The organism is Bacteroidota bacterium (assembly GCA_020161395.1).
Taxonomy (GTDB): domain Bacteria; phylum Bacteroidota; class Ignavibacteria; order Ignavibacteriales; family Ignavibacteriaceae; genus UTCHB3.
The window spans coordinates 115,343-346,028 of record JAIUOE010000004.1 but is presented as its reverse complement, the minus strand read 5'-3'; the positions used below and the strand labels follow the sequence as shown (position 1 = coordinate 346,028).

Here is a 230,686-nt window from a genome sequence, read left to right as displayed (position 1 = left end):
CAATAAATATTTCCAGTTTATCGGGTTCCGAACAGGTGTATAAATCGATGGAAAGTCTGGATTCCTCAGGAAATGTATGTACCAATGCATGAGATTCACTAAGAATGGAAACGAAAGTCAGACCCTGTGGAGTGAACTCGTGCTTCATCGAGGATACTATTGAAAATCCGGATCTCTTGAGAAGCGAGTTGAAAACAGAGCTGATTTTCTCATTATCGTAAAGATCGTGACCTTTACAATTACAAAGTTCAAAAATCAGGGTGTATTTGTTCATCATGGCAAAAATTCGCCGCTTGTCAGCGATTATAAAATTTAATCAAAAACAGAGTATAATTTAGCAGATTTTTAATTATATTTCGAACAAAATTAAATCATTCGAGGAAAAAATATGTCTTCAAAATATGAATTGGTAAAAAATTATTTAATTAATCTGGGATATCATATCTCAAGGGAAATACCGGAAGAGGAAATAGTGATTGTTGATGATACAGACAAGGGCATTTCGAATCTTATAATAGATTGCGAAAACCCTCTTTTGATCTTTGAACAGTACATTGGAAAACTCAAAAAAGATGAGAAAGATGTTTACAAAAAGCTCCTGCAGGTAAACAGAAAACTCGTTCACGGGGCATTTGTCCTCGAAGAGGATAATAACACACTTCTTTTTAGAGATACCCTCCAATTGGAGAATCTTGATGAAAACGAGGTCGAAGGCACCATGTCAGCCATACATTTCGCTATGGCAGAGCATACTGATTTTCTTATTGAAATTTGCAAATAGAGGAGAACATGATGAGTATTTTCAAAAGGCTGTTTAAAATCGGTCAAGCAGAAGCCCATACAGTGATCGACAAACTCGAGGATCCAATCAAGATGTCGGAGCAGGCAATCAGGGATCTTAAAAACAATTTATCACAAGCGATGCAGGCATTTGCTGAAGTAAAAGCTCAGGCGATTAAAATGGAGAGAGACAAAAATCTCTACAATGAAAGATCAATTGAGTGGGAAAGAAAAGCAGTACTGCTTCTCCAGCGTGCAGAGTCGGGTCAGATGGCTCCGGAAGAAGCTGAAAGGCTTGCAAAAGAAGCATTGATCCAAAAAGAAGACAGTGTTAAAAAAGCCTCTGAATCTTCAATCAATCTGGAAAAACAGAATGAAATGATTGGAAAACTCCAGATGCAGATTGAAAAATTGAGAAGGACCATCCAACAGCAGGAAAATGATCTGATTACCCTTAAAGCAAGAGCCAAAACTGCTGAATCAATGAAGAAGGTTAATAAACAACTCTCAGGAATTGATGCAGACAGCACTATCGCAATGCTTGAGAGAATGAAACAAAAAGTGGAAGCAGACGAAACTCTTGCTCAGGCATATGCTGAAATGGAAGGTCTTAACGAGGGGCTCAATACAAAAATTGACAAAGCTCTTTCAGAGACTGACCTGCAGGGTGATCTTCTGCTTGAAGATTTGAAGAGTAAGTTGAAAAAACCTTAATCACTCATTTTGGGCATCCTTCTCAGGGTGCCCTTGTTTTTTTTCATAACGGGATGATAACATGGTCTTTAACTGGTTTAAAAAGAAGAAAAAAGAAGAAGAACAGCCGTCGTACGATCCGACTAACCTTAAAGTCACAGACCTTAGAAAAGGATTTATCCTTGATGTTGAGGGTGCAAGCTGGGAAGTGACAAAGGAGTTTGAATATGACTGGGGTGACGATTTTTTTACTCTTGAGTTCCAAATAAAATCCTCTGATGCCACTGCATATTTACATGTCGAAGAAGACGATGAAATCGAAATTACCGTGATGAAGGAAGTGGATATTAATAATATTGACAAAAATCTGATTGAAGAGATTATCGAACAGGAAAAACCAAGACGGGTAATTGAATTCAGCGGCAGAACTTTTTTCAGAAAAGCTGAAGCAGCGGGAAATTTCAGGGATATTTCGGGGAACGCATGGGAACCCTTTATCAGTTGGGATTACCGGGATGAAACCGGAAAGTATATTCTGTCGATTGAACAATGGGGTGAAGAAGATTTTGAAGCAAGTATCGGCAGGGTGGTACAAGATTATGAGATCAGCAACATTTTCCCCGGAAAGATTTAAATGAAGAAGATATTTCTTGCAACTCTTTTCCTCCTGTTTCTCGCGGGTTGTGGTAAAGAGTACAAAAAGCCACCAGTCGATGATCTGATTACAAAGCTTAACAATGAAAAAGTTCCTATGTATTCGATCATCCTGAGCGATATGGATGTTGACGGCACATTTTTTAAGGACTACAAACATAAATATCAGATTATCAAACAGTTTGACTCAATCAAAATAAAAGATGAGACTACCGACTGGATCGAAGTCAGCGAGGAAGTCTTCTGGGAGAATGAGAACTATCTCGGAATGGAAGTTGCCTCCAAAGGTGCTGACGGAAAGGTGAGCAAGGCTATCGCCCCCGCAGGTTATAACAATTATGTGGGAAATCCAAAATACGGGAGTTGGGTGAACAGCGGTTCCGGTTCATTCTGGCAGTTTTATGGACAGTATATGTTCCTCAGTTCTATGATGAACCTTGCATCCGGATCGGTTTTCCGCGGTGAATACGATGACTATAACAGAAATTACAGAAATCGAAAACCGTATTACGGTCCCATGTCGGGAGGAAGTTATAAATATGGAACTTACGGTTCCTACACAACCAAAACAAAGCCCGCATCTTTCGGAGAAAAGATTTCGAAGATAAAGAGCGGTTCGCAGAGCTTTAAAGAAAAAGTAAACAACAAAGTATCCCGTTCGGTTGGCAGAGGCACTCCCAATGTCAGATCACGCGGTGGATCGGGAGGTAAATGAAATGATTTTAGACCATTTACTCACTGCTGCAGTTTATTTTGCTGCCGGAGTTATTCTGATGCTTCTTGGTATCTTTGCATTCCGGTTGTTCAATCCTAAATATAATGTAAAAGATGAACTCGTCGAGAAAGATAATCTTGCATTTGCAATAGTTTTCGCAAGCTATTTTGCGGGAGTAATTATTTCAATAGGAGGGGTCTTTTTTGGTCCATCCGGAGGGCTTGTCAATGATCTGATTGATATTGCCATTTACGGGCTTCTTGCCATAATACTGCATAATATTTCTGCATATATAAACGACTGGTTTATTTTGCGCAAGATTGATGCTCCCAAAGAAATAACGGTTGACAGGAATGCCGGAACTGCGGTTGTACTGGGTGCCTCATCCATCGCCACCGGTCTTGTGGTTTCGAGTGCTGTTTCAGGTGAAGGAGGAAGTATACTGACAGCAATTGCATTTTGGGTAATCGGTCAGTTCGCTCTCATCCTGTTCTCGTTTTTATATCAGTTTATCACTCCTTACGATTATTTAAAAGAGATAGAACAGGACAATGTGGCGGTCGGGCTTGGATTCGCAGGTATTCTGATTGCCATTTCCATAATTATCAATGAAGCGATGTTTGGTGATTTTCCGGGCTGGGAAAATTTCATTTCTGATGTCGTGGTCGATTTATTGATTGGAATTGTTCTACTTCCTCTGGTCAGAATCCTGACAGATAAAGTGATACTTCCCGGCAAGCGCTTGAGTTATGAGGTTCAGGGACAGGCAGTGCCAAATACGGGTGCCGGACTGATAGAGGCTTTCGTTTATGTAGGATCTGCTCTTCTAATAGGCTGGGCTCTATAGGTTAGTGAAAAAATCCAACCTTTTAAAATTATGTCTCTTTGCCACAGGAGTTTCGGGCATTGTGGCAGAGTATATTCTTTCCACTCTTGCAGCCTATTTTTTGGGAGACTCGGTCATTCAATGGACGCTTATTGTATCGTTGATGCTGTTTTCCATGGGACTTGGGAGCAGTTTAAGTAAATTTATAAAACAGAATTTACTTGAAAAATTTATCCTGATTGAATTTACTCTCTCTATAGCGACCTCATTTTCAGCAATTATCGTCTACTCGATCTCTGCTTTCCCTGAATTTCGGGGAATTACAATCTATTCACTTTCCATTTTTATCGGATTATTAATCGGCCTTGAGATTCCAATTGTTACCCGTTTGAACGAAGAGTTCGAAGAGCTCAGGGTAAATATTGCGAATGTACTCGAAAAAGATTACTATGGAAGTCTGGTCGGTGGCATTTTTTTCGCTTTTGTTGGTTTGCCAATTATCGGACTGACTTATACTCCGTTTATCCTTGGAGCGATTGATTTCACTGTGGCACTACTGCTTTACCTGCATCTGCGTGAGCACTTTAAATACTCAAAGGTTGCCATGGGTACGCTGATTATTTCGGTAACTTTTATTATTGTCTCGGGTGCTATATTTTCAAATCCAATAATCCGTTTTTCCGAGCAGTTAAAATACCTAGACAACATTGTGTATGAAGAGCAGACCAAATATCAGAAAATTGTTATAACAAAATGGAAAGAATATCACTGGCTTTACTTAAATAACAGTGTTCAATTCAGCACTTACGATGAGTCACTGTATCACGAACCACTCGTACATATTCCTCTTCAGATGTCAGGGAGTAAGGATCGTGTGCTGATACTTGGAGGTGGTGACGGATGTGCCGTGAGGGAAGTCTTGAAATATCCTGAAGTTAAGGAAATCTATCTCGTGGATATTGATAAGGCAATTACGGACCTCGCTCAAAAAAACGATATACTCCTCGAGATTAATAAAGGCTCTCTGAACGACAAAAAAGTCAAAATTGTCAACACAGACGCCTTTCGTTATTTGGAGGAAAGCAATAGTCTTTACGATGTAATTATTGCAGATTTTCCCGACCCAAGAAACTCCGATATTAGTCGTCTCTATTCCAAAGAGTTCTATTCGATTGTAAAAAAACACCTTTCAAAAGATGGAATATTCATAACCCAGGCATGCAGTCCATATTTTGCTGCAAAGGCTTTCGCCTGTATTGATACAACAATTAAAGCTTCCGGTTTCAGTTCGCTTCGAATGAGAAATCATGTTCCAACGATGGGGGAGTGGGGATTTATTATTGGCTCCGCTTCACTTGACGGGGAGCAGCTCAAACTAAAATATTCTGAAATTAAAATTGATGAACGAACGACAAACTGGTTAAATAACAATGTGTTAGATGCCCTTGTCTCATTTGGCAAGTCACCTCTGAAAGATAATGAGGAAATTAAGGTAAACAATCTGACTGAACCCGTTCTTTACAGGTATTTCGAACAGGGAGACTGGGGACTTTATTAACCAAATAGAAATGAAACTGCTATATTGATACTTTGTTTTAATACTTTTTGGAATTCAAATGTTTGAAGGTGCTTTCGGTCCTGTAATTGTTGGACTACTTAGGATTTGCGATGTTAGTCTGGGAACACTCAGAACCATACTTGTTGTTCAGGGCAAAAAATATCTTGCCGGCTTTGTTGGATTCTTCGAAGCTGCAATCTGGGTTATTGCAGTCAGTCAGATATTTGCGTATTTAAATGACAATCCATGGATGATACTCGGGTATGCAACAGGTTACGGGCTTGGTAATGTTATCGGCGTGTGGTTCGAACAGAAGATAGGACTGGGATTCGTCCAGGTAACAATTTTTTCTTTGGAGAAATCGGAGGAAATTGCAGCGGAACTCAGATCATCTGCCTTCGGAGTTACAATTCTTCCGGCAGAGGGTCTCACCGGAAACATCAAAATGCTTATTTCCGTCGTTGACAGAAAAAAACAAAGACATCTCATGAAACTGGTAGAATCGATCGACTCAAAGGCATTCATTTCAATCCAGTCATCACTTCCTTATCGGGGATACAGACCCGGAGCCAGAATATAGTTCTGAATAACAATTGTTAATAATTTGTTAATCTTGCTGGTGTAAAAATTCAAATCCATGATTTGTAAGTTTTGAAGCCATAATTTTAATTTTTTGGCGATTGATTCACATATGAGAAAATCATGGAAATCTATTACCTGGTTATAGTATTTGTTCTTTTTATACTTGCAGTTTCCGATTTGATATTTGGCGTAGCAAATGATGCCGTTAATTTTCTAAATTCTGCTATTGGATCGAAAGTGGCACCGAGACATATTATACTTGTATTCGCAAGTTTGGGTGTGTTAGGTGGTGCTCTCTTTTCGAGTGGAATGATGGAGGTGGCAAGGAAAGGTCTCTTCAATCCGGAGATGTTCAATTTTGCACAAGTGATGGGGCTTTTTGTAGCCGTAATGTTCACAGATGTTCTTTTACTCGATCTCTATAACACATTTGGCTTACCAACTTCAACAACGGTCTCCCTGGTATTTGGACTGCTGGGGGCAGCTCTGGGTACAGCAACATACAGCGTACTCGCTTCATCCGGGGGGTTGGAAACGGTGATGAGTTATATCAACACCGAGCGAGCCTTCATAATTATCAGTGGAATTTTCCTCTCAGTCATCATTTCCTTTAATGCCTCTCTAATCGTCCAGTATATTGTCAGGATGATATTTACCTTCGATTACAAACCGAGAATCCAAAAATATGGTGCCATCTTTGGAGCGGTAGCTTTTACATTGATCACATTCTTTCTTTTTACAAAGGGAATCAAAGGGTCAATATTTGAAAATACCGAATTTGCAAAATGGATTACGAAGCATATGAGTGAAAGTCTTCTTTATTCTTTTGCAATTCTCCTTTTTGTGTTCTTTATCCTGAACAACATCATTAAGATCAACATATTCAAACCGATCGTTATAGCAGGTACTTTTGCCCTTGCTTTTTCATTTGCGGCCAACGATCTTGTCAATTTCATTGGCGTTCCGCTCGCGGGATACCAGGCTTTTCAGAGTGTCAGCTTCGCAACCGACCCGTCATCGACCATGATGACAGCTTTAAATGATCAGGGCGCAGTTCCGTTTTTGATTCTGGTGATTTCCGGAGCAATTATGATTGTAACAATTTGGAAATCAAAAAAGTCGAATACGGTAACAAAGACTGAAGTTAACCTCTCCAGACAGGGAAAAGGGAAAGAAAAGTTTAAGAAATCCGCTGTGGCAAAAAATGTTGTGAAATCTTCCCTTTTTATCCTCGATATGTTCAAGACACTATCACCTAAAATAGTGACCAACTGGGTTAATTCCAGGTTCGATAAATCCAAATATGTACCTGTTCCGGGACCAGACGGTAAAATGCCTGCCTTTGATCTGATCAGAGCATCAGTCAATCTTGTTGTTGCTTCAAGTCTGATTTCTTTTGGGACATCATTAAAATTGCCGCTTTCCACCACTTTTGTAACATTTATTGTGGCAATGGGCACTTCCCTGGCAGACAGGGCATGGGAACATGATAATGCCGTGAACAGGGTGAATGGTGTTCTGACAGTAGTAGGTGGCTGGTTCCTCACAGCAGTCTTTGCCCTGATGCTTTCATTTGTCTTTGGACTGCTGATCTCCGCCGGGGGCCTTACATTCATTATGCTGTTGCTTTTCTTCTCTGCATTCCTGATTTACAGGACTCACAAATATCACGGTGAACAGGAGAAAAAAGAAGATGAGAGCGAAAAAGCCGCCTCATAATTCCGATTCCATAATTTAAGAAAACCGCCTTCGGGCGGTTTTTTTTTAATCATTTTTTAAGCGAGTGAAATTAATATTTTAGAGTGATTATTACTAATTTTGTTAATGGAATTAAAGTTATTTGAAGCAATCCACCGGAAGTATAAAACATGACCATAAATAGGTATTTACCTCTAATATTCTTCTTCTTTTCAGTTACGATATGCTCACAACCGGTTGAAGACCCCTCCTTCGTCGATACGCTCTCCGTAAAACGGGCTCTTCATCTGGCTAAACAGAAAAGCCCTAAATTACAAAAGCTTGCCCAGTCAGTAAATCAAAAAAAAGCGGAATTAAGAGGAAACAGCGGACTCTCAGATCCTGTGCTTTCATACTCACGGGAGGGCATGGGAAATTCAAGTTTTTCCTCGTATGACGAACAAAGACTTGGCATTACTCAAGAAATTGTCTTTCCTATTACAACATCCCGGATTAGTGACAGAATCTCCTCAGAAATCGAAGCTCTTCAACTCGAATATGAAAACGCTCTCCTCCTTCTCCGTGAAGAGATAAAGAAGACCTACTCACAACTTCAATATGGATTGGAGTTATTACATCTTGCCCAAAGTGAACTTGAAATTTCAAAAGGTGTCTATGAAGCAGTGAAACTGAAATACGATTCCGGTGAGGCGACAAAAATTGAGCTGCTTAAAGCTAAAATACAGGTGAATGAGGCTGAAAATTCGATTTCAGAGGCGCAAAATTACCTGCATCAGTCACGATACAGTCTGTTCAATCAGATTGGACTGGAGACGACAAACCAGAAATATTCCATCAATTTCCCCGACACACTCTATTATAAAAAAACTGAAATATCACAAAGCGATATACTCTCCACTTTTTACGACATGCCCGGAGTCCGTTCGAAAAAGAAATTAATTGAAGCTGCCGAAAATCATCTTCGTGTCGCGGAAGCAGGTTATTTTCCAAATATATCACTTAATCTTTTTGGTCAGGACTTCGGATCCGGTTTTAAGGCACTGGGCTTTGAGGTAGGTCTATCACTTCCGCTCTGGTTTCAAAGTAATCAACGCAGTGTCATCGATCACTCAATTTCATCAGTTAAAATATCTGATGAAAACTACCGTGAGGAGCTTCTTTTGATGAAAAAGGAAGTTGAAATCGCATGGCATGGCTATGAATCCGCAGGTGAAAATCTTAACCGGTTCGCAAACGGGATACTTGCTGAAAGTGAAGAACTCCTGAATCTCACAACTCAGGGTTATAAACTCGGAGAAATCGATTTCCTCACTCTGCTCGAGGCGAGGAGAACTTACCTGACCAGTTCCAAAAGATATTACGACTATCTGCTCGATTACAATTTTAGACTGATCGAGCTTGAGAAATTTTCGCCAAAAGAATTTTTATATAATGATTAGATACAGGTTTACCATGAAAATACAGCTTACACTTATTTCGTTTTTTCTGATTTTGGCTTTCACATCTGGCGGTTGTGGAGATGAACAAAAACCTAAAACCAAGGAACAAAAAAAGGAACAACCTAAAAAATATCAGGAGATCACCTTAACAAAAGAGCAGGCAGCAATCCTGAATGTCAAACTTTTCAAGATTGAAAAGAAATCTCTCGACTACTCTTTAGTATTAGCTTCCACGGTTGTTCCGGCACCCCAAAATATCGCCAAAGTAAGTGCACCAATCAGTGGGAGAATTATCAAAATTTATAAAAATGAAGGTGACCGGGTCAGACAGGGAGAAGTGATTTGTGAGCTCGAAAGTCTTGAGTTTGCCGATCTGATAGCCGATCTGGTAAAAGCAAAGTCAGAACTGAATTATCAGACTAACAAACTCGACAGAAATTTACAGTTAAAGGAAAAGGGAATCAGCACAGAGAGCAGACTCGAAGAAGTAAAAGCTGAATACGAGAGGGCTGTTGCCGCTCTTGCAGCAGCAAAAGCGAGGTTGAGATCTGTCGGGGTGCCTGAAAAACAGATTGAATCGCTAAATTCCTCAAACATTAAAGATCCGGTTCTGAAGATTTTCAGTCCAATGTCCGGACTTGTAAACGAAGATATGATCGATCCGGGTCAGGCTGTAACCTCCTACCAAAACATGATGTCCATAGTAAATCTGAGTAAAGTTCAAATTCGTGGTTTCGTTTCACCCGAGGATCTTAAACTTGTCAACACTGGTGACAGATTTACAGCCTTCTCAAAAGATAATCCTGATCAGTTTGTCTCAGGAACCATAGGAAGTATCAATCCCTCACTTGATGAAGTGAACAAGGCTATTACTGTCAATTCCACAGTCACAACAAAAAATGAGTGGCCAAAACCAGGTCAGATTCTAAGAATGGAAATTTCAACCGGTACGGAAGAACCGGTGATAGGCATACCTTTGGATGCAATCATATATCAGGGCGATGTACCATATGTATTTGTGAAGAAAAGTGAAAACACTTTTATTCTAAGACCCGTGAGGCTCGAAAAATCCACGGAGAAGATTGCGATTGTAAAAGAAGGTTTGTCTGAAGGGGAGGAGATTGCCTCGAGTAATGTGTTTGATTTGAAAGCCCTGTCAAAATCCGCCGAAGGTGGAGAATAAAATTATGCTGAAAGGAATAATCGATTTTAGTTTACGGCAAAAGGTAGTCGCACTCAGTCTGATGATATTAATGGCTTTCGGCGGTTATTATTCACTTACGGAGCTGCCAATAAATTCACTTCCTGATGTAACACCGGTTCAGGTACTCGTTATTACAAAATCAGGAAGATATTCCCCTTACGATGTTGAAAAACTCGTCAGTTACCCTATAGAGACTTCGATGAACGGACTACCGGGGGTAAAGCAGGTAAGGTCCATCTCCCAGTTTGGGCTTTCAGCGGTTATCATCGAATTCGAAGAGGATCAGGATATCTATTTTGCCCGTCAGATGGTCTCACAGAGGCTTCAGAGTGTCCAGGACCAGCTTCCACCGGGTGTATCAACTCCAAACCTTGGACCCATCTCAACAGCTCTTGGAGAGATATACCAGTATGTTGTAAGAGGTGAAAAATACTCGTTAACAGACCTCAGGACGATTCAGGACTGGCTGATTATGCCTCAACTGAAGACAGTAAAGGGAGTAACGGAGATTAACTCATTTGGTGGTTATGTAAAACAGTACGAAGTGGTAGTGACTCCCGGTAAACTCCGCGCTTATGACCTTGGGTTCAAGGATGTCCTTGATGCAATTCAGAGTAATAACAGCGTCTCCGGCGGAAACTATCTCGAACATAACAGAGAACAGTATATAGTGAGAGGTTTTGGTCAGATTAAAAATGCGACCGACATATCTCAAATAATTGTAAAAAAGTTTGCTAACAGATCCATTTCGATTGGCGATATCGCAGATGTACGAATCACCGAACAACTCCGGCAGGGGGGTGTCACCCAGGATGGAAAAGGAGAGGTTGTTACCGGCATCGTGATGATGTTAAGAGGTGGGAACGGCAGGGAGGTAATAGCAGATATCGATGCCAAGATTAACTCAATAAATGAGAATTTGCCGGAGGGAGTAACCATTGAGAAATTTTATGACCAGTCCGATCTCGTAGACCGTACCACATCCACCATTCAAACCAATCTTTTGGAAGGCGGGTTCTTTGTAATTGCAGTGTTGTTACTACTTCTTGGTGAGTTAAAAGGTGCCCTCATTGTGGCATCTGTCATACCATTTTCCATGCTATTTGCATTTATCGGGATGAGAGAGTTTGGACTTGCTGCAAATCTGATGAGCCTCGGTGCCATCGATTTTGGAATGGTCGTCGACGGATCCGTCGTAATGGTGGAAAACATAATAACAAAACTGCAAAAGGGTGGAGAAAAGGATAAAAGTCAAATTATCAGGGAGGCGGCGCATGAGGTCGCACGACCCATTTTCTTCGGTGTCCTGATCATTTTGATGGTATATGTACCAATAGCCACTTTTTCAGGGATTGAAGGGATACTTTTCAGACCCATGGCAATTACGGTAGCCACAGCGGTATTCGGCTCCCTCATCCTTGCTTTGGTTTATGTTCCGGCTCTCTCTTCAATTGTTTTCAGGAAAGGTGTGAAGATTCGGAAGAACTACCTGATCGAATGGCTGAAACCGATTTACACAAAGCAACTTGAGTTGCATCTTGACAAGAAAGCACTGGTGCTGGGAGTATCAACTCTCATAATATTTGGCTCACTCGCCACACTTCCTTTCCTGGGAACAGAGTTCCTTCCTGAACTCGATGAGGGATCGATATTAATAGAGGAAGTGAGACTTCCGAGTGTTACTCTTAAAGAATCGATGGAAAAGGCGAACGAGCTCGGTAAATTTATCATGGCAAATGTTCCGGAAGTGAAGACTGTGGTTCCCAAGACCGGCAGGTCTGACCTGGCTAACGACTGGATGGGAGTACACCAAACTGATGTTTGGGTAATTTTGAAACCAACCTCCGAATGGAGGGATGGAATGACAAAGGAAAAAATTCAGGAACAAATAAAACCTTTTCTTGAAAAGGAACCGGGTTTGTCGTACAATTTCACGCAGCCAATCGCAATGAGAGTTGATGAATTGACTTCAGGTGTAAAATCCGATCTGGCTGTGAAAATCTATGGTGACGATCTCGAAAAGCTCTCAATGATTGCTGAAAACATCTCGAAAGAAGTGGCTTCAATTGAAGGAACTGACAATTACTTCATAGAGAAACCGTCGGGACAACCATATTTAACAATTGAAATCGACAGGGAAGCGATCTCTAAATACGGATTAAATGTGGATGATGTTCAACAGGTTATTGAGACAGGTATTGGTGGAAATACTGCCGGAACTGTGTACGAAGGACAAAAAAGATTTGACATAATTGTAAGATTAAGAGAAGATTTTAGAAAATCATTCGATGACATTTCGAACATACCTGTTCAAATACCCTCTGGTGGAAATATTCCACTGAGGGAAGTTGCCCGCATATCAAACCAGGAGGGACCGCGCGAGATTGCCAGAGAAAATGGCTGGAGAAGGGTGATCGTCGGAATAAATCTTGCAGGTCGGGATATTGGATCATATGTAGCTGATCTTCAGTCTCGAATCTCGGAAAATATTGAAGTTCCGTCGGGCTATTTTATTCAATACGGCGGATCTTTTGAAGATCAGCAGAGAGCGATGAAGCATCTTTACATTGTGGTACCCCTTGCGATTTTTATCATTCTGGGACTTCTTTATCTGATGTTTGGAAAATTTGTTTATGCCGGATTAATTTTCCTTAATTTGCCTTATGCTCTCTCCGGTGGAATACTTCTCCTGCTTGCGAGGGGTTTATACCTTTCCATTTCAGCGAGTATCGGATTTGTAGCCCTGTTCGGTGTGGCTGTATTAAATGGCATAGTATTGCTGGAGCATCTTAATCATATGCGCGAAAAAACAAGCGACCTTCGGAAAGCCGTGATCGAAGGGACAGCGGACAGACTAAGACCGGTCCTTATGACGGCACTGGTTGCAAGTTTCGGCTTTATCCCTATGGCATTTAATACAGGTCCCGGCTCGGAAGTGCAGCGTCCACTCGCCACGGTTGTAATCGGAGGTCTGGTTACCTCAACACTCGCAACGCTAATGCTGCTGCCTGTCATTTATTATATTGTTGAAAACAGAAAGAAGAAGAAAGAGACTGCAATCTCAACAGAAATTCCAAACACCGTTGAAAATTAGATAAAATAAAAAAGGCTGCCCTTGATTAGGCAGCCTTTTAATTTATTAAATCACAGATTCTTTTCTCTTAAACAGTTTTTTGATTCTGGCTCCCGTGTTATCCACAAGTTCATAAACCACAGGAACAAGAACAAGTGTCAATAGAAGGGAACTTGACAGACCACCTATAATACCCCAGGCAAGACCTGATTTCCACTCCGATCCATCACTTGATGACATCGCTATCGGTATCATACCCATAATCATCGTAAGGGTTGTCATTACGATGGGTCTCAGTCTCGATTTTCCGGCTTCAAGAAGTGCATCTCTTGATGAAACCCCTTGTTCCAGTTTCATCTGGTTTGCACGATCCACGAGGAGAATAGCATTTTTCGCAACCAGACCGACAAGCATTACTATGCCGAGCATGGAAAAGATCGACAGGGATTTCATCGACATTGCGAGGGCAAGGAGTGCTCCCACCATGGCAACCGGTATCGAAAAGAGCACTACGAAAGGATATACCCAGTTATCGTATAAAGCAACCATAATCAAATAGACGAAAAGTATTGCAGCGGTAAGGGCAAGGAACATGCTCGAGAAAGACTCACCTTGCATCTTGACATCACCCATGTATTTGAAGGTTACACCTGCGGGGAATTTCACCTTTGCTCTGGCAATATCTATATCCTGAGCGATGGAGCCTGTGGGTCTCCCAACCGCCTGGGAATAGACATACAATGCATTACTTCTGTCAGTTCTGGTTAATTTTGAAGGACCTGTTGTCGATTCAAGTATAGCGAACTGACTCAGTTTTACCTGCTTTCCGGTTCGCGAAGTAAATATCATCTCCTCAAGCGAAGATGTTTTATTTCGGGATACATTATCGAGCATGATCCTGATATCAAACTCATTCCGGCCGTCCCGGAATTTAGTATTATCGTCACCTGTAAAAGCAATTCTCAGTGTCTGTCCCACTTCTGCAAGAGTAAGTCCGTAGCTCGCCATCAGTCTTCTGTTAACCTTAACCGAAATTTCTTTCTTACCCTGCTCGGAAGAAAGTCTGACATCCGCTGTTCCGGGCACTTTTTTGACAACCTCAGCGAGTCGTTCCGCAGCCACTCTCACACTGTCGAGATTAGCACCCGAAACCACCAGCATAATCGGTGTCTGGTTGGCAGTACCAAAAATACCAATCGGATTCACATGAACCTTTATTCCCGGCATTGCGTTCAGTTTTTGGCGTATTTCTTCACTTATCTCATCAGTTGATCTTTTTCTCTCTTTTCTGGGAATCAGCGTTACATCAATTGATGAGATATTATTGGCATTTTGACCAAGCATTCCTTCTGCAGCAAGACCTGCTGTTGTGTTTATTCTTTTGACCTCGGGGATCTGAGAAATCAACTTTTCAATTTCCATCGATTTGAAATTTGTTTCCCTGATATTCGTTGACGATGGCATCTCGACGACAACGGTAAATTCACCTCTGTCGGCAACTGTCATAAACTCTGCACCTATGAAGCCGAACGGGACAAGACTTAAAGAGCCAAGAAGAAGAATTGTAGTGACGAGAAAGACTGTCTTCTTGTGGTTCAGACCCCATTTAAGAAGTGCCAGGTAATCCTCGGTCAACTTTTTGAATGCTCTTTCGAATCCATTGACAAATCTGCCGAAAAGTGTGTTTTCGGAGAACTTTTCGATGTTCGAGAACCGTGATGCGAGCATGGGAGTGATGGTAAACGAAACAAGCAGACTCATCAGAGTGGATACAACAACCACGAGAGAAAACTGCCTCAAAATATTACCCACTATACCCGTTACTAACGCAAGGGGAAGGAAAACCGCCACATCCACAAGAGTAATTGACAAAGCGGCAAATCCAATCTCATTTCTCCCTTTCAGAGCGGCAACTCTTCTGTCAGCACCTTTTTCCAGGTGGTGATAGATATTCTCCAGCACCACAATAGAATCGTCGACGAGGATACCTACGACGAGAGACAGAGCCAGCAAAGTCATCAGGTTCAATGTGAATCCAAACGCGTATATAGCTATAAAGGTGGAAATCAGTGACGACGGAATTGCAATCAAAACGATGACCGAGTTTCTGAATGAATGCAGGAACAGAAGCATCACAAGAGCAACGAGCACAACCGCAATTGCAAGATCTTCTTTTACAGCATCTGCAGCGGCGATAGTATAAAGGGAACCATCCTGAGCAATATCGAACTTCAGATTGATATTCGCATACTGCTTTTCGAGGTCGAGAAGGGTTTGCTTGCTCACTTTTGCGACTTCCACTGCGTTCGCGTCAGATTGCTTTTGTATCAGTACTCCCACTGATGGCACACCATCAATACGCGATTGCTGGGTGAATTCCTTGGTGCCGTCCACAACTTCGGCAACATCGCTTAACATAATGTCTGAGCCATTGAAGTTTCGCAATATCACCATATTCCGAAGATCGTCAATATTGTTGAACTTGCCCGCAATTCTGACCACATATTGTGCATCTGCATCTTTGATTGCGCCCGCAGGAAAATCAAGATTGGAAGCCCGGATGATCTGGGTTACTGTATTGATTGAGAGGTTATAACTCTTTAATTTTTGCTCATTTAGAAGGATTTGTATCTCGCGTTCCTGACCACCAACAAATGAAATCTGAGCAACACCTTTTACCTGTGCGAGTTCCGGCTTCACAAAATCATTCAGGAAGGTTCTGAATTCGCTGGGGGGAAGGTTACTGGTCGTTCCGATTCTTAAAATGGGTATTTCATCCAGAGCAATTTTAAGAAGTGTGGGCGGATCAATGTCATCGGGGAGTTTTGCCACTATCTGGTTTACTCTCCTTTGTGCATCCTGGAGTGCAAGATCAATATTAACAGACTGATTAAACTCAACTGTAATGAGGGATAAGTTTTCCGAGGAAGTTGCGTTTACAGTTGAAACCTGATCCTGTCCGGAAACGGCATCTTCAATTATTTTGGTAACCGAAGTTTCCACTTCATCGGGTGATGCACCCGGATAGGTGGTAATGATCACTATAACCGGAGGGCTGATTTTTGGAAGCAGCTCATAGCTCAGTTGCTGGTAACTGAACAGTCCTAAAAGGATCAGTACCGTAAACAAAACAATGATCAGGGAGGGTCGCTTGATCGATAATTCAGTAATTGTCATTTTTTGTTCTCAAACTTATTTTGATTTAACGATATTTACAGGACTGCCATCTTTCAAATTTACCTGACCCGATATCGCGATCTGATCACCTTTTTCTATTCCTGAAAGAATCTCGATGTTCGTTCCGGATTCGATTCCGGTTGTTACTTTTTTCAGTTTTGCAACATTATTTTCGATGATAAAGATTTGGGCATCTGCCATGCTGCCGATAATGGCGGTTCTTGGGATCACCACAGATTCACGATTCACTCTTCTGTTAAATTCAACATTTACATTCATCCCGGCTTTCAAATTTTTGTTGTTCAGAATAACAAGTTCCACTGGGAAACTGTGGACTTCATCACCTTTAACACCAATCGATTTGATTCGCGCACTGAATTCCTTTCCCGGGAAAATGTCGGTGGTAATGGTGGCGAGATCGCCATTTTTTAGAAAAAACACATCACTTTCAGCAACACTTACCTTTACTCTCGGAGCACTGATATCTACAAGATTGACGACAACTGTTCCGCCAATCACATTACTTCCGAGATTAACCATTCGCTGAGTTATCACCCCGGAGAAAGGAGCCTTTATTTTTGTATCTTCAACCTGTCGCCTCGCAATCGTCAGTTGAGCTTCTGATGACTTGAATGCCAGTCTGTAGGCATCCACCTGTGCCTCAGTTGCAGAACCTTCTTTGAGGAGTGCTTCGAATTTTTCAAGGTCTTTCTTCGATTTTTCGTAATCAGCCTCCCTGAGTCTAAGTGCAGCAACTTTCAATTCGTCGTCCACCTTAAACAGTATCTGACCGGCTTTCACCATATCACCAACATCGCAATAAACTGCTCTTATAAGTCCGGGTGCCTCGGAGACAACCGCGACTTCCTTATCAGCGAAAACCGTTCCTGTCTGTGTGAGTTTTTTATCAATAGTCTCGATTGCTGCCTCAATCACCGAGACTGCAACAGAGGTCATTTTTTTTGTTTCAACTTTTGCAGCCATTTTCTGTTTGTTGTTAATAAGTACAAAAGCAATAACTCCAATTATTGCTACAACAATCAGGATGTAAATAATCTTTTTTAGCATTTTTTTCTCTTAAATTCTTTATTAGTTACCGGTTGCTTTGTCTAAAAGTGCTTCTGCGTTTCTGAGATCGGAAATTGAGGTGACAAGTTTTATTTTTGCATCAAACAACGCCACTTCAGCATCTATCAGATCGGAATTTTTAATCAAACCTTGCCGGAAGAGGTTGTAGCTTACTCTGTAGTTTTCTTCCGCCTGTTTTACAGTGTTTTGGGCAAGTTCAATCCTGCTCTTGTTGGCAGTATAGTTCAAAAAGGCTTGTTTTACTTCGATAAGAATGCCATCTTTCATCATTTGATACTGATAATTGGATTGAGCGAGTTCAGACTCAGCCTGCTGTGTCTTATAAGAAGTGGCATTCCAGTTCCACAAAGTGTATGAAAGTGAAAGTGTAATATCCCAGGTACCTTTAAATTCATCCTTTGTCGGAACAATCCTCTGGTTTGGTCTTGAATAATTATAGTTTCCGATGAAATAAACATCAGGGTACCATGCCGACCGGGTAAGCTCGATTGCACTTTTTCTGGAGTTTAATCTTACTTCCATAGCCTTCAGTTCAGGTCTGCCTGTCAGGGCGAGAGAGTTTATTTCATCGAGTGTAAGATTCGTAGCGGGTTGATCGGTGATCAGTGACGGTTTGAGTGTCAGTTCGGTTTCATACGGCATGTCCATGCTGTTAAGCAACATCAACTTTGCCATCTGTTTCGCATTTTCAGTTTCCAACAATTGCACCTTTGCCGAAGAAAGTTGCACTTCGAGTTTGAGAATTTCGTTTTCCGTAATCAAACCCTGTTTGAAGAAATTTCCCAGATCTTTCAAGTGCAATTCAATCGTCTTGATGTATTCCTCGACAACCTTTTTGCCTTCGGTAACCTTATAGAGCGACCAGTAGGCATTGGCAATTGAATATTTCAATTTACTTTTCTCACTCTGAAGATCAAAAAGCCCGGCAGCTATCGCCTGATCGGAAAGCTCTTTGCTCAGGTCAATTTTGAAACCTGTAAAGACGGGCTGTGTCAGAGTCAGTTTTGCTGAATAATTATTCAGGATGCTTGGGGAGACTGTGAATGTTTGCATCGAGCCACCAAAAGGTATGCTTATTGCAAACGGATCAACCTCACTCAGTCTGGTGTAACCTGCCTGAAGGGAGAGCGAGGGGAGTCCTGTGGTACCTGCTTCAGATCTTTTCAGTTTTGCCGAATTAACCTTTTCTGCGGCAATTTTGATCGATTTGTTGTTTTCCAGTCCAAACTTTATACAATCCTCCAGGCTCATTTCAACACTTTTTTGGGCGGTTAAAACGGTGATTGACAGAAGGATAAAGCTTGCCACATATAACAAGTGCTTTAACATTTATTTTCCTTAATTTTTAGAATCATTTTTCTTAATGGATTTTAACAACATTTGAAACATAAGTTCTGCTCTTTCAAGATTCTTTTTCGGTTTTTCCTGCATTATCAAGACTCTGAGAGCATAAGTATCCATTGAATCAGAAAGAATCGAAGCTGCTGATGCAGTATCTTCGACCTCAAAAACCCCTGCCCGGATTCCTTCTTCAAGCACTGATTCGATTAAAGAGACATATTTCTTTCTGAATACTTTACGGGAAATTAATTCCGGTTGTCCCAAATATCTGACTGTGACGGTATTGGATCTTAGATATTCGGCAAAGAGGGAGTTGTCTTTAAGTTCATGAATCACAAACTTTAAGTTTCCGGGAATCATTTGATGAAGCTTTTCTTCAGGGGGGAGCTCAGAATTTTTTATCTCTTCGAGCCTCGAGATGATGTTGTTAAGGTGTTCGAGAAAAAACTCGTAGATCAGCTCTTCTTTATCTTTAAATTCATTATAAAGAGTTCCTACGCTGCAACCGACATTTCTGGCGATATCTGACATGGTTGTTTTCTCTACACCAAACCTGCTGACAAGTTCGGTAAAAGCATTTAGAATTTTTGTTCGCCGGCAAAGCTTGTTTTCATTCATGTGAATATTTGAGTATTTTCTTAAAATGTTCAAAAGTGAGTTCAAATATAAAATATCTGACCCATAATTGAAAATAATAGATTACCCATATATTTGAATTTATGATAAGTGGTTTTTTTTGCACAATGAAAATTAGAATTGACCGTAAAATTAATCATATTTTTACGATTCACAATGAAACAGAAAGAAAAATGAAATTGGATTGGATTTTTCTACTTATTGCCGGTATATTAGAGATGGGTTGGCCCCTCGGATTTAAATTATCGCAAGTTACTGAGGAGGGCTGGAGTAAAGCTGGATGGATAACCGCGGCTGCTGTTTGTATGGCAGGGAGTGGTTATTTCCTGTGGCTCGCACAAAGGAGTATTCCAATAGGTACGGCGTATGCGATTTGGACAGGAGTGGGAGCTGCTGGGACTTTTATAATTGGGATTTTATTCTTCAAGGATGCAGCTACAGCAGGTAGAATTCTGTCGTTTTTTCTGATAGTTGCGGGAATTGTAGGATTGAAGCTTACGAGTTAAAGAAGGGAATAAAGGTGGTGCCGAAAGCCGGGGTCGAACCGGCACCTGGTGTGAGCCAGACTGGATTTTGAGTCCAGCGCGTCTGCCAATTTCGCCATTTCGGCATACCTGAAAAAAAATTGCCACGGTCGGTATCGTGGCAGGAAAGTGGGCAGGGACGGAATCGAACCGCCGACACAAGGATTTTCAGTCCTTTGCTCTACCGACTGAGCTACCTGCCCTCTAAATTAAATATTTAGACTGTAAATTTAAGGAAATTCTCAATATTGAGCAAGACCTGAAAGCAAAAAAATCAAAAAAAATCGGTAAAAAATAAAAAGAGAGGAGCAATTTTGAATCACTCCTCTCAAGAACCGTTTTTAATTGGCCGGTTATTTTATTAACATCATTTTTCTGTTTGCTCTGAAACTCGACTTGCCGTCTGATGAGACAGCTTCAATCGAATAGAAATATGCACCTGATGCAACTGAAGCCATGACCTGTGAATGCTGGTGCAATCCCGCAGCCAGGGTTCCTTTGTCGTAACTTTCCACGAGGTTGCCTGCAGCATCATAAAAGTTCAATTTTACTCTGCTTTCAACAGGTAACGAGAAAGAAACAACGGTTGAAGGATTGAATGGATTCGGATAATTTTGGTGCAATTCAAAAGTTGACGGAGTGGTAATTATCGCTTCAACAGCTTTTGTGTACTCAAATCTTCCGTCAAAATCCACCTGACGGAGTCTGTAGAAGTATCTTCCGGGTTTGGTGACACTTCTGTCAGTAAATACATAGCTGTTCTCTTCAGAAGTTGTTCCTTTTCCTTCAACAAATGAAATTCTTGACCATGCAAGTCCGGAAGCCTGATCTACGGCTCTTTCAACCTCGAATCCCTTGTTGTTGGTTTCGGTAGCGGTTGTCCAGTCAAGTTTGACTGTGTAACCATCGGAATTTGCAATGAAGGAAGTCAATTCAACAGGTACCGCAGCAGTAACAGTGACATTTGAAGTTCTCTTATGAACGGGAGTACCACCGGCACCTTCACCTGTTACAGTAACTGTATAATTAGCTTCGGGAACTCCACCTGAAGTACGAATCCAAAGTTTCAAACTGTCGGGATAAGTAGTGAGTGAATCTTTTCCTTCAAACCGGAGAAAGAAATTACCGCTTGTGGGTGCAGGTGAGATCGCCGCAGAGAATTTAACGCTCTTTGTGTACGCCTTCACCGAAGGTACCGAAACATAAATAAATGTACTGTCGAGATCGTTTCCAACAGAGACATTGGCGGGTAACACTCTCATACCATAATCAGGGAAATAGGAACCATAAGCACCAAAACTGTTATTTCTGAAATCGGTATACGCCATGAAAGCCTGATTACCAACGGATTGAATTGCATCGTAGTCACCTTGATAATTTGCTCCCGTGCCTGATGATTGTTTAATCTTGGCTGTCTTGTTGGTAATCCGGTAGTTGGCGGCGAAAGACTGCCCGCCATCATCGGTATAGGTCGCGAAGACATCCATGCTGTCTGAAGTTGGAACGAGCCTTGTGTCGTAGAATTTTACATAAAGTCTTCCGGATGAAATGTCGCACCAGATGGCGGGGAAGAAGCTGTGGTTATTCTGAGGATTTGCATCATCATTCACCAACTTGGGGGCTGACCATGTAGCACCATAGTCGGTTGAATAGCGACTGAAAACATCTGATTTATTACCGCTTCCTGCCGGACTGTTTGATGCATACACAAGATACAATCTTCCTCTGTAAGGTCCGGTACTGTTGTCAGCAGCTATCATCGGATATGGTCTGGTACGCATGTTCTGAACAGTCGATCTTCCTGAAATTTCTGTACCTATCACATTTGAGAAAGTCTGCTGTGATTTTAATGTGAAGGTGGCTCCGCCATTGGTGGAGTGATAGAAACTGTAAATTCCTGCAGCATTTGTACCTGAGTGGGTAACTACAAAAACTGATCCGCCATCTACCCAGCTTGTACCATTGTAATATGGTCCAACTGCAGACATCATTCCGGGAAGTGCCTGAGTGGAGAGCTGTGTGACCCGGGAAAATGTAACTCCGCCATCGGTGCTCCGGTGGATGTTACCCATTCCTGAGCCGGCGGTCATAACATTATAGATATAATTCGAATAGGGACCTGTGGTTTGATCGATCGCCATCCAGTTTTTATCGACGCCATCAACTCCGGTAACTGCGGCTGTCCAGGTCACACCTCCGTCTGTTGACCGGATGTTTTTTGAACCGGTAATGTTTCCAAACATGCTTTGATAATGGAGAACGCCATCTCTTCCCCATGCGGTTAACGGATCACCCTGAACTGAGACACCGAATGAAGGAACAATGCGTGTCCAGTTCCAGCCATCGGCGGTGTAATATGCAGCATTAATATTATAAGCTGCAAACATCCTCTTCGGATTCGTCGGGTCCATTGAAAAATGAGGTTCAGCCTGTTCTGTACCAAAAAAGAAATTATCGTAATCCCCAATGGTGACAGGGACTGATTCGATTGAGATGAATGGAGGAGATGTCTTCTCCAGATCCTTCGGAAACCTGTCAAATATGGCATCAGGGCTTCCTTGTGAAAAAATACTACTAAAAAAGCCGGCAATAATAAAAAATGCCGCAACTTTGGGGCGTAACGATGATGTCATCGGGACTCCGTTTGGTGATGAGATTAATTAAGATATGATGTAACATAAAGTTACTAAGAAAATTTAATATTAGAAAATGAGAAGTGAATATTTTTTGTAATTTCCTAAATTTGTTATTCATTTTTTTAAAGATATCTGATGCCAGAGATAATTTTAGCCCCTGCCCTGCAAAAACTTAAGAAGGTCGCCTCCGGAAAAGTGAGAGAAATCTACGAAGCCGGTGATGACTTGTTATTCATTTCGACTGACCGTTTATCGGCTTTTGATGTCATAATGGCTCAAGGAATTCCATTTAAAGGAACGGTTCTGAATTCAATTTCCGCGTTTTGGTTTAATCATACAAAAGATATCGTAAATAATCATCTCCTTACGACTAATGTCTCTGAATATCCATCCGAAATGCAGGAATATGGAGAACTTCTTGACGGAAGATCTATGATAGTCAAAAGAGGGAAAATTATTCCGATTGAATGTATTGTGAGGGGTTATATCAGTGGATCCGGATGGAATGATTATAAAGATACCGGTAAAATATCCGGAATTCCGTTGAGGGCAGGAATGAAAGAATCAGATAAGCTGGATGAACCGGTTTTTACTCCCTCAACGAAAGCTGAAATAGGGGAGCATGATGAGAATATCTCATTCGACGAGGCTTGCAGGATAGCCGGAGGTCCCCTTATGGAAACTGTGAGAGAAAAAGCGATAGCAATTTATAAAAAATGTGCTGAATACGCTCTCGAAAAAGGAATTATTATTGCTGACACAAAGATGGAGTTTGCCATTGATCAAGAGGGTGAATTGATGCTCGCAGATGAACTGCTTACACCTGATTCCTCCAGATTCTGGGACAAATCTCTTTACTCTCCCGGTAAGGCACAATTCAGTTATGATAAACAATTTGTAAGAGACTATTTGCTTTCGATAAATTTCAACAAACAGCCTCCACCTCCGGGATTACCGGAAGAAGTAATTGAGAAAACCGCAGAAAAATATCTTGAAGCATTCAAAATAATAACAGGTAAAGAGCTCATCTAGATGATACTCCCAAACCAGTTGACTGTTTTAAGGATAATACTCACTCCCTTCGTCGTTTTCTTCCTTCTCGGTGACGGCGCCTATTTCGAAGAGATAACCATTGTCATCTACATCATTGCAGCTCTGACAGACTGGTATGACGGCTGGCTCGCGAAGAAATTTAATTACTTCACAAACTGGGGTAAAATTTGGGATCCGATTGCCGACAAAATCCTTACAGCAGGCACAATGCTCTCACTGGTTTATCTCAATGTTCTTCCACTTATTCCTGTGGCGGTCATTATCTTGAGAGATATCTTTATGACCGGATTCAGATCATACTCAGAACACATCCACAAACCCTTTCCCACAAGCAGGTACGCTAAAGTAAAGACATTCATAGAAATGGTCTACCTCAATTATGTACTGATCAGTTATCTATTGAAGAATTCCGAAATTTTACCGCTTGATGTCCGGAGCTTCTTTGGCATGATACATGTCGAATCAGTAGTCTATTGGGGACTGATCATTGTCGCGTTTATTACAGTTCACTCTGCGTATATTTATGTTAAGGATAATTTCCATTTATTCAAGGAGATCCTGAAGGGTGAGTAAATTGAATGTTTTCCATAAATTCTTGGGAAGCGGCTTTCTTACAGGATATTTAAAGGGACCAACCGGAACTTACGGAAGCGCCGTTGCTTTAGGCATTTATCTGATTCCGGGAGTTGAAAATCTTGCCTTTTTAATCCCCTTGATTATTGTCACTTCAATTTATGGAATCTGGGTTTGTGGTAAATTTGAGGAATTGTATGGAAAAGATCCCGGGGAGGCAACGATAGACGAATTTGCAGGAATGTGGATTTCTCTAATTCTGGTACCCAAAGAGCCCGTTTACCTGATTCTCGCATTTTTTCTTTGGCGGATATTTGATATTATTAAACCTCCTCCGGCAAGAAACTTTGAAAAACTTGAAGGCGGACTGGGAGTGATGGCTGATGATATTATGAGTGGAGTTTACACTTTGATTGTGATGCAGGTAATTATAGCAATGTTTAAATAAGGTATTGTAAATGAATGCAATTGTGATTTCGATTGGTGATGAATTATTAATCGGACAAACAGTGAATACGAATGCCTCTTTCATCGGTGCAAAATTAACCGAAACCGGGTTAAGAGTTATGAAGGTTGTTACTTCTCCCGATGACATGGACAGCATTATCAGCGAACTTGAAAATGGATTGAATGAGCATGATGTTGTAATTGTAACAGGAGGACTGGGCCCCACTCACGATGATATAACAAGAGAGGCAATTTGTCGATTTTTCAAGGCTGAGCTTGTACCGGATGAAGATGTGTACAACGATATCAAGGACAGATTTGCAAGATTTGGGAGAGATCTGACTCCTACCAATGAAGATCAATGCAGGGTTCCTGAATGCTGTCAGCCGATCAGAAATTTTCACGGCACCGCGCCGGGTTTTTGGATCGAAGAAGGCAATAAGGTTGTGGTCGTAATGCCGGGCGTGCCGAGAGAAATGCAGGCAATGGTTGAAAATTTTGTAATACCAAACCTAAAAACCAAATACGGAGAAAAACTTAGAAAAATTGCACGACGCAATATACTGACAACAGGAATTGCAGAATCCAATTTATATGACAAGTTGACACCGATTGATGAAGTCTTCCCGAATGTTAAAGTTGCGTTTCTTCCAAATCTGAACGGTGTAAAAATCAGACTCACAGCAGAAGCTCACACCATGGAAGAGGCAAATGAGATTGTCACAGCCGCAGAGCAGCAACTCAGACTAAGAGTTGGCAGATACATCTACAGTAATGGAGAGGATAACCTTAGCAAAGTGATAGGAAACCTCTTGCGTGAAAGGCAACTGACTCTCGCTATAGCCGAATCCTGTACAGGTGGCAATATCTCGAATCTGCTCACAGATAATTCGGGCAGCAGCGAGTATTTTGAGAGGGGGATCATCGCTTACAGTAATGCATCTAAAGTTGAAATTCTCGATGTAAACGAGGATCTCATTAACGAGAAGGGGTCTGTCTCGGAAGAAGTTGCATTGGAGATGTGTAAAGGCGTCCGGTCAATCTCCGGAACTGATCTGGGGCTCTCGATTACAGGAATACTGGGTCCAAAAGGTGCCACGGCGACAAAACCTGTCGGTCTGGTATTCATTGGCGTGGCTTCCCACGAGCGGGCGGTTGTGAAAAAATTTAATTTTGGCGGAACGCGAATTGAAAACAAGGTGAGGGCATCGCAGGCTGCTCTGGAATTGCTAAGACGATTTGTACTTGGAATTCCGATTGAAGCATAGACTTTTTATCGCGATCGATTTTGCGGACGAGGTAAAGCGATCAATTTATCAGAATGCGAAAAATTTGATCAAAGGTTCTGATTTAAGAATCAGCAAACCCGAAAATTTACATATTACAATAAAATTTTTGGGGGATGTTGAGGAAACCAAAATCCCTGAGATTATAAGCAGTCTGGATTTTCTCAAATCGATTCGAGGAGAGGCAGTTAATTTCTCCCGGTACGGGTTCTTTTACAGAAATCGGGTTCCTTCGGTTTTTTGGTTGAAATGCGAGGTTGGAGAGAAAGTTATGATGACTGTAAACAAACTGGAAACCGTTTGTGAAAAAATTGGATTCAAGAAAGAGGATAGGGAATTTGTTCCTCATCTGACTCTAAGCAGGATAAAAAGAGAACCCGAACATGTGCTTATTCAGAAGATACTGAATGAACCGGCATTAAATTTGACAACTACAATTTATAACATCACTCTTTTTAGCAGCGTACTGACCGAAAAGGGTGCCATTTATACAATTTTACACAATTATCAGGAGTTAGAATGAGTGATACTCGAGAAGTAAAAAATAAAATTATTGAAGATACAATCTCCAATATTGAGAAATCGTTTGGAAAAGGCTCAATTATGCGCCTTGGAGACGGTGTGATAAATAAAGTGGAGTGCATTCCGACGGGTGCTCTTTCTCTTGACCGGATACTTGGCATTGGTGGCATTCCCCGCGGAAGAATAACTGAAATTTACGGTCCCGAATCGAGTGGTAAAACCACCATTTGTCTCCATGTAATAGCAGAAGCTCAGAAAACAGGCGGAATTGCTGCGTTCATCGATGCAGAACATGCTCTTGATATCAATTACGCAAAGAGACTCGGTGTGGATGTTTCCAATCTTCTCCTTTCCCAGCCCGATTTTGGTGAGCAGGCTCTTGAAATTACCGATACACTCGTCAGAAGCAATGCTCTTGATGTAATTGTTATTGACTCTGTTGCAGCTCTTGTTCCCCGTGCCGAAATCGAAGGTGAAATGGGTGATTCACATATGGCAGTTCAGGCGAGACTGATGTCCCAGGCTCTTAGAAAGCTCACCGGGGCAATTTCAAGAAGCAAAACGGCGGTTATTTTTACGAATCAGCTTCGCAGCAAAATTGGTGTAATGTTTGGAAATCCTGAAACCACCACCGGCGGTAATGCCCTTAAATTCTATGCTTCACTTCGACTTGATATCAGACGGGTTGCTCAGATTAAAGATGGAAATGATGTGGTCGGGAACAGGACCAAAATAAAAATCGTAAAGAGTAAAGTGGCAGCCCCCTTCAAAGAAGTTGAGTTTGATATCCTCTATAATGAGGGAATCAGCAAAACCGGAGATCTGATCGATCTCGGTGTCGATACCGGAATAATTAAAAAAGGTGGCAGCTGGTTTACATTCGGTGAGGACAGATTCCAGGGAAGAGAGCAGTTTCGTCAAAAACTTCTTGAATTACCCGATCTTTTCAACAAACTTTCATACGAGGTTAAAGTAAAAATCGGTCTTATTGAAGCCAACGAGGAAACAAAATAATTTTGATGGCATCTTTCGGGATGCCATTTTTTGTTTTCATGAATACAATTCTTAATATCAGGCTCAAATCCGAAAATTTTGTAATTATCGAATTCGATAATTTACCTCCGCTTATTGTACCTAAACTGCTCGTTTACGAGATGGGATTACGGAAGGGTGATCTTCTTACAGAAGAGATGTTGGAATCGCTGAATTTCGAGAATGAACTCTACCTGTGTGAACAAAAGGCACTCTATTATCTTGGGAAGAGACTCCACTCCACAATGGAGTTGAAAAGGAAGTTGTATCAAAAGAAGTTTTCCAAAAAGGTTATTGAACCTGTTATCCTGAAGATGAAGGATCTGACCTATCTGGATGACAAAAAGTACTCCGAACTGCTGGTAAATGAATCTCTCAATCTCAGGCACGACGGGCTGCAAAAAATAAAAGCAAGATTAATTGAAAAAGGCATCGCAAAAGAGTTGATTTCAGAAGTATTGTCTTATATGCTTAATGATGAGATTGAAGCGGATAATATAAAATTAACGGCAGACAGGAAACTTTCTTCCCTGAAAAAGAGATTTACTGATAAGAAGGAGATCAACCAAAAGTTGACTGCCTTTCTTTTATCAAAAGGTTATTCCTTTTCCGCCATTAAGAATTATTTCAAAAATATCGATCAGGAAACTGACCTGAATGAGGAGTATTAAATGCTGACATTTGATCCAAAATCAATTTCTGTGATGGAAGTGCAGCGGTTGATTCAGGGTGGAGTTGCCCCCAGACCCATTGCTCTTGTTTCAACGCTTTCTGAAGATGGAACACCCAATTTATCACCATTCTCTTTCTTTAATGTCTTTGGTGCAAATCCACCGGTTGTAGCATTTTCCGCTTCCAGGAGAGGTCGGGACGCCACTTTTAAAGATACTTACAACAATCTGATGGCAACAAAAGAATGTGTCATTAGTGCGGTTACTTTCGAAATGGTTGAACAGATAAGTCTTGCTTCAGCCGAATATGAGAGTACAGTTGATGAGTTCGTTAAATCAGGTCTCTCTAAAGTCGATTCCACTTTCGTAAGACCTTTCGGAGTGAAAGAATCCCCATTCAGAATGGAATGCAGGCTGCATCAAATGGTTAGTGTTGGTGAAGGGGGAGCAGCAGCCAACATTGCTATCTGTGAGGTGATCGGATTTCATGTTGCAGAGGATATTTTTACCAATTCTGTCATTGATCCTCAAAAAATCGATCTCGTAGCGAGGATGTCGGGGGATTACTACTGCAGGGCTTCAGGAAGTGCGATATTCGAAGTTGAGAAACCTGTCGGGAAAAAATGTATCGGATTTGACAATCTTCCTGCATTCATGCTCAATTCTCACTCATTTACCGGAAATGAACTTGGTGCATTCGCAAATTCTGAATTCATCCCTGACAATTCCGAAAACAGACAACTAATCCTAAGCATTACCAGCAAAGAATTTCCGGGGTTTGAAAAAAATTCTGCCTCCATAAACCGCTATTTACGCAGAAATGAACTTGAGAAAGCAGTCAAGCTCATTTTTACAAACGAAGAGATAAAAAATTATCCAAAAGAGAAGCGGGTAAAATTGCTTGAGCAGGCAACGAAACTTGCTCTGCATTTAAAGAAAATTGATATTGCCTGGGCACTCGTTCTCGAAGTCGAAAAGCTTTAACAAGGATATAGCATGGAACCCAAACTTCTTTGGTCGCCCTCCCCGGAACGGCAGAACAGTTCTAATCTTAAAAGGTTTATAGAATTTGTAAATAAAAGACATGAACTCGAGATTACTGATTATCCCGGCATCTATCAATTCTCCATAGATAACATTGAGACATTTTGGGAAGATATTCTTCGTTTCTCGGGTCTGATTTATTCAGGCAGTTACCAAAAAATAATAAGCAACACGGAGATGCCGGGAGCGAAATGGTTTGAAGGTGTTTCTCTGAATTACACGGAAAATGTCTTTTCAAAATTGACCGGAGAATATGCCATAACCTCGTATCGTGAGGGTTACGGTTCATTCAGGCTAAAATCGACCAGGCTCAAAGAAGTAACTCTGAAGCTGGCGTCGGCAATGCGACAATCGGGGATTGCCAAAGGTGACAGAGTCGCTGCATTTTCTGCTAATATCCCTGAAGCAGTAATGGGTTTGTTGGCTTCCGCTTCGATTGGAGCAATCTGGAGTTCCTGTTCGCCTGATTTTGGTACAACTGCAGTGATCGACAGGTTCGGACAAATTAAACCAAAAATTCTCTTCGCATCTGAATCCTACGAGTACAACGGCAAACGATTTGATTGTATTGAGAAAATAAAAGAAATTGTAGCTGCAGTTCCATCCTTCGAAAAGGTCATTCTTATTCCTGCCTTTCAAAATTTCGAAAATGATACACTTCATCTCTGTCAAAGCATCCCCGAAAGTTTCATCTGGTTCGATGATTACATTGCTGAACAAAGTGAGATTACCGGTTTCGAACAGGTTGAGTTTTCCCATCCGTTGTATATTTTATACTCTTCCGGTACTACGGGAATACCCAAATGCATTGTTCATGGCACGGGTGGAACGATGCTTCAACATTATAAGGAACTTTCGCTGCACACTGATCTAAAACATGGAGAGAAACTACTCTATTTCACCACCACGGGCTGGATGATGTGGAACTGGCTTGTCAGTGGTATGCTTGCCGGAGCCGAAATTGTACTTTTTGACGGTTCGGTTATCTATCCTGACGAAAAGGTGTTGTGGGAATTCGTTTCGAATGAGGAAATTGATGTTTTTGGCACAAGTCCAAAATTCCTTTCCATTAGTGAAAAGAATCAGGTAATACCGGCTAAGCTTTTTCATTACAACAAGTTAAAGACGATCCTTTCAACCGGATCACCACTGACAGAAAATAATTATGAGTGGGTTTACAAAAATGTAAAAGCTGATATTCAGTTGTCCTCAATTTCAGGAGGAACTGACATTGTATCATGTTTTATGTTGGGTTCACCTCTGCTTCCAGTTTATTCGGGAGAGATACAATGTCGGGGACTGGGTATGAAAGTGGAAGTTTTTATTGCAGAAGGGGAGAGTGTTTCCGGAAAGAAAGGGGAGCTTGTTTGTACTGCTCCATTTCCGAGCATGCCCGTAAAATTTTGGAATGATACGGGGGATAAAAAATACAGGGATGCCTATTTCTCTCATTTTCCGGGAGCATGGCGCCATGGTGACTACATAATGATTAACGAAAGAGGCGGAATTGTAGTCTACGGGAGAAGCGATGCCACTTTGAATCCGGGTGGAGTAAGAATCGGCACGGCAGAGATTTACAGAATAGTTGAGGAACTGGATGAAGTTTCAGATTCTATAGTTTGTGGTTTTGAATCAAAGGGAGAAATTGAAGTTTTTCTTTTTGTAGTCTTAAAACCGGGCTTGGAACTGACTCCTGATCTCACACTCAAAATACGGAAGTCGTTAAAAAGCAAAGCCTCACCAAGACATGTACCCCACAGAATTTTCCCGGTGACAGACATCCCGAGAACAATCTCCGGGAAAAAAGTTGAAATGGCAATCACCAAACTCCTTTCAGGTGAAGAACCCGATAACAGGGAAGCACTTGCCAACCCGGAATCTCTGCAACAATTCTACATTTTTAAATCCTCAATTAGCTGATCAATCACCTCCTAAATTCGGGTGTTTTATTGGCAGGGTTAAAATGAGTATATTTGGAATTCAATTTCCATCAAATTCGAGGAACATTTAGATGTCGAAATACGATCTCGCCATACTTGGCGGAGGACCGGGCGGCTATGTGGCTGCAATTCGAGCAGGTCAGTTAGGATTAAAGACAGTAGTGATAGACAAAGACAATCTGGGCGGTATTTGTCTGAACTGGGGTTGCATACCAACAAAATCTCTCCTTAAAAACGCAGAAATCTATGATACTCTCTCAAATCACAGCGCTGATTTTGGGATCTCTTTTAAGGAATTGAGCATCGATTTTTCCAAAGTGATAAAGAGAAGCCGGGATATCTCTGAGAAAATTTCTAAAAATGTTGAATTATTGATAAAAAAGAACAAAGTTGACAGAGTAAGAGGTTTTGGCAAGCTGGCAGCTGCGTCTTCAATCGATGTATTCGATACTGACGGGAAGAAGTTCCAGACAATCGAAGCTGATAAAATAATTGTGGCAACCGGCGCGAGACCAAGAATTCTCCCTTCAATTCCGGTTGACCGAAAAGATATTATAACCAGTTCGGAAGCCATGACACTTCCTGAACTTCCTTCCAGCCTGATTGTGGTCGGAGCCGGAGCGATAGGAATCGAATTTGCTTATTTTTATTCCGTTCTCGGCACAAAAGTGACAATAATAGAGATGTTGGACAGAATCCTGCCCGTGGAGGACAGGGAAGTGTCTGATGCACTCGCTAAAAGTTTCAAAAAAAGAGGTATCGAGATTCATACCGGAGCAGTGGTTGAATCCGCAGTCCCCGGAAATGACGGCGTTAAAGTAACTATCAACAAAGATGGCAAAAAGATTGAACTGAAAGGTGATAAAGTCCTTTCCGCAATCGGAGTAACCGGAAACATAGAGGGAATCGGACTTGAGGAACTCGGTGTGGAAATATTTAAAAATCACATAATAGTTGACAAGTCTGACTATTCAACAAACATACCAGGTATTTATGCAATTGGTGATGTAATTGGACCACCCTGGTTGGCTCATGTGGCAAGTGCAGAGGGAATCCGTTGCGTTGAAGTGATCAAAGGCGCACATTCAGCTCCAGTAAACTACGACAACATACCGGGTTGTACCTATTGCCAGCCACAGGTTGCAAGTATCGGTCTTACGGAAGAAAAAGCAAAGGAACAGGGATATAAACTCAAAATCGGTAAATTCCCGTTCATGGCGTCAGGAAAGGCTTTTGCCATAGGTGAGAGGGACGGTTTTGTTAAACTGATCTTTGATGAACAGTATGGTGAATTGCTCGGTGCACATATCATCGGATCAGAGGCAACAGAAATGATTGCGGAACTCGGTATAGCCAGAGCACTCGAAGCCACTTATGAAACGATAATTAAAACTGTTCATGCTCATCCCACTCTTTCCGAGTCGGTGATGGAAGCTGCCGCAATGGCAAATGGTGAGGCAATCCATATCTAAGGAATTATTTTATGCAGATCCCGGATTAACAGGTTATCAGGAAGCCTGGGATCTGCAAAAATCTCTGCATTCACTTAGGTACGAGGGCAAAATCAAGGATACCTTCATCATGCTCGAGCATCCGCATACATATACCCTGGGTAAAACTGCCGATAAAAACAACCTCATTGGCTCCGATGAGTTTCTTCAAGAAAGAGACATCAAAGTTTTTGAGATTGACAGAGGTGGTGACATAACCTACCACGGTCCCGGGCAAATTGTTGGATATCCCATAATCAATTTGCAGGACTGGAAGCCGGATACACATCTGTATCTCAGAACCCTTGAGCAGGTTATCATTGATGTGCTCGAAGAATACGGGATAGAATCCGGAAGGAAACCTGAATATACGGGTGTATGGGTGGGAGAGAGCAAAATTGCTGCCATAGGAATTAAGATATCACGCTGGATAACCATGCATGGATTTGCATTCAACATCAACACCGACCTTGACCTTTTCAATGGCATAATTCCGTGTGGAATAAAGGAAAAGGAAGTGACATCATTGAAAAAATTATTGAATAAAGAAATAAAAATCAGCGAAGTTAAGGCGAAACTGCTTCTGCGGTTTATGGAGCATTTTAGTTTCACTGAGAAAAAAGAAATTAATATCTATCAATTGGTTCAATTAAAAACTTAAAAAGGACCGAAATGGCAAAAACTGCGGTATTGGAAGAAAAACCGGTTAAAAAAACTTCACAATCGAATAACGGTAGTGAGAAAATAAATATAGATAAAAACACTCTCATTGCTGCCTACAGATATATGTATCTCGCCAGACAGATCGATAACAAAGCCATGAATTTGCTCAGACAGGGAAAAACTTTTTTTCATATCGCAGGTGCAGGTCATGAGGCTATACAATCGGCTATCGGTTTGATACTCGATTCACGGATCGATTGGATTTTTCCCTATTACAGGGATTTGACCCTGACTCTAATGTCAGGAATGACTCCGAAAGATTTTTTCCTCGCCTGTTTTGGAAAAGCTGATGACCCCGCTTGTGGTGGAAGACAATTACCTTGTCATTTTGGAGTGAAAAAACCAAATCTTGTACCAACTCAATCGAGCCCGACCGGCACCCAATTTTTGCAGGCAGTCGGAACAGCTCTGGCATCCGAACGCCAGGGGATCAAAAATATCTCTTATGTAAGTTCCGGTGAAGGAACCACCAGTCAGGGTGAGTTTCATGAGGCTGTAAACTGGGCTTCGAGGGAGAAACTTCCGGTATTATTTGTAATTCAGAATAATAAATATGCCATTTCTGTGCATGTGTCACAGCAGAGTGGTGGTGAAGGAAACCTTATTTCCGAAATGATGAAGGGATATGCCAACCTGAAAAGATTCCATGTGGATGGAACAAACTTTTTCGAGTCATACAAAACTGTTCAGGAAGCAGTTGAGTATATCAGGTCAGGAAAAGGACCTGCCCTTATAGAGGCTGATCTGGTCCGTTTACATTCTCACTCATCATCCGATGACCATAAAAAGTACAGATCGGAAAATGAATTGAAAGAGGATCAGAAAAGGGATCCGATTTTTAGATTCGGTCACGATGTACTTGTTCAAAATATTTTTACGGAAGATGAACTTGAACTGATTCGTAAAGAAGTGGATGAGTCAATCAATTCTGCGGTTGATGAGGCATTTACTGCTGCAAATCCTGATCCTGCTACAGCAGTTGATCATGTTTTCGACGAAAGTGGCTTTAAGGAATCGCTTGAATATGAAAAATCGACACCGGATGGAAAATCAGTGGTTATGGTTGATGCCATAAATCATGCACTGCTCGAAGAGATGGAAATCAACGATAAGATCTATGTATTTGGCGAGGATATCGCCGATGGAAAAGGTGGAGTGTTTACTGCAACGAAGGGACTATCGACTAAATACGGGAGTCGAAGAGTTTTTAACAGTCCTTTGGCTGAAGCGAGCATTGCGGGAGTGGCAACAGGTATGGCACTTGCCGGCATGAAACCTGTAGTTGAGATTCAATTTGGTGATTACATCTGGCCCGCTTTCATGCAGTACAAAAACGAAACCGCAACATTCAGGTACCGCTCAAATAATGAGTGGGCTGCTCCTTTCGTCACGAGAGTAGCTGTTGGAGGTTATATTCATGGTGGATTGTATCACAGCCAGAACATCGAGGCATTCTTTGCACATGTTCCGGGTCTCTATATTGCATATCCTTCGAACGCAGCAGATGCAAAAGGACTGCTCAAAACCGCAATCAGGATAAACGATCCTGTGATTTTCTGTGAGCACAAAGGGCTCTACAGACAGTCATTCGCCATGGCACCTGAACCGGATGCAGAGTACCTGATTCCTTTCGGAAAGGCGAAAGTCGTAAGGGAAGGAAAAGACCTTACTGTAGTTTCATGGGGAGCCACTGTATGGGAAGCAGTAATGGCAGCGAAAAAACTGGAAGATGAAGGGTACAGTGTCGAGGTAATCGACATCAGAACCATCATTCCTTTGGATATCGAGACAATCTTCTCATCCATCAAAAAGACGGGCAAGGCGATAGTTATTCATGAGGATACTCTTACCGGTGGATTTGGTGCGGAAATTTCCGCAAGAATTGCATCCGATTGTTTTGAATATCTCGATGGTCCCGTAAAACGATATGCCGCAAAAGATGCACATATTCCCTACAGCCCGATTCTGGAGGATGTAATTTTGCCTTCGAGAACAGGCGTTTATCAAGCAATTAAAGATTTAGCACAATACTAAAATTGAGGTTTTGAATGAAGATTGACATTGTAATGCCTAAAATGGGTGAGAGTGTCACCGAGGGAACCATCATTAAATGGTACAAAAAACCGGGTGACAGTGTAAAGCGGGATGAAATTATTTTTGAGATTAGCACAGATAAAGTTGATACTGAAATACCGTCTCCCGAAGAAGGTATTCTGAGCGAAATACTGGTCCAGGAGCAGGAAACCGTTGATGCTGGTGTTGTAGTTGCGCGGTTATCCACTGCCGGAGAAAATGCGGAAGCAGCCCCGCCTGCAGCTATTGATGTCCCGGAAGTTGTAAAAGAGACTGTAACTCAGGCTCAAACTGCACCCGAACCGGTTGAAGTAAATGAACTTGCAGTTGCTTCCGACCTTGTAGATATTCCAATGCCCAAGATGGGTGAATCGGTTATGGAAGGTACCATAATAAAGTGGTACAAGAAGGTCGGGGAATCCGTCAAGCAGGATGAAACATTTTTTGAAATCAGTACCGATAAAGTGGATACCGAAGTAACCTCACCATCAGACGGTGTGGTTATGGAAATTCTTGTTCAGGAACAGGAAACCGTTGATGTTGGTACAGTAGTCGCAAGAATCTCCGGATCAGGAAGTATAGCGACCAAACCTGCGACTCCTTCAAAAACCGAAGTAAAAGTTGAGGAATCACCAATCGAACCGGTATCAATGCACGATATGATCGGGAAAGCCGCAGTGGCTGAAACCATTTCGAATGAGGACGAAGTGAGCAGCGATAAGTTCTTTTCTCCGCTTGTATTAAGCATTGCCAGGAAAGAGGGTGTATCGATTTCTGAACTTGAATCAATCAAGGGGAGTGGCATCGGCGGCAGAGTAACTAAGAATGATGTTCTCTCTTATTTGTCCAACCGTTCAAAAGCTCCAAAAGCAACCCCTGCTGCAACAATTCCGCAGCCGGTTCCTGCACAACAGGCTCCTGTTTATACTCCGGCTCCACAGCCTGCATATAATTTCAATGCGGGTGAGCAGGAAATTGTACCCATGGACAACATTCGCAGAAAAATTATGCAACACATGGTGATGAGCAGAGACACCTCTGTACATGTGACTGAGCTTGCTGAAGTGGATATGAGCAAAATTTACAGATACATCCAATCAAACAAGGATGAAACTGCCCAGAAGCATGGAATAAAACTTACCTACATGCCTTTTATTGCACATTCGGTTATAAGAGCTTTGAGAGAATACCCGCTTGTAAATTCGAGCATTGATGGTAATAACATTGTTCAGAAGAGATTCGTGAATCTGGGAATTGCCGTGGCAGTACAACCAAACGGTCTCATAGTTCCAAATATTAAAAATGCTCATGAAAAAAACATTATCGGTCTTGCCGGTTCAATAAATGACATTGCTTTGCGGGCACGGAACAAAAAACTGTCGCCGGATGATATCACAAACGGAACTTTCACAATAACAAATTACGGAGTTTTTGGAACACTGTTCGGAACACCGATAATAAACCAGCCTGAAGTTGCGATACTCGGAGTTGGAGCGGTTGTGAAGAGACCCGTCGTTATCGAAGTGGATGGTATGGATACAATCGCAATTAAACCGATGATGTATCTTACACTGGCACATGATCATCGTCTCGTCGACGGAATGCTCGGCGGTTTATTCCTGAAATCGGTTAAGGATTATCTTGAAAACTTTAACGAAAACATGATTTATTAAGAGAGAAGTATTGATTTGGAAAGAAAAACCATAAACAAGCATCAAAGAGATTTTGCTGAAAAAGTACAGGATGCCAAATCCACACTCGGCAGAAGACCCGAATGGTTGAAAGTTAAACTTCCAACAGGGAAGAACTATGTTGATGTAAAAAATCTGATGAGGAACAATAAACTCAACACTGTATGTGAAGAGGCTAAATGCCCCAACCTTGCGGAATGCTGGAATCACAGGACTGCAACTTTTATGATCCTCGGTGATACATGTACGAGAAGTTGTGGATTCTGCAACATCAAAGTAGGTATGCCCAATGAACTTGATCTGGATGAACCCAGAAGAGTGGCGGAAGCTGTAAACAATTTGCAACTCAGACATGTTGTTATCACCTCCGTAAACAGGGATGAACTGATTGATGGTGGCGCAGGTATTTTTACTGAAACAATTCGAATTATCAGAGAAACCACTCCCGACTGTACAATCGAAATACTGATTCCCGACTTCAAAGGTTATGAACCCGCTTTCGAAATTATAATGAAAAATCCTCCCGATATATTAAATCATAACCTCGAAACTGTCCCTTCACTCTACCATGCAGTACGACCACAGGCAAAATATCAAAGAAGCCTCGACCTTATCAAATGGTTTCACGAAAGAGGATTGAAGACTAAAAGCGGTATCATGGTTGGAATTGGAGAGACCAAAGAACAGGTGGTGGAACTGATGCGTGACCTCGTGAGTCACAACTGCGATATTTTGACTATTGGTCAATACCTGCAACCAACAACAAATCATCTTCCGGTAAATCGCTTTGTCACACCCGATGAATTCAACTTTTACAAAGAAGAAGGTCTTAAAATGGGCTTCAAAATCGTAGAATCGGCTCCACTTGTAAGAAGCTCATATCATGCTGACAAGCAGGCAAGAATGGTGACCCTCGTTAATTAATTGTTATTATAATTAACAGTTTTTTTAGAATCATTAATTGACTTTATTTGAAGTCTCACTTTTATTTTTTTTTGAAATTGTATGAAGATTAAACACCTGTTATCCCTCACGATAGTGCTCCAATTTGTGGCACTCGCACAACAAGAAATCCCGTCACTGAACGCATTTAGAAAAGACGATAATTCAAAATACACATCAATCGGAAATTTTGGCATTACCATAACAAATTTTGGAACTTACGGCCATGGTTTCGCTCTTTGGCCTCAACAACCATCCGGTGAGTATCCCAAGGGAAGCGGTATTGAACACATTTTTGATGGTGGTCTTTATGTCGGTGGTTTTATCAGCAATGATTCCCTGGGTTCGGGTAAAGTTGGTCCTTTTGTTACTACCGGTGCAGTGGATGCTGCTTCTGTTTCCGCTAGAGGTGGTGGATTTGAATTTACAAATGCAAAAGAATCAAGAGTGGTGGAAAGATCATCACTTTTAACTTCACGGTATTATAAACCTGAAGCCGTTTCACATCAGGATTTTGTAATGGACTTTTCTGATACAAATCTCGTGTGGGAAAATGGAGAACCAATTCAGGAACATACACCCCTGGGTATTGGTGTACATCTTGAAACCTACGCCTGGAACTTTCCCTTCGCTGATTTCTTCGTTATCTTCAATTATACAATCAAAAATGTGAGCAACAAATATCTGGACAGCGTCTATGTTGGAATGTGGACAGATGCTGTCGTGAGAAACACTAAAATTACATCGCCCGGTGGATCGGCTTTCTTCAACAAAGGTGGAAACGGGTTCATGGATTCCATAAATATAGCTTATGAATTCGATGCAACCGGTGACATTGGTTTTACGGACAGCTATTTGGGTATTCAATTTTTAGGTTCAGATACTCGCCACGACAGCGTAAATTATGTGAACTGGCAATTTAGAAATACTGCTGACCCGCTTTTCTTTGCTCCGCAAACCGATCAGGAACGCTATGTTAAGATGCAGGGCTTTTTTGGAGGTAATGCCCGTTACAATGCCGGCGTTACTCCTCAAACACTCAAGGTACCTTCGAACAGATCTATCCTCCTATCTGCCGGCAGTTTCAAGAAGCTTGCTCCGGGTGATTCCATAAATGTCGTTTTTGCAATGGTTGCTGCGAAGAAATTTGGTGATCAGTTAGCCTCACTTGACAGCGACGAACAGAGGAAAAATCTGGTGATCAATGCCGACTGGGCAATGAGAGCTTACAGCGGAGAAGATAAAAACAGAAATGGTGTTCTCGATCCGGGTGAAGATCTGGATGGCAATGGTAAAATTACCCGTTACATTCTTCCTGCTCCTCCCGTATCACCGAAGGTTGTCGCAATTCCGCAAAGCAACAAGGTAACACTCTACTGGGATAAAACTTCAGAACAGAGTATCGATCCAATCTCCGGAAACAAGGATTTTGAAGGATACAGAATTTATCGCTCGAATGCAGGTTTCGATTTTCAGAATAATGCCACTGAAGCTCAGGCTCTCGTTAAGATGGCAGAATTCGATTCGACAGGTAATGATCTCTTTTTTAATACGGGATTCAGTCGTGTAAGACTCGATCAGCCCGTCAAATTTGAAGGTGACAATACTGAGTACTGGTACAAATTTGAAATTGACAACCTTCTGAACGGATGGCAATACCTGTTCAATGTCTCGTCATTTGATAAAGGTGATCCTGTGAACAGAATTGAAAGTCTTGAATCAAGTTACCTTTTCAATGTCCACAGAGTCATTCCGGGCACAACACCAACATCTAAAGAGGATGTTGAAATCGGTGTTTATCCAAATCCCTATTATGGAAATGCATACTGGGATGGTTCTTTCGAAAGATTGAGAAAAATATATTTTTATAATTTACCCGCGAGAGCAGAAATTGTCATCTACACTCTTGCAGGAGATATTATCAAGAAAATGGATCATGACGGGAACAGTAATGGTGATGATCTAAGATGGTTTCAGAATTTTTCGCCCGGTGGTACACAAACCATGTCGGGTGGTGAACATGCATGGGATCTAATCTCTGACGGGGATCAGGCAGTTGCTACCGGTTTGTATCTTTTCTCTGTAAAAGATCGTGATACCGGTAAAATCAAAACAGGCAAGTTTTTAGTTATAAAATAAAAGGAATACATATGAAAAGATATCTTTTTCTTTTCGTTTTCGTTCTCGCCGGATATGGCTTCAGCCAGCAGTATCCATTGAGGACAATTCAGGAAATTACAACAACTCCTGATTCTATATTATCACCAGGGTCTGAGTATTCTCCTTACATCGGGGATACCGTAAGACTTAGAGGTTTGATTACAGTAAAACCGGTTGTTGATCCTTCAACTGACCGTAGAAGAGTTATTGCTGCCGGTGGACGCTGGTATGCTTATGTGCAGGACCCTAACGGACTTCCTTTTGGTGGTATTTCAATTATACAGAATGATACTACGGGAGTGAACCAGAACTCAGGGTTCGACCTCGTCGATACTGCTCAGGTTTGGGAGTTTACTGCGGTTCTTTCAATATTTTCAGGAAACACGGTTCAGGCAAATTTGCTCGTGAATCCTCCAACACCTGTTGAGTTTATCTCGCAGGCAACAAAAAGACCTGATCCGATCGAACTGCCAATGTCCACATTTATGGAAGGTGGCGTTCTTAAGGGAGAAGGTGAAAAATATGAAGGAATGTATGTCATTATCAGAAATGTACTGACAAGTGACAGAAACAATTCTTCTGGTGTTTTTCGTTTCAACGATGGTAACGGTAATTACATGGAAATGTATGACCAGTCCGGTTATTTTACAAAAAGAGCTCACCGTCTGACAGGTTTGACTGATTACGATGCTCCAGCAGATGGAACATTTCTTGAATATATCAGAGGTGTTGTTCATACCAGAGCTACCGGCTATTATATAGTTCCTCTTTACCCCGGTGACATAAAAGTTGGGGCAACTCCTCCAAGCATTTCGAATATTGCAAGAAACAACGCTTTTGTCGCAAGAAATGTACCTGTGGAAGTTTCAGCCAGAATAGTGGATCTTGATGGAAGAATCACTTCCGGAAAACTCTTTTACAGAGTTAACATGGGTTCGTACAACGAACTCGCACTTGTCAGAGGAACTGCTGATACAAACACATTTTCAGTAACAATTCCGGGTGTCGATGCAGACTCCGCGGTTGTTGACTATTTCTTCTGGGCACAGGATAATGAAAACAGAATCACTCTGAATCCTGCAGACACTTCGAGAAACAGATGGTTTTATCCTGTTCTAAACAGACCCCTGACAATTCAGGATGTTCAGTACAGTCCTTACGGCTCTGGTTTCAGTGCTGTTAACAATTACAGAGTCACTGTTAGTGGTGTTGTTACCGCTGACACTTCTGATATTCCTGGATTCGGAAGCACAGCTCTTAGAGTTTATATCCAGAACGGTGCCTCACCATGGTCAGGTATCTGGGTTAAAGGTTTTGATGCCCTCAATTTGAAGAGGGGAGACCTCGTTACAGTAAGTGGCAAGGTGGTTGAAGACTTTAATGTTACCTGTCTCGACTCAGTTACTGCCATTGTTGTTAATTCAACAAACAATCCCGTTCCTGAACCGATTGCTGTAACAACAGGTACAATCGGAGCAAAAGCCGGTGGAGTTGTTGATGCTGAAAAATATGAGAGTGTTCTTATCAAATATACCAACCCTGTAATTACCCGTCCAAACGCAGACAACAGCGGTAATTTTGGTGAAATGCTCGTTGATGACAATTCAGGCGGTACCAGAGTGGAACTCCAGGATGGGAACCATCAGTATCACAACAACTGGGAACCAAATCTCTCGGGTATCCAGGTAGATTCTCTCGCAAGATTCAGTTCTTTAACAGGTGTGCTTTATTTCTCATTCTCGAATTATAAACTTACACCGAGAAAAGATGCTGATTTCGTTGGATATACAACCGACATTAAAGATAATCTGACTCCTGCTGAATTTTCACTCAGCCAGAACTATCCTAATCCATTCAATCCTTCAACGGCTATCGAATTCAGTTTGCCAAAAGGTGAGAATGTGAAACTGGAAATTTTTGATGTTCTTGGAAGAAGTGTTCAGACAATAATAAATGAATACAAAGAAGCCGGAAACTATAAAGTATATTTCAATGCTTCCGCTCTTCCTTCAGGAATGTATATTTACAGAATTGACGCAGGTGTAAAATCTTCCGTCAAAAAAATGATCTTAATGAAATAAATTTCTCAATCATTGGGAGGTCCTGTTCAAGGACCTCCCCTGGATTTTTTGTATGAAGCTCAATAAAAAAATACTGATTACCGTATTTTCTGTTTTTACACTCTTTGCTTTGTCGTCATGTACCGACACTGCGACTGGTGTTTTGATAGGAAACAAGCCTCCTGACACTCATATCTTTCTGTATCCGGATTCAACAGTGTCACAACAACCCAGCAAGTTGACTGTAAACTGGTGGGGCGATGATCCTGATGGACTGGTCGTGGGTTACTATATAAGCTGGGATGAAAGAAACTGGTCATTCACTACGCGTAACGACAGTACTTTCGCTCTTCAGATTGGTGCAGCGGACACTTCCTATTTTTTCCAGGTAAGTTCGGTTGATAATTCCGGCAACGGGGTTTACGATAACAGTGTTGTTCAAAATGGAATCAATTACGGTCCAGAACCTTTTATTGATGCTAACTCAAACGGGAAATACGATGCCGGAGAAAAATATTTCGACATCGGGATTATCGATCCAACTCCCGCACGGCTTAAATTTCCGATAAAAAATACACCTCCCCAGATTTCATGGGATACACTTACAGTGATGCCGGCAATATCATTGCCAGTCATGACATTCAAGTGGAAAGCATCTGATCTCGATGGGGATGAATCAATTCAGAAAATCAATATTGTTTTAAACGATACAACAAATCAGGCTAACTTCGTTGAACTCCGGGGTAATACAAGATTAGTAACTTTGCGTGTAAAAGACTTTGTTTCAGCCAATCCCGAGACAGAAATCCTGATTGACGGCGCTGAATTCAATATTTTCCCCCAAAAGCTTAAAGGGATTGTATTGAATGGCTTCAACAAGGTTTTCGTTCAGGCAGTGGATATTTCGGGTGCTAAAACACCATTCATCGAAATGCCCGGTCCAAATAAAACCTGGTTTGTAAGAAAACCGGTCGGAAAGATGTTGCTGATTGACGATTATGTGACAAACGATGACGCAACGGCATTTTATACCGGTCAGTTGAACACTGTAAGGGGTGGAGCACTCGCCGGTAAATTCGATACTTTGAATATCGCAGGTAAACAAATTCCGTTTTTTAGCTATAACTTTTTCCTGACAATCAAGCTTTTTGATTGTGTTGTATGGTACGCCGATAACAATCCTTCCATTCAGGCTGCACAAAATGTAGTTGACAAGTATCTTGCAAATGGAGGGAAAATGTTTATCTCAATGCAGTTCCCCAGAAATCCGGCTCCTGATATCCTTGCACTGAGTGAGTTTTTACCGGTTGACTCAATTTCAAATCTTGTCACTGTCCTTACAAGTGGTTTGGAATTTGTTGTGGATCTCTCGAATCCGGCAAATGCGGGATACCCCGTACTGAAAACTTCTTCTTCCATACTTGGTAATTTTGGACTCTTTGTCAATCCAACCCTGGCAAGGCAAATTTACAGGTCCTCAGGAAATCAATTGCCCGGAAGTGCAGGATTTATTAATGGTAACAAAAGCCTCTTTTTTATGGGACTACCTCTTAACAAGTTAAATGGCAATTCCAATGCCGGTCAGCTCTTTGAAAAAGTTCTTTTCGATGAATTTGGACTAAATTTATGAACAGTGGAACAAGCATGATAAAACTGATACCCGTTTTTCTTCTGTTATTTACACTTTCGACATTTGCACAAAATGGCAGCATAGGTGGAAAAATAATTGATAAACGAACTGAAACTCCACTACCTGGTGTGAATGTGATACTGAAGGGTACATACTTTGGTGCCGCATCTGATGTGAATGGCGGTTTCCTGATAAAGAATGTTCCTCCAGGTTCATATAATGTTGAAGTTTCCTTTATCGGATATAAAACCACACAGATAACCGGAATAAAAGTAACAGCAAACAACAAGACAACTGTGGATGTGAAGCTCGAAGAAACTTCGTTGACGCTTACACAGGATGTTGTTATTATCGGTGACAAGCCTTTGATGGATGTCGAAGAGACACAGAGCAAAAAAACCATTTCCAGTGAAGACATAGAGCTTGCTGTAGTGGAAAATGTAACTGACATCATTGCCCAGCAGGCTGGTGTGGTTTCGAATGACAACTCTCTGCATATCAGAGGCGGACGCTCATATGAAAATGCCTTTTTGCTCGATGGTGTGTCGGTGCAGGATCCACTGGCAGGAACAGGCTTTGGACTCCAGATCAGCGCCAATTCGCTTGAAGAAGTTGAAGTTATTACAGGTGGATTTAATGCCGAGTTTGGTCAGGCAACATCAGGTATCGTCAATGTGAAGACCAAAGAGGGAAGTGTCAAAAGATTTAATGGCTACATTTCCTACAAAACTGACAATCTTGCTGACAAATCAAATCCGCATGTCTTTAATATAGATATTTTTGAAATAAGCCTCTCGGGACCTGAACCGATTACTAAATATTTACTCCCTGCACTTGGAATTGAATTTCCGGGTGAAATTTCATTTTTTACCAATCTTTATGTTGGTCTTTCTGATGGTATTACACAGGGATACTACAAACCTAAAACCGCACCGTTAAACTCAAGCACATTTTTCGGAACAAGGTTTGCTCCGAAAATGGAAAACAGTTGGTATGGTTTGGGTAAGGTGACATATAAGGTTACTCCAACTTTCAAAATATCATACTCATATAACCAGTCAGTCTCGATCAATCAAAATTCTCAGTCACTCCAGTCGAACCTTGAGTATGTTGAGCCCAGCCCCGGCTATCAGTATGAATTCCAGAATATTTTGGAAAATGCAAATGTTTTCACACATAAAAACATTTATAACACCATTAGTTTGACTCATACTCTGAATACCAAAACATTCTATGAGATCAAGTTTAGCAAGTTTCTTACAAATTTGAGAACTGACGCCAATGGACGGGACTGGACTCAGTATCGTCAGCCCAAAGACATACCAAACTTTCCTGTGGAATATTATAACCTTGGAAGAGACACAATTGGTGTTATACCCGGCGATGGATTCTGGGATGTAGGTAATCCATATACATGGCATGATCACTATCTCGATGAATTCTCAATCACAGGTGACCTGACAAGCTTTTTCGATGAGAAGAACAAATTCAAAGCCGGTTTCAAACTCCAGTTTCAGGAGATGCAGGTTGTGGATATCTATCAACCATGGGTCGGAACTCTCGGTTTGAACAACGATATTTATAAAGTACACCCGATGATCGGTGCTATTTACGCACAGGACAACATCAATTTTGGTGGTATGATCCTCAATTTTGGTCTGAGACTCGATTTCTGGTTCCCCGGTAAGTATGTCGACGATGCGGTTGCAAATCCCGATGTTGTGACCATACCTGATCAGGTCAGACAAAATTACCGTGACGACAGCTTCAAGTTTTTTGGTGACAGATACTTCAAAGCAAGGTTAAGCCCTCGCCTGGGTATATCGCACCCGATCACAAATTCACAGACCTTGTTTTTCTCATATGGACATTTCAGTAAGTGGCCTAAACCTCAGTTTGTTTATGCAAAACTCGATCCATATAATTCACAGTCCTCGTTCCAGAAATTTGGCAACCCAAATCTTAAACCTGAAACCACTGTGGCATACGAACTTGGCGTAAAGACACAATTTACTGATGACGATGTGCTTACCGTTACTGCATACTACAAAGATATCTTTGACTATATAAATACAAGGACGGCAAGAATATCAAGTCCAAGATTTGCATCTCAAAGATTTACTACCTATGTGAATGCTGATTACGCCCGTTCGAGAGGACTGGAGTTTGAATATCAGAAGAGAATAGGGAAGTGGTTCAGAGGAAGTGCTGTCTTCTCATATTCTGAAGTGACGGGTAAGAGTTCGTCAGCCGATGAAGGCATTCTGATCGCACAGGGAACTCTTGAGGAATCGATAAAAGAACAATATGCTCCATGGGACAGACCCATCACTGCGACATTAAGTGCCAACTTTTTTGTTGCACCCGGCGAACCTCTCTTCGATTTCGGAGAAGGTATTCTTGATGACTATAACTTCAATGTAAGGTTTTTTTACCAGTCCGGAAAAAGATATACACCGGCGGTTTTCACCGGAAGTTACGAAGCTGACGGAAGACCGCAATACGAGACTGTTCGTGGTGAAAGATATACCATGATCGCCGATAACTGGTTTTATATCGATATGAATTTTGAGAAATATTTGAAGATCGGTTCTTTCAGGTTCAGTGTATTTCTCGAAGTAAACAACATCTTGGATACTAAAAACTCTGCTATTATAAACCCTGCAACCGGAAAAGCATATGAATATGGTGATCCAACCCCAGGTACATGGAATGATCCTCTTTATCCTGATCTTCAGGCACCGTTGAATCCTTATCCGTTCAACCCTGCAAGATATTTAACAAGACGCAACATTAAACTCGGTGTAAGCTTTAAGTTTTAAAATGAAAAAAACACTATTACTCATAACAATTCTCTTAATTGGCGAGTCATTCGGACAGCTCTTCCCCGTTTTAGGTGGTCAAAGAGCAGGTATCTCGACAGCTCAATTTTTAAAGATCGGTGTCGGTGGACGGGCTTCAGCTATGGGAGATGCATTTGTCGCAGTTGCGAATGATGCATCAGCACTCTACTGGAATCCTGCTGCGCTGGTTCAATTCAATGATAACCAGGTGATGTTTTCACACAACAGTTGGCTTGTAGGTGTCAAGCATAACTTCGCCGGCGCAGTCTATCACATAACTGGAGAAGACGCCATCGGAGTCTCGCTTACCTCACTCTCCGCCGGAGATATGAAAGTTACCACTGAGTTTGCCCCGATGGGAACAGGTGCCTATTTTACATTTTCCGATTTGGCAATTTCACTGAGCTATGCACGAAAAATGACCGATAAATTTAGTTTTGGTGCAACAGTGAAGTATATGGAAGAGACATTGGACAAATTGAAAATGCGCGGTGTGTTGGTTGATCTTGGAACTTATTACTGGACCGGGCTTGGCTCTTCCAGATTTGCTGTTTCATTTTCCAATTTTGGAAGTCAGCTTTCTCCGAGCGGGGAAGTGACCCTTTCGGGTAACATAACCAAATCAACCTGGCAGGAGTTTTCTCCTCCAACCATGTTCAGACTTGGTTTTGCATTTGAGCCTTACGAGACTGAACAACACAGAGTGACAACAAGTATTCAATTGAATCATCCTAATGATAACAGCGAAAATTTATCGCTGGGTGCCGAATATTCCTTTAAGGAGCCCTCGACCGGATTTTCACTGCTCTTAAGAGGCGGCTACAAGATAAATGTTGAAGAACAGAATTACAGTTTTGGTGCCGGATTGAATCTCCCTATCTCGATGGCAAAATTTACCTTTGACTATGCTTATGTAAATTTTGACAGACTTGGTGCAGTACACAGACTTTCAATCATATTGGGGTTGTAAGATGAAGAAAATACTTTTTGTAAATCTGCTGCTGGTATTTCTTTTCACCGGATGCGGTGAAAAACTTGACCTCGGAATATTTGATTCGGGAAAAACAGGCGGAAATGTTTCCGGTGATACTGTCTATATTAAAATTACTCCGGACTGGACCGGGTTCAATGCACCTACCGACATCATCATCGGAAAAGATTATTTTATTTATGTGACCGACACCGAAAACAATCGTGTGGTTATGCTCAATTTGAATGGTGATGTGCTCAGTACGCTGACACTTCCAAAACCATTGAAGATAGAACAGGACTATCAGCTTAATCTGATTGTTATTGCAAAATTGGATACTGTTTTGGACGGTGTTAACCGTTCAATAGATGCGGTTTACAAGATTAACATGGTGGCAGGAGGTCATAATCTCGGATCTGCACCCGTAACAAGATTGCTACCCCGTCCGGGCAGTGGCATCTCTTCGTCCGATCTCAGAGTTTCATATACAGGTATTTCCGTCTTCTATAACAACTGGTTCTATATATCGAGAAGAGGACCCAACAATACAAGTGTTGTTGATCCTGATAACTCAATTTTGTCATTCCAAAAATCAGTTTCAGGTAAAGATACACTGATTGGAAGACTACCGGCAATTGATCCTAACGGAACTGGTATTCTCTCTGCGAACGGAATATCATCTCTTATAGCTTTTGATAAAAGAAACATCGATTTTATTTTAACCCTGACCGGTGAGAACAGTTTCCGTGTACAGTGGCTGACCTATGTTGTGAGCTCTTTGGGGGAACAGTATGAGTTGAAACTTTCTCCACAGGGCGGTTCGGATCTGATGCAGATCAATAAATTTACGGCTCCGTCCGATGTTGCAATAGACAGATCAGGGAACATGTATGTGGCGGATACCGGAAAGGACTCAATCTACAGATTCAACTCCTTTGGTGGTATTTTACAAAAGGTGGGAGGTCCACAAAATTTTGCATCACCGGCGGGTGTGGCACATTATGATCGTATTCTGTATGTTGTTGATAAACCGGGTAATAGAATTGTCAGATTCAGGTTATCCACAGACAATTAGGTTGGATTTTATTTTTAACTTTTGTTGAACGGCTAATGCCGGATTGAAAAAGATTAAAAAAAATAGTAAATTTGTAATTCGGATTTTAAAAAATAAGGAAAAAAATGGCGCTTCAAGGCAAAATTATACAGGTAATTGGTCCTGTAGTAGATATCCAGTTTGAGAACAACCATCTTCCTGGAATCTTAAACGCAGTAAAAATACCCCGTGAAAACGGCGAAGAGTTGATTGTAGAAGTTCAGCAGCACCTTGGAGAAGATAAAGTAAGAGCTGTGGCAATGGACACGACTGACGGACTTGTTCGTGGTATGATCTGTTATGACACCGGCAAACCGATCATGGTGCCTGTCGGACCAAACACTCTTGGAAGATTGATTAATGTAATCGGTCAGCCAATTGATGGTAAAGGTCCACTTGAAACTGATACATATTATCCAATCCACAGACCTGCTCCTGAATTCAAGACTCTCTCCACCAGTACTGAAATGCTCGAGACCGGAATCAAGGTTATCGATTTGCTTGAACCCTATTCGAAAGGCGGTAAAACCGGTTTGTTCGGTGGTGCCGGGGTTGGAAAAACCGTTGTAATCCTTGAACTTATTAACAATATTGCCACGCACCACGGCGGTTACTCGGTATTTGCCGGTGTGGGTGAAAGAACAAGAGAAGGTAACGATCTTTATCTCGAAATGAGTGAATCAGGCGTTATCAACAAAACCGGACTTGTATTCGGTCAGATGAACGAACCACCCGGAGCCCGTCTTCGTGTTGGTCTTACAGGTCTTGCTCTTGCAGAGTATTTCCGTGATGAAGAAGGAAAAGATGTGCTCCTGTTCATCGATAACATTTTCCGGTTTACACAGGCTGGATCGGAAGTGTCAGCACTTCTCGGCAGAATGCCTTCGGCGGTTGGATATCAGCCTTCGCTTGCAACCGAGATGGGTGCTCTTCAGGAAAGAATTACTTCTACAGATAAAGGATCAATTACATCAGTTCAGGCAATCTATGTGCCTGCAGATGACTTGACTGATCCTGCTCCTGCAGCAGCATTTTCTCACCTTGATGCGACCACTGTATTAAGTCGTCAGATTTCCGAATTGGGTATTTATCCTGCAGTTGATCCTCTTGACTCAACTTCCAGAATTCTCACTCCTGAAATCATCGGCGATGAACATTATGCTACGGCAAAGAGAGTGAAGGAAGTTTTACAGCAGTACAAAGATCTTCAGGATATCATCAATATTCTTGGTATGGATGAGTTATCTGACGAGGACAAGATTGTTGTAAGAAGAGCCCGCCGTATTCAGAGATTCCTTAGCCAGCCTTTCCATGTGGCTGAACAGTTTACCGGAATCAAAGGTAAATATGTTGAATTGAAGGATACCATCGCCGGATTTAAGGCAATTCTTGAAGGTGAATGTGATGATCTTCCCGAGCAGGCATTTATGTATGTTGGTAAGATCGAAGAAGCATTTGAAAAAGCTAAAGAGTTGAGCCAGTAATGAAAGAGTTCTATCTGGAGGTCTTGACTCCGTCGAAGAAGGCTTACGAAGGGGATGTCCTTTCGGTAACGCTTCCCGGTTCGGCAGGTGAATTTCAGATTCTTTTCAATCATGCCCCAATTATAAGTACTTTGGAAGTTGGACGGATGAAAATCAGGACTGCAGCCGGTGAAGAAACAGTGTACGCTGTCTCCAACGGAGTTGCAGAAGTCTTAAAAAATAAAGTGCTTATTCTGGTGAGATCAGTAGAGAATGTAGCTGATATCGATATTGAGAGAGCTGAAAAAGCTGCGGAAAGAGCGAGAAAACGATTAGGTGATAAAGCCGATCCTGATATCGACTTTACCCGTGCAGAAGCTGCTTTGGAGCGGGCTCTCAACAGGCTTAAACTGAAGGCAACACTATAAAATTAAAAATCCCGGCACAAACCGGGATTTTTTTTTAATTCAGGTATCCGTCATTTTGCATGATTTGTCGCATGCTCTCTTTTTCATCCAGCTCAATCGCAAGCTTCTTGAGGTGTTCAATGAGAAAGTAGATTCTTTCACCCTCATTTTGCAGTGTTATCAACGACTGTTGTTGTTCGAGAGTCAAACCGGCTTTTTCGGCAATTTTGAAAGATTTAAATTTGCATTCATTCAGATTCAGGAAAAAGTTATCTCCCGGATCATATTTGGCTTTTTCGAGCACAATATTGAAAGCAGCTATCATTTCCTCTTCCAACTCGCTGTAAGTGCCTGTAATCATATCCTCATACTTGTCTACTTCTGCTTCAAAATATCCGATGATATTTTCACGCATGGTTTTTAGTATAAACCGTTCCTCACCACGAATTACAATGTCGAAACTGCCGTCAGGGTAATTTTTTGTGATTGACTCAACTTTAACCTTGGTGCCAATTCTTCCAAGGGTCTTATTCTCATATACAATTATACCAAAGGGTTCACCCAACTTAATTGCATATTTAACCATGTTCTTGTACCTTTCTTCAAAAATATGAAGAGGATATTTTGAACCGGGATAGACCACGAGAGAGAGGGGAAAAATCGGTATCATTGTATTAAGGATTTAAGTGAGTCCCGGCTTTAACACCGGGACTTAAAATTTATTATTTTGCCTCTGAGAATCGTTTTGCAACTTCATCCCAGTTCACAACATTCCACCAGTTGCCAACATACTCGTTTCTTCTGTTTTGATATTTCAGATAATAAGCATGTTCCCAAACATCAAGGCCAAGGATGGGAGTGCCTTTTACATCTGCTACATCCATCAACGGGTTGTCCTGATTTGGAGTGGAAGAGATTACGAGTTTACCGCCGGCAACCACCAGCCATGCCCAACCTGAACCAAAACGGGTCATTGCGGCATTGTTAAATTTCTCTTTCATTTCGTCGACCGAATTGAATGTGGAATTTATTGCTTCGAGAAGAGCACCTGAAGGGGTTCCACCACCTTGTTTCATAATATTCCAAAATAAGGTGTGGTTGAAGTGACCACCACCATTATTTCTAACAGCAACCGGATATTTGGATATGGAGGTCATCAAGGTTTCAAGGCTTTTTCCTTCCATTTCGGTACCTTCAACGGCTTTATTTAAATTGGTAACATAAGCCTGATGATGTTTTGTATGATGTATCTCCATGGTCATTTTGTCGATGACGGGTTCAAGTGCATCATAAGAATATGGAAGTTTTGGTAATTCAAATTTTGACATTGTGTTTTTACTCCTCGTATCTGAGTTTAAATGATTAATCTTTTCAATAGTGTTGGAAATTGGTTTTACGGTTGCAACTGCAGAAAGTACTCCGAGTGCAGAGAGAAAATTTCTTCTTTTCATTTATACACCAAACGACTGGCCACAGCCACAGGTTTTGGAGGCATTTGGATTGTCAAAAGTAAAGCCTTTGCCATTAAGTCCGTCAGAAAAGTCAAGTTCAGTCCCCATCAAATAAAACAAACTTTTTGGGTCAACGAACAACCTCACACCTTTCTGCTCAATTACGGTGTCCACTTCTTTTGGCCCGTTATCGAAATTCATCGTGTAAGACAATCCGGAACAACCGCCGCCTTTCACTCCAACTCTTAAGCCACTTCCTTCAGAAATTGAATTTTCCTGCATAATCTTAAGAATTTGCGCAGCAGCTTTGTCAGAAATAGTTATTTCACTTGATGTAAGGGTATCATTCATGTTTCGACCTCTTGTTTATTTGGATTCTCCGGCTGTCTCAGCGGGTACCGGGATTACTGTTGAAAATTCAGGATAATTTAACATCCAGGTCAGGGGACTCATATAAACGAGTATTCCATTTCCTTCAAGGTGTTTAATAAATTCCTTTGTAGTCTGAATTAAAAGTTTGTTTGACAGTTCAATGTTTCTCGAATTCAAATAATATTTTATTGAATACTCGAGATCCCTGTAAAATACATTTGATTTGTGAAAAACGGGAAATCTGAATTTGAAAAAGTTAAGAAATTTTTCCTGTTCACTTGTCAGAAGGTTAAAAGCATTATTCATTTTATTCTCTTTGATTTTGCATAATTACTTATTGCTGTGGCTGCCTCTTGAATCTCGTCAACTGTGTTCATAAAACTGAAACCGAATCTCGCTGTAGAGGCTATTTCCTCATTATTTAATCCAATGGCTCTAAGAACATGGCTCTTTGATCCGTTGTCGGAAGAGCAGGCAGCTCCTGTTGAAAAGATGATATGACTCAAATCATTAAGCATATCACCGGCATTAATTCCCGGAAATTGCAGACTCAAATTATTAAAAAGTCTGTCTGAACTGCCATTAACCACGAAATTGACATCCAGAGTTTCCAGTTGCCTGGTAAAAATGTTTCGAAGTTCAGTTAATTCCTCTTTTTCCCGCTCTTTTTTGCTGTCCATCAGGGACAATGCTTTACTTAATCCAACAATCAAAGGGGTGTTTAAAGTTCCTGGTGAAAGCCCGTTTTCCTGCCCGCCTCCGAAAAGGAGGGGATTGATTTTGATCTTCTTGGAACTTCGATTTATTGCAAGGTAGCCAATGCCCTTCGGTCCGTGAATCTTGTGTCCTCCGCCTGAAATCAGGTCAAGACATAACTCTTTCATGTTTAATTCATACCTGCCGGCGTACTGTGTGACATCTGAATGGAAAACTACATTATTGTTTTTACAGATAGTGCCAATAAGGGCCAAGTCCTGTAATGTACCTGTCTCATTATTCGCTGCCATTATCGAGACGAGAAATGTATCCTTCCTGATTGCTCGCTGCAATTGATCCGGATCGATTTTACCGGTGTGGTCAACATCGAGAATTGTGATATCGAAATCAAGCGACTCAAGGTGACCGAAGGTACCCAAAACGGCAGGATGTTCAGTAGCCTGGGTTATCAGATGCTTTTTAGTAGGATAATTACCGTATGCCTGTCCGGCAATCGCAAGATTTATGGAAGCTGTAGCAGAAGATGTAAAACAGAGGTCGCCGTCGGGGATATTGAAGAGTGACTTAATATTATGTCTTGCCGCTTCAATTGCTGCAGACGCTTTTATTCCGTATTGGTGCGGCGAAGAAGGGTTACCGTACACTTCTGAGAAGTAAGGTAACATTTCTTCCAGAACTGTCGGATCGACGGATGTAGTTGCGTTGTTATCGAGGTAGATAAACTTTTGTATTTTCATCTACCTCGAAAATATCTAAAATCCGGCTATTTTCAAAGTCGCTCGCGCCAAATCAACGACAGGGGAGAAATAAATACCCAGAATGAGTATTGGTAATCCAAGCACGAGAAGCACTGCCTTGTTTCCCGTCGAAAGAACAGGAAGTATGTCAGCATTCGGTGATTTCTCAAAGTACATTGTTTTGAGGACTCTAAAATAGTAGAAAACCGCGATTACTGTGTTAAATATGGCAGCGAAGGCAACAAGATAAAGCTTAGCCTCCATTAATGCTGTGAATACATAAAACTTAGCCCAGAAACCTGCAGTGGGTGGAAGACCGGCAAGGGAGACCATAAAAATTACCAGCATCACTGAGAGAAACGGCAATTTGTAACCCAATCCCTTGTAATCTCTTATGTCTTCTGAATTGATCCTGCTTTTTATCAGCAATACGATCAAAAAAGCGCCAAAATTCATAAGAGAATAAATTGTGAGGTACGAACCGATTGCAATCATTCCTGTTTCGTTGTGGGCAGCCAAAGCTGCTACAATAAACCCGATATGTCCGATACTGGAATATGCAAGGAGTCTTTTAATGTTATTCTGAAAAACGGCTGTCAGATTACCGACAGTCATTGTAATGATTGAGAGGAAGACAAGTATCGAATTAATACTCAATCCCATTCCTGCCAACTCGGTGTTTTCCAATTCTGGAGCGAACGACGCTACCACATATCTCACAAAAACTGCCACACCCGCTATTTTGGACGAAACAGAGAGGAATGCAGTTACCGAAACGGGTGAACCCTCGAAAACATCAGGAGCCCAGAAATGGAAAGGAACCATGGAAATCTTATATCCAAAACCGCCGATTATGAATATACTCGACAAAATGGTCAGAACTCCATTAGGCATTGCATTTCCGATGCCCTTCAGTGCATCGAAGGAGGTTGAACCAACACCAAGATAAAGTAATGAGATACCGAATAGCATTACACCAGAGGCAACAGATCCAAAAAGGAGATACTTAAGCGAAGCTTCACTGCTTCTGTTATCCCTTTTCAGGAAGCCGGCAGCAACATAAGAGGGAAGTGACAATACTTCCAAAGCTACATAGACTGCGATCAAATCACTTGCCGAGGCAAGGAGAAGCATGCCCAGTACCATTGAATAGAAAAGGATATAAAATTCGCCTCTGCGGCTCTTATATTCGTTTATCTCGTTGTCATGCCTGAAAAAGTAGAGAATTACAAATGAGGAGGCAAGTATCAAAAATTTGAAGATAAATGCGAATCCGTCATTCACAAAAATCGCATTCGGGTCCAAAATCTTTTCGGTACCAAAAAGGCTGCCGGAGAAGAAAATGGTAACGAGGAGTGCCAGGAGCAGTCCTGTCATCGCAACCAAAGGGATTTTTGCAGAAACTTTTTCATTGCTAATGTCCATAAAAACTATCGCCATCAGGGAAAAGATGATGATATATTCAGGGATCAGAGTAGCTAAAAAATCTAATTGATTAGTCATGTCTTAGGTCCCGTTTACTTTCCTAAAGCAACAAGAAGATTGCTGATCGTTTTATTCATGATATCGAGCATCGGAGTAGGGTAAATACCAAAGATAATCACGATGATAGCAAGAGGAACAAACATAATGTATTCTCGTATGGTGAGATCTTTAAGGCTTTTATACTCTTCCTTTACTTTGCCAAGGAAAATTTTCTGAAGTGCTCTCAGCATATAAACTGCACCCATTACAATACCGATTGCGGAGACAATTGTCAGAACTCTGATTGATTCGTTGCTGAAAGCACCGATAAAGATCATTAATTCAGAAACGAAGGAGCTAAGTCCCGGCAAACCAAATGCCGCGAAGAAAGCAAGGGTCACGATTCCGGTGTACATTGGTACAACGGATGCAAGCCCGCCGAAATCGTCAAGGCCTCTCTTACCTGTGCGTTCATAGATTACCCCCACGATAAGGAATAACATTGCTGTTACGGTACCGTGGTTGAACATCTGAAGAACTCCACCGGCAAGACCAAACTCGTTGAAAGCAGCAATTCCAAGAACCACAAAACCCATATGAGAAACAGAGGAGTAGGCGATCAATTTCTTGAAATCCTTTTGTCCCAGGGCGCAGAAAGCACCATAAACAATGTTAATCATTCCGAGGAAAGCAATCCAGTATGCCCACTGATGAACCTGCTCGGGGAAAATCGGGTAAATTATTCTTAAGATCGCATAACCACCCATTTTCAGGAGAACACCAGCAAGAATTACTGATATTGGAGTTGGTGCCTCAACATGCGCATCAGGGAGCCATGTATGGAACGGGAAAAGAGGGATTTTAATAGCAAACCCGATAAACAAACCGAGAAATGCGAGGAAGCGGAAATTGTTTGGATTCAACAGCGACATGATGCCGTCTTTTGAAAAATTCGTACTGTCCATCATGGCAAGCATGTTGAAAGTATGAATTGTCTTTCCATCAACCGTTTCCTGTACACTCAGATAAAGTCCGATTATTGCAAGCAATATCAGCACTGATCCGGCAAGAGTGTAAATAAAGAACTTAATGGCAGCATATTCTCTTCTCGGACCTCCCCAGATACCAATCAGGAAGTACATCGGTAGTAGTACGAGTTCCCAGAACACATAGAACAAGAAGAAATCGAGTGCTACGAAAACACCAAGAGTACCGGTGTTGAGGATAAGAAGAAGAATGAAATAACCTTTGCTCGAATTCGGTTTGTGGGTCGAATCTTCAATATTCCATGAAGATATAACCGCAACAAAAGCGATAATTGAGCTCAGTATCACCATCGGCAAACTGAGTCCATCGATTGCAAGGAAATAATCAATCTTGAAGGTATCGAATACGGGGAGACCTGTCATGTAAATCCAGGTAAACTTCTCGATAAACTGATATCCTTTTATATCTTTAATCCCTGAGAGGTCAAAGTTAAAGTTCATCCACAACAAAACTGTCAGGATCAGTTGAACGATAACCACACCCAGAGCGGTATATCTAATGGCGTTTTTCTTTTCAGCCGGCACAAAGATTAAAGCGAGTGCCGCAATAAGGGGTAGAAAGGTCAGTACTGAAAGATACGGAAATTGTGACATCTTATATTCTTCCGGTTTCTTTAATTAGAAAAAATATACATTACAAAAATTACTATGAACACCATAACGAGAGTCAGATAGGTCTGTACCTTCCCGGTCTGGAATTTTCTTATTATCATGCTTGCTATGCCATTAATCCAGGCAACGAGGTTAACGAGCCCGTCAACGACATAGCGATCGAAAGCTGCACCAAATCTGCCGAGCATCATTGTTATTTTTGCACCAAGATTTACTGCACCATCGATAACATATCTGTCAATCAAAGTCATTAGAGTAGCTGTCAGATAAGTTACTCTTATTATTGTTGCATCATAAAGCGCATCGATGTACCATGCTTTTTGTGAGAAAAGGTACATTTTACCAAGAAATCCTTCTGGGACTTTTGGCAACATTTTTTTATTCATATACATGTACCACGCAGTACCAATTCCAAAGGTGATAATCAACCCGGAAATGACGGTAACTATTATTTCCGATCCATGCAAAGTGTGCATATATGCTTCCGAGTAGATTGTTCCTTCACCTGCAGAAGTCAGGAATGGATATGTTACACTGGCAGGAAGCAATATTTTTGGCAATCTAAAAAGCAATTCCGTAAGATAGGTTCCGTGAAGTGTAATCGGATTGAAAGTAAACAGGAAAAAGAAACAGAGTGCCGCGAGTAGTATGAGTGGCAGTTTTATGAATATATTGAAATCGTGAGCATGCTCATAGGCGTGATGATTTCTTGGTTCCCCGAAGAATATCAAAAAGACATATCTAAAGATGTAGAATGATGTCAAAGTACTTGTGAGAACGGCAAAGATAAAATAGATATAGTTGCCGGAAAGTGAGCCAAGAGTGATAGATGAAGTAAGTATCATCTCTTTACTCAGGAAACCAATCGTTAAAGGAAAACCTACGAGCGACAGTGAGTAAATCAAGGTGGTGTAGAAAGTTACCGGCATTTTCTTTCTCAATCCGCCCATATCCATGATATCCTGTGTGTGGGTTGCATGGATAATGGAACCTGATCCGAGAAAGAGACCTGCTTTGAAAAATGCATGAAACAGGAGATGAATAATCGCCGCCTGGTATGCACCTACACCTACCGCCAGAACCATTAAACCGAGTTGGCTGACTGTTGAGTAAGCGAGAATTTTCTTGATATCCAACTGTGTGAGAGCTATAGTGGCAGCCATAAGAGCCGAAAATCCACCAATTATTCCGATGATAAGGAACGCACTCTCTGTAAACATTGGAAAGAGTCTAACGATCATGTAAACACCGGCAGCAACCATCGTGGCAGCGTGGATGAGAGCACTCACCGGAGTCGGACCCGCCATCGCATCGGGAAGCCACACATGGAGAGGGAATTGAGCTGATTTGCCAACCGCTCCGGCAAAAAGGAGCAGGCCCGTTACTGTCAGCCACATTTCACTTCCTAGTGGATACTGACCTTTTCCGATCATATCAAATATGACAAAAAGGTCAAATGTACCGTAGGTGATGAAAAGCATTAAAATTCCGAGAAAGAAGCCGAAATCACCAACACGGTTAGTGATGAAAGCCTTACTGCACGCATTTGCAGCTTCATCCTTGAATCCCCAAAATCCGATCAACAGATATGATGAGAGACCGACGAGTTCCCAAAAGATGTAAATGAACATGATGCTTCCGGTACTTAGAAGACCGAGCATCGAGAAGGTGAAAAGTCCAAGATATCCGAAGTACCTGTTTTTCAGTGGCTCATCATGCATATACTCCAAAGAGAAGAAGTGCACAAGAAAACTGATCAGGGTTACCATGAAGAGAAGAGAAACAGTCATGTTGTCCATTGTGAGGTCAACCATGAATTTGAATCCTTCTCCCGCACCGGAGAGAGAAAACAAAACGAATGAGTATCGAATCGTTTCATCAGGATAATCGTGGATTTTGGTAATAAACAGAAATGCTGCCATGAGAAGCGAAACAAACATAATGCTTACTTCTGCGATGTACGACTTCTTCATGCTCCTGGGACTAAGAACAGCCACCAGGAAGCCCGAAAGAGGCAACAAGACTATCAGTATCTGATAAATAGTGAGAGTATTCATTCTTTAATCTTTTAAAGTATTAATTTCATCAACATTTACATTAGAGTAATTTTTATAGAGATTCAGAACTATTGCAAGCGCAATGGCTGCCTCTGATGCTGCAAGCACAATTATAAACAGGGAAATTACCTGTCCGTGAGCTGCCATATCAGTGAAACGGGAGATTGCCACAAAGTTCAGAGATGCTGCATTTAGTATCATTTCGAGCCCCATTAATACCGTGATGGCATTTTTTCTGGTTATGACACCAAAAATTCCGAGGCAAAAAAGAATCGATGAAAGTATAAGAAAATGATTTAGACCAACCATAACTAATCTTTATTGTTTCGTGCCATACCCGCAGCCGCAATCAGAATGACCAACAGCAGTACACCGAGTACACCAAAAATTAAATAATACTTGCCAATTAATAAATTTCCTAAATCCTTTATCGGAGTCGATACGATATTTGCGCCAAGCATCTTCGAAGGAAGAGAGGTAATGCCCGTAACAAGCAGACCGCAGAGCAAACCCGTCGTAACCGACGCCAGAAGCAGATAAAAGAAATTCTCTCTTATTGGTACCGCTTTAACCTGTCCTGTCAACATTATACCGAAAACGACCAGGATAAGAATACCACCAACATAGATCAGTATCTGGACCATCGCCAGAAATTCAGCTCCGAGAATAAAAAACATTGCAGCCACACTGCTTAGGAGAACAAGAAGGGAAAAAGCAGCGTAAATAAGGTTTTTATTCAGAACAGTAACTGCTCCCGAGATAACAATAACGGTCGCAAAAATATAGAAGAATAAATCAAATAATTCCATAAACTAACTTGCCGTATTTGGTTGTACAGGTTTGGCTTTGCTTTCAGCAAGTATCCTGAAGTTCTCTTTCTTTTCAGCAGATTCCTCAGGTGTTAAAGTCGCAAAGTTGTAAATAAGTGCTGACCGGTCGTATTCAGAAAATTCATAGACATCAGTCATGTAAATGCAATCGGTCGGACAAGGGAAAACGCAAAGCTGGCAATAGCAGCACTTCGCGAAATCGATATCGAATTTAGTAACCCAAAGCATTTTCTTCTTGCCGTTACTTGTTTTACCAAGGTCTTCCCCGGGTACACACTTAACGGTCTCTATATCAATACAACTGACCGGGCATGCTCTCGCACACTGGTCGCAACCGATGCAGTCATCCATGTTAACATATAAGCGGTTTCTTGTCCTTTCGGGAAGAATCGGCTTAACCTCCGGATATTGTATTGTTACAGACTCATAAAACATATTCTTCCAGGTAATTTTCATACCGATAAGAGTAGTCATTACTGCTGATTTTATCTCATTGAGATATGTAGTTATTGCGTTCATCATACTAGATATACATTACAATCGTGATGTAAATAAAACATATAAAAGCTATTGGTATCAGATATTTCCAGCACACTTTCATAAGCTGATCCATTCTTAAGCGGGGGAGTGACCATCTCATCCAAATCTGAACAGCTACCAGAATCAGACCTTTACTCAGGAACCAGAAAACCTGTTCAACCGGAACAAGCCATTCCCATCCCAAAAGTCTACCGAGGTAACCAAACGGTGATTGATATCCACCGAGAAAAAATGAGGTTACCAGAGCTGAGACTGCAAACATGTTTGCATACTCTGAGAGGAAGAAAAGTGCAAATTTCATTCCGCTGTATTCGGTGTGAAAGCCCGCAACCAGTTCCGACTCTGCTTCCGGAAGATCGAACGGTGTCCGGTTTACTTCGGCAAGAGTACTGATAAAGAGAATAATCATCAAAGTAAATAGCGCAGGAATGAGCAGAATCCTTTTGAACCCGAGATCGGCAAAACCAAAAATACCCCAGTTAAAGATATTTGAAGTCTGCATTTCGCTCAGCTCATGAAGATTGAACTGCTGGGTAACTGCAAAAATCGAGATGATAACAAAGAGAGTCGGAATTTCATAGCTTACGAGCTGTGAAGCCGATCTCATCGAACCCATAATTGAGTATTTGTTGTCTGAAGCCCATCCGGCGAATACAATACCTGCTACAACATACCCGGATATGGCAACCATGAACAGAACTCCAAGGTTGATATTTGTGCCAATATAAACCGATGTAAAGGGAAGTGCGGCATATGCAGCGTAGCTTCCGAGAAACACTACAATTGGTGCTATCAGAAAGAGTTTTTTGTCTGCTCCTGAGGCAACAATATCTTCTTTCTGCATCAGTTTAAGAATATCCGCAGTCGTCTGAAACCAGCCACCGGGACCTGTTCTGTTGGGACCTACACGGTTCTGAATCCAGGCTGAAATTTTTCGTTCTGCAAAAACTGCCATCAGGGCAAAAGGAATAATAAACACGAGCGGCACGATGGCGTAAAGGAGGATAATAAGAAAGTCCCAAAAATTAAACATTGTCATCTGTCGATCTCTCCCAAAACAATATCAAGACTGCCGAGAATTGCTACGACATCACTAACCATGTGTCCTTTGGCAATTTCGGAGAATACGCTTAAATTTACGAAAGAAGGTGGACGCACTTTCACTCTGGCAGGTTGCAGTCCGCCTTTACTGATTATAAAATAGCCGAGCTCACCTTTAGGGTTTTCAACTCTTGCGTAAGCGATTCCTTCATTTGGCTTCACTCTTTTGGGAATGGCGGAAGTTACATCACCTTCGGGTATCTGTTCGATAGCCTGTTCAAGAATCCGGAGACTCTGTTCCAGTTCCAGAACGCGGACATAGTATCTGTCCCAACAGTCGCCAAGAGTACCGGCGAGACCCTGACCAACCGGAACATCAAAATCAAATCTGTTGTAGATGGAATAAGGATCATTTTTACGGATATCCCATTTGAATCCGGAACCTCTTAAGCTCGGACCCGAAACTCCATAATTAACAGCCAGATCATCAGGAAGCACACCGATATTGGCGGTTCTTTCGATAAAGATCTTGTTATATGTCAGCAGACCGTTAAGCTCTTCAACTTTTGGTCTGAAATATTCGATAAATTCTTTTGTTAATCTTAAAAAGTCAGGATGAAGATCATGAGATACCCCACCAACCCATATATAATTGTATAGCAGTCTTGCACCGCAGGTGATCTCGAAAAGATTGAGGATTTTTTCTCTGTCACGGAATGTGAACAGAAATGGTGTGAAAGCTCCGACATCGAGTCCGAAAGTTCCGAGAGCCACAAGGTGCGAAGCAATCCGCTGTAATTCACTCATAATTACACGAATGTATTCAACTCTCTCAGGAATTTCAATTTTCAGGAGTTTTTCGACTGCAATCACATAACCGAGCTCGTTATTCATGGCGGCAAGGTAGTCCATACGGTCAACATAGGGAATTACCTGAGGATATGTCATTGCCTCGCAATGTTTTTCGAAGCATCTGTGCAGATAACCAAGATGCGGTTCCGCATGGATGATCTTTTCACCATCTATTTTAAGTTCCACACGGAGAACACCGTGAGTAGACGGGTGTTGTGGTCCCATGTTAAGGACCATTTCATCAGTTTTTAAGTTTGAAGTTATTTTATTCGTCATGGCAGTTTTTAGTAAGGCACTTTCATTCCGTGATAAAATTCCGGATTTTTATAATCTTTTCTGAGGGGGTATCCAAATTCCCAGTCGTAAGGCATCAAGATTCTGATAAGATTGGGGTGGCCCTCGAAAATGAAACCATACATGTCAAAAGCTTCCCGTTCATGCCAGTCGGCACATCTCCAAACGGTGGATACAGACTGAGTGACAGGATTTTCCCGGTCGACGGAAACTCTAAGGGTTAATTTGTGTACGAGGGAAGTGGATTCGATATGGTAGTAAACACTGAGTGTGCCACCTTGAATATCGAACGATTCATCTTCATGCTTGATTTTCTCACCATTCTCATCATCCGCTCCTGAAAGCAGAACAAGTGAGTCGAATTTCAACTCAGCTTCAGTGGCTAGAAAACTGCAAACATCTTTTATAATAAGGGGATTCACAAGAATGACATCTTCCGTGCCTTCTTTGCGGGCTTCAATATCTGATTCCCCGGTAAATTTAGATTTTAATAGTTCAACGAGTTCTTCGAATGTTTTCATCTGTTATGCCGATTTGATCAAAGATTCATTTCTGATTTTTTCCTGAAGCTTAAGCAATCCTTCGAGAAGAGCTTCGGGTCTTGGGGGACAGCCGGGGACATACACATCAACAGGAATAACTCTGTCGACACCTTTTAAAACATGATATCCGTGTTCCCAGTATGGACCGCCACAATTTGAACAACTGCCCATCGAAATTACATATTTTGGATCGGGCATCTGTTCGTAAATTCTTTTGATTCGGGTAGCCATCTTCAGGGTAACGGTTCCTGATATAATAATAACATCAGATTGTCTTGGGCTTGGTCTGGGAATCACACCAAATCTGTCAAAATCGTAATGTGATGCCGAAGTTGCCATCATTTCAATTGCACAGCAAGCCAGACCAAAGGTTGTTTGCCAAATTGAGGAGAGACGAGCCCAATTCAATAGTGCTTCAAGATTTGTAACAACTATGTTCTCTTGAAGAAATTCTTTGTCGAGTACACCCATTATACCATCTCCTTTTCAATCTTCTTTACGGTTGCAGTCGGATCTTTTACTTTCTGATTGGCTACTACATCTTCATAGGTAAACCAGTCGAGGTCACCCTTTCTCCATTCATACACGATACCAACACCGAGCACGATAAGGAAAAAGAGACCCAGCAGCAGACCAAAAAGGCCGTAATTCAGATAGGCAGCAACCCAGGGGATTACAAGCACCAGTTCAACACCGAAAACGAGGTATAAAAGTGCAACCACATAAAATCTGACATTATATTTAATGTAGGGTACACCTTGGGTTTCTTCACCGCACTCATATACCTGCATCTTTTCAAAGGTGGGGCGAGTGGGTCTTAAGAGGTAGGCGGTAAAAATAGCCACAATACTAAACAGGACGGCTATCAGGATAAAAGCTACAATATATTGTAAATCGTAAGACATATTGTTCTGATTTTTTTCAACAAATTTGCATCATTTGTACTAACAGACTATCTCAATTAATAAATATTAATAATCTGTTTTACTAAATTACAAAAAATATTCAGAATAAAATATCTTGTTCAAAAAAAAATTACATTTTTTCCGATTTTTCTCTTTCTGAATCTAATTAAGTATTATTGTAGGGAATAATTTTTATTTTATGCAAATCAGACCGACAAAAGCCTTAATTAATCTTTCGAATCTTGCTCATAATTATATGGTCATCTCCAGGCGTGTCCGACCGGCAAAAATAATTGCGGTTGTGAAGGCAGACGCCTACGGACACGGAGCCCATAAGATTGTTGAAAAACTCATCACATTAGAGAATCCTCCGGAGCTATATGCCGTTGCTACTGTTGAAGAAGTCATCGATTTGACAATTTCCTTCCCCCAAGCGAAGTTTCTGGTCTTTGAACCCTTTAACGCAACCATGATAAAATCGATACAGAAATACCGTTATGAAGTTACTGTATCATCGTTCGATCAACTTGAGTACATTAAACAGGCAGGATTGCAGGAGAAGCTTGGAGTTCACATTAAAATAGACACCGGTATGGGCAGGTTGGGTTTTAAAACAGATGTGGTTGATCGATTATTAAAGGTATTACCCGCAATTAATATAATAAGTATTAAAGGTGTGTACACTCATTTTGCTACATCCGATGAACCTGACAGAATGTTTACCGGTCTTCAGATAGAAAGGTTCGAAGAAGTACTTTCTAAATTCAAAGCAGCCGGTATTGAGACGGGTTTGGTACACGCAGCAAATTCTGGCGGTATATTCGACTATCCGCAAGCACATTTTGATGCGGTCAGACCAGGAATATCGTTATACGGTTTCTATAAGGATGAGGAAACCTCAACAAACCTTGGTTTGAAACCGGTGATGTCGATTGTCGGTTCTCTTTCAACCGTAAAACGGTTTGCTGCCGGGGAGAGCATCAGTTACGGGAGAAAATTTATTTTACAAAAAGACAGTTGGATCGGATCGATATCCATTGGTTATGCTGATGGGATCAGAAGGTCGTTGAGCAATAAAATCTGTTGCCTCATCAACGGCAAAAAATATTCTCAGGCAGGTACAATCACGATGGACAGAATTATGATCGATCTTGAGGATGACGAGTACCCGATCGGGCAGGAAGTGGTCATTCTCTCAGACGATCCGAAATCAGATACAAGCTGCTGGCAGTGGTGCGCTGCACTGGATACGATTCCATATGAGATTACAGCAGGCATCTCAAAGCGTGTCCCAAGGGTTTACGAAAGCTAAAATGGACATAGTTAAAAATTACATAATCAGTGCGATTAACGAAGCCTCAAATAAACTGAGACTGAATCCTGAAAAAATTCAGATATTAAACAGTCTTGAGGAATGGATTTCAAGCCGGGAGAATCTGAACGCTGACATTCAGGTTCTTAAGCGGATTACAGAAACTTCAAAACTCTCCATACGACTCCAGGACATTACAAATTATCTGAGTTTCGAAAAAATTGACTATAAAAAGTTTTCTGAAAAGTTTCTCGAGCACAGTCTGTTTCTCGTTGCTGATCTTGATTTTCTTCTGCTGAGTGTAAATACTCTTTCATTCAAAAAAATTCTTAACAGGGTGGAAACCCTTAAAAGTCTTAAGATGGAAGAACAAAGCCACAATTTAAAGATTGAGCTTGACCAGGCGGCAGAAGAATTCCAAAAGGTTCAAAAAGCTGCATCAGGTAAAAGATCGATGAAAATAGAAAAGAAATCTGAACCTGAATTGCCTCTGATCTATGAAGATCCTCCCAAAAAAGAGAAAAGAAAGTTGATCGAAGAGGAAAGGGACTTCCTTTATGCCCCGTTAAAGGATTTGGAAGAACTTTTGCAAAGAATGAAGAAAGAGGATTTCAGAAGCAGCGAAGTTTTTAGATTTTCCGATATTTTCGAGGAAAGATTGAAATTCTGCAAACTACATGGATTGAAAGAGCTGATTGATGCATACAGCAACCTTGCCGTTGCTCTCTTGCTAATATATAATAAGGAAATGACTGTAAATAAAGATATTCTCGATTATTTCAGAGCGGCGATGATTGTGGTGGTAACCGAAATTCGCGGACTTGATCACGACATTACTGAATACAGATTGAGAAACCAGTTGTTCACCGAAAGTTTAAAAGTTTATAAAGGATCACAAAAATGAATATTTACGCTATTATAATGGCTGGTGGTGTCGGTTCCAGATTTTGGCCCCGCAGTCGTGAAAAAAAACCCAAACAGCTCCTCAATTTGTTCGATGACGAATCTCTGATCAGGAAAACAGTTACCCGTCTCGATGGTTTGGTGCCGTCCGGGAATATTCTTGTAATTACAAATACGGTGCAGGCTGACTCAATAGCAGAAGAGCTTCCATGGATTCCGAGAGAAAACATAATTGCGGAACCATACGGCAGAAATACTGCCGCATGTGTGGCATTGAGTGCGATTTTAGTTGCAAAGAAAGACCCTGAAGCGGTTTGTTTTGTTTTGCCTGCAGATCATCTGATTACCAACACAGACAAGTTTAAGGAAGATCTGTTAAAAGCTGCCAACTATGCTTTCAACAGTAATGGACTGGTAACACTGGGAATTCCTCCGTCAAGACCCGAGACCGGCTATGGCTACATACAGATTGAGAATAACGAGAAAAACCCGGAAGTATTTAAGGTGGCGACTTTCGCCGAAAAGCCCAACTATACCACTGCTGTCAGATTTTTGAAATCGGGTGATTTTATGTGGAACAGTGGTATGTTTATATGGAAGGCATCCGTGATTCTCGAAGAGATTAATATTTTCCTTCCTGAACTTTCCAAACATATGAAAGACCTCTCAAATTATCTTTTTACTGATGAATTTGCCGAACATCTCGAAAAAGCATACAGTCAGATTAAAAGTATCTCGATTGACTACGGGATAATGGAAAAATCGCACCGGGTGTTTCTGATCAAATCGTCATTCGACTGGAGTGATGTCGGGAGTTGGGAAGAAGTCTATCAACTTAGCGAAAAAGATGAGAGAGGTAATGCCGCCGTTGGAGAAGTGTTTACCAATATGACTCACGATTCCTATATTTACTCTCCAAATAAATTCACTTCTGTGATTGGGGTGGATAACCTGATAATCATTAATACCGAGGATTCACTTCTCGTTTGCAGAAGAGATCAGGCTCAGGAAGTTAAGCAAATAGTCGATTACCTTAAACACAATAACAAAACAGAACTGCTCTGATGAAAAAGCTTATTACGGAAGATTTTGTAATTGCCGCCGCAAAACGGGGTGAGAAAGAACTCGTTGTGTGCAAGAATTGTGTTATCACTCCATTGGCACATGATAAAATCAAATCTCTCGGTATGGCAATTGTCGACGAGTCGCAAAAAACGACCGGATCGACCGTGGCACCGCTCTATAATCTTCGAGTAATTATTGGTGGCGATCATACCGGTTTCGCCGTTCGCAAAATCATTTCAAATTTTCTTAAAGAAAAGGGGATTGTAGTAGAGGATGCAGGCTCCTATTCTGAAGATGCCTGCGATTACCCTGATTTTGCAAAAGAGGTCGCCCGGGCAGTAAAAACCAAAGGATTTGATTTCGGAATCGTGGTGGATGCAACCGGAATTCCATCCTGTATAACTGCAAACAAATTCAAAGGTATCAGAGCTGCCACATGTTATAATGAATTTTCCGCGAGAAGTGCCAGAGAGCATAATAATGCGAATATCCTGGCACTCGGGGCAAAAACCCTTGGAGAAGAGACGATTAAATCAATTTTAAATACCTGGTTGTCAGCTGAATTTCTGGGTGACCGGCACCAAAAAAGATTGGATAAAATAAGCAAAATTGAGGAACTTAATTTCCGTTCCTGAAAAAAACTGTCAAATTTTTGCCAAACCATGCAATAAATTATATATTTCGAATGTTGTTTTGATATTTTATTACTATTTTTGGATATCAGAATAATCCGTTCTTGAATTTACCCCCGGTAAGTTCTCCCAGTTTACAATAAATAATTCTTTTCACAATTCCACCCGTTCTGTAGTTTCTTGCGGGAAATAACTTGATTATTACTAAAGTTTCTGTCACATCTGTAGCACAGTTAAAAAATCACATATTCCTTCTAAAATGTAATTCTCCCCGGCTAAGCAGCGAATTTAAAGCCGGGCAGTTCGCAAATATCAAGGTCAGCGATTCTTCCTTTCCCTTATTACGCCGCCCTTTTTCCATCTGCGATATTGAGCAGGATAACATCTGTTTTATGTTCAATGTACACGGTGAAGGAACCAGAAACCTTTCTGACAAGAAACCGGGCGACATGCTTGATATTATTGCACCTTTGGGAAAAGGATTCAGAATCGATGAAGATTTCGACCACGCCATAATAATTGCCGGTGGAATAGGCGTGGCTCCGTTTCCTCTTCTTACAAAAAGACTGACCGGAAAAAAGGTAACGACTTTTTTAGGGGGGAGAAGTGCAACTGATATCGTAACATACGGACTTGAAAATGTAATAACGGCAACTGACGATGGCTCATTGGGAGTCAAGGGAACTGTTGTTGATCTGTTTTCAGCACACCTTGATGAATTCCGAGATGAGAAAATCAAAGTTTTTGCCTGCGGACCTTCGCCGATGTTAAGGGTTTTGCAACAATTATTGCTAGGGGAGAATATAAACGGCGAAATTTCAACTGAGTGTGCAATGGCTTGTGGTTTTGGAATCTGTCAGGGATGTCCCGTTGAAAACAGCCATGATGAAACGAAATATCTTCTTGTTTGTAAGGACGGTCCGGTCTTCAATGTGAAAGATGTAGTGATATGAACAAGCCTGATCTTGGCGTTGAAATTGCCGGTTTGACCTTCAAAAATCCTGTACTTCTGGCATCCGGTACAGTTGGTTACGGTTACGAAATCTCAAATTTTACCGATTTGAATAAAATTGGTGGAATTGTAACAAAATCGATAAGTTTAAAACCGCGAAAAGGGAATCCACCTCAGAGAATAGTCGAGACAGCCTCCGGAATGCTTAACGCCATCGGGCTGGCAAATGTTGGAGTGGAAGAATTTATCCTCGAGAAACTTCCTTTTCTATCAAAGTACGATACCCGTGTTATTTGCAATATTGCAGCGTCGTCAGTTGAAGAATATGTTGAATGCGTACGAATTCTTACGAAGGAACAAACTATCGATGCCTTCGAAATAAATGTTTCATGCCCGAATGTTAAGGATGGCGGACTGATTTTTGGAAACGATCCGGGTTATGTTGGCGAAATTACTGATAAGGTTAAAGGCGTCTCATCGAAACCTGTTATAATCAAACTGTCTCCTAATAATGCCGATATTGGATTGTTCGCAAGGATAGCCAGAGAAAATGGTGCTGATGCAGTGTCTGCGATCAATACTTTAGTTGGAACAGCGTTCGACATTTGGACACGCAAACCGAAACTGTACAATGTTACGGGTGGTTTGTCTGGTCCGGCAATCAAACCTGTTGCACTTGCAAAGGTACTCGAAATAAGCAGAAAATGTGATATCCCGATAATCGGAATTGGAGGTATTGCAGGCTGGGAAGATGTTGTTGAATTTATGATAGCGGGAGCATCACTGATTCAACTCGGTACAGTAAATTTTGTAAATCCGGATACCGCCGAAAAGATTATACCATCACTAGAAGATTACTGTCTAAAAACAAAGAGAACTAAAATTAATTCAATCATTGCTTCTTATGAGTTTAACTAATCCTGCCATAGACCACTATCTCCAGATACTTTTCAACCTCCACAATCGTGGAGTGAAGTTGGGCTTGGAGAATACCATGAATTTTCTCGATCTCCTTGGGAATCCACAACGAAAGTTAAAATGCTTTCATGTTGCCGGGTCAAATGGAAAAGGGAGTACCTCCTCTTTTATTGCCAGTATTCTGACAGAAGCAGGCTACAAAACCGGGTTATATACATCGCCGCATTTCATAAAGTATAATGAACGGATCAGAATCAACGGGCAGATAATCCCCGATAAATATGTCATCGAATTTATGGCTGAGTATGAGAGTGTCATTTATGAGACAAACCTGACATTTTTTGAAGTTACCACTGCACTCGCTTTCAAATATTTTGCCGATAAGGAAGTGGATTACGCAGTGATCGAGACGGGACTTGGTGGAAGACTCGATGCAACTAATGTTATCAAACCTTTGGCTTCAGTCATCACCTCGATCAGTTTGGAGCACACCCATATCCTTGGACACAGCCTCGAACAGATAGCTGAGGAAAAGGGGGGAATAATTAAGGAAAAGGTACCCGTTTTCCTGGGTTTTTTAGAAAAACCGGCTCAGGAAACCCTGATCAGGATATCCGAAGAAAAGGGATGCAAATATTACAAGCTGAAAGACTACATTAACAAGAGGGAACACAGCTTCGAATTCTATTCAAGTGAGCTTTTTTTCGACAATTTTGTTACCCCTCTAAAAGGCTCCTACCAGCAACTTAATGCCGCCCTCGCAATCTTAACCCTGAACAAAACAATAAAATTTAGTGATTCAAAAAAAATACTCGCAGGAATTAAGAATGTTGTGACAAATACCGGAATTCAGGGCAGGTATGAAAAAGTACACGATAATCCAAGAATTATTCTCGATTCTGCGCATAATCTTGATGGAATTCAAAATTTCCTGAAGGAATTCTCGAAGGAGGAAAAGAAATTCAGGGAGCGCTATCTTTTGTTTTCATGTCTTAACGATAAAAGTCTCGAAGAAATGCTGATTCAGAGTAAACCGCATTTCGATTTAATTTATCTGTTCGAACTGAAGGATAACGAAAGAGCGGTGAAGATGGAGGAGTTTATAAAAATTGCAGAGAAACACGAAATAAAATACAAGAAAATCGACGATATCCCTGTATTCATTAAGAAATTTTTGAGTGCCGCAGATAAAGAATGTCTTGTAATTTACGGCAGTATGTATCTTATCGCCGAAGTAAAAAAAGTATTTGAAAAAAAATATTACAGTAACATTTTGTAAAGTTTTAATAACAAGGTAATCAAATGGATATTTCAGAACTGAAATCAAAAAAAATCGTTGAATTAAACGAAATTGCGAAAGAACTTAAAATCACCGGTTTTACTGACCTCAGGAAACAGGAACTAATTTTTAAGATTCTTGAAGCACAAACAGCAAAGGATGGACTTACTTTTTCCAAAGGAGTTCTTGAAGTGCTGCCGGATGGATACGGATTCCTCAGATCGGCAGCATATAACTACCTTCCTTCACCCGACGACATTTATATCTCACCTTCTCAAATCAAAAAATTCTTTCTCAGAACAGGTGATTTCGTAAGCGGACAGGTCAGACCGCCTAAAGAAGGGGAGAGATTTTTTGCTCTTCTCCGCGTGGAAGCCGTCAACGGAATGGACCCGATCGAAATAAGAGAAAGAACCCTTTTCGATAACCTTATTCCTGTATACCCGACCAGAAAACTCGTTCTTGAGTCAGCTCCCGGCGAGTATGCCATGAGAATAATGGATATGCTTACTCCTATCGGCAAGGGTCAAAGAGGTCTTATAGTATCTCCCCCAAAAAGCGGTAAAACTGTATTACTACAAAAAATCGCAAACTCTATCACAAGAAACCATCCGGAAGTCAAATTAATAATCCTCCTCATTGACGAGCGACCTGAGGAAGTAACCGACATGGAAAGAAGCGTGAATGCTGAGGTAATCAGTTCAACTTTCGATGAACCCGCTGAAAGACATGTTCAGGTAGCCGATATGGTCATAGAGAAAGCAAAAAGACTTGTCGAAGCTAAACATGATGTAGTCATCCTTCTCGACTCAATCACGAGACTTGGAAGAGCTCATAACCTCGTGGTGCCTCATTCAGGGAAAATCCTTTCCGGCGGTCTTGATTCGAATGCACTTCACAAACCGAAGAGATTTTTTGGAGCTGCAAGAAACACTGAAGACGGCGGTTCACTTACCATCATCGCAACCGCGCTTATCGATACCGGTTCAAGAATGGATGATGTAATTTTCGAAGAGTTTAAAGGTACCGGAAACATGGAAATCGTTCTTAATCGCGATCTCAGTGACAGAAGAATTTTCCCTGCCATCGACATTAACCGTTCAGGTACCCGTCGTGAAGAACTTCTCCTTAAAGAAGAAGAGCTCCAGAGAATCTATATTCTGAGGAAATTCCTTAGCGACTTTACCCCAGTCGAGGCAATGGAAGAAATACTTGACAAAATGAGAGGAACAAAGAATAACAAAGAATTCCTTCACATGATGAACAGCTGAAATGATTCACAAAATGACGGGAGTAATATCCTGTGGTGACATCAATGGCATCGGTCCGGAAATTACCCTGAAGGCGATTGATAAACTTCTTCAGGTAAAGGATATTAACTATAAAATTGTTATACCCGGAAATGTATTTTCACAGGCTGTTGAACTGACAAAAATAGACCTGTCAGGGAAACCGAATGTGGAGATTGTGGATATCGGAACCTTTGAACTTAGCAAAGGGGAACCGACTGCCGACTCCGGCGAAGCATCATACCGCGCACTCGAAAAAGCATTTGAGATCGTTTCAAAGGACGATACAGCATTTCTTGTAACTGCTCCCATTTCCAAGTATGCATTCAGTCTGGCGGGCGTCGATTTTCCGGGTCATACCGAATTACTGGCTGAATGGGATAATTCCACCGGCTTTGTTATGACTTTTTTGTCGAATCAATTAAAGTGTGCTCTCGCTACCATTCACATCCCGCTTTCAAAAGTCAGCAGGGATCTGACAACTGAGAAACTAAGAATGTGTCTCGAGACAATCAGCAATTCTCTCAGATATGATTTCAGCATCCATCAACCCAGGATTGCGGTACTTGGCTTGAATCCCCACGCCGGGGAAAACGGGCTTTTAGGAAGTGAAGAGAACGACACGATTATTCCTCTCTTGAGGGAGTTTTCCGGTACTGTGGAAGGTCCATTTCCGGCGGATGCTTTTTTTGCACGAAAGCAATATCTTAACTTCGATATATTTGTAGCGCTCTACCACGATCAGGGGCTTATCCCGTTTAAACTGCTTACCGCCGGATCAGGTGTAAATTTTACTGCCGGATTAAACATTATACGGACATCGCCCGACCACGGCACCGCACATGATATCGCATGGCAAAACAAAGCTGATTTCAGCTCCATGATTGAAGCTATAGACTGGGGACACAGGATATCCACCAACCGCCGTTTCATCTATGGGAAGTGATTCCTATTCGAACATTTCCACGATTTACAACGATCTCGTAAGGCATGTGAATTATGCCGGTTGGGCTGATTATCTTAACGAGTTGATCGCAAAGTATAATATAAAAACTGATTTTGTACTTGAGCTGGCTTCGGGAACAGGCAGGATGCTGCCGGCTATGGAGCTTTCATCTAAAATGACAGTATTGAGCGATATATCTTATAAAATGATCGATCAGGCACCAGCGGATACGGTTAAAATGTGTATAGATATGACTGAAATACCATTCAAACAAAAATTTGATCTGGTGATTTCATGTTTCGACAGCGTTAACCACCTTCCAACGCGGGGGGCTCTAATAAAATTCTTTGACGAAGTTAAAAGGGTTTTGGTCTTAGGGGGTTATTTGTTGTTCGACATAGTTACCGAACAAAATTCTTATGCTTATGTAGGTTCTTACAGCAAAAAGAGGAAACAGGGGAATCTTATCTATCAGCAGGCTTCAAATTACGATCCTGTAAGAAAGATTCACAAAAATTCCTTTATCATTACTCTTCCGGACAACACAAAAATTGAAGAAGATAACTACGAGTACATATATCCGACTGAGATGATAGATGAATTACTTAAGGAGTGCAAATTTGCAATTATGAAGAAATTTGAAGCATTTACACTAAAGGGAGTGAGTCAGAAGACATTTCGAATTCAATATGTGGTTAGGAGAATGGATGATACTGGAATTTAAAGGTGTGGAATTTGCCTACGGGAATCATAAAATCCTGGATGACTGCGATTTTTCTCTCGCCCATGGTGCTTTTGCCTATCTGGTCGGAAAAAGCGGCTGCGGGAAATCGACCCTGATGCAACTCTGTTATTTTAATATTCTGCCTCAAAAGGGGAGTATAGATATTGCCGGATTCTCTTCATTAAAAGCTGACCAGAAAAACATCCCTAAACTGAGACAGAAGCTGGGAATTGTCTTTCAGGATTTCAAACTGCTCTCTGACAGAACGGTCTTTGGAAATCTTTCCTATATTCTTGAGATAAACAATTATCCTCAAAAAAAGATTCGGGGTCGAGTCGAATCAGTCCTAAGTGATTTGGGGATACTGCACTTGAAAAATGCTTTTCCCAAAAGTCTTTCGGGCGGGGAACAGCAAAGGACCGCGATAGGAAGAGCAATAGTTAACGAACCGTTGTTAGTTATTGCGGATGAACCGACCGGGAATCTTGATCCTGAGACCTCCGGCGAAATAATAAAAATATTTCAGGATATCAACAGAAAAGGTACAGCCATTCTGCTGGCTACACACAATTATGATATCATCGATACTTCAGGAGCAATCTACAAACTCGATTCGGGTAAAATTACCAGAGTAAAAATAAAAAATTAGATTATCGCCACTACTTTGTGGCAGTTACTCCCCAGCTTAAACCCGTTCTTTTAGCTCATCCACAATATCTGAAATCAGTTTACTTACGACATTGATGGGTTGCAGACCGTTGATATAGTGAAGATCGGTTAATCCATCGTAATATTTAACAACAGGTAAAGTCGTGTCGTTAAATATTTTAAGTCGTTTTCTGATAACCGATTCATCATCATCGGGTCTTTGAAAGAATGAGTACTGCGCGCCACATTTCGGACACTCGGTCAGATTGGCAATTTCATTATTGCTGAAAATATTATTACAATTTTTGCAGGCTCGCCTTCTCGCCAGTCTTTCAACGAGGGCTTCCTCGTCCACCTGAAAAACAAGTACAGCACCGACACCGAAATTTAGCTCACCGAACAGCTTATCCAGTGCTTCGGCTTGTGAAACTGTTCTTGGAAAACCGTCAAGAATAAAACCGTCACGAAGCTGTGGTTCAGATAACTTTTCCCTTATGATACCGATCATGATATCATCAGGGAGGAGTTGTCCACTCGACATAATTTCGTGAGCCTTTTTTCCTAAAGGTGTTCCTTTTCTAACAGATTCTCTTAAAATGTCGCCGGTCGAGATGTGTTCGAAGCCATATTTATCACTGATTATTTTGGCTTGCGTTCCTTTTCCCGCACCAGGAGCACCGAATAGAATTAAATACATGATCTTCCTTGTTGTATCTCTGTTAAAAGACTAAAATTAATACAAAGCAAAACTACTAAATAAATATTAATTTCTTAACTTTTCAAAAAAGTTCTTGAGCAAAAACAAACTCTCTGTCTCCATTAACCCGGAGTAAACCTCGACCTTGTGATTGAACCTGCCATCACCGGCATGATTGCATACTGAACCACAGCAACCTGCTTTTGGATCAAATGCCGCAAAAATCAGTTTTTTTATTCTGGAATGAATGATCGCACCGGTGCACATCAAACATGGCTCCAGAGTGCAATAAAGTGTACATTCATTCAATCTGGATGAGTGAAGATGATTTGACGCTGCAGTAATAGCGATCATTTCAGCATGAGCAGTAGGATCATTCAACTTTATGTTCTGATTGTAACCTCTCCCGATGATACGGTTGTCGTGTACAACCACACAGCCAACCGGTACCTCTTCCTCTTCGAGGGCGAGAGAAGCTTCCTGAAGTGCTGCATACATAAACCTGTAGTCATCTTCTGAGAATATCATAAAGCGTTTTAAATTTTTGAAAAATTAAGAAATAATGGTTAAAATTTACGAATAAAAAGGGGAAATAAAAAAAGTCCGTTTGGAGAAACGGACTTTGAAGTACACCCGGAAGGAATCGAACCCTCAACCTTTTGATCCGTAGTCGCTTAAGGTACTGTGTTTATAGACCGAATATGCTATAAATAGGCTAAAAACGCATTTTATGTGCACTCAAAAGCACCGCATTTTTACTATTACTGTTACTTTCCAATTACTCTTAAAATTTAATTCTATCATTGATATCTTCTCTCAATTTTTCCATTTCAACATCGATGTAATAAGCTTGAGTTGTTCTGATATCCTTATGTCTGGCCAACGCTTGAACTTTATAGACCCCCAAATCAAAGCGAGTTAACTTAGTAATGAAGGTCTTGCGCAGCTGGTGTATGGTATACCGTTTTTCTCCCCATAGATCCCTTTGGTACTTGTAATAGTTTTTGAGACTATCAATTCTTGAGAATTTTGGAAAGATCCTTAAATCTTTATTTGGTATCTCACCCAGAAGATCGAACAAATCATTATGAATAGGGAATTCTTCAAATCGTTTTCCCTTTTCATTCCTAACCCTGATCACCATTTTTTTGAGGTCAACATCTTTCCATTCAAGTCGGATGGTTTCCCCGATTCTAAAACCGGTTAAGTACATAAAGTTGACGATGTAGTAATAATCAATATCAATTTGCTCCAATAAGTAAAGAAAGTCTACCAGATCGAGCTGGGGGATGGCTTGAGGCGCTTTCGCCGGAGGTTTGATCTTTACTATCACATTCTTTTTTATCTGCTCCTGTTTGACGAAATAGTTGAATATCGCATACAGAGTTCGAGTTGCCATCCCTTTGGTATAGATACTATAATCTTTCTTCTTGAGATAAACTAGAAAGGCATGGTAATCTCGATCAGTAAAATCAGAAATAATTTTATCCCCAGAGACTTCCTGCCAAACTTTACTCCAGAATTTAATCGATGTAATAGAGCTTGCTGAAAGATCTCTTGCTGAAATATAGTCTTCAACAGCACTAGAAAAATTGACCGGTTTTGAATTGTCAGAACAGAGGGTGTCAAGGAAACATTTTTTATTCAATGTTTGCTGAAGCTCTTCTTTAAACTCCCGGGCGGCTTTGTAGTTTTTCTGAACATCCTTTAATTTTGTTGCTTTTTGTGCCGAAGTTTGAGTCAATGGATTCCAGACACTCACATAAAGATAGCCAGCTTTCGAATATACCCCTTTAGGGTATTTACTTTTTCCCACGGAATTTAATCCTTTTAATTACAATCAGATTGCAAGGTTATGATCTTACATTTGCATGTACACTAGATAAAGCTCTCAACTGGCTGACAATACGCTGCAAGAAGAGATTTTTGAATATCACTAAGAGAGCGGGCTTGATTAGGTCCCGTAATATTTCCGTGGAAATTTTTTTCTTCCTTTTCGTCCTGATGCACTTCACAATTAGATTTTTCAACATTTTCAACAGTTAATCTTCCGACTGGTTTATCACTCGAATTAATAACCGTTTTTGATAACAGTGCAAGAATTTCCTCGATTGGCCTACCTATGGAGAGATGTATGCTACACCCTTTCCCCATTGTATCAAATGATGCCGCAGATACCGCTCCCACCTCATCAAAACTAATTTTAGCTCTAAATACCTGTTCGCTTTTATCGGTTATTCGCATAATACATATTGATTTGTTGGAGCAGAGTATTGTGATTAATCTTGTATTCTTTTGATTCTATGTTTCCATCACGTTTAACAATTTCTACCACATTGTATGTGGATTCATCCCGGAGGAATATATTCATGTGTTGAGTTTTTGATATTCTCAAAGTCAAAAGAATTCCACCGGTTGGTAATGGTGCAATAAAAGGTTGTTTGATCAATTTATCACTTTTTACAATATTGTAAACGGTTCGAATAGTGGTTTTAGGAATTTTTTTTCCACCTTCATTATCCCAGTCGTGTTCGAGTGCACCAAATTCAATCAACTTTTTTATGTTATCATATTTTCTTAGACTCTCTACACTGTTGATGAAATCCACTTTATCGAAATATCCAATTAAATACTGTGATCCAATAACTTCATTATAGGACATTGCTGAATTTCGGGAACTGACTTTAACAATCTCTTCGTAAAGACTTCCAGAAATGAAACTTGTATCATTACTCACCTGTGGACTGGCAGCGGGTGTGTAAAGTATATGCTTACTGAGTTCTATATCTAATGCAATTGCTGTGCTCATTAAAGTACCAATTATTGTATCTCGGCGTTAAGATAGTTTACCAAATTATTTTTTTCAATAGTCTCGAAAAACAGATCCCAGATCGAATTAAGTTTGTTATCATTGTGAATAACCTTCTTTTCAAAAAGGGGAATAGAGCTTAGCTCAATTAAAACTACAAAGACATTTTCAGATTTCAATTCTTTCAGCTTATCCTCAACAATTATCACTCTCAGATCATTATGAACTTGAAGGTAATAGGAGTCAAGGAATAAAAATTTATAATTAAAAGCAAAAGATATAAATCTCGGATCATTTAGAATACCCGGGCATTCATTTAATAGGAACTCTTTTAATTCGTTTTCTCTGGGAATTCTATACTCAATTTCACCAAGATACTTAACAAAACAAATGTAGCTTAGAGATTCAGCGATTTCCTTAATCAATATATAATATTGTTCGCACAATTTAATCGAAGAGACTTCACTAATTTCCTTATGAAATGCTATCCCTAACCCAACATACGCATGAGTAATTTTGATTCTAATTTGGAATGATTTGTCCCGAGAATAGAAATCAGATGTCATAACTGGATCTTCATCTCCAATTGGTGTCTCATACTTCCATAAAATGGCTTTTCCTGATGGATTAAATCTTTGGATAATATTATTAACCTCTTGAAAACGAGCTTCAAGATTAATAACTTTATCGATGTATAGCAGGATTTTGAATCCTTTGTTAAATTTGTTGATCTTCATGATGGTGATCTGTTTTATCTGTCTTTTATAAATCTTTGATTCGAATAAACTATATCCTCTTTAACGCCGCTCTGCTCTGATCATCGGTGTCAAAAGTGGCAATTTCCATATAGTTGAAAACTTCTGATGTTTTTTTGTCCTTCAGTAGTATTTCTATCTCAAGACCAGCTGCGTTGGCTAATGAGATCATAGTTTTAACGGTCAAATTTCCCTCACTATTAAATGTTTTAGAGATATAAGCTCTATATGTTCCCAATTCACCGGCAAGATAAGTCGTCGGTTTCTGAATGTTTTTGCTTTTGAACCTCGCCAAAATTGATTCAAGGAAGGAAAATACCAAATTGAAAGACTTAATTTCAATTTCATCTGATTTCTTCAAAGTCATTTCCTAACAAAATGTAACTTATATGTTAACAAAATCAAAACTAAACAAGTTCATTGCAGTAACTACTGATTTGTAACTGACTATCCAGAGATCATGGCTGCTCACATTACTTTCACTAATTCGGAATTCATGAGATTTAAATTCATGCATTATTAATTAATATCTGGAGTTTAAGCAGTTGGTTATATTGTTTAGTAAACCCCGTACTTTGTCGCTTTAAAAAGGCTTTATGGTATACATAAAAACTTTCAGTTTCTTCAATAATAATTTCGTAATTGGAATCCTCAGTAAATTCTTTAATAAAATCTCTCAGCTCTTCTTTGATTTTATCCGGGTTGACATCATTTGAAACATTACCATTGTAAACAGTTGAACTTCTTAAATTCTTGACAAGTAATGAGAAACTCATACTGATTTTTTTTGATTGATAAGTAACATCTGTCATTGGAACTCTTGGTAAGTTTACCAAACGATCGAACTCAAAAAGTAATTTTTCGATATTACTAATTCTATTGATAAAAATATCTTTCAGAACTCTGTGATCTGATTTGTTCTTGTCAAACACCATTGAGATGACGATCGCTAAAATTAATGTGATCGTCAGAGACAAAATATCAAGTAGATCAATTTTATTTTCTATTTGGAATTGAGATTTCGTATAAATCAATCCTATCAATTGACTTGCAAGAATTGCTATAGAAACCCAAAAAAAGAGATAAGGAAAATTTAATTTTTTTGCCCTTTTTGTTTTTGCCATTCATCCTCCATATACTGTTTAATTTCATCAATCAGATAAGGCTCCTCTTCCGACTTAAACTCAAAAAGACTATTGAGCTCATCCAACCTAAATTTGTCATTTCTGATAAGTCCACCAAAAGTCTCTTCCAAGAACGATGTACCATATCCATATGTTCCGTCGAGGTCGACTAAAATTTTAACACCATCTTCGATACATTTTTTAACCAAAGGTGAAAAAATGGTGGTACGAAATAATTCACCTGAATTGATCCCCTCCCTGATGTATCTTGGTCCGGGACTCTCACTAAACTCTTTAGCTATTCTGAATACTATCTTTTCCATACTTGCTTAAACACTCCGTTTTTAATTCCCAATGATAAAATGTTCCTGAGAAATTACAAGACAATTTTTCATATACATTATCTTTTACACTTCCTTTGACTCTGTTTGTTATAATGTGAAGATTACTAATTTGACCTCTCTTTACAACTGCACCAATTCCCGGCAGTCCTTTCCCTCTAAAATGCTCTCCTGTTACTGTTTCAGCGTAAAGGGCTCCGGAAAAAATTTCTTTGAGATGTTTGTGTTGATTTTCAATTCCAAACAAATTAACCAATTTTTTATAGTAACTTTTAAAAGAATTATCATCTGGCTTCTTTTCCAAACTACTTAAAATGCCCACCCCAAAATCTACGAACGAGAAATAAATAGTCTTATTTTTATCATTTCTACTCATAGATAACCACCAGTGCTTTTCTCCTGGTGTTTCAGATGCATGATTATTCGTATTCTGCATCAATTCAATCATTAATCGCTGTACTCCTTGTGCTTTAGACACTTTGTAGTCAGTCAAATAATTTGAAGCTGTTTTTGTTAATTGTGTGGATAAATCTGATGCCACATTTTTATCACCATGAGTACAAATTAAATTATCCGAGTGGGTAAACTCATATATCTCACTTTTTACAAATTTCCTCGTAAATAGTTCACTGAAAAATCCAGATTTATCCAAAAGTTCTCTTGGTGAATGTCCAAGAGGTTTATCTCCATTAAAATCTATTCCGGCTTCTCTGAACTTTACCATTATTGATAGTAACACAATTATTGCATCGTATGTGATCTTCTGTACTCTAAGAAGCTTCACAAAAACTTTCTTTCGATTCTCGTAACATACCATGATTTGATTAATAAATATCACAACTGACTCAGTATTGTCAATAAACGAGAATTCTTCGGGAGGGATTACAATCTCATAACCGGGGAAATCCTTTTTTAAACTCTCTTCATAATCGTGTATTTTATTTACAGGAAGAATCGGCGCGCTATAGTATTTCTTCTTTCGTTTATTTCTAACAAAAAAAGATAAGTCTGCATGTCGTTGGTTCCGCTTTTTATATTCAGTTGTTGTAAATAATTTCTTCAAAACTTTCCCTCACTTCTCATGTTTGATTATCTTATAAACTTTACACTCTGATTTCTTCAGTGCGAGGGGAGGTATCTTCATGTTCCCGGCAGTAAAGATATAATAGTCTGGATTGTCCGAACGAGAGCAAATCCTGATCACATCTATTTCGTTGTAACTGACTATACAGAGATCATTTTCCTTCACGATATTCTCACTCGGAAGGATCGAGAGTAAAACATATTCCCCGGGCTTAAAGAAAGGTTCGATTCCCCAGGTATGTGACGGATTTAGTTTTAGGTAGAAATACAGGTCTGGATCGTATTCAAGACTATTGATTGTATCAATCAGACTCTTTTGATCTTTATCGTTCTGGCTCATCTTGTGTGATTATTACTTCTCTATGCAGTTTATCCGTATCCATTAATGGTAATAATACAAGACCTGATAATATGGGTTTGTCTAAGACTACCCCTCTAATTGTAGAGTACATTATACCTAACAGCATGGAAATAAAATCATGAGGGAATTCGATTCGTCCATCAGTTTCTAAATATTCGAAATTCTCTAATTCAAAATCGGCTGAAATACTTATTTCAAGAAATCGGGACTTATTCGGCTCCTCGTTGAAGAATAACTCAAGAGTAGTTAAGATACTTAGCATCTTGTGAGTGCGAGTAAATCTGACAACATTTAAAACAGATATTTGCAAATCCTTCCATTTATTGAGAAATGCCTCATTAAACACAAACATATCAATGTTGTTTTTCATCAAATTCATCATTTTTAGTGTATACTCAAGATTCACTACGAGACACCTCCAATTTTCTGATTTCTATATATCATGGAATTTTTAATTTCACATAACTGAAAATCCACAGTATTGCCAGTTGTTCTAAACAAAGTTGAATCAAGATCGTTCGTAAGAATATTAGTCATATACATATATTGAACGGGTTGTTACATTTTTTTTTCGTGTTCAACCTTTGAAATTTCAGGTAATCTTACTGTTGCCACTGAAATGTGATCGATTGGTTTCAAAGTATCTTTAGTATAGAACTTAACTTCCATCTCAAGATCAGCAGCATCAAGCGCTTTAAGTAGTGTCTTAATAGTGATATTACCGTCACAATTTAACATTCTTGAAATATTTGGTCGAGGGGTGCCCATTTTCTCTGACAAATAAGAATTGTAATTTTGGATTCCTCTTTGTTTTAGCAACTTAAGAATAACTTCAAAAATCCTAAATGTCAATCGAAAGGTTTTATCCTTTATTGTCATAGATTCGTTGGATATTATATTCATAGTTTTGTAATCTTTTTTTTGAATTTTTTATAGCGTTGTTGTGTTCTTTTGGCTTATTCTGTTTTATAAAAACTTCTGAAATGATAAAATAATTTTTGTTTGTACCTTTGATTAGAAGACCATACACTCTAATATTTTTAGTTTTAAATGAAAAAAATCCTTCCTTTTCGTCATTGAACTTTTTATAGGAATGTATCCATCCTTCATCTTGAAATTTCTCAAAAAGTATGCGCATCTCACTTCCCTCAGCCATATTATTGGTAACATGTTTCTCATAATCATGTACTAAACTTGAATTATCCGGAAGATAGATTAGTCCAATTCCGTCTGTAAGTAATTTAAAATTATTTAGTTCCACAAGTTATCTTATATGATAATTGTAAACAAGGTAATTCGTAATAGAGTTTCATAATAGCATTTTAGTTGATTTATTGATATTTTTGTCCATTTGTTCTTGCTATTGCTTTTCACCATCTAATTGGATAAAGCTTAATATATCTGTTTGTTTCGGGAGGAGTCCCAATTTTAACTATTAATATTCCTCTTGGGTCATGCTCCATGTGAACATCTTCATTAAGAAATTTAGTTGCCATATACCACTGAACTTTGAAGTTACCGGGGATAGCGGTTTTTCTAAGTACTGCTTTTATTTCACCTTCGTCCCAATCATCTTTATTTGTAGCTCCGGCTAAGTAGATCACATTATAGGTAGTTTTGTCGGATTTAATCACAGCAATCTTATATTTAGCGAAAGTGATTGTCTCACTTCCGTCTAAAATAATCTCGTAAATTCCTTCTATCGAATCTATCCTTGCGGAATCCAAATAACTCATAACACTCTTTTCAGTCCAATTTGTTGGAAGTTTCGGGAGAGAGAGTCGCTGCTTCACATTATAATAAATCTTCTTTCGCGTATACAGTTGCTTCCATTCATTCAACATGTAGTCTGTAAACTCTTCGTCTGTCTGTAAAGAGTCCATTAGTGTAGGTTTAGAAATCTCAAATTCAAAAAAATCGCCCAAACAGGTTCCAAATGTGATGCCAAGTTTTATTAATTTCACATTATCATGTTCCCACCAACATTGAAAGGATATTTCATCGCAAAATGACTGGTTCAATTTCTTTTTTTGATTTGATGTCATTGCGATAGTGTTAAAACCTAAGTAATTAAGATATTGTTTTATTGCGTTGGTAAGGCTCTCTCGCTCACCCTCATCAACTTTTTTTTGCCACACATCTCCAAAGAATACTCTTACCCCTTTAACTCCAGCTAAAACACTATCAAAATTTAGACTGGGATTGGTTTGGGAGGTTGGTTTATAATTCTGGGCGAGTAAGGGGAGAGCCAGAACAAGGATTATAAATAAGCGAGTCATTGAGTTCTCAAACTTTTTTAATTAGTACTACCTTAAAATACTCACATTTGTCTTTATGAAGAATAATTGGAGGGACCATAATATTTGCAGAATGAAAAACCAAGATATTTGCATCAGTTTCAGATCGTCCAAATAGTTTGACTGCTGCATAACTATTTCCCCAAAAAACAACCACTATGTCCATTTCTTTAATTGATCGTTTTGATAGATTTCTGTCAATTAGCACCTTGTCATTCTCACAAAGAAGGGGATACATGCTATCACCATTTTGCTTATCAATACTGTACCAGAAGCAAGTGTCAATTGGGTAATCAATATCCTCTATTGCCTTATCTTCATAATCCAGCAGTTGAGCTCGACCGGCAGAGACAGCTCCCAGAAGGTAGTTACCTCTTACCTCAATACGACTTTTGGTCGAAGTTAGTTCATGGTTAGAAGGCAAATCGGTTCGTTGTATGATCTGAAGATTTTCAAAATCATCATCGTTGATCCGAATACTAAATGCTTTTTCAAATTTGCCTTTAGTATTTTGTTGGATATATTGCTTCTTCCCATTACGTATTTGCCAGATCGTAACTCTATCGACACCAATCTTATTTGCTAATTCGGCATCGCTGAATCTCTCGCCAAAGAGACCATTTTCTAACTCTACAATAAAATCTTTCCAATTCATAAATCAAATAAATAAACAAAAATTGTAATACTGTTGTCTAATTTTGTTGAATAGATGTTTAAATATGAAAAAATATTTTAACAAACTATTGACTTGTGTTAATTAGTGTTGTATATTTGTGTTAGTTAATAAACAGAAATAAACAACAGACATGATAATCATCTTTGACCTCACAACATTTCTTTTAGAAAAAAGAATCACAGCGACGGAACTTGCCGAGAAAATGGGAGTCACGCCACAGTTAATTTCCTCGATAAAACATCGAGGTAGAATCAATATGAAAACTTTGCGAAAATTAGAATCGCTATTCGGCGACTGCACTTCCTATATAAGTCAAAAGCAACCTAAACAAAAAGAAGTATTTCAGTCAACTGGAAACGACCTGTAAACCGGGTGGAAAACAACGGGAAAGCAAGTGGAAAAAAGAATGAGAAGGAAACCGAAAGAAATTGCTCTGTATGTAAAACCCAAGTTTGAAGAAAAACAGGAGGTAAAATTTAAGGGGCATAGTGAACTATATACAGTTCGTCAACGACTGGTAACAGTCGACTCAAAAGTAATCTTGTACAAGTGCATGGGTGAATCAGGCTGGCATATATTTCTTGAAAGTGAACTTGTTGCCGCTGTAAAGAAAATGAATGCTATCGGTGAGAGCTACTATGAGTAACTCAAATATTCGAATCATTTCAGTCAACTGGAAATAACCCTTAACCGGGTTGAACGGAGGGAAGAAAGTGGAAAACGATATGGAACGCATAGTGGATTCAATGCGAGTGAGTTTAGACTTACTGGATGCTCTTGAATCAGCCATACTGGACTATTGCCACACAAACAATAAGGGAAATGCCTACTGGTATTTCGCAGAGGTTCTTGGATTCAAAAGCAAAAACATTCTTTATGATTGGTTCAAAAGTGAAACAAGGATTAAAATCGGATATGCAGAGTTATGGATTATCCTAAGAATCACACAAAACCAAAATCTATTGGAGAGAATTCTAAACGATCTTAAACACACTATCGAGGAAAAAAACTAATGTTCACGGAAGCTATACACCAAAAAATCACGGACGAAAAAGACCAATGGATGGCAGATAAGATTGCCGAGGAAACCGAAAAACTTCAATGCGAATTGAGCGAAAACAATGTAATCCTTTACAATGCCAGCATCAATTATAATCCAGAAACAAAAAGGATTGAGTGTGAAAAAATAGTTCTTATCGGGCGACTCGGGGACATCTGTAAAAATCTTCACAGACTGGGCTCACTCAAAAGGGTAGTCAGCTTTGCAAACGCATATTAATCTAAAGGAAAAACCAATGCAATTAGAACGAACAATCGATCATTCTGAATATGATGATCAATTACCGGATGATTCTTTTTTCGATGACATCAAAGATTTGGATCAAAGTATCGGGATGATACCGGTCGGTGAAACCGGTTTAACCTCTGATGAGAATTTAAGGTTGAACACCCTAAAACATCAGATCACTTCAACTACAGAAAATTTCCTGACGGATATTGGAGCTTATTTCAAAGAAGCTCAAGAGATACTCGCTAATCATCACAAAGGTTTTTTTAGGAAATTTATAGAAGATTGTGGGTACGGTCATGATAATGTTTACAAACTTATAAATCGTTACAATTTAGTTGTCCGCAATGCGGACAACTCAAATTACCTCGAATCCCTCCCAACTCGTGTTTTAACTGCTGCCGGAAGTAAAAAAGCTCCGGCACAATTAACTCAAGCAGTTCTTGCCGGTGAAGTGAGTACACTAAAAGAACTTGATGACTGGAAAAGAAAATACCGTGAACAAACACTTCGGGTGATAGAACTCAACAATGAATTAACAGCCAAAAACGAAGAGATTCAAGAACTTCAGGAATCAGGATCAACCACCGTAAAAGAGGTAGTTATCGAGATGCAAGACCCAAAAACACTTGCAGAATTGAAGATGGCAAATGATCTGCTCGACGACAAAGAAAATGCAATCAGGACATTATCTGAAAAAGTTAAGAAGAGCGAAAGCCAAATCGATAAACTGAATACAGAATTAAGCCGGTTAGAACCTCTTAAAAACAAAGCCGAAGAGATCGAGCGAATCAAAAAAGAGCTTGATAAGCGACAGGCTGAACTTAGAGTAATAAACCTTGACATGGATGTGTATAAAGCTCTTAGAGTAGCCCGTGAGACGCTTCACCGTGATATTCTCGTGCTCGCCACAATTACCCGAATCCCTGAAACAATAAGTGAAAACATGAAAAGTGAAATAAGGAATATTCACGAGAGTATGAAGAATTTCATGTTTGCCACTACCGAAAAGTTCAAACTAAATAAATAGGTGGGGACGATGGAAGCAAACATACAAAAACAAGAACCGACAACTGACATTCTTTCGATTATCTCAAGTGCTACTGATGAGCAACTAAAACAGTTAATTGAAACCGTGACCCGGGAAGCTGCAACCCGTGCTCTCATGCAGGTTAAAATACATGAAACAAAAATTCATGATATACAACAAGAGCTTGAAACAAGTACTGCTAAGATTGAACAGATGCAGAAAGCACAGGATGATTTTATTGAAAAGTCAAACTACTTCTATCAAATTCGCCAGAGTCAGGAATATGTAAATCTAACTAACCTTGGCAGAAAAATTATCCCGAATATCAGCAATATCAGAACTAAAAAGTTACTTCGGTGGGCAGGAATTCTACAGCAGAATGAGCATATCCCATACCAGAATTATTTACAGGGTAAAGAACCACTCGTGCAACAACAGAAAGGGGTAAACGGACATGGATATGAGTATCTGTACTATCTGTACCACGCTGAAAGAGCTTGGAAGCTTATAGACAGAAAGCTCAAAGAAGCCGGTTTACTGACAGGATTCAAAAGCATTAAAACAACAAGTGAACTGCATTCATTCATCGATAACTGGTGTGACATACAATGAAAACAAAATTTGAACCAATCGAGAAACAACTCCTCACTATGGAGGAAGCAGCAAATCTATTAAAAGTTTCCCGCAATACCTTTATGAAAAGGTTTGTAGAGACAAAAGAGATAAGAGTTGTATTCTTAGACGAACATCAGGATCACTTCCTTTTTTGGATCCGTGACATAGAAGACCTGATTAGCAAAAAAGCGAAGTACTGGACTCCAGAGGCTGCGAGGATATGGATCAAGAGGCATAAAACAATTTTACAAGATGATCCTGAGCCAGCCGGAATGTAGCTAAGAGGCTGGATAAAGTAAGTCCGGTGAAAATCCCGATAGACTCCCGGAGGATTAGTAGCCGGCAATTATTTGAAAAGTAAAGAGAAGTAAAAAACCAATTAAACCCAAAAACCAAGGAGCAAAAAATGGGCGCAGAAATAGAACGGATGGATGCAGATCGTTCAGATATGGTCGATACCATTTCACCGGCATACAATGTAGCAATTGCAGTAGCAGATTCAAGGTCAGTAGTAGAGAAGGCAATTACTAATTCGAAAGAATTGATTGTATTCGATAGTGATGATGTCGCACTCGCAAATCATCATCTTAAGATTCTGAACAAAGCGAACAAAGAGATCGAAGAAACACGGAAGAAATTTACCGAACCGCTCGAGACTCAAAAGAAACGCATCATCGCAGAATTCAAGTCAATCACTTCACTCGTTGACACAGAAATTTTACGGTTGAAGTCACAGTTGATGGAATTTGAAAAGCGTGAAAGGTTGAAAGCTCAAGAGGAACAAAGAGCTGCTCAAAAAGCACTTGAGGAAGAACAGGAAAGAAGAAGAGCTGAGGAAAGAAGCGAAATTGCAAGGAATGGATTCACAGCTCAAGACAGTCTGATTACACTTCCGCAAACAGGATTGGATTCTGCTGATTACAAAGTTGAAGTGGTACCAAGGAAACCGATTACAGGAGTTAATATTACCCGTAAGAAAACATGGTCGATAACTGACTTCAATCTGATACCCCGTGAATATCTTCAAGTCGATTCTGCTCGTATTGACAAACTTCGTGCCGAATTTGATTTTGAAACAACAAGCCAGCCCATCCCGGGGATCAAATTTGAATTCACTGAATCAGTAAGGGTTTAAAATGGAAAAGCTCATAATACGACCAAGTTCGATAGGCACCTTTCTGGATTGTAGCGCTAAATTCCGTTTTCAATCAATTGATAGGATCGCGGTACCAAAAGCCCTTGCACTGGCTTTTGGGTCTGCTATTCACAGACCTCTTGAAGTGAATTTCAAACAGAAAGTAAATACCCGTCAGGATCTTCCCACCGAACAAATGATAGATGAATTCTCTGCTGCATTTGAGGTAGAGACACAAGAAGTTGAGCCCACTGCATTTTTTGAAACCGACAAAGGTGAAACAAAAGATTTGGGAGTAAGAATGATATCTGTTTATCACAATACCATGAGTCCGAGGATTCAACCACTTCATACAGAGTTACGCTTTGAAGGAAAGCTCAATGATGGAGGGGAAACAGATTTAGAAGTGACACTAAGCGGTCAAATAGATCTTATTGATTCTTCTCATACACTCATTGATCATAAGACAACAAGCAGAACCCCCAGTTCAATTAGTGAAGGCTATGTATTGCAACAGACAAGTTACAAGCTACTGGCTGAGACGCATGGAATTGAAATTGTTGATAACCGGATAGACTACCTGATAAAGAAGAAACAACCCGAAATAAAAAGTTTCCGCGTTGAACCTCAAAAGCCTTTCCTGTTCAATATTCTCGCTGTCTTAATCCAGTCCGTGAAAAATGAGACCTATGTACCAAACCGTACAAGCATGCTTTGTAGTCGGAAATGGTGCTCGTTTTGGATGGTATGTGAGCAGAAATACGGCGGAAGAGTAAAAGACTAACACAATTCAAAAAAACCAATAAGGAATAAATCAATGAATCCAATTTCAAACCCCGGACAAATGATGGATCTTCAACCTGTGATAAGATCACAGGGGACAAGAGATAATGATAATGCTGCACTGGAGGTGTTTACGAACATCACAAACTTTGATAATGCTCAAAGAATAGCCAAAGCATTGGCAGCTTCGAATCTCATTCCAAAGGCTTACCAAGGTAACATCGCCAATGTACTTGTTGCACTTGAGATGGCTAACAGGTTAGGCGCCAGTGTTCCCATGATCATGCAAAATTTATTCGTGATTCAAGGGCGACCGAGTTGGAGTAGTCAGTTCATAATTGCCGCGATAAACAGTTGTGGAAGATTCTCATCCCTCAAATTTACGCTTATCGAAAAGGGGAAGAAAACAGTTACATATGTTCAATCATTTTATGATGAACAGACTCGTCAGAAATCAAGAAAAGAATACACATTCGAAATTGAGGATTGGGAATGTGTTGCATCAGCTGTAGAGAAATCATCCGGAACAATAGTTCAGGGTCCAGAAGTCTCTATAGAGATGGCTGTGCGAGAAGGTTGGTATAGCAAAGAAGGTAGCAAGTGGCAGACAATGCCCAAGGTGATGTTAAGGTATCGAGCCGCAGCATTCTTCGGGCGGTTCTATGCTCCTGATATTCTGATGGGAATGTCATCTACTGATGAAATTGAAGATGCTCAATTCACAGAGGTAAAACCGATGCCGGAGTTAGAGATTCCAAAAGTTTCAGAACCGGTTGTAATCGAAAATACCACCGAGGCTGAAATAGTATCTGTACCCACACCAATAGAGAGAACGGAACAAAAACTGTTGCTGGTTAAAACCGAATTGCCAGTCCCGGAAATAGGTACACCTGTTAATATGACAAAGGCAGAGGTCGAAGCGAAATTTGCGGAAGTGGCAACATCTAAAGTTCCCGTTAAAACGAATTCTATGCGCTCTACGGCTCAATCTCCTGTAGATGTGATAGATGATTCAGCATCAGGCAGTTTGTTCGATCCTGGGCAAGATAACGCTCCTGATTCAGATGAACCAAGCCTAGCTACACAGTTGATTTGGGATTTGCAAATGGCTGAAAATTTAAAAGATTTTCAACAACGGAAAAAAGGAATTGCCGAATCTTACAACACGCTAAGCAAGGCAGACAAAGATCGAGTTGCCGAGGAAGCAAACAGAATTAAAGCATCTTTTGAAGGAGGATCCGCAAATGAGTAAAAAGAACAAATTTTTCGATTTCAGTGATACCTCTGATAAAAAACCGGTAAAACGAGAATTGGAAGAAAGCCCGGAACTCAAAGAAATGGCCGAAAGAATAATTGCTTCACAGATGTTACTGATAGCTCCGGCACAGGTCGGTTACATGTTGGTTAGCCCCTACATAAGCAAAACAAATCCTTGCCGTGTTATGCTATGTAGTCAAGAACTTACCCATTTTTCAGGATTCAATTATCTGATCGAAGTTAGTATTGACATTTGGACAGCTCTTGATCCAGACTTGCGGGAAATTCTGGTTCATCATTTGTTGCTTCACATTTTACCCTTAATGAATGAGCGATCCGGGGATTATGATTTCAAGTTGCGCAAACCTGATTTTATTGCATTCAAAACAATCCTGAACAAATATGGTACAGACTGGAAAGATCAGATAAAACTAAGCTTGAGTTCACTTTATAATCTGACACCATTACAAGAAGACAGTTTTAAACTATAACACACACATATTGAATTCGCGTAAACCAGCCGGGAGGATATTTCTCCCGTACTCCTCCCGGCAAATTTTGGAAAGACCATGATTGAAACATATAGATTTTTTATTCCCGGAGATGCCATCCCTAAACAAGGTGATAAAAGCCATCTTATGAAGAACAAAGCCGGAGGAGCCTTTATCCATCATTATCAACCCAAGAAGATTGTAAATGAAGTTAAGAGCATTAAGACATTTATTTATAGCCAATTACCGACAGGATTTCAACTAATAGATACACCATTTGTTTACAGTCTGATGTTTATTTTCACACCTTTAAGAGGTATGCCAAAATATGCACTTGAAGATATCCGGATGGGTAAACTCTTGATAAAAGATACAAAACCAGACCTGGATAATCTTGAGAAAATGGTGATGGATGCTGCTGAAGGACTTGTATTCACCAACGATAGCAGAGCTTATCGCTGTGTGGATAAAGCAAAGGCATACGGAAGCAAACCTGGGATATTTTTTAAGGTTGAGACCAATCGTGTAGATGTTAAATATGACTACATCAATCTCAGATTACCGTGGCTTCTATCTGAATTTGGAGTGTATTAATATGCACACAAAAACAGGACTTAGCTACTTCCCATTTGACATTGATTTCTTTCAGGACGATAAAATACAACTAATCAGTGCTGAGTTTCAAACCAGAGGTGAGATAGTTATTATTCGATTGCTTTGTAAGATATATCAGCATGGTTATTACTACAAATGTACTGATGATGAGATAGCATTATTAGCTCGGAGTATCGGTGACGGAAGCAGAGCAAGCGATGTGAGAGAGATCATTTTGGCAGCGATTAAGCGTCGAATATTTGATCAATCTTTGTTCGAAAATTATCAGATTCTTACGAGTGCCGGCATCCAAAAAAGGTATGTGGAAGCCATCAGCAGAAGGAAGATTGTTGAGATGAAATCAGATTATTTACTCATAAATTTTCGAACAAATAAACCTCAAAATATCAGAATTGTTGATGACATTTTAGATGAAAATGCAAACATTGAAAGTGATTCAAGTGATGAAGATGTTAACATTTTAATTGAAAATGTTGACACGATGAATACAGACTGTAAACATTCAATTGACTCAAACACTGAAAATGATAACATTTTAAAACAAAGTAAAGTAAAGGAAAGTAAAGTAAAGGAAAGTAGAGTAAAGCATACTGGGGGAGATCCCCCAAAACCCCCGGGACAACCCCCAAAAACTAATTTCAACGAGAAACTTCTTGAGATATTCGCTGAAGAATTCGAAGAGAGCAGAGAGTTCCCATTTCCTCTGACTCACAAAAGACGAGATTCCCAACACATGAACAACATCTACCGGCAATACATGGTCCTGAAAAAAAGCCGGGGAGAGACCCCAAACACAGAACAGGTTTACGATGAAATGAGAATTCTATTTCGTGAAAGTATGAACCTGACGAGCGACAATTGGATTTACGACAACTTGAGTCCGTCAATCCTCGACAGTAAATTTTCAGTAATTTTAACCAAAATCAAAGAGCAAGGCAATGGAAAACGAACAAAAAAACAAGTTAGTTCAGAGCGAACCACAGAAATCGTTAATCATCACTTCCCGGAATGAATTTCACTTTGATTTAACAGCTATGGAAATTCGAGTAACGAACGGAAAAGTTCTCGTCCGCAGAGAAGCGAATGAACAAATTGAAAGATTGAAGCGAAACTTTGACATCGATGAGAGTTGGATTTTTGATTTCAGTGAGAGATTGAGAGCAAAAAAACTGTCTTACGATCAGTTGAAGCAGAGGGTTGATTTTGTTATTGACAACCACAGGTACCCAAAGATCACAATCGCGGATGTACTATCCGATGAGGACAATCGAGTGAAGCTTTACACCGGGGTTCAGATTGATGATTTGGTCAGGAAGAATCTTGCACTGCAAAAAGATTTCAGGGTTGTAAAAATCGAAAAGGGGATTACCTATTTCACTCATATCACGGAGATGAAAAAATATGATATTCCTGAACTGCCGGCGAAAGAATTCACAGCAAGTATTCAGCCGGTTTATCGTCCTGACATGAAAGCCAGTGAAGTGATTGCTTACAACCTTCGGGAAGGGATAAATGCGATCAACGAAGGACGAGAACCCAAAGTGATTGAAAATGTAAGGAGCTACCCAACATGGAACTGATTATCACAACCGGAGACTTGATTTATGCCGGAGCATTGGTTCTGTTTTTGATAATCGGAGTCTTGGCATACGCCCTTCTGAAGGTTAATTGCATTGACACTGATGACGAGCAGATTTATGAATTTGAAATTAAAAATAAAGCTCTTAGAGCGTCGATAAAAACGGGTAATGAAACTTTGGTCGAATCCGATATAAAAATCGATTCTCGCCCTGTTTCCCGTCGAAATTCGGGTATATCAGACCACACAAGCAAAAAAGCAATAAATCACAATTCAACAAGTAAAAGGAGGCTAAAATGGTAACTCTTTTCAATAATAATCCAAAAGAAAGTAACATCCTGATTGATCTTTTCTTTGTCGTTTTTCTTTGGGGCATAGCCCTTTCAATCATTGTCGCAATGATGTTTCTTGATGAAAAAGCAACAGCTCCAAAGATGTTTTTTGCATTTGGGTTCATGACCAATTTTGCCTTTCTTTGTGCTTGGTTTGCTACCCATAAATTTACGAGAAACTACAAGTTTATTCCAACTCAAAGTGATGTTTTCACATCCGATCAAACTCCACCGGAAGTGGGGAGTAAGGAGGATTCTTATGTAGAATTACCAAAAGAAAAAACTTAATAAATCAGCCGACTATTTTGCATTTGGGGCGGGTTAAGCGCCTGCCCCAAAATTACTTTTAGAATCAAAACCAATTGAGGAAATCCGGAATGGAAGACAGATTATACAAGCAAGATATGCAGACAATTCAGCAATACTTGAACAATCATCCCGAGTACAAAAAAGATTATAACATATTAGAAATTGACCCGAAACATCCTTTTGAACATCCATTAGGGACTTTGATTTATGCTCTCGCTCTCTTGATCAAAATCGACAAGGTAAACGAAAGTTTGAACGGAAGACTCTTGAAAACAACTAATCAAATCGGGTACTATTTCGAGGCAATTGACTTACTTTTTACGGCAAAAACTGAGGTGATCAATTGAATAACGAGACAACTTACAAATCCATTTTCGGCACATTCACCCGGCCCGTTGAAAATGATAATAAACCAAAAACATGTAAGGCATGTGGAAAAGCAATTGTATTTCTTCCAACTTCAAAAGGGAAGTACATCCCTGTAAATCTTGAATCTTATGGTGGTGAATCAGAATTCTATCCCGGGGTGCATGTTGCCCATTTTTCAGACTGTCCACAAGCGAAAGAATTTAGAAAGGTGAAAAAATGAGTTTCTCTAAAGTAACCAAAAAGGTCAAAATTTTTAACGACCGGCATAAGATATACGGTTTCAGAATGGAAGTTAGCCAGAACGGTTTCTTATACATAATCAATCTATATCACCAAGCAAGCGCAGACTCCGCCGAGTTCCTCTTATTGCAGCATTACGGTAGAAATAACACTTATTTGGTCGAGTTCAAGGAGGTTACTTTCCCTCTTCAATCAGCCTCGGTAATGAGTGATTTTTTCTATCACTCTCACAGCATTTTTGAAATAATCAGGAAAATGGAGGATGTGAAATAATGAGTAACGAAACACTTGGCTTTCTCATCTTACTTGGCATGGTTGTATCTATTGTAATGTTCATAGCGGGTTATGTACATGGTTGGAAACAATATATGATAGACATATCAGAGTGGAAAGAATATCCGGGACACACACCCGCCGCAAGACTTAGAAGAAGAACTCTAAAAAGAATTGATCCGACAAACAATGGAGCAAATAAATGAAACTGATATTCCTTGACTTTGATGGGGTGCTGGTCACGAACAGTTCTTTATTGATTTACAATACCTTTAAATCAATAGGATTTAGTCCTACATCATTATTCAGGTTGATAGATGGCGAGTCAATGAAAAATCTTAACGAACTGATTGATAAAACAAAAGCCAAGATCGTAATTACTTCACAGTGGAGAAGAACAATGTCTCTTGGTGAAATCAAAGGGGTACTTGTTATGGCGGGATTCAAGTACGGGGATATGATTCTCAATACCAACGATTTTTTTGCCGATGAGCGCGACCGGGGTGATGAAATAGCGAATTTCTTAGCTATTGATGAGCTGGAAAAGTTTATAATAATAGATGATAGCTGTGAAGTTTACTCCAGTGACCAAAGGGAAAGACTTGTTTGTCCCGATCCGGAAAAAGGGTTTACAAAGGCAGACATGGAAAAGGCGATTACAATATTGACTGGAGTCGATAAAAAATATTTCCGAAGAATTGGGATAAGATTCAGCAAACCATTTTGGGAAGTTGTTGTCTCAAACCACACAAATAAAAGTTTCCTATTAACAGATTCGAATCTGCAAGTAATTCATAAATGCACCAATAGAGGAGAGGCAATTTCCGTGCTAAAAAGAGAAAAAAAGAAAATTAATAAAATTGATTCGGAGTAAGAAATGAACATTAAAGGTATCGAGCGGCTCGAAAAACACATTACAGAACTCGAGGGGCAGAAAAGCAACTCTCTGCTAATGAAAAGCAAAATCAATATTCTAAGAAGATTAGCAACCAATTTGAAGGAAGCGGATCCAAAGGAACTACTCGAATGCTTTAACAACTTTTTTGGAGATTATCAACGATTGCCTCCTCAATTGACAAGTAATCTTGGGATTAAAGAAATAAAATCAGAAGCCCGGAATCTTTTGGAATCAGACAGATACCGGGAGATTCAAAAATCAAGAACACTAAAAGGAACGAAAAATGAAAGATGAAAACAAACTCGAAAACATATTATCGATGGTTCGGAACATTAAGTCGGAAGTTGACGAAATACAGAAACCCAAAACAGAAATCACACCCAATACCTTTCAGGATCATCGTGTGAACTTCTTTTTCGAAGGTATGAATCTGGTGGGTGATTCACTAAAAATCAGAAATGTAACATTAGAATGTGAAGATGAAAAGAAAGTGATTCTGACAATACAAGAAAACGGGATGGGTATAATCGTTCTGAATAAAGGAATAATTGACAATTCGTTAATCGCTGATGTTGTCGAATCAATAAAGTTAGTCGCAGGCAAGTATGAAATCGGAATAGAGGAGAAGGAGATATGAATAATGAGCAACCTATTTACGTTGTCTCAATTAAACAAGTGACAGAGGTTGAAGGTGAGAGTTCACCCCCACAGTTTGAAGATCTCCAAATATTTGCAGATCCTTTCCTTGTAGATTTTCTTTTGGCTGTATCGAGACGAAATCATAGGCATGGAGTCAAAGCATTCGCATCACCGCATGAAGGATATGGAATTATCGCGGAGGAAGTATTTGAATTGATCAAAGCTATCAGGAACAATCACTCTGAGGGCAGAAGTAGTGAGGCCATGGATGTTGCAGTTGCAGCTTACCATTTATATAAATCCGAAAAATTGGGTTATACCCGGATTGAACCGGAGCAAGAACCTGATATTCTATTTCAACTTGTGATGCTACAGACAAAAGGGACAAAAGAATTCAAACTTGCAAGTAAGGTAATCAAAGAAGCAAGCAAGTATTGTGATAACTCATTAAAATTTTAAGTCTGAAGTTCCATTTACGACACAAAACAAATAATCAATTAACATTACAATTCATAAACTAACGAGCAAAAATAACAATGAGAGTAATAATCCTTAACACCATGCTTTTTAATCAGGAAGGCCAGTACGAAGTAAAATCGTTATCCAAACACGATATGATCGAACGGATAAAGGAAGCAGCACAGAATCAAACCTTAAGGAGTTATATCGGTTATCCCGATGTCTGCAAGTATGTCGAAAAACACTCCGGGGTTAAAATTCGAATTAATAAAAAGGCTGTCAGTTATCAGGAAGGAGATCAAATTCTGGTATTGAAGAAGAAATATATCGAAGGGCGATTCTTTAGATTGGGGGAAAATCTTCAGGAAAACGATTACGAATTTATGGAAGTAAGTTTTAAGGCTAAACAAAAGCAGATGGCATGATGGAGATTGAAAAGCAAGGATATATCTATGGAATTCCGGTGCTCATAAAACTCTCAACCTACGATCAACCCGAGGTTCGGGGCAGAAACATATTTTGGGACTGTATTCTGGCTGTAACGATTTGGATTGCTTCCAATATATTTTCATTTAGATCAATCCCAATAATTGAAGAAGAGAATAGTTAAATGTTAACAAAGTTGTCGCTCATAAATACTATAAACAAATAGTAATTACGAGAATATTAAAAAATTATTGAAAGCGAAATTGTTCATGTTAAAATTTATTATCGATAAAGCAAAAAACATCGATCCTGAAATTACTGTCATAGCTCGTAGAGACGGTAAACCGATGAAAGAAAGTACTTTGTACTTAGTGGTCAACTTGTCAAAATCACACGGTTCAGAGTCTTATTCAGTGTTACAAAAACACGGTTATCATATCCCGGAAGTTGAGTCATTTCTAAAAGAAAAAAATCAGGAACTCGGAAAAGTTAAGAAAGTTACTCTTCCCGGATCTTTACTTAAGGATAAAACATACTATCAGTTGACCTTCAAACTACAGTTACCGAATAAGGATACTCAAGCACTCGAGGAGAGAGAAGTAAAAGGAGAATTTTATGTGAATGAGAAGATTTATTCGTTTACTCACAACAAATACATCTATAACATCACATATCTCCAACTCCAGACAATGGAGGAGTTTTGGGTCAGCGAGCACAATATCGTTAAATATGAGAAAATTAAACACGATGGTGAATAAATCAACACTTGCATCAGCTCTTAAATCGGGCAACTGGGAGGGGTTTCGAGATCAACTATTTAGTAAGTATGGTTCATTTTCTCAAAAAGAGATTGTACAAACAATTGCTCGAGGTCTAGAGATTAATATTCCTCGCGCAATGAATGGTTACTCTGAAATGCAAAAAAGAAATTTGTTTCATGTGAACCCCTACACCGGACTTTTTTATGTAGTCGCACCATTTTAAGAAAAGGACAAAAAAATGACAACATTAGCAACTTTAATCCTTTTATTTCTCTCCGGGCTTTTCACCGGCGAACAGGAAACCATCAAACGCGGACACTTAAAAACTTGGTTTCCACAACTTCTCGAAGGACCAAATCATTGGTTTGTTTCATGGTGGAATGCATCAGCCAAAGAATATCAGAATCCCTTCTACAACAAACTTGCACATGGAGTATTAAGTATCTTGAGAGACGGGTGGCATTTTTGTAAAAGCATGAGTCTTGTATTTATTTCGATAGCTCTGTCAATCAACCTCGATATGATTAATTTTATCACTTCAGGTTTTTTCACGTCAGACCCAGTTTCCTACTGGCTCTCTATTCCGGGTAGTATAGTTTGTTATTATTCCATTCTTTCACTTGGCTTCGAGATTAGTTACTCAAAATAATACAATGCCACGAACAGATAACAAGGGCAGAACAGATAGAACTGCGAAAAACGGACATCGGAAGAAAAATTTAACCACCGAGAAAACAAATGCTTTTGAGTTTTACTATGCTCTAGGGGATAATCGAACTTTAGAACAAGTTGCAAGCCGCTTCAATCGAACTTACAGAACCATCGTTAATTGGTGCCAAAAAGAAGATTGGCTCGGAAAGATACATGCACGGGAAAAATCAATAGCAAAAAAGCTCGATGCGAAAGTTGAAAATCGCATTGTTAATATGAAGGCAAGAGCAATACGAAAAATCGACAGCTATTTGAAAACTGCTGATGAAATATTGCAGACAATATATGAAATTGATCCGGTGACGGGGAAGAAAAAAATTAACATCAAAATTGAATGTGCGAGGGATTTTGAAAGAACTGTTTTAAGTGTTGAGAAACTGTACAGCCTCCGTTTAAAACTTCAGGGAGAAAAAGAGGTTGAGACGGGTGGTGTTAATATCATCATAATGCAGAATAATCAGGAAATAAAGATTTCTCCTACTCCTGAAGAAGTTGAGTATGAGACTGTGACGGGAGAGAATGAGTCGGGAAATTGAAATTATAAATCCTTTTGTTCCAAAGTTTTTCCCTCTGCTTCAGAACAAAAAGAGAAATTTGGTAATGATGGGAGGAGGTGGTTCCGGGAAAAGCCATTTTGCAGCACAAAAAATTTTAATTAGAGCATTAAATGAAAAACCGGTAGATGAAAAAGTTCACAGGTTCTTGATTGTAAGGAAAGTTGCCAAAACTTTAAGAAATACAGTTTATGAAACCATAAAAGTTAAAGCGCGGGAATTACAAATTTACAATTACTTCCGATTCATTGACAGCTTAATGGAGGTCAGATGCGGAAATGGGAATAAGTTGATTCTTTCCGGATTAGATGATGTTGAAAAAATCAAATCAATTGAGGGTATTACAGGCATTTGGATTGAAGAAGCAACAGAATTAACCCGGGGTGACTTTTTACAGTTAAACACCCGCCTAAGGGGGAAGACACCCTACTACAAACAAATTATCACGACTTTCAACCCCATCAACCCCTTTCATTGGTTAAAAGATTATTTCTTTGACAACATAACTTCAGATCGACAGAAGAGGACAACTACAGTTCGTAGTAATCACCTTGACAATCCTTTCCTCGATGATGAGTATCGGCAAGAACTTCAATCCTACAAAGATATTGATCACAATTTCTATACGGTTTACACTCTTGGAAATTGGGGAAGTGCCAAAGGAATAATATACGATCCATTTCCAACAGACATTTCATATCCTAAAAATTTCGATGAGGTGATATTTGGAATGGATTTTGGCTATAACAACCCCACGGCGTTAGTACAGATTGGTATAAAAGACCAGGTCTGTTATCTTCGCGAATTACTGTATGAATCGAAGCTCACAAATTCTGATATAGTTGCAAGGCTTGAGACTCTTAAAATACCAAAATATGCTGACATATACGGAGACCCGGCGGAACCGGACAAGATAGAAGATATATCTCGGGCAGGTTATAATATTAAACCCGCAATCAAAAATGTTAAAGAGGGCATTAATTTTGTCAAAAGATTAAAATTGATATCGAATAATTCAAATATTAACATTAATAAAGAAGTAAACACTTATAAATGGAAAGAGGATAAAGATGAGAGACTCTTGGAAGAACCTGTAAAACTTTACGACCATACTATGGATGCTATAAGGTACGCTCTATTTACTCATCTGAAAGATCGAGTTAGTGAAAGGAACCTTAAAAGTTTCGATAAATCCCTGAATGAACAAACTATTAAAATTTACTGTGAGTCTTACATGGAACTAAAGTACAAATACATTCAAAATCAACTCCCCGAAAATGAATATCTGCCAATTATTCAAGAAGAACTCTCGTTATCAAGAGATGATTTTCAAAAGATAAAATCGTACGCAAAAGAATTTTACAACTATTAAGTAAGGATTGAAGTGAAAATCTATCAAAACGAAATAACTGAACTAACAGATGAGCAATGGACGAGTATCTCAATCTCTTATTTCACAATCTTAGCAGATTTCAGGCAACGCCAGTTTCCTCCACTTGAAAAGAATTTTATTCAGGCATTTAAAGAGCAATTTCAGATAGAATTAAACGAAGAAGAATTTATAGAAATCAAGGATTTTGCCGAGAATTATTACTCAAGTGCCGTTCAAGACCGTGTTTCATCAGATCTAATTAATGGTCATCGGTTAGATATTTAGAGATCGACCACTAAGAAATGTCAGCACTTTCAAATGCGGTACGCCTCATAATTACCAAATTTTAAATAAAATCCCTTGAAGTAGTGGAAAATCGAAAAAGACGACACAAATAATCAGACTGATTCAAATTAGTTTCAGGTTTCGAAAAATAAGTGAAAACAATGGACGAAAAACACAAACTTAACCCTAATTTAGAGAGTGAGACAATTAACATCACTCCTGTTAATACCGCAGATGATAGCACAGGTCGAGACTTTGTCGCCGCCAAGATGATTGATTTACAAGAACAGGCCAGATTAGCTAAGGATTTAAATGATGAATTACTGGCATGGGTTCAAGAGATTGAGGGAGATACATACGACAACGCTGGTAATCACACTTTTTACAATTATGAGACCAGAGGTCTGTCCTATCAACAACTGCGAAGGTTAGGAGAGTCTGAACCAGCGTTACTCATTAAGAATAAGCGAAGACTGGATTTTGTGCAGTGGTCGAATGCTCCGGCTGAGGGTCTCGTGAACAGAGGGGCAAAGTTGATATTTAGCAATCCATTCTATCAGCCGAGTGAGCAGGAAAAGAGCGTATTGGATGAATGGACGATCAAAATAGTAAACAATTTATTCTATCCCGCGAATGAAACCGTTCCAAATTTTGGGCGATTCTTAGGCGCAGCTTATGCAGATTTCTTTGATCTTGATGATATTACTATTGAAATAAGAACCAACGGACTTGGAAAGGTTGTAGGAGTTCACCTGCAAGACCCGATCTTATTTAAGCCGGTCATTAAAAAGCCCAAGTACAAAGGCGGAATTAAGTATGAAGATATTGACGAACTAATTCACTTACTGGGAAAACAGCCGGAAGAGCAGAATGAAGCTGAACCCGATTATCTTCTGGTTTACAGAGATCAACTAATTGCAGGACTCGATTCAAACCGTCTTAGAAAGTCGCATTTCTTCACAAAAACTGACTTTAGAACCGCGCAACGGGGAAATAGCATAGTCGAACAGGGGTGGAGATTAGTTGTTAATATCGTTAATGCAATGCAGGTCAATGCTAGTATCTTCAACAACAGTCGATTACCACCCGGACTTCTCGCATTTACAGGGGGAGGGGTGAACAATCTCGCATTAGAAAAACTCAAGAAAATCTTCTAAGCTTATCTGTCAGGAGCAAACAATCAAAATAGATTTCCAACAATAGCCCTAAACAATGAAAAAAGTGATGTGAAATGGATCGGTATGAGAGGCAACTCGAAAGATTTAGAGTATCATCAGTACATGACATTGTTGTTTAGTATGTTTTGCGGGCTCTCTGGAACCGATCCTCGTGAACTTTCGCTCGGCAGTTATGGGGATGCAGTTTCAAAAAGTAGCTTATTCCAGGAGAGCACGGACGGGATTATAAAAGAATCCCGAGATATGGGAGCAAAGATCTTTCTAAAACACATGCAGGACACCTTAAACAGCCCAAATAAAGAAGGGTTGAACATCTTTCAAGAGATAACCGGTATGGATGTAAAACTTGAGTTTACCGGGTTCGAGATAGAAGATAAAGACAAGAGGCATGAGCTCACAAATAAAGAATTAGCCACTGTAAAAAGCATTAACGATGTATTAGCAGAAAATGATATTGCACCACAAAAGTACACAATTGGAGATGTCAATATCTATGATCTAAAAGGGATTAACAACCCTAATATATTCAATGCAGTTATGAGCGATCTAAACCAAAGACGACAGGAAGAGCAACAAGCACAACAGCAAGAGTTACAAGCTGCACAATCAGCGCAACAATCCCCTCCGGGAATAACACCATCAGGTTCAGAAATTCCACCACAAACAGAACAGATTCCACCAGACGCACAGGGATCAGCAACGCAGGGAGATGAAACTTCACAGGCAGAATATCCGCCAGATAATCAAACAGATGAACAGTTGACACCGGAGGAAATTGAATTTATTAAGAAGCACCAAGCCCAAGGTGCAGAAGTTGATCCCGAAATTTTAAAAGAACTTCAAAAAATCAAGTAAGGAAAAAGCCATGCTAATCAAATTATTCGGATATGAATTTATCTCAACAGAATCAAAACCAAAGGAACAACCACAGCAAAACACCTATTACCAAAATTGTGTGATAAAAGAACCCGTTCCGGTTTACATTCAAGTTCCGGTAAAACAAGAACCAAAACTTAACATGCCGGAATTAATAAAATTTGTGGCAAAAAGAACAGGAATTCTCGAAGAGTGGGTTGAAAGGGTCATCGAAACTGCCTCATTGTATCATAAAGAGAATGAAAAATGATTCATACGCTCGATGGCAAAATACAGAGTCTGAAAGAATTGGCATTCATCGAGAGGATGTTATATAATTTATTCAACCCGGATAAATTCTATAATGATCTTGCTGATTATATGGCGATTCAAGTTGATTGGGAAACCAAAGATTATGTTGGATATTCAGAAGCGAAAGCCATAGATGAATTCACCAGACAGTATTTTGAGAACAAGCTCCCGGAGGCAAATATTTGGCTGACAAGAGCTTATATATTTGGTCGTGTTTTGGCAGACTACGAACTAAATCCACTTGATAATCTCCCTAAAATCGATTTAGTCAAGGATATTCCATCAGATTTAATAGAGACAGGAAAGCGTTTTGGATTGTCCTCTGCTGAAGTAAGAGCACTTAAGTTCGCTAAAGAAAAAGCAGGTATTAATATAACGAACACAACCGAGGAAACGATCAAGCAAGTCAGGAAAGCTATCTCAGGTTGTATTCAGAGCCGTGAAGGTGTCTCAGGTGCCCTTAAACGGATCAATGAAGTGTTGTTTAAGGATGTTGGTGAATTAAATCGTGATTGGGTTCGAGTTGCTGTATATGAGACAAACAAAGCGTATAGTGATGGATATATATCTCGAATGCCAGATGAAACATGGGTGATGGGTTTAAGTATGCCAGACGCATGCCCTGATTGTGTAGAATTGATCGATAAAAAGCTCTATCAAGTAACAAAGTCTCCCGGGGTTGAATACTCTACACTCACCGGAGCAGAACGAGCAGAAGAGGAAAAGAAGTGGGAGAACAAGATATGGGAAGGTAAAAGCAATTTCGGGCGAAGCACAGCTAAAAGAAAACGACTTAGTACAGTTTTTACAGGTGGAAAAAGCACTTTGGTCGACAGAGAACATAATGAGCGGGCAATGCCTGTAATTCCACTTCATCCAAATTGTCGATGCAGATGGATTAAATTTAATCCTAATATGCAGTACATTGATTCAAAAACCGGTGAGGTTAAGTTTATCTTTGAAGACCGTGAAGCACATCAAAAGTTTTATGAAGAAGAAATAATGGGCAGGTGATGGAAGATCAAATTTTACTTTATGTGCTCCCAAATTTTGAAACCGGTGGGTATAATTCAGCATATACGGATGGATTGAGTATTTATATCTACGATGATCAAAACGGATTGATCGAGGAGCGCCCTCTCAATAATGTGTTACGCAAGGGGATTAACACCAAATTTGGTAAAATTCACACCTACACAGCTGACACAGTTTATTTTGAAAACGGAAACCGGGCAGGTAGAAAAATATTATCTCAATACTTCGTTAAGTCTCTGCAATATGAGAACAACAGCCAAGCTGACCTTAAAAAAGGATTTGGTTTCAAGATTCCTAAATTATTTGGGAAGAAACCACAATCAACAGCTCAAAAACCATCAATTGATTCGCAAACAGTTATCAATAACCCTCCTGTTGAAAACAAGCCTACAGAGGCTCCAAAAGCGTCTATAAAGGGACAGGAAAGACCTGGGCATAAATATATTCGGAGACAAGCAGACCCAAAGAACCCGGGTAAATATCTATACTTTTATCAGGAGGATATCGATGCTGAAAATCGTCAAAACAAGTATTTTGATGAAGATCATAAAGAAGTAAAATCTCCTGTTTATGATTCTAAATTTCATGATAACCAGTACAAAAATAGAGAAGGATGGAATCCAAAAGAAGAAAAATTCGGAGAAAAGTTAGACCGCATCTTATTCAAACAAGGCAAGAACTATGAATATGATTTAGGTGAAGGACGGAAATTAGTCGCTAAGCACAATCAAACTCAACCCGAAGATATTCGGTATTTTGACTCGGAGAATGAAGAGAACTTTATTACAGATTCTGATTATGCAGTTGAGAATGCGGAAAAAGATGTTAATTGGATGCAAACCCCTGAAGAGATTCTTCTTAATCAAATAAACGATAAACATGGGAAGCAAAAAGGTTTACTTGTTTACAATAAGGCAACAAAAAGGCATAGATTTGTTCACGGGGATGATGATCCAAAGACTGAAGCTGGACAATGGGCTCTGAAATCTTACGATTATTACAATTCAAGAAAGCCTGGTGTTGCTAATTCAAAATCATCTCAAGAAGAACCGGATTTATTTAGCGACATATCTGAACCGGTAATATCTAACCAAAATGAATCAAAAACTAAAGGGAAGGGATTAACAATTGATGAATCGATAGATACGATACAGGCAAACACTCACAGGATAGGTGACAGAATTGAAGTTGGTGGTAAATCAGGGGTTATAGAAGATATGACCGGTAAAATCGCCATTCTAAAAGACCCGAGTGGTAAAAGACACCTCGTTAAGATAATTGGAAATCAAGACACGAATAAATTATATCCGGAAAACAAGAAGACATACACACCGGAGGCATATAAGAATTGGCAACAGCAGCAGGAATTAAAGCGAAAAGAACTGTCTTTCAAATTAAAGCAGAGCATGAAAGAAGAAAACGCTCGAAAGATAGCCGGTGAGCGGGAAATGAAAAGGGCAAAATTAGAAGCAGAAAGACAGGTAAAGAATCAACAGCGAGAAGCAGAGAAACAAACCAAAGTTCAAGAAAAGGCAGAACAGAAAAAGCGGAAAGAACTCGGTGTTTTAATCAGTCGCTTTGAGGAAGAGGGTTTACCGGTTCCTGAAGCTCTCGAACGGTACCGAACTACGACAGACCCAGCCAGAAGCATGGTAGACTTATTAAACAGCATTGAGGGTTTAACTGAGGAGCAAAAACAACAAGCTCTTAATCTAAGCGGAAAACAACCTGAACAAGTACAAGCCAGGGAAACATCTTCTCCGGGAAGTACACGATCACGGAGGACAAAAAAACAGAAGATCTCTGAAGCAGAGCGCCAACGATTATTGGCGGAACAAGATGCACATTTAACCGAGCAGCGAGCTAAATCTGCGAAAATACAAGCTACTCCAGAATATCAGAAATTTAAGTCACTTGCCGAATCTGAAGGTTTCAAGATTAATTTGAATCCATACATTGCGGTAAAGACAGCTAATGTTGAATCATTTGAGTTTGAGTTTACACGAGAATATGATATAAATTCCGGTGTTTGGAAAAATCGTATAGCGAACGGTCCTTACAGAGAAGTTCAGATCGAAGATGGGTTGAGTTATCCAATTGACGATATTCGAGACAACAAAGTGTATTTCACGCAAACGATAGATGATCCCTTTAATGGTATTCAAACAGTCAGCTCATCGGTTCCTATTGAAGATTTAAAAAAGCGGAATGGGAGTAGAATATTTGAAAAAACTCAAGATAGCAAAGGCATTGTTTCAAACCGCCCAATGAGTGTGGTGCTCTTCAGTGATAATATTAAAGAATATGGACAATGGGAAATAGTTGAATTAGAAGATGTAATTGCGAGTCACGATCTTTCAGGTGCTAAAAATCCGAGTTACACTATTGTCGGGGCACAAAATAGAAATCGATCAGGGAGCGAAGACGGGAAAAATATTACACATAGTCAGGCTAATATTTTGAACCGAGCTCTGAATATGGACTTTGATTTTCTATCGCCCTCTCACATGACAGCTTGGGATGGGGCGCCCATCGTTGACCCCGATTATGAAGTAATTGGCGGTAACGGACGATATTTAAGCATTGCTATGCACGCTATTGAGCAAAACCGTAATGAATATAAAGAAGGGTTGAAAAAATCAGCAGACTTTTTAGGATTCAATCCAGATGAAATCGACAAGATGAAACACCCTATAGCAGTTAGACGATTGTTCGTTGATAAGCAAAGAGCTGAATACTTGGGTCCTAAATCTAATCAGCCAAAAACAGAGGCGGAGACACCGGAAGAGGAAGCAATAAGATACGCTTCAACCACCCCTGCAGAAACTAAAAAACTTGTTTCTTCAAATCTAAAAGGTACTGTGCTTCGACTTAGTGAAAAATTGAAAAATGCGAAGAGTGACAGGGAAAGAGATGAGTTGATGCCGACAACCCGGAATATATTGAGTTCACCAGCAGGATATGAGATAATATCAAGATTGCTTAAAGATGGAGTGATACAACAAGAACAGCTTGCAAATTTTTACAATACTAAAACTAAGACTCTCAACAGAGATCATAAAGGGAGAGTTGAAAACATTTTGACGCATATGTACTTACCTAAAATTCGTCACTCCTGGGCTGATTTACCGGATGCTGTACAGGAGGGGATCACTCCGGCAATCGCTGCTTTATTTAGTATCGAGGACACTAAATATTCACTCTCTGAAGACTTGGGAGAGGCTCTAAAATTGGTTTCAGACTATCAAATAAACAAAGCGAATGGAAGCCAAGATCACCCGCTTACTTATGCCAGAATGAAAGAATCGGGGGATATATTCGAACAAACTGAAGGGACTTCGTTAGATCCAAATGTTAGAAACTTGTTTCTCTCGATAGCTGACGATACGGCTACAGGGATTAAATCGAAGTTGATGAATTATGCAGGAGCAGTAAATCAGTTAGAAGAAGAAGGTGAGAGCATATTGGGTATGGAATCAACCGGTGATAAGAACAGCATAATTTCAGATATTTTTGAAATACCAGACTACGAGTCATAGTAATGAGTTTATTTTCAAGATTATTCAAGTCAAAGAAATTCGATAAAGCCAAAAATTTCCAACAATTCCTGTTCGATAATGTTAATTCTGAATCCATTTCTCAAGCCGGGACAACGAACGAAAAAGGGCAAGTGCTTAAAGAGAGTTCTCATCCGGGGTGGTTGAGATGGCAAACTCCCGATCTGTTTAGTAATACGGAGAACAAAACGGGGGGAAAATACAAACCGGCGGAGAAGGATTTAACACAACTAAAAGCTGAATTCGAAGATACTTCACCAAAAGATTTATTCGACAGGGTTGATAATCACCTAACTAAAAAACAGGAATTGAGAGAATTTAGAGACTTCAACAAACGAGTACCAGGGAGTCGAAAAGAGCTTGCAGCGATTAAGAAATTAACAGCCAGAGAGTTACTCCACGAAGATAGCATAACTCAGTACGAATATATCAAGAAGGACATCCTAATTCCTCCGTTCAACGCCGAAGAACACCAAAAAAATGGGGACACAGCTGGTCTCGTTTACTTGAAAATGAAATTGCGTGACTCTATAGCATTACGACCAAAACACGAAGATAAAGCAAGAAAAATATTTGTTGAGTTACTTCCTGAGGTGATTAAATCCATTGATCATGCTAAAGGCTTTGGAGAGCTTTCACGAATTTTCTCAAAGTATTTTGTAAAGTCGATTCGCTTACATAATGGACAAATGCGAGATGATGTATTTTTTTCACAGGAAACTCTTACTCTGTTAGAATCCAAAGGTATAGATACACACGAAGAGATGTTAACAGCCTCCCAAGTGTTCGGAGATCGTTTTTTTCCGTTATTAAGGCAATCAACAATTGCTTCAAAACGACAATGGAAGTTTGCTCAACATCTTACAGCAGAAAACGACTGGAGTCTTTTGATTGATACCGGAACAATTAACGATGGAAACGAAACCGAGTTAAACAAAGATCGAGAGAAATCTTTACTTAAGCAATTCCCGAAACTTGACAGGGTGATAAGAAAAAATGGTAGGGAGGTCACAGATGAGGAAATCAACCCGGAGAATCTTCATAATGAGTTTGGTTATAACGCAGTTGTCTTTGGTAATTATATGGACAATGAGAGTGCCCGAGAGCATGTAAAGTTTTTCGTTGGAGCAATGAAGGACTTGGAAGATGTTCTTGGCATCAATCTTCCTGAATTAAATAGAAAAGGAAGGTTAAATATTGCATTTGGAGCTTTTGGAGGTGGAGGAACTCACTCAAATTACAAACCACTTAAAACCCTTATCAATGTTACAAAGTCTCGCGGGGATGGGAGTGTAGCTCATGAGTGGGGGAATTTCTTAAATCACTTTCTTGCTGGGGCTCGTACAGATGTAACAGATAAAACAGCTTTCGCAACTGAAAGCATAGCGAAGTTAGAAGCAATCAGAAAACCGTTAAAAGCCATTATCAATGAAATATCTAATCCAGAGAATAAATGGTATAAAAACTCGAGTGTACTCAAATCCGGATTATTCAAAAAAACGCATGAGATGTTTGCACGAGCATTTGAGAGTTTTGTTCAGGATGAATTGAAGAAAAAGGAGATGTATAATAACTACCTTGTAACTGACAACCGTTCAGAAGATACTACATCAATATACCCTCAAGGAAAGGAGCGCGATCAGATTAATAAACTATTCACCCAGTTATTCCAAACAATTGCAGAGGTTTATGATATTGGTAAAAGTTCCGATATAAATTCAAAGAGAGTCAACGAAGATGTTGGTTACGCAAATACGAACGAGAATCCAACACTTTTTTCAAAATCCTTATCGATTGGACAAAAGATTGGTTTTAGAATGACGGGATTGCTTCGCAAAGCAAAAAAGATACCAAAAAATCCCGACTCGTTTCACACCCCAGGTAAACCGGAAGATGATATTGAATTTTCAAAGGATCAATTGTTTGATGGCATGAAAAAAAATGGTAAACGGCTTGAACCTTCATACAAGAATCCACAAGTCCGGAGATTCCACAAGATTAAAGATGATCAAAACGAAAAACCTCTCGGTGAAGTTTCGCCTGATTTATTCCATAGACATCATGATGGCATTAATAAACCTAACAATCCGAACACCGTTGAATCAGAATACAATAAAAAGGATTCCGAGAAAATACATGAAATTGAGATTGAACTGAATAAGATACTACTTCCTTTCAAAAAATTGGCTGAGTCTGAACCTCTTGAATTAGAAGAGAATATTCTTGAATTGAATCCAGCAGAATTGAAAGCATTAGCTTATGAATCGGGTAAAAAATTACGGGGAAACTACCTTAATACTGATACTGGAGAAGTAATTACCGTTAACAGAACATCAATAAAAAAAGTTATCAACCATGAAATCGGTGATGAGAACCATCTCCTATTAGTAACCTCAATTCCTAAAATCATTGAGCGTAGTATTTTTATTGCGGAAGAACTGAATGAGAAGGACAGATTAAAGAGGCGAGCAAATTCATACAAGTATTTTATGTGTGGTATGAATATTAAGGGTGAGAGTTACACAATTAAATCAGTAATAACTGTGATGGATGACGGAGAACGCTATTACGATCATGGTTTAACCAAAATAGAGAAAGGTAAGCTTTTGAGTTACCTCGATAACGCAGTATCAAGCACGCTCGAGTTCAAAAACTTACCTTTTAATAAGATTAAAGATACACGAATTTTTAAGATAATGCAAGCGAAAAAGGAAGAAATCTTAAAATTATTTTTAGATTTAAATAAATCCATTATTGAAAGTAAAGTGATGAACAATCAAATATTACGACTAAAAAAATCAATTGGAATTGTCGAAAAGTTCTTTGATTATAGTCAGCAATCCGCAACCTACCTTGACAAATTTGTGGGTCAAGATGACTATAAACCCGAAGTAACAGGCGACGATCTTAAAATAGATATTCAATCGATCTTAATCAAAAGATTCCCTTTTCGGGAAGTGCCCGAAGCTGCACAAGGAAAAGAATTTGCTATTTCTAAAGACTTTGGGACTTTAAATATTTTGGTCTCAAGTAAGGGGGAAATCGTGATCAAATTTAAAGATTGTGTAGAGACATGGCCAGATATTAGTAAAAACGACTCAGGTATTTACATTCTAAAATTTTATCCGTGGTCAGAAATCGCGCAAGCCATTTCAGTAGAATTAGGTACCTCCAACAAAGAAATCACTATTGCAGATGATCTATTGCAAGAGATTGTTAATACCCGTGATTCAATAACAAAATATCATGAAACAATTGAATCAAATGAATTAACGAAACAAGCACTCGATTATCTATCTAAACGAGAGAATATATATTTTAGCATCGACCCGGAGTATAGATGGGTAAATTTTATTGACGATGATATTTCACCAAATCTTTGCAATTTCATTCAAAATAAGCTATCAGCAGAGATAGGGGTAATAATCTATGATAGAGGGAAAAATGCAATATTAAAAAAAGCGGATCCGGCGGATAATGAGTGGATTAGTTTCCTTGGTAAAGATATGTTTAATAAAAAGATGTTTTTCCCCAGTGGAAGAACTACTATTGGTTATTCTATTGAATTTCTATTTAGAGAAGTGGAGAATCGCAAGAATAAACAAAGCAACAGTTCATTCATTGAAATAGACAACAAAATTTACATTTAAGAACATTATGATACTTGAGAAACTATTCAAAGCTTTCAGAGACAATTTTCAAATGTTCCATTCGAGGAACACTCCAACCGCTTTACCTGAAACTGAAAAGAAAACAGGATATCAGGGGAAAAGAACCGGCGAGACAAAAGGACATTTAACCCTTGTTACTACTCCCTCCGGAGTCGATAGATGGATGAACTTAGAACCTGACCCCGAAATGAACGATTTGATAGATCGCCCAGAAGAGGTAAAGGAAAAATATCTGTCAGGGATGAATCAAACTCTCCAGCTTAAAAACAAAAAGCCACAAGAATTACAACCTTGGGAAACAACCCCACAGGCTTATGATATCCGAAAAATTAGGGAGTCAATTAGTTCAGGAAAAATCGACAGTAGAACACATGCTGATCAAGTTGAGAAAGCTCTTTTAGAAGGTCATCAAGTTGATCCAGAAATTTGGAAATCCTACGATAGCATCGAAGACAGAGAGCGAATAAGACGGCTAATCGTCTATACAAGTCCCGAGTTTCTATCATGGTTTGGGAATTGGCGGGATGATCCTTGGGGAACAGAATCAAGTAAAGTTTTAAAGAATGATGGTACTCCGGCTGAAACAGAACCACAAAAAGTTTACCACAGTACCGTTACAGGAGGATTTAGCAAATTTGCCCCTAATATGATGAGAAGGGGAGACTACGGTAAAGGTTTCTATTTCACAGAAAGTTATGACGCAGCCAGGGGACACATGTATAAATCATGGGAGGAAAATCGTGAAATAATCGAAAAACCGATTGGATTCTCATTTAATAAGAAATACATAGAGAACATTGATAAAACGCAATCCGAACAAGCTTTAGAAAACATATCTAAGAAGTTACTTAGAGCTGACTACGGTAAGGCTCTCGATTGTCTCGAGGACTCCATAAAGTGCGCAACAGATGAAAAATCCGGAGAAGTTGTCGCAAGTGATCTTTTTGATTACTACCGAAATACTATACCGCTTTATCAGCATGGTTCGGAAGTTGAACAACCAGATCCGGAGGAGAACGAAGTAATTAGAATGTTTGCAGAGGAACTAACAAAATTAGATGATAAGTTAAGCGTTCGTTATTCTCGAAAAGGTGTTTATGAAGCATATTTATGCATCAAAAACCCATTCGATATGAGCCAAAAAAATCTCCCCCCGAGCGTCATTAATCCAATTTTACAAAGGATAAATTTTAGTGGTAACATAGATTTGGGTCAATTGATTTTATCTTGTAGAAACAGCGAATCGATTATTTCAGAATTGAAGGAAAGTGGGATATCTGTAAATAAGAACAAGTTACAGAATCTTAATATGGAAGCACTCACAAGGATCAAGCAATTAATTAAAGATAATACCGATAACCCAATTTTTCGAAATAGTGGAAGCTTTGATATATCTTGGGCTGAAATGTACCATATACTTAGTAATGGTGGAAGAAACACGGATTTTATGGACGCATTCACTGAGTCAATCAAAGCTATGGGATTTGACGGAATCTCTTATAATGAGGGATGGAGTGCACAAAAGGAACCTCACAAGGTTTGGCTCGCTTTTAACCCTAACCAAATTAAAAGCACCTCAAATAATGGCAAATTCAGTACTAATAACGACAACATTTATAAAAGTTTGTAAAACTAAACCAGAGGGAATTATGGAAATCAGGAGTATTCAAAATGTCCATATTTCAATCAATATTCAAATCAATAAAGAAATTCAAAAATCAAATTGAGCAACTTGATTTATTCGCAGATTTCGATAAAGAGGTACAGAGAACCGGGACAGATGATGAAGTTATAGCCGGAAAAACTGTTACGAAAGACGGTAAGACCTACGCTTACGAGAGAAGTAAGAAGAACCCTCAAGTCCATAGACTGTTTAGACAAGATAAAGAACTACCAAAACTTGAGACTCCTGATTTATTTGCAGAGACAGAAGACTCAAACCCCGAGAAAGAAGCTACCAAACCAAGCCCAAAGTTCAAGTTCGTTCCAAACCATTCCGATCAAAATGAACAGGAAACAGATTTATTCGGCAATCCCACGATAAGCCAGGGTAAAATCTCTCTGCTTAACAAAAATGGAAAATTGCATTTAGTACTAAATAATCAGTCCAAAGAATTAGGGGAATCATTGATTTTAAGCAAAGAAAACTTGATCAATGAAACCAATCAATTTGATAAAAAGAGACTTGATACTGTCAACAGTTATATCGAAAAAGTGGAAAGTAAAATTAAACAGTTGAGTCAGACTGATTTAAGGAAGGAGGACATTCCCAAGATTGAAGAATCGGTTAAGGAAAACTTAAACGGACTGGAGTTATGGGGGAAATCGATTGAAGAGTACTATAAATTTTCTGATGCCGAGCCGAATATTAAGGAAATCGGGAATGAACTTCGGTCAAGATTTGAAACAACACTTAAGAGTGCCAAAGAGCTAACACAGGCGCAAGAAGAGCAGAAGAGGGCAAAGATACAAGCATCTTACCAATTCACATCCGAGGACAGGCTCAAGGCATTTCAGAAGCTATACGAAGAGGAAGGTATAAACCCCGAAAAACTCAATGATTTGGTAGATGGATATATTCAGTCGGGCAAAATGCCATTGACTGAAGAGATAGTCAGTGCCTTGAATGAGAAGCCAAGCATCCTAATTCGTAAAACAACTGCAGACCGGATTAAATCAAAGATCGCTGATTTTATTGATACATTCAATCTTAAAGGCGAACTGGTCGAAACTAAACCCGAGTTCATTAAAACTAATCCGACAGAACCGGAAATTATAACTGACGCAGGTGCGGAGGATAAACAGACGAATGAAGCCCCAACTCCTCCAAAGGATTTATATGGAAATCAATACAAGCTACTAAACTCAATCTCTCCGAAACCATTACATCAACTCGAAGAGGGTGATTATTTCAAGTTGAAGTCTGATGGCTTCATGGATTTCAATATAGAAGTTCTCTACAGAGCTCCAAATGGAGACCTGGCTGTAGCCCTATCCCACTACTATAAACAACATGGTGACATGATGGCGGATCCTGACATGATGGTATTAATAGATCAAAAGAATGGAACCGTTCAGGCTGCAACATTTCAGCAAGATGGAGCAATATTTAGACAAGGTGATGAATTTGGAGGAGGATACTATAAAGAAGTGTATCCCGGCTATCCGAATATGGATAAAGTTGATCTTACCCAAAAGAAGGAACAAAACCAATTCCTGACCCAGTGGTTGAAGAACATCAAGGAACAAGGTCACAAACTTCTCATCAACAAGGAAACGGAACAACCCGAACCAACAGAACTCTTCGAAGAACTTCCAAATAATAAAATTCGTGAAGGCGCTGATAAAGTCTTAATTTGGGGAGCGGAGGGGTTCACGGGCGGAGAAGCCAACAGACGGAAACATCGAGAAGAAATCAATAAACAAGTCTATGAGATTCTAAAAAAATCGGATGATGAAATCTCAGTAGCTGATAAAATTATCCTTGCTCAATATTCCGGGAAAGGCGGGACAGATGAAGTAAGTTTGAATGAATATTATTCAACTACAGGTCAAGCTAATTTTATGTGGCAGATGCTTGAAAAATTCGGTTTCAAGGGAGGAAGAATAGTGGAACCTTCATCCGGACCAGGTGTATTTCTACATACTGCTCCCGGAAATGCATTGATAACTGCGGTAGAGTTATCTCCGGTTTCTGCTCGAATTGCCAAACTATTACATGGTAAGACCCACGATATTATCAATAAAAGCTATGAGGAATATTACACTGATTCGAATGGTGAAAAAGTTGACGGGGTTATTGGAAACGCGCCATTTGGAGGCAGAGGAATTTCAGCCGGGTACGATCCTGAATTATCCGATTTAAAAAATGCAGAGCAATATTTCATTGAGAGAGGAATAGATCAGTTAAAGCCCGGTGGTGTAATGGCGATGATAGTTAATATCGGGATAATGGAGAACGGTAGTTTTGCATCCTGGCGTGCCGGAATAAATAAAAAAGCTGAATTTTTGGGAGCGATTAGAATGCCGATGGGGGCATTTTCTCATTCACATGCTCAAGTTACTACGGATATCGTGTTTTTTAGAAAACGACCTGAAGATGTCTCTAACCTTTTTATGAAATTAGGACATCAAGAAGGTAAAAAACTTTATGATAGCGGAGTAATGAATGCTGACTTTGTCTCGGGAAACTATTTTGAGAAGAATCCTGAATTAGCCCTTGGTGAAAAGAGTACCGGAAATTTCGGAAGAACCGCACAGAAAGGGCACCTGAATTACGAAGAACTTCATGCAGCTGGGGAGTTATTGAAAGGCGAAGCTCCTGATTATTCGGAATTGGTTGATTATGGAATAAATGTTAGTAACCTGGAAGAAAATTCACCTAAAGTTGGCGATGTTATTTCGCAAAATGGTAGAAGATACAGGTTTAACGAAAATCACAGATGGGAAAGGGCAGATGATCAAAGTTCTCAAACAGATTTATTTTTGAGTGATCGTGAAAAAGAAGCTATTGAAAAGTTGGGAATGAAACCAGATGAATTTCTTCGACTCAAAGAAAATCTTATCGAGGAAGGTATTGAGGTTTCACATGAAGTTAGAATGATTATTGGCGGTCAGGGAGCTCAAATAATCGATGATGAATTGAAAGAATTTTCAACAGTTCCTGTAACTCTTCGCGAAAAGCTTGAGTGTGCAATTGCAATCGGTATGACAATAAAACATTTTAAGATGAGGGGTAATCGTGAACGATCTCAATACGATGCCGCACTTTCAGAGAGGATCAAAGGTGCCTTGATTAATTTCGTGGAGAAATTTGGACTACCCGATGATCTAAGAAAGTATGCCGGTCGAGGAAAACAGAATGCGCTTATTCATTTCTTAGGAACTATAGACAAAACAGGAAAAGTAAGTAGTGATGTTCTTGATTCGTATGCTACGCCAACATCGAGTCGTAAAAGTTATAATTTTTCCAATGTCGAAGATATTGTTAAATACAATGAAGACAACCGTCAGAAAGGTTTATCACTTGTTGAGATACTTGACGCATACCAGGGTGAAAAATCTCGAATCGAAATTGCAAGAGAAATTGTTCAAAATGATAATATTGCGATTGATAGTGAACAACTTTTCAGACCTGTGTATGAAGTGCTAGCAGGTGAAGTGAATGATAAACTTGAAAAATGGGAGAGTTACTGCCAGACTATTGAAAACCAACTTAGACAAGAGGATATCTCCGATGAAGAAAGAGAAATTTTGCATGGTGTTAAAGAGAAATTACAACGCCAAATAATCGAATCAAAATCTCGTGCTGGTTATAAAGGCATTCCAGATCTTCCGATAAAAATGAAAGATGCCCGGGAGGAAATGTTTGATATCTCTCTATTAAACGAGTATCTTGAAGAATCCATACTGGGTTTATCTTCATCAATTGAAGTAGATAAATCAGGTAAATTCAATTTTATTGATCCTGAATTTGCTTTTGGCTATGACCTTTTCTACGCAAAATCATCTGAAGACCCATCAAAAAAGAAAAAGAAATCTAAAAATGATGGTTCGGATGTTTTCAGTCTCGAGGATGCCTTAGAGGAGGCAAGGGATCAGGCAGAAGAAAAAGAACAGATGAAGAGGGATAAAAGCGAACTTGATAAATTTTTGCGAAAGTACTATAAAGACCCAAATGATTCAAGTAAATTTCTCACTAATCCGTTGGAACTCGTTTTAATGAACTATTTAAACGGTGCACGAATTACTCTCACGGATCAATATGGTGATGAAACAAAGTCAAAACTAAAAGAATTGGAAGATGGTTTTCGTGATTTTCTTGACTTAAAAGAAGAGAGTCCAGAAATCGCAGCCAAGTACAATCGTAAGTTCAACAATTGGATGGATAAAACCTTTTCAGACTCTGTAATTGAAGACATTGATAAAATAGATTTTGACAAAGAATTAATCAGAGATGGAAAAGAACCATTAAAAATTCGTGATGCCATTGCCCCAAATCAGTGGGAATCAATTCGGAGAATGTTAGACCAAGGAAAAGGGATGCTTGCTCATGGTGTTGGAGTTGGCAAAACATTTCAAGCAATTGCCATTGCACTAAAGATGAAGCAGGAGGGTAACTCAAAACGACCTTTGATCGTCACGCCAAAGTCGGTTCTTCTGAATTGGGAGGATGAGATTAATAAATGGACTAAAGACACAAACATTTTAATTGTTGGCTACAAGAAAAATGCAAGAGGTGAATGGGCGGAAGAGAAACCCTCAGAGAAACTCATGAAACTGTATGATATCATAAATAACGGAGATCAATATGATATGATACTTATGACCAGGGATATATTCGATGGAATTAATTTCCGCAAGGAGACTAAAAAACAAGTGATCACTGAATTAGTTAGAAAATATGTCTCGATAGATCGGACTAAACTGACAAAAAAGGAAAAGAAGGATGTTGATAAGAAGATTCAGCAGCTGGAACAGATGTTTACTGAGGCTATGCAATCAGAGACTAACTCATATCAGGGAATCACATTTGAAGATTTAGGAATTGATTTGATCATCCGGGATGAGGCTCACGATAGTAAGTCTTTGTTGAAGCCGATGTTACAGGATGATGTTAAAGGGGTCTCTTCCGGGAAAATTAGCAACAGAGCAATGAATAATTACATCGCAACAAAACTTATTCGAAATTCAAATAATGATAAAAATGTGTTTTTACTAACTGCTACTCCGATTAGTAATTCTCCCGTTGAAATATTTAATATGATCCTTCCGTTTGCGGAGTCTGAATTAGAGAAAATTGGCATAAAGAATATGGATGATTTTATAGATCGGTTTGCCCGTACAGAGGAACTACCCACTGTTGATGCTGATGGTCGTGTTTTAAACATGAAAAAATTTGCCGGCTGGAGTTCAGGTGATGTTCTTCGAAAGATCTTCTTCAGATTTGTTGACTACAAAACGCATAAGGATGTGAGAGGTGTAACGGTCAAATTTCCTATGGAAACACCCAATCATGTATTTACCACACCGAATGAGGGTCAACAATTGCTTTTAGATCATTGCCGAAATAGACTTTGGGCTTGCAGAGTTTTGAGTCGCTCTAAAATGAAAACATTAATAGGACAAAAAGTAAAAATAACTGATAAGCTTGTTAAATCACTTGAAAAAAACTTCTTTGATGATCCAAATCCATTAGATGAGGCAATAAAAGCAGGTGCAATCGATAAAAAAGAAGAGCTGGAAATTAGAGCACATTTCAAAGAGTATGTTAGCACTTTCCTATCACTTAATCGGAACCCTGATCCTCAAGCAACACTGAATACAGATGGATTCTTTAAGATTCAAACAGATATGTTAAAAGCAACTGGGGATCTGGATTGGTATAGAACAGATCGCTCAGATTATGGCTTAAAGATTGACGAATCATTTATCCAGTCTCATCCTGATAATCAAAAGCTTCAAATTCTTACTGACACTGTACAAGCTGCACATCAATCGGGTGAAAAACAACTAATCTTCGCCGTGAACAAAAATCTGCATTACAAGATAAAAGAGATGCTTGTAAGCGCCGGGATACCAGCAGAGGAAATTGTAATAGTGAACGGAGATGAGGTAAAAGAATCTGACGAACGACTTAAAATTAGTAAGGAGTTCAACTCGGGTAAATACAAGGTAGTTATAGGCAATTACGCCACAATGGGTGAAGGTTTGAATTTTCAAAATGGAACTTCAAAAATTCACCATCTACAAACCACATGGAATCATTTACCAGTTCAACAAGGAAACGGCAGAGGCATCAGACAGGGTAATCCAAGAGATTCGGTTGATACATATTATTATCTCGCAAAAGGTTCTGTGGATTCTTTTATGAATCAAAAGATACTGGATAAACGAAATATGGTTGATTCTTTTGTTCGAGGAGAAGGAGACTGGGAAGATGATATTTACATGGATTCAGATCAAATGATAATCGAAACTGCTCGAAATCCTGAACAAGCCGCAAAACTGCTCGAACTTCAAAGAGCAACAAGAACGAGAGTTCAGGATGCGAAACTTAAAGAAAAACAACTTCATGCTCTGGCAAGATATTTCAGAAACAAAAAAGCCATGAGTCTTATCAAGGATTCAGAAAGTCAGGTATTCAAACATATTGCAAAAGATAATGGTACGATTGAAGAATTTCTATTATCAACTGGGAGTGAGTTAGCGGGTCATTTAGGATCATCAAAACCTCCTATAATTGATGTTTCTCACAATCTCGTTATTCCAATAAACAGTATGGTAGAAATTGGTAATGAACTTTATCAAATAATTGGTACCGACAAAAAAGGGGATGTTAAAATATTGATGGATAATCACATCAAGACATATTCATCTAAAGAAGTCGCCAAATCCATTAATGATGGAATTTGGAAAATTCCGAGTGATAGCACAAAGAAAATGACTGATAAGCTCCGATCATTCGATCGCTATCAGCAATTGATAGAGTATCTCTCTCTTTTTAGTGAGGGTGATCTCACGCCTGAACAGAAAATGATAGTTGAAGCTAAAGTTAAAAACATTCTATCTGACCCAAAACATCCGGATCACAAATGGACTAAATTTTTGTGCAGAACAAAAGAAATTAATTCTGATAATGTTATCACAACAGAATATACGCTATTTGATAAGTCTGAATTTGAATACAATAATAGGGCAAGAGAGAAGCAAGGTAACCAGAAATATGAAGTTGTCCTACCTTATGATACCGAGGTAAGGGATTATGTTTCTAATATGACTTATGATGAGTTTAAAAAGACACCTATCGCAGACAAGTTTAGAATTAATTATTCAGCAATCGATTATTACAAAACAGTATTTCTTGAGAAAAACCGCAAGACTGCAAAACTTGATCATACTCCTGTCTCAACAAAAAAGGATTTGATGGATTTATACATCAGTGGAAATCCCTTTTTTAAGGCAAAATCAAAAAACGATAAAGAGAGGATGAACAAAAAAATAAATGATATTCAAAGCGATATCAAAGATGGGTTTTATCAAAGATACGCCCAGTTACTGAAGGAAGGTTTATTACCTCAGATTGGATTTCAGTTAAAGGGTACAAGGGTTTTGAAGTATGGAGGATGGTACGGAGATGTATGGACGAAGGCAGATTCAGATTCTTTGAAAGACCCACATTTAATAGATGATGATGTACTTTCGAAATTGGAATTCATCGATTATCATCTCGGTAGTGATTTGACAGACCGATTGAAGAAACTGATTAATAAATGAATTTAATTATTGATCTCAATGAGTTATTTTACAATTGAAACAAATAGAATTAGGAATGGTATGGAAGCAATCGCCAATAAAACCAAAACTTTATTAAAGGTACTCAGTAGGGTGGAAAAGGGAAACGGATGGTATAAAATGTTAGGCGGGTATTGGGAGTTAATATATCCAATGTTCGTGAAATACTGTCCAGATGATCTTGCGAATTACGAAAGACAATTGACGCTCAAACCCGAGCACTTCAACAATAGAGTTGCAGAACAATTAGATGCAGGAAATGAAGAGGAGAACTATAGAAATGCAGTAAATTACATGAACTCAAGAATATCTGAAATGTACAGTCCGCAAGATATTCATCTCATTGATATGGGAAATGATGAAATACTTGCATATTTACCTAACCAAGAGATCGATCAATCGGAATACTGGGGACGAGGCTAACCCCATCTCCGGGTCGTTTCACTATAAATTAAGAGGGCTATTCACAATGAACAATGAGAAAAACCAAAATTGATCAAGATGTTGCAGAAAAATATCAAGAATTCGTGTCTAAATTTCCTCAATCCCATTTTTTTATCAAGGAAATTTACTCACTCGCCAAACAAATAAGAAATGAATGTCAACAAGATAGATTATCTTTCAGTTGGCTTTATTTCTTCTCACTTAGTATCAAATTCGAAACGGAGTATAAAGGTCTCACCACAGCAGAGATCGCAAAGCTTGAGGGAATGAACCCTCGAAGTATCCAACAACTCAAAACTCGCTCCCAAGATTATAAGAGATTTCCTCAACGGTATCTAATAATTTGAAAAAAATCACATAAAAAATGAATTTTGTCCAAAAAGTGAAAAAGACGACACAATTTAGACTTATTGTATTCCCTAAAATTGCATTAGAGATTAACAGTAGGAATGATGGACTTCAAATTTTTTGTACCGGCTTATTTGATAAAAAGCGGTACCGGCAGAGATAAACGGACTATAAAAGTTGGCGGACGGATTACAACAAGTGATCCGGACTCTGACGGCGATATAGTACTAACTGACGGGCTTGACTTTTCTCGATTTACGGGTGGATTTGGTAAAATAAAATACGAGCATGATACAGAAGTCTTAGCCGAGCCAGACAACATAATAGGATTTCCAACATCCGTTGATGTCGGGTCCGGTTTTGTTGATTTCGAGGGCGATCTGATAGATTTTTTTGATGTGCCGGAAGATCAACTGTCAAAACAGCAGAGGACTGCAAAAAGTGCTTACGGTCTTTTCAAGGCAATTGAGGAGTATAACCAAACTCACCCTGAAAACCCACAGAAAATTGGCTGGAGTATTGAAGGCAAATTCAATAAAGACGACAAAAAGTCAAACATCATCCCTAAAGCTCTCATCACCCATGTTGTTCTAACTACCAAACCTGTTAATATGCATACATACGCCGAACTAAGAAAGAGTCTTGAAGTAGGTTACTCAACGGATTCTGCTAATAAAACCGGATATGGGGCAACGAGACTTGAATCATTAGATCAAACACTAAAGATTCTTGTACAAGAAGAGAGCACAAATAAGTTTTGGAAAGCTCTTTCAAAGACGAAAGCAGAAAGTACTGTTGAGGAGTTCACTGCAGTGAATGAACTCGGCGATGCTAATTTTTATGCTGAGGGTGGGATCCCTGAAGAGTATGATGAAGATATCAGACGCGAATTTGAACTGGTGAAGTTCATCGGTACAAAGGGTAAAATTCCAAACCCTGCAACGGTGGTTAAATCCCAGGTTAATAACCTTGAGACTTTGAATAAGAACAAGACAAGAGCAATTCTTCGCAGGTTAAATGAGAAGTGTTTCTTCGGAAATGCCGAAAACATTCCCGTTGAATTTAATGGAGTTCTTGCACAGTTCAACAAGAGAGTAAAACGCCCTTCAGAGAATATCATCGATCTTAAAGGGAAAAGAATCTCCCTTGAGATACTAAATCAAGCCGGTAGAATCATTGAGGATAACTTTGGTAATCCTGAAAATCTCAAGGCTTGGATGTCGAATGTAGCATTTACCGACCATGTAGATGGACTTCTCGCAGAGAAAAGGTTAATGTTGGGAGGAAATGTTGACATACAGTCAATCGCAGTTTCCGCTCGAAATTTTAAACTCGCAAATGGCGGTGGTGGTATCGAGACTGACATTATGCTCAAGAAGAAAGGTGAAGTACATCTGAATGATCTTCATCCGAAACTTAACTCTAACAAAACTGCCTTCGCTGCTACATCTGATAAATGCCCAGCAACTTTAAGCGGTGGAACATTTACATGCACCCCCGAGGATGATGCACTCTCAACCCTTCCAGAAGGACTTTACGACTATGTTGCAATCCCAATCAACAAGTATGGTGCAGGAGTTGGATTCGAAGTAAAAGGTGTAGCAACTACCGCCGGAAAGAAAGTGACTTTCTCTATTGCGGATAACGGTTCATCACCGGGTCAAGTCGCATCAGCGTTCGAGATTTATCGTAAACCAAACAGCAATTCTGCTTTGACGGCTTACAGATACTTAGCTACATTCAAAGCCAGTGCATCCGTTATGAAAGATGATGGAGAACATGTGCCAGGGACAAGTTACGCATTTGTTTTTGATTGGGATCCTGAACAGGTAGTTGACTTCAAACAACTTTTACCTCTTGTAAGGATGCCACTTGCCACGGTTGAAGACTCGCAACAGTTTCTGTACAAATTGTATGGGACACCGATTGTTTTCAATCCAAACAAAATCGTAGTTCTCAAAAATGTTGGCAGTACACCTTGGGAATAATTAAAGGTTAGCCCTATCTGAGTGGGGGTAGTTTCAATTGGTTTTTCTACTCCCGCTCATTTTTAATTCGAAAGAGAAATTTCAGAATGAATATAAAGTTCAAAATCCCATTTTCACAGATATTAAAAACAAAGTTCCCCGAACTTAATGTAATCGAGACCCTACTCCCGGAAGGTGAGTATGTCAAAGAGGTTACCAAAAAAAACCAGGGGGTACTTCATCATTCTGCGAGTATGTCAATCAGATGGCTTAAAGATGTCTGGACTGCTGATGGGAGAGGACCGATTTCAACTGCATTGGCGATAGAACCGAATGGAGATGTCTATATTTTGTTTGATCCCAATTATTGGAGTTATCACACAGGAAGAGGGCAATGGGTTGATAAGTTCAATGTCGGATGTGAAATGGCTAATGTCGGTCCTGTAAAACTAAAAGATGGGAAATAGTTCTGGAATTATCCGATTTTTAATTATCCTTACACAGGGAAGGTCATCGATTTAGGACACGACTATAGAGGTTGTGGAAGATACTGGGCAGCATATACAGAAGAGCAGTTAATCACAGCGGCTAAAGTATATGCAGTTGTTTGCAAACATTTTGGGATTCCTCCTGAATATCTCGAAACTTTTGATTTCAAACCGGAATATGCCAATTTCAATGGTATCGTAGATCATCATGATCTTTATCTTCAAAAGGCTGACACTAGTCCGGTATGGGAAGCTCAGCGCTTCGAAAAGCTTCTTAAAGAATTTTATTCAAAACTTTAACTATTAAAATGGAGAAAACTTACATGAAATCAGCAATTGTCAAATTATTATTTGTGGTTCTCATGATCACATTTGTTCCGCTAACTACACCAGCTCAATTTGTCTTGAATGCATTGCCTACTCAGTATGCAAACGGAGTACAGTATAAATTCAGCGGAAAAGTAGATAGTCTTTCCACAATCTATTCCAAGACTTTCCCCCTGATGGTGAGCGCGGACAGTATTAAACTTAATGTGGGTCGTAAACTCACCAGTGCCGGCACGCCGAAAGTTTCAATTGTATTGCAAGGTTCTCTTGATAACACTAATTGGGACAGTTTATTAACTTTTTACACATCTGACTCCTTGAAAACATATTCATCTAAAAAAACCGGAACTACCTCGATTTACCCGAATTATCGATTAAAAATGTATGGGACTGCCGGGAATCGAAAAGATGTAACATTTGAATTTTATCTCTACACATGGTATCGTAAGGAATATTAAACATGTATGTGTTGATAAATCCCAATCGAAGATTGGATTCTTATATTGTGGAAAAAGATGTAAACGATGGTAAAATCACATTCGATGAAAACGGGAGGGCGCCTCTTGATTGTTCAGAACAAAAAGCTAAAGAATACGCAAGCATATTTGATGCGGAGTTATCAAAAGAGGAATCTAAAATACCAGAAAATGAACCTACTCCGTTTGAACCGAAGCAATCACTCAAGAGAAATCAAAAGACAAGATGAAATTTAATTTTGGGACATGGTTAATTGATCAAGTAGAGTTTGTCAAGACATTCTTTGTCGGTTATAATAAACCTTCGATGAAGCGGTTACTTTCTTTTATAGTGGTATTGGTATTTGTCTACCATTATTCAGTAGTAGCCGCGAAGTCTTTAGAAATTGTTGATATTCCGCTTAACTGGGCAACACTTATAGCAGGGATCATAGGACTTGGCATCCTTGATAAAGTCGCAGGGAATAAAAAATCTGATACTTAGAGAATAAGATGAGTAATAGACTCCATAACTTTATTCGGGACCCAAGCAGCAATGAAGCAAATTTACAAATCAATACCACAAACAATTTCGATTAACGAGAGTTCTCTCGGCACTTCAAAAACAATAAAGATTACAATTATTGGCGAAGATGGGAAATTTATCCTTGACCATTTATCCAATCCGATTAAGGATATTATTCTTAATGAGTATGCGGGGATTTACTCAAAGGAAATTACATTCCACCAAAACACCCCAGAACAATATATTCGAGTCTATTTTCAATCGAATGATACAATAATCTTACCAAAATATCACCCGGAAGATTATTCACTAATAGACCTTCCCGGATTAGCGCAGACTTCCGAATTAGTACCTGTAGGATATTTTCTTGACTTTGTCCTCGCGTCGGGAAGTAAACTGGATATCGCACTCACAAAAGGAATTCAAGCTTATCTTAGTGAGAATCGAGCTGGTATTACCAGTATTCTAAAGGCAGCCGAATCAGAACTTGAACAAAAAACCAAATTATACTTTTCAGAGCGAACCCTCATCGAGAAGAAAGATTATTTCTTTGACAAGTTCACCAGCCATTTATGGCAGTTTGTTGTTCAATACCCTCCAATTGTAGAATTAGTTGATTTTTCACTAAAGATTGCAGATCACCCAATAATAGAAGTTCCGAAAGAACTGTTCGTGTTTAATCCGTTAGAAGGAGTTATTGAATTTCTTCCAGTACCAACGGGTGCTACAACAGGCTTATACTCTATGTTGCTCCAGAACTTTGGGGCTTTTGGGATGTCGATCATGTATGGAGGCATTGAAAGGATTCCTTGTTTCTTTCATGCGACTTATAAAACAGGAATTTTTAACGCTTTAACCGACAAGAGCGAAAAAGAAATGATTCGTCAGCTTGTATCTCGAAGAGCACTGGTTAAACTTCTGCCCGTAATCGATCCAGGGTTCAGACAGACCTCTCGTACAGAAGGGATTGATGGAGTGAGCAGCTCACGCAGTTATGCAGGTGACAGGTTTCTAAATATCTTCCAACAGCAAGAAGAAGAAACATGTAAATATTTAATGCAGAAATACGGGAAAAACTTTGAATTAATAATTCTTTAGGAATCATGATGCAGAATAATAACAACAAACTCATTTGGATCATCGGCGCTATAGTTTTACTCATAGCAGGCTACCTCCTCCTCAAGCCAAAGGAAGAGCCAAAAATCACCACAAAGACCACCCATACGGAGATAACTGAAAGTAATCTCAAAGAGGGGACAGCGGATACAACGCAGAAACAGGGATTGCCCCGGACGGAGATAAAATATGTTTATGTAGATCGCTACATTAAAGTGCCTGAAAATGAGATTACAAATTTCAAGGATTCATCCCAATTCGATACAACGGTTACAAGTGACAGTCTCACAATTAGATTGACCGGAACAACATTTCCTGCAGTGGACAGTCTCAAGTTCGATATTAAAGCCGTGCTCCGAGAGGTTTATACAAACCGTGTTGATTCATTTTTTGTGTTCAAAACTGATACTTTACAAATACTCAAGACGATAAAAGATGAGAGTATCGTTGAGATAAAAAACCCTTGGTACAATACTTTTTTGGCAGGAGCTGGTACAATATTGCTCATTGGTTTAGGCATTGTTGCAGCTGTAGTTTTCTAATTCAATCTATCAAATAATCACTCTAAAAGAATTATCCTATGACTATTACAAATGAAATATTCCTTACTGCAATCGGATTAATAGCTTCTATTATCGGCTGGCTCATTAAAGATCGATTCAATTCGAAAAAAGAGGCAGCTGAGATGGCACTTCGAAACGCGAAAGAACATCAACAACTTGCAGAAAAAGCAGCGGAAGAGAACCGAAATATTCAACTGAATTATAAAGCCCGATTTGATAATCTAACCAAAGTCGTATATGATAAAATCGAGGAAGTCAAAGTGGAGAATCATTCTTCTGTTGAGAAGCTCGATAAAAAACTCTCTTCACAACTTGATAAACTACGAGAAGACTTGTCCAATTCGTTTGAGAAGCAAAATCTAGATGTGACTAATCAAATTGACAAGGCTTTCTCCGGCCTCCAGAAGACACTGGATCTACTCATAAGTAAAGTTGATCAAGTCGATACCGCACAAAGAGAATTGGTGAAAGAATATTTACCGGGTCTTCAGATGTCGAAAAATCAAGCGGATCGAAAACTAAGAAGTAGCAAAACAAGAGTTGATTAATGTCACTTGAAATAATCGATCCCAATATTGAGGATCTGATGAGTATATATGGGATGGAATTTACCCATAAAGAAGGGTATTTGTGTAGTTGTGTAGGAGAAAATAATGGTGTACCGAAATCAAGATGCGGCTGTGAAGCCGGTTACAGATACAAAACTCCAATTACTTTTTTTGGTATTAAAACGACAAGGCGTTCGCGATTTGATCGTTCTGCAGCAGGTATGATGCCCGATGTTACAGCTCAACTTACTATTCCAAAATATTACAAGGGAGTGATTCAACCGGTATGGAAACTCATAACACACGGTGATCTGATTACAATTCCAAATAAAACGATGGTGAAAACAGATGTTCTAACCAAAGGACGACGGGATAAAATCTTTGATCATGATCTGCGAGAGATACTTGAAGTGAGTCGATTAGGTAGAATTTATTCTTCCCCCGATGATTATTCGGTGGATCTCAATTCTCGGGTCATCACATGGAATGAATTAGCAGAAGGGATTCCTCAATTAGATCAATCATACTCCGTAAAATATATCTGCACTCAGCAGTATATTATTTTTGAAGATGAACCCTTTGATCGAGGCGGAGACGGAGAAGATCTCCCAAGAAAACTCACTTTATTGGTAAGAAGATACAGAGAGAGTATGGAAACAATAAATCCACTTGACGGATTCAAATACAATGATACACTTTAAGGTATGAAATGAGCAGACACACATTTTTCAATCGAATCAAAGATGTAATTCTAAAAGCATTGCCCGCTCACGAATCACAGATGCCCGATAATCTTCCACGAATGCCCTCACAACCGCCTGAAACGGAGGTGGTAGTAGAAGAACCAGCACTTCAAAAAATCAAAGCTCAATTGAAGCAAACTTCAAAAATTAGCGAAGAGATCACAAAAGAACAACTCAATTTTGAAGCAAAAACATATCAATTGGAAGCAATGCAACAGAATGCGCAGTTCAGAAGAGACATTGTAGGGATAATCTATATGAATAAACTTACAAAAGAACAGCATCTATCGGAGAGCTCGATGATCTTGAATGTTCCACAGATCATTGTAAAGATCAAAGCAATTCAAGCAACCAAGGGAAGATATTCCTTAAGTAATATCCCGGGGATATTACGAGCGACAGTTATCATAAATAGTCAAGATGATGTAGAACCGGTAATTACATCATTTGAAAAGAAGGGATATAGAATCTGGGAACACAATATTTTCAATCTTTTCGAGAGTGAGAAGCCCGGGTTTAAGGAGTGCTTGATTCGAGTTCATAGAGGAGAGGGAGATAACCTGATAAAAGAGGTTTCATTAATCACAGAAGAAATGTATCAAGCCAAAAACTATTTTGGCTACTCACCTTCAGATTTAGAGGAAGATGTTTTAGCTCGTTTTAATCTATTATCTCAAGATGAGGATATTAAATTACGGGATAAATTTCTTTCAGCAATAAAATCGAATATGGAGATGTTTTACGAGGATAACGGAAAAGTGGAACCCACAGCTGATGATGCATCTACCGGGGCAGATGGGACACCCGACAATTCAAGTTTCAAAAATAATCCGCCTAATCCAGCGAATCCTAAAAAAAGCAACTCGATTTCTTTTTCAGATCTCTTTCCAAATCTCGGGATTCGTTCCCTTAGAGAGTCTTTAAAAGCTATTTGGCAACCGATTTCCGCCAAGTTTAGCAGTTCGTCTGAAGAAAAACCTAATAGTGATGAATTAGCTATTGCGATTGAAAGAATTCTTTCGTCCATTGTTACTCCGGTAAAAGATGATCATAAATCATTGACAAAATCTATAAGTCAAGATAACATTTTTATGCAAATCAAAAAGAGCCATTTAACGACAAAACCACCTAAACGCAGAAATAAATTAATTTCTCGTTTAGCCGATAATATTCGAGAGCATGAAACCGAAGTATAAGCTATCCTATGAAATAGAGTATAGCGCATTAAAGGATTTCGTTAATCTTATTCCGGAAAGACTTCAACAGGTAGTCGGGGAATCAGTTGAGACAGCAGGAAATTATTTTGTCATGGAGTGGATAAAAACTGCCGAAGGAAAATTTAGACATTCACAGGGGGGATATGCAAGAGGAATCCAAGATGGAACTATGTATCCATATATGGGAAATCCCCTTGAATTTAAGATCATTCATACTGAAAAATACGCCAAGTATCTCGAAAACGGTGCTGATCTTAAGAACATGCTTTCGACCAGCCAAAAAGTAAGAGTAAACAAAAACAATGAAAAATATCTTGTAATCCCATTTAGTCACGGGAATCCGAAATCTGTAACAAAACAACCCATGCCAAAGGCTGTTTATTCAACCGTCAAGAACATGACCCCCAGTTACATCACCGGCAGATACAAAGAGGGTGTACAACAAGGTGCAGAATCATATGAGGAAGCACAGTTTATGAGGGCGAACAATAAAGTCAAAACTTCACGAAATGCGTACAAGTGGGGTCAGCGACTTACAGAAAAGATGTTGATAGAAGCCGGAATAACTGATGAAGCAGAAAAAGCAAAATATATTGGAATGTACAGGTTTGAAAAAAACCCTTCAGTTGTACGCCACATATTTGCTACTCAAGCTTCAAAACAGAGAGGAATAAAACCTCAAACTATTCGAGCACAAAACACATCCTCAAAAATATTGACTAAGTTTATCAACCCGACTACAAGCTCACGATCACACAGCAATTATATCACTTTTCGTGTAATGAAAGAGGGACAAACAGGATGGGAAATTAAACCAATGGGGATATTACACGAAACTATTCAGAGGACAGAGGGCAGAGTTAAAGAAATTATTGCGGAAGGTGTTCGTCTGGCAATGAAAGATATATAAAAAAGCGAAAAAGACGACACAACAGTACCTACTATCCTTACATAAGTTACGCTTGTATTATTTATTTAGTTTGCTACTCTGTCAACTACCGAGAGTAATTTATGCCGGTCTCTGCACCAATAAACTTAAGAATTGAAGCCACTGGATTTGGTTGTGAACTGACACTTTTCTGGGATTTCCCAAGTGTACTTCCTGCTGATTATAAAACCTATGTTTTTAGACGAAGTGGGAGCGAACCAACAGAGCTTGAAATTGCATCATACTTCACAAACATCGACAATCTCGCAAACTACAATTACAATGGATTAATGGTGTTTGATGATCTGGAATCTCCTGAAATAAACGCATTATTTGATTACAGAGTGTTTAACGACATCACATATCACTATAAAGCAGTCATACGAGACGAAACAACCAAAGAATACAGTAACCCAAGCCTTTGCAAAATCAGTGGAGTACCGCAAAAAAAACTAAAGGTAAATGTCAAGGACGGGAAGAAGATAGTGACAACTGCGATAACAAAGATGTTTCAAAATCTTACAGATGCGGACGGCAGGAAGGTGAATCTCGCAAAGGATATCAAAATAGTTCAGAACTTCGCAATTGAACAACTTGCATTGAATTATGTGATGATAGAGCGAGTAAATGGTAGTAGCTACCAACAATTTTGGGGTCAACAGTATAAAATCGGTGGAAGTGGAGTGACATTAGGAGATTATGATATTGATGTCATCAGAGCAACATACTTAAACTGGGAAGTAAGTGACCGTCGGGATAGAGTTGCTAATATTTTTCGAGCGAATAAATTCTTTTTGATTTGGTTGATAAAAGCCCTGGGCGCTGTTGATGTTAAAATCTCAATTGAAGGGGATTATTATAATCCTGCTCTGCACGGAGCTGATCACACCGGATTTAGCATAATTTTCAATTTGATAATAGAAAACAAAGCTTTTATTCCTGATATACCAATCGAAGAGATCACGACAATGATTTCAGTAATGGAAGAGTAAAATTCAAACAGAAAGGACATTATATGTCAATCACAATTAACGGAAAAACATTCTTTTTGCCCGGTGTTTACGGTACCCAAGAGGTAGTGAACCTTCAAGGAAATAGCCTTCCGGTATTCAACGGATTATTGATTGTTGGCGAGGCCAAGCAAGGAATCGGGTTTGATGGTGGAAATGGTGGTAATGTAATAAAGTCATTTTCAAATGTTGAGGATGCAAAGCAGTTCTTCGGAACCTCGGACTTGGTAAACGCCATGGCAGAAGCTAAGAAAGGTGGGGCTGGTGTTATAAACCTTCTTTGCATAAATCCACTGACCCGAGCTGAGAGCAAACTTACAGTTGATGCCGGAGCGACAACTTTAATAAAGTTCAAACCAAAATCTTACGGAGCTGCGGGCAATGACCATAAAGTTAGTGTTACAGTCTCAACTAATGTTGTTACAGTGGAAATAACCAAGGCAATTAACACTGTCCATCTAACTCAAAACACAACCAATTCAACAGTGTTGCTCGATGTGGAATCAACAGATGGATTCAATGTTGGTGATACAGTCTATTTGATCGACTCCGATACTTCTGCTGAACCAGCTTCAAAGACGGTTGTGTTAATCGACAAAGTTAATAAGAAGATCAAAATTAGTAGTGCTTACGCAACATCAACCGCAACAGCTAAATATTCCAGACTCTACAAACTGGATGTCGCAAATAAATTCTCGAAAGTAATGGATAAAACAAGTCCGACTTTCCTGAATGATCTTGTAAACTTTGTAAACTCAACAAATTTCCTTGAGGTTACAGAAATAAACAACGCCGCAGATGTTTCAACTCTCGTTACTCAGGGTGGTTTGGTCGGATTGATCACCGGTGCGACGAAAGGAACTTCACCTGCAGGCGATATTGTCGCTACTGCATTGATGGGTAAAATTGAGCAACTTCTCGAAGAATGGTCAAATGTTACCCGGGGGAGAATCAGGCTTGTAAATCTTCTTTGGAAAGGTGTTACACTATCGGAGTTAACCACCTGGAAAGGTGTAGTTCAATCACTTCGTACGAAAGACTACTCAATTCAACTAATTGTCGGTGCAGCACTGGGAGATATTTTACAGGATATAACCCATGCTTCCAGCCCAATCACAAGAGCTAAAACGATGAATAATCAAGATGTTATCTATGTTGGTCATGGAATCGATGGAAAGCCGGCATACTCATCGTTAGCTCCATATATAGCCGGGTTACTTTCGGGTTCAAGCGTGAAAAAGAACATTACAGGTGATTATGTGCCGGCGATTACTGTAGAAAAGACTTTCGGCAGATTCAATTCTGATGAAGCGGAGCTTTACATTCGAACAGGGGTGATTATTCTTGTCTCCGACAAAAACGGATTCAAAATAGCACAAGGCATTAACACCTTCCAAGATCAATCTAAAACATGGACACAGGACGGAAACGCCACTTACCTCATCCAACAGCGTCAGATCGTTGATTTTATTTATGAAGGCTACAGAGAGGCGATGTTACCGCTTGTAGGCGCTGATGTAGTAGATGAAACTTCGGCAGCTGCTGTAGGAATTGGTATTCTTCAGAAATATTCCGGAGATGGATTTTTGAGTAGCTCTGCTTCACCGAATTATCGAATTCAGAACGCTTACAGAGAAGGAAATGCAATAATTACTGAACCTGAAATCATCCCACTTGAAACGACTGATTTTGTCGGATTCAAGATGAGAGTTCTCATCCCTAATTAATAATAAGGAATTTACACAATGTACGATAATACATATCACGATCCTGTCAATCCGGGACAAATAATCGTCAGCAACTCAGGTATTTATCACAGATCATTCGCCGGAGCGGATTTAATCTTTGATCTTGTTGATCCTGTTGCAGGCAGTTTAATTGCTCGGGGTATCGGTGCAAACTGGAACGATGGGGCACAGCAGATGCCGGTAATGGAATGGGGAGAAAGAGTTGCTACGGAAATCGTTACCGGAGCCCAGAACCCGGGTCAGATCCAGATCACATCTATATATTTCCTCGGTCTAAATGATAACCTCGGTAGTTATTCGAACCTGAGAGAGGATAAAGAATTTATCGGTATGATTAGGATGTCTCGACAGGCAGATCCCCTTACCATTGCAGCTCTCAAAGTCACTGATGTTTTTATCGGTATGAAGATTGCGAACAACTCAGGTGGTTTCTCTGCACAACAGATGTACATGAGAAATTTTGCTCTCATTTACAGAAAAAGAATCACAGGAGCGCAATGGAAGAAATATAATCCAAGTTCGCCCTATCCAGCAAGCATTACACAGTAAAAAGGAAAATTCTAATGTCACAGACAGTTGTTATAGAAACCGAATTTGGACGATTTGAATTTCGAGTGAATGAAACCGTACAGGATAAATTCAAAATTAATTCCGAGGCAGTAAATCTTTACGGAAGAGGTGTCGAGGGATTTACTGAGCTCGAAGAGTTAATCGAAACCAAGTGTGCACAATATTTGAAATTCAACATTGATCGACTTGGCGAAAATGAATCTTCCGATTTGGTTGACAAATGCAACTCATTAGATACTTCTGAAACAGAACGATGGGAAGCTGCGAGAAAACTTGTTGAGGGAAATGCTTATTGGAACAGTTATTCCAAACTATTAGCCGAGAAACAAAATTTATTCGCTTTTGCGAGATTAAAAGTTCTTTGTGTCTCAAAACCTGATAACTATGACTTCTATAAAGCGAGTGAACAAGAAGTGAATCAGCTAATCGATTATTTGGAGCAACAGAAAGTCTTTTTTCGTCAACAAGCAGGATTCTGAACTATTATCTCTGATTCTCCAGAGTGAGGAAGAGAGGAACCTTAATCCCAAATTCAGAGAGAGGGTTGAGCAACACAGGATAAGCATTCGGATTTGGTGGAAGAGAAAATATGGATACTCTTCCACCGATCCTCGTTATCTCAATGCAACTGAATCAGATATGATACAAGATATGTTCGAGGATATTGTAGACAGGTTTATCAAAGACCCTGAGCGAAACAGAAAAGAATTTGAAGCATCAATCTCGAGTGTGCCAAACGCAGATGAATTAATGGCTCAAGACTTTAAAAAAGAATTGGAAATCTTAAAAAGTGAAGGGTTCGATATGCAGAATTTACTTAAAGATTTTCCGTTCGACGAGTGATCTTAAAATGAGATTAAATAAACGGTAATCAGACTATGTGACCAACGAAAGATAAACATGGAAGAAAGTTTAGTAGTTAGCATTCGTGCAAGAATTGACGCCCTGATGGGTGTGGCGGAAGTGGAGAATGAATTAAAATCACTCAATGATCGAGTTAATGATTCTGCCCCGCTTGAGTCGGTGGAGAAAATGAGAAATTCGCCATTATACAAAGACCTTGCAAAGAATGTTGATCCGACATCGCTTGCAGATTTTCAACAACAGTTGAGTGACCCCGCAAAATTTTTAATGCAAGATATTACAGGTGATGCAATTGATTTTCAGACAAAAATAAATCGATACTATGGTCCTGGTTTGTTGCCCAAAAATCAATGGTGGGGCAGAAAAAGAAAAGCAGATGAGTTTTTGGATCGAGCAGGAGACGGACTTCAAAATTTTGTAGAAACAGCAGAGAAAGAGTTACTAAGTGGCAATTTGTCAGAAGAGGAAAAGAGCTTACGAAAAGCTGAGTTAGCAGCTATTAGAGAAGCTTTTGAAGACCTCACCAAAAAACTTGTTTCAACTTTTGACCGCTACTTCGACCCGAACAAGAATGTTGGCGATCCATCACTTAACGAGCTGAATAAAGGCACTGGTTTCTTGTCCAATATTGAAAATGTCGCGAAAATGGTAGTGGGAAGTTTGATGGTTGGTCCTGTTGCACAGCAGGCATTAAAAAACTACTTACTCGGTTATCGAGGAGGTTTAGTTGATGAGCAAGTGGAGGCAAAGTATCGATCAGCGTTTCAAGTAGGTGATCTGATGGGGAACTACGGTCAAAATAAAATGGCGCAGTTCTTTGAAGAATCTACACGGGCTCAATATGGATTAGAAAAATTGAAAGGTGAAGGGGCTCAAATAGGTAATATTACCGGGGTTATTGCGACAATAGTCGGAGGTATGGTTGGAGGTCTTCCGGGAGCATTTTTAGGGGGACAAGCCGGAAAGGGGGTAACTGATTTATTTATCGGGAAAAGCGTAGGCGAGCAGGAAATAAACTTGCAAAAGTATCTGACTGATAAGCAGAGCAAACTTGAATCAGATATAAAATTTATGTCAGAAATTCTTGCAAATGTAGCACCGAAAGTTCAAACCTATTATCAATACGATATTGCGGGTGCACGAGGACGGGCTCGAATCGGACAGCCGGGTGGAGTAAGTCAATTCAGTTATATGACCTTGCCTGAACAGGTTCAGGAGCAATTAGGTTTTGCAGAGACAGCCGGGTTTTATGATAATTCGCTTTTTAAGCAGCAACATGATTTTGCACAAATGCACGGTCTCGAACCGCAACAGGTATTTGGTGTCAACAAGTATAGATGGTTAACCGGCAAAGATGTTGGAGCTGAAGGACTTTTTAAAGCTTTAGACTATGGAAGGAGCCAATACGGTGACAATATTGATCCTTCAAAAGCAATCAAAATACTTGAGACAATGCTTCAAATCCAATCAGACCAGCTAAAATATACAGTTAAAGCCGATATGGAGAAAGGTATGGTGTTATCAAGAATTCCGGAGATATTTTTCGGTAATGCTGATCCGTACGGTAGAATTGATCAATTTGGGACTCAAACACTGTCCCACTTGGGTAGTATGTTACAGCCCAAGAATCTTGCGGCAGATGCTTGGTTATATCAAACACTTCAACCAAAGAGTTTGGAAGAATATTACAATATAAAACAAGCGGGGCTCAATGATGCTCAAAACCTTCCACACTTGTTAACAGTTTTAAAAGGAGTCAAATCTGATAGTGAATCACCTGCTTTAGCAGGGAACAGACAAAATCTGTTTAATCGTGTACTGAACCAGCTGGGAGGTAATCCCCCGGAAGGTTTCGCAAGTCATATAACTGACCTGATATACAAAGGGGAAACCGAAGTTACAGAAATGGTTGATGGTAAGCCTACAAAGGTAAAGAGAACTTTCGAAGAGGTTGTAACAGCTCTTCAAAAAGCCATTGAGAACGGTGAAAAATTCACGATGTTAGGTGAATCAACCGATAAACTCAAAGACTCACAGGAGAGATATATACAACTGCTTAAAACAGGTGCCGAAGAATCCGTAGCAGCTTCTAAAAGATCGATTAAAGCATTGTCAGATCAAGCTGCGAGCATTGGCGGGACATGGAAAAGTATGGTTGAAAGCATGCAATCCAAAACGAACACTTATCTAGGTATTTTAAGCAGTGTCCCGGGGATTTTTGAAAGATTCCAAAAGATGCAAGACATCAGCATGGGGTATCAAGTAGCAAAGATGTATAATGACGGGATGATAAATAGAGAACAGGTGGATTCTTTATTATTAAGAGTGATAAGTAAACCTGAAAGACATGAGGATATTGTAAGAGAAGTATTCCCTCCGAAATCGAGTTACTGGATAAATTATAATAAGAAATTTGAGATAAAGGATGGGAGTGACAAAAAAACTAACAGTGAAAATAAATTAACGCCAAGAGTGCACTCACCAGAGGAATATAACCGATTTCAGAAATCACAATTCTTTCAGAACGGTGGTACTTATGAAGAATGGCTGAAAGGATACGGAGTCATCCTGCAACCCTCTCGATCACGGGATCTCGAAAGCATCATCATGGGTGATATGAATAAACCTCAAATAGCTTCGAATAACAATAGTAATGGAAAAGTGCTTTTGGATATCAAAGAAGGAATCGATAGATTGAAAGCAGCAGTTGAAAAAAGTCAGGCAATTGTTAATGTCACCCTGATTAAAGACAATGCCATGGAAAATTGGCTGTTTCAGGAGACACCGGTTGTGAACAACAAGCCCGAAAATATCTATTATGGTTAATCAGCCAAGATTAAAAAGCAATCTCCCACTTGTTTTAGTATTAACTGACCATAATTATTTCGATATGAGTCGATTTGTTCAATCGATTTCAATCAATAAGGCAATTGGAAGAAATATTTCAAGCTGCTCGATACAATTGGCACCGGCTCCGGGGGAAACCACACGGGATACGATATTAAACAATGTTATGTGGAAATCACTCGTGATGAGATTGATGCGACCGTATCAATTGATTTGGGTTAAGCTAAACCGGTTAAACTCCGAGTATACATTTATCGGTTTAATCGACATTCCGAAGGAAAGCATCAACCAAAATTCAGCTCAACCATCGCAAGCTTTAACAATTAGTGCGAGCAGTATTTTAGGAAAAACTTTAATCTCTGAAAGCATAGTTGGTAGTCAAATCCTTGCATCATTCACGGGCAAAGAACATGAAGCGATGATTAAAGAGTGGTTTGGTCAGGACGGATATGATTTTATGAAATTTAGCAGGGGATTGGATAAAGATGGAAAGAGTGTATTTCTTAACACCCCTGACAAAGCAATTCAATGGATCCTTCAGAATGGAATAAGACAAAGAAAATTCCTTGTCTACAATGATGCAGGGCAAGCCCGTAAAGTGCAAATCGGTGATATACTTGATTTTCGAGGTAATGCAGAAAAAATATCGAGTGTCAGAGTCTTGAAAAACGAATTTTTATTCGGACCCGAGTTAAGCATTTATACGGGGAATTTGTGGAATTATCTGGAACAGTGTATAGATTCAAGATTCTACGAGATGTTTACGGAAATCGATTCTTATAAGACGGACGACGGTACATCGAGAACAGTCGATAAACTTATTATCAGACCAATTCCGTACTCTTACAAAAAAATTGATAGACTGAGACAGAAAGAACTTGACAGTAAGGGGCTAAAAGCGAACTCTGATGAGTGGCTATATTTTGATGATCTGCCAATTTCCCTTGTCACCTCAACCAGGGATATTCGACAATTGAATTTTTCGATTACCGATAAAGAGTATTTCAATTATTTCACGCTTGAGTATAACAACAGCATTTTGGCACCACAGGGGAGTGATCTTTCACTTTTTGGTTACTCACCCCCGATAATCAACGGTGAAGGGTTGATGGAATTTGGACTTCGAGAGTTAAAACTTACTTCACGGAACCCAATGAATTTTGGCAGAGAGCACCAAGAATATGATGACGCCAGAAAGAAAAAAGAATCTATAGGAGCCATTGAGCCGGGGGCATTAGCGCGGGCACACGAATCATTAATGACAAAAAGAGAAAAGGGGCTTGAGTGGTATGGTTTCCCATATCTTGAGAACGGGCAGATAATCGTCCCCGGAGATGAAACAATCAAGCTCGGAACCCGACTTCAAATCGCAGATAAAGAGTATTTCTATGTGATAGATACAGTCGATGGGCTAAAACCCTTTTCCGGGAGAGGGATGGAATATTACATTCAGTCGATTCAACACACTTGGAGTGTGGGGAGTGAGTTTCAAACCAATCTTGGTTTAATTCGCGGGATCCCTGTCATTACTGACAATGACGCCAGCGACATGATCTATAAATACTTCGAGTATATCTGGAAAACGAAATTTGATACTTTGCCATACTATAGAAAGTCAGAAACAAAAACGCAAGATGAAATTAATCAACATGCGACAGATGATATAGCTTCTGATACAGACATTAAAGAGGATAAGAAAAGGCAATTTAGCAAATACAAATCGATCAATCGCCCAATCGAAAAGAGTGCATTCTATCAGGACACTTATTTTAAGAATCAGATTGTTTTGCATCATACGGGCGCAGATGGGATTGAGGGGGCTATTGCAGAGTGGAATAGAGAAACCGATCTCGAAAAAGAGAAGAAAATTAAAATCGCAGCTCACATGATAATAGGCAAAGATGGGAATGTTGTTCAAACTATCCCGGACTTTCAACAGTGGGCATATCATTCATCACAGGGAGGATTTCAAGACCGATATAGCATAGGCATTGAACTTGAGAACTGGGGAGCACTGATACTTAAAAATGGGATATATTACACTTCGGTCGATGGCAAGACAATAAGCACTGTCTACACAGGACAAGTTTTCGATAATAAAGTTGAGTATAGAGGAAGTCGGTATTTCGCAGCATACACAGAGGCACAGATTAATACAACTTTTCAGGAAGTGTTAAGACTTTGCAATAAGTTCAACATCCCCAAAAGAGTGATTACAGATTTTAGTCTGTCCGCAAGTTATATAGGCTTTAAAGGGATCGTGAGTCACCACAATTTTGATAGGAACAAACATAATGTATCACCTGCATTTCCGCTCGTTGAATTAGCACAATATCTGAAGGATAATTAATGGAAATAAGTAACGATTTTAAATCGATTCAAACAGAATCAAAGTTCGTTTTTGGATTTCTGAAATTAGTAACTGAAACCGGAACTCTTTATTTTGAGGATAACAGCGGTACAGTATATGATTATTCGAAGATCATGTTTTTGGTCAGTAATTGGAATGAAAGTGAGGGGATTAAGAATTTTCCCGGAATTCGAGTGTATGATGAAATGAAAGTGATTAATAGCGGTGATCAACTAATTGCAATCAAGGTCGATAGTGCCTCGAAGGCGATAATCATTTTAGGAAGTCTTTCAAATCTCATCAGCCCGCATAGTTCCAAATTTTTACAATCCGAACCCACAATGAAAGATTTAACCGAATTTGTTTTTCAGAGGAATAATTCCAACCGTTTATTTGTGCTTCGCGAAACTTCTGAGGGTCAATTTGAAATGATTCTGAACAGCGTGGAAAGCACAAACGATTCTGTCGGCATGAGAATTAATTTAAAAGGAAAACATCCGGCATCAGGCTATTTTGACCTTTCCGCAAACGGTGATATCTCAGTTAAGAAAATTGATAAATCGGGTAAGCTTATTTCTGAAATAGTTGCCGGGCGAGATTATTTTTCAATTGGAGACTGTTTCGGTAATCAAGTATTGTGTAATCCTGAAGGTTTGGAATTAAGAAGCAAGGAGCATAGAATCAGTGTCCGAGAAGATGGTGTAACAATAAAATTAAAATCTGATAATCTTCTGAAAGTGAGTGATGCAGGAGTTACCGTAGAAACGAATATTTTCAATATCCGAACCATCCCGACTGAAAATGAGAGCGAGGAAAAAGAATCCTTGAGAAAATTGTTGAGTGATCTGACAAAAACAATAGGAGAGTTGACATTCACCCATCCCCAGGGACCGACAACAGGACTCGAACCTGCGAGTAAAACCAAACTTTCCGCCATCATTGTTCGTATCAATGACTTTATGAAGACGATATAACCATGAAGCAGAAATTTTATCCCCCTCGCAAAAATTATATCGTGTTCGAAATGATTCGAATCAACACGAAATTGTACATAAAAAATCCTGATGCACCTGACGCATTTTCTCAAGAAGATGTCGTGTATCTCGGAGTAATGCCGGAAGGTATCAGTTATCAGTTGATGAGTCGAAATTATCGCATTCAAACTACAGACTTGATAAGCATTACAAAATATTCTTTACAGCCGGAGAAATGTAATCTTAATGGTTATTTTGGAGAAGATCGACGCCTTATTGCCGGTACTTATATGTCAGGTTTTGAGAGACTTAAATATTTTCGGGATAATGTAGTAACTCTTAGCAAGTTGATAAATCCTGATGATTCAATGTACTTCTTGAACTATTACGATTTTAATTTTCAGAAATACGGATCGATTGATATTGACAGTTTTAGTTTAACCGGTAATGCCCGATCACATTCGATTATGCCGAGATACTCGCTGGATTTTACAATTGTCGGTGAACTTTTAACTCCTGTAACAAGTAGTGACAAATTATTAAATTGGTTAAAAGCTACTTATCTACCCGGAGGAACTTACGATGATCTGCTTGCTAACTTATCGTTTACTATCCCTGAAGGCGTGACGGATGTATTTACACATGCAACAGCTCTCAAGGAGTGCGCTGATGTTGCGAAGGATGCCAAACGAACAATTACGAATGTGGCAGGATGTATTGGCAACATTGCAAAAACTGACAATCCTGTCAACTTAATCTTTTGATCGGAGAGACACATGAATTATTTTGTAAGTATTTCAGAAAGTCTTGATTCTCTTAATAAAAGTAAAATAAATTTAAGCGATAAAAGTGAATACGATATCGCAGACTATTCAAGCCTGAATTTGGTTACGGAGTTAACAAGAAGAATTTTACTTAGGCAACTAAAAGCTTATAAATTCCTCGGATTGACAAAAGAACAGTTTGAAGAAATAATTCGCACCCAAAAAGGTGAAAAACGAAAAATACGACACATTATTAACGCTCACGAAACAATATTTTCAATATCGAAAAAATATGGAATTGAAGCGGAAGAATTACTTCAGATAAATAATCTCAAAGTTACTGACCTAAATCCGGGGATTGAATTATTGATAGAGGTAAAGGCAGAGAATATCTATCAAAGATTTGATATTCCTGTGTTTACTGAACATACGGGAGAAGAATTATTAGGAAGAGATTTAAATAATAGCTTTTCACCCGGAGCAAGCGGTGATTTTGAAGTTCTTTCGCCGAGAGAAACCATAAAACAAGGTGTCGCAAATATCACTCTTACTAAGAGAGGTGATTATCCACTGCTTAACAGTTTCGGGATCTCTTTCGGGGAGGATGGTAATTTCCCGGAGGATCTGGCTGATAACTTGATTTTGACAGAGGTGTCAAATGCCCTTAACAGTGACCCACGAATCAGTGCGATAAAAAGCATTAAGGTTGACAGAAAAGGAAATGAGGTACTAATAGATGCAGAAGTTGAAACGATAGTATGAAGACTCAAGAACAAATATTAAGTGATCTGATTGCGGATTTTGCGAGCTCACAGGACAAAGTAACATACTTTGGTCGTGATTCAGTCGCAAGGGGATTTCTGCATGCAATCAGTTATGCAGTGAGCGAAATTTGGCAGGATATTTATCAAGCTAAAAGGCAATCTCATGTATTAACAGCATCAGGAAGCGATCTTGATTTACTTGCCGGTAAATTTGGACTGGTAAGAAAAGGTCTAACAGGAAGTAGTACAGTACTTAATTTTTCAGGTATTGACGAAACTGTAATTCCTGCCGGAACAATAGTTACTGATTCTACCGGGAGTATTCGGTATCAGACTAAATACACAATCAAACTCGGTAAGAACGATTCAATAACCCGTCCGCTTGCAAGTTCTTCAATTGGTGATAGTGTGCTTGCTGAAAGCATGGAAGAAGGGAGAAAATCTTCGATTGAAAATGGCTTATTAAACAAACTTGAATCTACTATAATTGGTGTTACGAGTGTCACGAACATTTTACCGAGCATTGGCGGAAGTGAGATTGAAAGTGATGAAGATTTTCGAGCCCGGATATTAGAACAGTTTTCAGTTCTTAATTTAAATACACAAAAGTTTTATGAGACTCTTGCCAAATATAGTAATCCGACTGTGTATAAAGCTTTAGCAAAACATAATCCTCTGAACCTGGGAACAAAAATTTATCTTGTTAAAAACTCATTTGGAACTTATACCTCACCTGAACTTACAGCAATAGCGAATAATATATACTCAAACCAAAGAGCTCTTAATCCAATTACTTGCACAAATGCTACAATTAAAGCAATCGAGATCAGTTTTCACTATAAAAGAGATCAAAGAGTTAGCCGTGGGAAAATATATTCCGACTCTTCAAAAGTAATTTCAAACTTTATCGAGGGAATCTTTGATTTTGGATGTACTCTAAACTATTTTGATCTTTATCGTAGAATACTGGCAGTCGATGGTATTACTGAAATGAGAGAAAGTCTGTTTTTTATTAATCAGGGGCAACAAAATATCGCACTCTTAGACACAGAGGTACCGAGATTTATAAAATTAACCATCAACGATGGTACTGTTACAGAACTTGGGATAGAGCAGGAGTACTCCTCACTATGACAGAACTTCAGATTCGGGCACAGTTAAAAAAATATCTTCCTGCATTTATTGATGAAAATGGAACATTAGATGCCATCTTTTTATCCGTAGCGAAGGAATTGAAAAAACTCTATGATGAATCCGATAATCTCGTAAATGCTCCATTCACGGGGAGAGGATTACTTCTCACTTGCTCTGAATATGGAAATTTCATTGGTGGTGAGTTAATCGATGAAGGTTTGATCAATTCAAGACTCGAAAATATTTTTACGATTTTGAGGAGTAGAGGGAGCGAGGATACAATCTTAAGCGATCTTGAGAGTCTTCATAATGAAGAATTTTGTGGCTGGGAGAATATCACCCCTCCTGGCAATGATCTCTTTGGTATCGTACTTGATTGGACTTATTACACGGATGAATATTATTTCCTTGATCTCCATAAACTCATTGTTATCGATTCAGGTGATGGGATAGTACCATTAACAGATGTTGAAAAAAACCTCATTCAAACAAGCATTGTTCCATCAGATACAACGGTTATATTTAAATGAAAACACTATTTAAAAGTTCTTGCAGAATTGGAAGTCTTGAATTAAGCAGGACACAAGAATTAATATCCTCATCTGCGCTTGAGGCAATCAAACCCCTGATTAAGACTTATGGATTAATTAACACATATAATAGTAACCATGTGCTTACCTCAGATTGGAAAGTGGAGCATTATTCAGATAATGAGATTCGTGTGCTGACTGGCACCGCATTAGTCCCTGATATTGACAAAATCCCGAGGTTCGTGAAGCTTCCTGCAAATCAAATAATCAACACCGGATCGACTGATGGTAACTATTCAGTTGTTTTGCGATATAAGGCAACAAATTTCGAGGAGGGTACAGTATCAGTATCCAATGGATCAACTGCCGTCACAGGAGTTAAGACCAAGTTTACAAAAACTTTATCAGCCAACAGAAGAATTAGAATCGGAAGTAGTTTTTATACAGTTGGGTCAGTTGCCGATGATGAAAACCTTGGTATAGTCGAATCATTTGACCAGCCAAACGCTTCCGATGTAAAGTATAAAGTCGGCGGATGGTTTGCCGGAACATCTCCGTTAGCAGAGGCAGACAACCTCATTTACGAACTGGACTCATACGAAATAATTCTTAAAACCGGGGCAATCGCAGAATATGAAGTTGTCCTGGCTAAAGTTGTAATAACTTCAAACATCATTTATGATGTTCAGGATCTCCGACACAAGTATGTACTATCCTTGATCAACAATAAGCAAGTTGATTTTATTTCTCATACCTCAACAACTGTCAATCCGGTGAACCAGACAAGTAATTCCATTATAGTTAATCCCGGGCAAATGGATTATTTCCCTGAAAGTCATTCTGCTGATTTTAGCACTTGTTTTATCACCAATAATGACGGGGTACCAGTTGGCTTTAAGTTTACATCGAAGTCAAACATTGAGTTCACCCAAGTAACTTTTGACCCTGCTAAAGGTGTTTTCTCCGCGAATACGGGGGCACCGGTATTTACCAGAAATAGTGTGATTATTGATTCAAATGGTCTTAAGATTGGCGGGCAATACCTAAAGTATTTCAACACACAGTCAAGTACACCCGGATCCGCCCTCTTCGATAGAGAAATAATTGAAACGCAAGGGGCATTTAGGAGCAAAGACGGATTAGTTTTGTTAGGAAAAAACAGTGGCAGTAATGGAACCGGTGAATTTAACTTCGGAGCACTTCATTATAATGAATCCGGTAAGAAACTTGCACTTATTGTAAATGGTGGATCAACAGGCTCTGCAGGAGATGGACAAAGAGATATTGAACTTGAGGTTCAGAATAGCGCCCTGAGTTACGGAAATTTAAAGTTTACTCGTAATGGAGTAACATTATTTCAAATTTATATACCTGCTTCAGGCGATCCATCTACATTGAGTGAAATTCGATTTGGAAGTAGTGTGAAGATAAACAGGAGTGGGCAAGGGTTCTTCCAGTCTCTAGAGGCAGGAACGATTTATGGGACAAATTCCGTAAATACCCGGGTTATCGACATCGAGGGTGGAGCTGAACTTCTCGTGAAGAAGAATGCTGATACTTTATTTTCGATCACCATCCCAAGTGGTGGAACCCCCGCAACCGATACAGAATTAAGATTTGGAAGTTATATCACCATCAAAAGGTATGGTGACTTAAGCTGTCCAATAATTCGTGCCAGTACTCGAATTTTCGCTGCGGATATCCAAACAAATACAATTAATGCCACCGGTGAAATTATGCCGGCACCATCAGGAAAACTAAGGCTTCATCCTGATAAAGCAGCGCCGGCAACTGCAGGAGCAGATGGTTTACCCGGAGAGATTAGGTTCGATAGTGGGTATTTGTATGTGTGTACTGCAATAAATACATGGAAAAGAACAGCTTTAACAACATGGTAAATGAGGAATTTGAAAAATGAATAAAGAAACAAAAGTACTGAAGTTTGCAGGTACTGATAGCGAAAAGCTTTATGTTAATGCTAAAACCATTGCGGCTTTGATAGTTCCAAACGATGCAGCTTTCAATAGTAAAACACTCACTTTTAAGTGTGGTGTTGATCCCAATAATTTATTTCCACTTGCCAACATGACTGATGGAATTATTACAGTTGTACTTGCTGCTGGACGAACGATTGCTCTCGATCTCCCTTATTTTGCAGGGATTACACATGTCCAAATGATTGCTTCAGGTAGTCTTACGGGTAAATCCATAACTGTAATATTTAGAGAGTTGTAGCTATGTCAAATGGTAGATTTTTCTTGTGGTACCGGTTTACCCGTTATATAGTGATAATGCTCGGGATCACGCACGACAACAATAAACTAGTAACTCACAACGGTGATAACATTGTATTTAGAAAGCATATATAGGTAGAACAATGGCAGATGTTAGAGTAAAGAATTTAAATGCGATTACTACAATAGATAAGCAAAACGATTATTTGCCTATTGAAGATACGAGCGCAGATGAAACAAAAAAGATAACGATTAAACAGATTAGTGGAGAAATTGCAGGATGGGATTTAACACCAAATGCCGATGGTACTTTATCACTTAAAGATAATACCATTGGAGATAACAGACTTGGTGATAAAGCCACTCAAGACACCAATCTCGGAATTGCCCTTCAGTCATACTACACTGCAAGGAATATGTTAGCTAATAACGGGAACAGTAGCTTTGGGGCTTCTATGACTAAAGCTAATGTTACTTTTACAAATCCTGATAACGCTTCGGGTATTATCCCCTCAACCTATCTTGCAAAAACATTTCAAGTACAGGCAACAACAAATGCAGGCAGCACCTATTTCTACTTACCCGAGCAATCCGGTTCAGGAGTCACTTCAATAATTACTGGTTTCTGGTTAAACAAAACGAAGTTGCAAGCATATATAAATGCGCTTGTTACAACAGTTGAAGTGTTTTCCTACTGGTTTAATACCACTAACCCAATGACTTTCAGCAAACAGGAGTTGCAAGATATTCTCGATAAGAAGTTATTCTTTAAAAGTAAATCACAGGTAACTGGCTGGCAAAACACATTGACATTTAGAGTACTTGCTCACCAAGACGACTGGGTATATTTTGCCTTTAAAACAAGTAACTTTTCAGGCACCCCAGTTAATTGGAAGTTTTATCTCTTATGGAATAACACACCAGAAACACTCCTTACTAATCCATGGGAATTTTTGAATTTCACAATGCTTAAAAATGAAAAATTCATTATCCCGTGGGGAGTCTATAAAGATGGAACTTCAGCAATACCGGAGTTTAATCTTGTCAGTAAAGGTGAAATTGACCAAATTAAATCAGTAGTAAACACAGCGGTTAGTTACCCGATAGAATCTTACTCTAATCAAGGGATAACTTTTAAACAGCGGAGTTATATTGAGAAGTCAGGAAACTATCTGAACTATCTCAACGGACAAAATTCAACCAGCCTTTGGGATCCCTCTTATGGTACTATGACAAGTACACTTGAAACCACAGGAGAAATAATTCCCTCATCTTACGGTCTTTATAAGCGAACATTTACATCCAGAACAGGGGGTAATGATTGGTGGGTAAGGCAAAATATCGGTTTCCCGGAGAACACTAAACGAATAAAGTTTGGAGCTTGGTTTGAGAAAAGTTCACTGTTAGCTTTGGCAAATGCACTACCAGATGGCGGGACTGACTATATAAGATTTTGGATATTCCTGAATAACTCGATTCATGGAGAGAAACTACTGAAAGTAGATATGCTTGGTTTTCTTAACACACCAAAAAATTACAAAAAATCAAGCAGTATTACTAACGGAGGTATTTCGTCAACAACTACAGTTTATTGTGGAGGTGAGTCAACTAACTGGGTATTCCTTATTTTTGATACCGTTATTAACTCAGGAACAATAAGTACATCTTCATTTTATTGGGAAATGTCAGGCGGTAGTGTAATGAACGCAAATCCATATACACTGTTTAATCTGATTCTGCTTTTAGATGAAGCAGCCGAGTATATGAACGGTTACATGGTTTACAAAGAAGTCGGAGGCGGAGTATCACAGAGCAACATAATCACTAAGGAATATGTAGATTCTAAAATCTCGACCATAACTACGGTTACCCCCACTAAAAATAAGATAAGAGTACTTAAATCAGGAACAAACATTTATGTGCGGTCACACTTCAACGAAACAAAAGATGTGGTTATCCAGTATGGAATAAACGGAGCCGGTACAAATGAAAATATTGGCATACAAAATACTTACCTAATCGACAAGGCAGCAGCAGACACCACGACAGCTTATACAGCCGGGACAATAATACACAGTGCCGGTGATGATATTTGTCCGTGGTATACTCAAAACACTGGATATATCGGTGCGAATCACGGATTTAATACAGCAAAAGTGACTGTAGCAAGTCATGATAAAACAACCGCTGATGTTGGTTCGTTATGGACAGATGGAGTAAGACAGTGGTATTTAGCAGATATTATCAATTCGACCTCTCTGCATTTTTCATGCAAGACATCTGGTTCTCCATGGACGGCAACATCAAGCATCACAGGTTCAACGCTTACTCATGTTTCCGGGGCAACTAATACCAGTACAGTTACTATCACTGCACAGGAACTCTTACAAGCTGAGCCAATCACTCTAAATAGAGATAAAAAGTATCTTCTTGATGGTAAATATGATTTAACTGATGGAGTAGTTGGTTATGCAGATTTCTTTGATATTGTTGATTTGTACGATATGGTTGACCCTTCGACAATCATTATTAGCTATCCCGTTAATTGGTCAAATGGTTCTGCATGGGTAAGAAACAAAATAACCTACAGATTTGGCAATTATGGAAGCACGGTAGTGAATTACACAGCCGAAATACTAAGACCGCTTAATTTGGGTTATATGGGATTCATTCAAAGTGCAAAAATGACCAAAGGTAGTTATGATAAGGTTTTTGCTTATATGCCGAAAGTCTTAACAAACAATGGTTACGATCTTAAAGCAATTATTGATTTCACATCTAATCCATCAGTACCATTAAACTATACAGATACCTATCTGGAATCTGCATCAAATCCACCTGATAGATTAATTGAGTTTTTGGGTGATAACGATGGAACAAAGAGAGTTGGTTATGCTCATGGATATAATATAGTTTACGGACATGGCAAAAGTGCGAGCAGAGATGCAAATAACGCAAATCAATGGAATATCCACACCAGTAGTAAATCATATCCTCACTGCATTGACAATTTAGGAAATATTTCTGCCGGGACAGTGTTTCAGGTTATCGCATATCGGCAGTATTTTGACCCTCAGCTTTATCCGAACACTACTTGCGTATATCACCATAAAGTAGGAAATAACGACATGGTGTATATCGACATACATCAGAATGTAACAAATCTTAAAATTCAATTACCGTCATTTTTGACTGGGAAAGCAATCACTTTAGTTGAAAAAAACAGCGACTTAACTTTGGTGACTGATGAACTTGTCACTTCTGATGGAGTGATTGTTACTGTAACAAATAACTACGGATATGCCGTGTTAAAATTAATATAAGGAGCACCATTAGAAATATCAAAAGAGAGTTCGAAGTATCATCGGAAGAATATGCACTGTGGAATGAGGATTCCTATCTGATCAGCCTGGCATGTACAAAAACCGGTGTTATTCCATTGTAGAAGGGGAGTAGGTAATTTAATAGCTTCCAGACATTATGTAAGTCATCCTTAAAACTTTACGAGGGAAAACTGCTATACTCTGTACGAGAGATAGTATTACAAATATATTAATTGCCTCAAAAAATTGATATTGCAACGATATAAGATTTTAAATACGAACCTTGGTCTAATTAAAATCAATCGTTATAAATAAATTAGTTCTATATGAGAATATATTTCTAATTTAATTTTATATTTGTTGCAATAATTTAATAAATACATGGCCAAAATGTCTCTCTTTAGTGAAAGAAATAATCTAATCCTTGAACCAGTCTTCCAATTTAATTCTCTTGATAAAAGGTCACGCAATATGTTTTATAATATTGCAGAACCAGTATTTTTCGGAAACGACATCGAAACAAATTATGATCTTCATCGAAAAGCTGCATGGAATTACTTTTTTCACGAGATTAATTATTCAGATTATGGGTTTAGTAACTTTTATGAAAAATGGTTTTTTGAAACCGAATGGTATTCAATTTTCGATCTTATCGAATGGTTGTACAAATTGCTTCCACGATTCGGATGCATCGATCAAAAGACATTCTCTGATCTCATAAAAGCCGTTTTAATTAAAAATAATATTGGTTTCAACTTTGTGAATGGACAATTTATACCAATTACAAACCAAACAGAGATAGATTCAATTCAAGAGACCATCGAGAATGAGAATGCAACTGTTGAATTGCACTTTAATAAAGCTATTGCGTTGTTTAGTGATCGCGTAAACCCGGATTATGTTAATTGTATTAAAGAGTCTATCAGTGCAGTTGAAGCAATGTTGAGAATTGTACTTAAAAAAGACAAAGGAACACTGGGTGAATTGATCAAATTATTGGGAGATTCCTCAGATTTTCCCACCCCTTTTAAGGAAGCATGGTCTAAAATGTATGGCTACACCTCTGACAATTACGGGATCAGGCATGCAGCTCGGGAGGGTGAAAGGATAAATATCGATTTTCATCATGCTAAATACTTTTTAATCATCTGCTCAGCTTTTATAAACTATCTAAAGGCTCTAAAATGAAAGAGGAAGAGGAAAAAGCATTAAAATGTTATAAGGATAATGCTTGGATGTGTCTAAATCTCAAACTTCGAGCTGGTAAGGAACTTGATGAAAAAGAGACTCAATTAGTGCACCATCTGGATTCAGCGATTAATAAAAATTCTTTCGACCGAGAAATTACTGTGTATCGTAGTTTCGCGAGTTCAACACCTAATGAGTATCGTGTTGGATGCGAAGTTGATTTCGTAGCTTATTCATCAACATCCATATCTCAAAAGGTAGCTTGTAAATTTCTCGCCACCTAACTTCGAAGAAGAGATACCAATCTTTCTCAAATTAAAAATCCCGAGTGGGTGTAGTTTTGTTTGGATGGAAGTGGATGAAGCAATTAACCCAGATGAACAAGAAATTCTGTTACCAAGAAACACTCGGATCAGGATTTTAACCCGAAAATTAATAGAAGGATATGACAATATTTTGGCGCTGGATGGAGTACAAAAAGATGATCTGAATTCATTGCAAAACATCACTTGGGAAACTTTTTCCAAAGGATTAAAGCAAGTGTTATATTTATCTGGAAAGGTTCTTATTACTTAAGAATCAAATCTAACAGCGTGACAGAGTATCTCGGATTTTTGAATATTGGATTCAAATTATTTTTAACATTTGAATATAAATTTTAAACTGGCGATCTATGAAAATTGAAACTGTTGACATAAAAAAGCTTATACTCGCATTAGGGTTCAAAGCACAAGAAAATCAAAACGGAATTCACTATAAATCTTATAAAAGGCATGATGGTTATGTAGTAAAAATAGACTTTGAAAAAGAGAAGATCAATTATGGTTCGAGGATAAATTTAGGAGATCAGACAACCTGTAATTTTGATAATAGTGAAAATTTTGTTGTCTTGGAATGTATTGACAGACTTTTAGAAAAAGGTTATCCCCCAGAAAGAATTTCTTTAGAACATAAATGGCCGGTGGGAAGAAAAGAAAAAGGGAAATTAGACATCCTGATTACGGATGATCACAGCAAGACATACTTAATGATTGAATGCAAAACATGGGGTAGCGAGTATCTTAAGGAGAAAAAAAAGATGCTCCAAGATGGGGCTCAACTCTTTTCTTATTTTCAGCAGGATAAAAGCGCCCAATACTTATGTTTGTATTCTTCACGATTATCAGATGGACAATTTGAGTATATAAATGACATTGTACCAGTAGATCCCGAGTGGAGTAATCTCAGTAACCAGAAAGAAATATTTGACCACTGGAACAAGAATTTTAAAGATAATGGTATTTTCGACGATTGGGCAAATGTGTATGAAGTTGAGATTAAAGCCTTAACCAGGGGAAGACTTAAGGAACTAACTCATGATGATAGTGGAAGAATATTTAACCAATTTGCTGAAATTCTTAGACATAATGTTGTGTCAGATAAACCAAACGCTTTTAATAAAATTTTCAATTTGTTTTTGTGTAAAATTGTTGACGAGGATAGAAAATCCGAAGATGAACTGGAATTCCAATGGAAGGAAGATGATTCGGATATAAAGCTACAAAAAAGACTATCAGACCTCTATAAGAAAGGAATGCGGGAATTTTTGGCCAAGAACGTGACTGATTATAACGATCGTCAGGTAGATGAAAAACTTGATTCGCTCGACTCAGATTTGAAAGAACAAATCAAAGAGATGTTTACCAGGATTCGTCTTCACAAGAATAACGAATTTGCATTCAAAGAGGTGTATGACGAAAAATCTTTTTGTGAGAACGCTGTAGTTGTCAAGGAGGTTGTTGAGTTGCTTCAACCATTCCAGATCAAATACCAACACAAACAACAGTTTCTTGGAGATTTCTTTGAACTCTTATTAAATACAAGCATAAAGCAAGAAACCGGACAGTTCTTTACACCTGTACCAATAGCAAAATTCATCATATCAAGCATACCTATTCAAGAAATAATTGAGAAGAAAATAAGCAATGAGGAGATTAACTTCTTGCCGTATATAATAGATTATGCGGCGGGAAGTGGACACTTCTTAACAGAAGCAATGGATGAAGTGCAGAAGATTATAGTCCAGACTGATCACCAAACTCAGAGACCTTCTGTGAGTGCAAAGATTAATAGCTGGAAGGCGAATCCATTTGAATGGGCAAGTGATTATGTCTATGGAATAGAGGCAGATTATCGACTTGTCAAAACAGCCAAGGTGAGTTGCTTTCTAAATGGAGATGGAGCGGCTAATGTTGTGCATGCCGATGGTCTAGATAATTTCAAAAAGAGTAATGATTATAAGGGTAAACTTAAGGAAGTCAGTCACGATGAAGAAAAAGACAACGCTCAGTTTGATATATTAGTTGCTAATCCACCGTATTCGGTCTCATCTTTTAAAAACACTTTGAAATATGGTATTGAGAGTTTTGAACTCTTTGAGTTCTTAACTGATGAGAGTAGTGAAATAGAGTGTTTATTTATTGAACGGATGAAACAGCTTCTAAAACCCGGTGGATGGGCAGGGATTATCTTACCCAGTTCCATCTTAACTAATTCGGGGATCTACACTCGAGCTAGAGAAATAATCTTTAAATATTTTGACCTTAAAGCTATTGTTGAATTTGGTCCCAATACATTTATGGCCACTAATGTAACCACAGTCACTCTCTTTTTGGAACGGAAGGAAAATAGTTATTGGAAAAGAATTGAGACTGGTATTAAAACTTTTTTTAACTCTCCAAAAGAATCAACTATTTCAGGCATTGAAAATGCGTTTAGCAAATATGTAACTGCGACTTTCGGTACAATTAATTTAGCAGATTACATTTCGTTAGTCATGAAAAACCCGAATGCAAACATTTTGAATTCTGAACTCTTCAGAGAGTACAAAGTTTGGTTCGCCTCTCTCAGTGAAATAAAACAGCTCAAAGAAAAAAATGTATTCAAGGAGAAATCGGAATCAGAACAACAAACTGAGTTGGACAAACTTTTTTATGATAAAGTATTCATTTGTGAACTAGAAAGGATGCTGTATTATTTTTTGGTCTACCCTCAGCAAACTGTTCTTATCAAGATTGGGGTTAATGAAGCAGAAGAAGAATTTATCGGTTATAAGTTTAGTTCGCGGCGGAGGCACGAAGGAATCAAAATGTCTTTTGATGATGCGGGGAAAGCCAAAACAAAGTTGTATGATGATCAAAATCACTTGAATCCAGAAAAAGTTAATAGTTATATTTATAAAACATTTATCGGCCAAGATTTTAGCATCGCTCCATCATTGTCGGAAAATATATATAGGTGTAAAACTTATGAACTTATGGACTTTACTAAATTGCCATTAGAGAAGACTATCTCGCTCGGAATCAAGAAAAAAATTGATGCAGTACAGTACTGGAATAGCGGTAGCCTTGTCAGGTTATCTACTGTAGCAGACATTAAAAAAGGCACATCGATTACAAAAAAGGATACAAAAAACGGGGATATCCCGGTTGTGGCTGGTGGGAAAGAACATGCTTATTATCATAATGAATCAAACAGGGAAGGAAACATAGTAACCATTAGCGCGTCAGGAGCTTATTCCGGGTATGTTAATTATTGGAGTAAACCTATATTTGCTTCAGATTGTATAACAGTTAAATCCAGAGATGAAACTGTAATAAAGACAAAATTAATATTTCATTTCCTGAAAGTAATGCAGGGAAATATTTATGATCTACAACGCGGGCAGGCACAACCACATGTTTATGCCTCAGATATCGATAAATTGTTTATCCCATTACCATCTATTTCTATTCAAAAAAAAATAATTAAGCAAATTGAGAAAATTGAGACAAATGCAAATGTAAATCGGGATAAAATTGAAAAACTTAGTAGTGTAATCGAAGAACAAGTTATCGCTTTGTACGAAAAAGGTTATGATTTTAGGAAAATATCTGATTTTGCATTTATAAACCCTTCAAAAAGTGAGTTAAAAGATATTGATGAAAGCACGATTATCTCTTTTATTGAAATGGCTTCAGTGAGCAACAGTGGTAAAATTGAGACAAAAGTTGATAAGCCTCTTGTGGAATTGAAAGGAGGTAGTTATAAATATTTTCGTGAAAACGATTTAATAATTGCCAAAATCACCCCATGTATGGAAAATGGAAAATGCGCCTTAGCCCGAGGATTAACCAACGAGATTGGGATGGGGAGTTCTGAATTCCATGTAATTAGAGTCAAGGATGAACTAAATCCTAAATATCTTTTTACTCTGCTTAATAGGCCGAGAGTTAGGGAAGAAGCGGCAAGAATGATGACGGGCGCAAGTGGACACAGAAGGGTCCCGAGTAGCTACTATGAAGATATGTTAATTCCTTTACCAGAAAAAGCAGAACAAGAAAAATTTGTTTCAAATATCGAAAAGATTGAAAATGAAATAGGCTCATTATACAGAGAAATAAACAATGTTCCTGATGCAATAGATATAATAGTGAAACAGTATTTGGAATGATTCGTGAGTTACTGAGACAGAGTAGCTTAAACCCGTTAGGTAATAGATTGTTTATTAATTGAAATACCTAAACTGGGTCGATCATTGAGTTTTGTAATTTAATTTTAGTCCAAAAAGTCACCTTATTTAGACTCAAAAATTCAAACAACAATGGAGGAAAACATGGCAAGAAAGGTATTTTTCAGTTTTCACTTTCAGGAAGATAACTGGAGAACTGGCCAAGTTCGGAATATTGGCGCGATAGAGGGTAATAAACCTGTACACGACAATGAATGGGAACAAATCAAGAAAAGCGGTAATACCGCTATCAAACAATGGATCGATGAACAGCTTTTTGGCAAAAGTTGTGTGGTAGTGTTGATTGGCCCGCAAACGGCTGACCGGTACTGGGTTCAATACGAGATTGAACGCGGGTGGGAATTGGGAAAAGGCGTCGTTGGTATTCGAATCCATAAACTTCTAAATCAGTTTTCAAAATCGGCATCGATGGGCGACAATCCGTTTACCGGAATTAAAGTCAATTCTCGTATTGGAAAAATTGACTTAGGCAACTTCGTTAAAATTTACGACTCTCCTTCACATTATTCAAGTACCGAAACATACAAGTTCATCGAAGATAACATTACCAAGTGGATTGACGAAGCAGTTTTTACCCGAAAGCTACACTAATGGAAAATCAAATATCAAAACTCATCACCAATGAATCAGATCGGAGAATTATATTCATCAAGGAAATCGATCTGATTCAGGATATCATCAAAAGGATGGCATCAAATTCCTTCTTAATTAAAGGTTGGACAGTCACATTAGTTACGGCTACACTGTTAATCAAGGGAGACGATATACATGTTTTACTTGCTATCTTACCTACACTTGTATTCTGGTTACTGGATTCTTATTTTCTCTGGCAGGAACGATTGTACAGGTGGTTGTATGGTTGGGTAATTAAGAACAGAGCAATCTCAGATGAATTGATCTTTGATCTTAAAGCCGAATCCCGGGCAAAAGCGGAGCGTAGAGCTGATCCCAAAAAGCACAAAAATCTGAAATACTGGAAAGTGGTGTTTTCTCAGACGATTTGGCCGTTTTATGGTATCATTTTGGTTTTAATCGGAATCTATTTCTTGATAATTAACATTTCAACATGTGGTACATAGGAGGAGAAGTGGGTCTACTAACAGAGAGACTTTTATTTGATAGTACGGTTAAGGTAATTCGAGAGGAATCAGAACGCGGATTTGAAAAAACTGCGAGTGAAGCAATAATTGAAAATAACGAAAAGATGAAGAAAGTAGCGCAATATGATTTCTTTATCTGCCATGCGAAAGTTGATGGAAATTTGATTCTGGGATTGATTCGATTACTCAAAGAAAAAGGTTACTCCGCTTATGTTGATTGGATTGATGATCCGCTCCTAGATCGTACTAATGTCACTCCCAAAACAGCTAAAGTGTTAAAACAACGAATCCGGGCATCGAGATGTTTGTTGTATGCTTTCACCGAAAATTCTGAACATTCAAAGTGGATGCCGTGGGAGTTGGGTATCAAAGATGGTCATAATGGGAAAGTCTTAATTACTCCAATAACAAAACAACTTGTTTCGACCTATTCCGGTCAGGAATATTTAGGACTATATCCGTATTTGACTGTTTTTGGATCGAAAGAGTATCCAAATTTGAATTACTTTGAATTGCAAAATATAGATGGAACTAAGCCTAGTTTACACGACTGGATGAATAGATAATAGAAAATTCTCAGTACAACCCTCGAAGACAGACCCCGCTCCGGCGGGGTTTTTTATTTTAAAACAATCCTAAAATATATTTGAAAAATATTGTAAATAACACTTGACAAATATTTGAATAATATAGTTTTTATAAAGTGTGAAGAATGGAATAAAATGAGTAGTAATTAAGCAATCTTCAAAGATAACTATTACTTTTAACTGTTACCCTTTAAATATTGAGGAATTCTGAAAATAAAAAAAGCCTTGTAAGTTGTTAATTTACAAGGCTTTATAGTTGTACACCCGGAAGGAATCGAACCCTCAACCTTTTGATCCGTAGTCAAACGCTCTATCCAATTGAGCTACGGGTGCAAATTTCAATTATTCAGACCGTAAATGTAAGAAAAACCGCTAATTTATCAAAGCACTACTTTCGGTTTCTGTAGTAGATTGCATAAATTCCGATTAAATTAAGAAATTCCTCGTATTGAAAAGGGATTTGCAGATGTGGCATTAATATATCGGCATACCCGCCTGTCACGAAAATTTTGATGTCGGCAGATAAGGCATAAAAGTGGTTATAGACTCTTTCAGCCAGTCCGATGGTTGAATTTATCAAGCCGGAACGAATGGAATTCTCAGTATTGTTGCCGAGAAAACTGCCAAGATTTAAATTATCAACCAACGGCAATTTTGCTGTATACTGATGGAGTGCTGCGTTCATTATTCTCAGTCCGGGAGCTATCATTCCCCCTGTGAAAGAGGGAACCTTGCCAACCTGTAACACATTAACAGTAGTTGCGGTACCCAGATCGAAAGTAATTACATAATCATAATCCATAAGTGCATTATCGATCTCCAAAAGATGTTTTGCCCCGGAGACCGAACAAAGTCTGTCGACTCCAAGCGAATTGACAGGTGAATAGGAGATGGTAAAACCAAAATCGAGGTTGTGATCGATCAAATAAATGTCGGTATTTGGTTGATTTTTAAGGATACTCTCCATCAATGAGGTATTCTTTGGCACGACCGAGGAAACCACCACATCAATTTTGCTGCCATAAATCAGAGGTTTTATCTCCAGCGGATCATTGATGATCATGGTTCTGATCAGTTCGGAGTTATAAAATTCGCCGGTTTTAATTCTGGTGTTGCCTATATCAACAGTAATAACTTTCATATGGCAGAGACATCACCAAATGTGATTGTTTTTTTATCCTCAAAATTATCAATCAGAATGATATGACCTTCTTCGCTCACATCAGTGAAGAGCCCCGTAAACTCTTCTTCACCGGCTTTTACGGTCACTTTGTCACCGAGCATTTTACAGAATTGTTTCCATTCTGCAACTATCTGATTCGGTTCCTCTTCCAGCCGGGCGAGTGTGTACTCAAAATTATTGAGAATTTCTGCAAGCAGTCGTTCGCGGGAGACAGTTTGCTTTAGTTCCATTCTGACAGAAGTAGGTTCGGTCAGATAACCTGATGCAAAATTTGCCTGGTTTACATTAACACCAATTCCAACCGCCACTTTACTGATCCTGCTGCCCTGGGAGACAGACTCACAAAGTATCCCGGCAACTTTCTTGCTCCCGACGAGTACATCGTTGGGCCATTTTAAATTCGTTTTAATAAGGTGGAGGTTTTCTATCGAGCGTGCAACAACAAGAGAAGCTACAAAATTCAACAACTGCGGGTGAGTAATGGATCTCTCTTTAAGATCGACCAAAATGGTGAAGGTCAGGTTTTGCTCCCGGCTCGAAACCCATTTCCTGTCAAGTCTTCCTCTGCCGGCAGTTTGAAATTCAGCCAAAACAACAGAACCATCATACTTTACATTATTTGCACTGTTCAGAACAAACCTGTTGGTTGATTCCGTTTCGTCCAGATAGATGAAATTTCTTCCGATAAAATCAGTTTCAAGTTTGATATCAAACTCTTCAATAGCGAACATATAAAATCCTTTGTGTGACAATATGTCATATAAAACGACATGTTTTATGACAATGTAATAATTTTTGATTACAAAAAGCTGGTTTTTGAGCTGAAAAACAGTTTGGTACGCTTTTTGTAGTGTATAGTCAATTAGAAAAAAAACAGATTTGAAAAACAATTTACGAAAAGGAGAATAAAAATGGGAAAAATCATAGGAATTGATTTAGGTACCACAAATTCCTGCGTTTCGGTTATGGAAGGCAATGAGCCTGTAGTAATCCCAAATGCAGAAGGAACAAGAACCACACCATCTGTTGTGGCTTTTTCTAAAACCGGCGACAGACTTGTCGGCCAGGCAGCTAAAAGACAAGCAATAACCAACCCGAAGAAAACAATCTTCTCAATCAAGAGATTCATGGGAAGAAGAGTTGATGAGGTTACTGACGAATCACATAAAGTGCCATATCAGATCGTACCGGGTGACGACAGAACCGCCAGAGTTAATATCGACGACAAGCAGTATTCACCCCAGGAAATTAGTGCAATGATTCTTCAGAAGATGAAGAAAACTGCTGAGGATTACCTGGGTCAGGAAGTTACAGAAGCAGTGATCACGGTTCCTGCCTACTTTAATGATGCGCAAAGACAGGCAACAAAAGATGCCGGCGAGATTGCAGGCTTGAAAGTACGCAGAATCATAAATGAGCCTACAGCAGCAGCACTGGCTTACGGTCTCGATAAAAAAGGGAAAGAAGAGACTGTTGCTGTGTACGATCTTGGCGGTGGTACATTTGATATCTCCATACTTACCATCGGTGATGGTGTATTTGAAGTGAAATCCACCAATGGTGACACCCACCTCGGTGGCGATGATTTTGATCAGAGACTGATTGACTATCTCGCGGATGAATTCAAGAAAGAAGAGGGCATCGACTTGAGAAACGATCCGATGGCTTTACAGAGACTGAAAGAAGCATCGGAAAAAGCGAAGATTGAATTGTCGTCTTCCGTGTCGACTGATGTAAACCTTCCTTTTATTACTGCGACTCAGGATGGCCCAAAACACCTGGTTCACACCATAACAAGAGCTAAATTTGAGAACCTGGTTGGTGACCTTATTGACCGCACAAAACTGCCCTGCGAGCAGGCGATTAAAGACGCCGGAGTCTCGAAAAGTGAGATTGACGAAGTTATACTTGTAGGTGGTTCAACCCGTGTACCAGCAGTTCAGGAGATGGTGAAGGCACTTTTTGGAAAAGAACCTCACAAAGGTGTGAACCCTGATGAAGTGGTGGCTATTGGTGCATCAATTCAGGGTGGTGTTCTTAGTGGTGATGTAAAAGATGTATTGCTTCTTGATGTTACTCCGCTTTCACTTGGTATCGAGACCCTGGGTGGCGTAATGACAACAATGATTCAGGCAAATACCACTATCCCGACCAAAAAGACTGAAGTGTTTTCAACCGCATCAGACAGCCAGCCTTCCGTTGAGATACATGTGCTGCAGGGTGAGCGTCCGATGGCTTCTGATAACAGGTCTTTGGGAAGATTCAACCTCGATGGTATTCCACCGGCTCCAAGAGGAGTGCCTCAGATCGAAGTAAGCTTCGATATCGATGCCAACGGAATCCTTCATGTTTCTGCAAAAGACAAAGGCACCGGCAAAGAGCAATCGATTAAGATAACCGGATCCGGTGGCTTGAGTCAGGATGATATCGAAAAGATGAAAAAGAGTGCTCAGGAACACGCTGCAGAAGACAAGAAGAAAAAAGAATTGATCGAAGCAAAGAATCTTGCTGAAAATATGATCTTCCAGACAAAAAAGCAGATGGACGAACTGAAGGATAAGATTACTCCCGATCAGAAAAGCAAGCTTGAGGCTGAGATCACAAGACTCGAAGATGCCGTGAAAACGGAAAATACGGAGCAAATAAAATCGGCTCTGGACCAGTTCCAAAAAACATGGACTGAAATCTCTCAGACACTTTATGCCCAGCAAGGTCCCGCAGACCCGAATATGGGAGCCAACTTCAACCAGGGTGCACAGCAACCAGGTGGAGAGACCGGCGGGAAAGAAAAAAATGTTGAAGATGCAGAGTTTAAGGAAGTTTAATCGACAGTTTTCTGTCTGACTTCCCGTAATTCAAAATATTCCAGGAGGCTGCTGAATCAAGGTAGCCTCTTTATTTAATTACTCACCCTCATTTTACCCTTCGTCGTGCATACCCTTTACCTTTCAAAAAGAGCGAAAAAATTCGTATATTTGTAACTCAAAAAAAATCAAAAGGTGGTATGGCTTTACTTGATACTCTCAACGCGCAACAAAAAGCAATCGTAGAATATAACAGTGGTCCACATGTTGTAATAGCAGGACCCGGAACCGGTAAAACAAAGGTCGTAACATACAAATTAGCTTATCTTTTGGATCAGGGAGTTGATCCTGAGACTATTCTTTGCGTTACCTTTACAAACAAAGCAGCAACAGATTTAAAGAACAAAGTCAGAGAACTTCTCGGTAAAAAAGACCTTGAATTTCCCTGGGTTGGCACTTTCCAGTCCGTTATGGCAAAGATTCTACGAGTTGAAGCAAAACAAATCGGTTACTCCACAAGTTTTTCAATTTACGACACAGAAGATTCTGAATCGCTGGTTACGAACATCATCGATGATTTTAACATAAACAGTGAAGCACTAAATCCTCGCGATGTAACAAGAAAGATCAGCTACCTTAAAAATGTTATGACATTTCCGGCTGACCTCCTTAAAAAAGAGGACAGATCGTCAGTTGAAGACAAATTTATCAGAGTGTATCAGGAATACCAGCGAAAAATTCTTGAGAATGATTCGATGGACCTTGAAGATTTGACGCTCAAGCCTTTGGAATTGTTGCTGAATAACAAAAAAGCCTACAACAAGTACAAGAAGAAATTCGATTATTTTATTTTCGATGAGTTTCAGGAAACCAATACGGCTCAGTATGAGATTATAAAAATACTCTGTTCGAAAGCCGGTAAAATATGCGCGATCGGTGATGATTCCCAGAGTATTTACAGTTGGAGAGGTGCCAAACCATCGAATATCCACAGTTTTAAAGATGATTTCACCCGGACTAAAGTTTTTCCACTGGACAAAACCTACCGTTTCACTGAACAGATTGTTAGAGCCGGTGAAGAAATAATTTCCAAAAATGAAAGTTACATCCCGAAGAAGTTATATACTGAGTTGGAGGAAGGGGAGCATCTCTCCCTCATAAAATGCTCGGATGAAAAAGATGAAGCTTATCAGCTTGCGAAATTTATAAAAGACGAGATTGCAGATAACAAATACTCCTATTGTGATTTTGCGATCCTTTACAGGACCAACAATCAGTGCCGTGCCTTTGAAGATGTGTTCGTGGAAGAAGGTATCCCCTTCAAAATTTATGGCGGTATAGAATACTATAAGAGAAGAGAAATTAAAGACCTCATCGCTTATCTGAAAGTGATTATAAATCCCAAAGATGAGGAAAGTCTTCTCAGGATTATGAATTTCCCGCAAAGGGGAATCGGCATGACCACCATAAAAAGAATGATCACTTTCTCCAAAAAACACGAAGTGACCCTGTTTGAAACCATGGGCAGAGTGTTTGAGGTGATTGACATTAAAGAGAGAATCCAGAAGAATGTGAAAAACTTCAAGATTCTGCTCGACAAGTACATCATTCTTCGTGATAAATTATCTGTCGGCGAACTGACCCATGCGCTCGTAGCTGAATTGGAGCTTCAGAGACTGTTCAATGAAGAGACCACGCATGAATCTCTCGATAAAATCGACAATCTGAATGAATTCCTTCTCTCGATTTCGGAATTTTCCAAGAAATATCCTGAAGCATCCATTGAAGAATATTTAAGAATTGTTAACCTGATGACCGACCTCGACGGAATCGATGAATCTGAGAATGCTATCCGGTTAATGACTGTTCACAGTTCAAAAGGAATGGAATTTCCTGTGGTATTTGTTTCCGGTCTCGAAGAACAGCTTTTCCCGTTATCAACGAAATTTTCGCCCGAGGCAACTGTTGAAGAGGAACGCAGATTGTTTTATGTTGCTGTTACGAGGGCAAAAACCAAGGTTTACCTCTCGCATGCAAGAGCCCGGTACAGATTTGGTGAAGTTGCCTACGAAAACAGATCGATGTTTATCAATGAAATAGCAACAACACTTCTAAAAGAAGAGGATGCAAGTCAGAACCGTAAAGGCAGAAAGACAAAAAAAGAGAAAATCATCCAGAAATTCCAATCAATCGGTTATGTGGATTGGGAGCATCAAAAATCTCTGATCAAACAGGGAAGCAGAGTCTTTCACGAGCAGTTTGGTCTTGGCAAGGTAATTTCCGTTATCGGTACCGGCGAAAACCAAAAAGTGACCGTTGTTTTCGACGGCAACAACATGAAACAACTCATGCTGAAGTTTGCGAAATTGAAGGTTCAGAATTGATGCGAAAATCTCTTTTTCTCCCTCTTTTTTTCGTACTGATTCTGATTAACCTCAGTGCTCAGGAATTTAGAGGAACATGGCTTGCGAGAAACAGTTTATCGAGCAAGGAAGTGCTGGCGAAAGCCATGGACAGTCTTGCTGCCAATAATTTTAATACTGTTTTTGTAAATGTCTGGAGCAGGGGATATCCCCTCTGGAAAAGTGATGTATTCTTTCGGGAGACCGGAACCTACATCGACCCGACTTACCAGGGGAGAGACATCCTTGCTGAAGCCATAGTTGAAGGACATAAAAGAGGGCTTCATATCGAAGCCTGGTTTGAATATGGATTTGTTGGAGGATGGACCGGTAACCAGCCTCCCGGAGTAAAGGGACCGATATTCCAGAATCACCCTGACTGGGTAGCCCGCAGAAATGACGGCGGGGAAGTGGACGGCTCAAACTTCTACTGGATGATTCACACCAAGCCCGAAGTCCAGAATTTTCTGATAGCCATGTGTACCGAAATTGCACGAAATTATGATGTTGACGGAATTGAACTTGACCGAATAAGATATTCAAGTCTTTCCTATGGTTATGATCCCTATACAGACAGCCTGTACCGAGCCCAGAACAATGGAAATCCTCCTCCAACCACAGTTTCTGATACATCATGGATTCGCTGGAGGGCAAATAATCTGAATCAGTTCATGTTGCGTACCCGCGATTCGATTAAAGCGATAAATCCGCACATCAATATTTCAAATGCACCATCCCTCTATGCTTCAGGGAGCTATACCTCATATAACACATTTTGTCAGGACTGGATAGGATGGCTTTCTGACGGATCTGTTGATAATGTTCAGGTACAGTCATATGTTGGGACTTCCACTTCCTTTTCATCTATATTGAATTATATAACACAGATTGTCCCCGATATAAATAAAGTTTATCCGGCGTTTGCAATTTCTCCAAACGGAAATACAATTTCAAATCAGGAAATTACTAATTTTGTGAATGTAACCCGAACCAAGGGATTCAAAGGTAATGCAATCTGGTATTTTACTGACCTCGGTTCTGTTTTCCCGTATATCAAACAAAATTTATATCAGACACCAAATTATCCACCTCATTCCACCTCATCGTGGAGATCGCTTTTTCAGATAATTGAAATTAATGACCTGAGCAGAGCTGTTCGAACAGGCACATGGACTTCAAGCAATGTATTCGGTTATAATGGTCCCTCCATTTATACTGATAATACTTCGCCGGCTTCGGTAAAGTACTTTTTTAATGTACCTGCAGACGGGTTCTATGAAATTTATGCCTTCAATGTCACATCCGTGAACAGAACCGATTCTGCCTGGTATTCCGTTACTGACTCATCAGGAAATCCTGTTAATGTGCGACTTAACCAAAATGATGTTAATTTCCGCAGATGGAATAAACTGGGCGATTACTTTTTAAAAGCAGGCGAGAGAAACTGTGTTACTCTCTCGAATACCGGTCTCTCAACGGGTGAACTGCTGAGTGCGGATGCTGTGATGATCTCACTTAACAGGGGTTTGTCACCTTCGGCGGTAAATTCAGTCGAATCCGAAGGATCCGACTTAAAAAAAAAGTCCATTAATTCATTCGAGGTAAAGAGTTACCCGAATCCCTTCAATGGTGAGTTTAAATTGTCTTTTGTTCTCAGTGACGAAAGTCCTGTGGAAATCTCGTTGTTCAACACATTGGGAGAGATCGTATTTTCAAAAAGTGTTGAGAATGTCAAAACAGGTTATAACCAAATAAGCATCGGAACCACCCAAATGTCGAGCGGTGTATATTTAGTTAGAATCAGGCAAGCCGGATACTACGATACGATCAAGATCATCTTAAACAAATAGAAGTTCTAACCAACACAAGGACACAAGAATGATAGCTCCTAAAAAATTAGCCATACTGGTTGGTGGCGGACCGGCTCCGGGAATCAACAGTGTGATAAGCAGCGCGACCATCAGAGCCGCAGTTGAAGGAATAGATGTAATTGGAATCAAGGACGGTTTTCAGTGGATTATGGATGGTGAGATAGGGCACTGCCAGCCACTTTCAATCGATGATGTGAGCAGAATACACTTTAGAGGCGGATCTTTTATTGGTATATCGAGAGCTAATCCGACCAAAAATAAAAAACATCTTGAAAATACAGTAACCTCTCTCCTCCGGTTAAATGTTGACAAATTAATCACTATTGGTGGTGATGATACAGCTTATTCTGCAATGAAAGTTGAAGAAATGGCTGCAGGGAGAATCAGAGTTGTTCATGTCCCAAAAACCATTGACAACGATCTTGACCTGCCTCATGGAATTCCAACCTTTGGATTTCAGACAGCCCGTCACATTGGAGTTGAGATCGTTAAAAATCTTATGGTGGATGCACAGACCACATCCAGATGGTACTTTGTTGTTACCATGGGAAGAAAAGCCGGTCACCTGGCTCTCGGAATAGGAAAAGCTGCAGGTGCAACCCTTACCCTCATACCCGAAGAATTTCCATCTACAACTATCAAACTTGATCATGTTATCGATCTTCTTGTCGGTGCCATAATCAAGAGAATCAGCTATGGAAAAATGGACGGTGTAGCCATCCTTGCTGAAGGTCTTGTGGAACATCTGGATCCTAATGACCTGATTGCATTGGGTGAAGTGGAAAGAGATGCCCATGACAATCTTAGAATTGCAGAAGTAAATCTTGGTGAGATTCTAAAATCAAAAGTTCAGGAACGGCTCAAAGAATTTGGTCACAAAGTAACTGTGGTTGCCAAAAATATTGGTTACGAGTTACGGTGCGCAGATCCGATACCTTTCGACATGGAATACACGCGCGATCTTGGATACTCTGCGGCTCAGTTTATTCTGAATGGTGGAAATGCGGCGATGGTCTCGATTCAGGGAGGTAAATTCGTTCCGTTGTTCTTCAAGGATATACTTGATCCCAAGACCAAGAAGACAAAAATCAGGATGGTTGATCCTTCAAACGAATCGTTCCTTATAGCAAGACGCTACATGCTGAGATTGACAAATTCCGATTTCGATGATCCGCATGAACTGGCAAAATTTGCAGCAACCTGTGGTATTTCACTCGATGAATTCACTCAGAGGTTTCATTATATCATCGAAAATGATATGTTATACAAACACATCAAAGATGGCAAAGTGAAACTGACCGGGTCAAGCGAGAAAGACGAATCAAGCCCTAATTTGTAGGTATTAACAATGAGAAAAGAAGCTTTGATCTTCGGCAGTTCAGGTGCTCTCGGCAGAGGAGTCGTAAAAACACTTCTCAAGGGTGATTTCGATCATCTCTATTTGTGCGATTTGCACATGCCTGAAGATGAATTACCTGCCGTGACAAAAATTGTGACCGGTGATTTATCGGATTCTGCGAATGTGAAAAAAGCTTTCGAATTTGTGGATCCCGCAGAGGATAAGCTTCTTTTCCTGTTTAGTACAGTTGGGGGCTTCGTTGGTGGTAAAATGATTGAAGAAACCACCGACCAGGACCTCCAAAAAATGTTTTCCATGAACTTCACAGCAAATTTCAATATTCTGCGGGAGTTCAAACACAAGGTTGCGAAATGTGCAGGAGGCTCTGCAATATTTACTTCAGCTTATACCGCTTTCGCAGGTGAAGCCGGAAAATCCGTTTATGGCGCTTCCAAAAGTGCCCTTTCACACCTGGTTGAAACCGGATCCGAAGAGGGGAGAGCCATAAATCTCAGCGTAAACGGGATAGCTCCATTCATTATTGATACACCTGCGAACAGAAGCTGGATGACAGACATTGATTTTGATACACTCATCAAGCCTGAAGAGGTGGGTGACCTGCTCCTCTCTGTTTTTCGAAACTTCAATTTCGTTTCAGGAAACATCATAAAATTACCTTACCGGTTTCCGGTACACTTCAATTTACAAAAATAAATAACGAGAACCGGATGAATTCCTTGACTTCGATGTACATTGACGGTGGTGAGTTTATGCACCCCATTCTGATTGTCTTTATATTGGGGCTTGTTTTTAGTTTTGAACGGCTTTACACTCTGCGAAAAGCGAAAATTAACACCAGGACATTTGTCGATCAGGTTAAGAAAACCATAGAGAGCAAAGGAATAGAGGAAGCCAAATTACTCTGTGAGAAGAATCCCGGTTCGGTTTCTGCCGTACTTCACGCAGGTCTTCAAAGGTTTGATGAAGGACTTGACTCGGTCGAAAAGGCAATAATGACTTACGGAGGGATAGAAACCGGATTTCTTGAGAAAGGCCTGGTCTGGATTTCCCTTTTTATTGCCCTCGCACCAATGCTTGGATTTACCGGAACGGTTCAGGGAATGATAGAGGCGTTTGAAGCTATTAAAGAGGCTAACCAGATCTCACCTGCAATTGTTGCCGGCGGTATAGCTAAAGCCTTGATAACCACACTTTTTGGTCTCGTGGTCGCAATGATCCTTCAGGTATTTTACAACTATTTTATTTCGAGAATTGATTCTCTTGTTTCGGACATGGAAGAGAGTTCGGTTCAATTGATCGACAGTCTCTATTCTCTGAAACAAAACACAGTAAAAAAATGACTCTCATCAGACGCAGAAAGAGGACACTCCCTGTTGTCCCGCTTGCATCCATGTCTGATATTGCTTTCCTTCTTCTTATATTTTTCATAGTAGCTGCTACAATCGATATAGATACCGGCATATCCCTTTCATTGCCTGAGTATAAGCCGGAAGAGTCACCTGCTCAAGTGGAAAAAAGTCGAGTAATTGAAATTAATATTGTGAAGGACTCTGTTTTTCTGAATGGCGAACCGGTTTCAAGTAACGGTTTATATACAAGTATACTTGACCGCGTACGGGAGAGTCGTGAAATCCCTGATGACTCGAAACCTGTTTCACTGATACGATACAGTGATGAAACTCTCTACCAAAAATATATTGTTGTCCTTGATAATGTGAAGCGGGCTTATAAAAATGTACAGGATGAGACAGCTAAGGAGAAATTCGGGAAGTCCTTTAAAAATTTATCAGAGGAAGAGAAGAATACAATTACTAAAATTGTACCGGTTTATATCACAGTAGCGGAATTAAAAAAGAAATGATTAATTTTGCTGGCAAACTTAAAAGAAAGAAATCAGAACCCGGAATACCGCTGGCGTCAATGCCTGATATTATATTTATTTTGCTTCTCTTTTTTATGGTTTCTACAGTGTTGAAGGAAATCGATGTAAAAGTGCAATATGATCTCCCTGAGGCAGTCACTTCTGAAAAGTTTGATAACAGACGGCTTACCGCTTACCTGTTTATCGGTAAGGATGGTAAAATGCAACTGAACGACATGGTGGTTACCCTCGATCAGGTAAAAGAAAAAATGGAGGTCATTCGATCTCGAATGAATAATGTCGTGGTACAGCTCAGGGTCGATAAAAATATACCAATGAGCCAGGTGGAGAAAGTTCAACTTGAACTTAGAAAAGCCAAGTGTTTGAGAATTAATTATGTTTCATCACAGAAAGAGGATTTAAGATGAATTTAAAAGAAAAAATTAATGAAGAATTAAAATCAGCCATGAGAAGTGGCGATAAACTTCGCCTCGAAACCATCAGATCCATCAGAGCCGTGATTCTTGAATATGAAAAAAGCGGCAAGGGTGAGCTGAACAACGAAGCAGAAGAACAAAACATCCTCAACTCTTTGGCAAAAAAAAGAAAAGAGGCTGCGGACATCTATCGTTCGGCAAACCGCCCCGAACTTTGTGAAAAAGAGGAGAATGAGTTAAAAATCATTATGGAGTTTCTTCCTGCTCAATTAACTCAGGATGACATCAATAACAAGGTTAAAGAAATAGCCGAAGCCAATTCCATCGCAAAAGGCGGCGAATTCAGTAAGCTGATGCCTGCTGTGATGAAAGAACTAAAAGGAAAAGCTGACGGTTCTTTAATTAAAAAAGCGGTCGAAGAATATTTGCGTGGATAGTGATTGAATTGGATTGATATAATTGTAATTTTATTGAGCGCAGCCTCGTTTTATCTCGGATATAAAGAGGGCTTCATAAAGAAAATTTTTGATGTGATCGGATTTTTTCTTGGGATATTTCTTGCGATAAAATTTGCAGGAGCAGCCGGTGGTGTTTATAAAAGTGTGTTGGGGGTTGCTGACGGCTCCGCAAGCATAATTGGAGGCGTTACAATTTTTATCTTCTTTCAAATTTTAACCGCAATTATTGTAAAAGCCACTAAAATTCATGACAAGGTCAATCATCTGATAAATAAATTAGTTGGAGGATTGACTGGTGTGATACAGATAATTATTTTTTTAAGTGCCATCTTTTTCTTCGCTTCCAAACTTTCTTTTCCATCTGAGGAGACGGGGAAAAAATCTTTTTTCTATGCAAGTGTAAAAAGTGTGTTACCCGGAATAATTGATACAATTATTCCCGATGAGAAGGGGAACATAAAGAAGAAAAGCAGCATAGTAAACAACCTCCTTATCCGGAAATAAATGTTCTACTCTGATAAACTTGAATTCCCCAAAGTTCTGAATTACATCTCCAAATACTGCTACACTCAGAAGGGAAAAGAGATCGTAAACAATCTTCAACCTCTTTTAACTGAGACTGAAATACTCCTTGAGGGGAAATATGTAACCGAAGCGAAAGAACTCATAAATCAACGCGGGTATCCACCCATTAATTCATTAAACGATATTCAGCGGGATATACAATTGTCCAGAGTTGAAGGCGCGGTACTTTCGGCCAAGTCAGTTTTTAACATCTTCGAACTCGCCATCTGTTCCGTAAATTTGAAAAGTTTCCTTTCCCAAAACCGTGACATTTCCCCGCTCCTTTCTGAATTTGCAACATTTCTTTTCGAGGATAAATTATTCGAGAGATATATTTCCTCCATATTTGATCCTTCGGGTGAGGTTAAGGATACAGCAAGTAAAAGTCTGCAGATGATCAGAAGAGAAATTCGGGACCGTTCAGAGGAATTAAGAAGGTATGTAAGCAAAATTGTAAAAGACCTTACCGAAAAAGAAATAACAAGAGAAAACTATCTTACTCTTCGTGACGGCAGACTGGTAGTTCCGGTAAAAGTTGAATATAAACGACAACTCAAGGGCATCATCCACTCCGAATCTTCCACTGGTCAGACCGTCTACATCGAACCGGAAGAAACACTTAACCTCAATAATGAAATTGTATCGCTCAATTTTGCTGAAAAACGGGAAATCGAACGAATCTTGAAAGAAGTCACGGTCAGAATCAGAAACAGTTCCGATGAACTGCTTCTTGCATTTGAGACAGTAACCCGTCTTGATTCAATTTTTGCAAGAGCCAATTATTCGATTGAAGTGATTGGATCCTTTCCAACCTTCAACCATGATGAAGAAATTTCTGTTTATGGAGGCAGGCATCCGCTGCTGATTCAAAAACATGGAATTAAAGGAACCGTTCCGTTTAATTTGAGGATTAAACAGGGTAACTCTGTAATAATTACAGGTCCGAATGCAGGCGGAAAAACCGTTCTGATCAAGAGTATCGGACTTCTGATGCTTATGGCTCAATCGGGCATCCACATACCTGCCGGTCCTGATACAAACCTTCATATTTTCGATAAAATTCTTGTCGATATTGGTGATTCTCAATCAATCGACGACGATTTAAGTACTTTCAGTTCGCATCTTTCCAATATCAAGCATATACTGGAAATAGCGGATGAGTCCACTTTAGTACTGATAGATGAGATAGGAACGGGTACTGATCCAGACTCCGGTGCCGCCATCTCCCGCTCAATATTACTGGAACTGAGAGAAAAGGGAAGTCTGGTATTCTCTACGACTCATCTCTCTGCACTTAAAGCACTCGCTTCAGAGTTCGAGGGCTTTAACAATGCATCCATGAGTTTTGACACATATGAATTGAAACCAACTTATCTGTTTAGACAGGGAATTCCCGGTTCGAGTTATGCTTTTGAGATATTACTCCGTCTTGGCTTTGAAAAGTCGTTTATTGAACGGTCAACAGGATTTGTGCAGGATGTAAATGCAGGCTTGGAAAAAATCCTTCTCGAAGTGGAGCAAAGGGAGCAGGAACTGATGAAGAAACTTTCACATTATGAAAAGGAAAACACAAGGCTAACCGGACTGGCCAATCTTTATGAGAAAAAAGTTCGGGAACTCGATAAAGAGAAAAATAAAATCTTAAAAGAGGCAAAAGAAAAAGCGACGGTTTTCATCGAAGATTCGAATAAAGAGATTCAAAAAGTCATTAAGGATATCAGAGAATCACAGGCATCAAAACAAACCACCTCAAATGCCATTGGTAAAATCTCTGAATTAAAAGGGAAGCTTTCCAAAATCAAGCCGGGGGAGACTGATTCTGCTGAAATTGATGCTTCACCAATAGAAATTGGTGATATCGTCAAGATTAAAGATTCTGAAACCAGTGGTGAGGTAATTGAAATTACTCCTGATAAAAAACATGTCGTTATTTCAACCGGTCCGCTGAAAATCTCCTTCAATGTTGATGAATGTGTGAAGGTTTCGAAAAAAGATCTGAGAAAAGAAAAAAGAAAAAGTTCACAGATCGAAATCAAATCAGATGTCAGTTACAGACTCGACATAAGAGGGGAGAGACCGGTCGATATTGAAAACAGAGTCGAAAGATTCCTGATAGATGCCTATCTGGCGAACCTTGGCAGAGTAGAGATTATCCATGGTAAAGGTACCGGCGCTCTAAAAAAAGCAGTTCATGACATTATTAAAATAAATCCCAAAGTAAAGAATTTTCACTTCGCCTCAGTCGATGCAGGGGGTGAAGGCATAACCATAGTTGAATTTACGGAGTAACAAGTGTATTTCAAAAAGATACTTATAGTTAATCGTGGTGAAATCGCTCTCAGAATTATTCGCAGTGCAAAAGAACTGGGAATTGCCACTGTTGCTGTATATTCAGATGCCGACATAAACGCATTGCATGTTAAATACGCTGATGAATCATATCCTTTGGGTGGTACAACGGCGGCAGAGTCGTATCTTGATATTAACAAAATACTCGAAGTCGCAAGAGTCTCTGGTGCAGATGCCATCCACCCCGGATATGGATTTCTCTCTGAGAGGGCTCATTTTATTGAAGCTGTTGAAAATGCAGGAATCTCGTTCATCGGTCCATCGGCTAAATCTGTGGAGATGATGGGTAGCAAAACCGGGGCAAGACAAATTATGCAAAAGCATAATGTACCATTTGTACCCGGAACTGTCGATCCGCTCGAATCGATTGAAGAGGCAAAAGCTTTTGCTTCCAAAATTGGCTATCCAATTCTGATCAAAGCGTCTGCCGGTGGTGGTGGTAAAGGAATGAAAAAGGTTTATTCTACTTCTGAAATGGAAGAAGCCTTTTATTCAGCAAAGAGAGAAGCTCTTTCGGGGTTTGGTGACAGCACCGTTTACATTGAAAAATTTATTGAAAATCCAAAACATATCGAGGTCCAGATTCTGGGTGACAAGTTTGGTAATTATGTCCATGTATTCGAACGCGAATGTTCGGTGCAAAGAAGGCACCAAAAGATAATTGAAGAATCTCCTTCACCCGTAATGGACAGTATCACACGGAAAAAAATTACCGAGACCGCAATAAATGCTGCCCGGGCGTGCGATTACTACAACGCAGGAACAATTGAATTTTTGATGGATGAGAAGAAAAATTTCTACTTCCTTGAAATGAATACCCGGTTACAGGTAGAACACCCCGTGACAGAACTGATTTCGGGTCTCGATCTGGTGAAAGAGCAGATCAGAATAGCGGCCGGAGAGAAATTGTCATTTACACAAAAAGACCTTAAAATTACGGGTCATGCCGTTGAGTGCAGAGTATATGCCGAAGACCCCGATAACAATTTCCTTCCCTCGACAGGCAGAATTACTTTTCACAGGTTGCCGACAGGACCGGGAGTAAGAGTTGACGAGGGGATAGAGGCAGGTTCTGAAGTTTCGATGTTCTACGACCCGATGCTGAGCAAGGTGGTTGTCCACGGCTCAGACCGTCATTCAGCGATAGAAAGAATGAAAATTGCTCTCGCTTCTTATTCAATAACCGGTGTTCAGACCAATTTGTCTGTTTTATTGTGGTTATTGAATAACGATTCTTTTTTAAGTGGAAAATATTCCATAAATTTACTTGATAAGGAGTTTTTTCCTTTAGTCCCGGGGAAATGGAAAGAAAGTCTGTGCGACGACCTCGAGGATGCTGCAGTCGCACTTGTCTCTATCCTTCGTGATGAAGCACGCAACAGTTCAAACAATGTCCGAATAAATGAGGTATTCAACGATAACAATTGGTACAACGAAGATTAATGCCTGACTATTTTGTTGATGTAAACAAGAAAGAGAAGTCTGTCCGGTTTACGGGACCGGGTACCATTGTGATCGACAACAAACAATATGAGTATCGTCTTGAGGAAATCAACGATAATTATTATTTGCTTCGTTTGGACAACAGAGTTTTTAGAGTAAACAGAGTATCAGGAGAAAACAACAATCTGCTGATACTTATAGAAGGCAGATATTTCGAAACCGAAATAAGGACAAACCTGGAACAGAAAGCCCATCAGGTTCTCTCCAATGTAAAACAGAAAAATCACCACTCATTGATCAAATCACCTATGCCCGGGATGGTTCTTAAGCTTAAGAAGAATGCCGGGGATGAGGTTGCTCAAGGTGAGTCTATCATGATCCTCGAAGCAATGAAGATGGAGAATGATATCAAATCCCCCTTCAGTGGATTTATTAAGGAGATTTATGTCTCCGAACACTCCGCTGTCGAGAAAGGAGCAAAGTTATTTTTAATAGGTTAATCAATAATTATTTTATTCCGGAGGTACTGTGAAAAAATATTTATTCTCTTTTCTGTTTTCTCTAATAATTGGAGGAAATGTAATCGCTGGTGGCTTTCAGTTGAATGAACACGGAGCCAAGGCGATGGCGATGGGTGGAGCGTTTGCCGGTTTAGCAAACGATCTCTCAGCGTTTTATTTTAATCCCGCAGGATTGGCTTTCATGAATGGCATCAATGTGTCGGCAGGTACAGCTCTTATTGCTCCTACCGGTTCATTTAGAGGACCATCACCTTCGATACAGGAATCAAAGATGGTGAACAAGGTGTTTACACCAAGTCATCTCTATTTTTCATATCAGGTGAATGATAAGCTCGTGCTTGGTTTTGGTGCCAATAATCCTTTCGGTCTCGGTACTACCTGGGATAACAACTGGCCCGGCAGATTTGCTGCAGTTGTCACAGAAGTACAGGTTTTCAGCTTTAACGCGGTTGCTGCATATAAATTGCTTGATAACCTCAGCCTTGCTGCAGGTTTTCAGTACAATTTCGCCAATGTAGAGATCACTAAACAGCAGAAACTTGCTCCATTCGATGCCGAAGCACATGTTGATCTAAAAGGAAAAGACATGGCGGCATTTGGATTTATCGTAGGTGCATTGTGGAAACCTTCTTTGGATTTCTCCATCGGCGCAACATACAGGAGCCAGGTTAAGTATGGCTTTGAAGGCGATGTCGTTACAACAGGTCCTGCACAGGTTGCAGCATCGTTACCAAATGCTCCGATTGCAGCAGATCTTACAACCCCTGCTCAGGTTATCGCTGGTATCGCCTACAAATTTATGCCAAATTTTGTAGTTACTGCTGATTTTCAGTATGTCATGTGGTCAAGTTACGATTATTTGACAGTTACATACAAATCAGACGGAAAAGTACTTACTACATCGGAAAGATTGTTCGAAGATACATGGATAGCCAGACTTGGACTTGAGTACAAGTATTCTTCAGCTCTCGCTCTTCGTGCAGGTTTCCTGTATGACAGAAATCCTGTAAAAGATGAGTATCTCGATCCTACACTTCCTGATGCCAATAGACTTGGTTTCTCAGGCGGTATTGGTTACGCTCTTACAAACAATTTGAGCCTTGATCTTGCTTATCTATTCCTAAGGTTTCAGGAAAGAACCATTACCAATTCAAAGATTAGTGCATCCGGTACTGCCGGTTTCACTCCTATGAATGGTACCTACAATTCCTATGCAAACCTCTTTTCATTAACATTTAATTATAAATTTTAATCTGAAGGAGTTAGATAATGAAAAAGATTTTTAGTTTATTCCTGGTTCTGGTTTCAACGGTAGTTCTGTTTACAGGATGTCAGGACAGGTCAGACCTTACAGCTCCTGCTGCACCATCAACGGGTACAGCAAATTTCGCAAGATATGTTGCAATCGGTAACAGTCTTACTGCAGGATATCAGTCGGGCTCGCTTTATGAATCTGCACAGAAGTATTCCTACGCAAAACTGATCGCTGATCAGGCAGGAACCTCCTTCGCTTTCCCGAATATTGGTGAACCGGGTACAAGAGGCAGACTCGAAGTACAGTCGATCACTCCATTCGTATCGTATGTTAATCCGAACAGTGGTCCACTGTTAAATGCCACCTACGCAAAGCCATATAACAATCTTGGTGTCCCGGGAGCGTTGATTTACGACTTCCTGAATGCATATGATTCATTAAGCTGTTTCTCTGCAGTATTTGGTGGTTCTCCTAACCCAATGTTTAACATCGTGCTTAGAAATCAGGGTGGTGCCAAAACCACTCAGTGGCAACAAACAAAAGCTCAACAGCCAACATTTGTTACATTCTGGCTCGGATCAAACGACATCCTTGGACATGCTGCATCAGGTGGAACTGTTCCTTATACACCTGTAGCAACTTTCACCGGCCTCTACAATCAGGCGATGGACAGTTTGAAAACTCTTGGTTGCCCCGTGGCAGTTGGAAACATCCTCGATGTAACTGTAGCTGCATACTTCACAACTGTGGGTGGTCAGCTTTTACAGCAGGGTGTTACAGCCGTTTGGGGTGTCAGGGGAACAGGGGATACAATTCCTCTTCCACTTAACAAAAACCTCCTTACTCTCACTGCATCCGCGGAACTTGCCGCTGGAAAAGGTTTGAGCAAAGCAAATCCTATCGGCAACCGCTACATACTTGATTCAGCAGAGATTGTTGGAGTCAAGACAGTAATTGCACAGTTCAATAATGTAATAAAAACTGCTGCTGAAGCAAGAGGTTTTGTACATGTGGATGTTGCAGCACTTCTTGGAAAAATAGCTCTTGCTTATGGAACAAGTGGTGGTTATGTGGTTGACGGAGTAAAGTTTACACCTGTATTTGTCACAGGAAATCTTTTCAGTCTTGATGGAGTTCATCCTACCAGCCAGGCACATGCTCTGGTAGCCAATGAATTCATTCAGGCGATAAATGCGAAGTATAACGCAAAAATACCGGCGATAAATGTTGCAACAATTCCGGGCAGTCTTGTTTTTAAACAACAGCCGAGTGGAAATGTCGTTCCAAATTACTCTTCGGATATGTTTAAACACATATTGTTCTAATTAAACAAGTAAAGGATTTTGGCAGTGAAACTTTTATTTTCCAACACAAAAATGATTCAAATGTACGCCTTTCTTTTTTTGGTGGCGTTGTTTGCATCATCATGTTCCTCGGTTTCAGATGAAAATAAAAAAGAAGAGTCGGCAGTAACCTCTAATCAACTTGATACAATCAAATCTGTTGATAACGCTCCCTCTGTTGATTCAAAGGTGGAAGTGCCAAAATCCTTCCTTTATATTATTCAGATTGGCGCCTACAGCACATTCGAAAAAGCAAAAAAGTTTCGGGAAGCAATAAAGAATAAATTAAGTGAAGAAATTTTTGTAAGTTTCGACAAGAGAACTTCACTTTATGTGGTGAGATTAAAACCGCGTGAAACTCGGGCAGAGGCAGAGGAGATCAGGACTAAATTACGCGCGACAAAAGAATTTTCCGACGCCTTTATTTTAACGGTAGAGATTTAATTCAATCTATTCATAATTTTCGGGAGGCTGGTATGCGCAAGCTGTTACTTGTTGTATCCATACTTATATTTTTCGTCGGGCAGAATAATGCTCAGATTACAACTAACTGGGCTTTGACCAGTGGTAATGGAAGTTTGCCATCATGGTTTGGTATTGGTAATACTGAAAGAGGAATGGCATTTTCATCTGTTAATAACTTAATGTATGTTGTAGTGAGGAATGGCGGAGTGGTATTGAAATCAATCAACCCTCTTACCGGAGCTGATGTAGCAAATTACGACATGACCGGTGTTGCCGGCGGTACTTTCATCCTTAATGATGCTGAAGCTTCAAAGGATGATGGAAAAGTTTATGGTTGCAATCTCTCCACATCGAATGCGAGTGCCTTCAAGATATATCGTTGGGATAATGCCACTGCTGTTCCCGCGGTAGCCTTCGAATATACAGCTCCTGTAACAGGCACCAGAATTGGTGACAACTTCACTCTCGTCGGAAAGAACGCTGATAATACCACAAAGATACTTTTTGCTGACGCGACCCGCAGCATGGTCTTTATTGCAAAGACAACAAATAATGGTGTATCCTTCCAGCTTCAGGATTCCGTCCAGTTACCTGCCTCAAGTTTTGGTGGTGCTGCTTCAGTTTACCCGATCATGAATGGTCAAGGTGCGATTGAAGGCATTATTACAAACAGTTCAGGAAAGAATGTTGCCGCCTATACAATGACCGGTCAACTCATGGGAACAATTCCCGGTGGAGTAATAGGTACCGGTTCAACTACTGTCAGAGGATTTGATGTAAATGGACTCTTCTACATTGCAACTTTCCAGTATGGTGGTGGTAATGAGAATGTAAGAATTGTTGCGGTTGGAGATGATCCAAACATGGCAAGAACTTATGCTATCACTCTTCCATTGGGTACAAATGCCAATGCAAATGGTACAGGAGATTTCTCCTGCTTCGTTCGCCCCGATGGCAAAGTTGACTTGTATGTACTCGGGACCAATAATGGTATAGCTTCTTACACGGTCGATTTCCCGTTCTTCATGAACGGAAGATTCAATGAACCTTATACTTATGTTGCATCGAAACAGAATCAGAATTCAGGATTTGGTCCCAACATGGAACTGAAAACCATGGGATACGCCTATGATTCCAATTATGTTTACATTGCAGTTCAAGGTAAACTTGACAAAACCAACTCAAACGGTATTGCAGTTTTCTTAAATTTCAGTGATATCACTGGTATTCCCGCCGGCTCATCACTTGGTGCTGTTCCTAACGGTGGACATCTTTTTGGTGATGCTACGAACCCTAACTTCAAGATGGGCTTCGAGGTTGACATGGCTTTTGTTATCAACGGTGGTGGAAACGATTCCGTTTCTTATCTTGATGCAGCCAAATACTTCAACGGAGTTAAAACCGGTGGTTATATTGGCTATACCTATAAATCAGGTTCGGCGGCTCAGGGTCCTGCGGCTCCCGGAATCTTTGCAGCAAATGCAATTACATTCGCTCTCGATTCGGCTTACGACAGAGGTCGCGGTCTTGAAATAAGAATTCCAAAAACCGAATTGAACAACCTCGGATTTTCAGGAACCATTCAGATGGCTGCTTTTATTGTTTCAAACACAGCCTATTTCTCTGATCTCTCACTTCCCGGCAATATTACCGGTGGTAATGTTGCTTTTAATCCTAACTTTGCATCACTTCCCGGTGGTCCTTACTACACAGGCGCTTTCGCTCTTCCTGTCGAGCTGGTTTCCTTCTCGGCTAAAGCGTTGGATAATGCCGTAGTTCTTGAATGGATGACTGCTTCCGAATTAAACAATAAAGGTTTTTCAGTCGAAAAGAGCTTCGATGGAACAGGTTTCTCGGAGATTGGTTTTGTTGCAGGCAGAGGAACAACAACAGAATTTGGTAAATACAGCTTTACTGACAATAATGCCGGTGCTGCTGTTGTTTACTACAGACTGAAACAATTGGATTTTGATGGCACATTCGCTTACAGCACTATTGTAAGAGTGGAATCATCTTCAGTTCCTGCAGTCTTTGCATTGAACCAGAACTATCCAAATCCTTTCAACCCTTCCACTTCAATTTCCTTCACTGTAGCATCGGAAGGTATTGCGAGTCTGAATGTTTATTCAATCAATGGCGAACTTGTTTCAACACTGTTCAATGAGGCAGCAAAAGCTGGTCAGGTTTACAATGTTAAATTTGATGCTGGAAATCTTCCTTCTGGAATTTATTTCTACAGACTGACTCAAGGTAATTCTGTTGTTACCAAAAAGTTAACCCTTCTTAAATAAATTCAATTGAATTTTGGGCTGTCTTGAAAAGGGCAGCCCATTTCTTATCAAGTAAAGTTTCTTAACACTTTAGTAACAGTAGTATCAGGAAGTTTTACTAAATTTAGCATCGATTTTTTTTTATTTAACAACTCGAGGATCCAATGACTAAAAAGTCACTTTCAATAATTCTTGTTCTGTTTCTATTCTCTGCGACCTCCGCTTATTCGCAATTACTTAATGAAAATTTCAACTATCCGGTTGGTGATTCAGTTTCCGCTCACGGTTGGAACGGACACAGCGGTTTTCTTACCAACAATATTCTGGTTGGGTCACCCGGTTTGGAATTTCCAGGCTATTTTGTAACAGGCGGAAATGCTGCCCTTGTAAATAACACAGGACAGGATATCAATAAAACTTTTGATTCGGTGAGTGCCGGAAGTGTCTATGCTTCATTCCTTCTGAAAGTTACCGCTGCACCTGTTACCGGTTATTTCTTCCATCTTGGTCGCAATCCTTTTAATACTTTTGATTTCAGAGCAAGAGTATGGGCAAAACCTGAAGGCGCCAACTACAGACTTGGCATCAGTTTCTCTGGCAATGCTGATACAATCTTCTCCACCGGAACTTACAATATTGACAGCACTTATCTTGTAGTGGTTAAATACAAAGTTGAAGCTGCTGCCGACGATTCAGTGAGTCTTTATGTCTTCAAACCAGGCGACAATATTACTGCAGAACCAGCAGTACCAACTGCAGGTCCGAAAAGCACTACAGGCGGTGATATATCACCCGGTGCAGTAGCTCTCAGACAGTACAACGCAGCTCAAAGATTCACAGTTGACAATATCCTTGTTTCAACAAGCTGGATGCTCAGTATAGTACCTGTTGAATTCACATCATTCTCTGCGACTTCGCAGAACGGCAAAGTAAATCTTGCGTGGGAAACTGCTTCAGAAACCAACAACAAAGGTTTTGAAGTTCAGAGAAGTCTTGATAATCAGAATTTCAGCAATGTTGGATATGTTACCGGTAAAGGTACAACCACCAAAACTTCCAGCTATGCCTTCACAGATGATTTCTCTGTCTCGGGCAAAGTTTATTACAGATTGAAACAGATCGATTTTGATGGAACCTCAGCATTCTCGAACACAATCGAAGTTGAATCAAATATGATTACCGGATTTGAATTGTTCCAGAACTACCCAAACCCGTTCAATCCTTCAACCAGCATCAACTTTACAGTTTCCGAATCCGGTTTGGCAACTTTGAAGATTTTCAGTGTTACAGGTGAAGAGGTTGCAAATCTCTTCAGTCAGTCAGTTGAAAAAGGAACTGTTTATACTGTTAATTTCAACGCAGCAAACCTGAACTCTGGTGTTTACTTTGCCCAGTTGTCACAAGGCAACAATGTAAAAAACATCAAACTGATTCTGAATAAATAAGCTTTACTGTCAGATTATTTTGAAAGCGAGTAACCTTTTGGTTATTCGCTTTTTTATTTTAATTTTAGTATTGTAATTAAATTAATCTTTTAAATGGAGGAATTGTGGCACTATCATTAAACAAGGTAATGCTTGTCGGCAATCTCGGGAGAGATGTAGAAACAAGATTTTCAAATGATAACAGTCTTACCATATCTTCGTTCACCATGGCAACGAGCAGAAGTACAAAAGGAAAAGACGGCAACTGGATTAATGAATCAACCTGGCACAATATTGTGACTTTCAATCTTAATGACAAAGTACTCGAAGGCCTTAGAAAGGGAGTCCGTGTCTATGTCGAGGGAAGAATCCAGATCAGAGAATACACTAAACAGGACAATACACCGGCGAAGGTCTACGAAATTGTAGCTGAAAGAGTTCAATTGGTTGATAAAAAGCAGGAAGATGGCAGTTCACCATTCGAAGCATACGGAGCCGGTCCAAAGTCTGAAGGCAACGGACCATCTGAACCTGAGGCAGGTAAAAAAGTCGACGATGATCTTCCATTTTAGTAATATCAGGAAAACTTTGTGGCAACCGAGCTGATTCTTTTTTTTGGTTTACTCGGTTGCTTTGTCGTGTCAGCTCTTTTCAGTGGATCAGAGGTAGCCTTATTCGGAACTGATAAATCGTTATTAAAGAGGGGATTCCACAAGAACCCCCTCTTGTTGCGATATGCGTTATTTCTGGTGGAAAACCCAAAGCGTCTGCTGGTTACGATTCTCCTGGGGAATAATCTTGTCAATACTCTGGCATCTATTCTCGCAGTCGCCATAACCGTCATTGTTGCCGGAAAATTTTCGGTTGACCTCGAATCTGCGCTTACTGTTCAGATAGCAACTGTAACAATTCTGGTTCTGCTTTTTGGCGAGATAACACCCAAAGTTTTCTCCACGCACAATCCCATCGGTTTCCTGAAAATTGCACTAATACCTTTATACTGGGTTAGTCTGGTGCTCTATCCGGCTTCAGAACTGATTAATGAATTTATTAATTTTGCTTTCCAAAGATTCAAGCTGAATAAATCCAAGCTTGCCATTAACCAGGAGGATATCTCTCAGCTTGCGGATATTGGACATAAAGCCGGTACTCTAGCCGAAAAAGAACATGAGATAATCAAAGGACTTGTCTCTTATATCAATGTTTCTGTGAAGCAGGTTATGAGACCCAGGGTGGATATAGTAGCAGTTCCTCAAAATTCATCCCTGGATGAAGTAGCAAAACTCATTCTCGAAGCAGGTCACAGCCGAATACCGGTTTACAAGGATGATCTGGATAAAATAACCGGGATTCTGTATGCAAAAGATTTGTTACCTTTGATTAAAAACACCATGATAAGAAACAAACTTGCTTTTACGCCCACAAAACTCGCCCGTCCGGTAATGTTTGTTCCGGAAACAAAATTAATAAGCGAATTAATGCAGGAATTCCAGGAAAAAAAGCTTCATATGGCAATTGTCATAGATGAGTATGGTGGAACTTCTGGTCTCATAACTCTTGAAGATATTCTTGAGGAGATACTCGGTGATATAAGAGATGAATACGATAAAGAGGAACCGACTATTAAAAAACTCGGACTCAATCTCTATGAAGTAAGTGGAGAACTGACCATCGGAGAACTTGAGGAATTGTTGCAGGTTGAATTCGGTGAAATATCTCCTGATATTCAAACCATCAGCGGTTTGATATTTGAAAGTGCCGGAAAGATTCCTGAAGCAGGTTTTTCTATTCTCATTGGACCTGTCCAGTTTAAGGTTACCGGAGTGGAAAGAAACAGACTTCGCAAAATATTAGTACGGCGTCAGCAGTGAAACCCGGATGTTTTCTTAAATCTTTGATCGTTGGAACGATACTTCTTGGTGTAATCATCTATATCATTTCAACTAAAGGGAAGGAATGGATTGTGAATCCTGTGAAGGAGACACTTGTGGCAAATGCTTTCGAATCCCTACCGGAAGAATTCAAGAAAATAAAAGACTCCAAGGAAAAAATGGTTATCGTCCAAAAGCTTGACAGTCTGATTAATTTGGTAAAAGCAGATTCTGTTTCGGCAACGATTAGCTTCACAAGACTGGAAAAATTTCTCGAGCGGCTGGCTGACTACTCAAAAGACAGTGTACTCTCAAAGACCGAGGTGGATTTTCTGGATAAACTTAGCGATGATATAGTTTCAACAAAAAAACGAAATTTTGTGGAATTTGAAAAGGATACGGTAAAGTGATGAATCAACAGCATAAAACCGAATTAAAGGTCGGTTTGACAGTAATTCTTGGTCTCCTGGTACTGATTTGGGTGATTGGGTGGGCAAAGAATTTAAGCGTTGTCGACAAAGACAAAAAGGTCAAAGTGTTATTTGGAAATGTCTCAGGTTTGGAGATTGGTGACAATGTTACCGTTAATGGAGTTCGTAAAGGATTTGTTGAAACCATCGTGGTGCAGGATTCGTCAGTAATTGTAGGTCTTTCTTTGGATAACGATGTAGAATTACCGGAAGGGTCGAAGTTTTATGTGACCATGCTCGATCTCATGGGTGGCAAAAAGGTGGAAATAAAACCAGGCTCCAAAAAGACACCTCTTGATATGACACTTCTGCAGAAAGGTGAATTTCAGTTTGATATTCCCGAGGTAATGAGTCTCGTTGGAAATATGAGCGGGGATATTCCTAAAATAATGACCAAGATTGATACTTCCCTGAGCGCAATAAATGCTTATTTGAAAGATGACGATATAAAGCGCGACATAAAAACAGGATTGAAAAATTTCGTGGCACTTGCAGTAGAATTCAGATCAGTTCTGCAGGAGCAAAGAGGGCAGATCGATGTCCTTGTAAAAAACGGAATAAAACTGTCACAAAATGCTGACTCGTTAACGATGACTGCCTCCGGATTTATAAAAGAGAATAAAGACTCTATTGCGAGCAGCATCAAAAATCTTAACAATCTTTTAGCGCAATCCGACAAACTCGTTTCGAAGTTGAACTCCATTATCGATGAGACAACATCACAGAAGAATAATCTCGGGAAACTTCTATATGATGAAAAGGGTTATGACGAATTAAAGGCAACTCTCAAAGATGCGAAAGAACTTCTGCAATTAGTGAAAAAACAACTGAAAAATGAGGGATTGAATGTTAATGCCAAAATCGATCTTTTCTAAGAATCACACTTCGTTCATTTTAGTTTTTTCCATTATCTTTTTTTATAGCTGTACAGTCTATTCCCAGATTCCACAAATTAAAGAGGGGATGGTTGTTTCAGCAGATTCAATTGCCACAGAAGTTGGGGTCCAGATACTAAGGGAGGGCGGTAACGCAATCGATGCTGCAGTTGCAACAGGGTTTGCACTTGCGGTTACATACCCCGTAGCCGGTAATATCGGCGGTGGCGGATTTATGGTTATCAGGCTGCAGAATGGAGAGGAAATTACTCTCGATTACCGTGAAAAAGCTCCATCAGGGGCTTCAAGGGACATGTATCTTGATAAAGAAGGGAATTTCATCGACTCTCTGGCTCAAGAAGGCATTCTCTCCGGTGGTGTTCCGGGAAGTGTTTCAGGAATGCTGGCAGCACTTGAAAAATACGGGACAATGAGCAGAGAGAGAGTGGTTGCACCGGCTCTCAAACTTGCAAGAGAGGGCTTTAAATTACCCAAACCAACGGCAGCATCATTCAAAAAGTATAATAGAGCTTTCAACAAATTCTCTTCAACCTCTGCAATATTCACAAAAAACGGTGTTCCGTTCGAACCGGGTGAACTGTTTGTTCAACAGGACCTTGCGAACACACTTGATTTGATAATCAAAGAAGGTAATAAAGGATTTTACGCGGGAACTGTTGCAGATAAGATTGTAGCTCATATGAAAAAGGAATCGGGTTTAATTACCACAGATGATCTCTTAAACTACCAAACAGTCTTTCGCACGCCTGTTACAGGTACCTACAGGGGATATAAGGTGATCTCGATGCCTCCTCCAAGCTCGGGCGGCGTTGCTCTGATTCAGTTGCTTAATATCCTCGAAAATATCGATTTGAAATCTTTGGAGCATTCTTCACCTGAATATGTTCATTATCTGGTCGAGGCGATGCGGAGAGTTTATGCTGACAGGTCTGAATATCTGGGAGATCCAGACTTTTATAAGGTTCCTGTAAAAGAGCTGATCAGCAAGGATTATGCTAAAAAGCTATACTCGCAGATCAAAGCCGTTGCAACCCCCTCAGAAGAAGTAAAACCAGGTCTGGAAACACCTAAAGAAAGCATGGAGACCACTCACTACTCCGTTTTGGACCGGTGGGGAAATGCTGTCAGTGTTACAACCACCATTAATTCGGGATATGGATCCAAACTTGTTATTGAAGGTACCGGTTTTTTCCTGAACAACGAAATGGATGATTTCTCTGCAAAACCGGGGGTTCCGAATCAGTTTGGTCTGCTGGGAAGCGAGGCTAACTCAATAAAACCGGGTAAAAGGATGCTCTCGTCGATGACTCCAACAATTTTACTCAAAGACAATACTCCTTTCCTGATTGTTGGTTCCCCGGGAGGTTCAACAATTATTACTTCCGTTCTTCAGGTAATTCTCAATGTTGTTGATTTTGGCTATGATATCAGGCAAGCTGTGGATCAGCCGCGATTCCATCATCAGTGGTACCCTGATGTGGTATCAATTGAAGAAGATTTATTCACCTCTGACTTCCGTGAAGTTTTTCTTAAGAAGGGTTACACGGTGAAATTTATACCACAACTTGGATTGATCGAAGCCATTTCCGTGGATAATAAAACCGGGAAAGTGTCAGGTGCCTCTGACAGAAGAGGATCGGGACTTGCAAGAGGGGAGGGTGAGAAATGATAGTAGGAACAGGGGTGGATATTATTGAGATCGACAGGATTCGCAAATCCATCGAAAAATTTGGCGACCGCTTTTTGAATAAAATTTATACCAAGACCGAAATTGAATTTTGTTCGAGCAAAGCAGATAAATACCGGCGATATGCTGCACGATTTGCAATAAAGGAAGCGGTCTATAAAGCTGTCATGAAATACGACTCCACAATCGCATGGCTTGACATCTCCGTGCAAAATGACAGCGACGGAGCACCTTTGCTAGAGGACCTTGCCAAAATAACGGCAATAAAACAGGCGGGTATCAGGATACACATATCCTTAAGTCATTGCAATACATTTGCAGTAGCTACTGCAATCGCTGAAAAAGAATAATAGTCAAACTTCTTTAAGGATTTTCTTGTTCCATAATAAACAAGAAAGGAGCAACAATTCAGCTTCCAGAAAAATCAATCCGTCTTACACAATACCTTTGTACTTGTTCTAAATCAGAGTTATGAACCTCTTTCTGTTTGTTCAGTCCGTCGTGCTTTTGATATGATTTATCTTGGTAAAGCCGAGTTGGTGCTTGCTGACAAAGAGAGGACTATAAAAAGTGTCAGAATGAATTATCCCTTCCCGGTGGTAATCCGACTTAGGAAATATGTGCATATACCTTTTAAACAGGTAATCCTCACTCGAAAGAATATTCTAAGACGCGACGGACACAAATGCGTTTACTGTGGCAAATCTGATCTTGCTCTCACTATTGACCATATTATTCCCAAATCGAAAGGCGGAGAAGACTCATGGGAGAATCTGATTTCTGCCTGTCCAAGATGTAACAGCAAGAAAGGTGACCGTACACCATCTGAAGCAGGAATGCCGCTACACTTCCAGCCTTATGCTCCTAATAACATGTTTTTTATTAAATTTACAGTCGGTATTTTAGATAATCGCTGGAAACCATACCTTTTCACTAACTGAAAAAATTGATGCAGAAAAAACGAATTTTAAGCGGGATGCGTCCGACCGGAAAGCTTCATCTCGGACATTACACCGGTGCCCTTGAAAACTGGATAAAATTACAGGATGCCTACGAAAGTTACCATCTTATCGCAGATTACCATGTACTGACCACTAATCTGGACTCATCAAATATTTATAATGATACCATCGATATGGTAATCGACTGGCTTGCTGTTGGGTTGGATCCTGAAAAAGTAAAAATGTTCAGACAGTCGCAGATAAAGGAACATACTGAGCTGTTTTTGATTTTCTCAATGCTCATAACTGCAAACAGACTTGAGAGAAATCCTTCTTTGAAAGATCAGGTAAGAGACCTTAATATACAACAGATTGTATATGGCCACCTTGGATACCCTGTATTACAGGCAGCGGATATCCTGATTTACAAAGGGGCCGTTGTTCCCGTGGGTGAAGATCAGGTTCCACATGTCGAGATTACCCGTGAAATCGCTCGCCGGTTTAACAATCAGTATGGCGATGTTTTCCCTGAACCTGAGCCTCTTCTGACGGTTTTTTCCCGTTTTGCAGGACTGGACGGCGAGGCAAAGATGAGCAAGTCTCTTGGAAATACCATACTTCTTTCAGACGAGCCTGAAACTGTAAAACAAAAACTTAAAAAAGCCGTCACCGATGTACTAAAGGTGAGACGCAATGATCCGGGAAGACCTGAAGTCTGCGTGGTTTTCTCATACCATAAAAAATTCAATCCCGCTGAAGTTGAAGAAATTGAAGCAGGTTGCAGAAGTGGTGCTCTTGGATGTGTCGATTGTAAACTTAATTGTGCTTCAAAGATATCGAAATTCCTCGAGCCGGTGCTCGAAAAGAGAAAAACATACGAGAACAACATCTCACTGGTTCTTGATGTAATTGCCGATGGTGAAAAGGCCGCCAGGGCAGTTGCCAATGAAACCATGACGGCAGTCAGAAAAAACATGAATCTCGGCTAAATGTTCAAAGTCAAACTCGACTCGTTCGAAGGTCCTCTTGATCTTCTCCTCTTCTTCATCAAAAGGGATGAACTTGATATCTACGATATTCCGATTTCATACATTACCAATGAATTTCTGAAGTATCTGGAGTTAATCAAAATTCTTGACCTCGAACAGGCTGGTGACTTCATCCTGCTGGCATCCACGCTGATGCACATTAAGGTAAGGATGCTGCTTCCAAAGAAGATTGACGAAAAGGGGGAGGAAATAGATCCCCGGGCTGATCTTGTAAAACAACTTTTGGAATACAAAAGATACAAGGAAATGGCTGATGAATTTGTCTTTTTTGAATCGGAACAGAGAAAATTGTTTTTCAGAGGCAATTTCAATCTCGATGAAAAATCGACATTTGATGATACCGGGCTGTTATTAAAAAACATTACTGTATTCGATCTTGCAAGGGCATTCCAAAAAATTATGTCCAATCTGAAACCGGAACCGGTACATCAAATTAAAAGAGTACCCGTAAGTATCGAGGACCAGATGGAGTTTATCCGAAATCAATTACTCATTGAAAAAAGAGTAATTTTTTCCAGAATGGTGACAGGATTAAAGATTAAAATCCAGATAGTCTATACATTCATCGCCTTGCTTGAGATGGTAAAAATGCAGTTGATCGGCATAAAGGAGTCCGACAGTTTTAATGATTTTGAAATTTATGAATTAGAAAATGGTTGAAGAACTGTATCTTCCTGTTATTGAAGGACTTGTATTCGCATCCGAGGATCCGATTACCTCGGATGAACTTGTAAGGGCTATCATCGCCATTGATGGAGAGACGACAACTATTTCTTCCGGTGACATCGATTCAGCTATCGATCTGATTAATCTAAAGTATGAACCGGCACACTTTCCCTTCAAAATCGTAAAAATTGCCGGTGGATTTCTGTTCGCAACCAAACCTGAACTGAGTAAATATCTCGGTTATCTTAATTCTGAAAAGATTAAAAGAAGACTCTCTCAGGCATCCCTTGAAACTCTTTCGATTATAGCCTATAAACAACCTATAACAAAACCTGACATCGAAGCCATAAGAGGCGTAAATTCAGATTATATTTTAAGCACACTGCTCGATAAAAGACTTATAACAATATCAGGGAGAGCCGAAACTGTCGGCAGACCTCTGCTTTACGGCACAACCGAAGAATTTCTTAAATATTTCGGCTTGAATAAAATTTCAGACCTGCCAAAACCGCGCGAGATCGATGAATTGATGCAAGATGAAGATTTTATTGAGCAGAAAAGAAAATTGATGATGCAAGCGGTTGAAGAAACAATAGAATTGGAATTAAAAGATGACAACATCGAAAATTAGAATTAATAAATTTCTCGCTATGTCGGGAGTGGCGAGCAGAAGAAAAGCGGAAGAGTACATTCTTGAAGGGAGAGTGGATGTAAACGGAAATACCATCATTTCTCTTGCTTTCATGGTTGATCCGGACAAGGATAAAGTATCTCTCGATGGCGAACCTCTAAAATTCGAGGACAAGGTATATTATATTCTGAATAAACCTTCAGGTTACATAACTACTGTAGAAGACGATAAAAACCGCCCCACAGTTATGGAACTGATAAAAACCTCGAAAAGAATTTTTCCTGTTGGCAGACTTGACTATGATACAACAGGAGTACTGATCCTTAGTAACGACGGTGAATTTGCAAATGTTATGCTACACCCTAAAAACAAGATTCTCAGAACTTATGAGGTAAAACTGGATAAGCCTTTTGAACAGAGCCACTTAGAGCCTTTGTTAAAAGGAGTTTCGATAGAGGGTGGAAAAGGCAGGTTTGAAAGCATTAAAGTCGACAGAAAGAATCCCCGCTCGCTGACGGTCGAGTGCACCGAAGGGAGAAATCTTTTTGTTAAAAGAATGTTCAGAAAGATGGGTTATTTTGTGGATAAACTTCATCGCAGCAAGTTCGCCGGTTTTACTGTAAACGATATCAACTCAGGCGCATACAGACAGGCGAGTAATCAAGAAATCAAGGATGTGCTTGCGAAATATACTCACAGTTAGTTTTGCTCTTGCTTTAGTTCTTAATTTCGGCGCCGAAGCACAAAAGGATTCCATTCGGAACAGCCCAAAGTACTGGACTGCCGGATCGAAAGAAATATGGCAGACTATCGATGGTATCTTAAGTGATCCAAACATTTCGAGTGCTACATGGGGTGTGGTAATTCAATCAATTTCATCCGGCGAAATTCTCTATAAACGAAATGAGAATAAGCTCCTGAATTCTGCATCATTAATTAAACTCTTTACAACAGGAACAGCTCTTGCGTACCTCGGAAGTGATTTTGTTTACGAGACGCTTATAAATACATCGGGAACGATTGAAGGAGATCAATTATATGGTGATCTGATCATAACCGGGTCTGGGGATCCAACAATTTCAGGTCGACTCCAAAATAACGATGTTTATGCCATTTTCAATTCATGGGCTGACAGACTTATAGAGTTGGGTATTTTGAATATCAATGGTGACCTGATTGGTGACGACAGGTATTTTGAAAGCAACGGAATCGGGAGAGGTTGGCAATGGGACCACCTGGGTGAATGGTTCGCAGCCCGGTCGAGTGCTTTGGCATATAACGACAATTCTGTGGATGTTACCATCCTGCCGGGTGAAACAGGTTTCAAAGCTGAAATGGATATTACACCTTCCACCAAATTTATCAGTATCATTAATGACCTTGTGACTGTTGGAAAAGACTCAACAACTTCTGTCGAAATACTGAAATACCCCGGAAGCAACATAATCAGAATTTCGGGTACCATAAAAGAAAATGAAAAACCGGTTATGAAAAGTCTCTCTGTTGACGATCCGGGTGAGTTTTTTCTGCAATGCCTTCGGGAAGTGCTGCACAAGAGAGGAATAAAAATTAAAGGCGGGATAAAGCTTTTGTCAGAGTTTGCACAAATTCAAAACACCCCAAAAACAACTATTCTGTTTCGTCACAAATCGAAACCCCTGTCAGAAATTATTAAATTGTGCAACAAAAACAGTTATAACTTTTATGCTGAACAGTTATTGAGGACAATCGGTTTAGTGGAATCCGGGTTTGGAAGTGCTAAAAATGGAATTAAAGCAGTTAACGGACACCTCAAGAGTGCCGGAATTGATCCCGCCACATTGAATATCGTTGACGGAAGCGGGCTTAGCTTGCTAAATCTTACCTCAGCTGAACAGTTTTCAAAGTATCTGCGTGCCATCTTTAAATCTGAGGACTTTTCCTATTTTTATAATTCGCTACCGGTGGCAGGTCGTGACGGATCTCTTGCCGACAGGCTTCTTGATGCAAGTGCAGCAAACAATCTGAGAGCTAAGCCCGGACTCAATGAAAATGTGAGAAGCCTGGCTGGCTATATAAAATCTGCTGATAATGAAATGATTTCTGTTGTGTTCATTGCGAACAACTATCTTGTACCCTATTCTTTTATTGATAACATTATAGATAAAATTTGCAACAGATTAAGTATTTTGAAGAGAAAAAAATAAAGGAACCAAATTGGAAAATATCCATGTAAATGATGATCTTAACTCTTTGATGAGACGAAGACTTGAAGAGTTGGATGAATTAAAGGCAAAAGGAGTGAACACTTTTGCGTACAGCTTTGATGTAACTTCCGATTCAAAAGATATAATCGAGAATTATATCGAAGAAAGCAAAAGGGAAGTGAAAATAGCAGGAAGAATCGTCACCATCCGCCGTATGGGAAAAGCTTCATTTGCTCATATTCAGGACAGAGCAGGCAAAATTCAAATCTATCTCCGTCGTGATGATATCCCTGATCAGTATGAAAACTTCAAACTATTTGACATCGGGGACATAGTTGGAGTGGAAGGATATGTGTTTAAAACGAGAACAGGTGAGGTTTCAGTACACGCCACTTCAGTCCAGTTACTTACAAAATCGATCCGTCCGATTCCCGTACCAAAAGAGATGATTGATGAAGAGGGCAACAAGGTTATTTATGATCAGTTTTCTGACAAAGAATTGAGATACCGTCAGAGATATCTTGATTTGATTTTGAACCCTGAAGTAAAAGAAGTGTTTGTCACCCGGTCAAAAATAATCTCTGCCATGAGGTCGTTCCTCGATTCCAAGGGAATTCTTGAGGTTGAAACACCTGCCCTGCAGTCGATTTATGGAGGTGCATCTGCACGCCCGTTCGTAACACACCATAACGCTCTGAATATCCCGCTATATCTCCGAATTGCAGATGAACTTTATCTGAAAAGGCTCATTGTTGGTGGTTTCGACGGGGTTTATGAAATTTCTAAAGATTTCCGAAACGAGGGAATGGACAAAACACATAATCCTGAATTCACGATGATGGAAGTGTATGTAGCCTATAGAGACTATGAGTGGATGATGTCTTTCGTTGAGGAAATGGTTGAGCATATCTGTATATCTGTTTATGGTACTACAAAATTTGATGTGGATGGTCAGACCATTGAGTTTAAAGGTCCCTGGAAAAGGGTTTCGATGGTTGATTCCTTAAAAGAAAAAACCGGAATCGATTTCCTCTCCGCATCTGATGAAGAAGTACTCACAATTGCCAAAAAATTCGGTATCGATACACAGAAAGTTCAAAGCCGCGGAAAAATTATTGACGAACTTTTTGAAATCACAACGCAAAGTGAATTAATCCAGCCCACTTTCGTAATTGATTACCCGGTTGTAACTTCTCCATTGGCTAAAAAACACCGTGAAAAAGAGGGACTGGTTGAAAGATTTGAAGGATTTGTAGTGGGCAGAGAAATCTGCAATGCCTTTAGCGAACTAAACGATCCAATTGATCAGAGAGCACGATTTGAAGATCAGCTAAAGCAGCGTGACCAGGGTGACGATGAGGCTCAGGTAATCGATGAGGATTTTGTAAGAGCACTTGAATACGGAATGCCTCCTACTGCCGGTCTGGGTGTCGGTATCGACCGTCTTGTCATGCTCCTCACGAACCAGCCTTCGATCAGAGATGTAATTCTCTTTCCAACAATGAAGCCTCTGAAGTAGTGAGAAAATATCTCCCGTTTCTTTTACTTATTATTTTGATCAATCTCTTGCCACAATCCGAAAGTGGCAAGAGTCTGATCCCTCCAAGGGAACCGGGTGACTCAATCACGATTTTCGCCGATTCTTCCCGGTTTCTGAAACCGGTTTATCCAAAAATTGAATTCCCAAAACCTGACTATTTGCTTTTAAGTGGGCTTGGAGCCGTCTATACAGGTTCCATCGCTGCGATTCACTTGTATCAGACTAATGCATGGTGGAGCGGAAAAAGAGGGAGTTTCCGGTTTATTGAAGACTGGGATTACGCATTGTGGCTCGATAAGGTCGGGCATTTCTATGCTCCAATAATTCTTTCCCATGCATTTTCAGTTGGACTTGAGGCAGCAAAAGTTGATTATGGCACCGGCATTTGGGTGTCTTCGGCTGCAGCTCTGTTTTTTCAATTATATGTGGAATTTGAAGATGGTTTTGCCCAGGACTGGGGTTTTAGCAGAGGGGATGCCGTAGCAGATGTTCTTGGAGCAGCTTACCCGGTTTTTCAGTATTACTATCCTGTCCTTTACAATTTCCAGCCCAGATTTAGTTATTTCCCTAAAAACCTCGGGAAGGAAGGTCACAATCCGGGACAAAAGCTCATCGTGGTCGATGATTACGAAGGACAAAAATTCTGGCTTTCTGTCCGGGTTAATAATTTGTTTGGAGAAGGTTTCAAGAAGTTCTGGCCCGATTTTCTTATGCTTAGTCTGGGCTATGGTGTGCGGGACCTGGACGGCAGGGGAGGCGGAAAAGCCGATTTTTATATAGCACTCGATCTTGATTATGAAACCATCCCTCTTTACGGTGCATTCTGGCAAATGGTTAAAAATACCTTTGGATTTATCAAATTTCCGATGCCTGCAGTTAGAATTACAAACGGTGTGGCATTTTTTGGTCTTTGCTTTTAATGGGAAAACCTGAATTTTCGATAATCATCCCAACACTAAATGAAGAAAAACTTCTCCACGGGCTTTTTGATAATCTAAAGAGACTGACCAGTCTGACGGAACACTCTGTTGAGATCATCGTTGCCGATGGTGGAAGCACAGATGAGACCTTGTCTATCGCTCTCAAGTATGCTGACAAGATAGTAAACGCTAAATTCGACGAAGTAAATAACATTGCTTCAGGGAGAAATGCAGGTGCAAAAACAGCAGCTGGCGATTTTCTTCTGTTCTGCAATGCCGATATTCTTTTTGATAATGTGAATTCTGTGATCGACCAAATATGCCGTGAATTCGAAACAAAAAGCCGCCTGATTGCTATTGCCGCATGGGTTGATACTTTTCCCGAGGAGGAAAAAACCATCGACCGGATTTTCCACCGGTTCTACAACCACTACTTTAAATTTCTTAATACTCTCAGTTTAGGCATGGGCAGGGGTGAATGTATCATAGTAAAAAAGGAGTTTTTTGAAAAGGCAGGATATTTTAATTTTGCACTTCCGGCGGGTGAAGATTTTGAACTTTTTAATCGTCTTATAAAACTGGGGAAAGTCGAATATTCAAAAAAGATACGGGTCTTTGAATCACCCCGACGATTTCGAAAGTCCGGATATTTAAGGGTAACTGCGTTGTGGACATTTAATGCACTTTCAATAATGCTGAGAAAAAAGACCGTCTCCTCTGAATGGAAACCGGTCAGATAGAAAATCTGGTAAAAAATGGATAATAAAGTTGTAAAATCACTTATTGTGATCGTTGTTCTCCTCTCACTCTTCATGCTGTACGAGCGATTTTACGGTAACGGGAGCCTCTTTGCCACAGGTGAAAAGGATAAAATTGATCAGGCTTACGATCTGATTAAAAAATTATATGTTGATGAACTCTCCGATTCGACACTTGGAAGGAACGCAATAGAGGGGATACTCTCAAAACTTGACCCTCACAGTGTCTATTTGACCGATGATGAGGTCAGAGGAAGTGAAGAGGAAATGAAGGGTGAGTTCGAAGGAATCGGGATTGAATTTCAATTGATAAAAGACACAATCAATGTAATTTCTGTTATGCCGGGGGGTCCAAGTGAAAAAGCCGGTCTCCTTCCGGGTGATAAAATTATTAAAATTGGCGACTCTTCTGCAGTGAAAATAAAAACTGATCTGATCAGGAAAAGAATAAAAGGGAAAGCCGGCTCCACTGTAAATATCTCCATTTTGAGGTATGGAAAAAAGGATTTAATTGTTAAATCGATAAGAAGAGGAAAGATTCCCGTTAAATCTGTCACAGCGGGATTCATGCTCGACTCGATAACAGGCTACTTTAACATTGTAAGATTTGGTGAGAAAACATCCGTTGAAGTATTGGATATGCTGAATTCACTTCGTGCCAAGGGAATGAAGCAGATCGTAATCGATTTGCGTAATAATCCGGGTGGATATCTGAATGAGGCGGTTAAAATTGCCGATTACTTCATAGATGGAGAGAAAGTAATAGTATCGACAAAAGGACGAATTTCTCAGGCGAATGAAGTTTTTAAAGCTGAGACTGCATTTCCGTTCGAAAAAATGCCTCTGATTCTCCTCATCAACAGGTCGAGTGCATCAGCAGCGGAAATACTCGCAGGAGCAATTCAGGATTGGGACAGGGGTCTTATCATCGGAGAAAGAAGTTTCGGGAAGGGCCTTGTCCAACAGCAGGTGCCTCTTGGCGACGGTTCCGCCATCAGACTCACAATCGCGAAATATTACACCCCGTTGGGGAGATCCATACAAAGGCATTACGAAGATAGAGAAGACTACTATAAGGAAGTGGAGGAGAGGGAAGATTCTGAAAACGAATCCCTTTCAGACTCTGTAAATCATCTTCCTTCTTATCTTACACCGGATAAAAGAAAAGTATATGGCGGGGGAGGGATAACCCCTGATGTGGCTGCCGGTGTTTTTGAAGACAAAAAAGAGGCTTACGCTCTCCTGAGAAACAACTTTTACTCACAGGCTGCACTTTTGTGGTTTGAAAAAAATGGTGATCGAATTAAAAATGAATTTAAGGATGTGAGTGGGTTTGAGAGTAAATTTGAATTCAGTCAGGGTGATATAAATTCATTCCTCGCTTTTGCAGGTGAGATAAATCTTGAATCAGATATCAAAAATTCACCTGCCAGCATTTCATACATGAAAAACAGAATTAAAGCCGAGGTCGCCCGCTACATCTGGAACCAGCAAGGGTTCTATTTCGTTTACATGAAACATGATGATGTTGTACTCAAAGCTCTGAAACTGTTTCCTGAAGCGGCAAAAATTGCAAAACTAAGATAGAGGAGATATATTTAGATTGAAAAATTCAAAAGCCACCATCTGCTCTTACGGAGGTCAATTTCCTCAAATCGATGATTCCGTCTTTATCGCTGACGGAGTACGAATAATAGGGGATGTTACGGTTGGGAAATGCTCCTCTTTGTGGTATAACTCTGTTCTTAGAGGCGATGTTCAGTCAATCACCATTGGGGAGTTTACTAATATTCAGGATGGTTCGATCCTTCATGTAACAGGTGAAAACTTTCCATTGAAAATTGGAAGTTTCGTTACAGTAGGTCACAGCGCCAATCTGCATGCCTGCACCATTGAAGACTATTCTCTAATCGGAATAGGTTCCCTCATTCTCGATGGTGCTCTAGTGGAGAGAAACTCCATCGTTGCCGCGGGTTCTGTCGTCACTCCCGGGATGGTAATAAAATCGGGATTTATGTATGCAGGAACACCTGCAAAAATAATTCGCAATTTAACTGAGAAAGAACTTGCTTATTTCGAAAAAAGTGCTTATCATTATTTTGAGATTGCAAAAGAAAGTGAAATATCAATTTTGAATGATATTAGAAAGGACTTGCAATGAAAAATATTGATGTCGAAATTCATTCGAAACCAGCGCTCACAAAAACACTGGTAAAAACCATTGTGAATGAGGTCTCGAAAATTAAGGACTTTCATTTTTCTTATCTTGAAATTTCTTTCGTTACAAAGGAGATTATTCGGGAAATAAACAAAGAACATCTTAATCACGATTATCCCACAGACATCATTACCTTCGAGTATGACAGAGACGAAGATGGCAAAATAGATGCCGAATTGCTTATCTGTAGTGAAATTGCTGAAGAAAATGCCGAAGAATTTGGTGTTTCGGTGGAAAGTGAGCTCCTGAGACTCATCGTTCACGGGATTTTGCATTTAACCGGTTACGATGACACGACGGATGAGAAGAAAAAAATCATGAAGAGTGAGGAAGATCATCTCGTAGAGTTGCTTTATCCAAAATTATTTATTATATAATCAAGCAACTTTTTTATATTCTGTGATTACTGACCTCGATAAAAATTGTGAAGCTTTTCTGGCTTATCTTGAGTTGGAAAAAAAGACTTCTCAGAATACTTTGACAGCATATCGACATGACTTGCAAGAGTTCAGGACTTTCTGTGATGAACTTGAAATCAAATCCTTGCGACATGTTTCCATAAAAGTTGTCAAGAGATATGTTGGTCACATGAATGGAAGAGATCTTGACAAATCCAGTATCGCCAGAAAAATGACGACGCTAAGGATGTTTTTCGATTTTCTGCTGGATCGTGAGTTGATTGATTATAACTTTATAAAAGACATTAAGAATCCAAAATTTCGAAGAAAACTGCCGGAGATTATCTCTGAAAAGGAATTTGAAAAAGCTGCCTCTGTATCGCAAACTCTCGAACAAAACCAATTTAAAATTCTTCTCCATGAAGCAATTCTTGAATTGCTCTATGGATGTTCTTTGCGTGTTTCAGAGGTTTGTTCAGTAAAAACCGGGGATATCGATTTCCTAAAAGGATCGATAAGAGTTTTAGGGAAGGGTTCAAAAGTTAGAATTGTCCCTGTCGGAAGAGTTTCCCTTGATTGTCTGAAAAAATATTACGATATTAGAATTGGAATCTCTGTCAGTCCGTATTTCCTGATTAATCATCTTGGAAATAGTATAAATGTAAAATATGTTTACCGGCTGGTCAACCGTTACCTGTCGGTGGTTACCGAGATTGAGAAAAAAAGTCCTCATGTGTTGCGACACAGTTCTGCTACCCACATGCTGGACAATGGAGCGGATTTACTGGCAATAAAAGAGATATTAGGTCATGAAAATCTTTCAACCACACAGATATATACGCATGTAAGTATCGAACGGTTGCGAAGTATATACAAAAAAGCTCACCCAAAGTCATAATTATTCGGGAGGTACCATGAATATACAGATAACAGCAAGAAAGTTCACCGCAAGAGACACCTTAAAAGATCTGATTAAGGAAGAGGTTCTCTCATTACAGAAATTTTCAGACGAAATTCTTGATGTCGAGGTGATCATGAGCTATCAAAATGTGAAGGATAGCATCAAGGAAGTTGAGTTGATAGTTAAACTCCCAGGAACAGTTTTAACTGCCAAAGATGAAGCTGACGAGTACGGCAAGGCACTAAAAGCCGCCGTGGAAAAAATCGAAAAACAGATCACAAAAAGAAAAACAAAAAGAGACGCTGTAAAGAAAACCGAACAGGAGTTGTAATTTATTGGAACTGATTAAAAAAGACCACATTACTGTTGAGTTCTTCTTTAACAGAACAACCGGTAAATTTAAAATCACAAATTTCACGGGAACCCGTGGATTTGAAAAGAAAATAAAAGAACCTAATCTTCACAGACCCGGCTTGGCTTTAGCCGGGTTTGTTGATTTATTCTCGTACAACAGGATTCAGATTTTCGGAAATACTGAGATCAGATATTTGTTGTCCATACCTGAAGAACAACGAAAAACCACCATCGAGAATATCTTCAAATTTGACATTCCCTGCATAATCATCACCAACAACATTCAACCGTTCCCTGAAATGTTCGAGTTATCGGAGAAATACGGTGTGGCGATATTCGGTTCACCTGATTCCACAACGAGATTAAGTTTCTTTATAAGTGATTTCCTCGACGACCAGTTTATGCCCCAGGCATCCATCCATGCTTCCTTGATTGATGTTTACGGAGTGGGAATCCTTTTCACGGGTCAATCGGGAGTAGGGAAGAGTGAGGTCGCTCTGGATCTGGTGGAGAGGGGTCACCGGCTTGTTGCCGACGATGTTGTGATCGCTACCAAAAAGGGAGAGGGAATAATCATGGGTTCCGGAACCGATCTTTCGAAACATTTTATGGAAATCCGGGGTCTTGGTCTGATTAATGTGGAAAAAATGTTTGGAATCCGTGCAATCCGGTATCAGAAGAGAATCGAAGTAATTGTCCATCTCGAGATTTGGGACCCCGAACACGAATACACAAGGACAGGATTGGATGATACGACCACTCAAATTATGGATGTGGAACTGCCATATGTAACCCTCCCGATAGTTCCCGGCAAGAATATTACAGTAATCACTGAAGTCATCGCGCTAAATTATCTGTTGAAGCATTATGGCTACGACAGTGCAAAGATATTCAGAGACCGACTGGACAGAAGATTGAAAAGCCCCTCGGGGGATAATTTTACCCGCGGAATTGACTACTTTGAGCACGATTTCGAGTAAATATGTCTTGTTTAAGAGTGTCAGTTTCTTAGTTTTGTACATCAAATTTTTATTTTTTTTATTCTTTAAATTCAAGACTCTATGCGCAATTTTCTGAGCAGATATTATTTTATCTCCAGACGAGAACTTAAAATACGCACATTTAAATTACCCCCTGCAAAATCGATTTTCCCAGTTATTGTTACATTTTTTGTTTTTCAATTTATCATTCTACTCACATCCGGATTCTTTCCGGGGGTATCAGGTGACAACGAAAACTCCTCAGGGCTCGCTGTCGAAAACGCAGAATTAAAGAAACAGCTCACAGAGCTGAAAGAGGAGATTGCCCGTGTCAACGGGAGACTCTCAACAGTAATAAGTCTGAATAATGAAATCCGGGAGATTGCCGACCTTCCCAGAATGGATGAAGACCTGTTCAAAATTGACAACACCCTTGCATCCTACGAATTAACAGGAGGGCTGGCATCCGCTTCTTACGGCAGTCTTGAAGATGCCTCCAAATTATTGAAACTGCTCGAAAACAATCTCGAGCTTCAGTCGAGAATCAACAAGGAAATTTCAACAGCATTCGTCGACAAGACCGGCTACCTCAGGGGAATACCCTCAATAAAGCCGTTGGATGCTTCTTTTAACCGGACAAGTTTTGGTCCGCGTAAAAATCCGATTACAGGAAGGCCGCAGTTCCACACAGGACTCGATATGGGTTCCACCTACGGACAGGAGATTTTCGCTTCTGCAGATGGAATCGTGGAAAGAGCTGATAATTTCAGCGGCTACGGACTTTGTGTAATTATTGCTCATGCCTCGGGTTACAAAACTCTGTACGGGCATTGTTCCAAACTTTTAGTAAAAAAAGGGGACAAGATTTCCAGAGGTGAGCTAATCGCTCTTGTAGGAAGCACAGGGCTCTCAACAGGACCCCATCTTCACTACGAAGTTATCTATAACGGCGAACATTTAAACCCGGCTGATTTTTTCTTTGACGAGGAAAAAGCCAATTTTGACAAGAAATCGAAGAAATAACAAAATAGGGATCAATATATGATTTGGACAATTGAACTGGCGTCTTATCTCGAAGATGCTCCTTGGCCCGCTTCCAAGGAGGAATTGATTGATTATGCAGAACGCATCGGGGCTCCGCTTGAGGTTATCGAAAACCTGAAGGAACTGGAAGACTCCGATGAACCGTATGAATCAATTGAAGATATCTGGCCCGACTATCCTACTGACGAAGACTACTTCTTCAATACCGATGAGTATTGAGTGAAGTGTAATTCCCTCTGATAATGGATCCGTTCAGTGGTATTTATGGTCAGGAATCCGTTAAGGAAATACTTACCGGATTTCTGACCAATAAAAAATTTCCGCAAGCCCTCCTTTTCTCGGGACCCGCCGGTACGGGGAAAGATTTTATGGCTATCAGATTTGCAAATCTGTTAAACTCTATCTCTGACGGTCTTCCATCTTTTTCACACAGTGATTCCATTCAGGAACCTGTGATAAAATTTATTTGCCCTCTACCTGTAGGCAAAAATGAATCATCTGACGATGGTCCATATGACAGGCTCGCACAAACAGACATAGAATTCATCCAGGAGGAGTTTCACAAAAAAGAAGCGAATCCCTACTACCACATAAAAATTCCAAAAGCCAATGATATCAAAATCTCGTCTATCAGATCGATTACGAGATATCTATCGTTGTCCAGCGACACCTCGGGTTACAGAGTTATTTTGATATCAGATGCCCATCTGATGAATGAGCCCGCACAAAATTCTCTTCTGAAGAATCTTGAAGAACCACCCAAAGGCTTTGTTTTTATACTTACAACCTCCGAGCCGGGAATGCTCAGGGAGACCATCCGTTCAAGATGCTGGCCCCTCGAATTTCGTCCGTTATTCCCCGAGGATGTGGGGCAGATCCTTAACAGATATTTTGATGTTGAAGATCATGAAGCAGAAATATTGGGGAAAATAAGTGGTGGATCTGTCTCACGAGCTTTATACCTGAAAGAAAAAAATCTCGTAGACAGGCAGGCAACGGTTGTGTCATTCCTCAGAAACTCCCTTAGTGGTAAATTCCGGTCTGCACAAATGGAATTGAAAGAGGTCATAACGGAAAACGACAGTGACTTGTTTCGACTCTTTTTTAATCTCGTGATGTACTGGTTTGAAGATTACAAACGCTATCTTGCGGGTATCCGGGAGGGTTTGTTTTACTCGGGACATATGGACACTTTTGAAAAATTTTCGGTCAGATATGATAAACTTGACCCCACAAGGGCGATCGATTCGATTGAAAAAATCCTTTATTTTATTGAAAACAACAATGTTAACATGCAAATAGCCTCCTATAATATCATGTTTCTGTTAGCATCCCTGATCCAGGAAGAGATCAGATCTGAAAAAATTTATCTTTTATGAAAGGCATTACAATGAAAAAAGTAGTAATTACTCACGCAAAAAGGACTCCAATCGGCTCATTCGGTGGCACTCTTGCATCTTTTACCGCAGCACAACTCGGTTCCTTTGCAATTAAGGCAGTGCTCGAGGAATCAGGCATCGATAAATCGAAGGTGGATGAAGTAATATTCGGAAATGTGCTCATGGCAGGTCAGGGACAGGCTCCCGCACGCCAGGCTGCGATTTATGCCGGATTACCCGATACTGTTGAAACCATGACATTAAACAAAATGTGCGGCAGTGGCTTAAAAGCAATAATGCTTGCACATCAGGCAATTCTTGCCGGTGATGCAGATGTAATAATTGCTGGAGGCATGGAGTCAATGTCCAATGCTCCTTATCTTCTTCCAAAAGGGAGAAACGGATTTAAGTATGGTCACGGCGAGATTCTTGATTCAGTCCTGCTTGATGGACTCACAGATGTTTACAACAAGATTCACATGGGAAATTGTGCTGAGATATGTGCAAAAAACATGACTATCACAAGAGAAGAGCTCGATGAGTTTGCCATCAACTCCTATACAAAAGCACAGACTGCTCAAAAAGAAGGCAGATTTAAGGAGGAGATGGTTCCACTGGTACTAAAAACCAAGGCAGGAGAGACCATCATCGATAAAGATGAAGACCCTGAAAAGACCAATTTCGCAAAAATTCCTACCCTGCGACCCGTCTTTGATAAAGAAGGTGTGGTAACTGCTGCAAATGCAAGTAATCTGAACGATGGAGCCGCTGCCGTTTTGGTGATGTCTGAAGAAAAAGCACTTGAATTGGGTTATAAACCACTTGTCGAAATTGTAGCCCAGAGTTCTGCAGCTAAAGCTCCTGTTGATTTCACAATTGCACCGGCTGACGCAATACACAAAGTATTGAACAAAGCAGGCCTGACTGTAAAAGACATCGACCTCTATGAGATTAATGAAGCCTTCGCTGTCGTTTCCATTGCTGTAAACAGATTGACAGGTATTTCAACTGAGAACACAAATGTTAATGGTGGAGCCATTGCTCTTGGTCATCCGATCGGGGCAAGCGGTGCGAGAATTGTAGCAACACTTGTCCACGAGATGGTTAAACGCAATTCCACTTACGGTCTGGCAAGCCTCTGCATCGGTGGTGGTGAAGCTTCCGCAATGATCGTCAAAAAATACGAATAGAGGAGATCACATGAATATTAACAAAGTCGCTGTGGTTGGTGGCGGTACCATGGGTAATGGAATCGTTACCGTGTTTGCAATCAACGGATTCAAGGTCACTCTCGTGGAAACCAGACAGGAGCTTCTTGACAGAGCTATAGCGAATATTTCGTCAAGTCTTGAAAGAATGGTGAAAAAGGAAACAATTTCCTCCGAGACAAAAAGTTCAGCGCTTGCCAATATAAGCACATTGATCGGGGTTGAGAATATTGATCCCGATTCTGATCTTGTCATCGAAGCTGTTTTTGAGAACAAGGATGTTAAGTTAAGTATTTTTAATACTTTAGAGAACTTTCTTAAACCTGATGCAATAGTTGCATCCAATACTTCCTCCATTTCGATTACGGAACTTGCACCCGTAACAAGAGCTGACAGATTCATTGGAATGCATTTCATGAATCCCGTACCTGTTATGAAACTCGTGGAAATTATTCGCGGCTACTCCACGAGCGATGAAACCTACGCGACCATAAAAGAGTTGACACTAAAACTTCAGAAGGTCCCGGTTGAAGTTCAGGACTATCCGGGTTTCATTTCGAACAGAATTCTAATGCCTATGATCAATGAAGCCATCTTCTGTTTAATGGAAGGCGTTGCTTCAAAGGAAGATATCGATTCAGTTATGAAACTGGGAATGAATCATCCCATGGGACCCCTTACACTTGCTGATTTCATCGGATTGGATGTCTGTCTTGCAATAATGGATGTGCTCTATTTTGGATTTAACGATCCGAAATACAGGCCGTGTCCACTTCTCAAAAAGATGGTGGCGGCAGGCAAACTCGGCAGGAAATCGGGGGAAGGGTTCTATAAGTACCAGTAATAGAAGAGTTGGCTGGATTGCCACAATCTCAGCGGTACTCAAATATTATGCACTTAAGATTCCTGTCAGATCGTATAACTGGGATCTTACTCAAGATGGATACACACTTCTTTTAGGCGCTGTTACCGGAGTTTTATGCGGTTTCGGCGCCGTTATTTTTCATTTTTCGATTAACCTGATCAGAGACCTTTTCTTTTTTCTTCCCCCGGAAATAATTTCCGGCTTCAAAACTTTCTATCCTGATACCGTCCCCGGGGTCCTGTATGTTATACTGGTACCGGCAATCGGCGGACTTGTTGTCGGCACCCTAGCCATGGTCTTCGAAAAAGGTAAAAAAGGGGAGGGGATACCGAATGTAATTCTCGCTGTGGCGACAAAAGGCGGAATTATTAAGGGAAGTGTCGCAATTCTTAAAACAGTCCAGACAGCTATAAGCATTGGTACCGGTGGTGCCGGTGGAAAAGAAGGACCAATCGTTCAAATAGGTGCTGCAATTGGTTCAGGATTTGGTCAGTTTTTGAACCTCTCTTCTGACAGATTGCGTATTCTCGTTGGATGTGGTGCCGCAGCAGGTCTCTCGGCAGCTTTTAATGCACCTTTAGGTGGTGCAATTTTCACAATGGAAATAATTCTCAGGACTTTCAATTCCAGATCACTAGGTCCGATTATAGTGTCATCGGTCTTTGCCACAGTTATCTCAAGAGGATTCATCGGGGAGGAACCGGCATTTCAAATTCCCGTTTACAATCTGAACAGTAACTCCGAGTTTTTATTCTACATTGTTCTGGGAATACTTTCGGGGTTGATGGCAGTGTACTTCGTCAAAGTGATTTTTTATTTCGATGAAATGTTTACCAAACTTACAGTACCGACATTTCTAAAGCCGGCAATCGGAGGCTTGATGGTTGGCATCATCGGCGTATTGTTACCGGGAATATACGGCTTCAATCAGCAAACAATAGATAAATCACTCTATAACCAGAATACGCTCGAGTTGATGATTTTACTCTTTTTGCTAAAACCACTTGCTACTTCACTTACTGTCGGATCCGGCGGGCATGGAGGAACATTTGCTCCCAGTCTGTTCACTGGTGCCATGCTCGGAGGAGCATTCGGACAGGTTGTAAACATTCTTTTTCCACAGGTACCGGCAGCTCCGGGAGCTTACGCCCTCGTGGGAATGGGTGCGGTTGTTGCCGGTACGACTCACGCGTCACTCACAGCTCTTATTATGGTGTTTGAAATGACAAACAACTATAAGATTATCCTGCCTCTGATGCTCACAATTATTATTTCAACCATGATCTCCAAAGGAATCCTGAAAGGATCACTTTACACATTAAGACTTGGCAAGGAAGGCACGGGACTCGATGTCTACGGCAGAAAAAGCTCGGTATTAAAATCAATGAAGATTTCCGCTATTGTTGAAGAAGTCAAGGAGTTTATTCAGGAATCGGACAATTACCAAAAAGTTGTGGAGTCATTAAGAAATTCCCAGTATGAGACGCTTCTTGTACTCGATAAATCGGGTGAAGTAAAAGGTGTGATATCTTACACAGATTTGAGAAAATCTCTGTTTGATGAAGAGACCACGGCCGTAATGGAGTTTTTAATTGCAGGAGATTTGATGAAGAAAAGGTTCACAAAGATAAGTGACCTTGAAAATGCTGACAATGCTTTGAAAATGATGGAGACTTTTGATTTGGAATTTCTTCCGGTGTACGACACCGATGATAAATTCATTGGGGTAGTCTCAAAACAAAAAATACTCAGAGTATATCAAAATGAGTTGTTTTTAGCAGAGAAGAACCTTGATCTGTCAAGTTAACCGTTTTAAGACCTTTTAAATGTCCTATAATGTATATTATGTAAACTAAAAGTAATATCGAGTAACAGAGGCTTTACTGGCGGTTATTTTCATACCACCTCCCCGCATCCGTGGTTTTATAGACAAATATTTGCCATTCAATCATGGAATTACTTTTTCACTTCAACTGCCGGAATCAGGTAGAATTTTAACATCGATTTTTTGTTAAAGGTTTTCTTTGCCATCTCTGAAATATCCTGTAGTGTCATCTTTCTGATGATCTCATTTCCTTCTGCGAATCCTTTTAAATCAGAACCGCTCATTGCGTGTGAACTGATCAGGTTAAGTATGCCTCCGTTCGTCTGGAAAACTTCTTCGCGTTCCTTAAGAGCATTTTCCTTCGCCTTCTGAAGCGTTGTTTCATCATTGAAGTTTTGAACTAAAGAATCGATAATGGACACGGTTTTTGCGGTAAGTTCTTCCTTTCTGGCAGGGTCACAATTAAAAAACACAGTATTATTGAATTGCGATTCAGGATACTGATTAAAACTGACACCGGCTGAAATAGAATAACTTCCGCCAAGTTCCTCCCGAATAACCTCATTAAGCTTAACATCAAGCACTTTTTGCAGAATTGTCAATTCAAGATTGCTTTTTCTGCTCCAGTTGTACCTTCCCGGGAAGGCTATAAAAACTGTTGCCTTGTTTTCCATCCCTTTTTTCACAGTTTTCTCAACACCATTTTGCGCATATCTGACTCCCCTGTCGAGCCATTCTTCATGCTCAACACTTTTTTGGGATGCTATATACCTGCAAATAAGTGATTTAATAACATCTTCATCGAAATTTCCTGTAAAAACAAAAGTAAAATCGCCTGCTGAATTGAATCTCTCCTTGAATATCTGATATGCCTTTTGTTGATTTATTTCACCGAAGCGACCGATACTCATCGGTTTCATGCGCGGGTTGTCGTTGTACAGAGCCACAACTATTGAATCATAAAACACATTATCGGGTGAAAGTCCTTCATTTATCAGATAACTTTTTAGTTTTTCCATAAAATTTGCGGTGGAAATCGTATCCAGACGCGGTTTTTCAAATGTGAGATACACCAGCCGAAAGAAATCCTCGAGATCATTAACCGAACTTTGTCCGTTAATTTCCTCATAAAGCTCGGTCACATTAGTCTGGACAGAGATCATTTTTCCTGCAAGTTTCTTGTAAAGTTCAGTAAGGTTGAAATCACCCAAACCCGATTCCTCGACGATCGAAGTGGCATAATTTGCTGAAACAAGGTCTCTTTCCTCAACTTTGGATAGACCGCCTCTGCTAAAACCGTACATCAGCACTTCATCTTTTTGCAACGCGGTTTTTTTAAGATAAACTTTAGCTCCGTTACTCAAAGTCAGCAATTTTACATCATACACATCAAGGTTTTCCTCTGAGAGAATCCTGCCGGGTTTTGGTTCCACTTCCACTAGCGGCTTGTTTACTTCAGTTGATTGAGGTTTTACAATCTCCATCGTGGAAACAGATTTGAAGATGTTTTCAAGATCTTCCTTTTTTGGAACCTTTACCCCTGTTTTTTCCGGATATGATATAAGAGTGACCATATTCGAATCAGTGATCAGCTCTGAGGCAATTTTATTTAATTCCGCAAGTGTAATCTGTGGTACAATTTCCTTGTAAATCTTATAACCCGTTTCAATATCTGTGTAAATAGCATCATTAATAAACTGATCAAGCAAGGCATTCACTACACCGGAGGAATACTGGTTGTCCTTCTCCCGGTAATAATTGTCCATCGATGCGTTAAGATTTTCCTTTGCCCGTGAGAATTCCTCATTAGTAAAACCATATCTTTTCATTTTTTCACCCTCGAGAAGGAGAAGAGAAAAAGACGAATCGATTAAATTTTCTTTGGAAGTGGCGTAGAGAACGAACGCACCTTTATTATAAGAAAGGGTTGTGGAATATCCCCCACCATTCTGTAGTGGTGAATTGCTTGATTTAGAGATATCAAACAGTCGTTCACTAAGAATGGAACCGACAATCTGGTGAATGATCCCTTTTTTATAGTCAGCCACAGTATTAGCCTTCAGCACTGGACGCTTATTCACTATCACCACATTGCTCAAGGTGGTTTCCTTGTCACCAACGATTGAATAAAGTCTCTCTTTATGATCCGGAACTTCATAAATAATTCGCTTCTTAGGGCTTTCAGAGGCACTGTAAGACCCGAAATACTTTTTGACGAGTCTTTCCATGTCCCCGGCTTTAAAATCACCCACAACCACCAACGACATTAATTCCGGCTTGTACCACTCTTTGTAGTAATCTGTCAAAGCCTTGTGTGGAAAAGACTTTAGAATATTTTCATCTCCGATCGGTAATCTCTGTGCGAATCTTGAGTTATGGAAAAGAACAGGAAACTGAATGTCCCTGATTCTCCCTTCCGCACCCTTACCCATTCGCATTTCCTCAAGCACCACTCCCCTCTCCTTCTCGATTTCCAGCGAGTCGAAAGTCGCTTGAAACGCCCAGTCGGAAAGCACCATAAAAGCAGAATCAAGAATCGATTCACGATCTGTAGGCACAGTGAGCATATACACAGTTTCTTCTGTCGAAGTGTAGGCATTTATTTCAGGACCAAATTTCATACCGAGAAGCTCAAGAAAATCGATCACTTTATTTCCAGGGAAATTCTTTGTTCCATTAAACAGCATGTGCTCAGTAAAATGTGCGAGCCCTTTTTGATCATCGCGCTCATTCAATGAACCTGTCAATATCACCAGTCGCAGTTCAGCCTTTTTTTCAGGTAATCTGTTTTTAAGTATTGAATACTTTAGACCGTTTGGGAGAGTCCCTTCCAAAACGGAACGATGTTTTGGAATTGAATCCGTAGCGGACTGAGGAAAAAGATTGATCGCGAACAGAAATATGGTTAAGATTGATAATTTTGTCAGTTGCATGGTACGGAAAGTCCTTTTAATTAAGACAGATCGGCAGGGTAAAAACTTAATATATGACATTTAATTTGTGTGGTGAGATTGACAATCTGATTTCTTTGACCAGATCCGCAGATGATTCTCCGTCAAGATGCAGGTATGCCGGTTCATCAAGTGAGATAGTATAATTGTTTGTTGTAAAACAAGTTACCTCTTTCAATCCAAGGTGAGAGCCTGTAATTGCTTTAGGCAGATTCTTAAAAATCCTGGGCAGGGACATATTTTCGACGATACAAACATCTGCCAGTCCATCATCAACTTTTGCGTCGGGTGTCAATTTAAAACCTCCACCTGAAAAGATTCCGTTTCCCGTCGTGATAAACATGGCTTCGCCGCTCAAATTCTTTCCATTCCCTGTGGACAGTTTGTATCTGACAGGTGTATAAGAGAATAGTGCCTGAATAAGAGAAATGATATAAACCGTCATCCCGGTCAGGAACTTCTTCTTTTCTTTCAATTTACCAACATAGGCGTCGAATCCTATCCCCGAGGTATTGATAAATTTTTTCTTCTCAACACTACCATCTGCGAATGTGATTCTTAAATCCCATACATCCATTGCAACTGATTCAGAAGCCTCCAAAGCTGCATTTAGAACATCGACAGGGTTGTTTGAAAGATGAAAATATTTGGTAAGGTCGTTTCCGGATCCTGTGGGTATTAATGATAAAGAGAAACGGTAAGGTGGTGGAACAAGATTCACGAGAGAATTAAATGTGCCGTCACCTCCTGCCAGGAAAATGTGGCTATCACTCCTGTTTAAATCATTGTAGTATCTTGAAGCCTCGTCGAGAGTTTTTGGAAGAAAAACCCGTAATCCGGATATTAAACCGGAATGCCCGATCAGTCCGGCAAACTTCCTGCCTCTTCCGTTACCGGAGAGGGAGTTGATTATCAGATATTTGTTTTCAGGCAGGTTCAGAAGTTATTCTCTGGTTTACTTTGAAAAAATTGCTTCAACATACATCCGGGGGTCGAAATTCTGAAGGTCTTCTATCCCCTCACCAACTCCGATATACCTTACAGGTACTTTCAGTTCCCTGCAAATTTGAAAGATTACCCCGCCTTTCGCAGTTCCATCAAGTTTTGTAACTATCAAGCCAGAAAGCTCGGTAACTTTTGAGAACTCCTTCCCTTGTTGCACGGCATTCTGACCTGTTGTACCGTCAACCACTAAAAATATCTCATTTGGTGCATCAGGCAGCTTTTTGGAAATCACATTTTTGATCTTCTTCAATTCTTCCATCAAATTCACTTTGGTGTGAAGTCGGCCCGCAGTATCTATCATTACCACATCGGCATTGATTCTGATAGCCTCCTGAATTGTCTCAAATGCAACCGAGGAGGGATCTGCACCCTGGTGTCTGGAAATAATTGGAACTCCAGCTCTGTCAGCCCATATTTCGAGTTGTTCATTTGCCGCAGCTCTGAAGGTATCTGCAGCTCCAACAACTACTTTCCAGCCCGATAGTTTAAAGTTATGGGCAAGTTTTCCGATCGTGGTGGTTTTTCCTGCTCCATTTACACCTACAATAAGGATAACAAAAGGTTTGTGTTGCTCAACATCAGGAACATACTCCTTTGAAGAGAGTGAGTGCTCGAGTTCTTCCTCAAGAACTGCCTTTACAACTGCCAATACATTTTCTCCGGAACGGTCTTTTTCTGACTTAAGTTTTTTCCGAACTTCATCAACAATTTTCATTGCAAGATCATATCCGATATCTGAAGTGATCAAAATCTCTTCCATCTCTTCGAGTGTAATTTCATCAATTACAGCCTTGCCTGTAACTGTTTCAGAAATTTTATTGAATATTTTGTCCCGTGTTTTCGAAAGCCCGTCTTTTAGTTTTCCAAAATTAAAATTCTTAATAAAACTCATTTTTTACTCTTTATTATTTTTATAGCTTTTATAACATAGTTTAGATAGGATGCGATTATTAACACAATCAGTGAGTAATAATATATTCGCATGAACAGCAGGGATTCACTCAACTGTAAAAAAACAAGAATGAGATATGAACCGATGAAGAAAAATGTCCATTTACCCAACCAATCGGAGGGTGGCACACTTCCGATACTTTTGCTTAGGAATAGACCCGGAAGCATAATAAGTAGATCTCTTGCCACAATCACAAAGAAAAGCACCGGATCAAGTATACCAGTGATATAGAATGTGATTGAAACCGAAATTACGAGCACCTTATCAGCGAGAGGATCAAGAATTTTCCCCAGTTCCGAAACCTGATTAAATTTTCGGGCAAAATAGCCGTCAAAAAAATCAGTGATGCTTATTAATAACACCAGCAGAACAGTTAAGGGCCTTCCAAGAATGTCGGGATTTACCAAAAACCATATCAGCGGAAATGAACCAAAGAGTCTTGAAAGACTCAAAAGATTTGATACCTGGAAAAAGTGTTTTTTTTCGATCCCGAACATCATCTTATTATTGCAATCTTTCCGGTTTTTGTCCCAAGTTCATTCTTTTTTCCATCAGTCATAGTTGCCCGGTAAATGTATACTCCGGAAGGCACTTCCCTGCCGTCAGAGTCCAGAAGATTCCAGTCCACTCCACCATTTCCGTCATTTTCCGAAAACTCTGCAATCCTGACTCCCTCAAGATTGAAAATAATTATATCCACATACCGCGGAAGATTTGCAAATGTGACGCTCCTGTGTTTTGATTTGTCCACGGGACTCGGGAAAGTATAGATATCTTCGAGACTGGATGCCGTGGCTGTAAGAACAATAGTAGCACCTGAGTTTGAATTTATCAACAAGTTTCCGGATCCGGCATCCGATCTGATGTTTTTCAATGTCAGGGTGTATTCCCTTCCTAAAGATCCGACCGGTTTTGACCCCTTGAGACTAAGAATAACCGTCTTCTTATCCGTTGGGGAAACGGTCGCGGAAGTCACTTTGTTATCGGGTGAAAATGAATAATTAGAGACATCACCGGCAGTCGCAGGATCCAAATCCAGATTCATTCTGATCGAAACTGTGTAATTATCGAGAATTTTGAAGCTTTCTATAAAGAAACTCTCTGTAACGACTCCGGGAGTATAAGTAAAAGTTGCTGTATCCGAGCTAACGGGTGAGCCGTAATTGTCAGTAAGTCCTGAAATTAGAACCCTGTTGGGACCGGTATTAAAGTTAGAGGAAAAAGTTAAAAGGAAAGCATTCTCTCCCGACGGAGTGTAGGAGGAAAGCGGGATTTTTTCATTTCCCTTGATCAGGTGGATACCCGAGGGATTATCAATCTCTTTTCTCATCTTGTTCGAAAACAAAACTTCAACAGAATTTAGAGTTTTCACAGAGGCAGAAGAATATTTTGCCGGAGAGTGATGAAATACTCTAATCACTTTGGAGGCCGCTCTACGGGTGCCAGAAACACCTTCAACCTTGTAATAATAATTTTTATTCAGCTCCACACCGGTATCATTGAAGAACTGGGAAGTCGTGGAATCGTAAAGAACAAGTTCGGATTCTGTAAGCCCTCTGTAAACAAAATATTTCGATGCTGAACCCTGAAAGCTGATCCTGATTTTTGAATTGTCCACACTGAATGCGGAGGTCAGAGTCGGAGCAAACGAAGTGGTCTGGTTGAACTCAAAAAATTTGATGATGTTTCCATATGGATAAGCTATTTCGGCAATTCCATTTCCGTCAAAATCCTCGATTAGAATTGCATTGGTATTTACATTCTCGTCATACGAAACAATTTCACCACTCAATCCCTGACTTTTAATGATGTATGCGTAAGGATATGTAAACAGGAGCAGTTCCTGCTTGCCGTCACTATCGATATCATAAAACTTAAGTGAATTGGATGCCCGCTGGAAAGTGGATTTAAATTCCACAGCAGGATCAATAAAAGCATTATCATATGAAATATTCAGATTGGTTCCGGCGAAATTGAAAATTATTATTCTGTTATAAGGAGCAACATCGACATCGGGAACGGCTTGAAGGAGGACGGCTAAATCCTCTTTTCCATCACTGTTAAAATCTCCCGAAGCAATAAAGGAGGATGACGACATGTAACCGGTTCTGATGATTTTATCGGTTTTAATGTCGTTTATTGCATTTACCTTCATTACAACTATATCACCGTCAGAATCCGTGAAGATAATTTCGTTTTTTGAATCACCATCAATATCTTTGACAACCAGAAATGGCGAGTTAAATGTATTTCCGCCGAAACCCATACCTGACTGATTGTAAAATCTTGATTTGTAAGTCAGCGATAAATCTGAATTAATTGAGTAAACAACCACAGTAGTATCGTTTCGTACAGCCAACAGTTCATTTTTATTATCCCGGTCGAGATCAAACACACCTATGGGCCAAAAATAGCTTGTATCAGCCGATGTAGCGAGCTGGAATGTCCCCGTATTGTTCACCTGCTTATGAATGTGGGCAGAGTAACCCCAAAGAGATAGCAGATCTGTTACCCCGTCTTTGTTAAAATCGCCATAGTCTTTGGCTATTTTGCGATTTAAAGTATCAGTCTCCAGAGTTACAAACTTGTCATTCTCAAATCTGTAAAGTTTGGTCGTTTCAGGTGACATTACTTCCCTGATGAGTGCACCTTTTTTGTTTCCGGGTAGCAGAATCGATTTATCAAAAATATATCCGGCAGGAAGTGTAAAAGTTTTTTGAGCTTTTTCATAGGTCCTGAACAGATCTCCGCTGTTCAGCCTAAAATATCTGTCGAGAGTATCCCTGATTTCAGTCTTGAATCCACCTTCATTCGTTACTTCAAAATAGATATCATACTGTTCTGATGGGAATATTTGCGACCTGGGAATAAATCCATAGTGCAGTTGTTTCACAAAACCGGTGTTGGTCGAAAATCCGTCAAGTGTAACATAACTGAAAGATGATTCTGAACTTCTTTTATAATACATCTTGACAATTGCCGGGTCTTCTGTATAAGTAGCAGCCATAAAAGTCGGTCTATCGCCATAATAAGCCGGCAGAAGTGAAATCAGCTCACCTTTTGTTCCTGATCTTTTGATACGGAAATTCACCCTTTCTTCAGCAGTAAAAGAATTTGTCTGTTCCACTTTAAGCCGAAGTGTATAGACTGTATCTTTTAAGTTTTTTATCGGGAAGGTGTAGATGACTTGTTCAGAAACCTGATTTTGCCTTTCGCTGACAAGATTTGTCCAGGAAACTGGGTTTAATCCGGTACCATATTCAAGCGAGAAAGATTTAAAGTAGGAAGAAAGGATTGTCGCATTAATCTTTAGAGTGTCTGAAGAAGTTGAGTAGTCCTGTACGGGGAAATTAAATTTGATGACAGATGGCGCAAGTACTTTAAGTGCTCTTAAAAGGTTCAGTCTCCCGGCTCCTGCTCTGATATCCCAACCCGGATTTCCTATGTCATCAGCGGTCGATTTTAATATCTGCTTCACTTCTTCATTCGAAAAGCTCTTTTTCGACAGAATCAAAGCTGCCGAAGCGGTTACAAAAGGTGCCGCTGCCGAGGTACCGTTAAAATCTGTATAATTCCAGTTACGGGAGGTCGTCTTGATTTGGGTACCTGGTGCCACAAGATCAAGAGTGGAACCATAGTTCGAACTTCCTGCTACATAATCTTCAGAGGTTGAGTTTCCGACTGAAATCACCTCGCTGTATCCTGAGGGGTAGTGAGGATCAGGTGAATTTGAGTTACCGGAACTTCCAACGAGTACAACATTTTTCGAATATGCATATCTTACGACATCCCTGAGTGCATGTGAATATGAGTAATCTCCAAAGCTCATGTTTATTACTTTTGCTCCCATAAGGACCGAGTAAAGCACTGCGGCTGCTACATCATCTTCTTCACCATACCCCTGAGGATCGAATGATCGCAAATTGAGTATTTTTATCCCCGGAGCAACACCCGCGATTCCGAAAGAATTATTTGTTTCGGCACCAATGATTCCCGCCACGGCTGTTCCATGCGAGTATATGTTTTCATCCATCGGATCATTATCCCAGTCCAGATAGTCACCCCCTGTTGTATCAAACGGAAAGCCCGTTCTGTCTGTAAAATCCCATCCCATGTAGTCATCAACAAAACCGTTGTTATCGTCATCTATTCCATTGGAGCTTTTATCTCTCCCCTGTTGATCTTTTCCGGTTTCACCTTTGTTAATGAACACCTTGTTTTTCAAGTCGGGGTGTTTATAGTCAATACCCGTGTCAATGACACTGACTATCACTGTATCTCTGCCTTCAGTAATTGCCCACGATTCAAACGCACCAATTTTTGAAAGAGCCCATTGCTGATTTACAAGACTGTCGTTCGGGATGTAATCAATTTTGTAAGTCAACCCCTCCTGTACATATTCGATTTCGAAATTTTCCTTCAACGCACTTGCTACAGTTTGAGCGAGAGGTTCATCAGAAATTCTGACAGCGACAATTCGGGACAATTCAGGAATTCTTTCTGCCAGTCCTTTGGCAAAGGGAGCAATCGTTATTTTTGGATCCTTTGACGGAGCATCAGTTGCGATGATTGATTTTATTGAGGCATCCAGTCTGCTTTTTACTTCGGAGGATGGAACAGATGCCTTGTATTTGACGAAAATTATTTTTTGCGAAAACGCCTGACTCACAATGACTAAAACGAAGAATAATACAATCCTGCTAAATTTCATACTGATCCTTGGAGAAATTTAAATCAACTTTTACGGGATAATCACCTGAAAAACAAGCCGTACAATAGTCATCGGGACTGTCTTCCTTCACAGCCTCATACAGATGGCTGATATCGAGATAACCAAGGGAATCAACTCCGATATAATCACGGATTCGTTCCACATTGCCATCCATCGAAAATGCAATCAGTTCTTCCCTTGAAGGGAAATCCATACCATAAAAACAGGAATGCATTATCGGAGGTGATGAAATTCTGAGGTGAATTTCCTTTGGTTTGGCTTCCCTTATCAGATTGATTAACTGCTTTGAAGTGGTACCTCTTACAATCGAGTCATCAACAACTACAACGATTTTATCCTTCAGAACACCTTTTACAGGATTGAATTTTATCTTAACCCTGAGTTCCCTGTTTTCCTGACCGGGTTCAATGAATGTTCGCCCGATGTAGTGGCTCCTCAATAATCCGATTTCAAATTTTGCGTTGATACCCTGCTTTTCCAGTTCGCGAGCATATCCCAGTGCTGCTGTATTGGAGCTGTCTGGTACACTTATGACGATGACCTTGTCATCCTTCTCTTCTGGAACCACGGGGAAATTCCTGGCGAGTATCTTTCCCAGTCTCCTGCGAACTTTATCTACATTGTGCCCAAAAATCATGCTGTCGGGACGGGAAAAATAGATGTATTCAAAGATACATTGCTTTTTACTGCTCGTTTTCCCGTTCAGGTGCCTTACCTCCAACTCTGCGGATTCATCAGATAATGGAATAAATACCACTTCACCCGGTTCGATGTCCCTGATGTATTCTGCGGAAATGATGTCAAAAGCACATGTTTCGGATGCGACGACAAAAGATCCTTCCAGCTTTCCAAGGCAGAGAGGACGAAAACCTGATTTGTCTCTTGCGGCAACCAGATATTTATCAGTTAAAATAACAACTGAAAAGGCACCTTCAAGGAAATTGAGCGCCTCAATTACCTGTTCCCGTTGATCTTTTTGCTTGCTTTTTGCAATCAGATGCAGAATCACTTCCGTATCAGATGTAGTCTGAAAAATGGAGCCTTCCGAGACAAGCCAGTCTCTTAAATTTTTGTCATTTGTAAGATTGCCATTGTGTGCGACGGCAAGATTTCCTGAATGATAATTTACAAGGAAAGGTTGAATGTTTTTTCTTGAGTTTGAGGAACCGGTTGTGGAATATCTGTTGTGACCTATGGCAGCATTTCCGGTTAATTGAGGTTTCCAAAAGTCGAAATCGTCAAAAACCTCGGATACAAGACCTTCGCCTTTTATAACTTTAAAGACATCTTTACTGTTTTCAATATCATGGGTAACTATTCCGGAGGCTTCCTGTCCGCGATGCTGGAGGGCATGAAGTCCGTAGTATGTCATAGTGGAGGCACTTTTATTGTTGGAGATACCAAATATCCCGCAAAAGCACTTTGTTTTGCTAATTGTAATTTCCATCAGGTGTATTTTTTTTAAGAGATGTCAAATTTACCAAATACGAGGCAGGTAGAAAAGGCAAAATCGAGTAGAAAAGATGAATAAAATGGTCGGAACGGCGGGATTTGAACCCGCGACCCCTACTACCCCAAAGTAGTGCGCTACCGGGCTGCGCTACGTTCCGAAAATTAAAGTTTTGTTCTTAATATTTCCAAAAAGTTTTTTATCTCAACCAGATCTTTATAAAGTTCCGATTTATCATCGGATACTTCTTTTTCCTGATCAGCTTCAAAAAGACTGCTCTCATCAGGCTCATCATCATGAACCTGGAACTCTTCTCTTTTGAGTTCTTCAAGTGACGGGGTTTTTCCCTTGTACTGATCGGCAAGTACCTTTTTAGCACCTTCGATAGTATATTTCTGATCCCGCAACAAACTTTTGATAAAAAGTATGGTTTCGATTTCTTTATTGGTATAAATTCTGTTCCCGGCTCTGTTCTTTTGAGGTCTCAGTTGCTCGAAAACATTTTCCCAAAAACGGAGCACATATTGCTCCACATCGGTTATTTTACTGACTTCACTAATCGAATAGTAAAGCTTCTTGATGTTAAAATCTTTCATCAGAACCGTAAAAATTTAGATTACAAATGTATAAAAATAGTCAGACAAAGCAAAATTCAATATTCTGACGGTTAATTATTCTCTTTGCTGATAATGTCAAGAATCTCGGAGAAATCGTTTAATTCGTAATCAGCGTTGTGGAACGGGGTATTAAATGTGTCTCCATACTTGGCAAAAGCAGTCTTTATGCCAATATTAGCAGCACCGACAATATCCCTTTCTGCCCAGTCGCCGACCATTAGAGCCTCTGCGGGCTCGACATTCAATTTTCTTAAGATGGCTTTAAAAGGAACCGGACTTGGTTTCCTCTCCCCGGTTTCATCGAATGTAACCACTTCGTCAAAAATATGGTGGAAATTTAAATAAGCGAGTCTCAGCCAGGCTTCCTTGCTCGGCGCATCTGAAAGAATCCCCAGTTTAATTCCCATTTTAACAAGTTGATTTAAACTCGAATAGACATGAGGATAAGGAATCAGGTTTGCCTCCCTTGCTTTTCGATATGCAACGATTCCCGCACTCAAAATTTTATGGTCGATTCTGCCAAGTTGCTTGGTAAGAAAGAGGTCAAAAACCTGTTGATACTCAATCCCCTGCTCTTTATAAATCAGATCAATTTCCGCGGATGCACTTGAAAGGTCCATCTTTAGTCCGGCATCAATCATTGCTGTAAGAGCAGCCTCTATTGACAACCGTTTCATTTTCATAAAATCCACGAGTGTGTTGTCAAGATCAAAAATCACAGCTTTAATCATCTAAATCCTCTTTTATTTTACGAAATCTTTAATAATTTCAACGGCAGCAACATATCCTGTATCTTTAAAGCCCGAAATATAACCGTCACAGGCAGTCGCAGTCACAAGTCTCTGTCTGAAGTCCTCTCTGTTTGCCAAATGGGAGAGATGAACTTCCACTTTAATGGTTTTGATAAGCTCCAGAGCGTCTCTGATCACTACTGAAGTGTGGGCATAACCACCGGGATTAATTATTATGTGAATATCTTCTTTTCTTAATTTCTGAAGTTGTTCGACGATCTCTCCTTCGATATTGCTCTGAAAAAAGACGAACTCGATTTCAGGAAATGTCGTCTTCAGTTTTGCCTCAATCGATGCCAGAGTCGTAGAGCCGTATTTTGATTCATCCCTTTCACCGAGAAGGTTGAGATTCGCCCCGTTGATAACCGCAATTTTCATTTCATTTCCGCCATTGAATCGATAAATTCCCTGATTCTCGGTGAAGTATAAATTGAATCAACGCCAAGATCTTTAAGCGCAGAAGCAAGAATATTCGCTCTTCTTTGTTCACCGGCATTTTTATTGATCACTATCACTTTCGATTCCTTCAGGATACAATACCCGCCCCTAAAGTCACCTTTCTCAAATCTGACTGTCGCACCAAGCTGGAATGCCAGATCCTTGAGTTCATTGATGAGTGATTCCAACTCTTTTTCTTTTATCTTCATTTACAGCGATTTAATAATCTAAAACTTCAGGAAAAGTTAATAAATTGCATATCCATAATAATTTAGATATTCTGAAAACACAAAATAATAAAATCTTATGAATATTGCCTCAATTGACACCGGTACAAATACAGTTCTTTTACTTATCGCTTCAACAGATTCAGGGAAAAACCTCAAAGTGGTGAAGGAAATTCACAAGATGCCCCGTATGGGTGAGGATGTTTTTAAATCAGGCTTGATCAAAGAGGAGAAGATTATTGAACTGTGCAACATCTATTCCTCTTACAGGAGGGAGTGCGATGAAAATGGCGTCACAAAAATCATCGCCTGTGGCACAAATGTTTTCAGGATTGCGAAGAACAGCGATGAAGTGATTCGACGGGTGTATGAAGCATCCGGAATTGAACTTAACATAATCTCCGGTGATCTTGAAGCTGACTGTTCGTATCTGGGGGCAACTGCTGATTTTGACAGAAATGAAAGGATAGTTGTTATCGACATCGGAGGTGGCAGTAGTGAAGTAACCTGTAAGGAAGGAAACAATCTGATATTTCAAAAAAGTTTTAGCATAGGTGTCGTAACACTACGAGAGAATTTCCTTGGTGAAGGGATGGTAACCTCAGAAAATAGTGAGATGCTGGAACAATTTTGTGATAATTTCTTTGATGAATTAACAAAAATAGATCAGCTTCCTGCGAAAGCGATCTCAATCGCAGGAACACCTACAACCATTTTCTCCCTATACAAAAAATATCCTGAATTCTATGGAGAGAAGATTCACAAGCAATTTCTAACAATTGAAAACATTGATGAAGTGCTGAAAAGTCTCCACAAAATTCCGTTTAGTGATTATGGTAAATTCGGAAAAATAGTAAAAGGACGGGAAGACCTTCTCGCTGCCGGTGCGATAGTTCTAAAAACAATATTGAAAAAAACGGGACTTACAGGTACTTTTGTTTCAGTAACCGGACTTCGATACGGCATTATTCTCAAATATCTCCAAAATCCTGATGACTGGTCAGGTAACGGTTCCTAAGACTTCTGATAAGTATTTTGAATTATCGTATTCTCAGGTGGTCTTGTTTCATCCGTTAATGGATAATCGAGTGTGTAGTGCAGTCCCCTGCTCTCTTTTCGAAGCACAGCAGACTTAACAACCAGGTACCCCGAAGTTACGAGATTTCTCAACTCGATCAGGGAATCAAAAACTTTTGTCTTCTTGTAAAACTCCTCAATTTCGTTGTAGAGAAGGTTGATCCTTCTTGAAGCAAAATCGAGCCGAAGATTTGACCGTACGATTCCAACATAATCTGACATCAGTTGTTTCAACTCCCTTGCACCGTGTGTAATCAGAACCTTTTCATCAGCAGTCAGCGTACCCGAATCATCCCAATCAGGAATATGCTCTGCACATCCGGGAAAATCATTAATGTTTTTTCTGATATCATTTGCTGCCCTTTGAGCGAATACCAATGCCTCAAGAAGAGAATTGCTCGCTAAACGGTTTGCCCCGTGTACTCCGGTCATCGACACTTCACCCACAGCATACAACCCGGTTAGGGTTGTCCTGGAATATTCATCCACACATACACCCCCGCAGATATAATGCGCTGCGGGAACCACCGGAATGTAGTCACTGGTGATGTCGACTCCCCGATTTAGACAGTTCTGATAGATGTTAGGAAAATGATCGAGAATTTGAGACTTCTCTTTGTGTGTGATATCGAGGTAGACAAAATCCTCTCCCTTCTTTTTCATCTCGGTATCGATAGCTCTGGCAACGATGTCCCTGGGAGCAAGTTCCTTCCTCGGATCATACCTGTGCATGAATGCATCACCCGAACCGTTCCTCAAGATTCCACCAAAACCTCTTACGGCTTCCGAGATCAAAAAGGAGTGAGTAGCTTTGTTGTCAGGTTTCGGATCATAAAAAGAAGTTGGATGAAACTGAATGAATTCCATGTTGCCCATTTTCGCACCGGCCCTGTAAGCCATTGCAAAACCGTCACCGGTAGCGATTGAAGGATTCGTTGTATGAAAATAAACCTGACCAATTCCGCCGGTTGCAAGAATTGTAGCTTTTGAGGTGATTTTAATTACTTTACCGGAACTGTTCTCTAAAACATAAGCTCCCCAACAGTGTCTGCTGCTGATAGGGAGATGTCGTAAATTCGTAACATTATGTTCTGTAATAAGATCGATCGCAAGGGTGTTCTCGATAATTTTAATATTCGGGGTATTTGCTGCTTTTTCAATTAAAGCTCTCTCAACCTCTTTTCCTGTGAGATCCTTTGCATGAACAATCCTGCTGAATGAGTGTCCGCCCTCTCTGACAAGGTCAAGCTTTCCATCCTTCAGAGTAAATCCGGTTCCGATTTCTACAAGTTCCATTATTCTTTCGGGACCCTCTTTAACAAGTATCTCAACGGTTTTTCTATCACAAAGTCCCGCACCTGCTATCAGTGTATCCTTGATGTGGTTCTCAAATGAATCATTGGGGTCAAGAACAGACGCAATACCACCTTGAGCGTAGTTTGTATTGGATTCACTTTTATCTTTTTTGGTAACTAATATTACTTCAGCAAATTCAGAAATTTTTATGGCGCTGTAAAGACCCGCAATTCCACTTCCTATTACCAAAACATCAGTTTTGAAATTCATTATTAACCTGCCTGATTGAAATTCAAATAATTAATTGTCAGAAAACAAATTAGAGAATAACCTGACATCATCAAAAACGAGATGACAAGTGCCGTTATCCTCTTAATTCCAAATCTGTGAAATAAAGCCGTATTCAGAGCAAGAGTCCAACCAATAAAAACTACCTCCAGCAAGATAAACATGACTCCGAATGATTGCTTAAAGTCGAGAGGAGAAGGTTGTTTGTTAAACAGGAAACCCCCGTAAATTATGAATTCAAAAAATATAAGAAGTAAGGCACTCATTGCAACGGGAGAATATGAATAACTGACACCCGCCATCAAATCCCTCCATTTCAGTTTCAGGGCACGGAAATTTCCTGTTTTAAGAATGATCAACGGCAAAATTAGAAATACACTCAGTAGCAGAAGATACTGGAAATAAAGCATCAGTACTTTGTCAAACTGATATTCATTGAAGTGGAATGAGAAAAGCAAGGTGAGAAAAAAATACTTCATGACTGCAAAAACCACGAAAAAGGAAGTAAAATTTTTATTCTCAGCGAAGATTATTTTATCGAATGTTTCGCCGGGGTGATCGATGATTCCGGATAGTGTTTCCCACAAGTCGATGTTGGCAACTCTGTCGCGGAGAATGTTTCCACAATCTGTACAATCATGGTTGAATCGCGAATTTTCCGTCCCGCACCCGGGACAGATTGTCATAGCAGGGATCATATTGATCAAAACTTAAATTTGAAATTTAGCTGTTTACTGCCTGTATTGAAATTTTCCGATACATCAAAATCGAATAAACTCGCATCAACATATGCGTCAAGCAGGTTGGCTAAATAAGCAATTCCAATATAAATAACAAATAAATCTCTTTGATCGCGATAAAAATCCCTTAAACGGCGATAACTCTCGATAGAAAAACCTGACTGAACATAGAGGCTCTTGTAATCAGAGTAGTTATTGTTGTTAATTACATAGTTATACGCAAGCCAGCCAAAGACTCCCCAGAAGACAGGGATCTTCCAGTAAGACTCGTTGTAGTACTGTCCCCACCCGGGCAGAATCGCACTTTTCCAAACCGCAGTCATTGGATTTTTAGTGGGCACATAAATATCAGAGTTTCCAACAGTATCCATCACAATACCCGGAACTCCTTTATTCAAAGATGTGGAGTCAGTCTTGGTTGTGTCAATCCCCTGCCCTGAAAGGCTTACTGAGAGCAGGAGTATAAAACCTGTGAGGCTATATATGATTTTTTTCAATTATCTCAAAAAGTTCGATCAGCCTGTCAAGCTCATCATTTGAATAAAACTGGATTACAATATCTCCCGTGCCGTCAGGTTTTTGTGTGCAGGTTATTTTTGTCGCAAGCAATTTCCGCAGGTAGTCCTCAATTGAATTTAAAGCCGCTGTATTTCTCGGTTTTGGCTTTTCAGGAAGCCTTGTCAATTTGGGTGAAGAAGGCTTTGACATCTTTTTTACGAGCTCTTCCACTTTCCTTACAGAAAGTCCCTCGTCCTTAATTTTGTCAAAAGCATGAAGCTGGAGAGATTCACCCGGAAGATTGATCAACGCCCGTGCGTGTCCGACTGTAATTTCGTCTTCAATTAACGACTGCTGTATTTTGTCGGGGAGTTTGAGCAGTCTTATTGAATTTGCGACAGTGGATCTGTTCTTGCCGACCCGTTCAGCAATTTCCTCCTGTGTGAGGTCGCACTCTTCCATAAGTCTTTTATATGCCAAACCTTCCTCAATCGGGTTGAGCCGTTCTCTCTGAATATTTTCAATGAGTGCCATGGCAAGCATAACCTCGTCAGAGGAGACTTCCATTATATAAGCAGGAATCTCTGAGAGCCCCAATTCCCTGAAAGCTCGTAAACGACGCTCACCTGAAATCAGTTCATAGCTGTTCTTGCCGACATTTCTTACTGTAACCGGCTGGATCAGTCCATTGGACTGAATCGATTTCTTCAGATCTTCAAGAGACTGGCGGTCAAAATTTGTTCGGGGCTGAAAAGGATTCGGTCTAATCTGCATAATTGGCAATTTCACAATCGAATCAGCCGTCTGCGTTTCCTTTCTCTCCACTTCCTGAGTCTGATAATTCTCACCATTTCTATTCCCCATCAATGCTTCGAGCCCTCTGCCGAGGCCGGTTTTTCCTTTACTCATCACCTTTTACTGTTCCTTCCCAAAAATTCCTGAGCCAGTTCGATGTAGTTTTTTGCACCATTTGAAAGTGCATCGTACATCAGAACAGGTTTTCCAAAACTTGGTGCCTCTGAAACCCTGACATTTCTGTGAATTTTTGTAGTAAAAACTTTGTCTTCGAAATATTTTCGTACTTCCTCAGCCACCTGTTCGGAGAGTTTCAACCTTGAATCATACATGGTAAGCAAAACTCCCTCGATTGTCAAATGTTTGTTGAACCGTTCCTTCACCAAAGCAATTGTTCTAAGCAGTTGACCAAGTCCTTCAAGAGCAAAATACTCGCACTGGACAGGGATAAGTACTGAATCACTCGCTGCAAGCGCGTTCAAAGTAAGGATTCCGAGCGTCGGAGGGCAGTCGATGAAGATATAATCGTATTTTGACTTTGCTTCCTTAATTCGCTCTTTTAGGATGAATTCTCTTCTCTCCATCTCAAGTAATTCAATTTCAGCGCCAACAAGATCTATTGTTGCCGGGATCAGATCGAGGAAAGGTATCACTTCTTTAACAATTGTGTCGGAAAAACCGACAGACCCGACGAGCAGGTCATAGATGGAAGGTTGAGTGTTGGGGAAACTCAAACCTGATGATGAATTCCCTTGAGGGTCAATATCTATAACTAATATTTTCTTTTCAGCAACCGCGAGCGAAGCAGAAAGGTTGATTGCAGTGGTCGTCTTCCCCACTCCACCCTTCTGATTCGCCACGGATATTATTTTACCATGCATAATTTTTACTTCTGTTCCTGATATCTTCTGAATCTGTCATAAAGATATTTCTTCTCCAAATTTGAGAATCGTACAATTTTTGTTTACAGATTCAAGTTTTCGTTTAAAATCTTCGGGATCATTTTCGATCACGGGAAATGTGTTGAAGTGGAGGGGTATTGCCACTTTTGGATCGGCAAATTCTACTGCCACTACCGCATCATCGATTCCCATCGTGTAATTATCACCAATCGGGAGTAACATGTAATCAATTTTATTCAATTCACCGATAAGTTTCATGTCACTAAACAATCCTGTGTCACCGGTGTGATAGACTGTTAAACCATCAGCGGTGAGAATCACACCAACAGGGTTGCCACCATATCTTCCATCAGGATAAGAACTTCCATGATGGGCAATTGTAAACTTTACCCTGCCAAATTCAAAATTGAACCCGCCACCAATATGCATTGTGTGGACTTTCAATCCCTCTTCCGCGAGAATATTTCCAAGCTCGAAAACGCAGATTACGGTTGCATTACATCGTTTGGCGATTGAAACGGTGTCACCTACATGGTCACCGTGAGCATGTGTTAAAATGATATATTCGGCATCAACTTCATCAGCTTTCACCGGTGAAACGGGATTTCCGTCCAAAAACGGGTCGATAAGTATCCGGATGCCATTTGTGGTGGTAAAGAGGCATGCAGAATGCCCAAAAAATCGCAGTTTCATTTTAGTAATCTTTCAAAGGTTTGAGTATTTGACTCACAAATTTAACAGTTGTTTCCATATTTTTCATTTTACTTTTTTCTTCCCCATAAATTGTCGGAATATCAACCCATCCAAATGAAGCCTGTTTTTTTGCTGCTCTTATTATCATTTCCGTTTCGGCAATATAACCTTTTTCAGCAGGAATTATTTCCTTTAGCAGACTTGCTCTTATTCCACGGAAACCGGACTGACTGTCAATTATTCTGACACCGGTTTTCCTTGACAGCAAAAATGAAGAGACAGAATTACTTATAACTCTTGAGATGGGCATAATGCCCGGTCTGATTTTCCGCTTCCCGATCACAAAATCAAAATTCTCCAATTCAGCGAGAAAATACGGAATGTATTTTGGCGGATGTTGCAAATCACCGTCCAATGTAATTATTTTTTTGAAACCTCTTTCCAAAGCTGACTTAAATCCTGTAACAAGAGCGTTTCCCTTGCCCGAATTTGGTTCGATTCTTAATATCTCCACACCCTCCATTCCCCCGATAAGCTCTGCACTTCCGTCAGTGGAGCCGTCATCCACAGCTATAACTACCGGTGAATATTCGAGTGATTGTTTCACCACTTCGAAAATGAAGCGTTTTTCGTTAAAGAAAGGGATGACAACGCAGTAGCTCATTTTCTTGAGAAAACCCGTCTAAGTAAGGTATCTTTTGTCGATTCTTCTTTAATTAGTGATTTTTTAAGAATATTTGTGAGCGACTCTCTGGTCAGTCCGCGGGTCAGTGTTCCATTTAGAGCAACGGAGATGGTCCTTGTTTCCTCCGAAACGATAATTACAAGCGAATCGTATTCCGCAGAATGTGTCAAGCCCGCTTTATGCCTCATCCCGGTACCTTCTTCACTGAAATGTTCCTCCTTCGAAAACGGGATTGAGCATCGTGCAGCAACTATTACATCATCACGAACAACTACTGCTCCATCGTGGAGCGGCGAGCCTGGAACAAATATCGACCGTAGAAGCATTGTCGAAACCTTCGCATTAACTTCAGTTCCACTTTCAATAAGCTGTCTGAGATCATTCTCTTTCTCGACAATGATCAAAGCACCGTGACCGACATTTGACAGAGCAATCGCAGCATTGGTTAGTACTTCTACAAGTCCCGGATTGTTTTTATCTCTTCTGAATGCCTGAAACAACGGATTCGAAGCGAGTGATGCCAAAAAACGCCTTATCTCGGGTTGGAAAAGAATAATAAAAGCGATCAGCCAGATATCGGTAATAACCTTAAGGATGATGCTTACAGCTTTTAGATTAAGGGCTTGTGAGATCAGGAAGAGTACAAGAATTATTACCAGACCAAATAGAATTTGACTGGCGATTGTTCCACGAAGAAGTTTGTAAATGTTATAAATAATCGCCGCAACAATGACAATATCAAGTAAATCGAGGAATCTGAAAGTAACGAACCCGATTTGGAAAAGATCAAACATTCAGACTCTCCAACATTCTCCTGTATTTCAGAGCGTTTTCGATATTGTGTGTCCTTATATACCGAACTCCTTTTAGCGCAACGAAGAATTCATATATTGCAGATGGGAAATCCCGCTCAGAGGTATCAAGATTCAGATATTTTCCGATGAAGGATTTCCTTGAGAGACCAACTAAAACATCAAAGCCGTTATTCGTGAACTTATCAATGTTCGAGATAATTTGGAGATTTTGCTCGACTGTCTTGCCAAAACCAATACCCGGATCGATTATCACTTCACTGATTCCTTCACCTTCAGCTTCTTTTGCTCTTGATAAAAGCCAGCCTTTCACATCATTCACAACATCACTGTAGGTGGTCATTTGCTGCATTACCGAAGGTCTCCCGGGTGTATGCATCAAAATATATTTTGCCTTGGAACCCGCAACAACCTTCCACATTTCTGCATCAAAAGTGCCTCCGCTTATGTCGTTGACGAATGTTACGCCCTCATCGAGCGCAGCTTTGGCAACTTCACTTTTGTATGTATCAATTGAGATTGCTGCATCAGGTATTTCCCTGAGGATCCCTTTAATTACAGGAATCGTCCGTCTGATTTCTTCCCCGGCAGTTACTTCTTCTGCACCGGGCCGCGTCGACTCACCACCTATATCGATGATGTCCACACCCCGGTGCAAAACTTCGAGCGAATAGCGAATGGCATCTACAGCGGAAAAATAAAGTCCGCCATCTGAAAAAGAATCAGGTGTTACATTGACAATTCCTGCAATCTTCAAATTTGTCACGATACTCAGGTTAGTCCAGCATTCTCTTATATTTGATATTTCCCTGATGAATTGTCATTTCCACTTCAAACTCATCATTCATCACTACAATATCTGCGTCTTTTCCTACAGCGAGGATACCTTTTCTGTCTTCAATGTTCAGAACCTTTGCGCCATTCAATGAAGCCATTCTGACAGATTCAGTCACTTTTGCATTAGCTTTTTTAATCATGTTTTTGATCGCACGATTTAAGGTAAGCGTACTTCCTGCGAGAGTGCCGTCAGACAAAAATGCCTTGCTGCCTTTCATGTAAACTTTCTGATCTGCAAATTCATACTCACCCTCGTGCATTCCACCGGCGCGAATGGAATCTGTTATCAGGATAATCCCGTTCGATCCCTTTAGCTTGAGCAGCAATTCCATAACCGCAGGGTGAACATGAAGTGTATCTGCTATCAGCTCTATTTTCAATTCATTTCGCAACATCGCACCCAATACCACCCCGGGATTTCTGTGGTGCAACGGAGTCATGGCGTTAAACATGTGGGTAACATGTGCAGCGCCGTGATCAATGGCAAGCTCAATGGTTTCATAGTTGGCTGTCGAGTGTCCGATTGAAAGGACGACACCCTTTAAAGCAGCAGCCCGCATTACCTGAAGTGATCCTTCAAGTTCAGGGGCAATTGTCATTATTTTTATAAGCCCGCGGGAAGCCTCCCACATTTCATCCCATGATTCGACTGATGGAGTCCAAAGGTATTCCTCGTTCATGGCACCCTTTAATACAGGGTTGAGGTATGGTCCTTCCATGTGGATTCCTATGATATTCGAATCAGGGTTGGCATGAATGTAATCAGCAATCCTCCTTAAATCAGCTAAAAGTTGATCTTTTGGTTTTGCATAGAGTGAAGCCAGAACCGTGGTTGATCCATGACGAATAAAATAATCAGCAACTATACCGATGCTAGAAGGATCTTCATCGGCAAAACCTTTTCCACCACCACCATGAACAAGGAGATCGACAAAACCGGGAGTTACAATGTTCCCGCTTACATCAATCACTTCGCATTCATCTGGAATTCTTACATCCGAGGCTTTTCCGATGTCAGATATCTGTCCATCCTGCATAACTATAGTGCCGTTTTTAACGATACGGAAGGGAGTGATTATCTCTCCGCCGATTAGTGCTAATTTCACAGTTTACCTCAACTATTTAAAATCTTTAAAAAATTATTCATTGACTCTTTAATATTCTTTGCGTTGTAAATCGATGACCCTGCTACGAATACTTCACAACCTGCGCTTGAAATTTCTTTGATATTCTCCTGATTTACTCCACCATCCACCTCAATCAGATAGTCGTAACCGTTCTCATTTTTCAGAGCGGCAAGCTTCTTTATCTTCTTAAGAGCATTAGGAATAAACTTTTGCCCACCGAACCCCGGATTTACCGACATTACAAGAATAAGGTCTGCCAGATTCAAGACCTCGGAGAGTGTTTCAACCGGAGTTGCAGGATTAATGGCAACACCGGCTTTCGCTCCGTATTCTTTGATGCGATTTAATGTTCTGTCGAGGTGAACAACTTCTTCCTGATGCACAGTAATGAAATCAGCACCCGCTTTTATAAAACCGGGAATCAGGGAGTCCGGATCCTCTACCATCAGATGGACATCTATCGGAAGTTCCGTTACTCGACGAACAGCTTCAACGATGATACTTCCAAAAGTAAGGTTTGGCACAAATTTTCCATCCATGATGTCACAATGAATGAAACCGGCACCGCCATTTTCAACAATTTTAATCTGTTTTTCAAGATTGGTAAAATCAGCGGATAAAATTGAGGGCGCCAAAATCTTTCGTATCACTGGATAATCTCCTCATCAGAATTTGATGCCGAAACTTCGAGATCGACTACCTCACCCTTCTTCACTTTAATTCCGGGGCTGATGCTTTGGCTGATCACAGATCCTGGAAGATGGTCAGGTGAAACGACCTCTTTTATGGTACCAACTTTTAGTCCGAGATCGGTAAGTTGTTTTATTGCTTCCTGCTTCGACAATTTCTTTAATCCGGGCATGGTCACCATATCTATGTCGGTACTCTGATCCTCCTCGGTTGATTTAAAATCGAGTGTATCAACAATAATTTCACCCGGCATATCAATTCTGATGTAAATCGAAGAACCCTCAGGAACTTTTTCACCCGGTTTACGGCTCTGCTCGAGAACGAGGGCCTGCAGGTCGGGTTCCGAGACTTTGTTTATCAGTCTGAGAAGCAGGTTTGAGGAAAGCAAAATCTGTTCAGCTTCTGCGTATGTTTTTCCAATCAGATCGGGAACCTCAACAGTCTGCCGGTTATCATTTGGACCGCTGCCTCTATAGCTTCCCACCCACAGTAAAATTACTCTTCCCTCTTTGACAATTTTACCATTAACCGGTTTCTGCTGAAGAATTTTACCATCTTTTGTGGGATCTGATACTTCGATCACATTTGAAACTGAGTAGTTTAAATCGATCGAGTCCAAAATATCGAGAGCCCGTTGCTTGTCCAGTCCGACAACATTTGGAACTTTTACTTCATCGCCGGAGACATAGAATGGCATGATTATTTTATCTATTGCAAAAAGAGAAATAAACAAACCGAGAACAATGTA

General features: G+C 39.8%; 224 protein-coding genes and 4 tRNA genes (2 of these 228 cut by a window edge). 162 read left to right on the top strand and 66 right to left on the bottom strand.

Translation table 11 applies throughout. The annotated features are described in order from the left end of the window. A protein-coding gene (locus LCH52_08935) for an S-adenosylmethionine decarboxylase (protein MCA0388606.1) crosses the window boundary here: on the bottom strand, positions 1-277 show its 5' portion. The gene continues 77 nt to the left of window position 1, outside the view; 277 of the gene's 354 nt are visible here — the first part of the coding sequence; the start codon lies at positions 275-277; the stop codon falls past the left edge of the window. Between the two features lie 111 nt (positions 278-388). Between LCH52_08935 and LCH52_08930 the strand changes: the two genes are divergently transcribed. From LCH52_08930 to LCH52_08880, 11 genes are all read left to right on the top strand, one after another. Then, on the top strand, positions 389-781 hold the full coding sequence (locus LCH52_08930; protein ID MCA0388605.1) for a YbjN domain-containing protein: 393 nt from the start codon (positions 389-391) through the stop codon (positions 779-781). 11 nt (positions 782-792) lie between these two features. Beyond that, positions 793-1,494, top strand: a complete 702-nt coding sequence (locus LCH52_08925) for a PspA/IM30 family protein (GenBank protein ID MCA0388604.1) — start codon at positions 793-795, stop codon at positions 1,492-1,494. Positions 1,495-1,555: 61 nt separating this feature from the next. Then, positions 1,556-2,107 carry a DUF4178 domain-containing protein gene (locus LCH52_08920; protein ID MCA0388603.1) on the top strand — a complete coding sequence of 184 codons (552 nt, stop codon included), beginning with the start codon at positions 1,556-1,558 and terminating at the stop codon, positions 2,105-2,107. Next, entirely contained in the window at positions 2,108-2,842 is a 735-nt protein-coding gene (locus LCH52_08915; GenBank protein ID MCA0388602.1) for a hypothetical protein, read from the top strand. Then, complete coding sequence (locus LCH52_08910; GenBank protein ID MCA0388601.1) at positions 2,808-3,689, top strand: DUF350 domain-containing protein; 882 nt, start codon at positions 2,808-2,810, stop codon at positions 3,687-3,689. Before LCH52_08915 ends, LCH52_08910 begins: the two co-directional genes overlap by 35 nt. A gap of 4 nt (positions 3,690-3,693) precedes the next feature. Further along, positions 3,694-5,226, top strand: coding sequence for a polyamine aminopropyltransferase (locus LCH52_08905; protein ID MCA0388600.1), 1,533 nt, complete (start codon positions 3,694-3,696; stop codon positions 5,224-5,226). 58 nt (positions 5,227-5,284) lie between these two features. After that, positions 5,285-5,806 (top strand): DUF5698 domain-containing protein, encoded by a 522-nt coding sequence (locus tag LCH52_08900; protein MCA0388599.1) that lies wholly within the window; start codon positions 5,285-5,287, stop codon positions 5,804-5,806. A 122-nt stretch (positions 5,807-5,928) separates the two neighbouring features. After that, positions 5,929-7,527 carry an inorganic phosphate transporter gene (locus tag LCH52_08895; protein MCA0388598.1) on the top strand — a complete coding sequence of 533 codons (1,599 nt, stop codon included), beginning with the start codon at positions 5,929-5,931 and terminating at the stop codon, positions 7,525-7,527. 149 nt (positions 7,528-7,676) lie between these two features. Continuing rightward, positions 7,677-8,945: a TolC family protein gene (locus tag LCH52_08890; protein MCA0388597.1), complete on the top strand. Its 1,269-nt coding sequence runs from the start codon at positions 7,677-7,679 to the stop codon at positions 8,943-8,945. Next, on the top strand, positions 8,938-10,128 hold the full coding sequence (locus tag LCH52_08885) for an efflux RND transporter periplasmic adaptor subunit (protein MCA0388596.1): 1,191 nt from the start codon (positions 8,938-8,940) through the stop codon (positions 10,126-10,128). The genes LCH52_08890 and LCH52_08885 overlap by 8 nt, the downstream gene beginning before the upstream one ends. Before the next feature lie 4 nt (positions 10,129-10,132). Further along, entirely contained in the window at positions 10,133-13,243 is a 3,111-nt protein-coding gene (locus LCH52_08880) for a CusA/CzcA family heavy metal efflux RND transporter (GenBank protein ID MCA0388595.1), read from the top strand. Positions 13,244-13,288: 45 nt separating this feature from the next. Here the strand turns inward: LCH52_08880 and LCH52_08875 are convergent, their stop codons facing one another. The 4 genes from LCH52_08875 to LCH52_08860 are packed head-to-tail and all read right to left on the bottom strand — an operon-like array spanning position 13,289 to position 19,447. Beyond that, the gene (locus tag LCH52_08875) at positions 13,289-16,399 is read right to left on the bottom strand and encodes an efflux RND transporter permease subunit (protein MCA0388594.1); all 3,111 of its coding nucleotides are present in this window, start codon (positions 16,397-16,399) and stop codon (positions 13,289-13,291) included. A 15-nt stretch (positions 16,400-16,414) separates the two neighbouring features. Continuing rightward, the gene (locus tag LCH52_08870) at positions 16,415-17,467 is read right to left on the bottom strand and encodes an efflux RND transporter periplasmic adaptor subunit (protein MCA0388593.1); all 1,053 of its coding nucleotides are present in this window, start codon (positions 17,465-17,467) and stop codon (positions 16,415-16,417) included. Positions 17,468-17,488: 21 nt separating this feature from the next. Further along, on the bottom strand, positions 17,489-18,817 hold the full coding sequence (locus LCH52_08865) for a TolC family protein (GenBank protein ID MCA0388592.1): 1,329 nt from the start codon (positions 18,815-18,817) through the stop codon (positions 17,489-17,491). A gap of 9 nt (positions 18,818-18,826) precedes the next feature. Further along, complete coding sequence (locus tag LCH52_08860) at positions 18,827-19,447, bottom strand: TetR/AcrR family transcriptional regulator (GenBank protein ID MCA0388591.1); 621 nt, start codon at positions 19,445-19,447, stop codon at positions 18,827-18,829. 197 nt (positions 19,448-19,644) lie between these two features. Between LCH52_08860 and LCH52_08855 the strand changes: the two genes are divergently transcribed. Beyond that, a complete protein-coding gene (locus LCH52_08855) occupies positions 19,645-19,971 on the top strand; it encodes a multidrug efflux SMR transporter (GenBank protein MCA0388590.1) in 327 nt (108 codons plus the stop codon). Positions 19,972-19,986: 15 nt separating this feature from the next. Here LCH52_08855 and LCH52_08850 read toward each other — a convergent pair. The 3 genes from LCH52_08850 to LCH52_08840 form a co-directional block, all read right to left on the bottom strand. Then, positions 19,987-20,075 (bottom strand) — tRNA-Leu (locus LCH52_08850). A gap of 44 nt (positions 20,076-20,119) precedes the next feature. Next, positions 20,120-20,192: transfer RNA gene (locus tag LCH52_08845), tRNA-Phe, on the bottom strand. A gap of 150 nt (positions 20,193-20,342) precedes the next feature. Further along, positions 20,343-22,622, bottom strand: a complete 2,280-nt coding sequence (locus LCH52_08840; protein ID MCA0388589.1) for a glycoside hydrolase — start codon at positions 22,620-22,622, stop codon at positions 20,343-20,345. A gap of 138 nt (positions 22,623-22,760) precedes the next feature. Here LCH52_08840 and LCH52_08835 point away from each other — a divergent pair, with 138 nt between their 5' ends. The 22 genes from LCH52_08835 (at position 22,761) to atpC (ending at position 50,759) form a co-directional block, all read left to right on the top strand. Beyond that, entirely contained in the window at positions 22,761-23,657 is an 897-nt protein-coding gene (locus LCH52_08835; GenBank protein ID MCA0388588.1) for a phosphoribosylaminoimidazolesuccinocarboxamide synthase, read from the top strand. Further along, positions 23,658-24,251, top strand: a complete 594-nt coding sequence (gene pgsA / locus LCH52_08830) for a CDP-diacylglycerol--glycerol-3-phosphate 3-phosphatidyltransferase (protein MCA0388587.1) — start codon at positions 23,658-23,660, stop codon at positions 24,249-24,251. Next, complete coding sequence (locus LCH52_08825; GenBank protein ID MCA0388586.1) at positions 24,244-24,699, top strand: phosphatidylglycerophosphatase A; 456 nt, start codon at positions 24,244-24,246, stop codon at positions 24,697-24,699. Before pgsA ends, LCH52_08825 begins: the two co-directional genes overlap by 8 nt. Positions 24,700-24,709: 10 nt before the next feature. Next, positions 24,710-25,966, top strand: coding sequence for a competence/damage-inducible protein A (locus tag LCH52_08820; protein ID MCA0388585.1), 1,257 nt, complete (start codon positions 24,710-24,712; stop codon positions 25,964-25,966). Continuing rightward, positions 25,956-26,507 carry an RNA 2',3'-cyclic phosphodiesterase gene (thpR, locus tag LCH52_08815; GenBank protein MCA0388584.1) on the top strand — a complete coding sequence of 184 codons (552 nt, stop codon included), beginning with the start codon at positions 25,956-25,958 and terminating at the stop codon, positions 26,505-26,507. Before LCH52_08820 ends, thpR begins: the two co-directional genes overlap by 11 nt. After that, positions 26,504-27,520, top strand: a complete 1,017-nt coding sequence (recA, locus tag LCH52_08810) for a recombinase RecA (GenBank protein MCA0388583.1) — start codon at positions 26,504-26,506, stop codon at positions 27,518-27,520. Before thpR ends, recA begins: the two co-directional genes overlap by 4 nt. A 5-nt stretch (positions 27,521-27,525) precedes the next feature. Further along, entirely contained in the window at positions 27,526-28,209 is a 684-nt protein-coding gene (locus LCH52_08805; protein ID MCA0388582.1) for a recombination regulator RecX, read from the top strand. Continuing rightward, positions 28,210-29,193, top strand: a complete 984-nt coding sequence (locus LCH52_08800) for a flavin reductase family protein (protein MCA0388581.1) — start codon at positions 28,210-28,212, stop codon at positions 29,191-29,193. Between the two features lie 12 nt (positions 29,194-29,205). Then, complete coding sequence (locus LCH52_08795) at positions 29,206-31,173, top strand: acetoacetate--CoA ligase (protein MCA0388580.1); 1,968 nt, start codon at positions 29,206-29,208, stop codon at positions 31,171-31,173. Between the two features lie 91 nt (positions 31,174-31,264). Then, positions 31,265-32,665: a dihydrolipoyl dehydrogenase gene (gene lpdA, locus LCH52_08790; protein ID MCA0388579.1), complete on the top strand. Its 1,401-nt coding sequence runs from the start codon at positions 31,265-31,267 to the stop codon at positions 32,663-32,665. Beyond that, complete coding sequence (gene lipB / locus LCH52_08785) at positions 32,643-33,344, top strand: lipoyl(octanoyl) transferase LipB (GenBank protein ID MCA0388578.1); 702 nt, start codon at positions 32,643-32,645, stop codon at positions 33,342-33,344. The genes lpdA and lipB overlap by 23 nt, the downstream gene beginning before the upstream one ends. A gap of 11 nt (positions 33,345-33,355) precedes the next feature. Then, positions 33,356-35,440, top strand: coding sequence for a dehydrogenase E1 component subunit alpha/beta (locus tag LCH52_08780; protein MCA0388577.1), 2,085 nt, complete (start codon positions 33,356-33,358; stop codon positions 35,438-35,440). Between the two features lie 14 nt (positions 35,441-35,454). Beyond that, positions 35,455-37,152 carry a 2-oxoglutarate dehydrogenase, E2 component, dihydrolipoamide succinyltransferase gene (gene sucB, locus LCH52_08775; protein ID MCA0388576.1) on the top strand — a complete coding sequence of 566 codons (1,698 nt, stop codon included), beginning with the start codon at positions 35,455-35,457 and terminating at the stop codon, positions 37,150-37,152. A gap of 15 nt (positions 37,153-37,167) precedes the next feature. Then, the gene (lipA, locus tag LCH52_08770; GenBank protein ID MCA0388575.1) at positions 37,168-38,094 is read left to right on the top strand and encodes a lipoyl synthase; all 927 of its coding nucleotides are present in this window, start codon (positions 37,168-37,170) and stop codon (positions 38,092-38,094) included. A gap of 81 nt (positions 38,095-38,175) precedes the next feature. Continuing rightward, positions 38,176-40,251: a hypothetical protein gene (locus LCH52_08765; protein MCA0388574.1), complete on the top strand. Its 2,076-nt coding sequence runs from the start codon at positions 38,176-38,178 to the stop codon at positions 40,249-40,251. Between the two features lie 11 nt (positions 40,252-40,262). Then, complete coding sequence (locus LCH52_08760; protein MCA0388573.1) at positions 40,263-42,353, top strand: T9SS type A sorting domain-containing protein; 2,091 nt, start codon at positions 40,263-40,265, stop codon at positions 42,351-42,353. Positions 42,354-42,405: 52 nt separating this feature from the next. Then, a complete protein-coding gene (locus LCH52_08755; protein MCA0388572.1) occupies positions 42,406-43,962 on the top strand; it encodes a hypothetical protein in 1,557 nt (518 codons plus the stop codon). Positions 43,963-43,976: 14 nt separating this feature from the next. Further along, positions 43,977-46,784 carry a TonB-dependent receptor gene (locus LCH52_08750; GenBank protein ID MCA0388571.1) on the top strand — a complete coding sequence of 936 codons (2,808 nt, stop codon included), beginning with the start codon at positions 43,977-43,979 and terminating at the stop codon, positions 46,782-46,784. A 1-nt stretch (position 46,785) separates the two neighbouring features. Continuing rightward, on the top strand, positions 46,786-47,775 hold the full coding sequence (locus LCH52_08745; GenBank protein ID MCA0388570.1) for a PorV/PorQ family protein: 990 nt from the start codon (positions 46,786-46,788) through the stop codon (positions 47,773-47,775). A 1-nt stretch (position 47,776) separates the two neighbouring features. After that, positions 47,777-48,850, top strand: coding sequence for a hypothetical protein (locus LCH52_08740; GenBank protein ID MCA0388569.1), 1,074 nt, complete (start codon positions 47,777-47,779; stop codon positions 48,848-48,850). Between the two features lie 104 nt (positions 48,851-48,954). Further along, the gene (gene atpD / locus LCH52_08735) at positions 48,955-50,352 is read left to right on the top strand and encodes a F0F1 ATP synthase subunit beta (protein MCA0388568.1); all 1,398 of its coding nucleotides are present in this window, start codon (positions 48,955-48,957) and stop codon (positions 50,350-50,352) included. Beyond that, positions 50,352-50,759, top strand: a complete 408-nt coding sequence (gene atpC, locus LCH52_08730; GenBank protein MCA0388567.1) for an ATP synthase F1 subunit epsilon — start codon at positions 50,352-50,354, stop codon at positions 50,757-50,759. Before atpD ends, atpC begins: the two co-directional genes overlap by 1 nt. A 34-nt stretch (positions 50,760-50,793) precedes the next feature. On the opposite strand, the gene LCH52_08725 is transcribed toward atpC, so the two are convergent. The 16 genes from LCH52_08725 to LCH52_08650 form a co-directional block, all read right to left on the bottom strand. Next, positions 50,794-51,408, bottom strand: coding sequence for an LON peptidase substrate-binding domain-containing protein (locus LCH52_08725; protein MCA0388566.1), 615 nt, complete (start codon positions 51,406-51,408; stop codon positions 50,794-50,796). A 52-nt stretch (positions 51,409-51,460) separates the two neighbouring features. Further along, positions 51,461-52,066, bottom strand: a complete 606-nt coding sequence (locus tag LCH52_08720; GenBank protein ID MCA0388565.1) for a superoxide dismutase — start codon at positions 52,064-52,066, stop codon at positions 51,461-51,463. Between the two features lie 123 nt (positions 52,067-52,189). Further along, a complete protein-coding gene (locus tag LCH52_08715; protein MCA0388564.1) occupies positions 52,190-52,540 on the bottom strand; it encodes an iron-sulfur cluster assembly accessory protein in 351 nt (116 codons plus the stop codon). A gap of 15 nt (positions 52,541-52,555) precedes the next feature. Continuing rightward, on the bottom strand, positions 52,556-52,867 hold the full coding sequence (locus LCH52_08710) for a hypothetical protein (GenBank protein MCA0388563.1): 312 nt from the start codon (positions 52,865-52,867) through the stop codon (positions 52,556-52,558). Continuing rightward, positions 52,864-54,015 carry a cysteine desulfurase gene (locus LCH52_08705; GenBank protein MCA0388562.1) on the bottom strand — a complete coding sequence of 384 codons (1,152 nt, stop codon included), beginning with the start codon at positions 54,013-54,015 and terminating at the stop codon, positions 52,864-52,866. Before LCH52_08705 ends, LCH52_08710 begins: the two co-directional genes overlap by 4 nt. A gap of 15 nt (positions 54,016-54,030) precedes the next feature. Then, a complete protein-coding gene (locus tag LCH52_08700) occupies positions 54,031-55,518 on the bottom strand; it encodes an NADH-quinone oxidoreductase subunit N (GenBank protein MCA0388561.1) in 1,488 nt (495 codons plus the stop codon). Positions 55,519-55,532: 14 nt separating this feature from the next. Then, positions 55,533-57,119, bottom strand: a complete 1,587-nt coding sequence (locus tag LCH52_08695) for an NADH-quinone oxidoreductase subunit M (GenBank protein ID MCA0388560.1) — start codon at positions 57,117-57,119, stop codon at positions 55,533-55,535. A 20-nt stretch (positions 57,120-57,139) separates the two neighbouring features. Further along, positions 57,140-59,194, bottom strand: coding sequence for an NADH-quinone oxidoreductase subunit L (gene nuoL / locus LCH52_08690; GenBank protein ID MCA0388559.1), 2,055 nt, complete (start codon positions 59,192-59,194; stop codon positions 57,140-57,142). Between the two features lie 3 nt (positions 59,195-59,197). Next, a complete protein-coding gene (gene nuoK / locus LCH52_08685; protein MCA0388558.1) occupies positions 59,198-59,503 on the bottom strand; it encodes an NADH-quinone oxidoreductase subunit NuoK in 306 nt (101 codons plus the stop codon). 2 nt (positions 59,504-59,505) lie between these two features. After that, positions 59,506-60,003 carry an NADH-quinone oxidoreductase subunit J gene (locus tag LCH52_08680; GenBank protein MCA0388557.1) on the bottom strand — a complete coding sequence of 166 codons (498 nt, stop codon included), beginning with the start codon at positions 60,001-60,003 and terminating at the stop codon, positions 59,506-59,508. 3 nt (positions 60,004-60,006) lie between these two features. After that, complete coding sequence (locus LCH52_08675) at positions 60,007-60,546, bottom strand: NADH-quinone oxidoreductase subunit I (protein MCA0388556.1); 540 nt, start codon at positions 60,544-60,546, stop codon at positions 60,007-60,009. Between the two features lies 1 nt (position 60,547). Next, a complete protein-coding gene (locus LCH52_08670) occupies positions 60,548-61,597 on the bottom strand; it encodes an NADH-quinone oxidoreductase subunit H (protein ID MCA0388555.1) in 1,050 nt (349 codons plus the stop codon). Between the two features lie 2 nt (positions 61,598-61,599). Next, positions 61,600-62,733, bottom strand: coding sequence for an NADH-quinone oxidoreductase subunit D (locus LCH52_08665; protein ID MCA0388554.1), 1,134 nt, complete (start codon positions 62,731-62,733; stop codon positions 61,600-61,602). Positions 62,734-62,741: 8 nt separating this feature from the next. Further along, positions 62,742-63,272 (bottom strand): NADH-quinone oxidoreductase subunit C, encoded by a 531-nt coding sequence (locus tag LCH52_08660; GenBank protein ID MCA0388553.1) that lies wholly within the window; start codon positions 63,270-63,272, stop codon positions 62,742-62,744. A gap of 3 nt (positions 63,273-63,275) precedes the next feature. After that, a complete protein-coding gene (locus tag LCH52_08655; GenBank protein MCA0388552.1) occupies positions 63,276-63,764 on the bottom strand; it encodes an NADH-quinone oxidoreductase subunit B in 489 nt (162 codons plus the stop codon). After that, positions 63,764-64,198 (bottom strand): NADH-quinone oxidoreductase subunit A, encoded by a 435-nt coding sequence (locus LCH52_08650; GenBank protein ID MCA0388551.1) that lies wholly within the window; start codon positions 64,196-64,198, stop codon positions 63,764-63,766. The genes LCH52_08655 and LCH52_08650 overlap by 1 nt, the downstream gene beginning before the upstream one ends. Before the next feature lie 199 nt (positions 64,199-64,397). On the opposite strand from LCH52_08650, the gene alr reads away from it, so the two are divergent. The 11 genes from alr (at position 64,398) to LCH52_08595 (ending at position 74,867) form a co-directional block, all read left to right on the top strand. Continuing rightward, positions 64,398-65,510: an alanine racemase gene (gene alr / locus LCH52_08645; protein ID MCA0388550.1), complete on the top strand. Its 1,113-nt coding sequence runs from the start codon at positions 64,398-64,400 to the stop codon at positions 65,508-65,510. A 1-nt stretch (position 65,511) separates the two neighbouring features. Beyond that, positions 65,512-66,414: a hypothetical protein gene (locus LCH52_08640; GenBank protein ID MCA0388549.1), complete on the top strand. Its 903-nt coding sequence runs from the start codon at positions 65,512-65,514 to the stop codon at positions 66,412-66,414. After that, positions 66,411-67,478, top strand: a complete 1,068-nt coding sequence (locus tag LCH52_08635; GenBank protein MCA0388548.1) for an NTP transferase domain-containing protein — start codon at positions 66,411-66,413, stop codon at positions 67,476-67,478. Before LCH52_08640 ends, LCH52_08635 begins: the two co-directional genes overlap by 4 nt. Positions 67,479-67,600: 122 nt before the next feature. Continuing rightward, positions 67,601-68,113, top strand: a complete 513-nt coding sequence (gene rpiB, locus LCH52_08630) for a ribose 5-phosphate isomerase B (GenBank protein MCA0388547.1) — start codon at positions 67,601-67,603, stop codon at positions 68,111-68,113. 389 nt (positions 68,114-68,502) lie between these two features. Then, the gene (locus LCH52_08625; protein ID MCA0388546.1) at positions 68,503-69,063 is read left to right on the top strand and encodes a dihydroorotate dehydrogenase electron transfer subunit; all 561 of its coding nucleotides are present in this window, start codon (positions 68,503-68,505) and stop codon (positions 69,061-69,063) included. Further along, on the top strand, positions 69,060-69,980 hold the full coding sequence (locus tag LCH52_08620) for a dihydroorotate dehydrogenase (protein ID MCA0388545.1): 921 nt from the start codon (positions 69,060-69,062) through the stop codon (positions 69,978-69,980). Before LCH52_08625 ends, LCH52_08620 begins: the two co-directional genes overlap by 4 nt. After that, a complete protein-coding gene (locus tag LCH52_08615; protein MCA0388544.1) occupies positions 69,967-71,259 on the top strand; it encodes a bifunctional folylpolyglutamate synthase/dihydrofolate synthase in 1,293 nt (430 codons plus the stop codon). The genes LCH52_08620 and LCH52_08615 overlap by 14 nt, the downstream gene beginning before the upstream one ends. Before the next feature lie 23 nt (positions 71,260-71,282). Then, positions 71,283-72,530 (top strand): transcription termination factor Rho, encoded by a 1,248-nt coding sequence (gene rho / locus LCH52_08610; protein MCA0388543.1) that lies wholly within the window; start codon positions 71,283-71,285, stop codon positions 72,528-72,530. Positions 72,531-72,543: 13 nt separating this feature from the next. Continuing rightward, positions 72,544-73,494, top strand: coding sequence for a 4-hydroxythreonine-4-phosphate dehydrogenase PdxA (pdxA, locus tag LCH52_08605; protein MCA0388542.1), 951 nt, complete (start codon positions 72,544-72,546; stop codon positions 73,492-73,494). Continuing rightward, complete coding sequence (locus LCH52_08600; protein MCA0388541.1) at positions 73,484-74,218, top strand: class I SAM-dependent methyltransferase; 735 nt, start codon at positions 73,484-73,486, stop codon at positions 74,216-74,218. The genes pdxA and LCH52_08600 overlap by 11 nt, the downstream gene beginning before the upstream one ends. After that, positions 74,202-74,867: an ATP-binding cassette domain-containing protein gene (locus LCH52_08595; protein MCA0388540.1), complete on the top strand. Its 666-nt coding sequence runs from the start codon at positions 74,202-74,204 to the stop codon at positions 74,865-74,867. Before LCH52_08600 ends, LCH52_08595 begins: the two co-directional genes overlap by 17 nt. 36 nt (positions 74,868-74,903) lie before the next feature. Here the strand turns inward: LCH52_08595 and LCH52_08590 are convergent, their stop codons facing one another. From LCH52_08590 to LCH52_08515, 16 genes are all read right to left on the bottom strand, one after another. Beyond that, positions 74,904-75,563 (bottom strand): adenylate kinase, encoded by a 660-nt coding sequence (locus tag LCH52_08590; protein MCA0388539.1) that lies wholly within the window; start codon positions 75,561-75,563, stop codon positions 74,904-74,906. Between the two features lie 66 nt (positions 75,564-75,629). Beyond that, positions 75,630-76,091, bottom strand: a complete 462-nt coding sequence (gene tadA, locus LCH52_08585; GenBank protein MCA0388538.1) for a tRNA adenosine(34) deaminase TadA — start codon at positions 76,089-76,091, stop codon at positions 75,630-75,632. Between the two features lie 256 nt (positions 76,092-76,347). Then, positions 76,348-77,379, bottom strand: coding sequence for a site-specific integrase (locus LCH52_08580; GenBank protein ID MCA0388537.1), 1,032 nt, complete (start codon positions 77,377-77,379; stop codon positions 76,348-76,350). A 62-nt stretch (positions 77,380-77,441) separates the two neighbouring features. Continuing rightward, the gene (locus LCH52_08575) at positions 77,442-77,807 is read right to left on the bottom strand and encodes a hypothetical protein (protein MCA0388536.1); all 366 of its coding nucleotides are present in this window, start codon (positions 77,805-77,807) and stop codon (positions 77,442-77,444) included. Next, the gene (locus tag LCH52_08570; protein ID MCA0388535.1) at positions 77,791-78,372 is read right to left on the bottom strand and encodes a hypothetical protein; all 582 of its coding nucleotides are present in this window, start codon (positions 78,370-78,372) and stop codon (positions 77,791-77,793) included. The genes LCH52_08575 and LCH52_08570 overlap by 17 nt, the downstream gene beginning before the upstream one ends. An 11-nt stretch (positions 78,373-78,383) precedes the next feature. After that, a complete protein-coding gene (locus LCH52_08565) occupies positions 78,384-79,109 on the bottom strand; it encodes a hypothetical protein (protein ID MCA0388534.1) in 726 nt (241 codons plus the stop codon). 49 nt (positions 79,110-79,158) lie between these two features. Continuing rightward, positions 79,159-79,488, bottom strand: coding sequence for a hypothetical protein (locus tag LCH52_08560; GenBank protein ID MCA0388533.1), 330 nt, complete (start codon positions 79,486-79,488; stop codon positions 79,159-79,161). A 148-nt stretch (positions 79,489-79,636) separates the two neighbouring features. After that, complete coding sequence (locus LCH52_08555) at positions 79,637-80,251, bottom strand: hypothetical protein (protein MCA0388532.1); 615 nt, start codon at positions 80,249-80,251, stop codon at positions 79,637-79,639. Then, positions 80,221-80,574 carry an STAS-like domain-containing protein gene (locus LCH52_08550; protein ID MCA0388531.1) on the bottom strand — a complete coding sequence of 118 codons (354 nt, stop codon included), beginning with the start codon at positions 80,572-80,574 and terminating at the stop codon, positions 80,221-80,223. The genes LCH52_08555 and LCH52_08550 overlap by 31 nt, the downstream gene beginning before the upstream one ends. Continuing rightward, positions 80,546-81,655: a hypothetical protein gene (locus LCH52_08545; protein ID MCA0388530.1), complete on the bottom strand. Its 1,110-nt coding sequence runs from the start codon at positions 81,653-81,655 to the stop codon at positions 80,546-80,548. The genes LCH52_08550 and LCH52_08545 overlap by 29 nt, the downstream gene beginning before the upstream one ends. Positions 81,656-81,664: 9 nt before the next feature. Beyond that, complete coding sequence (locus LCH52_08540; protein ID MCA0388529.1) at positions 81,665-82,015, bottom strand: hypothetical protein; 351 nt, start codon at positions 82,013-82,015, stop codon at positions 81,665-81,667. Beyond that, positions 81,999-82,406, bottom strand: coding sequence for a hypothetical protein (locus LCH52_08535; GenBank protein MCA0388528.1), 408 nt, complete (start codon positions 82,404-82,406; stop codon positions 81,999-82,001). Before LCH52_08535 ends, LCH52_08540 begins: the two co-directional genes overlap by 17 nt. Before the next feature lie 188 nt (positions 82,407-82,594). After that, positions 82,595-82,804, bottom strand: coding sequence for a hypothetical protein (locus LCH52_08530; protein MCA0388527.1), 210 nt, complete (start codon positions 82,802-82,804; stop codon positions 82,595-82,597). A gap of 94 nt (positions 82,805-82,898) precedes the next feature. After that, complete coding sequence (locus tag LCH52_08525; GenBank protein ID MCA0388526.1) at positions 82,899-83,297, bottom strand: hypothetical protein; 399 nt, start codon at positions 83,295-83,297, stop codon at positions 82,899-82,901. A 109-nt stretch (positions 83,298-83,406) separates the two neighbouring features. After that, complete coding sequence (locus LCH52_08520; GenBank protein ID MCA0388525.1) at positions 83,407-84,315, bottom strand: hypothetical protein; 909 nt, start codon at positions 84,313-84,315, stop codon at positions 83,407-83,409. Between the two features lie 7 nt (positions 84,316-84,322). Beyond that, a complete protein-coding gene (locus tag LCH52_08515) occupies positions 84,323-84,988 on the bottom strand; it encodes a S24 family peptidase (GenBank protein ID MCA0388524.1) in 666 nt (221 codons plus the stop codon). Between the two features lie 151 nt (positions 84,989-85,139). Here LCH52_08515 and LCH52_08510 point away from each other — a divergent pair, with 151 nt between their 5' ends. From LCH52_08510 to LCH52_08160, 71 genes are all read left to right on the top strand, one after another. Continuing rightward, a complete protein-coding gene (locus LCH52_08510) occupies positions 85,140-85,376 on the top strand; it encodes a helix-turn-helix domain-containing protein (protein ID MCA0388523.1) in 237 nt (78 codons plus the stop codon). A gap of 39 nt (positions 85,377-85,415) precedes the next feature. Continuing rightward, the gene (locus LCH52_08505) at positions 85,416-85,655 is read left to right on the top strand and encodes a hypothetical protein (protein MCA0388522.1); all 240 of its coding nucleotides are present in this window, start codon (positions 85,416-85,418) and stop codon (positions 85,653-85,655) included. Positions 85,656-85,734: 79 nt separating this feature from the next. Then, positions 85,735-86,022, top strand: a complete 288-nt coding sequence (locus tag LCH52_08500; protein ID MCA0388521.1) for a hypothetical protein — start codon at positions 85,735-85,737, stop codon at positions 86,020-86,022. Next, positions 86,022-86,288, top strand: coding sequence for a hypothetical protein (locus tag LCH52_08495; protein MCA0388520.1), 267 nt, complete (start codon positions 86,022-86,024; stop codon positions 86,286-86,288). The genes LCH52_08500 and LCH52_08495 overlap by 1 nt, the downstream gene beginning before the upstream one ends. Positions 86,289-86,304: 16 nt before the next feature. Further along, positions 86,305-87,327 (top strand): hypothetical protein, encoded by a 1,023-nt coding sequence (locus LCH52_08490; GenBank protein ID MCA0388519.1) that lies wholly within the window; start codon positions 86,305-86,307, stop codon positions 87,325-87,327. 9 nt (positions 87,328-87,336) lie between these two features. Then, on the top strand, positions 87,337-87,939 hold the full coding sequence (locus LCH52_08485; protein MCA0388518.1) for a hypothetical protein: 603 nt from the start codon (positions 87,337-87,339) through the stop codon (positions 87,937-87,939). After that, a complete protein-coding gene (locus LCH52_08480) occupies positions 87,936-88,220 on the top strand; it encodes a helix-turn-helix domain-containing protein (protein MCA0388517.1) in 285 nt (94 codons plus the stop codon). The genes LCH52_08485 and LCH52_08480 overlap by 4 nt, the downstream gene beginning before the upstream one ends. A gap of 128 nt (positions 88,221-88,348) precedes the next feature. After that, positions 88,349-89,077, top strand: coding sequence for a hypothetical protein (locus LCH52_08475; protein ID MCA0388516.1), 729 nt, complete (start codon positions 88,349-88,351; stop codon positions 89,075-89,077). A 1-nt stretch (position 89,078) separates the two neighbouring features. Next, the gene (locus tag LCH52_08470) at positions 89,079-89,861 is read left to right on the top strand and encodes a PD-(D/E)XK nuclease family protein (GenBank protein MCA0388515.1); all 783 of its coding nucleotides are present in this window, start codon (positions 89,079-89,081) and stop codon (positions 89,859-89,861) included. 33 nt (positions 89,862-89,894) lie between these two features. Then, the gene (locus LCH52_08465; GenBank protein ID MCA0388514.1) at positions 89,895-91,112 is read left to right on the top strand and encodes a hypothetical protein; all 1,218 of its coding nucleotides are present in this window, start codon (positions 89,895-89,897) and stop codon (positions 91,110-91,112) included. After that, a complete protein-coding gene (locus LCH52_08460) occupies positions 91,105-91,608 on the top strand; it encodes a hypothetical protein (GenBank protein ID MCA0388513.1) in 504 nt (167 codons plus the stop codon). The genes LCH52_08465 and LCH52_08460 overlap by 8 nt, the downstream gene beginning before the upstream one ends. Before the next feature lie 78 nt (positions 91,609-91,686). Next, positions 91,687-92,202 carry a RusA family crossover junction endodeoxyribonuclease gene (locus tag LCH52_08455; protein MCA0388512.1) on the top strand — a complete coding sequence of 172 codons (516 nt, stop codon included), beginning with the start codon at positions 91,687-91,689 and terminating at the stop codon, positions 92,200-92,202. A 1-nt stretch (position 92,203) separates the two neighbouring features. Then, on the top strand, positions 92,204-93,235 hold the full coding sequence (locus LCH52_08450; GenBank protein MCA0388511.1) for a DUF4373 domain-containing protein: 1,032 nt from the start codon (positions 92,204-92,206) through the stop codon (positions 93,233-93,235). After that, positions 93,162-93,803, top strand: a complete 642-nt coding sequence (locus LCH52_08445; GenBank protein MCA0388510.1) for a hypothetical protein — start codon at positions 93,162-93,164, stop codon at positions 93,801-93,803. The genes LCH52_08450 and LCH52_08445 overlap by 74 nt, the downstream gene beginning before the upstream one ends. Beyond that, complete coding sequence (locus tag LCH52_08440) at positions 93,794-94,105, top strand: hypothetical protein (protein MCA0388509.1); 312 nt, start codon at positions 93,794-93,796, stop codon at positions 94,103-94,105. Before LCH52_08445 ends, LCH52_08440 begins: the two co-directional genes overlap by 10 nt. Beyond that, the gene (locus tag LCH52_08435) at positions 94,099-94,422 is read left to right on the top strand and encodes a hypothetical protein (GenBank protein ID MCA0388508.1); all 324 of its coding nucleotides are present in this window, start codon (positions 94,099-94,101) and stop codon (positions 94,420-94,422) included. Before LCH52_08440 ends, LCH52_08435 begins: the two co-directional genes overlap by 7 nt. An 89-nt stretch (positions 94,423-94,511) precedes the next feature. Further along, positions 94,512-94,790, top strand: coding sequence for a hypothetical protein (locus LCH52_08430; protein MCA0388507.1), 279 nt, complete (start codon positions 94,512-94,514; stop codon positions 94,788-94,790). Then, a complete protein-coding gene (locus tag LCH52_08425) occupies positions 94,787-95,032 on the top strand; it encodes a hypothetical protein (GenBank protein ID MCA0388506.1) in 246 nt (81 codons plus the stop codon). Before LCH52_08430 ends, LCH52_08425 begins: the two co-directional genes overlap by 4 nt. Positions 95,033-95,527: 495 nt before the next feature. Continuing rightward, a complete protein-coding gene (locus LCH52_08420) occupies positions 95,528-96,199 on the top strand; it encodes a hypothetical protein (protein ID MCA0388505.1) in 672 nt (223 codons plus the stop codon). A gap of 3 nt (positions 96,200-96,202) precedes the next feature. Beyond that, on the top strand, positions 96,203-96,517 hold the full coding sequence (locus LCH52_08415) for a hypothetical protein (GenBank protein MCA0388504.1): 315 nt from the start codon (positions 96,203-96,205) through the stop codon (positions 96,515-96,517). Next, positions 96,507-96,860 carry a hypothetical protein gene (locus LCH52_08410; protein MCA0388503.1) on the top strand — a complete coding sequence of 118 codons (354 nt, stop codon included), beginning with the start codon at positions 96,507-96,509 and terminating at the stop codon, positions 96,858-96,860. Before LCH52_08415 ends, LCH52_08410 begins: the two co-directional genes overlap by 11 nt. Continuing rightward, complete coding sequence (locus tag LCH52_08405) at positions 96,857-97,321, top strand: hypothetical protein (GenBank protein MCA0388502.1); 465 nt, start codon at positions 96,857-96,859, stop codon at positions 97,319-97,321. The genes LCH52_08410 and LCH52_08405 overlap by 4 nt, the downstream gene beginning before the upstream one ends. Before the next feature lie 77 nt (positions 97,322-97,398). Beyond that, a complete protein-coding gene (locus LCH52_08400; GenBank protein MCA0388501.1) occupies positions 97,399-97,746 on the top strand; it encodes a DUF1874 domain-containing protein in 348 nt (115 codons plus the stop codon). Beyond that, on the top strand, positions 97,743-97,931 hold the full coding sequence (locus LCH52_08395; GenBank protein MCA0388500.1) for a hypothetical protein: 189 nt from the start codon (positions 97,743-97,745) through the stop codon (positions 97,929-97,931). The genes LCH52_08400 and LCH52_08395 overlap by 4 nt, the downstream gene beginning before the upstream one ends. Positions 97,932-98,016: 85 nt before the next feature. Beyond that, positions 98,017-98,505, top strand: coding sequence for a hypothetical protein (locus LCH52_08390; protein MCA0388499.1), 489 nt, complete (start codon positions 98,017-98,019; stop codon positions 98,503-98,505). A 241-nt stretch (positions 98,506-98,746) separates the two neighbouring features. Beyond that, a complete protein-coding gene (locus LCH52_08385; protein ID MCA0388498.1) occupies positions 98,747-99,157 on the top strand; it encodes a hypothetical protein in 411 nt (136 codons plus the stop codon). A gap of 4 nt (positions 99,158-99,161) precedes the next feature. Continuing rightward, positions 99,162-99,755: a hypothetical protein gene (locus LCH52_08380; protein ID MCA0388497.1), complete on the top strand. Its 594-nt coding sequence runs from the start codon at positions 99,162-99,164 to the stop codon at positions 99,753-99,755. Beyond that, the gene (locus tag LCH52_08375) at positions 99,739-101,145 is read left to right on the top strand and encodes a PBSX family phage terminase large subunit (GenBank protein MCA0388496.1); all 1,407 of its coding nucleotides are present in this window, start codon (positions 99,739-99,741) and stop codon (positions 101,143-101,145) included. The genes LCH52_08380 and LCH52_08375 overlap by 17 nt, the downstream gene beginning before the upstream one ends. Positions 101,146-101,157: 12 nt before the next feature. Then, a complete protein-coding gene (locus LCH52_08370) occupies positions 101,158-101,430 on the top strand; it encodes a hypothetical protein (protein ID MCA0388495.1) in 273 nt (90 codons plus the stop codon). 161 nt (positions 101,431-101,591) lie between these two features. Beyond that, positions 101,592-102,587, top strand: coding sequence for a hypothetical protein (locus LCH52_08365; protein ID MCA0388494.1), 996 nt, complete (start codon positions 101,592-101,594; stop codon positions 102,585-102,587). Between the two features lie 84 nt (positions 102,588-102,671). Then, positions 102,672-103,463 carry a hypothetical protein gene (locus tag LCH52_08360; GenBank protein ID MCA0388493.1) on the top strand — a complete coding sequence of 264 codons (792 nt, stop codon included), beginning with the start codon at positions 102,672-102,674 and terminating at the stop codon, positions 103,461-103,463. Positions 103,464-103,473: 10 nt separating this feature from the next. Beyond that, positions 103,474-103,734 (top strand): hypothetical protein, encoded by a 261-nt coding sequence (locus LCH52_08355; GenBank protein ID MCA0388492.1) that lies wholly within the window; start codon positions 103,474-103,476, stop codon positions 103,732-103,734. Then, entirely contained in the window at positions 103,731-104,789 is a 1,059-nt protein-coding gene (locus tag LCH52_08350) for a hypothetical protein (GenBank protein MCA0388491.1), read from the top strand. The genes LCH52_08355 and LCH52_08350 overlap by 4 nt, the downstream gene beginning before the upstream one ends. After that, positions 104,789-108,349 carry a hypothetical protein gene (locus LCH52_08345; GenBank protein ID MCA0388490.1) on the top strand — a complete coding sequence of 1,187 codons (3,561 nt, stop codon included), beginning with the start codon at positions 104,789-104,791 and terminating at the stop codon, positions 108,347-108,349. Before LCH52_08350 ends, LCH52_08345 begins: the two co-directional genes overlap by 1 nt. 2 nt (positions 108,350-108,351) lie before the next feature. Beyond that, the gene (locus LCH52_08340; protein MCA0388489.1) at positions 108,352-112,017 is read left to right on the top strand and encodes a hypothetical protein; all 3,666 of its coding nucleotides are present in this window, start codon (positions 108,352-108,354) and stop codon (positions 112,015-112,017) included. Between the two features lie 7 nt (positions 112,018-112,024). Then, the gene (locus tag LCH52_08335) at positions 112,025-113,668 is read left to right on the top strand and encodes a hypothetical protein (GenBank protein MCA0388488.1); all 1,644 of its coding nucleotides are present in this window, start codon (positions 112,025-112,027) and stop codon (positions 113,666-113,668) included. Positions 113,669-113,709: 41 nt separating this feature from the next. Next, a complete protein-coding gene (locus tag LCH52_08330; protein ID MCA0388487.1) occupies positions 113,710-121,314 on the top strand; it encodes a DEAD/DEAH box helicase family protein in 7,605 nt (2,534 codons plus the stop codon). Between the two features lie 60 nt (positions 121,315-121,374). Then, positions 121,375-121,755 carry a hypothetical protein gene (locus LCH52_08325; GenBank protein ID MCA0388486.1) on the top strand — a complete coding sequence of 127 codons (381 nt, stop codon included), beginning with the start codon at positions 121,375-121,377 and terminating at the stop codon, positions 121,753-121,755. A 473-nt stretch (positions 121,756-122,228) separates the two neighbouring features. Next, entirely contained in the window at positions 122,229-124,112 is a 1,884-nt protein-coding gene (locus tag LCH52_08320; protein ID MCA0388485.1) for a hypothetical protein, read from the top strand. An 86-nt stretch (positions 124,113-124,198) separates the two neighbouring features. Continuing rightward, entirely contained in the window at positions 124,199-124,558 is a 360-nt protein-coding gene (locus LCH52_08315) for a hypothetical protein (GenBank protein MCA0388484.1), read from the top strand. A 344-nt stretch (positions 124,559-124,902) separates the two neighbouring features. Next, positions 124,903-125,364, top strand: a complete 462-nt coding sequence (locus LCH52_08310; protein ID MCA0388483.1) for a hypothetical protein — start codon at positions 124,903-124,905, stop codon at positions 125,362-125,364. A 47-nt stretch (positions 125,365-125,411) separates the two neighbouring features. After that, positions 125,412-125,612: a hypothetical protein gene (locus tag LCH52_08305; protein ID MCA0388482.1), complete on the top strand. Its 201-nt coding sequence runs from the start codon at positions 125,412-125,414 to the stop codon at positions 125,610-125,612. Then, positions 125,609-125,866, top strand: a complete 258-nt coding sequence (locus LCH52_08300; GenBank protein MCA0388481.1) for a hypothetical protein — start codon at positions 125,609-125,611, stop codon at positions 125,864-125,866. The genes LCH52_08305 and LCH52_08300 overlap by 4 nt, the downstream gene beginning before the upstream one ends. Positions 125,867-125,917: 51 nt before the next feature. Then, positions 125,918-126,985, top strand: a complete 1,068-nt coding sequence (locus LCH52_08295; GenBank protein MCA0388480.1) for a hypothetical protein — start codon at positions 125,918-125,920, stop codon at positions 126,983-126,985. Between the two features lie 5 nt (positions 126,986-126,990). Continuing rightward, complete coding sequence (locus LCH52_08290) at positions 126,991-127,545, top strand: hypothetical protein (GenBank protein ID MCA0388479.1); 555 nt, start codon at positions 126,991-126,993, stop codon at positions 127,543-127,545. Between the two features lie 38 nt (positions 127,546-127,583). Further along, a complete protein-coding gene (locus tag LCH52_08285) occupies positions 127,584-128,114 on the top strand; it encodes a hypothetical protein (GenBank protein MCA0388478.1) in 531 nt (176 codons plus the stop codon). Further along, complete coding sequence (locus LCH52_08280; GenBank protein MCA0388477.1) at positions 128,114-128,815, top strand: hypothetical protein; 702 nt, start codon at positions 128,114-128,116, stop codon at positions 128,813-128,815. Before LCH52_08285 ends, LCH52_08280 begins: the two co-directional genes overlap by 1 nt. An 8-nt stretch (positions 128,816-128,823) precedes the next feature. After that, positions 128,824-130,053, top strand: a complete 1,230-nt coding sequence (locus LCH52_08275) for a hypothetical protein (protein ID MCA0388476.1) — start codon at positions 128,824-128,826, stop codon at positions 130,051-130,053. Next, a complete protein-coding gene (locus LCH52_08270; protein MCA0388475.1) occupies positions 130,037-130,984 on the top strand; it encodes a hypothetical protein in 948 nt (315 codons plus the stop codon). Before LCH52_08275 ends, LCH52_08270 begins: the two co-directional genes overlap by 17 nt. 101 nt (positions 130,985-131,085) lie before the next feature. Continuing rightward, positions 131,086-131,994, top strand: coding sequence for a hypothetical protein (locus LCH52_08265; protein ID MCA0388474.1), 909 nt, complete (start codon positions 131,086-131,088; stop codon positions 131,992-131,994). A gap of 23 nt (positions 131,995-132,017) precedes the next feature. Further along, a complete protein-coding gene (locus tag LCH52_08260) occupies positions 132,018-133,739 on the top strand; it encodes a hypothetical protein (GenBank protein MCA0388473.1) in 1,722 nt (573 codons plus the stop codon). A gap of 18 nt (positions 133,740-133,757) precedes the next feature. Beyond that, complete coding sequence (locus LCH52_08255; protein MCA0388472.1) at positions 133,758-134,309, top strand: hypothetical protein; 552 nt, start codon at positions 133,758-133,760, stop codon at positions 134,307-134,309. Positions 134,310-134,323: 14 nt separating this feature from the next. Beyond that, positions 134,324-134,809, top strand: coding sequence for a hypothetical protein (locus LCH52_08250; GenBank protein MCA0388471.1), 486 nt, complete (start codon positions 134,324-134,326; stop codon positions 134,807-134,809). Between the two features lie 160 nt (positions 134,810-134,969). After that, positions 134,970-135,173 carry a hypothetical protein gene (locus LCH52_08245; protein ID MCA0388470.1) on the top strand — a complete coding sequence of 68 codons (204 nt, stop codon included), beginning with the start codon at positions 134,970-134,972 and terminating at the stop codon, positions 135,171-135,173. Positions 135,174-135,230: 57 nt separating this feature from the next. Next, positions 135,231-138,020 (top strand): hypothetical protein, encoded by a 2,790-nt coding sequence (locus LCH52_08240; GenBank protein ID MCA0388469.1) that lies wholly within the window; start codon positions 135,231-135,233, stop codon positions 138,018-138,020. 64 nt (positions 138,021-138,084) lie between these two features. Then, complete coding sequence (locus LCH52_08235) at positions 138,085-140,391, top strand: peptidoglycan recognition protein family protein (GenBank protein MCA0388468.1); 2,307 nt, start codon at positions 138,085-138,087, stop codon at positions 140,389-140,391. Next, on the top strand, positions 140,391-141,365 hold the full coding sequence (locus tag LCH52_08230) for a hypothetical protein (GenBank protein ID MCA0388467.1): 975 nt from the start codon (positions 140,391-140,393) through the stop codon (positions 141,363-141,365). The genes LCH52_08235 and LCH52_08230 overlap by 1 nt, the downstream gene beginning before the upstream one ends. 2 nt (positions 141,366-141,367) lie before the next feature. Then, positions 141,368-142,129 carry a hypothetical protein gene (locus LCH52_08225; protein ID MCA0388466.1) on the top strand — a complete coding sequence of 254 codons (762 nt, stop codon included), beginning with the start codon at positions 141,368-141,370 and terminating at the stop codon, positions 142,127-142,129. 12 nt (positions 142,130-142,141) lie between these two features. Further along, a complete protein-coding gene (locus tag LCH52_08220) occupies positions 142,142-142,891 on the top strand; it encodes a LysM peptidoglycan-binding domain-containing protein (protein MCA0388465.1) in 750 nt (249 codons plus the stop codon). Continuing rightward, complete coding sequence (locus LCH52_08215) at positions 142,888-144,027, top strand: baseplate J/gp47 family protein (protein MCA0388464.1); 1,140 nt, start codon at positions 142,888-142,890, stop codon at positions 144,025-144,027. Before LCH52_08220 ends, LCH52_08215 begins: the two co-directional genes overlap by 4 nt. Beyond that, positions 144,024-144,557 (top strand): hypothetical protein, encoded by a 534-nt coding sequence (locus tag LCH52_08210; protein ID MCA0388463.1) that lies wholly within the window; start codon positions 144,024-144,026, stop codon positions 144,555-144,557. Before LCH52_08215 ends, LCH52_08210 begins: the two co-directional genes overlap by 4 nt. Then, positions 144,554-146,455 (top strand): hypothetical protein, encoded by a 1,902-nt coding sequence (locus LCH52_08205; GenBank protein MCA0388462.1) that lies wholly within the window; start codon positions 144,554-144,556, stop codon positions 146,453-146,455. Before LCH52_08210 ends, LCH52_08205 begins: the two co-directional genes overlap by 4 nt. Positions 146,456-146,471: 16 nt before the next feature. Further along, a complete protein-coding gene (locus LCH52_08200) occupies positions 146,472-146,792 on the top strand; it encodes a hypothetical protein (protein MCA0388461.1) in 321 nt (106 codons plus the stop codon). Between the two features lie 142 nt (positions 146,793-146,934). Then, positions 146,935-150,114 carry a hypothetical protein gene (locus tag LCH52_08195; GenBank protein MCA0388460.1) on the top strand — a complete coding sequence of 1,060 codons (3,180 nt, stop codon included), beginning with the start codon at positions 146,935-146,937 and terminating at the stop codon, positions 150,112-150,114. Positions 150,115-150,504: 390 nt separating this feature from the next. Continuing rightward, positions 150,505-151,302, top strand: coding sequence for a hypothetical protein (locus LCH52_08190; protein ID MCA0388459.1), 798 nt, complete (start codon positions 150,505-150,507; stop codon positions 151,300-151,302). Continuing rightward, positions 151,299-151,586 carry a hypothetical protein gene (locus LCH52_08185; GenBank protein MCA0388458.1) on the top strand — a complete coding sequence of 96 codons (288 nt, stop codon included), beginning with the start codon at positions 151,299-151,301 and terminating at the stop codon, positions 151,584-151,586. Before LCH52_08190 ends, LCH52_08185 begins: the two co-directional genes overlap by 4 nt. Positions 151,587-151,650: 64 nt before the next feature. After that, complete coding sequence (locus LCH52_08180; protein ID MCA0388457.1) at positions 151,651-151,878, top strand: hypothetical protein; 228 nt, start codon at positions 151,651-151,653, stop codon at positions 151,876-151,878. A 97-nt stretch (positions 151,879-151,975) separates the two neighbouring features. Next, positions 151,976-155,773 (top strand): N-6 DNA methylase, encoded by a 3,798-nt coding sequence (locus tag LCH52_08175; protein MCA0388456.1) that lies wholly within the window; start codon positions 151,976-151,978, stop codon positions 155,771-155,773. Between the two features lie 162 nt (positions 155,774-155,935). After that, positions 155,936-156,442 (top strand): TIR domain-containing protein, encoded by a 507-nt coding sequence (locus LCH52_08170; protein ID MCA0388455.1) that lies wholly within the window; start codon positions 155,936-155,938, stop codon positions 156,440-156,442. Next, positions 156,442-156,930: a hypothetical protein gene (locus tag LCH52_08165; protein MCA0388454.1), complete on the top strand. Its 489-nt coding sequence runs from the start codon at positions 156,442-156,444 to the stop codon at positions 156,928-156,930. Before LCH52_08170 ends, LCH52_08165 begins: the two co-directional genes overlap by 1 nt. Positions 156,931-156,938: 8 nt before the next feature. Next, on the top strand, positions 156,939-157,517 hold the full coding sequence (locus LCH52_08160; protein MCA0388453.1) for a toll/interleukin-1 receptor domain-containing protein: 579 nt from the start codon (positions 156,939-156,941) through the stop codon (positions 157,515-157,517). Positions 157,518-157,797: 280 nt separating this feature from the next. Here the strand turns inward: LCH52_08160 and LCH52_08155 are convergent. From LCH52_08155 to LCH52_08145, 3 genes are all read right to left on the bottom strand, one after another. Continuing rightward, positions 157,798-157,871: transfer RNA gene (locus tag LCH52_08155), tRNA-Arg, on the bottom strand. Positions 157,872-157,926: 55 nt separating this feature from the next. Then, on the bottom strand, positions 157,927-158,679 hold the full coding sequence (locus LCH52_08150) for a type III pantothenate kinase (protein ID MCA0388452.1): 753 nt from the start codon (positions 158,677-158,679) through the stop codon (positions 157,927-157,929). Next, on the bottom strand, positions 158,676-159,452 hold the full coding sequence (locus LCH52_08145) for a biotin--[acetyl-CoA-carboxylase] ligase (protein MCA0388451.1): 777 nt from the start codon (positions 159,450-159,452) through the stop codon (positions 158,676-158,678). The genes LCH52_08150 and LCH52_08145 overlap by 4 nt, the downstream gene beginning before the upstream one ends. Positions 159,453-159,632: 180 nt before the next feature. On the opposite strand from LCH52_08145, the gene dnaK reads away from it, so the two are divergent. The 45 genes from dnaK to LCH52_07920 all read left to right on the top strand — a co-directional run bounded on the left by dnaK (position 159,633) and on the right by LCH52_07920 (position 206,317). Next, complete coding sequence (gene dnaK / locus LCH52_08140; GenBank protein ID MCA0388450.1) at positions 159,633-161,546, top strand: molecular chaperone DnaK; 1,914 nt, start codon at positions 159,633-159,635, stop codon at positions 161,544-161,546. A 179-nt stretch (positions 161,547-161,725) separates the two neighbouring features. Continuing rightward, entirely contained in the window at positions 161,726-163,909 is a 2,184-nt protein-coding gene (locus LCH52_08135; GenBank protein ID MCA0388449.1) for an ATP-dependent helicase, read from the top strand. Continuing rightward, on the top strand, positions 163,909-165,777 hold the full coding sequence (locus tag LCH52_08130) for a family 10 glycosylhydrolase (GenBank protein ID MCA0388448.1): 1,869 nt from the start codon (positions 163,909-163,911) through the stop codon (positions 165,775-165,777). Before LCH52_08135 ends, LCH52_08130 begins: the two co-directional genes overlap by 1 nt. Positions 165,778-165,805: 28 nt before the next feature. Further along, positions 165,806-167,137 (top strand): 6-phosphofructokinase, encoded by a 1,332-nt coding sequence (locus tag LCH52_08125; protein ID MCA0388447.1) that lies wholly within the window; start codon positions 165,806-165,808, stop codon positions 167,135-167,137. Positions 167,138-167,146: 9 nt separating this feature from the next. Then, the gene (locus LCH52_08120) at positions 167,147-167,851 is read left to right on the top strand and encodes an SDR family oxidoreductase (protein ID MCA0388446.1); all 705 of its coding nucleotides are present in this window, start codon (positions 167,147-167,149) and stop codon (positions 167,849-167,851) included. A 14-nt stretch (positions 167,852-167,865) separates the two neighbouring features. Beyond that, the gene (locus tag LCH52_08115) at positions 167,866-168,498 is read left to right on the top strand and encodes a MotA/TolQ/ExbB proton channel family protein (protein ID MCA0388445.1); all 633 of its coding nucleotides are present in this window, start codon (positions 167,866-167,868) and stop codon (positions 168,496-168,498) included. Continuing rightward, positions 168,495-169,019 (top strand): biopolymer transporter ExbD, encoded by a 525-nt coding sequence (locus LCH52_08110; protein ID MCA0388444.1) that lies wholly within the window; start codon positions 168,495-168,497, stop codon positions 169,017-169,019. Before LCH52_08115 ends, LCH52_08110 begins: the two co-directional genes overlap by 4 nt. After that, the gene (locus LCH52_08105; protein MCA0388443.1) at positions 169,016-169,447 is read left to right on the top strand and encodes a biopolymer transporter ExbD; all 432 of its coding nucleotides are present in this window, start codon (positions 169,016-169,018) and stop codon (positions 169,445-169,447) included. The genes LCH52_08110 and LCH52_08105 overlap by 4 nt, the downstream gene beginning before the upstream one ends. Further along, on the top strand, positions 169,444-169,893 hold the full coding sequence (locus LCH52_08100) for a GatB/YqeY domain-containing protein (protein MCA0388442.1): 450 nt from the start codon (positions 169,444-169,446) through the stop codon (positions 169,891-169,893). The genes LCH52_08105 and LCH52_08100 overlap by 4 nt, the downstream gene beginning before the upstream one ends. Positions 169,894-169,896: 3 nt before the next feature. After that, the gene (locus tag LCH52_08095; GenBank protein ID MCA0388441.1) at positions 169,897-170,418 is read left to right on the top strand and encodes a CvpA family protein; all 522 of its coding nucleotides are present in this window, start codon (positions 169,897-169,899) and stop codon (positions 170,416-170,418) included. Beyond that, the gene (locus LCH52_08090) at positions 170,419-172,767 is read left to right on the top strand and encodes an endonuclease MutS2 (GenBank protein ID MCA0388440.1); all 2,349 of its coding nucleotides are present in this window, start codon (positions 170,419-170,421) and stop codon (positions 172,765-172,767) included. Between the two features lie 3 nt (positions 172,768-172,770). Further along, on the top strand, positions 172,771-174,270 hold the full coding sequence (locus LCH52_08085; protein ID MCA0388439.1) for an acetyl-CoA carboxylase biotin carboxylase subunit: 1,500 nt from the start codon (positions 172,771-172,773) through the stop codon (positions 174,268-174,270). Then, on the top strand, positions 174,270-174,770 hold the full coding sequence (locus LCH52_08080) for an acetyl-CoA carboxylase biotin carboxyl carrier protein subunit (protein ID MCA0388438.1): 501 nt from the start codon (positions 174,270-174,272) through the stop codon (positions 174,768-174,770). The genes LCH52_08085 and LCH52_08080 overlap by 1 nt, the downstream gene beginning before the upstream one ends. 28 nt (positions 174,771-174,798) lie before the next feature. Beyond that, positions 174,799-176,043: an outer membrane protein transport protein gene (locus tag LCH52_08075; protein MCA0388437.1), complete on the top strand. Its 1,245-nt coding sequence runs from the start codon at positions 174,799-174,801 to the stop codon at positions 176,041-176,043. A gap of 17 nt (positions 176,044-176,060) precedes the next feature. After that, positions 176,061-177,371 carry a hypothetical protein gene (locus tag LCH52_08070; GenBank protein MCA0388436.1) on the top strand — a complete coding sequence of 437 codons (1,311 nt, stop codon included), beginning with the start codon at positions 176,061-176,063 and terminating at the stop codon, positions 177,369-177,371. A 24-nt stretch (positions 177,372-177,395) separates the two neighbouring features. Next, the gene (locus LCH52_08065; GenBank protein ID MCA0388435.1) at positions 177,396-177,833 is read left to right on the top strand and encodes an SPOR domain-containing protein; all 438 of its coding nucleotides are present in this window, start codon (positions 177,396-177,398) and stop codon (positions 177,831-177,833) included. 32 nt (positions 177,834-177,865) lie between these two features. After that, positions 177,866-180,145 carry a T9SS type A sorting domain-containing protein gene (locus LCH52_08060; protein ID MCA0388434.1) on the top strand — a complete coding sequence of 760 codons (2,280 nt, stop codon included), beginning with the start codon at positions 177,866-177,868 and terminating at the stop codon, positions 180,143-180,145. A 143-nt stretch (positions 180,146-180,288) separates the two neighbouring features. Then, positions 180,289-181,569: a T9SS type A sorting domain-containing protein gene (locus LCH52_08055; GenBank protein ID MCA0388433.1), complete on the top strand. Its 1,281-nt coding sequence runs from the start codon at positions 180,289-180,291 to the stop codon at positions 181,567-181,569. 104 nt (positions 181,570-181,673) lie between these two features. Continuing rightward, on the top strand, positions 181,674-182,120 hold the full coding sequence (gene ssb / locus LCH52_08050; GenBank protein MCA0388432.1) for a single-stranded DNA-binding protein: 447 nt from the start codon (positions 181,674-181,676) through the stop codon (positions 182,118-182,120). Positions 182,121-182,138: 18 nt separating this feature from the next. Continuing rightward, on the top strand, positions 182,139-183,419 hold the full coding sequence (locus tag LCH52_08045; GenBank protein ID MCA0388431.1) for a hemolysin family protein: 1,281 nt from the start codon (positions 182,139-182,141) through the stop codon (positions 183,417-183,419). Next, on the top strand, positions 183,416-183,829 hold the full coding sequence (locus LCH52_08040; GenBank protein MCA0388430.1) for a hypothetical protein: 414 nt from the start codon (positions 183,416-183,418) through the stop codon (positions 183,827-183,829). The genes LCH52_08045 and LCH52_08040 overlap by 4 nt, the downstream gene beginning before the upstream one ends. Continuing rightward, the gene (locus LCH52_08035; protein ID MCA0388429.1) at positions 183,829-184,764 is read left to right on the top strand and encodes an MlaD family protein; all 936 of its coding nucleotides are present in this window, start codon (positions 183,829-183,831) and stop codon (positions 184,762-184,764) included. Before LCH52_08040 ends, LCH52_08035 begins: the two co-directional genes overlap by 1 nt. Then, on the top strand, positions 184,742-186,454 hold the full coding sequence (gene ggt / locus LCH52_08030) for a gamma-glutamyltransferase (protein ID MCA0388428.1): 1,713 nt from the start codon (positions 184,742-184,744) through the stop codon (positions 186,452-186,454). Before LCH52_08035 ends, ggt begins: the two co-directional genes overlap by 23 nt. Further along, the gene (acpS, locus tag LCH52_08025; GenBank protein ID MCA0388427.1) at positions 186,451-186,822 is read left to right on the top strand and encodes a holo-ACP synthase; all 372 of its coding nucleotides are present in this window, start codon (positions 186,451-186,453) and stop codon (positions 186,820-186,822) included. Before ggt ends, acpS begins: the two co-directional genes overlap by 4 nt. A 162-nt stretch (positions 186,823-186,984) precedes the next feature. Further along, entirely contained in the window at positions 186,985-187,413 is a 429-nt protein-coding gene (locus LCH52_08020) for an HNH endonuclease (GenBank protein MCA0388426.1), read from the top strand. Positions 187,414-187,421: 8 nt separating this feature from the next. Beyond that, positions 187,422-188,402 (top strand): tryptophan--tRNA ligase, encoded by a 981-nt coding sequence (gene trpS / locus LCH52_08015; GenBank protein MCA0388425.1) that lies wholly within the window; start codon positions 187,422-187,424, stop codon positions 188,400-188,402. Beyond that, a complete protein-coding gene (locus LCH52_08010; protein MCA0388424.1) occupies positions 188,403-189,122 on the top strand; it encodes a segregation/condensation protein A in 720 nt (239 codons plus the stop codon). It begins immediately after the preceding gene. Next, the gene (scpB, locus tag LCH52_08005) at positions 189,115-189,759 is read left to right on the top strand and encodes an SMC-Scp complex subunit ScpB (GenBank protein MCA0388423.1); all 645 of its coding nucleotides are present in this window, start codon (positions 189,115-189,117) and stop codon (positions 189,757-189,759) included. Before LCH52_08010 ends, scpB begins: the two co-directional genes overlap by 8 nt. Next, positions 189,740-190,462, top strand: coding sequence for an rRNA pseudouridine synthase (locus LCH52_08000; GenBank protein MCA0388422.1), 723 nt, complete (start codon positions 189,740-189,742; stop codon positions 190,460-190,462). Before scpB ends, LCH52_08000 begins: the two co-directional genes overlap by 20 nt. Further along, positions 190,440-191,945 carry a D-alanyl-D-alanine carboxypeptidase/D-alanyl-D-alanine-endopeptidase gene (gene dacB, locus LCH52_07995; protein ID MCA0388421.1) on the top strand — a complete coding sequence of 502 codons (1,506 nt, stop codon included), beginning with the start codon at positions 190,440-190,442 and terminating at the stop codon, positions 191,943-191,945. Before LCH52_08000 ends, dacB begins: the two co-directional genes overlap by 23 nt. Before the next feature lie 49 nt (positions 191,946-191,994). After that, positions 191,995-193,464: a lysine--tRNA ligase gene (gene lysS, locus LCH52_07990; protein ID MCA0388420.1), complete on the top strand. Its 1,470-nt coding sequence runs from the start codon at positions 191,995-191,997 to the stop codon at positions 193,462-193,464. Continuing rightward, positions 193,464-194,405 carry a YfiM family protein gene (locus LCH52_07985; GenBank protein ID MCA0388419.1) on the top strand — a complete coding sequence of 314 codons (942 nt, stop codon included), beginning with the start codon at positions 193,464-193,466 and terminating at the stop codon, positions 194,403-194,405. Before lysS ends, LCH52_07985 begins: the two co-directional genes overlap by 1 nt. After that, positions 194,405-195,145, top strand: a complete 741-nt coding sequence (locus LCH52_07980; GenBank protein ID MCA0388418.1) for a glycosyltransferase — start codon at positions 194,405-194,407, stop codon at positions 195,143-195,145. The genes LCH52_07985 and LCH52_07980 overlap by 1 nt, the downstream gene beginning before the upstream one ends. A gap of 15 nt (positions 195,146-195,160) precedes the next feature. Further along, positions 195,161-196,750, top strand: coding sequence for a S41 family peptidase (locus tag LCH52_07975; protein ID MCA0388417.1), 1,590 nt, complete (start codon positions 195,161-195,163; stop codon positions 196,748-196,750). Between the two features lie 16 nt (positions 196,751-196,766). After that, a complete protein-coding gene (locus LCH52_07970) occupies positions 196,767-197,324 on the top strand; it encodes a gamma carbonic anhydrase family protein (GenBank protein ID MCA0388416.1) in 558 nt (185 codons plus the stop codon). Further along, positions 197,321-197,758 (top strand): rRNA maturation RNase YbeY, encoded by a 438-nt coding sequence (gene ybeY / locus LCH52_07965; protein ID MCA0388415.1) that lies wholly within the window; start codon positions 197,321-197,323, stop codon positions 197,756-197,758. The genes LCH52_07970 and ybeY overlap by 4 nt, the downstream gene beginning before the upstream one ends. Positions 197,759-197,780: 22 nt before the next feature. After that, the gene (locus tag LCH52_07960; GenBank protein ID MCA0388414.1) at positions 197,781-198,677 is read left to right on the top strand and encodes a tyrosine-type recombinase/integrase; all 897 of its coding nucleotides are present in this window, start codon (positions 197,781-197,783) and stop codon (positions 198,675-198,677) included. A gap of 16 nt (positions 198,678-198,693) precedes the next feature. Then, positions 198,694-199,011 (top strand): ribosome-associated translation inhibitor RaiA, encoded by a 318-nt coding sequence (raiA, locus tag LCH52_07955; protein MCA0388413.1) that lies wholly within the window; start codon positions 198,694-198,696, stop codon positions 199,009-199,011. Positions 199,012-199,015: 4 nt separating this feature from the next. Further along, the gene (gene hprK, locus LCH52_07950; GenBank protein ID MCA0388412.1) at positions 199,016-200,014 is read left to right on the top strand and encodes an HPr(Ser) kinase/phosphatase; all 999 of its coding nucleotides are present in this window, start codon (positions 199,016-199,018) and stop codon (positions 200,012-200,014) included. 81 nt (positions 200,015-200,095) lie between these two features. After that, entirely contained in the window at positions 200,096-201,037 is a 942-nt protein-coding gene (locus LCH52_07945) for a M23 family metallopeptidase (GenBank protein ID MCA0388411.1), read from the top strand. An 18-nt stretch (positions 201,038-201,055) separates the two neighbouring features. Next, complete coding sequence (locus tag LCH52_07940) at positions 201,056-201,277, top strand: DUF2795 domain-containing protein (GenBank protein MCA0388410.1); 222 nt, start codon at positions 201,056-201,058, stop codon at positions 201,275-201,277. A gap of 23 nt (positions 201,278-201,300) precedes the next feature. After that, a complete protein-coding gene (locus LCH52_07935) occupies positions 201,301-202,437 on the top strand; it encodes a hypothetical protein (GenBank protein MCA0388409.1) in 1,137 nt (378 codons plus the stop codon). Positions 202,438-202,448: 11 nt separating this feature from the next. Next, positions 202,449-203,627, top strand: a complete 1,179-nt coding sequence (locus LCH52_07930; GenBank protein ID MCA0388408.1) for an acetyl-CoA C-acetyltransferase — start codon at positions 202,449-202,451, stop codon at positions 203,625-203,627. A gap of 10 nt (positions 203,628-203,637) precedes the next feature. Beyond that, positions 203,638-204,489: a 3-hydroxybutyryl-CoA dehydrogenase gene (locus tag LCH52_07925; protein ID MCA0388407.1), complete on the top strand. Its 852-nt coding sequence runs from the start codon at positions 203,638-203,640 to the stop codon at positions 204,487-204,489. Further along, positions 204,383-206,317 (top strand): chloride channel protein, encoded by a 1,935-nt coding sequence (locus LCH52_07920; GenBank protein ID MCA0388406.1) that lies wholly within the window; start codon positions 204,383-204,385, stop codon positions 206,315-206,317. The genes LCH52_07925 and LCH52_07920 overlap by 107 nt, the downstream gene beginning before the upstream one ends. A 149-nt stretch (positions 206,318-206,466) precedes the next feature. On the opposite strand, the gene LCH52_07915 is transcribed toward LCH52_07920, so the two are convergent. The 11 genes from LCH52_07915 to LCH52_07865 all read right to left on the bottom strand — a co-directional run bounded on the left by LCH52_07915 (position 206,467) and on the right by LCH52_07865 (position 219,480). Further along, positions 206,467-209,268: an insulinase family protein gene (locus LCH52_07915; protein ID MCA0388405.1), complete on the bottom strand. Its 2,802-nt coding sequence runs from the start codon at positions 209,266-209,268 to the stop codon at positions 206,467-206,469. 46 nt (positions 209,269-209,314) lie between these two features. After that, positions 209,315-210,196 (bottom strand): hypothetical protein, encoded by an 882-nt coding sequence (locus LCH52_07910; protein MCA0388404.1) that lies wholly within the window; start codon positions 210,194-210,196, stop codon positions 209,315-209,317. A gap of 45 nt (positions 210,197-210,241) precedes the next feature. Then, a complete protein-coding gene (ftsY, locus tag LCH52_07905; protein ID MCA0388403.1) occupies positions 210,242-211,183 on the bottom strand; it encodes a signal recognition particle-docking protein FtsY in 942 nt (313 codons plus the stop codon). Continuing rightward, on the bottom strand, positions 211,180-211,740 hold the full coding sequence (locus tag LCH52_07900; GenBank protein MCA0388402.1) for a CDP-alcohol phosphatidyltransferase family protein: 561 nt from the start codon (positions 211,738-211,740) through the stop codon (positions 211,180-211,182). Before LCH52_07900 ends, ftsY begins: the two co-directional genes overlap by 4 nt. Continuing rightward, on the bottom strand, positions 211,740-215,954 hold the full coding sequence (locus LCH52_07895; protein ID MCA0388401.1) for a S8 family serine peptidase: 4,215 nt from the start codon (positions 215,952-215,954) through the stop codon (positions 211,740-211,742). The genes LCH52_07900 and LCH52_07895 overlap by 1 nt, the downstream gene beginning before the upstream one ends. Continuing rightward, positions 215,944-217,422 carry an amidophosphoribosyltransferase gene (gene purF, locus LCH52_07890; protein MCA0388400.1) on the bottom strand — a complete coding sequence of 493 codons (1,479 nt, stop codon included), beginning with the start codon at positions 217,420-217,422 and terminating at the stop codon, positions 215,944-215,946. The genes LCH52_07895 and purF overlap by 11 nt, the downstream gene beginning before the upstream one ends. Positions 217,423-217,508: 86 nt before the next feature. Then, a tRNA-Pro gene (locus tag LCH52_07885) sits at positions 217,509-217,585 on the bottom strand. Positions 217,586-217,589: 4 nt separating this feature from the next. Next, entirely contained in the window at positions 217,590-218,021 is a 432-nt protein-coding gene (locus LCH52_07880) for a MerR family transcriptional regulator (GenBank protein ID MCA0388399.1), read from the bottom strand. 71 nt (positions 218,022-218,092) lie between these two features. Further along, positions 218,093-218,773, bottom strand: a complete 681-nt coding sequence (locus LCH52_07875; GenBank protein MCA0388398.1) for an HAD-IA family hydrolase — start codon at positions 218,771-218,773, stop codon at positions 218,093-218,095. 12 nt (positions 218,774-218,785) lie between these two features. Continuing rightward, positions 218,786-219,211: a 3-dehydroquinate dehydratase gene (locus LCH52_07870; protein ID MCA0388397.1), complete on the bottom strand. Its 426-nt coding sequence runs from the start codon at positions 219,209-219,211 to the stop codon at positions 218,786-218,788. Next, positions 219,208-219,480, bottom strand: coding sequence for a hypothetical protein (locus LCH52_07865; GenBank protein ID MCA0388396.1), 273 nt, complete (start codon positions 219,478-219,480; stop codon positions 219,208-219,210). The genes LCH52_07870 and LCH52_07865 overlap by 4 nt, the downstream gene beginning before the upstream one ends. A gap of 97 nt (positions 219,481-219,577) precedes the next feature. Between LCH52_07865 and LCH52_07860 the strand changes: the two genes are divergently transcribed. Beyond that, positions 219,578-220,516, top strand: coding sequence for a hypothetical protein (locus LCH52_07860; GenBank protein MCA0388395.1), 939 nt, complete (start codon positions 219,578-219,580; stop codon positions 220,514-220,516). On the opposite strand, the gene nadB is transcribed toward LCH52_07860, so the two are convergent. The 12 genes in view from nadB to LCH52_07800 are tightly spaced (at most 36 nt apart) and all read right to left on the bottom strand, a layout consistent with a single transcriptional unit that may run on beyond the window. Next, entirely contained in the window at positions 220,513-222,141 is a 1,629-nt protein-coding gene (gene nadB / locus LCH52_07855; protein ID MCA0388394.1) for an L-aspartate oxidase, read from the bottom strand. The genes LCH52_07860 and nadB overlap by 4 nt on opposite strands. Positions 222,142-222,143: 2 nt before the next feature. Continuing rightward, positions 222,144-222,845 (bottom strand): hypothetical protein, encoded by a 702-nt coding sequence (locus tag LCH52_07850; protein MCA0388393.1) that lies wholly within the window; start codon positions 222,843-222,845, stop codon positions 222,144-222,146. 17 nt (positions 222,846-222,862) lie between these two features. After that, positions 222,863-223,396, bottom strand: a complete 534-nt coding sequence (locus LCH52_07845) for a DUF5683 domain-containing protein (GenBank protein MCA0388392.1) — start codon at positions 223,394-223,396, stop codon at positions 222,863-222,865. Beyond that, positions 223,377-224,306: a ParB/RepB/Spo0J family partition protein gene (locus LCH52_07840; protein MCA0388391.1), complete on the bottom strand. Its 930-nt coding sequence runs from the start codon at positions 224,304-224,306 to the stop codon at positions 223,377-223,379. Before LCH52_07840 ends, LCH52_07845 begins: the two co-directional genes overlap by 20 nt. Beyond that, a complete protein-coding gene (locus LCH52_07835; GenBank protein MCA0388390.1) occupies positions 224,306-225,073 on the bottom strand; it encodes an AAA family ATPase in 768 nt (255 codons plus the stop codon). The genes LCH52_07840 and LCH52_07835 overlap by 1 nt, the downstream gene beginning before the upstream one ends. A gap of 36 nt (positions 225,074-225,109) precedes the next feature. Next, positions 225,110-225,787, bottom strand: coding sequence for a metal-dependent hydrolase (locus LCH52_07830; GenBank protein MCA0388389.1), 678 nt, complete (start codon positions 225,785-225,787; stop codon positions 225,110-225,112). Position 225,788: 1 nt separating this feature from the next. Then, positions 225,789-226,451: a glycosyltransferase family 2 protein gene (locus LCH52_07825; GenBank protein MCA0388388.1), complete on the bottom strand. Its 663-nt coding sequence runs from the start codon at positions 226,449-226,451 to the stop codon at positions 225,789-225,791. Then, on the bottom strand, positions 226,448-227,266 hold the full coding sequence (gene cdaA / locus LCH52_07820) for a diadenylate cyclase CdaA (protein MCA0388387.1): 819 nt from the start codon (positions 227,264-227,266) through the stop codon (positions 226,448-226,450). Before cdaA ends, LCH52_07825 begins: the two co-directional genes overlap by 4 nt. Further along, entirely contained in the window at positions 227,259-228,050 is a 792-nt protein-coding gene (gene folP / locus LCH52_07815) for a dihydropteroate synthase (protein ID MCA0388386.1), read from the bottom strand. The genes cdaA and folP overlap by 8 nt, the downstream gene beginning before the upstream one ends. A 10-nt stretch (positions 228,051-228,060) precedes the next feature. Next, the gene (gene nagA, locus LCH52_07810; GenBank protein ID MCA0388385.1) at positions 228,061-229,227 is read right to left on the bottom strand and encodes an N-acetylglucosamine-6-phosphate deacetylase; all 1,167 of its coding nucleotides are present in this window, start codon (positions 229,225-229,227) and stop codon (positions 228,061-228,063) included. 8 nt (positions 229,228-229,235) lie between these two features. Next, positions 229,236-229,895, bottom strand: coding sequence for a ribulose-phosphate 3-epimerase (gene rpe / locus LCH52_07805; protein ID MCA0388384.1), 660 nt, complete (start codon positions 229,893-229,895; stop codon positions 229,236-229,238). Then, positions 229,895-230,686, bottom strand: partial view of a PASTA domain-containing protein gene (locus LCH52_07800; protein MCA0388383.1) — the 3' portion only. Its footprint extends 42 nt past the window's final position; the window shows 792 of its 834 coding nt (coding positions 43-834); its start codon lies beyond the right edge, outside the window; the stop codon is at positions 229,895-229,897. The genes rpe and LCH52_07800 overlap by 1 nt, the downstream gene beginning before the upstream one ends.

What these genes read in the sequence shown, in the direction of transcription:
- LCH52_08930 (MCA0388605.1), top strand. Translation starts at nt 389, where the DNA reads ATGTCTTCAAAATATGAATTGGTAAAAAATTATTTAATTAATCTGGGA.
- LCH52_08925 (MCA0388604.1), top strand. Translation starts at nt 793, where the DNA reads ATGAGTATTTTCAAAAGGCTGTTTAAAATCGGTCAAGCAGAAGCCCAT.
- LCH52_08920 (MCA0388603.1), top strand. Translation starts at nt 1,556, where the DNA reads ATGGTCTTTAACTGGTTTAAAAAGAAGAAAAAAGAAGAAGAACAGCCG.
- LCH52_08915 (MCA0388602.1), top strand. Translation starts at nt 2,108, where the DNA reads ATGAAGAAGATATTTCTTGCAACTCTTTTCCTCCTGTTTCTCGCGGGT.
- LCH52_08910 (MCA0388601.1), top strand. Translation starts at nt 2,808, where the DNA reads ATGTCAGATCACGCGGTGGATCGGGAGGTAAATGAAATGATTTTAGAC.
- LCH52_08900 (MCA0388599.1), top strand. Translation starts at nt 5,285, where the DNA reads ATGTTTGAAGGTGCTTTCGGTCCTGTAATTGTTGGACTACTTAGGATT.
- LCH52_08895 (MCA0388598.1), top strand. Translation starts at nt 5,929, where the DNA reads ATGGAAATCTATTACCTGGTTATAGTATTTGTTCTTTTTATACTTGCA.
- LCH52_08890 (MCA0388597.1), top strand. Translation starts at nt 7,677, where the DNA reads ATGACCATAAATAGGTATTTACCTCTAATATTCTTCTTCTTTTCAGTT.
- LCH52_08885 (MCA0388596.1), top strand. Translation starts at nt 8,938, where the DNA reads ATGATTAGATACAGGTTTACCATGAAAATACAGCTTACACTTATTTCG.
- LCH52_08880 (MCA0388595.1), top strand. Translation starts at nt 10,133, where the DNA reads ATGCTGAAAGGAATAATCGATTTTAGTTTACGGCAAAAGGTAGTCGCA.
- LCH52_08875 (MCA0388594.1), bottom strand. Translation starts at nt 16,399, where the DNA reads ATGACAATTACTGAATTATCGATCAAGCGACCCTCCCTGATCATTGTT.
- LCH52_08870 (MCA0388593.1), bottom strand. Translation starts at nt 17,467, where the DNA reads ATGCTAAAAAAGATTATTTACATCCTGATTGTTGTAGCAATAATTGGA.
- LCH52_08865 (MCA0388592.1), bottom strand. Translation starts at nt 18,817, where the DNA reads ATGTTAAAGCACTTGTTATATGTGGCAAGCTTTATCCTTCTGTCAATC.
- LCH52_08860 (MCA0388591.1), bottom strand. Translation starts at nt 19,447, where the DNA reads ATGAATGAAAACAAGCTTTGCCGGCGAACAAAAATTCTAAATGCTTTT.
- LCH52_08840 (MCA0388589.1), bottom strand. Translation starts at nt 22,622, where the DNA reads ATGACATCATCGTTACGCCCCAAAGTTGCGGCATTTTTTATTATTGCC.
- LCH52_08835 (MCA0388588.1), top strand. Translation starts at nt 22,761, where the DNA reads ATGCCAGAGATAATTTTAGCCCCTGCCCTGCAAAAACTTAAGAAGGTC.
- pgsA (MCA0388587.1), top strand. Translation starts at nt 23,658, where the DNA reads ATGATACTCCCAAACCAGTTGACTGTTTTAAGGATAATACTCACTCCC.
- LCH52_08820 (MCA0388585.1), top strand. Translation starts at nt 24,710, where the DNA reads ATGAATGCAATTGTGATTTCGATTGGTGATGAATTATTAATCGGACAA.
- recA (MCA0388583.1), top strand. Translation starts at nt 26,504, where the DNA reads ATGAGTGATACTCGAGAAGTAAAAAATAAAATTATTGAAGATACAATC.
- LCH52_08805 (MCA0388582.1), top strand. Translation starts at nt 27,526, where the DNA reads ATGGCATCTTTCGGGATGCCATTTTTTGTTTTCATGAATACAATTCTT.
- LCH52_08800 (MCA0388581.1), top strand. Translation starts at nt 28,210, where the DNA reads ATGCTGACATTTGATCCAAAATCAATTTCTGTGATGGAAGTGCAGCGG.
- LCH52_08795 (MCA0388580.1), top strand. Translation starts at nt 29,206, where the DNA reads ATGGAACCCAAACTTCTTTGGTCGCCCTCCCCGGAACGGCAGAACAGT.
- lpdA (MCA0388579.1), top strand. Translation starts at nt 31,265, where the DNA reads ATGTCGAAATACGATCTCGCCATACTTGGCGGAGGACCGGGCGGCTAT.
- lipB (MCA0388578.1), top strand. Translation starts at nt 32,643, where the DNA reads ATGGTGAGGCAATCCATATCTAAGGAATTATTTTATGCAGATCCCGGA.
- LCH52_08780 (MCA0388577.1), top strand. Translation starts at nt 33,356, where the DNA reads ATGGCAAAAACTGCGGTATTGGAAGAAAAACCGGTTAAAAAAACTTCA.
- sucB (MCA0388576.1), top strand. Translation starts at nt 35,455, where the DNA reads ATGAAGATTGACATTGTAATGCCTAAAATGGGTGAGAGTGTCACCGAG.
- LCH52_08765 (MCA0388574.1), top strand. Translation starts at nt 38,176, where the DNA reads ATGAAGATTAAACACCTGTTATCCCTCACGATAGTGCTCCAATTTGTG.
- LCH52_08760 (MCA0388573.1), top strand. Translation starts at nt 40,263, where the DNA reads ATGAAAAGATATCTTTTTCTTTTCGTTTTCGTTCTCGCCGGATATGGC.
- LCH52_08755 (MCA0388572.1), top strand. Translation starts at nt 42,406, where the DNA reads ATGAAGCTCAATAAAAAAATACTGATTACCGTATTTTCTGTTTTTACA.
- LCH52_08750 (MCA0388571.1), top strand. Translation starts at nt 43,977, where the DNA reads ATGATAAAACTGATACCCGTTTTTCTTCTGTTATTTACACTTTCGACA.
- LCH52_08745 (MCA0388570.1), top strand. Translation starts at nt 46,786, where the DNA reads ATGAAAAAAACACTATTACTCATAACAATTCTCTTAATTGGCGAGTCA.
- LCH52_08740 (MCA0388569.1), top strand. Translation starts at nt 47,777, where the DNA reads ATGAAGAAAATACTTTTTGTAAATCTGCTGCTGGTATTTCTTTTCACC.
- atpD (MCA0388568.1), top strand. Translation starts at nt 48,955, where the DNA reads ATGGCGCTTCAAGGCAAAATTATACAGGTAATTGGTCCTGTAGTAGAT.
- atpC (MCA0388567.1), top strand. Translation starts at nt 50,352, where the DNA reads ATGAAAGAGTTCTATCTGGAGGTCTTGACTCCGTCGAAGAAGGCTTAC.
- LCH52_08725 (MCA0388566.1), bottom strand. Translation starts at nt 51,408, where the DNA reads ATGATACCGATTTTTCCCCTCTCTCTCGTGGTCTATCCCGGTTCAAAA.
- LCH52_08720 (MCA0388565.1), bottom strand. Translation starts at nt 52,066, where the DNA reads ATGTCAAAATTTGAATTACCAAAACTTCCATATTCTTATGATGCACTT.
- LCH52_08715 (MCA0388564.1), bottom strand. Translation starts at nt 52,540, where the DNA reads ATGAATGATACCCTTACATCAAGTGAAATAACTATTTCTGACAAAGCT.
- LCH52_08710 (MCA0388563.1), bottom strand. Translation starts at nt 52,867, where the DNA reads ATGAATAATGCTTTTAACCTTCTGACAAGTGAACAGGAAAAATTTCTT.
- LCH52_08705 (MCA0388562.1), bottom strand. Translation starts at nt 54,015, where the DNA reads ATGAAAATACAAAAGTTTATCTACCTCGATAACAACGCAACTACATCC.
- LCH52_08700 (MCA0388561.1), bottom strand. Translation starts at nt 55,518, where the DNA reads ATGACTAATCAATTAGATTTTTTAGCTACTCTGATCCCTGAATATATC.
- LCH52_08695 (MCA0388560.1), bottom strand. Translation starts at nt 57,119, where the DNA reads ATGTCACAATTTCCGTATCTTTCAGTACTGACCTTTCTACCCCTTATT.
- nuoL (MCA0388559.1), bottom strand. Translation starts at nt 59,194, where the DNA reads ATGAATACTCTCACTATTTATCAGATACTGATAGTCTTGTTGCCTCTT.
- nuoK (MCA0388558.1), bottom strand. Translation starts at nt 59,503, where the DNA reads ATGGTTGGTCTAAATCATTTTCTTATACTTTCATCGATTCTTTTTTGC.
- LCH52_08680 (MCA0388557.1), bottom strand. Translation starts at nt 60,003, where the DNA reads ATGGAATTATTTGATTTATTCTTCTATATTTTTGCGACCGTTATTGTT.
- LCH52_08675 (MCA0388556.1), bottom strand. Translation starts at nt 60,546, where the DNA reads ATGATGAACGCAATAACTACATATCTCAATGAGATAAAATCAGCAGTA.
- LCH52_08670 (MCA0388555.1), bottom strand. Translation starts at nt 61,597, where the DNA reads ATGTTTAATTTTTGGGACTTTCTTATTATCCTCCTTTACGCCATCGTG.
- LCH52_08665 (MCA0388554.1), bottom strand. Translation starts at nt 62,733, where the DNA reads ATGACGAATAAAATAACTTCAAACTTAAAAACTGATGAAATGGTCCTT.
- LCH52_08660 (MCA0388553.1), bottom strand. Translation starts at nt 63,272, where the DNA reads ATGAAAACATTCGAAGAACTCGTTGAACTATTAAAATCTAAATTTACC.
- LCH52_08655 (MCA0388552.1), bottom strand. Translation starts at nt 63,764, where the DNA reads ATGGGTGTACTCGACAAAGAATTTCTTCAAGAGAACATAGTTGTTACA.
- LCH52_08650 (MCA0388551.1), bottom strand. Translation starts at nt 64,198, where the DNA reads ATGTCTTACGATTTACAATATATTGTAGCTTTTATCCTGATAGCCGTC.
- alr (MCA0388550.1), top strand. Translation starts at nt 64,398, where the DNA reads ATGCAAATCAGACCGACAAAAGCCTTAATTAATCTTTCGAATCTTGCT.
- LCH52_08640 (MCA0388549.1), top strand. Translation starts at nt 65,512, where the DNA reads ATGGACATAGTTAAAAATTACATAATCAGTGCGATTAACGAAGCCTCA.
- LCH52_08635 (MCA0388548.1), top strand. Translation starts at nt 66,411, where the DNA reads ATGAATATTTACGCTATTATAATGGCTGGTGGTGTCGGTTCCAGATTT.
- rpiB (MCA0388547.1), top strand. Translation starts at nt 67,601, where the DNA reads ATGGCAATTGTCGACGAGTCGCAAAAAACGACCGGATCGACCGTGGCA.
- LCH52_08625 (MCA0388546.1), top strand. Translation starts at nt 68,503, where the DNA reads ATGTTCAATGTACACGGTGAAGGAACCAGAAACCTTTCTGACAAGAAA.
- LCH52_08620 (MCA0388545.1), top strand. Translation starts at nt 69,060, where the DNA reads ATGAACAAGCCTGATCTTGGCGTTGAAATTGCCGGTTTGACCTTCAAA.
- LCH52_08615 (MCA0388544.1), top strand. Translation starts at nt 69,967, where the DNA reads ATGAGTTTAACTAATCCTGCCATAGACCACTATCTCCAGATACTTTTC.
- rho (MCA0388543.1), top strand. Translation starts at nt 71,283, where the DNA reads ATGGATATTTCAGAACTGAAATCAAAAAAAATCGTTGAATTAAACGAA.
- pdxA (MCA0388542.1), top strand. Translation starts at nt 72,544, where the DNA reads ATGACGGGAGTAATATCCTGTGGTGACATCAATGGCATCGGTCCGGAA.
- LCH52_08600 (MCA0388541.1), top strand. Translation starts at nt 73,484, where the DNA reads ATGGGAAGTGATTCCTATTCGAACATTTCCACGATTTACAACGATCTC.
- LCH52_08595 (MCA0388540.1), top strand. Translation starts at nt 74,202, where the DNA reads ATGATACTGGAATTTAAAGGTGTGGAATTTGCCTACGGGAATCATAAA.
- LCH52_08590 (MCA0388539.1), bottom strand. Translation starts at nt 75,563, where the DNA reads ATGTATTTAATTCTATTCGGTGCTCCTGGTGCGGGAAAAGGAACGCAA.
- tadA (MCA0388538.1), bottom strand. Translation starts at nt 76,091, where the DNA reads ATGATATTCTCAGAAGATGACTACAGGTTTATGTATGCAGCACTTCAG.
- LCH52_08575 (MCA0388536.1), bottom strand. Translation starts at nt 77,807, where the DNA reads ATGCGAATAACCGATAAAAGCGAACAGGTATTTAGAGCTAAAATTAGT.
- LCH52_08570 (MCA0388535.1), bottom strand. Translation starts at nt 78,372, where the DNA reads ATGAGCACAGCAATTGCATTAGATATAGAACTCAGTAAGCATATACTT.
- LCH52_08565 (MCA0388534.1), bottom strand. Translation starts at nt 79,109, where the DNA reads ATGAAGATCAACAAATTTAACAAAGGATTCAAAATCCTGCTATACATC.
- LCH52_08555 (MCA0388532.1), bottom strand. Translation starts at nt 80,251, where the DNA reads ATGGCAAAAACAAAAAGGGCAAAAAAATTAAATTTTCCTTATCTCTTT.
- LCH52_08550 (MCA0388531.1), bottom strand. Translation starts at nt 80,574, where the DNA reads ATGGAAAAGATAGTATTCAGAATAGCTAAAGAGTTTAGTGAGAGTCCC.
- LCH52_08540 (MCA0388529.1), bottom strand. Translation starts at nt 82,015, where the DNA reads ATGAGCCAGAACGATAAAGATCAAAAGAGTCTGATTGATACAATCAAT.
- LCH52_08535 (MCA0388528.1), bottom strand. Translation starts at nt 82,406, where the DNA reads ATGAAAAACAACATTGATATGTTTGTGTTTAATGAGGCATTTCTCAAT.
- LCH52_08530 (MCA0388527.1), bottom strand. Translation starts at nt 82,804, where the DNA reads ATGGGCACCCCTCGACCAAATATTTCAAGAATGTTAAATTGTGACGGT.
- LCH52_08520 (MCA0388525.1), bottom strand. Translation starts at nt 84,315, where the DNA reads ATGACTCGCTTATTTATAATCCTTGTTCTGGCTCTCCCCTTACTCGCC.
- LCH52_08515 (MCA0388524.1), bottom strand. Translation starts at nt 84,988, where the DNA reads ATGAATTGGAAAGATTTTATTGTAGAGTTAGAAAATGGTCTCTTTGGC.
- LCH52_08510 (MCA0388523.1), top strand. Translation starts at nt 85,140, where the DNA reads ATGATAATCATCTTTGACCTCACAACATTTCTTTTAGAAAAAAGAATC.
- LCH52_08505 (MCA0388522.1), top strand. Translation starts at nt 85,416, where the DNA reads ATGAGAAGGAAACCGAAAGAAATTGCTCTGTATGTAAAACCCAAGTTT.
- LCH52_08500 (MCA0388521.1), top strand. Translation starts at nt 85,735, where the DNA reads ATGGAACGCATAGTGGATTCAATGCGAGTGAGTTTAGACTTACTGGAT.
- LCH52_08495 (MCA0388520.1), top strand. Translation starts at nt 86,022, where the DNA reads ATGTTCACGGAAGCTATACACCAAAAAATCACGGACGAAAAAGACCAA.
- LCH52_08490 (MCA0388519.1), top strand. Translation starts at nt 86,305, where the DNA reads ATGCAATTAGAACGAACAATCGATCATTCTGAATATGATGATCAATTA.
- LCH52_08485 (MCA0388518.1), top strand. Translation starts at nt 87,337, where the DNA reads ATGGAAGCAAACATACAAAAACAAGAACCGACAACTGACATTCTTTCG.
- LCH52_08480 (MCA0388517.1), top strand. Translation starts at nt 87,936, where the DNA reads ATGAAAACAAAATTTGAACCAATCGAGAAACAACTCCTCACTATGGAG.
- LCH52_08475 (MCA0388516.1), top strand. Translation starts at nt 88,349, where the DNA reads ATGGGCGCAGAAATAGAACGGATGGATGCAGATCGTTCAGATATGGTC.
- LCH52_08470 (MCA0388515.1), top strand. Translation starts at nt 89,079, where the DNA reads ATGGAAAAGCTCATAATACGACCAAGTTCGATAGGCACCTTTCTGGAT.
- LCH52_08465 (MCA0388514.1), top strand. Translation starts at nt 89,895, where the DNA reads ATGAATCCAATTTCAAACCCCGGACAAATGATGGATCTTCAACCTGTG.
- LCH52_08460 (MCA0388513.1), top strand. Translation starts at nt 91,105, where the DNA reads ATGAGTAAAAAGAACAAATTTTTCGATTTCAGTGATACCTCTGATAAA.
- LCH52_08455 (MCA0388512.1), top strand. Translation starts at nt 91,687, where the DNA reads ATGATTGAAACATATAGATTTTTTATTCCCGGAGATGCCATCCCTAAA.
- LCH52_08450 (MCA0388511.1), top strand. Translation starts at nt 92,204, where the DNA reads ATGCACACAAAAACAGGACTTAGCTACTTCCCATTTGACATTGATTTC.
- LCH52_08445 (MCA0388510.1), top strand. Translation starts at nt 93,162, where the DNA reads ATGGAAAACGAACAAAAAAACAAGTTAGTTCAGAGCGAACCACAGAAA.
- LCH52_08440 (MCA0388509.1), top strand. Translation starts at nt 93,794, where the DNA reads ATGGAACTGATTATCACAACCGGAGACTTGATTTATGCCGGAGCATTG.
- LCH52_08435 (MCA0388508.1), top strand. Translation starts at nt 94,099, where the DNA reads ATGGTAACTCTTTTCAATAATAATCCAAAAGAAAGTAACATCCTGATT.
- LCH52_08430 (MCA0388507.1), top strand. Translation starts at nt 94,512, where the DNA reads ATGGAAGACAGATTATACAAGCAAGATATGCAGACAATTCAGCAATAC.
- LCH52_08420 (MCA0388505.1), top strand. Translation starts at nt 95,528, where the DNA reads ATGAAACTGATATTCCTTGACTTTGATGGGGTGCTGGTCACGAACAGT.
- LCH52_08415 (MCA0388504.1), top strand. Translation starts at nt 96,203, where the DNA reads ATGAACATTAAAGGTATCGAGCGGCTCGAAAAACACATTACAGAACTC.
- LCH52_08410 (MCA0388503.1), top strand. Translation starts at nt 96,507, where the DNA reads ATGAAAGATGAAAACAAACTCGAAAACATATTATCGATGGTTCGGAAC.
- LCH52_08405 (MCA0388502.1), top strand. Translation starts at nt 96,857, where the DNA reads ATGAATAATGAGCAACCTATTTACGTTGTCTCAATTAAACAAGTGACA.
- LCH52_08400 (MCA0388501.1), top strand. Translation starts at nt 97,399, where the DNA reads ATGAGAGTAATAATCCTTAACACCATGCTTTTTAATCAGGAAGGCCAG.
- LCH52_08395 (MCA0388500.1), top strand. Translation starts at nt 97,743, where the DNA reads ATGATGGAGATTGAAAAGCAAGGATATATCTATGGAATTCCGGTGCTC.
- LCH52_08390 (MCA0388499.1), top strand. Translation starts at nt 98,017, where the DNA reads ATGTTAAAATTTATTATCGATAAAGCAAAAAACATCGATCCTGAAATT.
- LCH52_08385 (MCA0388498.1), top strand. Translation starts at nt 98,747, where the DNA reads ATGACAACATTAGCAACTTTAATCCTTTTATTTCTCTCCGGGCTTTTC.
- LCH52_08380 (MCA0388497.1), top strand. Translation starts at nt 99,162, where the DNA reads ATGCCACGAACAGATAACAAGGGCAGAACAGATAGAACTGCGAAAAAC.
- LCH52_08375 (MCA0388496.1), top strand. Translation starts at nt 99,739, where the DNA reads ATGAGTCGGGAAATTGAAATTATAAATCCTTTTGTTCCAAAGTTTTTC.
- LCH52_08365 (MCA0388494.1), top strand. Translation starts at nt 101,592, where the DNA reads ATGGACGAAAAACACAAACTTAACCCTAATTTAGAGAGTGAGACAATT.
- LCH52_08360 (MCA0388493.1), top strand. Translation starts at nt 102,672, where the DNA reads ATGAGAGGCAACTCGAAAGATTTAGAGTATCATCAGTACATGACATTG.
- LCH52_08355 (MCA0388492.1), top strand. Translation starts at nt 103,474, where the DNA reads ATGCTAATCAAATTATTCGGATATGAATTTATCTCAACAGAATCAAAA.
- LCH52_08350 (MCA0388491.1), top strand. Translation starts at nt 103,731, where the DNA reads ATGATTCATACGCTCGATGGCAAAATACAGAGTCTGAAAGAATTGGCA.
- LCH52_08345 (MCA0388490.1), top strand. Translation starts at nt 104,789, where the DNA reads ATGGAAGATCAAATTTTACTTTATGTGCTCCCAAATTTTGAAACCGGT.
- LCH52_08340 (MCA0388489.1), top strand. Translation starts at nt 108,352, where the DNA reads ATGAGTTTATTTTCAAGATTATTCAAGTCAAAGAAATTCGATAAAGCC.
- LCH52_08335 (MCA0388488.1), top strand. Translation starts at nt 112,025, where the DNA reads ATGATACTTGAGAAACTATTCAAAGCTTTCAGAGACAATTTTCAAATG.
- LCH52_08330 (MCA0388487.1), top strand. Translation starts at nt 113,710, where the DNA reads ATGTCCATATTTCAATCAATATTCAAATCAATAAAGAAATTCAAAAAT.
- LCH52_08325 (MCA0388486.1), top strand. Translation starts at nt 121,375, where the DNA reads ATGGAAGCAATCGCCAATAAAACCAAAACTTTATTAAAGGTACTCAGT.
- LCH52_08320 (MCA0388485.1), top strand. Translation starts at nt 122,229, where the DNA reads ATGGACTTCAAATTTTTTGTACCGGCTTATTTGATAAAAAGCGGTACC.
- LCH52_08315 (MCA0388484.1), top strand. Translation starts at nt 124,199, where the DNA reads ATGAATATAAAGTTCAAAATCCCATTTTCACAGATATTAAAAACAAAG.
- LCH52_08310 (MCA0388483.1), top strand. Translation starts at nt 124,903, where the DNA reads ATGAAATCAGCAATTGTCAAATTATTATTTGTGGTTCTCATGATCACA.
- LCH52_08300 (MCA0388481.1), top strand. Translation starts at nt 125,609, where the DNA reads ATGAAATTTAATTTTGGGACATGGTTAATTGATCAAGTAGAGTTTGTC.
- LCH52_08295 (MCA0388480.1), top strand. Translation starts at nt 125,918, where the DNA reads ATGAAGCAAATTTACAAATCAATACCACAAACAATTTCGATTAACGAG.
- LCH52_08290 (MCA0388479.1), top strand. Translation starts at nt 126,991, where the DNA reads ATGATGCAGAATAATAACAACAAACTCATTTGGATCATCGGCGCTATA.
- LCH52_08285 (MCA0388478.1), top strand. Translation starts at nt 127,584, where the DNA reads ATGACTATTACAAATGAAATATTCCTTACTGCAATCGGATTAATAGCT.
- LCH52_08280 (MCA0388477.1), top strand. Translation starts at nt 128,114, where the DNA reads ATGTCACTTGAAATAATCGATCCCAATATTGAGGATCTGATGAGTATA.
- LCH52_08275 (MCA0388476.1), top strand. Translation starts at nt 128,824, where the DNA reads ATGAGCAGACACACATTTTTCAATCGAATCAAAGATGTAATTCTAAAA.
- LCH52_08270 (MCA0388475.1), top strand. Translation starts at nt 130,037, where the DNA reads ATGAAACCGAAGTATAAGCTATCCTATGAAATAGAGTATAGCGCATTA.
- LCH52_08265 (MCA0388474.1), top strand. Translation starts at nt 131,086, where the DNA reads ATGCCGGTCTCTGCACCAATAAACTTAAGAATTGAAGCCACTGGATTT.
- LCH52_08260 (MCA0388473.1), top strand. Translation starts at nt 132,018, where the DNA reads ATGTCAATCACAATTAACGGAAAAACATTCTTTTTGCCCGGTGTTTAC.
- LCH52_08255 (MCA0388472.1), top strand. Translation starts at nt 133,758, where the DNA reads ATGTACGATAATACATATCACGATCCTGTCAATCCGGGACAAATAATC.
- LCH52_08250 (MCA0388471.1), top strand. Translation starts at nt 134,324, where the DNA reads ATGTCACAGACAGTTGTTATAGAAACCGAATTTGGACGATTTGAATTT.
- LCH52_08245 (MCA0388470.1), top strand. Translation starts at nt 134,970, where the DNA reads ATGATACAAGATATGTTCGAGGATATTGTAGACAGGTTTATCAAAGAC.
- LCH52_08240 (MCA0388469.1), top strand. Translation starts at nt 135,231, where the DNA reads ATGGAAGAAAGTTTAGTAGTTAGCATTCGTGCAAGAATTGACGCCCTG.
- LCH52_08235 (MCA0388468.1), top strand. Translation starts at nt 138,085, where the DNA reads ATGAGTCGATTTGTTCAATCGATTTCAATCAATAAGGCAATTGGAAGA.
- LCH52_08230 (MCA0388467.1), top strand. Translation starts at nt 140,391, where the DNA reads ATGGAAATAAGTAACGATTTTAAATCGATTCAAACAGAATCAAAGTTC.
- LCH52_08225 (MCA0388466.1), top strand. Translation starts at nt 141,368, where the DNA reads ATGAAGCAGAAATTTTATCCCCCTCGCAAAAATTATATCGTGTTCGAA.
- LCH52_08220 (MCA0388465.1), top strand. Translation starts at nt 142,142, where the DNA reads ATGAATTATTTTGTAAGTATTTCAGAAAGTCTTGATTCTCTTAATAAA.
- LCH52_08215 (MCA0388464.1), top strand. Translation starts at nt 142,888, where the DNA reads ATGAAGACTCAAGAACAAATATTAAGTGATCTGATTGCGGATTTTGCG.
- LCH52_08210 (MCA0388463.1), top strand. Translation starts at nt 144,024, where the DNA reads ATGACAGAACTTCAGATTCGGGCACAGTTAAAAAAATATCTTCCTGCA.
- LCH52_08205 (MCA0388462.1), top strand. Translation starts at nt 144,554, where the DNA reads ATGAAAACACTATTTAAAAGTTCTTGCAGAATTGGAAGTCTTGAATTA.
- LCH52_08200 (MCA0388461.1), top strand. Translation starts at nt 146,472, where the DNA reads ATGAATAAAGAAACAAAAGTACTGAAGTTTGCAGGTACTGATAGCGAA.
- LCH52_08195 (MCA0388460.1), top strand. Translation starts at nt 146,935, where the DNA reads ATGGCAGATGTTAGAGTAAAGAATTTAAATGCGATTACTACAATAGAT.
- LCH52_08190 (MCA0388459.1), top strand. Translation starts at nt 150,505, where the DNA reads ATGTCTCTCTTTAGTGAAAGAAATAATCTAATCCTTGAACCAGTCTTC.
- LCH52_08185 (MCA0388458.1), top strand. Translation starts at nt 151,299, where the DNA reads ATGAAAGAGGAAGAGGAAAAAGCATTAAAATGTTATAAGGATAATGCT.
- LCH52_08180 (MCA0388457.1), top strand. Translation starts at nt 151,651, where the DNA reads ATGGAAGTGGATGAAGCAATTAACCCAGATGAACAAGAAATTCTGTTA.
- LCH52_08175 (MCA0388456.1), top strand. Translation starts at nt 151,976, where the DNA reads ATGAAAATTGAAACTGTTGACATAAAAAAGCTTATACTCGCATTAGGG.
- LCH52_08170 (MCA0388455.1), top strand. Translation starts at nt 155,936, where the DNA reads ATGGCAAGAAAGGTATTTTTCAGTTTTCACTTTCAGGAAGATAACTGG.
- LCH52_08165 (MCA0388454.1), top strand. Translation starts at nt 156,442, where the DNA reads ATGGAAAATCAAATATCAAAACTCATCACCAATGAATCAGATCGGAGA.
- LCH52_08150 (MCA0388452.1), bottom strand. Translation starts at nt 158,679, where the DNA reads ATGAAAGTTATTACTGTTGATATAGGCAACACCAGAATTAAAACCGGC.
- LCH52_08145 (MCA0388451.1), bottom strand. Translation starts at nt 159,452, where the DNA reads ATGTTCGCTATTGAAGAGTTTGATATCAAACTTGAAACTGATTTTATC.
- dnaK (MCA0388450.1), top strand. Translation starts at nt 159,633, where the DNA reads ATGGGAAAAATCATAGGAATTGATTTAGGTACCACAAATTCCTGCGTT.
- LCH52_08135 (MCA0388449.1), top strand. Translation starts at nt 161,726, where the DNA reads ATGGCTTTACTTGATACTCTCAACGCGCAACAAAAAGCAATCGTAGAA.
- LCH52_08130 (MCA0388448.1), top strand. Translation starts at nt 163,909, where the DNA reads ATGCGAAAATCTCTTTTTCTCCCTCTTTTTTTCGTACTGATTCTGATT.
- LCH52_08125 (MCA0388447.1), top strand. Translation starts at nt 165,806, where the DNA reads ATGATAGCTCCTAAAAAATTAGCCATACTGGTTGGTGGCGGACCGGCT.
- LCH52_08120 (MCA0388446.1), top strand. Translation starts at nt 167,147, where the DNA reads ATGAGAAAAGAAGCTTTGATCTTCGGCAGTTCAGGTGCTCTCGGCAGA.
- LCH52_08115 (MCA0388445.1), top strand. Translation starts at nt 167,866, where the DNA reads ATGAATTCCTTGACTTCGATGTACATTGACGGTGGTGAGTTTATGCAC.
- LCH52_08110 (MCA0388444.1), top strand. Translation starts at nt 168,495, where the DNA reads ATGACTCTCATCAGACGCAGAAAGAGGACACTCCCTGTTGTCCCGCTT.
- LCH52_08105 (MCA0388443.1), top strand. Translation starts at nt 169,016, where the DNA reads ATGATTAATTTTGCTGGCAAACTTAAAAGAAAGAAATCAGAACCCGGA.
- LCH52_08100 (MCA0388442.1), top strand. Translation starts at nt 169,444, where the DNA reads ATGAATTTAAAAGAAAAAATTAATGAAGAATTAAAATCAGCCATGAGA.
- LCH52_08090 (MCA0388440.1), top strand. Translation starts at nt 170,419, where the DNA reads ATGTTCTACTCTGATAAACTTGAATTCCCCAAAGTTCTGAATTACATC.
- LCH52_08080 (MCA0388438.1), top strand. Translation starts at nt 174,270, where the DNA reads ATGCCTGACTATTTTGTTGATGTAAACAAGAAAGAGAAGTCTGTCCGG.
- LCH52_08070 (MCA0388436.1), top strand. Translation starts at nt 176,061, where the DNA reads ATGAAAAAGATTTTTAGTTTATTCCTGGTTCTGGTTTCAACGGTAGTT.
- LCH52_08060 (MCA0388434.1), top strand. Translation starts at nt 177,866, where the DNA reads ATGCGCAAGCTGTTACTTGTTGTATCCATACTTATATTTTTCGTCGGG.
- LCH52_08055 (MCA0388433.1), top strand. Translation starts at nt 180,289, where the DNA reads ATGACTAAAAAGTCACTTTCAATAATTCTTGTTCTGTTTCTATTCTCT.
- LCH52_08035 (MCA0388429.1), top strand. Translation starts at nt 183,829, where the DNA reads ATGAATCAACAGCATAAAACCGAATTAAAGGTCGGTTTGACAGTAATT.
- ggt (MCA0388428.1), top strand. Translation starts at nt 184,742, where the DNA reads ATGCCAAAATCGATCTTTTCTAAGAATCACACTTCGTTCATTTTAGTT.
- acpS (MCA0388427.1), top strand. Translation starts at nt 186,451, where the DNA reads ATGATAGTAGGAACAGGGGTGGATATTATTGAGATCGACAGGATTCGC.
- LCH52_08020 (MCA0388426.1), top strand. Translation starts at nt 186,985, where the DNA reads ATGATTTATCTTGGTAAAGCCGAGTTGGTGCTTGCTGACAAAGAGAGG.
- trpS (MCA0388425.1), top strand. Translation starts at nt 187,422, where the DNA reads ATGCAGAAAAAACGAATTTTAAGCGGGATGCGTCCGACCGGAAAGCTT.
- LCH52_08010 (MCA0388424.1), top strand. Translation starts at nt 188,403, where the DNA reads ATGTTCAAAGTCAAACTCGACTCGTTCGAAGGTCCTCTTGATCTTCTC.
- scpB (MCA0388423.1), top strand. Translation starts at nt 189,115, where the DNA reads ATGGTTGAAGAACTGTATCTTCCTGTTATTGAAGGACTTGTATTCGCA.
- LCH52_08000 (MCA0388422.1), top strand. Translation starts at nt 189,740, where the DNA reads ATGACAACATCGAAAATTAGAATTAATAAATTTCTCGCTATGTCGGGA.
- lysS (MCA0388420.1), top strand. Translation starts at nt 191,995, where the DNA reads ATGAGACGAAGACTTGAAGAGTTGGATGAATTAAAGGCAAAAGGAGTG.
- LCH52_07980 (MCA0388418.1), top strand. Translation starts at nt 194,405, where the DNA reads ATGGGAAAACCTGAATTTTCGATAATCATCCCAACACTAAATGAAGAA.
- LCH52_07975 (MCA0388417.1), top strand. Translation starts at nt 195,161, where the DNA reads ATGGATAATAAAGTTGTAAAATCACTTATTGTGATCGTTGTTCTCCTC.
- ybeY (MCA0388415.1), top strand. Translation starts at nt 197,321, where the DNA reads ATGAAAAATATTGATGTCGAAATTCATTCGAAACCAGCGCTCACAAAA.
- raiA (MCA0388413.1), top strand. Translation starts at nt 198,694, where the DNA reads ATGAATATACAGATAACAGCAAGAAAGTTCACCGCAAGAGACACCTTA.
- LCH52_07945 (MCA0388411.1), top strand. Translation starts at nt 200,096, where the DNA reads ATGCGCAATTTTCTGAGCAGATATTATTTTATCTCCAGACGAGAACTT.
- LCH52_07940 (MCA0388410.1), top strand. Translation starts at nt 201,056, where the DNA reads ATGATTTGGACAATTGAACTGGCGTCTTATCTCGAAGATGCTCCTTGG.
- LCH52_07935 (MCA0388409.1), top strand. Translation starts at nt 201,301, where the DNA reads ATGGATCCGTTCAGTGGTATTTATGGTCAGGAATCCGTTAAGGAAATA.
- LCH52_07930 (MCA0388408.1), top strand. Translation starts at nt 202,449, where the DNA reads ATGAAAAAAGTAGTAATTACTCACGCAAAAAGGACTCCAATCGGCTCA.
- LCH52_07925 (MCA0388407.1), top strand. Translation starts at nt 203,638, where the DNA reads ATGAATATTAACAAAGTCGCTGTGGTTGGTGGCGGTACCATGGGTAAT.
- LCH52_07915 (MCA0388405.1), bottom strand. Translation starts at nt 209,268, where the DNA reads ATGCAACTGACAAAATTATCAATCTTAACCATATTTCTGTTCGCGATC.
- ftsY (MCA0388403.1), bottom strand. Translation starts at nt 211,183, where the DNA reads ATGAGTTTTATTAAGAATTTTAATTTTGGAAAACTAAAAGACGGGCTT.
- LCH52_07900 (MCA0388402.1), bottom strand. Translation starts at nt 211,740, where the DNA reads ATGTTCGGGATCGAAAAAAAACACTTTTTCCAGGTATCAAATCTTTTG.
- LCH52_07895 (MCA0388401.1), bottom strand. Translation starts at nt 215,954, where the DNA reads ATGAAATTTAGCAGGATTGTATTATTCTTCGTTTTAGTCATTGTGAGT.
- purF (MCA0388400.1), bottom strand. Translation starts at nt 217,422, where the DNA reads ATGGAAATTACAATTAGCAAAACAAAGTGCTTTTGCGGGATATTTGGT.
- LCH52_07880 (MCA0388399.1), bottom strand. Translation starts at nt 218,021, where the DNA reads ATGAAAGATTTTAACATCAAGAAGCTTTACTATTCGATTAGTGAAGTC.
- LCH52_07875 (MCA0388398.1), bottom strand. Translation starts at nt 218,773, where the DNA reads ATGATTAAAGCTGTGATTTTTGATCTTGACAACACACTCGTGGATTTT.
- LCH52_07870 (MCA0388397.1), bottom strand. Translation starts at nt 219,211, where the DNA reads ATGAAAATTGCGGTTATCAACGGGGCGAATCTCAACCTTCTCGGTGAA.
- LCH52_07865 (MCA0388396.1), bottom strand. Translation starts at nt 219,480, where the DNA reads ATGAAGATAAAAGAAAAAGAGTTGGAATCACTCATCAATGAACTCAAG.
- LCH52_07860 (MCA0388395.1), top strand. Translation starts at nt 219,578, where the DNA reads ATGAATATTGCCTCAATTGACACCGGTACAAATACAGTTCTTTTACTT.
- nadB (MCA0388394.1), bottom strand. Translation starts at nt 222,141, where the DNA reads ATGAATTTCAAAACTGATGTTTTGGTAATAGGAAGTGGAATTGCGGGT.
- LCH52_07850 (MCA0388393.1), bottom strand. Translation starts at nt 222,845, where the DNA reads ATGACAATCTGTCCCGGGTGCGGGACGGAAAATTCGCGATTCAACCAT.
- LCH52_07840 (MCA0388391.1), bottom strand. Translation starts at nt 224,306, where the DNA reads ATGAGTAAAGGAAAAACCGGCCTCGGCAGAGGGCTCGAAGCATTGATG.
- LCH52_07835 (MCA0388390.1), bottom strand. Translation starts at nt 225,073, where the DNA reads ATGCATGGTAAAATAATATCCGTGGCGAATCAGAAGGGTGGAGTGGGG.
- LCH52_07830 (MCA0388389.1), bottom strand. Translation starts at nt 225,787, where the DNA reads ATGAAACTGCGATTTTTTGGGCATTCTGCATGCCTCTTTACCACCACA.
- LCH52_07825 (MCA0388388.1), bottom strand. Translation starts at nt 226,451, where the DNA reads ATGAGCTACTGCGTTGTCATCCCTTTCTTTAACGAAAAACGCTTCATT.
- cdaA (MCA0388387.1), bottom strand. Translation starts at nt 227,266, where the DNA reads ATGTTTGATCTTTTCCAAATCGGGTTCGTTACTTTCAGATTCCTCGAT.